The sequence below is a fragment of the Flavobacterium ginsengisoli genome, assembly GCF_029625315.1.
GTDB classification, from domain to species: domain Bacteria; phylum Bacteroidota; class Bacteroidia; order Flavobacteriales; family Flavobacteriaceae; genus Flavobacterium; species Flavobacterium ginsengisoli.
On sequence record NZ_CP121110.1, the window covers coordinates 3,057,057 to 3,287,742 of the forward strand.

189 protein-coding genes, 5 tRNA genes and 31 pseudogenes (1 of these 225 running past the window's edge) are annotated in these 230,686 nt (G+C 33.2%); 119 read left to right on the forward strand and 106 right to left on the reverse strand.

Features of this window, described 5'->3' with window-relative positions; genetic code table 11:
* Nucleotides 1-6: 6 nt before the first annotated feature.
* From P5P87_RS14200 to rpe, 4 genes and pseudogenes are all read left to right on the forward strand, one after another.
* Entirely contained in the window at nt 7-477 is a 471-nt protein-coding gene (locus P5P87_RS14200) for a hypothetical protein (protein WP_278019694.1), read from the forward strand.
* Between the two features lie 31 nt (nt 478-508).
* The gene (locus P5P87_RS14205) at nt 509-1,711 is read left to right on the forward strand and encodes an MPN domain-containing protein (RefSeq protein WP_278019695.1); all 1,203 of its coding nucleotides are present in this window, start codon (nt 509-511) and stop codon (nt 1,709-1,711) included.
* Nucleotides 1,712-1,873: 162 nt separating this feature from the next.
* Entirely contained in the window at nt 1,874-2,737 is an 864-nt protein-coding gene (locus P5P87_RS14210) for a sigma-70 family RNA polymerase sigma factor (RefSeq protein ID WP_007804760.1), read from the forward strand.
* A 377-nt stretch (nt 2,738-3,114) separates the two neighbouring features.
* A pseudogene (gene rpe / locus P5P87_RS14215) lies at nt 3,115-3,779 on the forward strand (ribulose-phosphate 3-epimerase).
* A gap of 58 nt (nt 3,780-3,837) precedes the next feature.
* Here the strand turns inward: rpe and glsA are convergent.
* The 3 genes and pseudogenes from glsA to P5P87_RS14230 form a co-directional block, all read right to left on the reverse strand.
* Nucleotides 3,838-4,848 carry a glutaminase A gene (gene glsA / locus P5P87_RS14220; RefSeq protein WP_278019696.1) on the reverse strand — a complete coding sequence of 337 codons (1,011 nt, stop codon included), beginning with the start codon at nt 4,846-4,848 and terminating at the stop codon, nt 3,838-3,840.
* Between the two features lie 59 nt (nt 4,849-4,907).
* A complete protein-coding gene (locus P5P87_RS14225; RefSeq protein WP_198854686.1) occupies nt 4,908-5,699 on the reverse strand; it encodes a DNA/RNA non-specific endonuclease in 792 nt (263 codons plus the stop codon).
* Between the two features lie 94 nt (nt 5,700-5,793).
* A pseudogene (locus P5P87_RS14230) lies at nt 5,794-7,976 on the reverse strand (carboxy terminal-processing peptidase).
* 212 nt (nt 7,977-8,188) lie between these two features.
* Between P5P87_RS14230 and surE the strand changes: the two are divergent.
* The 5 genes from surE to P5P87_RS14255 all read left to right on the forward strand — a co-directional run bounded on the left by surE (nt 8,189) and on the right by P5P87_RS14255 (nt 12,998).
* Complete coding sequence (surE, locus tag P5P87_RS14235; protein WP_278019697.1) at nt 8,189-8,968, forward strand: 5'/3'-nucleotidase SurE; 780 nt, start codon at nt 8,189-8,191, stop codon at nt 8,966-8,968.
* Nucleotides 8,961-9,230, forward strand: a complete 270-nt coding sequence (locus tag P5P87_RS14240; RefSeq protein WP_278019698.1) for a hypothetical protein — start codon at nt 8,961-8,963, stop codon at nt 9,228-9,230. Before surE ends, P5P87_RS14240 begins: the two co-directional genes overlap by 8 nt.
* A gap of 67 nt (nt 9,231-9,297) precedes the next feature.
* Nucleotides 9,298-10,419 (forward strand): lipid-A-disaccharide synthase, encoded by a 1,122-nt coding sequence (gene lpxB / locus P5P87_RS14245; RefSeq protein WP_278019699.1) that lies wholly within the window; start codon nt 9,298-9,300, stop codon nt 10,417-10,419.
* Between the two features lie 6 nt (nt 10,420-10,425).
* On the forward strand, nt 10,426-10,923 hold the full coding sequence (locus tag P5P87_RS14250; RefSeq protein ID WP_278019700.1) for a C40 family peptidase: 498 nt from the start codon (nt 10,426-10,428) through the stop codon (nt 10,921-10,923).
* Between the two features lie 50 nt (nt 10,924-10,973).
* Complete coding sequence (locus P5P87_RS14255; RefSeq protein ID WP_278019701.1) at nt 10,974-12,998, forward strand: ComEC/Rec2 family competence protein; 2,025 nt, start codon at nt 10,974-10,976, stop codon at nt 12,996-12,998.
* A 1-nt stretch (nt 12,999) separates the two neighbouring features.
* Here P5P87_RS14255 and P5P87_RS14260 read toward each other — a convergent pair whose 3' ends face one another.
* The 6 genes and pseudogenes from P5P87_RS14260 to P5P87_RS14295 form a co-directional block, all read right to left on the reverse strand.
* Entirely contained in the window at nt 13,000-13,401 is a 402-nt protein-coding gene (locus P5P87_RS14260) for a thioredoxin domain-containing protein (RefSeq protein ID WP_278019702.1), read from the reverse strand.
* A gap of 308 nt (nt 13,402-13,709) precedes the next feature.
* A complete protein-coding gene (locus tag P5P87_RS14265) occupies nt 13,710-14,162 on the reverse strand; it encodes a thioredoxin domain-containing protein (RefSeq protein ID WP_278019703.1) in 453 nt (150 codons plus the stop codon).
* 212 nt (nt 14,163-14,374) lie between these two features.
* Complete coding sequence (locus tag P5P87_RS14270) at nt 14,375-14,842, reverse strand: thioredoxin family protein (protein WP_198854695.1); 468 nt, start codon at nt 14,840-14,842, stop codon at nt 14,375-14,377.
* A 47-nt stretch (nt 14,843-14,889) separates the two neighbouring features.
* A pseudogene (locus P5P87_RS26145) lies at nt 14,890-16,375 on the reverse strand (peptide MFS transporter).
* Between the two features lies 1 nt (nt 16,376).
* Nucleotides 16,377-18,054 (reverse strand): annotated as a pseudogene (locus P5P87_RS25930) (peptide MFS transporter).
* A 35-nt stretch (nt 18,055-18,089) separates the two neighbouring features.
* A pseudogene (locus P5P87_RS14295) lies at nt 18,090-20,261 on the reverse strand (S9 family peptidase).
* Nucleotides 20,262-20,441: 180 nt separating this feature from the next.
* Between P5P87_RS14295 and P5P87_RS14300 the strand changes: the two are divergent.
* Nucleotides 20,442-21,757: pseudogene (locus P5P87_RS14300) on the forward strand (hydroxymethylglutaryl-CoA reductase, degradative).
* Between the two features lie 94 nt (nt 21,758-21,851).
* Nucleotides 21,852-22,760, forward strand: a complete 909-nt coding sequence (locus tag P5P87_RS14305) for a GYDIA family GHMP kinase (protein ID WP_278019708.1) — start codon at nt 21,852-21,854, stop codon at nt 22,758-22,760.
* 31 nt (nt 22,761-22,791) lie between these two features.
* Here the strand turns inward: P5P87_RS14305 and P5P87_RS14310 are convergent, their stop codons facing one another.
* The 9 genes and pseudogenes from P5P87_RS14310 to P5P87_RS14350 all read right to left on the reverse strand — a co-directional run bounded on the left by P5P87_RS14310 (nt 22,792) and on the right by P5P87_RS14350 (nt 30,552).
* Nucleotides 22,792-23,238, reverse strand: coding sequence for a hypothetical protein (locus tag P5P87_RS14310; protein ID WP_278019709.1), 447 nt, complete (start codon nt 23,236-23,238; stop codon nt 22,792-22,794).
* Nucleotides 23,239-23,607: 369 nt separating this feature from the next.
* Nucleotides 23,608-23,874: a hypothetical protein gene (locus tag P5P87_RS14315; protein ID WP_278019710.1), complete on the reverse strand. Its 267-nt coding sequence runs from the start codon at nt 23,872-23,874 to the stop codon at nt 23,608-23,610.
* 446 nt (nt 23,875-24,320) lie between these two features.
* Nucleotides 24,321-24,959 carry a hypothetical protein gene (locus tag P5P87_RS14320; protein ID WP_278019711.1) on the reverse strand — a complete coding sequence of 213 codons (639 nt, stop codon included), beginning with the start codon at nt 24,957-24,959 and terminating at the stop codon, nt 24,321-24,323.
* Nucleotides 24,960-24,970: 11 nt separating this feature from the next.
* Nucleotides 24,971-26,422 carry a peptidylprolyl isomerase gene (locus P5P87_RS14325; RefSeq protein ID WP_278019712.1) on the reverse strand — a complete coding sequence of 484 codons (1,452 nt, stop codon included), beginning with the start codon at nt 26,420-26,422 and terminating at the stop codon, nt 24,971-24,973.
* A 106-nt stretch (nt 26,423-26,528) separates the two neighbouring features.
* Nucleotides 26,529-27,785 (reverse strand): annotated as a pseudogene (locus P5P87_RS14330) (hemolysin family protein).
* 2 nt (nt 27,786-27,787) lie between these two features.
* Nucleotides 27,788-27,982 carry a hypothetical protein gene (locus P5P87_RS14335; RefSeq protein WP_198854704.1) on the reverse strand — a complete coding sequence of 65 codons (195 nt, stop codon included), beginning with the start codon at nt 27,980-27,982 and terminating at the stop codon, nt 27,788-27,790.
* Nucleotides 27,983-27,986: 4 nt separating this feature from the next.
* Nucleotides 27,987-28,544 carry an LPS export ABC transporter periplasmic protein LptC gene (gene lptC, locus P5P87_RS14340; protein WP_198854705.1) on the reverse strand — a complete coding sequence of 186 codons (558 nt, stop codon included), beginning with the start codon at nt 28,542-28,544 and terminating at the stop codon, nt 27,987-27,989.
* A 51-nt stretch (nt 28,545-28,595) separates the two neighbouring features.
* Nucleotides 28,596-29,825, reverse strand: coding sequence for a BamG family beta-barrel-assembly machinery protein (bamG, locus tag P5P87_RS14345; RefSeq protein ID WP_198854706.1), 1,230 nt, complete (start codon nt 29,823-29,825; stop codon nt 28,596-28,598).
* The gene (locus P5P87_RS14350) at nt 29,818-30,552 is read right to left on the reverse strand and encodes a type III pantothenate kinase (RefSeq protein WP_278019713.1); all 735 of its coding nucleotides are present in this window, start codon (nt 30,550-30,552) and stop codon (nt 29,818-29,820) included. The genes bamG and P5P87_RS14350 overlap by 8 nt, the downstream gene beginning before the upstream one ends.
* A gap of 99 nt (nt 30,553-30,651) precedes the next feature.
* On the opposite strand from P5P87_RS14350, the gene P5P87_RS14355 reads away from it, so the two are divergent.
* From P5P87_RS14355 to P5P87_RS14365, 3 genes and pseudogenes are all read left to right on the forward strand, one after another.
* Nucleotides 30,652-30,724 (forward strand) — tRNA-Phe (locus tag P5P87_RS14355).
* Between the two features lie 419 nt (nt 30,725-31,143).
* Nucleotides 31,144-32,637 (forward strand): annotated as a pseudogene (locus tag P5P87_RS14360) (MFS transporter).
* 13 nt (nt 32,638-32,650) lie between these two features.
* Entirely contained in the window at nt 32,651-32,899 is a 249-nt protein-coding gene (locus P5P87_RS14365) for a DUF6814 family protein (RefSeq protein ID WP_278019714.1), read from the forward strand.
* Nucleotides 32,900-33,039: 140 nt separating this feature from the next.
* Here P5P87_RS14365 and P5P87_RS14370 read toward each other — a convergent pair whose 3' ends face one another.
* The 14 genes and pseudogenes from P5P87_RS14370 to P5P87_RS14440 form a co-directional block, all read right to left on the reverse strand.
* A complete protein-coding gene (locus P5P87_RS14370) occupies nt 33,040-35,916 on the reverse strand; it encodes an alpha-amylase family glycosyl hydrolase (RefSeq protein WP_278019715.1) in 2,877 nt (958 codons plus the stop codon).
* A 203-nt stretch (nt 35,917-36,119) separates the two neighbouring features.
* Nucleotides 36,120-36,470 carry a biotin/lipoyl attachment domain-containing protein gene (locus P5P87_RS14375; protein ID WP_479724218.1) on the reverse strand — a complete coding sequence of 117 codons (351 nt, stop codon included), beginning with the start codon at nt 36,468-36,470 and terminating at the stop codon, nt 36,120-36,122.
* An 11-nt stretch (nt 36,471-36,481) separates the two neighbouring features.
* On the reverse strand, nt 36,482-37,414 hold the full coding sequence (locus P5P87_RS14380; protein ID WP_278019716.1) for an HlyD family secretion protein: 933 nt from the start codon (nt 37,412-37,414) through the stop codon (nt 36,482-36,484).
* Nucleotides 37,415-37,439: 25 nt separating this feature from the next.
* Nucleotides 37,440-39,629: a peptidase domain-containing ABC transporter gene (locus P5P87_RS14385; RefSeq protein ID WP_278022800.1), complete on the reverse strand. Its 2,190-nt coding sequence runs from the start codon at nt 39,627-39,629 to the stop codon at nt 37,440-37,442.
* A gap of 2 nt (nt 39,630-39,631) precedes the next feature.
* Entirely contained in the window at nt 39,632-41,221 is a 1,590-nt protein-coding gene (locus P5P87_RS14390; protein WP_278019717.1) for a vitamin K epoxide reductase family protein, read from the reverse strand.
* A pseudogene (locus tag P5P87_RS26150) lies at nt 41,218-42,599 on the reverse strand (DUF6734 family protein). Before P5P87_RS26150 ends, P5P87_RS14390 begins: the two are co-directional and overlap by 4 nt.
* Nucleotides 42,600-42,604: 5 nt before the next feature.
* On the reverse strand, nt 42,605-43,771 hold the full coding sequence (locus P5P87_RS14405; protein WP_278019720.1) for a DUF6625 family protein: 1,167 nt from the start codon (nt 43,769-43,771) through the stop codon (nt 42,605-42,607).
* Between the two features lie 76 nt (nt 43,772-43,847).
* Nucleotides 43,848-44,048: a hypothetical protein gene (locus P5P87_RS14410; protein WP_198854715.1), complete on the reverse strand. Its 201-nt coding sequence runs from the start codon at nt 44,046-44,048 to the stop codon at nt 43,848-43,850.
* Nucleotides 44,049-44,130: 82 nt separating this feature from the next.
* The gene (locus tag P5P87_RS14415) at nt 44,131-44,337 is read right to left on the reverse strand and encodes a hypothetical protein (protein WP_278019721.1); all 207 of its coding nucleotides are present in this window, start codon (nt 44,335-44,337) and stop codon (nt 44,131-44,133) included.
* Nucleotides 44,338-44,783: 446 nt separating this feature from the next.
* A complete protein-coding gene (locus tag P5P87_RS14420; RefSeq protein ID WP_198854717.1) occupies nt 44,784-45,599 on the reverse strand; it encodes a SusE domain-containing protein in 816 nt (271 codons plus the stop codon).
* 25 nt (nt 45,600-45,624) lie between these two features.
* A complete protein-coding gene (locus P5P87_RS14425; RefSeq protein WP_278019722.1) occupies nt 45,625-47,232 on the reverse strand; it encodes a RagB/SusD family nutrient uptake outer membrane protein in 1,608 nt (535 codons plus the stop codon).
* A gap of 112 nt (nt 47,233-47,344) precedes the next feature.
* On the reverse strand, nt 47,345-49,609 hold the full coding sequence (locus P5P87_RS14430) for a SusC/RagA family TonB-linked outer membrane protein (RefSeq protein WP_278019723.1): 2,265 nt from the start codon (nt 49,607-49,609) through the stop codon (nt 47,345-47,347).
* Entirely contained in the window at nt 49,545-49,877 is a 333-nt protein-coding gene (locus P5P87_RS14435; protein WP_278019724.1) for a TonB-dependent receptor plug domain-containing protein, read from the reverse strand. Before P5P87_RS14435 ends, P5P87_RS14430 begins: the two co-directional genes overlap by 65 nt.
* A complete protein-coding gene (locus P5P87_RS14440; protein ID WP_278019725.1) occupies nt 49,858-50,253 on the reverse strand; it encodes a carboxypeptidase-like regulatory domain-containing protein in 396 nt (131 codons plus the stop codon). Before P5P87_RS14440 ends, P5P87_RS14435 begins: the two co-directional genes overlap by 20 nt.
* A 236-nt stretch (nt 50,254-50,489) precedes the next feature.
* Between P5P87_RS14440 and P5P87_RS14445 the strand changes: the two genes are divergently transcribed.
* The 16 genes and pseudogenes from P5P87_RS14445 (at nt 50,490) to P5P87_RS14520 (ending at nt 70,500) form a co-directional block, all read left to right on the forward strand.
* Nucleotides 50,490-51,521 carry a LacI family DNA-binding transcriptional regulator gene (locus tag P5P87_RS14445; RefSeq protein WP_278019726.1) on the forward strand — a complete coding sequence of 344 codons (1,032 nt, stop codon included), beginning with the start codon at nt 50,490-50,492 and terminating at the stop codon, nt 51,519-51,521.
* Nucleotides 51,522-51,695: 174 nt separating this feature from the next.
* A pseudogene (locus P5P87_RS14450) lies at nt 51,696-53,051 on the forward strand (MFS transporter).
* Between the two features lie 23 nt (nt 53,052-53,074).
* The gene (pgmB, locus tag P5P87_RS14455) at nt 53,075-53,728 is read left to right on the forward strand and encodes a beta-phosphoglucomutase (protein ID WP_198854722.1); all 654 of its coding nucleotides are present in this window, start codon (nt 53,075-53,077) and stop codon (nt 53,726-53,728) included.
* Between the two features lie 143 nt (nt 53,729-53,871).
* A pseudogene (locus P5P87_RS14460) lies at nt 53,872-56,176 on the forward strand (glycoside hydrolase family 65 protein).
* A 28-nt stretch (nt 56,177-56,204) separates the two neighbouring features.
* Nucleotides 56,205-58,321, forward strand: a pseudogene (locus P5P87_RS14465) (glycoside hydrolase family 97 protein).
* A 112-nt stretch (nt 58,322-58,433) separates the two neighbouring features.
* Complete coding sequence (locus tag P5P87_RS14470) at nt 58,434-59,129, forward strand: carboxylesterase family protein (protein WP_278019727.1); 696 nt, start codon at nt 58,434-58,436, stop codon at nt 59,127-59,129.
* Between the two features lie 12 nt (nt 59,130-59,141).
* Complete coding sequence (locus P5P87_RS14475; RefSeq protein WP_278019728.1) at nt 59,142-61,004, forward strand: glycoside hydrolase family 13 protein; 1,863 nt, start codon at nt 59,142-59,144, stop codon at nt 61,002-61,004.
* A gap of 218 nt (nt 61,005-61,222) precedes the next feature.
* Nucleotides 61,223-62,885: pseudogene (locus tag P5P87_RS14480) on the forward strand (alpha-amylase family glycosyl hydrolase).
* 182 nt (nt 62,886-63,067) lie between these two features.
* A complete protein-coding gene (locus P5P87_RS14485; RefSeq protein ID WP_198854728.1) occupies nt 63,068-63,751 on the forward strand; it encodes a glycerophosphodiester phosphodiesterase in 684 nt (227 codons plus the stop codon).
* 197 nt (nt 63,752-63,948) lie between these two features.
* Nucleotides 63,949-65,158: pseudogene (locus tag P5P87_RS14490) on the forward strand (BaiN/RdsA family NAD(P)/FAD-dependent oxidoreductase).
* Between the two features lie 6 nt (nt 65,159-65,164).
* Nucleotides 65,165-65,812: an HAD family hydrolase gene (locus P5P87_RS14495; protein ID WP_198854730.1), complete on the forward strand. Its 648-nt coding sequence runs from the start codon at nt 65,165-65,167 to the stop codon at nt 65,810-65,812.
* Nucleotides 65,813-65,872: 60 nt separating this feature from the next.
* Nucleotides 65,873-66,946 carry a hypothetical protein gene (locus P5P87_RS14500; protein ID WP_278019729.1) on the forward strand — a complete coding sequence of 358 codons (1,074 nt, stop codon included), beginning with the start codon at nt 65,873-65,875 and terminating at the stop codon, nt 66,944-66,946.
* Nucleotides 66,947-67,018: 72 nt separating this feature from the next.
* A complete protein-coding gene (locus P5P87_RS14505; protein ID WP_198854732.1) occupies nt 67,019-68,383 on the forward strand; it encodes a YncE family protein in 1,365 nt (454 codons plus the stop codon).
* Between the two features lie 18 nt (nt 68,384-68,401).
* Nucleotides 68,402-68,983 (forward strand): Crp/Fnr family transcriptional regulator, encoded by a 582-nt coding sequence (locus P5P87_RS14510; protein ID WP_278019730.1) that lies wholly within the window; start codon nt 68,402-68,404, stop codon nt 68,981-68,983.
* Nucleotides 68,984-69,044: 61 nt separating this feature from the next.
* Nucleotides 69,045-69,719 carry an MBL fold metallo-hydrolase gene (locus P5P87_RS14515; RefSeq protein ID WP_278019731.1) on the forward strand — a complete coding sequence of 225 codons (675 nt, stop codon included), beginning with the start codon at nt 69,045-69,047 and terminating at the stop codon, nt 69,717-69,719.
* Nucleotides 69,720-69,792: 73 nt separating this feature from the next.
* Nucleotides 69,793-70,500, forward strand: coding sequence for a hypothetical protein (locus P5P87_RS14520; protein WP_278019732.1), 708 nt, complete (start codon nt 69,793-69,795; stop codon nt 70,498-70,500).
* On the opposite strand, the gene P5P87_RS14525 is transcribed toward P5P87_RS14520, so the two are convergent.
* Nucleotides 70,484-71,464 carry a tetratricopeptide repeat protein gene (locus P5P87_RS14525; RefSeq protein ID WP_198854736.1) on the reverse strand — a complete coding sequence of 327 codons (981 nt, stop codon included), beginning with the start codon at nt 71,462-71,464 and terminating at the stop codon, nt 70,484-70,486. The genes P5P87_RS14520 and P5P87_RS14525 overlap by 17 nt on opposite strands.
* 43 nt (nt 71,465-71,507) lie before the next feature.
* Nucleotides 71,508-71,984, reverse strand: a complete 477-nt coding sequence (locus tag P5P87_RS14530; RefSeq protein WP_198854737.1) for a TspO/MBR family protein — start codon at nt 71,982-71,984, stop codon at nt 71,508-71,510.
* A gap of 152 nt (nt 71,985-72,136) precedes the next feature.
* Here P5P87_RS14530 and P5P87_RS14535 point away from each other — a divergent pair.
* The 7 genes and pseudogenes from P5P87_RS14535 (at nt 72,137) to P5P87_RS14565 (ending at nt 77,518) form a co-directional block, all read left to right on the forward strand.
* Nucleotides 72,137-73,236, forward strand: a pseudogene (locus P5P87_RS14535) (diphosphomevalonate decarboxylase).
* Between the two features lie 30 nt (nt 73,237-73,266).
* Nucleotides 73,267-73,485, forward strand: coding sequence for a hypothetical protein (locus P5P87_RS14540; protein WP_278019733.1), 219 nt, complete (start codon nt 73,267-73,269; stop codon nt 73,483-73,485).
* Entirely contained in the window at nt 73,485-73,790 is a 306-nt protein-coding gene (locus tag P5P87_RS14545) for a type II toxin-antitoxin system RelE/ParE family toxin (protein WP_278019734.1), read from the forward strand. Before P5P87_RS14540 ends, P5P87_RS14545 begins: the two co-directional genes overlap by 1 nt.
* Nucleotides 73,791-73,793: 3 nt before the next feature.
* Nucleotides 73,794-74,732 (forward strand): mevalonate kinase family protein, encoded by a 939-nt coding sequence (locus P5P87_RS14550; protein WP_111379584.1) that lies wholly within the window; start codon nt 73,794-73,796, stop codon nt 74,730-74,732.
* Between the two features lie 67 nt (nt 74,733-74,799).
* Nucleotides 74,800-75,390, forward strand: coding sequence for a DUF502 domain-containing protein (locus tag P5P87_RS14555; RefSeq protein WP_198854739.1), 591 nt, complete (start codon nt 74,800-74,802; stop codon nt 75,388-75,390).
* A gap of 60 nt (nt 75,391-75,450) precedes the next feature.
* Nucleotides 75,451-76,407, forward strand: coding sequence for a geranylgeranylglycerol-phosphate geranylgeranyltransferase (locus P5P87_RS14560; protein ID WP_278019735.1), 957 nt, complete (start codon nt 75,451-75,453; stop codon nt 76,405-76,407).
* A gap of 202 nt (nt 76,408-76,609) precedes the next feature.
* Nucleotides 76,610-77,518 (forward strand): pseudouridine synthase, encoded by a 909-nt coding sequence (locus P5P87_RS14565; protein ID WP_278019736.1) that lies wholly within the window; start codon nt 76,610-76,612, stop codon nt 77,516-77,518.
* Nucleotides 77,519-77,686: 168 nt separating this feature from the next.
* On the opposite strand, the gene P5P87_RS14570 is transcribed toward P5P87_RS14565, so the two are convergent.
* Both P5P87_RS14570 and P5P87_RS14575 read right to left on the reverse strand, forming a co-directional pair.
* Complete coding sequence (locus tag P5P87_RS14570; RefSeq protein WP_278019737.1) at nt 77,687-78,184, reverse strand: DUF937 domain-containing protein; 498 nt, start codon at nt 78,182-78,184, stop codon at nt 77,687-77,689.
* Nucleotides 78,185-78,458: 274 nt separating this feature from the next.
* Nucleotides 78,459-78,960: pseudogene (locus P5P87_RS14575) on the reverse strand (DUF456 domain-containing protein).
* Between the two features lie 153 nt (nt 78,961-79,113).
* On the opposite strand from P5P87_RS14575, the gene P5P87_RS14580 reads away from it, so the two are divergent.
* Nucleotides 79,114-79,599, forward strand: a complete 486-nt coding sequence (locus P5P87_RS14580; RefSeq protein WP_198854744.1) for a hypothetical protein — start codon at nt 79,114-79,116, stop codon at nt 79,597-79,599.
* Nucleotides 79,600-79,611: 12 nt separating this feature from the next.
* Here P5P87_RS14580 and P5P87_RS14585 read toward each other — a convergent pair whose 3' ends face one another.
* Both P5P87_RS14585 and P5P87_RS14590 read right to left on the reverse strand, forming a co-directional pair.
* On the reverse strand, nt 79,612-80,715 hold the full coding sequence (locus tag P5P87_RS14585) for a glycosyltransferase family 2 protein (RefSeq protein ID WP_278019738.1): 1,104 nt from the start codon (nt 80,713-80,715) through the stop codon (nt 79,612-79,614).
* Nucleotides 80,712-81,656: a hypothetical protein gene (locus tag P5P87_RS14590; protein ID WP_278019739.1), complete on the reverse strand. Its 945-nt coding sequence runs from the start codon at nt 81,654-81,656 to the stop codon at nt 80,712-80,714. The genes P5P87_RS14585 and P5P87_RS14590 overlap by 4 nt, the downstream gene beginning before the upstream one ends.
* 90 nt (nt 81,657-81,746) lie before the next feature.
* Here P5P87_RS14590 and ruvC point away from each other — a divergent pair.
* The 8 genes and pseudogenes from ruvC (at nt 81,747) to P5P87_RS14630 (ending at nt 86,924) form a co-directional block, all read left to right on the forward strand.
* Nucleotides 81,747-82,300 (forward strand): annotated as a pseudogene (ruvC, locus tag P5P87_RS14595) (crossover junction endodeoxyribonuclease RuvC).
* Nucleotides 82,301-82,387: 87 nt separating this feature from the next.
* Complete coding sequence (hemW, locus tag P5P87_RS14600; protein ID WP_278019740.1) at nt 82,388-83,518, forward strand: radical SAM family heme chaperone HemW; 1,131 nt, start codon at nt 82,388-82,390, stop codon at nt 83,516-83,518.
* A gap of 116 nt (nt 83,519-83,634) precedes the next feature.
* The gene (locus P5P87_RS14605) at nt 83,635-84,012 is read left to right on the forward strand and encodes a GxxExxY protein (protein WP_198854749.1); all 378 of its coding nucleotides are present in this window, start codon (nt 83,635-83,637) and stop codon (nt 84,010-84,012) included.
* Between the two features lie 51 nt (nt 84,013-84,063).
* The gene (locus P5P87_RS14610) at nt 84,064-84,831 is read left to right on the forward strand and encodes a cyclase family protein (RefSeq protein WP_198854750.1); all 768 of its coding nucleotides are present in this window, start codon (nt 84,064-84,066) and stop codon (nt 84,829-84,831) included.
* 154 nt (nt 84,832-84,985) lie between these two features.
* Nucleotides 84,986-85,387, forward strand: a complete 402-nt coding sequence (locus P5P87_RS14615) for a GNAT family N-acetyltransferase (RefSeq protein WP_198854751.1) — start codon at nt 84,986-84,988, stop codon at nt 85,385-85,387.
* Nucleotides 85,384-85,734: a DUF4260 domain-containing protein gene (locus tag P5P87_RS14620; protein WP_198854752.1), complete on the forward strand. Its 351-nt coding sequence runs from the start codon at nt 85,384-85,386 to the stop codon at nt 85,732-85,734. Before P5P87_RS14615 ends, P5P87_RS14620 begins: the two co-directional genes overlap by 4 nt.
* A 6-nt stretch (nt 85,735-85,740) precedes the next feature.
* Nucleotides 85,741-86,109 carry an MmcQ/YjbR family DNA-binding protein gene (locus P5P87_RS14625; protein ID WP_198854753.1) on the forward strand — a complete coding sequence of 123 codons (369 nt, stop codon included), beginning with the start codon at nt 85,741-85,743 and terminating at the stop codon, nt 86,107-86,109.
* Nucleotides 86,110-86,219: 110 nt separating this feature from the next.
* On the forward strand, nt 86,220-86,924 hold the full coding sequence (locus tag P5P87_RS14630; protein ID WP_278019741.1) for a PH domain-containing protein: 705 nt from the start codon (nt 86,220-86,222) through the stop codon (nt 86,922-86,924).
* Nucleotides 86,925-87,108: 184 nt separating this feature from the next.
* Here the strand turns inward: P5P87_RS14630 and P5P87_RS14635 are convergent, their stop codons facing one another.
* On the reverse strand, nt 87,109-88,209 hold the full coding sequence (locus tag P5P87_RS14635) for a DUF4407 domain-containing protein (protein WP_278019742.1): 1,101 nt from the start codon (nt 88,207-88,209) through the stop codon (nt 87,109-87,111).
* 239 nt (nt 88,210-88,448) lie between these two features.
* Here P5P87_RS14635 and P5P87_RS14640 point away from each other — a divergent pair, with 239 nt between their 5' ends.
* Together P5P87_RS14640 and P5P87_RS14645 are read left to right on the forward strand one after the other, a co-directional pair.
* A complete protein-coding gene (locus tag P5P87_RS14640) occupies nt 88,449-91,259 on the forward strand; it encodes a TonB-dependent receptor (protein ID WP_278019743.1) in 2,811 nt (936 codons plus the stop codon).
* Between the two features lie 76 nt (nt 91,260-91,335).
* Nucleotides 91,336-92,394: a phytase gene (locus P5P87_RS14645; RefSeq protein ID WP_278019744.1), complete on the forward strand. Its 1,059-nt coding sequence runs from the start codon at nt 91,336-91,338 to the stop codon at nt 92,392-92,394.
* Between the two features lie 124 nt (nt 92,395-92,518).
* Here the strand turns inward: P5P87_RS14645 and pckA are convergent, their stop codons facing one another.
* Together pckA and P5P87_RS14655 are read right to left on the reverse strand one after the other, a co-directional pair.
* Nucleotides 92,519-94,123, reverse strand: a complete 1,605-nt coding sequence (gene pckA / locus P5P87_RS14650) for a phosphoenolpyruvate carboxykinase (ATP) (protein WP_278019745.1) — start codon at nt 94,121-94,123, stop codon at nt 92,519-92,521.
* A gap of 301 nt (nt 94,124-94,424) precedes the next feature.
* Nucleotides 94,425-94,811, reverse strand: a complete 387-nt coding sequence (locus P5P87_RS14655; RefSeq protein ID WP_278019746.1) for a DUF423 domain-containing protein — start codon at nt 94,809-94,811, stop codon at nt 94,425-94,427.
* Nucleotides 94,812-94,998: 187 nt separating this feature from the next.
* Between P5P87_RS14655 and P5P87_RS14660 the strand changes: the two genes are divergently transcribed.
* Entirely contained in the window at nt 94,999-96,363 is a 1,365-nt protein-coding gene (locus tag P5P87_RS14660) for a saccharopine dehydrogenase family protein (protein WP_278019747.1), read from the forward strand.
* A gap of 166 nt (nt 96,364-96,529) precedes the next feature.
* Here the strand turns inward: P5P87_RS14660 and P5P87_RS14665 are convergent, their stop codons facing one another.
* The 7 genes from P5P87_RS14665 to P5P87_RS14695 form a co-directional block, all read right to left on the reverse strand.
* Nucleotides 96,530-97,663, reverse strand: coding sequence for a M56 family metallopeptidase (locus P5P87_RS14665; RefSeq protein ID WP_278019748.1), 1,134 nt, complete (start codon nt 97,661-97,663; stop codon nt 96,530-96,532).
* 134 nt (nt 97,664-97,797) lie between these two features.
* The gene (locus P5P87_RS14670; protein WP_278019749.1) at nt 97,798-98,154 is read right to left on the reverse strand and encodes a hypothetical protein; all 357 of its coding nucleotides are present in this window, start codon (nt 98,152-98,154) and stop codon (nt 97,798-97,800) included.
* A 50-nt stretch (nt 98,155-98,204) separates the two neighbouring features.
* Complete coding sequence (locus P5P87_RS14675; RefSeq protein WP_278019750.1) at nt 98,205-98,999, reverse strand: M56 family metallopeptidase; 795 nt, start codon at nt 98,997-98,999, stop codon at nt 98,205-98,207.
* Entirely contained in the window at nt 98,996-99,370 is a 375-nt protein-coding gene (locus P5P87_RS14680) for a BlaI/MecI/CopY family transcriptional regulator (protein WP_198854767.1), read from the reverse strand. The genes P5P87_RS14675 and P5P87_RS14680 overlap by 4 nt, the downstream gene beginning before the upstream one ends.
* A complete protein-coding gene (locus tag P5P87_RS14685; protein WP_278019751.1) occupies nt 99,367-100,329 on the reverse strand; it encodes a DUF6624 domain-containing protein in 963 nt (320 codons plus the stop codon). Before P5P87_RS14685 ends, P5P87_RS14680 begins: the two co-directional genes overlap by 4 nt.
* 19 nt (nt 100,330-100,348) lie before the next feature.
* Complete coding sequence (locus P5P87_RS14690) at nt 100,349-100,771, reverse strand: toxin-antitoxin system YwqK family antitoxin (RefSeq protein ID WP_278019752.1); 423 nt, start codon at nt 100,769-100,771, stop codon at nt 100,349-100,351.
* 467 nt (nt 100,772-101,238) lie between these two features.
* Nucleotides 101,239-102,627 carry a dipeptidase gene (locus P5P87_RS14695; RefSeq protein WP_278019753.1) on the reverse strand — a complete coding sequence of 463 codons (1,389 nt, stop codon included), beginning with the start codon at nt 102,625-102,627 and terminating at the stop codon, nt 101,239-101,241.
* A gap of 110 nt (nt 102,628-102,737) precedes the next feature.
* Here P5P87_RS14695 and P5P87_RS14700 point away from each other — a divergent pair.
* Nucleotides 102,738-102,819, forward strand: a tRNA-Leu gene (locus P5P87_RS14700).
* A gap of 236 nt (nt 102,820-103,055) precedes the next feature.
* Entirely contained in the window at nt 103,056-103,475 is a 420-nt protein-coding gene (locus P5P87_RS14705) for a hypothetical protein (RefSeq protein ID WP_278019754.1), read from the forward strand.
* Nucleotides 103,476-103,911: 436 nt separating this feature from the next.
* On the opposite strand, the gene P5P87_RS14710 is transcribed toward P5P87_RS14705, so the two are convergent.
* The gene (locus tag P5P87_RS14710; protein ID WP_278019755.1) at nt 103,912-104,151 is read right to left on the reverse strand and encodes a hypothetical protein; all 240 of its coding nucleotides are present in this window, start codon (nt 104,149-104,151) and stop codon (nt 103,912-103,914) included.
* Between the two features lie 87 nt (nt 104,152-104,238).
* Here P5P87_RS14710 and P5P87_RS14715 point away from each other — a divergent pair, with 87 nt between their 5' ends.
* Both P5P87_RS14715 and P5P87_RS14720 read left to right on the forward strand, forming a co-directional pair.
* Nucleotides 104,239-104,469: a helix-turn-helix domain-containing protein gene (locus P5P87_RS14715; protein WP_177211222.1), complete on the forward strand. Its 231-nt coding sequence runs from the start codon at nt 104,239-104,241 to the stop codon at nt 104,467-104,469.
* A 31-nt stretch (nt 104,470-104,500) separates the two neighbouring features.
* Nucleotides 104,501-104,929 (forward strand): hypothetical protein, encoded by a 429-nt coding sequence (locus tag P5P87_RS14720; RefSeq protein WP_278019756.1) that lies wholly within the window; start codon nt 104,501-104,503, stop codon nt 104,927-104,929.
* 116 nt (nt 104,930-105,045) lie between these two features.
* Here P5P87_RS14720 and P5P87_RS14725 read toward each other — a convergent pair whose 3' ends face one another.
* Both P5P87_RS14725 and P5P87_RS14730 read right to left on the reverse strand, forming a co-directional pair.
* The gene (locus P5P87_RS14725) at nt 105,046-105,402 is read right to left on the reverse strand and encodes a GIY-YIG nuclease family protein (RefSeq protein ID WP_278019757.1); all 357 of its coding nucleotides are present in this window, start codon (nt 105,400-105,402) and stop codon (nt 105,046-105,048) included.
* Between the two features lie 4 nt (nt 105,403-105,406).
* A complete protein-coding gene (locus P5P87_RS14730) occupies nt 105,407-106,027 on the reverse strand; it encodes a TetR/AcrR family transcriptional regulator (RefSeq protein WP_278019758.1) in 621 nt (206 codons plus the stop codon).
* 272 nt (nt 106,028-106,299) lie between these two features.
* On the opposite strand from P5P87_RS14730, the gene P5P87_RS14735 reads away from it, so the two are divergent.
* Nucleotides 106,300-107,091, forward strand: a complete 792-nt coding sequence (locus P5P87_RS14735; RefSeq protein WP_278019759.1) for a hypothetical protein — start codon at nt 106,300-106,302, stop codon at nt 107,089-107,091.
* A 389-nt stretch (nt 107,092-107,480) separates the two neighbouring features.
* Here P5P87_RS14735 and P5P87_RS14740 read toward each other — a convergent pair whose 3' ends face one another.
* The 9 genes from P5P87_RS14740 to P5P87_RS14780 all read right to left on the reverse strand — a co-directional run bounded on the left by P5P87_RS14740 (nt 107,481) and on the right by P5P87_RS14780 (nt 118,332).
* Nucleotides 107,481-108,140, reverse strand: a complete 660-nt coding sequence (locus P5P87_RS14740; protein ID WP_278019760.1) for an HAD family hydrolase — start codon at nt 108,138-108,140, stop codon at nt 107,481-107,483.
* A 351-nt stretch (nt 108,141-108,491) separates the two neighbouring features.
* Complete coding sequence (locus P5P87_RS14745; RefSeq protein WP_177211227.1) at nt 108,492-110,075, reverse strand: MFS transporter; 1,584 nt, start codon at nt 110,073-110,075, stop codon at nt 108,492-108,494.
* Nucleotides 109,991-111,127: an HlyD family secretion protein gene (locus tag P5P87_RS14750; RefSeq protein WP_278019761.1), complete on the reverse strand. Its 1,137-nt coding sequence runs from the start codon at nt 111,125-111,127 to the stop codon at nt 109,991-109,993. Before P5P87_RS14750 ends, P5P87_RS14745 begins: the two co-directional genes overlap by 85 nt.
* Before the next feature lie 79 nt (nt 111,128-111,206).
* A complete protein-coding gene (locus P5P87_RS14755; RefSeq protein ID WP_278019762.1) occupies nt 111,207-112,562 on the reverse strand; it encodes a TolC family protein in 1,356 nt (451 codons plus the stop codon).
* A gap of 272 nt (nt 112,563-112,834) precedes the next feature.
* Complete coding sequence (locus tag P5P87_RS14760) at nt 112,835-113,656, reverse strand: AraC family transcriptional regulator (RefSeq protein WP_278019763.1); 822 nt, start codon at nt 113,654-113,656, stop codon at nt 112,835-112,837.
* Nucleotides 113,657-113,918: 262 nt separating this feature from the next.
* Nucleotides 113,919-113,992 (reverse strand) — tRNA-Asp (locus tag P5P87_RS14765).
* A 689-nt stretch (nt 113,993-114,681) separates the two neighbouring features.
* Nucleotides 114,682-114,755 (reverse strand) — tRNA-Asp (locus tag P5P87_RS14770).
* 86 nt (nt 114,756-114,841) lie between these two features.
* A complete protein-coding gene (locus P5P87_RS14775) occupies nt 114,842-115,768 on the reverse strand; it encodes a DUF58 domain-containing protein (RefSeq protein ID WP_111367556.1) in 927 nt (308 codons plus the stop codon).
* Nucleotides 115,765-118,332, reverse strand: coding sequence for a M1 family aminopeptidase (locus tag P5P87_RS14780; protein WP_278019764.1), 2,568 nt, complete (start codon nt 118,330-118,332; stop codon nt 115,765-115,767). The genes P5P87_RS14775 and P5P87_RS14780 overlap by 4 nt, the downstream gene beginning before the upstream one ends.
* 984 nt (nt 118,333-119,316) lie before the next feature.
* On the opposite strand from P5P87_RS14780, the gene P5P87_RS14785 reads away from it, so the two are divergent.
* The 4 genes from P5P87_RS14785 to P5P87_RS14800 all read left to right on the forward strand — a co-directional run bounded on the left by P5P87_RS14785 (nt 119,317) and on the right by P5P87_RS14800 (nt 123,675).
* Nucleotides 119,317-119,715 (forward strand): DUF4625 domain-containing protein, encoded by a 399-nt coding sequence (locus tag P5P87_RS14785; protein ID WP_278019765.1) that lies wholly within the window; start codon nt 119,317-119,319, stop codon nt 119,713-119,715.
* The gene (locus P5P87_RS14790) at nt 119,712-120,182 is read left to right on the forward strand and encodes a DUF4625 domain-containing protein (protein WP_278019766.1); all 471 of its coding nucleotides are present in this window, start codon (nt 119,712-119,714) and stop codon (nt 120,180-120,182) included. Before P5P87_RS14785 ends, P5P87_RS14790 begins: the two co-directional genes overlap by 4 nt.
* A gap of 152 nt (nt 120,183-120,334) precedes the next feature.
* Nucleotides 120,335-122,401: a TonB-dependent receptor gene (locus P5P87_RS14795; RefSeq protein WP_278019767.1), complete on the forward strand. Its 2,067-nt coding sequence runs from the start codon at nt 120,335-120,337 to the stop codon at nt 122,399-122,401.
* A 50-nt stretch (nt 122,402-122,451) separates the two neighbouring features.
* Nucleotides 122,452-123,675 (forward strand): hypothetical protein, encoded by a 1,224-nt coding sequence (locus P5P87_RS14800; RefSeq protein WP_278019768.1) that lies wholly within the window; start codon nt 122,452-122,454, stop codon nt 123,673-123,675.
* An 83-nt stretch (nt 123,676-123,758) separates the two neighbouring features.
* On the opposite strand, the gene P5P87_RS14805 is transcribed toward P5P87_RS14800, so the two are convergent.
* Both P5P87_RS14805 and P5P87_RS14810 read right to left on the reverse strand, forming a co-directional pair.
* Nucleotides 123,759-124,337: a hypothetical protein gene (locus P5P87_RS14805; RefSeq protein ID WP_278019769.1), complete on the reverse strand. Its 579-nt coding sequence runs from the start codon at nt 124,335-124,337 to the stop codon at nt 123,759-123,761.
* 34 nt (nt 124,338-124,371) lie between these two features.
* Nucleotides 124,372-124,953 carry a hypothetical protein gene (locus tag P5P87_RS14810; protein ID WP_198854784.1) on the reverse strand — a complete coding sequence of 194 codons (582 nt, stop codon included), beginning with the start codon at nt 124,951-124,953 and terminating at the stop codon, nt 124,372-124,374.
* Nucleotides 124,954-125,183: 230 nt separating this feature from the next.
* On the opposite strand from P5P87_RS14810, the gene P5P87_RS14815 reads away from it, so the two are divergent.
* On the forward strand, nt 125,184-125,888 hold the full coding sequence (locus tag P5P87_RS14815) for a LytR/AlgR family response regulator transcription factor (protein ID WP_233074016.1): 705 nt from the start codon (nt 125,184-125,186) through the stop codon (nt 125,886-125,888).
* Nucleotides 125,885-127,963, forward strand: coding sequence for a tetratricopeptide repeat-containing sensor histidine kinase (locus P5P87_RS14820; protein ID WP_278019770.1), 2,079 nt, complete (start codon nt 125,885-125,887; stop codon nt 127,961-127,963). The genes P5P87_RS14815 and P5P87_RS14820 overlap by 4 nt, the downstream gene beginning before the upstream one ends.
* A gap of 177 nt (nt 127,964-128,140) precedes the next feature.
* Here P5P87_RS14820 and trxA read toward each other — a convergent pair whose 3' ends face one another.
* On the reverse strand, nt 128,141-128,458 hold the full coding sequence (gene trxA / locus P5P87_RS14825) for a thioredoxin (protein WP_278019771.1): 318 nt from the start codon (nt 128,456-128,458) through the stop codon (nt 128,141-128,143).
* A gap of 231 nt (nt 128,459-128,689) precedes the next feature.
* Here trxA and P5P87_RS14830 point away from each other — a divergent pair, with 231 nt between their 5' ends.
* From P5P87_RS14830 to P5P87_RS14845, 4 genes are all read left to right on the forward strand, one after another.
* Nucleotides 128,690-131,164 (forward strand): AsmA family protein, encoded by a 2,475-nt coding sequence (locus P5P87_RS14830; RefSeq protein WP_278019772.1) that lies wholly within the window; start codon nt 128,690-128,692, stop codon nt 131,162-131,164.
* Nucleotides 131,165-131,260: 96 nt separating this feature from the next.
* Nucleotides 131,261-131,440: a hypothetical protein gene (locus P5P87_RS14835; protein ID WP_278019773.1), complete on the forward strand. Its 180-nt coding sequence runs from the start codon at nt 131,261-131,263 to the stop codon at nt 131,438-131,440.
* Nucleotides 131,400-132,527 (forward strand): DNA cytosine methyltransferase, encoded by a 1,128-nt coding sequence (locus tag P5P87_RS14840; protein WP_278019774.1) that lies wholly within the window; start codon nt 131,400-131,402, stop codon nt 132,525-132,527. The genes P5P87_RS14835 and P5P87_RS14840 overlap by 41 nt, the downstream gene beginning before the upstream one ends.
* The gene (locus P5P87_RS14845; RefSeq protein ID WP_278019775.1) at nt 132,524-133,675 is read left to right on the forward strand and encodes an HpaII family restriction endonuclease; all 1,152 of its coding nucleotides are present in this window, start codon (nt 132,524-132,526) and stop codon (nt 133,673-133,675) included. Before P5P87_RS14840 ends, P5P87_RS14845 begins: the two co-directional genes overlap by 4 nt.
* A gap of 75 nt (nt 133,676-133,750) precedes the next feature.
* On the opposite strand, the gene P5P87_RS14850 is transcribed toward P5P87_RS14845, so the two are convergent.
* The gene (locus P5P87_RS14850) at nt 133,751-133,984 is read right to left on the reverse strand and encodes a hypothetical protein (protein ID WP_008466285.1); all 234 of its coding nucleotides are present in this window, start codon (nt 133,982-133,984) and stop codon (nt 133,751-133,753) included.
* A gap of 345 nt (nt 133,985-134,329) precedes the next feature.
* On the opposite strand from P5P87_RS14850, the gene P5P87_RS14855 reads away from it, so the two are divergent.
* Nucleotides 134,330-134,644, forward strand: coding sequence for an HPF/RaiA family ribosome-associated protein (locus P5P87_RS14855; RefSeq protein WP_111286077.1), 315 nt, complete (start codon nt 134,330-134,332; stop codon nt 134,642-134,644).
* 76 nt (nt 134,645-134,720) lie between these two features.
* On the opposite strand, the gene P5P87_RS14860 is transcribed toward P5P87_RS14855, so the two are convergent.
* Together P5P87_RS14860 and P5P87_RS14865 are read right to left on the reverse strand one after the other, a co-directional pair.
* Nucleotides 134,721-134,996: a hypothetical protein gene (locus P5P87_RS14860; protein WP_278019776.1), complete on the reverse strand. Its 276-nt coding sequence runs from the start codon at nt 134,994-134,996 to the stop codon at nt 134,721-134,723.
* 116 nt (nt 134,997-135,112) lie between these two features.
* Nucleotides 135,113-135,376, reverse strand: a complete 264-nt coding sequence (locus tag P5P87_RS14865; RefSeq protein ID WP_278019777.1) for a hypothetical protein — start codon at nt 135,374-135,376, stop codon at nt 135,113-135,115.
* A 289-nt stretch (nt 135,377-135,665) separates the two neighbouring features.
* Between P5P87_RS14865 and P5P87_RS14870 the strand changes: the two genes are divergently transcribed.
* From P5P87_RS14870 to P5P87_RS14890, 5 genes and pseudogenes are all read left to right on the forward strand, one after another.
* Nucleotides 135,666-136,154: a nuclear transport factor 2 family protein gene (locus P5P87_RS14870; protein ID WP_278019778.1), complete on the forward strand. Its 489-nt coding sequence runs from the start codon at nt 135,666-135,668 to the stop codon at nt 136,152-136,154.
* Between the two features lie 262 nt (nt 136,155-136,416).
* Nucleotides 136,417-137,798, forward strand: a pseudogene (locus P5P87_RS14875) (ammonium transporter).
* A 206-nt stretch (nt 137,799-138,004) separates the two neighbouring features.
* A complete protein-coding gene (gene trmB / locus P5P87_RS14880) occupies nt 138,005-138,682 on the forward strand; it encodes a tRNA (guanosine(46)-N7)-methyltransferase TrmB (RefSeq protein ID WP_095929742.1) in 678 nt (225 codons plus the stop codon).
* Nucleotides 138,683-138,724: 42 nt separating this feature from the next.
* Complete coding sequence (locus P5P87_RS14885) at nt 138,725-139,363, forward strand: LysE family transporter (RefSeq protein WP_278019779.1); 639 nt, start codon at nt 138,725-138,727, stop codon at nt 139,361-139,363.
* Between the two features lie 136 nt (nt 139,364-139,499).
* The gene (locus P5P87_RS14890) at nt 139,500-139,826 is read left to right on the forward strand and encodes an MGMT family protein (RefSeq protein ID WP_278019780.1); all 327 of its coding nucleotides are present in this window, start codon (nt 139,500-139,502) and stop codon (nt 139,824-139,826) included.
* Nucleotides 139,827-139,932: 106 nt separating this feature from the next.
* Here the strand turns inward: P5P87_RS14890 and P5P87_RS14895 are convergent, their stop codons facing one another.
* Nucleotides 139,933-141,258: a sensor histidine kinase gene (locus tag P5P87_RS14895; protein ID WP_278019781.1), complete on the reverse strand. Its 1,326-nt coding sequence runs from the start codon at nt 141,256-141,258 to the stop codon at nt 139,933-139,935.
* Between the two features lie 99 nt (nt 141,259-141,357).
* Nucleotides 141,358-142,711, reverse strand: a pseudogene (locus P5P87_RS14900) (sigma-54-dependent transcriptional regulator).
* 161 nt (nt 142,712-142,872) lie between these two features.
* Between P5P87_RS14900 and P5P87_RS14905 the strand changes: the two are divergent.
* The 4 genes from P5P87_RS14905 (at nt 142,873) to P5P87_RS14915 (ending at nt 147,536) form a co-directional block, all read left to right on the forward strand.
* The gene (locus P5P87_RS14905; RefSeq protein WP_278019782.1) at nt 142,873-144,024 is read left to right on the forward strand and encodes an efflux RND transporter periplasmic adaptor subunit; all 1,152 of its coding nucleotides are present in this window, start codon (nt 142,873-142,875) and stop codon (nt 144,022-144,024) included.
* Entirely contained in the window at nt 143,960-144,124 is a 165-nt protein-coding gene (locus P5P87_RS26290; RefSeq protein ID WP_479724223.1) for a hypothetical protein, read from the forward strand. Before P5P87_RS14905 ends, P5P87_RS26290 begins: the two co-directional genes overlap by 65 nt.
* Before the next feature lie 142 nt (nt 144,125-144,266).
* Nucleotides 144,267-144,974 (forward strand): ABC transporter ATP-binding protein, encoded by a 708-nt coding sequence (locus tag P5P87_RS14910; RefSeq protein ID WP_111376033.1) that lies wholly within the window; start codon nt 144,267-144,269, stop codon nt 144,972-144,974.
* A gap of 132 nt (nt 144,975-145,106) precedes the next feature.
* Nucleotides 145,107-147,536, forward strand: a complete 2,430-nt coding sequence (locus tag P5P87_RS14915; RefSeq protein WP_278019783.1) for an ABC transporter permease — start codon at nt 145,107-145,109, stop codon at nt 147,534-147,536.
* Between the two features lie 65 nt (nt 147,537-147,601).
* Here P5P87_RS14915 and P5P87_RS14920 read toward each other — a convergent pair whose 3' ends face one another.
* Together P5P87_RS14920 and P5P87_RS14925 are read right to left on the reverse strand one after the other, a co-directional pair.
* A complete protein-coding gene (locus P5P87_RS14920; protein ID WP_278019784.1) occupies nt 147,602-147,778 on the reverse strand; it encodes a hypothetical protein in 177 nt (58 codons plus the stop codon).
* A gap of 17 nt (nt 147,779-147,795) precedes the next feature.
* Nucleotides 147,796-149,202, reverse strand: a complete 1,407-nt coding sequence (locus tag P5P87_RS14925) for a L,D-transpeptidase family protein (protein WP_278019785.1) — start codon at nt 149,200-149,202, stop codon at nt 147,796-147,798.
* 418 nt (nt 149,203-149,620) lie between these two features.
* Here P5P87_RS14925 and P5P87_RS14930 point away from each other — a divergent pair.
* From P5P87_RS14930 to P5P87_RS14945, 4 genes and pseudogenes are all read left to right on the forward strand, one after another.
* Nucleotides 149,621-150,749: pseudogene (locus tag P5P87_RS14930) on the forward strand (Mrp/NBP35 family ATP-binding protein).
* An 83-nt stretch (nt 150,750-150,832) separates the two neighbouring features.
* Nucleotides 150,833-151,072 carry a NifU family protein gene (locus P5P87_RS14935; RefSeq protein WP_095929732.1) on the forward strand — a complete coding sequence of 80 codons (240 nt, stop codon included), beginning with the start codon at nt 150,833-150,835 and terminating at the stop codon, nt 151,070-151,072.
* 213 nt (nt 151,073-151,285) lie between these two features.
* The gene (locus P5P87_RS14940; protein ID WP_198854802.1) at nt 151,286-151,765 is read left to right on the forward strand and encodes a hypothetical protein; all 480 of its coding nucleotides are present in this window, start codon (nt 151,286-151,288) and stop codon (nt 151,763-151,765) included.
* Between the two features lie 55 nt (nt 151,766-151,820).
* Entirely contained in the window at nt 151,821-152,138 is a 318-nt protein-coding gene (locus P5P87_RS14945; protein WP_091490641.1) for a 2Fe-2S iron-sulfur cluster-binding family protein, read from the forward strand.
* A gap of 40 nt (nt 152,139-152,178) precedes the next feature.
* On the opposite strand, the gene P5P87_RS14950 is transcribed toward P5P87_RS14945, so the two are convergent.
* The 6 genes and pseudogenes from P5P87_RS14950 to P5P87_RS14975 form a co-directional block, all read right to left on the reverse strand.
* Complete coding sequence (locus tag P5P87_RS14950) at nt 152,179-152,862, reverse strand: DUF6058 family natural product biosynthesis protein (protein WP_278019786.1); 684 nt, start codon at nt 152,860-152,862, stop codon at nt 152,179-152,181.
* A 1-nt stretch (nt 152,863) separates the two neighbouring features.
* A complete protein-coding gene (locus P5P87_RS14955; protein ID WP_278019787.1) occupies nt 152,864-153,373 on the reverse strand; it encodes an SMI1/KNR4 family protein in 510 nt (169 codons plus the stop codon).
* A gap of 109 nt (nt 153,374-153,482) precedes the next feature.
* A pseudogene (locus tag P5P87_RS14960) lies at nt 153,483-154,471 on the reverse strand (aspartate-semialdehyde dehydrogenase).
* Between the two features lie 185 nt (nt 154,472-154,656).
* Nucleotides 154,657-155,364, reverse strand: a complete 708-nt coding sequence (locus tag P5P87_RS14965) for a hypothetical protein (RefSeq protein WP_198854806.1) — start codon at nt 155,362-155,364, stop codon at nt 154,657-154,659.
* Between the two features lie 106 nt (nt 155,365-155,470).
* A pseudogene (mscL, locus tag P5P87_RS14970) lies at nt 155,471-155,852 on the reverse strand (large conductance mechanosensitive channel protein MscL).
* A 68-nt stretch (nt 155,853-155,920) separates the two neighbouring features.
* A pseudogene (locus tag P5P87_RS14975) lies at nt 155,921-158,391 on the reverse strand (bifunctional UDP-N-acetylmuramoyl-tripeptide:D-alanyl-D-alanine ligase/alanine racemase).
* 201 nt (nt 158,392-158,592) lie between these two features.
* On the opposite strand from P5P87_RS14975, the gene P5P87_RS14980 reads away from it, so the two are divergent.
* Complete coding sequence (locus P5P87_RS14980; protein ID WP_278019788.1) at nt 158,593-159,198, forward strand: hypothetical protein; 606 nt, start codon at nt 158,593-158,595, stop codon at nt 159,196-159,198.
* Here the strand turns inward: P5P87_RS14980 and P5P87_RS14985 are convergent.
* Nucleotides 159,193-159,897 (reverse strand): porin family protein, encoded by a 705-nt coding sequence (locus tag P5P87_RS14985; RefSeq protein ID WP_198854809.1) that lies wholly within the window; start codon nt 159,895-159,897, stop codon nt 159,193-159,195. The two genes, P5P87_RS14980 and P5P87_RS14985, sit on opposite strands and share 6 nt — an antisense overlap.
* Before the next feature lie 225 nt (nt 159,898-160,122).
* On the opposite strand from P5P87_RS14985, the gene P5P87_RS14990 reads away from it, so the two are divergent.
* From P5P87_RS14990 to P5P87_RS15005, 4 genes are all read left to right on the forward strand, one after another.
* Nucleotides 160,123-160,476 (forward strand): hypothetical protein, encoded by a 354-nt coding sequence (locus tag P5P87_RS14990; protein ID WP_278019789.1) that lies wholly within the window; start codon nt 160,123-160,125, stop codon nt 160,474-160,476.
* A gap of 163 nt (nt 160,477-160,639) precedes the next feature.
* Nucleotides 160,640-162,847: a TonB-dependent receptor gene (locus P5P87_RS14995; protein ID WP_278019790.1), complete on the forward strand. Its 2,208-nt coding sequence runs from the start codon at nt 160,640-160,642 to the stop codon at nt 162,845-162,847.
* A gap of 139 nt (nt 162,848-162,986) precedes the next feature.
* Nucleotides 162,987-165,095: a prolyl oligopeptidase family serine peptidase gene (locus P5P87_RS15000; RefSeq protein WP_278019791.1), complete on the forward strand. Its 2,109-nt coding sequence runs from the start codon at nt 162,987-162,989 to the stop codon at nt 165,093-165,095.
* 267 nt (nt 165,096-165,362) lie between these two features.
* Nucleotides 165,363-166,358 (forward strand): Gfo/Idh/MocA family protein, encoded by a 996-nt coding sequence (locus P5P87_RS15005; RefSeq protein WP_278019792.1) that lies wholly within the window; start codon nt 165,363-165,365, stop codon nt 166,356-166,358.
* Between the two features lie 227 nt (nt 166,359-166,585).
* On the opposite strand, the gene P5P87_RS15010 is transcribed toward P5P87_RS15005, so the two are convergent.
* Together P5P87_RS15010 and dnaE are read right to left on the reverse strand one after the other, a co-directional pair.
* Nucleotides 166,586-167,524 (reverse strand): outer membrane beta-barrel protein, encoded by a 939-nt coding sequence (locus P5P87_RS15010; RefSeq protein ID WP_278019793.1) that lies wholly within the window; start codon nt 167,522-167,524, stop codon nt 166,586-166,588.
* A gap of 177 nt (nt 167,525-167,701) precedes the next feature.
* A pseudogene (gene dnaE, locus P5P87_RS15015) lies at nt 167,702-172,243 on the reverse strand (DNA polymerase III subunit alpha).
* 333 nt (nt 172,244-172,576) lie between these two features.
* Between dnaE and P5P87_RS15020 the strand changes: the two are divergent.
* From P5P87_RS15020 to leuB, 7 genes are all read left to right on the forward strand, one after another.
* Nucleotides 172,577-173,380: an SDR family oxidoreductase gene (locus P5P87_RS15020; RefSeq protein WP_278019794.1), complete on the forward strand. Its 804-nt coding sequence runs from the start codon at nt 172,577-172,579 to the stop codon at nt 173,378-173,380.
* Between the two features lie 239 nt (nt 173,381-173,619).
* Complete coding sequence (locus P5P87_RS15025; protein ID WP_278019795.1) at nt 173,620-174,540, forward strand: helix-turn-helix domain-containing protein; 921 nt, start codon at nt 173,620-173,622, stop codon at nt 174,538-174,540.
* 518 nt (nt 174,541-175,058) lie between these two features.
* Nucleotides 175,059-176,453, forward strand: coding sequence for a 3-isopropylmalate dehydratase large subunit (leuC, locus tag P5P87_RS15030; RefSeq protein WP_278019796.1), 1,395 nt, complete (start codon nt 175,059-175,061; stop codon nt 176,451-176,453).
* 101 nt (nt 176,454-176,554) lie between these two features.
* Nucleotides 176,555-177,151 carry a 3-isopropylmalate dehydratase small subunit gene (leuD, locus tag P5P87_RS15035; RefSeq protein ID WP_278019797.1) on the forward strand — a complete coding sequence of 199 codons (597 nt, stop codon included), beginning with the start codon at nt 176,555-176,557 and terminating at the stop codon, nt 177,149-177,151.
* A gap of 85 nt (nt 177,152-177,236) precedes the next feature.
* Nucleotides 177,237-177,809 (forward strand): O-methyltransferase, encoded by a 573-nt coding sequence (locus tag P5P87_RS15040; protein ID WP_278019798.1) that lies wholly within the window; start codon nt 177,237-177,239, stop codon nt 177,807-177,809.
* Between the two features lie 43 nt (nt 177,810-177,852).
* Entirely contained in the window at nt 177,853-179,373 is a 1,521-nt protein-coding gene (locus tag P5P87_RS15045; RefSeq protein ID WP_278019799.1) for an alpha-isopropylmalate synthase regulatory domain-containing protein, read from the forward strand.
* Between the two features lie 104 nt (nt 179,374-179,477).
* Nucleotides 179,478-180,533: a 3-isopropylmalate dehydrogenase gene (leuB, locus tag P5P87_RS15050; RefSeq protein ID WP_278019800.1), complete on the forward strand. Its 1,056-nt coding sequence runs from the start codon at nt 179,478-179,480 to the stop codon at nt 180,531-180,533.
* An 85-nt stretch (nt 180,534-180,618) separates the two neighbouring features.
* On the opposite strand, the gene P5P87_RS15055 is transcribed toward leuB, so the two are convergent.
* Complete coding sequence (locus P5P87_RS15055; RefSeq protein WP_278019801.1) at nt 180,619-180,882, reverse strand: DUF6252 domain-containing protein; 264 nt, start codon at nt 180,880-180,882, stop codon at nt 180,619-180,621.
* Nucleotides 180,857-181,078 carry a DUF6252 domain-containing protein gene (locus P5P87_RS15060; RefSeq protein ID WP_278019802.1) on the reverse strand — a complete coding sequence of 74 codons (222 nt, stop codon included), beginning with the start codon at nt 181,076-181,078 and terminating at the stop codon, nt 180,857-180,859. Before P5P87_RS15060 ends, P5P87_RS15055 begins: the two co-directional genes overlap by 26 nt.
* Nucleotides 181,079-181,311: 233 nt before the next feature.
* Here P5P87_RS15060 and P5P87_RS15065 point away from each other — a divergent pair, with 233 nt between their 5' ends.
* From P5P87_RS15065 to P5P87_RS15085, 5 genes are all read left to right on the forward strand, one after another.
* Nucleotides 181,312-181,872 carry a 30S ribosomal protein S16 gene (locus P5P87_RS15065; RefSeq protein WP_144215896.1) on the forward strand — a complete coding sequence of 187 codons (561 nt, stop codon included), beginning with the start codon at nt 181,312-181,314 and terminating at the stop codon, nt 181,870-181,872.
* Nucleotides 181,873-181,887: 15 nt separating this feature from the next.
* Nucleotides 181,888-182,412, forward strand: coding sequence for a ribosome maturation factor RimM (gene rimM, locus P5P87_RS15070; protein WP_198854822.1), 525 nt, complete (start codon nt 181,888-181,890; stop codon nt 182,410-182,412).
* Between the two features lie 148 nt (nt 182,413-182,560).
* Nucleotides 182,561-182,716 (forward strand): hypothetical protein, encoded by a 156-nt coding sequence (locus P5P87_RS15075; protein WP_278019803.1) that lies wholly within the window; start codon nt 182,561-182,563, stop codon nt 182,714-182,716.
* A gap of 4 nt (nt 182,717-182,720) precedes the next feature.
* A complete protein-coding gene (locus P5P87_RS15080; protein WP_278019804.1) occupies nt 182,721-182,906 on the forward strand; it encodes a four helix bundle protein in 186 nt (61 codons plus the stop codon).
* A 132-nt stretch (nt 182,907-183,038) separates the two neighbouring features.
* Entirely contained in the window at nt 183,039-183,746 is a 708-nt protein-coding gene (locus P5P87_RS15085; RefSeq protein WP_278019805.1) for a tRNA1(Val) (adenine(37)-N6)-methyltransferase, read from the forward strand.
* Nucleotides 183,747-183,763: 17 nt separating this feature from the next.
* Here the strand turns inward: P5P87_RS15085 and P5P87_RS15090 are convergent, their stop codons facing one another.
* The 7 genes and pseudogenes from P5P87_RS15090 to P5P87_RS15120 form a co-directional block, all read right to left on the reverse strand.
* Nucleotides 183,764-184,147: a hypothetical protein gene (locus P5P87_RS15090; protein WP_198854825.1), complete on the reverse strand. Its 384-nt coding sequence runs from the start codon at nt 184,145-184,147 to the stop codon at nt 183,764-183,766.
* Between the two features lie 24 nt (nt 184,148-184,171).
* Nucleotides 184,172-185,815 carry a S41 family peptidase gene (locus tag P5P87_RS15095; protein ID WP_278019806.1) on the reverse strand — a complete coding sequence of 548 codons (1,644 nt, stop codon included), beginning with the start codon at nt 185,813-185,815 and terminating at the stop codon, nt 184,172-184,174.
* A 44-nt stretch (nt 185,816-185,859) separates the two neighbouring features.
* Complete coding sequence (locus tag P5P87_RS15100; protein WP_278019807.1) at nt 185,860-187,149, reverse strand: HlyD family secretion protein; 1,290 nt, start codon at nt 187,147-187,149, stop codon at nt 185,860-185,862.
* Nucleotides 187,150-187,151: 2 nt separating this feature from the next.
* Nucleotides 187,152-189,345, reverse strand: a pseudogene (locus P5P87_RS15105) (peptidase domain-containing ABC transporter).
* Nucleotides 189,346-189,659: 314 nt separating this feature from the next.
* On the reverse strand, nt 189,660-189,851 hold the full coding sequence (locus P5P87_RS15110) for a hypothetical protein (protein ID WP_278019808.1): 192 nt from the start codon (nt 189,849-189,851) through the stop codon (nt 189,660-189,662).
* A 262-nt stretch (nt 189,852-190,113) separates the two neighbouring features.
* The gene (locus P5P87_RS15115) at nt 190,114-190,296 is read right to left on the reverse strand and encodes a hypothetical protein (protein WP_198854829.1); all 183 of its coding nucleotides are present in this window, start codon (nt 190,294-190,296) and stop codon (nt 190,114-190,116) included.
* Nucleotides 190,297-190,360: 64 nt separating this feature from the next.
* Nucleotides 190,361-191,917 (reverse strand): vitamin K epoxide reductase family protein, encoded by a 1,557-nt coding sequence (locus P5P87_RS15120; RefSeq protein ID WP_198854830.1) that lies wholly within the window; start codon nt 191,915-191,917, stop codon nt 190,361-190,363.
* Between the two features lie 588 nt (nt 191,918-192,505).
* Between P5P87_RS15120 and P5P87_RS15125 the strand changes: the two genes are divergently transcribed.
* Genes P5P87_RS15125 through P5P87_RS15150 form a run of 6 tightly spaced genes read left to right on the forward strand, consistent with a single transcriptional unit; the run spans nt 192,506 to nt 193,620 of the window.
* Nucleotides 192,506-192,652 carry an rSAM-modified peptide gene (locus P5P87_RS15125; protein ID WP_198854831.1) on the forward strand — a complete coding sequence of 49 codons (147 nt, stop codon included), beginning with the start codon at nt 192,506-192,508 and terminating at the stop codon, nt 192,650-192,652.
* A 47-nt stretch (nt 192,653-192,699) separates the two neighbouring features.
* Nucleotides 192,700-192,846, forward strand: coding sequence for an rSAM-modified peptide (locus tag P5P87_RS15130; RefSeq protein ID WP_198854832.1), 147 nt, complete (start codon nt 192,700-192,702; stop codon nt 192,844-192,846).
* Nucleotides 192,847-192,893: 47 nt separating this feature from the next.
* Nucleotides 192,894-193,040, forward strand: a complete 147-nt coding sequence (locus tag P5P87_RS15135; protein ID WP_278019809.1) for an rSAM-modified peptide — start codon at nt 192,894-192,896, stop codon at nt 193,038-193,040.
* A gap of 48 nt (nt 193,041-193,088) precedes the next feature.
* Nucleotides 193,089-193,235 (forward strand): rSAM-modified peptide, encoded by a 147-nt coding sequence (locus P5P87_RS15140; protein ID WP_198854834.1) that lies wholly within the window; start codon nt 193,089-193,091, stop codon nt 193,233-193,235.
* A gap of 52 nt (nt 193,236-193,287) precedes the next feature.
* The gene (locus tag P5P87_RS15145; RefSeq protein WP_278019810.1) at nt 193,288-193,428 is read left to right on the forward strand and encodes an rSAM-modified peptide; all 141 of its coding nucleotides are present in this window, start codon (nt 193,288-193,290) and stop codon (nt 193,426-193,428) included.
* Between the two features lie 51 nt (nt 193,429-193,479).
* Complete coding sequence (locus tag P5P87_RS15150) at nt 193,480-193,620, forward strand: rSAM-modified peptide (protein WP_198854836.1); 141 nt, start codon at nt 193,480-193,482, stop codon at nt 193,618-193,620.
* 17 nt (nt 193,621-193,637) lie between these two features.
* On the opposite strand, the gene P5P87_RS15155 is transcribed toward P5P87_RS15150, so the two are convergent.
* Together P5P87_RS15155 and P5P87_RS15160 are read right to left on the reverse strand one after the other, a co-directional pair.
* The gene (locus P5P87_RS15155) at nt 193,638-195,173 is read right to left on the reverse strand and encodes a helix-turn-helix domain-containing protein (protein ID WP_278019811.1); all 1,536 of its coding nucleotides are present in this window, start codon (nt 195,171-195,173) and stop codon (nt 193,638-193,640) included.
* Nucleotides 195,157-195,411, reverse strand: a complete 255-nt coding sequence (locus P5P87_RS15160; RefSeq protein WP_278019812.1) for a hypothetical protein — start codon at nt 195,409-195,411, stop codon at nt 195,157-195,159. Before P5P87_RS15160 ends, P5P87_RS15155 begins: the two co-directional genes overlap by 17 nt.
* A gap of 166 nt (nt 195,412-195,577) precedes the next feature.
* Between P5P87_RS15160 and P5P87_RS15165 the strand changes: the two genes are divergently transcribed.
* From P5P87_RS15165 to P5P87_RS15175, 3 genes and pseudogenes are all read left to right on the forward strand, one after another.
* The gene (locus tag P5P87_RS15165; protein ID WP_278019813.1) at nt 195,578-196,759 is read left to right on the forward strand and encodes an acyl-CoA dehydrogenase family protein; all 1,182 of its coding nucleotides are present in this window, start codon (nt 195,578-195,580) and stop codon (nt 196,757-196,759) included.
* 84 nt (nt 196,760-196,843) lie between these two features.
* Nucleotides 196,844-197,628: pseudogene (locus P5P87_RS15170) on the forward strand (DUF3050 domain-containing protein).
* Between the two features lie 68 nt (nt 197,629-197,696).
* Nucleotides 197,697-198,401 carry an SGNH/GDSL hydrolase family protein gene (locus P5P87_RS15175; protein WP_340696563.1) on the forward strand — a complete coding sequence of 235 codons (705 nt, stop codon included), beginning with the start codon at nt 197,697-197,699 and terminating at the stop codon, nt 198,399-198,401.
* Nucleotides 198,402-198,460: 59 nt separating this feature from the next.
* Here P5P87_RS15175 and P5P87_RS15180 read toward each other — a convergent pair whose 3' ends face one another.
* Nucleotides 198,461-198,808, reverse strand: coding sequence for an S-adenosylmethionine decarboxylase family protein (locus P5P87_RS15180; RefSeq protein WP_198854841.1), 348 nt, complete (start codon nt 198,806-198,808; stop codon nt 198,461-198,463).
* A gap of 317 nt (nt 198,809-199,125) precedes the next feature.
* Here P5P87_RS15180 and P5P87_RS15185 point away from each other — a divergent pair, with 317 nt between their 5' ends.
* The 4 genes from P5P87_RS15185 (at nt 199,126) to P5P87_RS15200 (ending at nt 202,206) form a co-directional block, all read left to right on the forward strand.
* Nucleotides 199,126-199,668 (forward strand): cysteine hydrolase family protein, encoded by a 543-nt coding sequence (locus tag P5P87_RS15185; RefSeq protein WP_278019814.1) that lies wholly within the window; start codon nt 199,126-199,128, stop codon nt 199,666-199,668.
* A 15-nt stretch (nt 199,669-199,683) separates the two neighbouring features.
* Nucleotides 199,684-200,496, forward strand: a complete 813-nt coding sequence (locus tag P5P87_RS15190; protein ID WP_278019815.1) for an AraC family transcriptional regulator — start codon at nt 199,684-199,686, stop codon at nt 200,494-200,496.
* A gap of 71 nt (nt 200,497-200,567) precedes the next feature.
* Nucleotides 200,568-201,533 (forward strand): nitrilase family protein, encoded by a 966-nt coding sequence (locus P5P87_RS15195; RefSeq protein ID WP_278019816.1) that lies wholly within the window; start codon nt 200,568-200,570, stop codon nt 201,531-201,533.
* Between the two features lie 73 nt (nt 201,534-201,606).
* Complete coding sequence (locus P5P87_RS15200) at nt 201,607-202,206, forward strand: GNAT family N-acetyltransferase (RefSeq protein ID WP_278022801.1); 600 nt, start codon at nt 201,607-201,609, stop codon at nt 202,204-202,206.
* Here the strand turns inward: P5P87_RS15200 and P5P87_RS15205 are convergent.
* Both P5P87_RS15205 and P5P87_RS15210 read right to left on the reverse strand, forming a co-directional pair.
* Nucleotides 202,160-202,246 (reverse strand) — tRNA-Ser (locus tag P5P87_RS15205). The genes P5P87_RS15200 and P5P87_RS15205 overlap by 47 nt on opposite strands.
* A 61-nt stretch (nt 202,247-202,307) precedes the next feature.
* Nucleotides 202,308-203,177 carry a LysR substrate-binding domain-containing protein gene (locus P5P87_RS15210; protein WP_278019817.1) on the reverse strand — a complete coding sequence of 290 codons (870 nt, stop codon included), beginning with the start codon at nt 203,175-203,177 and terminating at the stop codon, nt 202,308-202,310.
* 90 nt (nt 203,178-203,267) lie between these two features.
* Here P5P87_RS15210 and P5P87_RS15215 point away from each other — a divergent pair, with 90 nt between their 5' ends.
* Nucleotides 203,268-204,509, forward strand: coding sequence for an MFS transporter (locus P5P87_RS15215; RefSeq protein ID WP_278019818.1), 1,242 nt, complete (start codon nt 203,268-203,270; stop codon nt 204,507-204,509).
* 355 nt (nt 204,510-204,864) lie between these two features.
* Here the strand turns inward: P5P87_RS15215 and P5P87_RS15220 are convergent.
* The 7 genes and pseudogenes from P5P87_RS15220 to P5P87_RS15250 form a co-directional block, all read right to left on the reverse strand.
* Nucleotides 204,865-205,894: pseudogene (locus P5P87_RS15220) on the reverse strand (asparaginase).
* Nucleotides 205,884-207,021: pseudogene (locus tag P5P87_RS15225) on the reverse strand (1-acyl-sn-glycerol-3-phosphate acyltransferase). Before P5P87_RS15225 ends, P5P87_RS15220 begins: the two co-directional pseudogenes overlap by 11 nt.
* 62 nt (nt 207,022-207,083) lie before the next feature.
* Nucleotides 207,084-207,863: a TatD family hydrolase gene (locus tag P5P87_RS15230; RefSeq protein ID WP_278019819.1), complete on the reverse strand. Its 780-nt coding sequence runs from the start codon at nt 207,861-207,863 to the stop codon at nt 207,084-207,086.
* A 316-nt stretch (nt 207,864-208,179) separates the two neighbouring features.
* On the reverse strand, nt 208,180-209,823 hold the full coding sequence (locus tag P5P87_RS15235; protein WP_278019820.1) for a S41 family peptidase: 1,644 nt from the start codon (nt 209,821-209,823) through the stop codon (nt 208,180-208,182).
* A 132-nt stretch (nt 209,824-209,955) separates the two neighbouring features.
* Nucleotides 209,956-210,390 (reverse strand): tetratricopeptide repeat protein, encoded by a 435-nt coding sequence (locus P5P87_RS15240; protein ID WP_278019821.1) that lies wholly within the window; start codon nt 210,388-210,390, stop codon nt 209,956-209,958.
* The gene (locus P5P87_RS15245) at nt 210,368-210,682 is read right to left on the reverse strand and encodes a hypothetical protein (RefSeq protein ID WP_278019822.1); all 315 of its coding nucleotides are present in this window, start codon (nt 210,680-210,682) and stop codon (nt 210,368-210,370) included. The genes P5P87_RS15240 and P5P87_RS15245 overlap by 23 nt, the downstream gene beginning before the upstream one ends.
* Before the next feature lie 61 nt (nt 210,683-210,743).
* Nucleotides 210,744-211,268, reverse strand: coding sequence for an RNA polymerase sigma factor (locus tag P5P87_RS15250; RefSeq protein ID WP_340696564.1), 525 nt, complete (start codon nt 211,266-211,268; stop codon nt 210,744-210,746).
* Between the two features lie 130 nt (nt 211,269-211,398).
* Between P5P87_RS15250 and P5P87_RS15255 the strand changes: the two genes are divergently transcribed.
* The 6 genes and pseudogenes from P5P87_RS15255 to P5P87_RS15285 all read left to right on the forward strand — a co-directional run bounded on the left by P5P87_RS15255 (nt 211,399) and on the right by P5P87_RS15285 (nt 218,060).
* Complete coding sequence (locus P5P87_RS15255) at nt 211,399-211,698, forward strand: hypothetical protein (RefSeq protein WP_278019823.1); 300 nt, start codon at nt 211,399-211,401, stop codon at nt 211,696-211,698.
* A 246-nt stretch (nt 211,699-211,944) separates the two neighbouring features.
* Nucleotides 211,945-212,856 (forward strand): hypothetical protein, encoded by a 912-nt coding sequence (locus P5P87_RS15260; RefSeq protein WP_278019824.1) that lies wholly within the window; start codon nt 211,945-211,947, stop codon nt 212,854-212,856.
* A gap of 112 nt (nt 212,857-212,968) precedes the next feature.
* Nucleotides 212,969-214,920 (forward strand): annotated as a pseudogene (locus tag P5P87_RS15265) (DUF7849 domain-containing protein).
* A 114-nt stretch (nt 214,921-215,034) separates the two neighbouring features.
* Nucleotides 215,035-216,441: a tetratricopeptide repeat protein gene (locus P5P87_RS15275; RefSeq protein WP_278019827.1), complete on the forward strand. Its 1,407-nt coding sequence runs from the start codon at nt 215,035-215,037 to the stop codon at nt 216,439-216,441.
* Nucleotides 216,371-217,663 carry a CHAT domain-containing protein gene (locus P5P87_RS15280; RefSeq protein WP_278019828.1) on the forward strand — a complete coding sequence of 431 codons (1,293 nt, stop codon included), beginning with the start codon at nt 216,371-216,373 and terminating at the stop codon, nt 217,661-217,663. Before P5P87_RS15275 ends, P5P87_RS15280 begins: the two co-directional genes overlap by 71 nt.
* A complete protein-coding gene (locus tag P5P87_RS15285) occupies nt 217,623-218,060 on the forward strand; it encodes a retropepsin-like aspartic protease (protein WP_198854858.1) in 438 nt (145 codons plus the stop codon). Before P5P87_RS15280 ends, P5P87_RS15285 begins: the two co-directional genes overlap by 41 nt.
* A 70-nt stretch (nt 218,061-218,130) precedes the next feature.
* Here the strand turns inward: P5P87_RS15285 and P5P87_RS15290 are convergent.
* The 6 genes and pseudogenes from P5P87_RS15290 to P5P87_RS15315 all read right to left on the reverse strand — a co-directional run bounded on the left by P5P87_RS15290 (nt 218,131) and on the right by P5P87_RS15315 (nt 226,676).
* Nucleotides 218,131-219,316: pseudogene (locus P5P87_RS15290) on the reverse strand (TCR/Tet family MFS transporter).
* A gap of 353 nt (nt 219,317-219,669) precedes the next feature.
* Nucleotides 219,670-222,847: pseudogene (locus tag P5P87_RS15295) on the reverse strand (efflux RND transporter permease subunit).
* Between the two features lie 92 nt (nt 222,848-222,939).
* Nucleotides 222,940-224,007, reverse strand: a complete 1,068-nt coding sequence (locus P5P87_RS15300) for an efflux RND transporter periplasmic adaptor subunit (protein WP_278019829.1) — start codon at nt 224,005-224,007, stop codon at nt 222,940-222,942.
* Between the two features lie 12 nt (nt 224,008-224,019).
* Complete coding sequence (locus tag P5P87_RS15305) at nt 224,020-225,354, reverse strand: TolC family protein (protein WP_278019830.1); 1,335 nt, start codon at nt 225,352-225,354, stop codon at nt 224,020-224,022.
* Between the two features lie 62 nt (nt 225,355-225,416).
* On the reverse strand, nt 225,417-226,046 hold the full coding sequence (locus P5P87_RS15310; RefSeq protein ID WP_278019831.1) for a TetR/AcrR family transcriptional regulator: 630 nt from the start codon (nt 226,044-226,046) through the stop codon (nt 225,417-225,419).
* Nucleotides 226,047-226,154: 108 nt separating this feature from the next.
* On the reverse strand, nt 226,155-226,676 hold the full coding sequence (locus P5P87_RS15315; protein WP_198854864.1) for a YceI family protein: 522 nt from the start codon (nt 226,674-226,676) through the stop codon (nt 226,155-226,157).
* A 385-nt stretch (nt 226,677-227,061) separates the two neighbouring features.
* Here P5P87_RS15315 and P5P87_RS15320 point away from each other — a divergent pair, with 385 nt between their 5' ends.
* From P5P87_RS15320 to P5P87_RS15335, 4 genes are all read left to right on the forward strand, one after another.
* Nucleotides 227,062-228,510, forward strand: coding sequence for a matrixin family metalloprotease (locus P5P87_RS15320; RefSeq protein ID WP_278019832.1), 1,449 nt, complete (start codon nt 227,062-227,064; stop codon nt 228,508-228,510).
* A 144-nt stretch (nt 228,511-228,654) separates the two neighbouring features.
* Nucleotides 228,655-229,629 (forward strand): polyprenyl synthetase family protein, encoded by a 975-nt coding sequence (locus tag P5P87_RS15325; protein ID WP_278019833.1) that lies wholly within the window; start codon nt 228,655-228,657, stop codon nt 229,627-229,629.
* Nucleotides 229,630-229,695: 66 nt separating this feature from the next.
* Nucleotides 229,696-230,049, forward strand: coding sequence for a hypothetical protein (locus P5P87_RS15330; RefSeq protein ID WP_278019834.1), 354 nt, complete (start codon nt 229,696-229,698; stop codon nt 230,047-230,049).
* Between the two features lie 73 nt (nt 230,050-230,122).
* Nucleotides 230,123-230,686, forward strand: the 5' portion of a protein-coding gene (locus P5P87_RS15335; RefSeq protein WP_278019835.1) for a SprB repeat-containing protein. Its footprint extends 561 nt past the window's final position; only the first 564 of its 1,125 coding nucleotides appear in the window; it begins with the start codon at nt 230,123-230,125; the stop codon falls past the right edge of the window.

Sequence of the window (230,686 nt, forward strand, 5' to 3'; positions counted from 1 at the left end):
TTTTTATTGCTTGTATTAATTAATACACAATTTAGCAGAGCACAGCAAACAATTACTTTAGATGAAACGGTATACGTTCATTCTAATGCTACATCATTTGTTACAGGAGAAACTTTATTGTACAAAGTTTACTGCCTAAAATCGTCTGATAAAACGCCAAGCAACATAAGCAAAATAGCTTACGTAGAAATTGTTGACAACAACCACAAATCTGTTTTTAAAACTAAAATTGCACTCGAAAATGGAGTTGGACAAGGAGATTACTTTATTCCGACAACTGTAAAAACAGGTAATTACAAATTAGTTGGATATACCAATTGGATGCTAAACAAACCAATCTCAGAATTGTTCCAACTAGACATCAACATCATCAATCCGTATAAAACAGATGAGAAGACTAATGCCGAAAAAGTTTTAACTAGCAAGCACAAAATCAAATGCTTCAGAAAATTTAAAAAACGACAACATAACTCTTAATTTGAATAAAAAATCGTTTACAAATCGAGAATTGGTTGATTTAAAAATTCAATCTTCTAATGCCGATTTCAAAAATGGAAATTATTCGCTTTCTGTTAGAAAATTAGACAACATTCCTTCTTCAGACAAAATTTCTGCGGTAGGTTTTGCTTCTAATCCATCTTATCCGATTGCGTTGGATACACAAAAACAAGATCAAAAATTAGTGTTACCAGAACTTAGAGGAGAGATTATCGCAGGAACAATTTCAGCAAAAAATGGTACCGATAAGATTGCAAATATTTCTGTTGGATTGTCTATTCCTGGAAAATCTTTTGCTTTCAAAGTTGTAAAAACCGACATGTACGGTAACTTTATTTTCAATGTTGGACAAACATATTACACATCAAATATCATTTTGCAGATCATAGACGAAAAAGCAAGCGGTTATAACCTTGTTGTAAACAATAGTCCAGAAATAGATTACTCTAAATTATCATTCGAAAAAAACACGAGCCTATCTTATACCTTCAAAGAAAGTTTGCTAGAAAGATCTGTTTCTAGCCAAGTTGAAAATGCATATTTCTACAAAAAAGTAGACAATATAGAAAAAGCGCCTACAACAGATGCATTTTACTATCCGCTTGCAAAAGAATATGTTTTAGATGATTATACTCGTTTTAAAACTTTAAAGGAAACAATTACCGAGGTTGTTGTTGAAATTTACTCTAAACAGAAAGACAATAATCTTTATTTGCACGTAACCGACCCGAATGTTTTCCCGCAGCTTCCTGAATCTGCACTTGTTCTTGTAGATGGAGAATATTTAGAAAATGTAAACGACTTGGCGCTATACAGCATGAAAAATGTCTACAAAGTCGAGCTTATTATAGGAAGATATTACATTGGGCCAAGATCTTTTAACGGATTAATTAGTTTTACAACTTTCAATAAAGATTTTAAAAATACTCAAACAGGAAGTTTTATAGCAAAACCAACTGTTTTGAGACCGCAACCTAAAAAGATTTACAACAAAGTAAAATATGAAAGCGGTTCTGATAATGATAGAATTCCAGATTTTAGAAATCAATTGCTTTGGAATCCTAATGCTCAACTAAACAGTGATGCTGATACTTCATTCTATACTTCAGATTTATCTGGAACTTTTGAAATTAGATTGGAAGGTTTTACCAAAAATGGAATTCCAGTGTCTGTTACAGAAAATATTGAAGTTCAAAATACTGCTGTAAATTAAAATTTAGTTTTTTCAAAAAACATAACACTCACAAAACCTGCCCATTAAAGGCAGGTTTTTCTTTTTTTATAAAAAATAAAAAATATTTTTATTATATTGTAACTTTTTCGACACTCTATACGTATAACCATTTGTACACTTTAAAAATAGGGAGACAACAACATGAGACAACTTAAAATCACCAAGCAGGTAACTAATCGTGAAACTGCATCGTTAGATAAATATCTACAAGAAATTGGAAAAGTTGACCTAATTACCGCTGATGAAGAGGTAGAATTAGCACAAAGAATAAAGGCTGGTGATCAAAGAGCTTTAGAAAAACTAACAAAAGCCAACCTACGTTTCGTAGTATCTGTGGCTAAACAATATCAAAACCAAGGATTAACTCTTCCTGACTTAATTAATGAAGGAAACTTAGGTTTAATTAAAGCGGCTCAACGTTTTGATGAGACTCGTGGTTTCAAATTCATTTCTTACGCTGTATGGTGGATTCGTCAATCGATTCTTCAAGCTTTAGCAGAACAATCTCGTATTGTACGTTTACCATTAAATAAAATTGGTTCTATCAATAAAATCAACAAAATGTATGCTTTATTAGAGCAATCTAACGAGCGTCCGCCTTCTGCTGAGGAAATTGCAAAAGAACTTGACATGACTGTTAACGACGTAAAAGAGTCTATGAAAAACTCTGGACGTCACCTATCTATGGATGCTCCTCTTGTTGAAGGAGAAGATTCTAACCTTTATGACGTATTACGTTCTGGCGAATCTCCAAATCCAGATAGAGAATTAATTCACGAATCTCTTCGTACTGAAATCGAACGTTCTTTAGAAACATTAACTCCAAGAGAAGCAGATGTTGTTCGTTTGTATTTTGGTCTTGGCGATCAGCACCCAATGACTCTTGAAGAAATTGGTGAAACTTTCGACCTAACTCGTGAGCGTGTTCGTCAGATTAAAGAAAAAGCAATCCGTCGATTGAAGCACACTTCTAGAAGTAAAATCCTTAAAACATATTTAGGATAAGACAATATTTGTTTCAGGTTTAAAGTTTCAGGTTGCTTTTGTAACTTGAAACATGAAACTTGAAACCTTTGTACCGCAAACAACAGTTTGATTGACTGTTCGTTTTTTGATTGATGATTGAAACTCCGGCTGATTACCGGAGTTTTTTATTTTTTAAAGTTTTTTTTACCGCAAAGCACGCTAAGAATTACGCAAAGTTCAGAAAGAAAAAAAGAAATAGCCACAGATTAAAGGATTTACACAGATTATAAAATCATTTTAATTCCTTTAATCTGTGGCAAAAAACTTAGTGCACTTTGCGTAATTCTTAGCGTGCTTTGCGGTTAAATTATAATCAACAGTATAAAAACTTTATCTTTGCAATAAAACAACACACAATGAAAAATACACTTATTGCTCCTTCAGTTCTTGTCATGCGGATTTTGGAAATTTACAGCGTGATGCAGAAATGATTAATAACAGTCAGGCTGATTGGTTTCATATCGATATTATGGATGGAGTTTTTGTTCCGAATATCTCTTTCGGAATGCCCGTTTTAGAAGCAATTTCAAAACATGCAAAAAAGTATATTGATGTACATTTAATGATTATTGATCCAGATCGTTACATAAAAACTTTTGCCGATTTAGGAGCAAATGGGCTTACTGTACATTACGAAGCTTGCACACACTTACACAGAACACTGCAAGCTATTAAAGCAGAAGGAATGAAGACTGGTGTTGCCATGAATCCACATACCAATGTTGACTTATTAGAAGACGTTATTAATGACATCGACGTAGTTTGCATTATGAGTGTAAATCCTGGATTTGGAGGACAATCATTTATCGAAAACACTTACGACAAAGTAAAGAAGCTAAAAGCACTTATTACTCGTAAAAACGCTTCAACATTAATCGAAATTGACGGCGGTGTAACCAGCAAAAACGCAAAACAATTAGTCGAAGCTGGAGCAGATGTTTTAGTGGCCGGAAGCTTTGTTTTTAAAGCTGAAAACCCAACAGAAACCATAGCAGATTTAAAAAGTCTTACTGCTTTTTAAATTTTCAAAAGCAAAAAAAGTCCAAAATAATTTTTGGACTTTTTTTATTATCTAAAACCTACTCAGGTTCAATCCAATAAGGATTTGCTTTAAGTTTTTCTACAACATATTGGATAACTTTCTGAGCTTTCAAACTATTTCCAGAGTTATCTAATGGTGGCGAAATAACAGCAATTCCAAATTTGCCAGGACATACAGCCAATATTCCTCCTCCAACTCCACTCTTTGCCGGAAGTCCCGAATTAAACAGCCAAATTCCAGAATTATCATAAAGACCTGCAGTTGCCATTACAGGTAAAGTATACATTACAGTTGTCTGACTAACCACCTTATTCTTTGTAACAGGATTAACGCCTCCATTTGCCAATGTGGCCGCCATTGTAGCAAGATCCTTTACATTTACATTCAATGCACATTGTTTCGTATAAAGATCTGTTGCTTGTACTGGATCAAAATATATTCTGTTATAAGCCAATAACAAATGTGCAATAGCTTGATTTCGTAAATTATCCCCAGCTTCACTTATATAAACAGGACGATTTAGAGAAAGCTCTCTTCCAGCAAAGTCACTCTGAATTTTCTGGATTTCTTTCCATTTTGCTATAGAATCATTACCTCGAATAAGGCTCGTAGTTGCAATAGCTCCAGGATTTACAAGAGGATTAATTTTATCACCTTTATGCATTTCTATCGCAACAATAGAATTAAATGGTAATCCTGTGGCATTTACGCCTATTTTGTCTTCTAAAAACTGTGATCCTTCTTGCTCAATTACTTTTGCCATCGTAAATACTTTCGAGATGCTTTGAATTGAAACCATTGACGTTATATCGCCTTTTGTATATATGGCTCCCTCTGCAGTAACAAGCGCAATACCAAAAATATTGGGATCAACATTGGCTAGTTCTTTAATATAATCAGCATTTTTTCCTTCTTTTACATCTTTAAATTTATTAAACGCTTCATTAAGGGTATTTTGTATATTTTGTTTATTCAGTATTGTTTGGCTATAGCCGTGGTTTATGATAAAAACAATCATTAAACCAGCAAAAATCAATTGCTTGTTCATTTTAAAAAAAGGCATTCTTATTTCTATTCTAGATTAATTTATAGATAAACAGTATTTAATTAAAAATCCTTACTGCTTTTTAAGTTCTTAAGATTTGGGAAGAAATCAATTCCAGTCATTTTTTCTAAAGTTTCGATTGGAACAACAAAATCGTAAATTGATTTATCACTTTTTTCATTTGGCACTAAGAAAGCAATTGCCTTATGCTCTGTTCCAGATTTAGCTAAAACAATTTTATAAAAGTATTCAGGAACAGCAACTTTCTCTATTCCTATTTTTTTATCCGAATCCTTCAGAATTCCGCCAGTTACAACATAAATATCATTATATTTTCCTGCCCAATAGCGCGTTTTTTGCTCTATTCTATTCCAAATTCCGGCATTAAACTCTTTCTTTTGAGGTGAAATATTCGAAGTATAAAAAGTATCATTATAAGCATCTTTACTAAACTCCATGTCTCCAGCGGGGCAAAGATGCCCTTTATCATAACCAGAATTTTTATAGTTTCTCCAATCTGCAGAACCCGTAGTTACTTTTGGATCTTCAATAAAATAAGGTCTTTTATAATCGTTATTTTTTAAATATTCCTTTTTTAATTCATAAGCCACCCACTCTGCCTGTTCAAACTTTTCATTATAAGAAAGCGTATAATATTGATGCTTTACAATCTGTTTCGTTGTTGAAGTTGGCAAATAAGCTACGGTATAAGAATCATTGCTCGTAGAATTTCCCTTAAAAGAAATCACATCTTTACTTTCGTTTTCTTCTCTTATATTTTCTTTCTCTACATTCTCCTTCTTGCATGACAACAGCACGAAACTCATTAAAAACACATAAAGCAACTTTTTCATAAATAAAAATATTAAGCGATAAACGTACAAAAAAAACGCTCCATAAATTCAAAATTTACAGAGCGTTTTTTAACAAATTAAATTCTTCTCGAACTTAAGACTTCACTAGTTTATCCTTTTTCATTTTAGGATTAACTGTATTTTTCACCAAACCTTTTGTCTGCAAATCATCTAGTACATTTAATGCTTCTTCTACATAAACATCTTTAGATAAAGCTTGATGCCATGCATCTCTTTTCTCTTTTAAAGATGCATCAGCTTTCATTTCATCTTCTTCGTACGGAAGCGATTTAAAGATCAAATCGTTTTTGTAATCAGAAATTGGTTTGTATTTTTTTCCTTCGTTTTCAACTTGCTCTTGAGTTTCTTTAAAACTCTTAATATTTAAGCTGTAAACATTTTCTTTGTTTTTAACATCAATCCATTTTGCATTATCATCAATTAATTTAAACTGAGGATTTTGAGCAATTCTGTTTTTACTGTTATTGATAGCTTTAGCAAAATTCTCATTAGAATTCCATGTGCTATAATCTGCTGGATCAATTTTATCCCAAGGCATTGCATTGTCAATATCTCTCTCGCCCATTTTTAAGTAAGCATAACGATCCGGCATTACGACATCACTATGAACTCCTTCAAGCTGAGTAGATCCTCCATTTATTCTGTAAAACTTCTGTCCGGTAATTTTCAATGCACCAAGATCTCCATAATTTGCATTACGCACAAACTGATTTAAATCTAATACATTTTGAACCGTTCCTTTACCGTATGTTTGTTTACTTCCGATAATTACACCACGTTTGTAATCCTGAATTGCAGTTGCTAAAATTTCAGATGCAGAAGCAGAAAAACTGTTTACCATGATAACAAGTGGTCCATCCCACTCGATTTTTTTATCTTTATCGTATAGAACTTCTTTCTTTTTACCTGCAGATTTTACTTGAACAATTGGTCCTTCTTCAATAAATAAACCTGCGATATCAACCACAGTAGAAAGAGATCCTCCACCATCATCACGAACGTCTAATACAATACCATTGATGTTTTCTTTTTTTAGTCTCTCTACTTCTTTAGCAATATCTTTTCCTGCATCACGTCCGTCTTTGTTTTCAAAATCAATATAAAACTTAGGAAGATAAATTACTCCATATTTTAAACCGTTTTTCTCAACAACACTAGACTTCGCATACGTTTCTTCAATTTCAACAACATCACGAATGATAGAAATCACTTTGATCGAACCATCAACTTTTTTAACCGTAAGTTTTACTTCAGTTCCTTTATGCCCTTTAATTTTCTTTACAACATCATCCAAACGCATTCCAACAACATCTACAGGCTCCTCATTTCCTTGAGCAACTTTCAAGATTAAATCTCCTGCTTCAAGTTGTTTTCCTTTCCAAGCTGGACCTCCAGAAATTAATTCATCAATTTGAGTAAAATCATTTTTCTTGGTCAAACGAGCTCCAATACCTTCTAATTTTCCACTAATATTTACATCAAAACGATCTTTTTCTTCTGGTGCAAAATAGCTTGTGTGCGGATCAAAACGAGCCATGATAGAGTTCAAATACACAGAAAACCAGTAGTCTCTATTCAAATCTTTAATTACACTAAAATTATCATCTAGAGATTTTAAAGAGCTTTCGCGAGTTTCTTTTTCTAAAGTTTCAAAAGATTTCTCTTTGTAAGCAGGATCTTTTTTCTTCTTCTCTTCTTCAATTTTTTGTTTTGTTACTAAAGAAGAAAGAGTCGATAATTTAATCTGTTTTCTCCATCTTTCATTAATCTCTGTTAAGTTTTTTGCATACGGCATTTTTTCATAATCCGCATCAAAATTCTCATCTACATTATAGTTAAATGGCTGACTTAAAATCGTTTTATAACGTTTTTTACTTTCTTCCATACGCTTCATTAACCTTGTATAAGTAAGGTTGAAAAACGTAATATCTTTATTCAAAAACTGATCATCCAACATTAATTCATACTGTTTGAATTCGTCAATATCAGACTGAAGGAAAAATCTTTTGAAGGGTCTAAAGCATCAATATAATCCTTGAAAATACCTTTAGAAAATTCGTCATTTATTTCTGCTGGGCTATAATGTCCTTTTTCAATAACAAATGCTAGTAATTCTAAAAGTGTCTTGTCTCTGTTCGGATCTGGGTCGATTGTCCTATCGGCATTCATCTTAAATGCAAACAATGTAAGCGATAAGCACAATACGGCTATGAGTATCTTATAATTTCTTTTCATAAACTTTATAATAGCATTCATCAATTTTTTTATCTAAGTTACGTTAAAAACTATGCCACGAGAGCTAACGCTTCGATAATTTTTTGTTAAAGATATAAAAATGTTTAATTCGTAAAAAAGTTCTTTACCTTAGTTGACAAATTTTGCACTATTTGTGACTTCTCACAAATAATTGTGATTAATTTTGTTTTTAAAATCTTACAATTGTTAAAACTACACATAATATTTATTAAATGAAAGCTGAGAAACCACTTATATTGGTAACTAACGACGATGGTATTTTAGCTCCTGGAATTAGAGCCTTAATTAGCGTCATGGAAACAATCGGAGACGTTATTGTTGTTGCGCCAGACAAACCTCAAAGTGCAATGGGACACGCCATCACAGTCAACAATACTTTGTTTATAGATAAAATTTCAAAAGACGATGACACAATTGCAGAATACAGCTGTTCTGGAACTCCTGTAGATTGTGTAAAATTGGCAGTAAACGAAATCTTGAAACGTAAACCTGACTTATGTGTCTCGGGAATAAATCACGGATCAAACTCTTCTATAAATGTCATTTATTCTGGAACTATGAGCGCTGCTGTAGAAGCAGGAATTGAAGGCATTCAGGCAATTGGTTTTTCTCTTTTAGATTTTGATTGGAATGCCGATTTTGAACCAATCAAATCTTTTGTGAAAAAAATTACTTTAGAAACTCTGGCCAATAAACTTCCTCCAGGGGTGGTTTTAAATGTCAATTTTCCGAAACTAAAAGAATCTGAAATTAAAGGAATAAAAGTTTGTCGTCAAGCGAAAGCCTACTACGCGCAAAAATTTGATAAAAGACAAACTCCTTTTGGAAAAGATTATTACTGGCTTGCCGGAAAATTTGTAAACGAAGATAAAGGAGAAGACACAGACGAATGGGCTTTGGCAAACGGATATATCTCTGTTGTTCCAGTACAATTTGATTTGACTGCACATCATTCTATTCAGCAACTTAACACTTGGAAATTAAATGACTAAAGAAGTGCTAATCGGTTTTTTGATCGGAATTTTTACGGCTCTTTTGGGAAGCTATTTGTTTATTACTTTTTTTACAATATTTGATATTTCGTCAGGAATTGAGATCATTAGAGAACATGGATATCTTGGAAAAATAATCACTCTTGGAACACTTTTAGATCTTGCCGTATTTGCTATTCTGCTAAAAAGAAATAAAGAATATATGGCTCGAGGTGTAATTTTAGCCGTGATTGCGCTGGCTATTTCGACATTAGTTATTTAAATCTTATCTTTGCTTTGTTACCGCTATTGCGGATTTACAACTTTAGCACATTTACAAAAAAACCAACATGAAGTATTACATAATTGCAGGAGAAGCCTCTGGAGATTTACATGGTTCTAATTTAATGAAAGCATTATATGTTGAAGATCCTGAAGCAGAAATTAGATTTTGGGGCGGAGATTTAATGCAAAAAGTAGGCGGAACTCTAGTAAAACACTATCGCGATTTGGCTTTTATGGGTTTTATTGAAGTGGTTTTCAATTTAAAAACCATATTAAACAATATCAAAATCTGTAAAAAAGATATCTTGGAGTTTCAGCCAGATGTTATTATTTTTATTGATTATCCTGGTTTTAATATGCGAATTGCAAAATGGGCAAAAGAATTAGGCTATAAAACGCATTATTATATTTCTCCTCAAATTTGGGCTTGGAAAGAAAACAGAATTAAAGCCATCAAACAAGATGTCGATAAGATGTTTGTGATTTTGCCTTTTGAAAAAAGCTTTTACGAAGACAAACATCATTTTCCGGTAGATTTTGTTGGACATCCGCTTATTGATGCCATTCAGAATCAACCAGCTTTTGATGAAGCTTTATTTAGAAAAGAAAATAATTTAGGCGAAAAACCAATTATTGCCGTTCTACCAGGAAGCCGTAAGCAGGAAATCACCAAAATGTTGAGCGTAATGCTGAGTGTTGTTGATGATTTTCAGGATTACGAATTTGTAATTGCTGGCGCTCCAAGTCAGGAATATGAATTTTATCAGCAGTTTCTAAAAAACAAAAACATCGCATTTGTTTCGAACAGAACCTACGATTTACTTCGTTCTTCAACCGCAGCTCTAGTAACTTCTGGAACTGCAACTCTTGAAACGGCTCTTTTTAAAGTTCCAGAAGTAGTTTGCTATAAAGGAAGCGAAGTTTCGTACCAGATTGCAAAACGTATTATCACTTTAAAATATATTTCTCTTGTCAATTTAATTATGGATCAAGAAGTTGTAACCGAATTAATTCAAGGAGACTGCAATAAAAAACGAATTAAAGAAGAACTTCAAAAATTATTAGAACCTGATTATCGCAATAAAGTGCTACATAATTACGATATATTAGAACAAAAATTAGGCGGAGTTGGAGCGAGTAAAAATACAGCGAAACTCATTGTTGCCGATTTAAAACAAAATAAGTAACTGATTTTGAAAAGAATTGTAATTTTCCTCCTTTTAGCAATTGCTTTTACTTCTTGTAAATCGACTTCGACAGCGGTATCAAAAAGTGGCACAAAAAGCGAATCAAAAAAAGAAAACAAAGCTTTGGTTAATACTTTAATCGAAAAAGCAACTGATAATATTGGTGTTCGCTATAAAGCAGGAGGAACTACAAAAAGCGGTTTTGATTGTTCTGGACTTGTTTACACTACTTTTGAAAGTGAAAACATCCAACTTCCAAGAAGTTCTTATGATCAAGCAAAAATTGGAAAAATCATTCCGCTAAATGATGCAAAAAAAGGCGATTTAATTTTCTTTAAAACCAACAAAAGCAGACAAATAAATCACGTCGGATTAATCACGGAAGTTAATTCTGACGAAATTAAATTTGTTCATTCCTCTACTTCTAAGGGTGTGATTATTTCTTCTACTAAAGAAGCTTATTACAAAAACTCTTTTGAACAGGTAAATAGGGTCCTTCCATAAAAATTCATTTTTTTATTATTTTTCTTACAAATATTTAATACTTTTAAATCATGAAAGTATTAGAATTTCCGTTAGTAAAAATTACAATAGCCTTTATACTTGGCATAATTGCCTCGTATTATCTACATTTTTCAATATCGATAATTGCTTTTCCGCTTTCGCTGAGTTTTATTGCATTCTTTGTTGTTTTCTTTTGGACCTTAAAACGGAATAAAAAATCCTCTCTATTTGGTATTCTCAGTTGTGGTTTAGCCTTTTTCATCGGAACTTTTACCCTTATTAGTCACACTGAAAATCTTCAAAAAGACAATTACACTCATTGCAAATCTGTTTTTAAAAGCAAACAATCTACTACTTTAATTCTTAGAGAGAAATTAAAAAGCAACGATTATAGTGATCGGTACATTGGTTTAATAAAAACAATCTCAGGAAAACCTTATTCGGGAAAAGTAATTGTAAATGTCCAGAAAGACAGTAGCAAGAATCATTTGATTATAGGAAACAGCATTAAAATTCAAACAATTTTACAGCAAAACAAACCAAGCAAAAATCCCAATCAATTTGATTACAGCAGATATTTGGCCGACAAACAAATCTATGCGCAGGTTTATTGCCAGAAAAAAGAAATTCTAGTTAATAAAGCCATTCAAAAAGACATTTGGTATTATTGCGCCAAACTTCATTCTAGAATAATCTCCAATCTAGAAAAATCAAATTTCAATCAAGCCGAAATGAATGTTGCTTTGGCATTAATTTTAGGCCAACAGCAAGAGATTTCACAAGGTATAATTCAAGATTATCAATATTCTGGAGCTACCCATGTTTTATCTGTTTCAGGGCTTCATGTGGGCTTTATAATGCTTTTTATCACTTTTATACTGAAACCAATTCCAAACACAAAAAAAGGTTCATTTTTTAAACTAGCTTGTATTCTAATTTCCTTAGCCGGTTTTGCTGTTATTTCTGGTTTATCGCCTTCCGTTTTGCGATCTGTAGTCATGTTTTCCTTTCTTGCAATTGGAAATCATTTACGTCGAAATGGCAATATCTATCATACTTTATTGGTTTCAATCTTACTGATATTACTTTTTGAACCGTATTTCTTATTTGATGTTGGTTTTCAGTTAAGCTATATCGCGCTTTTTTTCATTCTTTGGCTACAGCCTATTTTAAAGAATATTTATAACCCGAAAAATAAACTAACAATTTACATTTGGGAAGCCTTAACGGTTTCTTTTGCGAGACAAATTGGCACATTGCCTTTATGCCTTTACTATTTTCATCAATTTCCTGGATTGTTTTTTGTTACCAACATCATAATCCTTCCAGTTTTATCCTTCATCATGATAGCAGGAATTGTGGTTATGATTATAGCTATTTTTACCAGTCCACCATTATTTATTACAATCATTTTTGAAAAAAGTATTTACCTTTTAAATCTCATGATTCATGCTGTTGCCTCTGTTGATTCTTTTGTCATTCAAAACATCAGTTTTAATCTGTATCACTTATGGGCATTTTCATTCTTTATAATTGGCACAATCGTCTGGATTAAAAAACCAAGTTTTAATAAATTGCTATTTGTATTCGTCTCAATTATTACTATCCAGCTTGCTTTTATTTTCACCAAAATAGAAACGGAAAATGAAGAAGAATTAATTGTTTATAATGAAAAAAATAACACCCTAATTTCTGAGCGTTTAGGAAGAAACCTTTTGCTTTTCACAAGAGATACTCTTAGTGAGAACAACAGAAACATAAATTCGTATCTCGTAGGAAATTCAATTTCATTGCCTACAACCAAAGAGATTAAAAATATACTCTATTTTAAAAAGAACAAGATCCTTATAATTGACAGCACTAAAACTTATTCGGAAAAAATTAAACCAGATATTTTAATCCTTACTCAGACTTCAAAAGTAAACTTAGATCGATTGTTGCAAATTCTTCATCCGAAAATTGTTATTGCTGATGGATCAAATTCGAACTCTATTCAGAAATATTGGAAAAATAGCTGTCTCAAAAAAAATATCCCTTTTCATTCAACAAAAGAAAAGGGATACTATAGATTATGATTTATTCTGGATTTAAAATTAAATTCGATTCGGAGATCCACGATTTAACACCTGAAGCATTATAACCGATAAGTCCTAATTTATTAAAATTGGTTTTTCCTTTCCTGCTAGTTACTTCTGAAAAACACACTTGCGGAATATCTTCTATACCAAAAGCATTTTTTAATCGTAAAATCTGCTCTCTAGCAGCATCTGAAATTGAAGAATCAGAAATATCAAGCTTGACAAGAATAACATTTTTACGCGACCATTCTTCGAAATCACGAGTAGAAAAAATTTCATTTTGCAACTGAGGATTTACACCTTGGCTAGTAAAAAAAATCAGCAATGGTTTTCTCTTTTCTGCGCTCACAGTTACAGCATCATTAATATCTGTTTTCCATATTATATTTTGAGAATTCATATAAAATGGACTTAAAAAAAATAGTAGAATAAGTAATTTTTTCGGCATATAATTTTGGTTTTGGTTATGTTAATAAATCTAAAATAATACAAAAACAGAATCCGATAACGATTTTAATAAATTAAAAACCAACTTATAAGCATTAAAATCAAATTGATAATAAATAGGCTATTTTTTAATAAATGTGAAATAAACACAAATAAAAATAATCAAATTATCGATGTATTTTTTAGAACAAAAAAATCCCCCTCTGAAAAACAGAAAGGGGACTAAAAAAAATTAAAATAAAAGTCGAATGAAATCGTTTACTATTCTGATGGATGTAAAATTGCATTTGATTCTGCAATCCAAGCTTTCGCTCCTCCAGGTTTGTAGGCTATTTTTCCTAAAGCACTAAATGTCGTTTTGTTTTTTCTTACCGATGCTATTGCAAAGCATACTTCTGGAAGATCTTGAACTCCAAATGCATTTTTTAATTTCACATTCTGTTCGCGATCGCTATCTGAAGCATTCATATCAGACAAATCTAATTTTACTAAGACCACGTTATCACGTGACCAAACAGCAAAATCAGGCGTTTTAAAGATTTCATTTTGGAGATTTTCTGGTACACCTGAGGCAGTGAATAAAATCAACATTGGTTTTTTCTGGTCATTACTTATCGCAATAGCATCTGTCATGTTTGTTCTCCATGCTAAATTTTGCGCCTGCGTCATAAATGAGCCTAAAAAAAACAGTAGGATAAGTAGTTTTTTAATCATATAAATTGGTTTTGGTTAGATTAGCAAGACGAAATTAACATTATATTTTAATTTTCCAATTTTTATTAGCATAAAAAATACATTATATGTTTTTTTAAATATAATAAAATACCAAATACTCAATTAGAGACAATTTTACAAAGAGTTTTTCCTACTAAACAAAAAAAAGTCCCTTACAGTGTAAGGGACTTTTCAATATTTTTAAATCTAATTTATGATTTCTTAGGGTGTACTATTCCTTCTGCAACAGTTAACCAAGCAGATGGTCCACCAGCAACATATCCTGTCTTACCAAGACCTTTAAAATTAACTCTTCCATCCTTTGTTTCCGCACTTGTAAAGAAAACAGTTGGAAAACCCTGAATACCAAAAGCTTGTTGTAATTCATTGTTCTGACTTTTAAGCTCTGGAGTCTGCGCAACAGATCTAGGATAATCTAATTCAACTAAAACTACATTATCTGCTGCCCATTTCTTAAACTCTGCAGTCTTTAAAACTTCATTTTGCAAACGAATACACCAACCACACCAATCACTTCCTGTAAAGAACATTAGCATAGGTTTTTGCTCTTTGTTACTTATAGTAATTGCCTCTCTAACATCTGTATACCATTTTAATTCTTGCGCCTGAAGATTTGCGGCTCCAATTAAAAACAAAGCAATAAGTAGTATTTTTTTCATAGTGAGAAATTTTACACAAATTTATACAAAAAGTTGTTACAATATAATTATTTAACTTCTTGCATTAATCTTCTGATTAGTGGCGTAACTACAATTAAAACGATTCCTGCAATTAAAGAATATAATGCTAACTGATAGTATCCATCTGTATAAGCGATAAGCTTAGTCATTAATGTAGTTCCTGTATTAGCATTAGATATTTCAGCTCCTAATTTTCCAGCTGCAAACTGGCCAAATGCACTCGACAAGAACCAAAGCCCCATCATCATTCCGAACAATCTTTTAGGAGATAATTTTGTAATTACCGACATTCCGATCGGACCAATACACAATTCTCCAAGAGTATATACAAGATATCCTAAAGCAAAAACATCTAGAGAACTTAATCCATCTGCATTTACAAAAAACCTGGCGCTGTAAAAAATAAAGAAACCTGCGGCAAGTAAAACAAAAGACAAACCAAACTTAATAACCGTATTAGGTTCAATTTTTCGCTTAGCCATAAATATCCATAACAATCCTACCAACGGACTAAAAATAACAACATACAATGAGTTGATACTATTATTTACTACGTTTGGATCAATGTTAAAAAACAATAACTTGTTAGATAAATTATCTTTTGCAAACAAAGACAATGATCCACCAGATTGCTCCGAAATTGCCATAAACATAAAGTACCCAAAAATGAATACAAATGCGACTAAAAGTTTTCAGCTGCTGTTTTCCATCCTTTAGCATTATCAATTCATATGCAAAGTACCCTAATGCCACAATTCCCATAGTATACATAAAATACTCTGTAAAATCAGAATTGATAACCATTATATAAACTAATGGTATTACAACAAAAGAACCAACATAAACCGCTATTTCATAAAGATTACGTTTTTTGGGCGCTTGATTTTCTAATGGAGAATTTCCAATTGGCGCTAAATGTTTTTTCGTTAAAAGAAAAGTAATAACTCCAATTACCATAACAATTCTTGCAGAAAGAAAGCAAAGACTCCAAGAATAGTTCTTTCCTAAATAAATAGGAATTGCACCACCAAGCATTCCTCCAATATTAATTCCTGCATAAAACAATCCATAACCAGCATCTCGACGACCGTCACTTTCATGATACAACTCACCTACCATCGAAGAAACGTTTGGTTTAAAGAAACCTGTTCCGATGATAGAAAGTGTTATTCCGTAGTAAAAGAAATCATGTGGCGAAGCGACAATAAGCAAATTCCCAAGAATCATAACGATTCCTCCAAAAAGTAGTGATTTCTTAAATCCTAATATTTTATCTGCAAAAATACCTCCAATAAATGTAAAAGCGTAAACAAAAGCCTGAATCGCCCCATATTGAAGATTTGCTTTTCCTTCTACTAAACCTAGCTGGTCTACCATAAAAAAAGCTAAAACCCCTCTCATTCCGTAAAAACAAAAACGTTCCCACATTTCAACCAAAAACAAGTACCACAACTGTTTTGGGTACTTGCCTTTAAAATTTTGAATTTCTTCTAAAGTAATATTGTTTTCCATTTTATCTAACACCGTGCATTAATTTCTTCAATAGTGGCGTTAAAGCAAATAATAAAATTGCGGCAATACCCGTCAAAACAACAAAAACCATAAAGAACTCATATAAGTTATGGATCTCAAATCCCGCAAAAATCGGATTTTGAGCACTAATTTGATGATGATCCAATAAAGCTATTTGATCTGCTGAAAGCGTTATTTTTTTATCTAAAACCGCTTGTAAATCAATCCCTAATTCTTTTGCTTTTGCAAATTTATCACCTGTTGCAGGCAAAATAGAACCTAAAGTTCCTCCTAATGCATATCCAGATGCATTTGATAAAAAGAATACCCCATATAATAATGAAGCAAAACGTTTTGGAGATAATTTACCTACCAATGACAAACCAATTGGAGATAAGCATAATTCTGCACATGTGTTTAAGAAATATAACAAGATAAGCCATTTTACTAATAAAAGCCCAGAAGTTCCGATGTAAGAAACCTGCGTGGCGATCATTAAGAAACTCATAGAAATTATTACTAATCCTGCGGCAAGTTTTACTGGAGAAATCGGTTCTTTGCCTTTAGCTCTTAAAGTATCCCAAAGAATACTAAATGGAACTGCTAAAAACACCACAAACATTCCGTTAAAAATTTGAACCATCGATGGCGGCATTGCCCAGCCAAAGAAATGTCTGTCTGTTTGGTTATCAGCAATGAAAGTCAAAGATGAACCCGCTTGTTCAAATGCTTGCCCAAAAGAAAATAATAAAAAACGAAACGATATAAATTACAATAATTCTATCTCTTTCAATCTTAGTTAAAGAAGTATCAGAAATAATTAATCCTGCTAATGCCAAACCACTTGAATAAATCAGAGTATAAATCAAATTCTGACCTACAACATAATGAAAAAAGAATCCTAAAGCGATAAAAGCAATTCCTGCTCCTATTAAAGCTTTTGTAGAAAAGTTTGCTGTTTGCGCTTCTCCTTCTTCAAAATCTGAAGCATCATTTTTAGAAGGAAGTCCTCCTAATGGCTTTCCTTCTGGAGAAACTACATATTTATTCTTTAAGAAGTAAAATAAAATTGTTCCTAATAACATTGCAACAGAAGCCGCCATGAATCCCCATCTAAAAGCATGAATATCTCTAATTCCGCCTGCATCTTTAACATCTCCCAATAAAGGACAGATTGACTGGCCTAAAAAAGCTCCGATGTTAATACCCATATAGAAAATAGTAAATGCACTATCTAATTTTGTTTTTTCTTGTTTTGGATACAAACTTCCAACCATACTAGAAATGTTTGGCTTAAAGAATCCGTTACCAAAAACAATTACACCTAATGCAGAATACATAACGATTTTTGCTAAGTCTAAATTAGACTCAAAAATGCTTCCACTAGTAAACAAAAGCATTTGACCAATCGCCATCAATAACCCTCCTAATAAGATACAGTTTCTGTTCCCTAAATAACGATCGGCAACAAAACCACCTAGCATTGGCGTTAAATAACAAAGTCCAAGGAAACCTCCGTAAATTAAAGATGCTTCTTCTTCCTTCATCAATAATGAATTTACAAGAAATAAAGTCAATAAAGCTCGCATTCCATAAAAATTGAATCGCTCCCACATCTCCGTTCCAAACAATACCCAAAGCCCTTTTGGATGCGCAGTTTTTACTTGTGTTTCTCCCATATTATTCACTATTTTAATTAGGTTATATATTTAGATTATAGATTTTCTTTGATGAAATTGGTCATTTTTGTGTAAAGCTGAATTCTAGTGTTTCCACCATAAATACCGTGGTCTTTATCTGGATAAATTTGAGAATCAAATTGTTTATTTGCCTGAATTAAAGCTTCCATCATTTGCATCGTATTTTGAACATGAACATTGTCATCTCCAGAACCATGAATCAACAAGAACTTCCCTTTCAATTTACTAACGTGATTAATTGGAGAGTTTTGATCGTATCCGCTTGCATTTTCCTGTGGAGTCTGCATGTATCTTTCTGTGTAAACGCTATCATAAAAACGCCAGTTTGTAACTGGAGCAACTGCAATTGCCATTTTAAACACATCATTTCCTTGGAAAATACAGTTAGATGCCATAAATCCACCATAACTCCATCCGAAAATTCCAATTCTTGAAGCATCCACATACGGATAAGCACCAATTACTTTTGCCGCATCAATTTGATCTTCAACTTCATATTTTCCTAATTCCTTTTGAGTCACTTTTTTGAAATCAGCTCCTTTATAACCTGTACCTCTTCCGTCAACACAAGCAACGATATAACCTTGTTGCGTTAATGAAAGAAACCAATAATCATTAGAATTGTTCCATTGATTATTTACCTGCTGAGATCCTGGACCAGAATATTGGAACATGAAAACAGGATATTTTTTTGAAGGATCAAAATCTTTTGGTTTTAAAATCCAAGCATTCAATTCGTTTCCTTTTGCCGTTTTTAAAACAAAATATTCTTTTGAAGGAAGATCATACGCTTTTAATTTATCAGCAAGAGCTTGATTGTTTTCGATAACCTGAATTTCTTTTCCTGTTTTAGCCTCGTTAAGAGTATAAGTTGTAGGCTGTGTATTACTTGAAAAAGTATTAATAAAGTATTGGAAATTTGGACTAAAAGTCGCTTTACTTGTTCCTACTTTAGAAGACAAACGCACTTTGTTTTTTCCATCTAAACCAATTCTGTAAAGATCTCTGTTAATTGAACCATTTTCTGTAGATTGGTAGAAAATAGTTTTTGTTTTCTCGTCGAAACCATAGTATGAAACCACTTCCCAGTTTCCTTTTGTAACTTGATTTTTAAGTTTTCCGTTTTTATCATACACATAAATATGATTAAAACCGTCCTTTTCGCTAGTCCAGATAAAACTATTGTCTTTTAAGAAAGTTAAATTATCTGTAATATCTACGTAAGCTTTATCTTTTTCATTTAAAACTACTTTTGGAGCAGCTGTATTGCCGTCTATAAACAATAAATCTAAATTATCTTGGTGACGGTTTAAAACTTGCGCAGAAAGCACATTTGCATCATTTGTCCACTGCATTCTTGCAATGTAGAAATCATTGTAATTTCCTAAATCTACTTTCTTTGAAGTATTTCCAGCGACATCATATATATGTAATGAAACTACAGAGTTTTTTTCTCCAGCTTTAGGATATTTAAAAGTTTCGATTTTTGGATATAAATCCTTGTGAAAAATTGACATTGAGTATTCTGGAACTTGACTTTCATCAAAACGAATATAAGCTAGTTTTTTACTGTCTTTACTCCAATCAAATGCACGAACAAATGCAAATTCTTCTTCGTAAACCCAGTCAGTAATACCATTAATGACAGCATTTTTTCTTTCCGTCTGTTGTTACAGCAGTAGATTTTTTTGAAGCAACATCATATATATATAAGTTGTTTTCTTTAGCGTAAGCAATTTTGGTTCCGTCAGGTGAGAATGTTGGCTCTTGAATTTGAAAATCAACAAGTTTAGTTAGAGATTTAGTCGCGATATCATAAAGAAAATAATCAGCAGTAAAAGAGTGACGGAAAATTTTAGATGAATTACAAGCAATTAAGATCTTTTTTTCAGAGGCATCAAAAGTATAGCTGTCAATTCCGTCGGCAAGTTCTTTGTAGTTTTTTGTATCAATAAGATTCGATACTTTTTTCAGCGTTGCAAAATCGTATAAATCAATCTGCATACTTCTGCTCGCCATATCAACATTTAAAACAGTATATTGATTAGTATTTTTTAGCGATTGCGACTCATCCATCCCTTTGGCCGGAAAGTTCCGCTAAAAACATTTTCGACAGTTATTTTTTGTCGCCCAAAAACAACCGCAGTCAAAAATAAAAGTACTGCAGTAAATTTACTTGTATTCATTAGAATTATTTTAAATATAAAAAGAGCCCAATTTTAGTAAAAAAATAAACATAATACACATTTTAAGTGTTAAATGTTAAAAAAAATAACGATTGCGTACTTTCATGTCTGAAATAGATTGCAATCAAAACTCTTAAAATAGTATCTTCTGTCGCAACAATATTATTTAATACATTGAGAATGAACAACGCTGTTGCCGGATTTTCTAAATTATCCAAAAAAGAAAAAATTAACTGGATTGCAAATGAATATTTTTCGAATCCTGAAGAGGCACAAAATATTATAAGAAATTACTGGAATTCAGACGAAAAGCTTCAGCAACTTCATGACGAATTTATCGAAAACACCATTACAAACCTTTATATACCACTTGGAGTTGCTCCTAACTTTTTGATCAACGGAAAGTACAAAACAATTCCGATGGCTATCGAAGAAAGTTCTGTAGTTGCAGCAGCTTCAAAAGCGAGCAAAATACTGGTCAACTAGAGGCGGGTTTAAAGCTACGATTATCAACACAGAAAAAATTGGTCAAGTCCATTTTACTTATAATGGAGATGCGGAAAAATTAACTCAGTTTTTTGATCAAATAAAACCTAAATTCTTTTCTGAAACGCAAAGCATTACCAAAAATATGCAACAGCGTGGCGGTGGAATTTTAGATATTAAACTAAAAGACAAAAGAAGCTTATTAGAAAACTACTACCAGCTTCATGCTACTTTTGAAACCAAAGACAGCATGGGAGCCAATTTTATAAACTCTTGTTTAGAGCAATTTGCTACCACTTTAAAAGAAGAAGCTCAAAATTCTGACTTATGCCAAAATGGTGAAAACCTAGAAGTCATCATGAGCATTCTTTCTAACTACGTTCCGCATTGCCTTGTTAGAGCCGAAGTTTCTTGTGCTATCAAAGAATTAACAGAAAAACACATTACCAATCCTCAAGAATTTGCAGAACGTTTTGTTCAAGCCGTTCAAATTGCAGAAGTAGAACCTTTTAGAGCGGTGACTCATAACAAAGGCATCATGAATGGTGTTGATGCCGTTATTCTGGCAACAGGAAACGATTTTAGAGCCGTAGAAGCTGGTGTTCATGCTTATGTCGCCAGAAATGGTCAATATGCTAGTTTATCGCACGCTAAAATCGAAAACGGAATCTTTACTTTTTGGCTTGAAATTCCGCTTGCAGTTGGTACGGTTGGCGGTTTAACTTCTTTACATCCCTTAGTAAAATTGTGTTTAGAAATTTTGGAAAAACCTTCAGCTCCAGAATTAATGGAAATTGTAGCTGTTGCAGGTTTAGCACAAAATTTTGCAACGATTACGCTCGTTAACTACAACAGGAATTCAAGAAGGTCATATGAAAATGCACCTTAACAACATTATCAATCAATTTGAAGCTACAGACGAAGAGCGCCATTTAATTAAAGCACACTTCAAAAAAACAGCCGTTTCTCACAGCGCTGTAGTAGAATTTATTGAGAATTTAAGAAAATAATTTAGGAGCCAATCCCGCTATTCGTTGCAATCTTTTGCTTTTCTAAAAAAAAAGCAAAAGGATTTTCACTACTATCGGAGCTAAAAAATAAAGCATGAAGAAAACATTTTACAGTAACGGAAAACTTTTTATTGCGGGAGAATATCTCGTTTTGGATGGAGCAGATGCATTTGCGTTACCAACAAAATTTGGTCAAGATTTAGTAATTGAGGAACTAGAAAACAATCAAATCGAATGGAAAAGTTATGATCAAGACAAGCATTTATGGTTTGAAGAAACTATTTCATTTGATGAAGTTGTAAAAAGCACAGATCCGCAAATTGATACTGTAAAATCTACGCTGATCAATATTCTTCATGCGGCTTATGCATTGAACCCAAAATTTATTGAAAGCTCTAAAGGATACAAAGTAAGCACACATTTGAGTTTTCCAAAAAACTGGGGATTAGGCACTTCTTCTACTCTTATAAATAATATTGCGCAATGGACAGAAACCAATGCTTTTACACTACTAAAAAATAGTTTCGGCGGAAGTGGTTACGACATTGCATGTGCACAAAACAACACGCCAGTTTTATACCGAATAAAAGATAATTTTGTAAAACAAGTTGAGTTTAATCCTGACTTTAAAGAGCACATTCATTTTGTTTATTTGAATAAAAAACAAAACAGTAAATCGGCTATTTTTTCATACAACAATCATAAAAATAGTCATTTGGCCGATCGCGTTGCAGAAAACAACAAAATCACAAGTGCTATTTTACACGCTAAAACATTAAACGAATTTGCTTCTGCAGTTCAGAAACACGAAATTCATTTGAGCAAAGTTTTAGAAATGCAAACCATAAAAGAAGCTGTTTTTCCTGATTTTAATGGAGTCATTAAAAGTCTAGGAGCTTGGGGCGGAGATTTTGTAATGGTAGTTTCTAAAGAAAATCCGAAAGAATATTTCACCAAAAAAGGATATAGCACCATTCTTACTTATAGTGAAATGATTTTATAGAAATAACTTTAACTATGTAATTCTAAAAAAACTAGAACTTTATTTTTTGCTGATCTCCTCTATTTTCTAAATGCCCCGATTCTAAACGGCGGATTTTTTCATTTCCAAATTCATTAGATTCAATAAGGGTATTATGAAGGCGCTCTGCCATTTTTTCAATGCTGTTCGTAATAGAAACATATATTAGCTCCATACGTCGGTGTTTTTCTTCTTTCACTATCCTTAATACATCTTCTACAAAATACCTGTCGTATTTTTCTGCAACTGAATCGCGGGTATTGGTAAGTCTAATTACATAATCGTTACTTAATATGGTAACTTTAAAATGTTGCTCCTCATTACTTAAATAATACTTGCCACCCAACTCATCAACATTGATATCAGTACTGCCAACTTTTAAAAGCTCCGTAATTATTCCAAAAATGTGATTTTCTATTTTAGAATATACCTTAGGTTTTCTTTTTAAAAAACTAAACATATAAAACATTAAGTATCTTGATTATTAATATATTCACCTATCTTTTTTACAAAAACCTAAGTTTTCGTATTAAAAATCTCACAAATTAACTGTAATAATTTGAATGTTACAAACTTTTCTTTAATTATATTTCTATTAAATCAAAATAGTTATGAAAACAACAAGTATTTATTACAAAAAATTTCAATCATTGCAAGCACAAAAAAACCGAAATACTCGGTTGAATATTTCGGTTTTTATACTATTGATTACTGTTTATTAATAATTCAGTTGCAATCTATTATCTTCATTTTTTATATGATTTTCAATGCTGGTAACACTTTATTTAAATCATTGGAATTTAGGAAATGATTATAACTAAGAACGTAATTAATAACTCACCTGCTTATTTTCATCTGATTGTGTTTCGAGACGACGAATAGATTTGCTGTCTTGCTCATTTGACTCAATAAGTCTATTATGCAATCGCTCTGCCATTTTTTCGATGCTATTTGTAATAGAATCATAAACAACTTCCATTCGGCGGTGCTTCTCTTCTTTTACAGCTCTTAAAACGTCTTCTACAAAAACCTTATCGTACTTTTCAGCAACAGAGTCATGTGTGTTCGTTAGTCTAATCACATAATCGTTACTCAAAATTGTAACTTTAAAATGTTGTTCTTCGTTACTCAAATAATATTTCCCTCCCAACTCATCAACATTGATGTCGGTGCTCGCTCACTTTTAAAAGCTCCGTGATGATACCATAAATATGACTTTCTATTTTGGTATATACTCTCGGCTTTTTTCGAAAAAATTTAAAAGTAAAAAACATTAAATAATTAGTTATTAAGGATATTGCTTTGGGTTTTGATTTTTTTCTTCTCTCATTTTCCAGCAAAAGCCAAAAATATGTTAAAATAAAAATTCGAGCAAATAAACTGTAATAAATTGAAAATCACAAGTTTTTTAAATTAAATTTCGATAATCCCTATATAACTTTAAGAAAATTAACACAAAGTAAAATTGTTCATTTTCACAAAAAAAAAAACCCGAAACATCTGAGATGTTTCGGGTTTTTATAAGATGAAATTACTTTTTAATTAGTAATTAAATTGTAATCTGTTATCTTCAATTTTAGCATTGTTTTTCAAAGCTGGCAATACTCTACTTGCATCATTAGCGCTTTGAGCTTTTACTTTCTCTACGTAAGCAGCGTGATTAGCAATTGCAGGAGCTTTTACAGTTTTGATGTTTTTAACAACATAAACACCTGTATTTCCTTCAATTGGAGCAGAGATTTTGTTTGCAGTCAAAGCAAAAGCATTACCTACAACTTGTGGCTCTTGTCCAACTCCACCTGGAAGAACTGGGTTATCTAGAGTTACGTCTGTAGCTTGCTGAACTGCAACTCCTGCAGCTTTAGCAATAGCCTCAATGCTTGAACCTTGCATTTTAGCTTTTAATAATTCTGCTTTTTTCTTGTTTTTCAAGATTGGCTCAACATAAGGTCTTGCCATATCAACAGAAACTAGACCAGATTTGTTTTCGCCTTTATATTGTGCAATAACGTGTCCGATGTTTGCAATTTCAAAACGTTTTACGTCTCCTTTATCAGTTTCTTTATCAAAAGCCCATCTTACAATGTTACGTTGGTTACCTAATGGTCCAAACGCTTCATCCATAGCTTTTGCATTAACTGGCTGAGCAACTTTTAAACCTAATTCTTTAGTCGCAAGCATTGAAATCTTTATTAGCAAGCATCCATTTCAAATTTAGTTGCTAACGTAAATACTTTATCAGAAGTAGCTTCAGATGGCTCGATTTTTTGAGCAATTGTAGCTAAACGAATTCCGTCTTGTTTGTCTGTAATTTTGATAATGTGAAATCCGAAAGGAGTTTCTACTAAACCAACTTTACCAATTCCGTTGCTGAATACAAAATCATTGAAAGGTTTTACCATTTGGTTTGGCCCAAAGTATCCTAAATCACCACCTTGTTGTGCAGATGAATCATCAGAACTTGTAAAAGCTAACATCATGAAGCTATCAGGATTAGCTTGAACTTGAGCTAAGATTTCTTCAGCTTTAGCTTTAGCTTCTTCTTTAGTTCTTTTCTCTTTTGGGTTTGGAGTTTGAGATCCTTCGTATCCAATTAAGATATGACTTGCTTTTGCATTAACTCCAGCTTTAAATCCTAAAGATTTAGAAATTGCATAGTATCTTCCGTAAACATATGGTCCGTAAATTGCTCCAGCTGGCAAGCTGAATAATTTGTCAGCATCAACCGCTGGCAATGCATTTTTAGGAACGTAAGTAGAATCATAAGGAACATCAGAATTTGCATTTACAAATTCTGCAACGTTTGTTGCGTTTTTAAATCCTGGCAATGTATCGTTTTTACCTGTTTTTGCGTTGTAAACAACACTTCCAGATAATAATGCAGTCAATTTAGCTTTAATTTCAGCTTCATCTTCTTTAGAAGCTTTATCTTCAACTAAAACATACTGAATCTCACGAGTAGCATCAGCTTTGAATTTTTTCTCGTTTTTCTTCATGTAAGCTACAATCTCATCATCAGAGATTTTAACTTCACTATCTTTAATAGAAGAATAAGGAGCAACTGCATATGCAAAACTCACTTTATTAGTTTCCATTTCATACTTTAATTTTCCTTCACTAGCAGTTGTGTAAAGTCCTGATTTGATTAAAGTATTATAGATTTGAAACTTAGCATTCAATTCAGCATCTTTCTCTTTTTGAGAAATGTATTGTGTTGCTTCTGGGTTTGTTTTAAAATAATCTTTAAACTTAGCAACATCAAACATTCCTGCTGCATTTAAGAACATTGGGTTTTTACCAATATTTGGATCTGATTTCAAAACCTCTAAAATGTGTTTTTCACCAACTCTCAATCCTAATTTATCAAATTGAGATGACAATAAAGCGATTGAAACTTCTTGATCCCAAACTCTGTTTGCGACTTCAGTGGAAGTTATTCCTTGTCCACTTTTTTCAACATTACTAACTTTAACTCTAAAGTCTTCAAATGAAATATCTTTTCCATCGATGCTTCCTACATCTTTTGAACTTTGACCAAATGTTCCTCTTGTAAATAGATCTTGTATTATAAATGCAAATAATGCAAGTGCAATAACTCCTATCAATAAAGCGGAACGCTGTCTAATTTTTGCTAAAACTGCCATTTTATTATCGTTAATTTTATATTCAGTTTGCGAAAATACAATTATCTAGTTAATAACAATACAACTAGCGTTTTATTTTACACATTTTTTTCATTAATTTAAAAAATCACTCTTTAATTGTCAATTTGACTAGTTCTATTTTCTTATTTGACGCCTCTTCAATGCGAAAATGAAACTTATCTATTACAATTTTATCTCCTTTTTGTGGGATTTCTTTTGTATGATTGACTATAAAACCTCCTAAAGTTTCATAAGAATCTTCTTCTGGAATCATTAATTTATAGGTCTCATTTAAATACTCAACATCTAATCGTGTTGAAAACAAATACTTACCTTCTCCAATTTCTTCTTCAATCAATTCTTCATCTAAATCGTGCTCGTCTTCAATTTCCCCAAAAAGTTCTTCTACAATATCTTCAATTGTAACAATGCCTGAAGTTCCTCCGTATTCATCTAAAACTACTGCAACATTTTTTCGTTTTTTGATCAATAAATTCAAAACATCCTTAATAAATATCGTTTCTGGAACAAATTCAACCGTCATCAAGACTGATTTTATAGTAGACGGCTTTTTAAACAAATCAAAAGAATGGACGTATCCAACAATATCATCGAGTGAATTTTGACTTATGATGATTTTAGAATAGCCTGTTTCTATAAATAATGCTTTAAGATCGTCAACACTATCGAACAAATCTATATCTACAATTTCTGTTCGGGGCGTCATAATCTCTCTCGCCTTAACAGCAGAAAATTCTAAAGCATTTTGGAAGATTTGAATTTCAGAATCTACTTCTTCGTCTTCTTCAACCGTGCTCATTTGCTCTGTTATGTAATTTCCAAGCTCAATTCGGCTAAACAAATGAATTTGACTTCCTTCTGTTTTAAAAAACTTACTTAGCACAAAATCGGCAATCCAGATAAAGAAAGTAGAGATATAGTAAAATAATCTGTAGAACAGATAAGCTGGAAGAGCCAGAATTTTAATTAAAGAATTGGCATAAATTTGAAAAAAAACCTTCGGAAAAAATTCTGAAGTCAGCAAGACTATAAATGCCGCAAGAAGTGTTTGAATAAGAATATTCCACCAATCAGAAAAAACAAAGCCAAAATAAGTCATCCAATTCAAAATCAGATCACCCATAAAAAAACCGTAAATCACCAAAGCTACATTATTGCCAATTAACATGGCGAGCAATAAATTTGGACGGATTTTCGGTCAGCTTTGTTAAGATTCGAGACAAGAAATCGTCTTGTTTCTTTTCTATTTCGAGATAAATTTTGTTGGCGGATGTAAAAGCTATTTCCATCCCAGAAAAAAGGCGGCTAGTATTAAACAGATTATTATAATACTAATTTCCATTTTTATTGCTTTTTATTTCGATCATTATACTTATTAAGAAATCTTCTCCTAAAGAAAAACATAAAAACAGCCATTCCTGCAATTACGAAATAAAAAGGATAACTCTCATCTCCTTCATTAAGTTTTACGATACCATCATAAGTAAAGAAAACTGCAAAAAGGATGTAAACGTATTGTGTATATTTTAAATAACCCATAATATTATAATTCTTCGTTGGATTCAATTTCGCCCGTTACACGCTGCGAATTGATCACTTTAAAATCTTTGCTAAAATCTATTCCCTGACCATGAGAAACTCCTTTTTTATCGGTCAATTTAAATTTTCTCTCTGTATAAAACCATTCGTTTTTTTGATCGAAATATAACTGTTCTGTTTCTAAAATCTGCCCAGCTTCTGAAGTAATCTTTACTTTTCCTATCAAATCAATAATCCCAGTGTTTTTATATGAAACCGCATAATTACCTTTTATAAAGGTTCGTTTTTGTCTTTTATCATATAAAGTAACATCGATTCCTTTAGGAAATTCTGTAAACGGAAAATCAAGATTTGAATAATCTAACATTTTCGGACTTATCAAAACACCAGTAATACGTCCGGAATCTGTGTATTTAATATTTACAGTATCGGCATCGCTGGCAGGGACAAATTCTGAGAAGTTAATTTTCTGAACTTCTTTAAAATTACTTTCGCATCCAAAAAACATTGTCACAGCAATAACTGTGACAACTATTAGACTATATCTTTTTGGTAAATTCATTTGCCAAATGTAGTAAATTGTAATGAGCTTCTAAAAGATAATATATTTTGTTTATTGGTATTTACTCTTCACAAACCATTTATCATTGAAAGAGAAACTCACACTAAAATTAACATAATTTTCTTGAACTAAATCTGCTGCCGTTGTACCACGTTTACCAAATTCAATTCCGAAATTCACATTTGAGAAAGATCCTGGAATCGGAACTCCTGCTCCTAATGTCATACCAACATCTTTAATTGATTCATTATTAACAATTAAACCAATTTTTTCATATTTCAAACCAGCTCTATAAGTAATTCTGCTCATATAACTAGTGAAAGAAGCGTAATTTGGAAGGTAATATCCTCCAATTGCATATTTAGAATAGCTTTCGTATCTTACATTACTTGCAGAATTATAATAATTTGCTAACTGTCCGTCTCCTTGAAACGTCATGTTTGCTCCTACAAGCCATTTTCTAGCTTCACCAACACCCAAACCAATACTCAATTTGTTTGGAAGTTTTAATTTTGTTGTTTCTGTTGGAATTACATAAGGATCTGAATCGCCTTGAACTGAAATAACTCTTGTATTATCTGAATTCAGGTTACTAGCAAAAGAATAACTCAAACTAGAAAACACACTCGTCTTTTTGTTGATTTTTTTCTGATACATTGTTCCAAAACTAAATCCAACACCTGAAAGTTCTGAAGTATTAACCTCTGCCGTTCCGTTTTGAACACCAGTAATCGCTTCTATACTAGTAGTTGTAATTTTACCAAAATTATATTGCGCATCTACCCCAACGTTCCAACCACGCATTATTTTGTATGATAAACCGAAATATACTTTATTGACACCACCTTTTCCGTCAAGCTGAGAACTTGTTGCTCCTTCTGTTGCCGAATTGTCTTCACGAATTTTGTAACCTACTGAACTGACAGGAATCAAACCAAATGAAGCACCAAATTTTCCCATCGGAATTCCTAATGCTAAATAATCAAAAGTAGAGCGTTGTGCTTTTTCTGATTGCGAAGTCGTTTTTAAATTAGAAGTCGCATATGTTCCTCCAACTGTAAAAGTTGTCTGAATTAAACTGGCATAACTTGCCGGATTATCTAAATTTAAGTGAATCGTGTCTTGCTCTACTGCAACTCCAGCCATAGATCTGTTTTCAAGTGTTCCCTTGAATCTCACATCTCCTATCCCGAAAAAAGAATAAGGTGACGCAGTACCTTGTTGAGCGAATGAAACGAACGATATAAGCAAACAAGCGCTTAGTATTACTTTTTTAATCATTGTCGATTTTATATTGATATGTTTGGCTCAAACTCTCCAGAAGGAAATTTGAATTGGCAAATATGGTATTTTTTAATCGTTTAGCCAAAAAATCTGCATCGCCTCCCGTTAAAATTATGATAAAATTTGAAAACTCTTTGCGATATTCATCGATAAAACCGTCAATCTCATAGACGAAACCGTTGACAACACCAGAATGAATGGCTTGTGCCGTCGAGTTTCCTACATAAGAATCGGGTTCTTCTAAAGTAAGTAACGGCAGTCTGGCCGTAAAATTATGCAGTGATTCATATCTCAAACGAAGCCCTGGAGAAATGGCTCCTCCTAAATAATTATCATTTTCGTCGATAAAATCGTAGGTAATGCATGTTCCAGCATCTATAACCAAACGATTTTGTTTTGGAAATTGCAGTGTCGCTCCTGCTGCCAAAATCATTCGGTCTATACCCAAAGTTTTTGGTGTTGCATATTTATTATGAAAAGGAAAAACATCTTCGTGAGTGAAAAAATGAAGTTTCAGCCTATTTTCAAAAGTTAAAAAGGACTTTTTTTCGATACTTCCAACAGAAGCAACAACCAAATCGGAGCATTTTGGATATTTTTCTAAAATATTTTCAATTTTTTTTTCGATTTCATTTTTATCAAAAACAAAATTTTCTAGAGAAGTATTACCCTCAAATACAGATGCTTTAATTCTGGTATTGCCAACATCGACCGTTAAAATCATATTTCCTTTTTTGCTTTTGCGAAGATACGAATAGATTTTTTCTAAAAAATGTTTTGCACAAACCAAAAATGATTATATATTTGCACCCGCAACAAGCACGGTACCTTAGCTCAGATGGTAGAGCAATGGACTGAAAATCCATGTGTCCCTGGTTCGATCCCTGGAGGTACCACGAAACCCACTCAACCGAGTGGGTTTTTTGTTTTTTATACTTTTCTGTTTTTTAATCACAATCCCTATAGTCATGGATAATGTCATTAAGTTAATTTTTTTTGTATTAATTTTTTGAATAGCCTCCAGCTTCAGCTGGAGGTATTTAACAAACGAACAATAAGGCTTTAGCCAAATCATGCATTTTCGGCTAAAGCCATTCCGATTTCTTTTTATTCAAACTCCAGCTAAAGCTGGAGCCAATTCAAAAAAACTTTGCGAACCTTTGCGGTTTTTCTTTGCGTCTTTGCGGTTAAACTCAAAAGTCAACAAATTAATAGTTTTTGTTAAAAAAGTATTGACTGAATAAAAAATAATCTTCTATATTCGTAAAACTGTATTTTTATATTTGATTTATTAACAAGATCTCAAAGCAGTTTTATGAGCAAAACTTCTACTAAGGGCATTTGGAAAGTAATTTCGGCCTCTTCTATGGGCACCATGATCGAATGGTATGACTTTTACATTTTTGGCAGTTTGGCTGTCGTTATTTCAACAAAATTTTTCCCAAGTGACAATCCAACCGCTGCGTTTTTATCTACTTTGGCCACATTTGTCGCCGGATTTGTAGTTCGCCCATTTGGAGCTTTATTCTTTGGAAGACTTGGTGATATCATTGGACGTAAATATACTTTTATGGCTACCTTATTATTAATGGGTGGTTCCACTTTCTTAATTGGATGTATTCCGAGTTATGAAACAATTGGCTTTTTAGCTCCTTTATTGGTTTTGATTTTACGTCTACTTCAAGGACTTGCTCTTGGAGGAGAATATGGCGGAGCAGCCACATATGTTGCAGAACATGCGCCACCAGGAGAAAAAGGATATTGGACTTCTTGGATTCAGACAACTGCTACTGTTGGTTTATTTATTTCTTTAATGGTTATTCTAGCAACCAAAAGCGCGCTTTCTGCAGAAAATTTTGACTTATGGGGATGGCGTGTTCCTTTTTGGGTTTCAATCGCTATGGTTGGAGTTTCCTACTTAATTCGAAAAAACATGGATGAATCTCCTGTTTTCGCGAAAGCTAAAAAAGAAGGAACAACAAGTACAAATCCGTTAAAGGAAAGCTTTGGAAATAGGTACAATTTAAAGTTTGTTCTTTTGGCTTTGTTCGGAGCCACAATGGGACAAGGTGTTGTTTGGTACACGGGGCAATTCTACGCTATGAGCTTTATGAAAACAGTAATGAATGTCGATTCTTCACAAGTAGACGAATTATTGGGAATTGCCCTTTTAATTGGAACACCATTTTTTATTGTTTTTGGATGGTTAAGTGATAAAGTGGGCCGCAAATATATTATGATGTTTGGAATGTTGCTCGCTATTTTATCGTACAGATCTATTTATACAGCAATGTATAACACAACAGATATCAGTCAAAAAACAGAAATTGTAGAAAATCCTAGAGAAACTACTGAAAAGAAAGCTGATGGGAGTTCTGTTACAATAAGTCAAAAAAAGTACACTGACGGCACAACCATGATCGAAAAAAAACGTACATGGATAAAAAAGATGTACAAACAAATATTTCAATCCAAATAACTTCAAGTGATAAATGGGCTTTAATTTTTTTGGTTTTTATTCAGGTGCTTTTCGTAACAATGGTTTATGGTCCAATTGCAAGCATTTTTAGTTGAGATGTTTCCAACCAAAATTAGATACACCTCTATGTCACTGCCTTATCATGTAGGAAATGGAATTTTTGGCGGATTGCTTCCCGCTATTTCTACTTATTTTGTATCACACGCCAAAACAGCAGGCAAAACCGATTATTATTTGGACGGATTATGGTATCCGATAATTATTGCTGGAATCTGCTTTGTTATTGGAATGATTTATATTGACAACAAAAACAAAATTACTCACCTTTAAAATTTATTAAAAAATGAATGCGATTAAACAGGTTTTAGGGGCGTTATGGATTGCTTTGGCTGCAGCTGCCGCCTATTTTTGCGTGTTTGAATTTGGTTTGCCAAAACTTCTTTCAGATCAACAAGACGATTTGGTATTTGGTGTAATTATTTTATTTATACTAACTCCGCTTATTGTAATGGGATTAGGAACATTTGGATATTACTCTTTGATCGGAGAATACAACGAACCTAAAAAGAAAAAACAAATAAAACAATCATAGTTAAATCATAAAATTAGTGTCTGATAATTAGACAACCCCAAAAAGACATTAAAATATTAAAATAAGACATTTATAGCAAAAAACTACTCAAAAAAAAGGCTGTCCATTTCTAGACAGCCCTTTTTCATTACTAACCAAACCTAATTTTTAATAAATTTCACAATGCGAACTTTATTATTCTCGTCAAACGTTTTTACAAGATATAAACCAGAAGTTAAACCACTAACTGAGAATTGATAATCTGCATTTCCGTTTGTATTGAATGTTTTCACTAATTGTCCTATAATAGAATAGATATCCACTTTTGAAGTTGCAAAACCTAAAGTAAAATAATCGGAAACAGGATTTGGATACAGGTTGACCTGATTTCCTTTTTCAAAATCTTCTATTGCCAAATTTGCTTGTTTATTACCATAAATTCTATATTCTCCTGGAGCTAGACTAATTGGAGTATTTACATTGGTAACATTTATCGTTGAATTATCCATTAAGTTATACCAAGCCCCAGTGTATTGAAATGCTGGAATCATATTTTGTGCAGTTGTTTCAAAATTTGCCAAAATCACAACATCTTTAAGCTGAGTCGAAGCCAAGCTGCTGTTTGTAATTTTGATATTTACTGTCAAAGTAGTGGTATTTACCATTGTTGCTGTCCCTAAAAATACAGGTTCTGTCTTTTTAAGTGTGATCATTTTAGCCCAGTCATTGTATATTTTATTTCGATTTGAATCGCCAAGCCAATTTTCTGTCCATTGTGGTTGTGGTTTTGTATCTAATTTACAATCTCCTGGAGTTGTTGTTGTTTCATCATTTACCGTTCCGTTATTACAGCTAAAAATAGAATCATCCATTCCTAATTCTCCAAAATGCCAAATCATTTTAGGTCCAGGAATTAATAAAGAAACTGCTCCAATTGCAGACATTCTAGATAAGGCTGTATTTAATGTTTTTACATTATAACTTCCGTTTGAAGCTCCATACTGTACATTTTTATACATCAAACGTTCTTCATCGTGACTTTCGGCATAACCCATTAAACGATTGGCAGTAAATCCACGGCTTGTGCTATTCATTCTATAAATGTTGCTTTCAGACGCATATCCCATTGACAATTGATTGTATTCTTTTGTCATTTTCCCCCACATCATCACGCCTTTACTTGGTGTTTCGCTAACACGATAATTTGCCCATTGCTGTTCTTCGGCATCAGTTCCTAAGTGTTCGAAAATAGTATAATGTGTCGGGTCTAAACTCCACGAATAGTCGGCATATTTTTTCAAAACATCTACTCTATCTTGCTGATAGCTATTTGTACAACTTTCGTTTGAAGCTGTACATGCTTGCGTAAATCCTTTTGTCAAATCCCAACGGAAACCATCAATTTTATATTCTTCAATCCATTGTTTAATAACACGATTTACATAGTATTGTGTTTTTAATGATTGGTGATTAAAATCTTCACCAACACTATAAGTATGTTTTGCTACTGTATTAAAATATGGATTTTCTGTTGTAGGTGACCCGAAACCATCTCCATCAGGATCATTCATCCACATTCTTACCATAGGATTTCTTCCAAAAGCGTGATTTAATGCAACATCCAGAATTACTGCAATTCCGTTTTGGTGGCACAGATCAATAAATTCTTTTAATTTATCCGAAGTTCCATAAAACTTATCTAAAGCCATATGAAATGAAGTATTATAACCCCAACTTTCATTGCCTTCAAATTCCATTACTGGCATTAATTCAATTGCATTGATTTTTAGATTTTTAAAATAATCTATTTTATCAATTAAACTTTGATAGCTTCTTGATGCATCAAAATCACGAACCAAAACTTCATAAACGACTAATTTTTCTTTTTGAGGTTTATCAAAATTAGTCACCTTCCAATTGTAAGGGGTTTGCCCTGTTTTTAAAACTGTAACTTCAAAATTTTGCCCTGCAGGATAAACTGGCATATTTGGATATTTTGATGCAGGAATTGAAGAATCATCATAAGGTGATAAAACTAAGGTTGAATACGGATCTGCTGTTTTTACTATTGATGGTGAATTTGCAATTGGAGTTGTATCTACAACCCAATATTGGTACGTATTATTTACACCTGAGACCAAACCTGTTAATTCTAGCCAAAATTTACCCGAAGAAGGATCTTTTTTCATAGCATAAGCCGACGTTGGTCGCCAGTTATTGAAACTTCCAGCAACATAAACAAAATCTTTAAGAGGTGCATCTAATACTAAAGTTGCTTTTGTGGCATCTGAAGCGTTATAATTAATTCCATCAACTAAGCCTGTCGGCATAGCCTGAGAAACAGTATTTGGATTTACAACTACTGCAAATTTCTTTGAGACTGTAGTTGTACCTTGAGTTGCAATTAGCTCATAGCTTTGATTGCTTATAATATTGGTATGCGTATACGAATAGCTTGAAGTACTGGCATTTGTATTTATGGTTACTCCATTAGCTTTTAAAGTATAACTGCCTGCTCCACCTGTATTTGTTGTCGCAATATTAAAACTTGAACCAGATGAAACAATTGAAGTGCTATTTTCGGCTGGAGAAGTCAAGGTAACTTGAAAAGATCCTACGCTAACAAAAAAATCAGAACATGATGGAGCCAATTTTAAGGTCTGGCTTCCATTTGCATTTCTAAATACAATTCCCATTTTTGTCGCCGCCGATTGCTGTGTAGCAGTCAACCCAAAATAAACGCTCGGTGTAATGGTAATGCTCCAAGTTCCGTTTGTTTCTTTTGTCATTAGGCCAACACCGTCGTCAGCCCCCCAATTTCCTTTAACAACTTGCCAAGCATTTGCTTCGTTACCTATACCTGCATGCATATATACTTTGGTAGGACTTGTTCCCATTGTATTACATGTACCCGATGCAAATGAAGCTGTTATTTTGATCTGTTGATTAACCTGAAACACAGCTGGAGACACTGTTATCTGTTGAGCATCAGCAATAATCGACAATAAAAAGAAAATAAAAAGTAAAGTTTTTTTCATATTTAAATAATGATTAATCAAGCAAAAAATTGAGATAATTAATAAAGGTATCTTATTAAGTCGAGAACTTGGAGAAGCGCTTCTAAAATAGACTTACGACAACGTTGTAGTGTTTAAAACTTTATAATAAATCTCTGAAAATTATTATAAAAACAAAATTCAGTATGCTTCATTTTTTAAGTAAAAAAATCAGAACTCCATATTTATCTTTGAACTAATTTTCTAAATTGATAAAAAACACGTTCAATGAGGCGCATTTCATCAGTAATGATATCTGCAGATCCTGTCAATTCTTTATCAAATTTTATACTTCTGCCATAGCTAGTTTGAAGTCCATTAGGCATGGCTACTTCAATAAAATAATTTCCTTCTTTGTCTGCTATTGTCGACATAGACTGAACACGGCCTTCCAGCATTCCGTATTCTTGAAAAGGATAATTATCTAATTTTATTAGAACCTTTTGATTTTGCCTTATTTTACCTGTATTCTGCGACGGAACTTTTAGACTACTTATATATTGTCCTTGATTTTCTGGCAATACTGTTGCAAACAAGTCACCTGCTTTTATGAGCTGATTTTCTTTCCATGAATTTTGAAATTTAAAAACTCCATCATAATTGGCTTGAAATAAATAATTCTGTTTCCAGATTCGAATGCTTTTTTCAATTCATCTAATGCTTGAAATAAAGAAGCCAAATTAGTAACGTCTGCTTTCTTTTGAGAAATTTCACTGGCTACTACTTGTTTTTTTGCTTGTTCTATTGCTTCTCTTTGTTGAGAAATGGCTGTATTTATCTGATCATAGCTTTGCTTAGCTTGTAAATTATTTGCTTTTTGAACATCTAAATCATACTTTGAAATAACTCCTTTTTCATAAAGCTGCAACGATCTTTGATATTGAACATCGCTCAAAGAAAGCTTAACTTTCTCTAATTTTTGCTGCCCGTATAGCGATTCTAATCGGTTTTTGTTTTCTGTTTGCGAACTTTTACCTGCATTTATTTCTTCGGAATAAGGATGTAGTTTTTGATTCAATTCGTTTTCGATATAAGCTTTATGGAATTGACTAAATGAAGATTGAATATCTCCTAGCTGTAAATTGCTCATTTCTTGAAAAGGGAAATAAAACGCTTGATAATCTAATGGAATTGAAGACACCATTTTATCTAATTTTAAAACATCTTCAAAATTGGCAGTACTTTCTAAAATTGCAAGAACATCATCTTTTTTAACCTGTGAAGAATTAGGCATGTACAATTTTACAATTCTTGAATTGACTTTTGATTCTAATCGTTCTGGCGGATAATTAGATGTTACCATTGCTTTTGCAGGTATTACATCTGGATATTTAATAAACCAACTTCCAATAATAAATAAGAGTATCACTCCAAATACAATAGAAATACCATAACGAACAATCCATGCTGGAGGATTTGACAATACTTCCTGCACGGCCTCAGAACGCAACTCTAAATCATCTAAAACTTTTGATGCCATTTTGTTATCTTATATTAACAGGAAACTAGTTTCCTAATTCTAATTGATTTTTCACTAATTCGTAATAATTTCTTTGAGCAAGAACGAGCTCTTTGTGTGTGCCTATTTCGACTATTCTTCCTTTTTCTAAAACTACAATCTGGTCTGCGTTTTTTACAGTTGATAAACGATGAGCGATAATTACTGCTGTTTTCCCAACCAAAAACTGATTTAGATTTTCCATAATTATCTTCTCATTATTAGCATCTAGAGAAGAAGTGGCTTCATCAAAAAACAAATAATCAGGGTTTTTATAAACTGCTCTTGCAATCAAAAGCCTTTGTTTCTGTCCGCCCGAAATTCCAGTTCCTTCATTTCCTATTTTAGTATTGTACGAAAGCGGAAGAGATTCAATAAACTCTTTGATATTGGCAGTTTCAATAGCATGCAGTAATTTTTTCTTGTCGATATAATCTTCTCCAACCGCTATATTATTTGCAATTGTATCATTAAAAATGAATCCATCCTGCATTACAACACCGCATTTTCCTCTCCAAGCACTTGGAGAAATAGTACTAAACTTCATATTCCCCAAAACGATTTCTCCTGCATTTGGCTCATAAAATTTCATCAAAAGCTTTAGTAAAGTTGTTTTACCGCTGCCGCTTGTTCCTACTATTGCGGTTGTTTTTTGTTTTGGTATTAACAGATTTAAATTTTCTAGAACATAATCCTGACTTCCTGTATACTTAAAAGATATATTTTTTACAAAAACATCAGAATGTGATAAATCGTGATTTTTAGGATTTAAAGCATCCTCTTCATCTTCTTTGTCATGAATTTCGCCTAATCGTTCTAAACTTATTTTAGCATCTTGAAGAGATCTCACAAAACCTACCATCTGCATTAAAGGGCTATTTAATTGTCCGATAATATATTGTACAGACAGCATCATCCCGAGAGTTAAATCTCCTTTAACCACAAGGGTTGCAGAAAAAAAAGTAATTAATAAATCTTTTAAGTGATTAATAAAATTTGACCCAACAGATTGCCATTGCTCCAAAGTCAGGGCTTGAATATTAACTTTAAAAAGACGAATCTGAACAAACTCCCAGCCCCATCGTTTTTGCTTTTCGGCATTATGCATTTTTATTTCCTGCATTCCGTTTATAAGCTCGATTACTTTAGATTGCTCGTTTGAAACCTGAGAGAAACGTTTATAATCTAGTTCTTTTCTTTTTTTCAAAAAAAACAAAATCCAACTGAGATAAACACTACTTCCAATTAAAAAAACCAAAAACAATTGCAGATTATAAAAAGCCAGCACAAAACTAAAAACAACTAGATTTAAAAGTGAGAACATTACATTCAGCGAACTTCCTGTCAACAATTGCTCAATTCTTCTATTGTCTGCTATTCGCCGCATAATATCTCCAGTCATTCGACTATCAAAATAGCTAATCGGCAATTTCATCAGTTTAATAAAAAAATCAGAAACCAATGAAATATTTATTCTTGTACTTAAATGAAGCATAATCCAAGAACGCAACACTTCTATTGCTGTCTGGCCTGCAAAAAGCATTAATTGAGCTAAAAGTATTAGATATATAAAGTTCAAATCTTGAGTCTGAATCCCGACATCGACAATACTTTGAGTAAGAAACGGAAACAGCAATGAAAACAAACTCGCCGCAGCCAATCCTATAATTAACTGAATTACTAGGCCTTTGTAACGAAACAAATATTTTGTCAGATAACTAAAGCTCCTTTTAGAGTTTTCATCGTCCCATTCGTTTTTATAAAATTCTGGAGTTGTTTCTAAAAAAAGGGCAACTCCTTCTTCTGTTTTTTCATGTGCATTTTTACCAATCCAAAACTTAATAAATTCTTCTTTAGAATAAATAATTAAACCGTGACTTGGATCTGAGACATAAACTTTGTCGTTTTTTATTTTGTAAACCACAACAAAATGCTGACTATTCCAATGCACAATACAAGGCAAAGGCATTTCGTTTTGCAGAGTTTCAAAATTAGTTTTTAGCCCAAGCGTCCTAAAACCCAAAGCTTCTCCTGCATCGCTCAAACCTAAAAGACTGCTGCCTTCTCGAGTGGTTTCAGAAAGGTTTCGTATTTGTTGCAGTTCAATTACTTTTCCATAATATTTTGCAATAATACGTAAGCAGGTTGGGCCGCAATCTTTAGTGTCGGGCTGTTTGTAAAAAGGGAAAGAGGTAATTTTCAAAATACGGCGATTTTTTCTTCTATTAGATTATCAATAAAAAAATTGAGTTCGTGAGCTTCATATTCTTTAGGCAATAATTGCCCATTTACTAGAATTGCTGGTGTATAAAAAATCTTGTTTTCAAGACACCATTGGTATTGCGATTGTATTTGTGCTATTCCGATTTCAGAATAGTTGTCTTGCCATTTCAATTTCCATTGTTCAAAATCTAATCGATCGATATGCCATTCATTCAATGATAAAACCGCTTTGTTGTATTCTCCTTTTATATAATAAGCAATTGCCTGTTTATAGATAATGTTATATGGATTCTGCAAATTCTCGACATTTATATTAAAGACAAGTTTTATCTTTAAGTAGTCTGGATTTTTGGCTTGCAGTTTTACTAGTTTTTCATAAACTTTATGACAATGCATACAAGACGCACTAAGAACTGCATTGATTGTAATTGGAGCGTTTTCTTTTCCAATCACAATGGCTTGTAATTTTTCTAGAACGAGTTCTTCTACACTATTTTCACTATCAATCAAAGCTTTAAAAACAGGATATTTTCTTTTAAGCTGATTGTATTTTAGCTCAATCATATTGTTGGTCAAATTGTTTTTTATAAGTCTTTTAATTTCCAGAAAAAGAAAACTTATAAAAATCAAAGCAAACAAAAACACAACAGCATTTTTAGCTTCAGCAAAATTTGGATTGACGCTAAAACCATAATTTAAAACCATCAAAACCTGAATTGCCAATGCAAGCAAGATTCCTAAACACAATATGCACCATTTTTTCACAACAAAACTTTGTACATAAACAGAATACAACATTACCGGAATACTAAAAAAAGCTAAACAGCTATAAATAAAAATATAGTCTTGAAATTTGGTAAAAATTGAAAAAACAGTCAATCCTAAAAAGTATATTAGAGAAAGATCCGTCAATTTTAAACCTCCTAAAATTTTTGCTTTTTTTGAATGAAGCACCTCTTTACAACTTGTTTTTTTAGTAGCATAGCATATTCTTGAAATTGCAGTGTCATGAAATCCTAAATCTTCTCTAATTAAAAAAATACTAATTGCCAATCCTAAAAATGATGCTATAAAGTATCCTATTGATAAAAAAGGGCTTATTATATTGTTAGTATAAACTTGAAAAAAAGCAAAACCGATTGTGATCAATAAAAACAAAGGAACACTCTTAAAAAGAATATTTTTCTCTACGTTTTCAGCATTTTCATTTTCTTCAATAGCTACAATCATTCCGTTCCATCCTGCTAAATATTCGCTTCTGGAAAGTTTTTGAACAAAGCCATTTGCAAATTGGATCTCAAAATCTTGCCCGATTTTTTTTGTATAAACAATTTCATTTCCTGTATAAGTGCAAAAAATAGAAATAAATGTATCTGGCAGATTTGGTAATTCGCTTTGATCAATTCTGGTCGCTACATTTTCGATATCATAATAATTGAAAACATCAACCATAGCAATTAAGCTTGGATAATCTGGATGCGCTTCTAATTCGAGTAAAAATTTTTCTCCAAGATGACTATACTTATGCTCATGAAGGTATTTTTTTAGATAAAAAAAGTCTATCATTTTGATGAAATTAAATCTGGTTCTTCAATCATTGCTTTCAAAAAAAGTACTTTTTCTGCTAAAAAGAATCTAATTCTGTTCTGGATCAGTTCTATAAAATCGTTTTTTCCCTGCTCATCTACATCTTCTTCCAAATATGCCGTCATGTTGCGAATAAGTTGTTTGTAAAGAATAGGCTCGGCAAGTTCTTCTAGAACCAATTCGTCAATTTCATCTATACTTAAACGTGATATTTTTTGATCTAATTCTGGCAGCACTACATATCTAACATTTTCATTTAATTGCTCATCAAAAAAATCAGTAATTTCTGTTTCAGATAATTTCGATAATTCAAAAGGTTTATCATTAGCAATTAAAAAATCAAATTCCTGTGGAAACTCCAAAGACATAAAATTTCTTCCTACTAAATATTCGTTTGTAAATTCTTGTTTTACATCTAAAGTATTTTTAAGCTTAAAATCATTTTTCAAATTCCAGTTTTTAGAATGATCAAATGACATATTATATTGTGAAAAATTAAAAGGGAACAATTTTCTCAATCGCTCAAAATACTCTGGATATTCTTTAATGACATAAGTCTCTAAACTACTGCAAATACGCACGCTTTTTTTGTATGTACCTAACAAATGCAAATAGCTTTTTTGGTTTGGCACTTTATCAAAATCTCCAAATCCGATATAGTTACTATCATTTGGTGTATCCGCAAACAAGCAATTGACTTTTTTTGAAGACTGTTTTACCATATTGTAAAACAATACTTGCTCAAAAAAATATTAAAATTAAATCCGTTAATAGAATCCCAAACCAATTTATTTTTGTCTACAAACTCTGATGAAATTGTCGCATATTTCTTGAAATATTCATAATTACGACCTCCGATTATACCCATATTATAAGCGTAATTTTTATGATTATTGATGTAATCTTTCATCTCTTCTGGAACATATACTAAATGAGGATAAATGTCTTTCCACATTTCTGCATAATATTCTGTAGTAACTTCTAGATTTTGGGCAATAAATTCTCCGTTCAACAATTCATCTGAGAATTCTTTCCAAATAAATACATCTCCATCGATGTGTAAAAAAGGCTCGTCTTGAAGACTATACGTCTTAATTTTAGGCATTGCCCAAAGACTTTTATGATAATGATTGAGCTCATCTAAAACAACATGAACTTTATGATAGGGCAACTGAAGCTGATTAATCAATATTTCATACCCTTTTTGATCGGTATATAACTCTACCTTATAAAATTTAGCTAATTGATTTGCACTTAATATCCAGCTTAACCAATTGTGTGCTTCAGAAAGCCATCCGTAACTTTCAGCTAATGGATTGTCTAGATTTTGTGACCAAAATGATTGAATTATTTTCATTGATTTTATAATTTGGAGTATTTAATTAAGTTTCCATCAAGAAATACTTGCGAGAAACTATTTTTTTCATGTCTATAATAATGCTTGGTTTGTGTATTGAAAAAATACTTAGAATGAAAAATCATCTGAGTCAAATCAAACTGATTCTCCAGATTTTCATAACATAAATAATTTTGCTGTTTGGCATTTTTTCCAATAAAAACAGTCCGATTCATGTAAGAATATTGTCCTTTTTCTAAATTTCGCAATGCTGTAACATTTAACTTTTTGGACCAAAACATGTCTGTTCTAAAAAGAAAATTTTTAAAATTTGGATTTATATGATCTGTCCATTTAGCAAAAAAAATGTTTGAACTTTTTCTGACGTTGTATTTATCAATATAATAGGACTTGGGTATTTTCTTCCATCTTTTTTGAACGGCAAAAATGTTATTCTTATAACTGCTAAAATGATAGAGTAAAACTTCATACTCATTTTTATAGCTCAAAATTCCATTGTCCCATTTTATTTTTCCAGGTGTGCCCTCAATAATAAACAAATCAAAATGCACTCTAATATTGTTTTGTTCTTTTACTAAAACATGATGAATACTTTCTGTTTCTGTAGGTACATCAAGAATATTTATTCCTGAAATTACTTCATCATAAGCTCCACCGCATTCATCAAAACAATAATTGTCATTGGATGTAAAAATGAATTTATAGTCCTTACTTTTTTCAAATAGATAATTGACAATAGAATTATTTCTAAAAAGTAAAAAATAACCCGACGGAAAAGAATCTTTAACCGAAATGACATCAAAATTATCCAGTAGCTCTTCGGTCATAAATTCTCTAATTCTTCCAAAAACCAAATCGATATCGCAAACGCCCCAAAAGTCATATCCAGAAATTTGATTTTGAAAGATGACACCAAATGCGGGTTTAAAATCGCAAATTTTATAGGCGCTAGAGATTTGAATATCAAGATTGAGTTTTTGTGAAGCTAAAGAATTGAAATCCGCCAATGTAAATTTTATAATTTTTACATTCTTCGGAATTTCTCTTTCTTCTTCATCATCAGAAAAAATAACAAAATCAATACTTGGATTAGTCTCACAAGACTTTAGAAAAAAATCAAAATACCAAGGAAGCTTTCCTAAGTAACAGTTTAGTAATATTATTTTATTCATTTTCTCGAGCTAAAAAAACAGACTATACTATAAGATTACTTATAGCATAGTCTTTTTATAAAATTTAAAGAATCGCTTAGTAGCAAATTCCTGTATAAATGTCTCCTGGATATTGTGGTTTTGGAACACATTTTAAAGTTGGTGCGCAATTAAAAATACCATGGTTTACATAGCAGAAACTTCCTGCTGGAGATCCACATCCAGATCCTCCTTGAATCATTCTCATTTCGTCTCTTTTTAAACCTTCTGTAATATTTTTTAAACTAATCTTTTTCATTTTTAATAAATTTTAATGTTTTACTTGTCTACTCATTAGCTTTTCGACTTCCGCTTTTTTGGTTGTTGTTTGAAATGCATTTTTAAAGCTTAAGAGCAAACTGCAGTAAATGTATCTCCGGAAATAGTGGTTTAGGAATACATTTTAAAGGAGCGACACAATTAAACACTGGACTATTAGGAATACAAGAACTGCCCAGACCAGCGCCGCATCCGCAGCCACCTTTTATCATTCGCATTTCTTCTCTTTTCATTCCCTCATTAATACTTTTTAAATTAATTTTTTTCATTATTAATAAGTTAAACTAGCCTACTCGTAAGCTTTTCGGCTTCCGCTTTTTGGGTGTTACAAAATCATCTTTTAGTGACATCAATTTCAGGCTCGGTCTTAGGTTGCGCAACCTGTATTTAAGAGTCTTTTAATTTGCATTTGCAACTACAAACTAATCAGACTAATAAATCAAAAAAAATGGGAATTTTTAGCAGTAAAATGCTATTGATTTTTTAAAAATATAAAAAATACCTTACCGATTAACGGTAAGGTATTTCTGAATCAAACTATAACGTTATAGTGTTAATAAATAACAATAACATTAAAAAAATAATAAAATAATTATCAGTATTTCATTTTTAACCATAAAATAATAAAAATAAAACGATTGACTGTTTTGAGAAAATTGCATAAAAAAAGGGCTGTCTATCAAGACAGCCCTTTTGAAATATTGTGTTCGAAAAATTAATCTAATGTGATCGTTTTAGCACCGTTATCGATTGTTAAAACTCTTGGTCCCGTTGGTCCAGTATATTTAAAGTTACTGTCACCATCTCCAGCGTTTACTAATTCGTCATCAATAGTATAACCTAATCCAGAGTAGTAAGTATAGTTATGACTTGCATCCCAGTTACCATTACTTGTAAAGTTATTTCCTAAGAATTCTCTAAATGCTTCTCCGCTTTTAAGAACAACAGTTACTCGGTAAACATCTGTTTTACCAACTACTAGTGGGAACTCAGTTTCAGCATCACCATCCCAAGTCCATCCTCCAGGAGTTGCAGCACCCACTAACCAGTGAGAAGTTGCTAATGGTGTATGGTAAGGAGTTGCTTTAAAAGTATAAAAATTAGAATATTGTGCTTCTGCTCCAGTACCAACTGTAGCTTTGATACGAATATCAACACTGTTTTCTTCTTTCTCAATAAAGCCACCATTAACCAAAGCAGAGTTTAATTCAGCTACAGTTAACGCTTTATAACGCTCTGTTGTTGTAGTAACTGCAACAGGTGCAGCAAAGCTTGTACCTGCTTTTGCAATTTCGATAGTATAATTAACAACAGTAGCAGTACCGCTATATTTTGCATAATCCCAAATTACTGTAGTTGCAATTTCTTTTTCATTTTCTTTAGTAAGAACAATGTTAAAGTCATTTTGTGGGCTAAGTAAAACAGGTGTTGACTCTGGCGTAATTACTGGTCTTTCTTCTACATCATCTGCATTACATGACACCGCTAATACACCAATGAATGCGATTAAAATTTTATATATATTTTTCATTTTATTTATTTTTTATAAGGGTTAGTTAGTATCCTGGATTTTGTTTTAAAGTTGGGTTTGCTTGAATAGCTCTTGACGGAATAGGCATCAAATCTCTATATGAATCTGTACCGCTACCATTTTTAATTCCGCCTTTCCATTGCCAAATTTTAGATGATCCTGTGAATTTACCAAAACGAATCAAATCTGTTCTTCTGTGACATTCCCAAAATAACTCACGACCTCTTTCATCTAAAAGAAAATCTAATGTTAATTCAGAACTTGTAATAATACCAGCGCTTGCTCTTGCTCTAATTTTATTGATATATTCCAAAGCCGTAGTCATATTTCCTGTTGATGCTCCTCTAAGCGTAGCTTCAGCATACATTAAATATACATCTGATAATCTGTACATTGGAAAATCTGTATCTGGCATATCAGGTCTTTGTGCTTTAGAACCATCAGAATTTACATTTGTAAATTTTGTAACTGCATAACCATTAGTAAACACTCCGTAATCAGCTATATCCAAAGTCTGTCCGTCAGTAAAAAATGTTCCTCTTTTATCAGAAGCTGCATTTACGTCAGGAAATAAACTAACAAACTCTGGTCTTGTTCTGATACCAGACCAACCTCCATCCATTCCTTGATCTGCACTAACCATTTTTCCTCCAATAGAAGCGTGTAAAATAAAACTCATACCTCCACCAATTGCTCTAATTGCATTTCCATCTCCAACAACAGGGAAAATAACTTCATTTTGCGCTCCATTTCTATCATTATCTGCAGAAAATAAATAGCGGTAAGGAACATTAGCAAAAGTATATGCAGAACCTGTTACAATTTCGTTACATATTGTAGCTACATCATTATATCTTTCTGTTCCTGTATAAACTTTAGAGTTTAAATAAATTTGTGCTAATAAAAATTTAGTCGCTGTTTTATCAACTCTACCATATTCATTAGATCCAGAAGCTGCTAAAGTAGCATCCATGTCTTTTAATTCTGACTCTACAAAAGCAAAAACTTCTGCTCTTGTTTTTTGTTCTGGAAAATAATACCCAACTGGATCTTTTTCAGTTGTAATAGGCACGTTTCCAAACAAATCCATTAAATTCACATACGAAAAAGCTCTTAAAAAACGTGCTTCTGCCCTTAAAGTAGTTACTTCTGCTTTTACTTTTGCATCAAAACCTCTTTCTTCAAGTTTTTCGTCTGTACTTTGTCTTAAAAATTCATTCGCAACACTAATTTCATAAAAAGCTCTTGAAAAAATTCCGTACAAGAACTGATTACTTGGGCTCCATTTTTGTCCATTTATAGCTGGCAAACCATCATCACTCCAAGCAACAATAGCTTCATCTGTTGGAAATTCCTGAGTAACAAACATCAACCTAAGGTAACTACTGAAATCTCCTCCAAGACCAGCAATATCTGCTTGACCATCACCATCATTTCCTCCTACATATAAACCAGCATATAATTTTGCTAATACTTGTTTGTAAGATGTTGGATCTTTAAAAAAGTCATCAGAAAGAAACTCGTCATCATCCTTTGGCGTTACATCTAAGTCGCTTGTACATGAAGCAAGTGTCATACTCACTCCCAAAATCAATAGGAGAAAGTAAGATATATATTTAAATGATATTTTCATTTTGTTTATTTTTTAAATTTAATTTTCAATGTACTATTAGAAATTCGCATTTACTCCAAACAAGAATGTTCTCGCTCTTGGATAAACATTATTATCTATTCCGTTGAATTTTTCAGGATCTAAACCATTGTATTTTGTAAGTACAAAAACATTTTGAACTCCCGCTGTAAATCGTAATGAAGTCTGCTTTTAGTAATGATTTATCAAATGTATATCCTAATACAATGTTATCTAACTTAATAAAAGAAGCATCTTTTACGTAATAATTTGAGTAATTACGTTGAGTTCCATTTGAATTACTTTCAGTTGTAAAACCTGTATTGTAATAATCTTTTGTAATATTTGCTAGATCAGAATCTCTTCTTAAACCTGCTTGTAAATATCCTTTATCAGAACTTACGTTATCAAAAATATAATTTCCTAAACTAGCTCTCCAGTTCATTGTAAAATCGAATTTTTTGTAATTCAAAGTAGAGTACAATCCAAAAGTATAATCTGCTGTTGGCTTATGATATTTATAACGGTCAGCATCTGTAATTACACCATCACCATTTCTATCTGCGTAAGCCCCTTGAATAGGTCTTTTGTTTGCATCGTATAATTGCTCAAATACAAAGAATGAATTTGGAGCATAACCTTCAGAGTGAATTAACACTTGGTTACCAGTACCTCCGGCAATTACATCTCCGGTGATATATCCCTGAAATCCTGGAGCTGTTACCCCTAAGTCAGAAATTTTTTGATCAATGTAAGTTACGTTGGCGACAACATTCCATGTTAATTTATCATTTTTAATAATATCCGATTGAAGGCTAAATTCAACCCCTTTAGTTCTAACGCTTCCAATGTTGCTATATCCTTGGTTACGAATGTTTGCTCCATCTGGAACTGGGATATCTGCTAATAAATCACTAGATTTTTTATCAAAATAGTTAATAGAACCTGTCAATCTTTCTTTAAAGAAACCAAAATCAACACCAATGTTCATCTCAGCCAAATCTTCCCATTTAATATTCTCATTGTATCCTTCTGGTCTTGTTGCTTTGTAAATAACACCATCAAATAGATACTGCGTATTAATCGTTCCAAAAGTTACCCTTCTTAAGAAATCATATGCAGGTGGAATATCTTGCTGACCAGTAGTTCCGTATCCAACTCTTAATTTTAAACTAGATAATGTTTCATTATCTTTTAAGAATGACTCTTCAGCTACATTCCATGCAAAAGCACCTCCGGCGAAGTTACCCCATCTATTTTCTTTAGAGAAACGTGAAGTCCCATCTCTTCTGTAATTAACAGTTAATAAATATCTACTGTCATATCCTAAATTCACACGCCCAAAATACGATTGCAAATTGATGTCTGGATCAGTTGTAACGTCTGCTGGTGGATTTGGTTGTTTGATATCTCCAGAATTAAATCCTTCTCTCTGGAATAACTGATAGTTATAACCAGCTGTTGCATCAATTTTAAACTTACCGATATCTTTAGTATAGTTAAAGTATGTGTTTAAGTTTTTGTTCTGACGATTATCTGTATAGTGAGTATAACCTCCTAAGTTTACCCAATTACCTTTATCAAATGAATTAGGCTGATATCCTAAAATACTTTCAGTACTTATTGCATTGTACCCATCACTGTCAAATTTATCGATACCTGCTTCGGCAACGATTCTTAAATCTTCGAAGAAATGAAATTTATAATCTAATCTAATATTACCCCATTTTCTTGTAGAAGTTGCTCTTCTATCTTCTTGATTTAATCTTGCCACAGGGTTTCTTGCTGGCAATAACGGTACATTTCCATTTCCTTCCAACCACTCGAAGTATCCTCCGTAACGAGAACCTGCTTGATAAACTGGTTGTGTTGGATCAAATATGATTGCACTACTAATTACTGCTCCTTCATTTTGGAATTGATTTTTTCCAAAAGCTAAATTTCCTGTAATATCTATTTTTAAATGATTATCAAATAAAACTGGATTTAACGATAACGATGTCGTAGTTCTCTCAAAAGAAGTATTTCTTAAAATTCCAGGATTATCAACATTTCCAACAGATAAACGTGCTGGTAATTTATTGAATAAAGAACCGCTTACAGATATATTATTGTTGGTTGTAAGAGCAGTATGAAAAATTTCATCTTGCCAATTTGTGTTTGCTGTACCCAATAAAGCTTTTTGAGCTGAAGTACCATTTGCATTTACAATAGCACGATATTCATCTGCACTCATCACATCAACAGTGTTAGCAACAGTATTGATACCAACTTGAGAGCTAAAGTTTACTTTTACGCCACCTTTAGTTCCTTTTTTAGTAGTAATTACGATTACACCATTTGCGGCACGAGAACCGTAAATTGTCTGCTGCAGATGCATCTTTCAAAACAGTAAATGATTCGATATCACTAGGATCTATTGTAGACAATATACTAGTTGCTCCACTAGGAACTGCATTACTCATTGGAAGTCCATCAATTACAATTAATGGCTCATTAGAAGCACTTAATGAAGATCCTCCACGAATTCTAATATCAGCTTTTGCTCCAGGAGCTCCACCCCCAACTACATTAACACCAGCTATACGTCCGCTGATTAATGATTCTGGAGTTACGTTAATCCCTTTATTAAAATCTTTTGCTTGCAATTTGCGAAACAGATCCTGTTGCATCTTTTTTCTTCACAGTACCGTAACCAACTTGCACCACAACTTCTTTAAGCTGATTTGTATCTTCTTCTAAAGAAATGTTAAGCGTTTTTTGGCCATTGTACTCAATTGTTTCTGTCTTGTATCCAATAAAAGAAACAACGATTTTGTTACCGTTTTTAACATTTGACAGCTGGTAATTTCCATCAAATCCAGTTGATGCACCATTTGGAGCACCTTGTACATTTACATTTACTCCTGGGATTGGCTGACCAGTTGTTTTGTCAACAACAGTCCCTTTTAAAGTGTTCTGAGCCAACACTGTAAAAGGCAACAATAGGAATAAAAATAACAACTTTTTGTAAATTGTTTTCATACTTTTTGTTTAAATTAGTTTTGAGTTTTTGAATGTTAGTTAAGTTTTTAATTTTACTTCGAATTTCAAAATTATGAATTTATTAACATGCTCGACAGGAGGCTATTTTTATTGCTTTACGAAAACGTGGTAGTGTTGAAAACTTTCTATTTTTTGTAATCTTTTAGCGTTAAAATTGCAAATACCAAAAATATTATACACCTTTATTACTAATTAGATTTTTTTCAACTAACCTCATGAAACGTAAAATAACCCTCAAACAGATTGCAAAGGAGCTTGACGTGTCTATCTCAACTGTCTCAAAATCACTAAGAAACAGTCTCGAAATTGGAGAAGAAACACGACTGAAAGTGCAGGCTTTTGCGAAGTTTTACAACTACAAACCAAACAATATTGCTCTGAGTTTAAAAAACCGAAAAACAAAGAGTATCGGGATTATTATTCCAGAAATTGTACACTACTTTTTCTCAACTGTTATCAATGGTGTAGAGCAGGTTGCAAACGAACACGGATACAGTGTAGTAATCTGTGTATCAGATGATTCTTTTGACAAAGAAGTTCTAAACATGGAAATGTTAGCCAACGGAAGTATCGATGGTTTTATCATGTCTCTTTCTAAAGAAACACAGTTTAAAGGAGACTTCCATCATATCACCGAAGTTATCAATCAAGGGATGCCTGTAGTAATGTTTGATCGTGTTACTAATGATATTTTATGCGATAAAGTAATTATTGATGATAAATCTGCTGCTTATGAAGCAGTTCAAAGCTTAATCGACAATGGCCGCAAAAAGATTGCTCTAGTTACTACAGTCGATTATGTAAGCGTTGGAAAATTGAGAACCGATGGCTACGAAAAAGCTTTATTAGATAATGGATTACCCTTTAATGAAGACCTGATCATCAAAATTGAAGATGTAGAAACTTGCGAAATAACTATCAGTCAGCTTTTGCACGAAAGAGCTTTTGATGCTGTTTTTGCTGTAAACGAGCTTTTTGCCGTAACAATTATAAAAACGGCTAATAAAATGGGGCTTAAAGTTCCTGAAGATTTAGCAGTAATTGCATTTACTGACGGAATTATTTCAAAATATTCTACTCCAACAATTACAACCGTTAGTCAAAGTGGTGAAAAAATGGGCAACAAAGCGACTAAAATGCTTATCGAAAGACTTGAGGCCGAAGAAGATGACGACGAAGAACATACTGAAAACTATACCACAGAAGTCATAGAAACTCATTTAATAAAAAGAGAATCTACTGACTAAAAAACTTAAAATCAACACTTTCTAAAGCCATAAAAAATATTTATGGCTTTTTTATTAGCATAAATAAAAAAATAATTTATAATTTTACGCCCATCAAGGCTTTTAGTTTTACTTCGAAAAGAACAAAGTTTTGATAAGCAAGGCGCTTATCGTATAATTTTTCAAATTACGATAATGGAAAAGCGTAAATTAAGTTTCTGGGAAATCTGGAATATGAGTTTCGGTTTCTTAGGAATCCAAATGGGGTTTGCACTTCAAAATGCAAATGCCAGCAGAATTCTTCAAATTTTTGGTGCCGACGTACATGAACTTTCGTGGTTCTGGATTATTGCTCCTCTTATGGGATTAATAGTACAGCCCATCATTGGTCATTACAGCGACAAAACTTGGGGAAAATTCGGCAGACGAAAACCTTTCTTTTTAGTGGGAGCCGTTTTAGCTTCGGTAGGATTAATTCTAATGCCACAAGCTAATATTTTCATTTCTGTACTTCCTGCTTTATGGGTTGGCGCTGGAATGTTAATGATAATGGATGCCTCTTTCAACATTGCCATGGAGCCTTTTCGTGCACTTGTTGGAGATAATTTAAGAACAGATCAGCGTACTGCAGGATTTAGTATTCAAACCTCATTAATTGGTTTTGGAGCCGTGATTGGTTCAGCACTTCCATACATTTTAACGAAATATTTTGGTGTACCAAACAGCACTGTTCGGGAAGTGTTCCATTGAATTTGACTTTGTCGTTTATCATTGGTGCAGCGGTTTTAATTGGTTCAATCTTAGTGACCTTATTCACAACCAAAGAATATTCACCAGAAGAACTGGCAAAATTTGAAGATCCTCAAAATGAAGTGATTGTTGATTCTGAGGAAAAATCAAAAATTACAGACATCTTTACTGATTTTGCAAAAATGCCAGTAACAATGCGTCAGCTTAGCTGGGTGCAATTTTTCTCTTGGTTCGGATTATTTGGAATGTGGGTTTTTACAACTCCAGCAATTGCACATCATATTTACGGTTTGCCATTAGAAGATACTTCAAGCCAGCAATATCAAGATGCTGGAGACTGGGTCGGAATTCTATTTGGTGTTTACAACTTAGTTTCTGCCATTGTTGCTTTATTTTTCTTACCATACATCGCTAAAAAAATCGGTCGAAAAGCAACACATTCACTTTCATTAATCATTGGGGGAATTGGTTTAATCTCAATTTATTTCATGCCAAATGAAGACTGGGTTGTATTGCCAATGATTTTAATTGGAGTTGCCTGGGCAAGTATTTTGGCTATGCCATATGCAATTCTTGCAGGATCTATCACACCTAAAAAAATGGGAGTTTACATGGGAATCTTCAACTTCTTTGTTGTTATTCCGCAAATTGTAAATGCATTAATTGGTGGCCCAATCGTCAAATATCTTTACAACGGAGATGCCATTTATGCTTTAGTTACAAGCGGGGTAAGTTTCCTAATCGCTTGCAGCTTTAGTTTTTAAAGTAAAAGACGTAGACGACGTTTCTCAAAAATCATAATTAAGAATAATTTTTTCACTAAAATGAATAAAAAAGCATTTATATTCGACTTGGACGGTGTAATCGTTGACACCGCTAAATATCACTTTTTGGCGTGGCAAAAAATCGCTCAGTCATTAAATATAAATTTTACGCATGAAGACAATGAACTTTTAAAAGGTGTTAGCCGAGTTCGTTCGTTGGATATTATACTTGGGTTAGGCAATGTTCAAGCTTCTCAGGAAGACAAAGACAAATGGCTAGTTCAAAAAAACGAAGATTATTTATCTTATTTAGTTCACATGGATGAAAGTGAGGTTCTTCCAGGAGTTTTAAAAATTCTACAACTATTAAAAGAGAAAAATCAAGGAATTGCATTGGGCTCTGCTAGCAAAAATGCAAGACCAATTTTAGAAAAAACTGGAGTTCTATCTTACTTCGATGTTATTGTTGACGGAAATGACGTTACCAATGCAAAACCAGATCCAGAAGTATTCTTAAAAGCGGCTCAATTATTACATATTGATCCAAAAAATTCAATTGTATTTGAAGATTCTGTTGCCGGAATTCAAGCGGCAAATATTGCAGAAATGGTAAGTGTTGGAATTGGTGAGGAAACAATTTTACATGAAGCTGATCATATTTTTAAAGATTTTACCCAAATCACAACAAGCTTTATTGAAGAGCTAATTGGATAATTAGAAAATGTGTCAATGAGATAATGATCTCACTGACAGATATTCTAATACCTCAATTACTCAAATGAATGTAAAAAAGTTAATAAGAACCAAGGCAATTATCTAATTCCCTTAATTGCCGTATTTTCTAATTTAAAGAAAAAATGAATCAAGATTATATAAAACCAGACAATTGGTCCATAATAGAAGAAGGATTTGATGTCGAAAGAGTAAAATCGTCTGAAAGTCTTTTTAGTATCGGAAACGGTGCTATGGGACAACGTGCGAATTTTGAAGAAACATATTCTGGAGAAACTTTCCAAGGAAGTTATATTGCAGGGATTTATTACCCAGACAAAACAAAAGTGGGCTGGTGGAAAAACGGTTATCCGAAATATTTCGCTAAAGTTTTAAATGCTCCAAACTGGATTGGAATTGATATTGAAGTCAACGAAGAAAATCTTGATTTACATAATTGTAAAGAAGTTAGAAATTTCCGCAGAGAATTGAACATGAAAGAAGGATGGTACAATCGTTCTTTTGAAGCTATTCTTAAAAACGGAACTGAAATCGCAGTAAACATTCGTCGTTTTCTTTCATTAGATTTAGACGAAGCTGGAGTTATCAAATACGATATTACGCCTTTAAATAAAGATGCAAAAATCGTTTACAAACCTTACGTTGATGCTGGTGTAACCAATGAAGATGCCAACTGGGAAGAGAAATTCTGGGAACCGCTTGAAGTTAAAAAGGGAACAAACGAAGCTTTTGTAACAGCTCAGACTTTCAAAACGCATTTTAAGGTTACAACTTTCATGCACAATACGATTTTTGCTAATGGTGAAAATGCAAATATTTCGCCTTCAACAATCGATTCAACTGTCGATAAAGTTCAATATACTTACGGAACTATAATTGCAAAAGGACAAACCTCAACAATTCAAAAAATTGGAGGTTATACGGTTTCTTTAAACCACGAAAATACTTTGGCTGGTGCCGAAAAAGTAATCAAATCGGCAGTTGCTTTAGGATATGATGCTTTGCTTCAAAACCAAATTGATGCTTGGGCAAAAATCTGGGAAATGTCAGATATTACTATTGAAGGCGACGTAAAAGCGCAACAGGGAATTCGTTTCAACATTTTCCAATTGAATCAGACGTATTCAGGAAAAGATTCCCGTTTAAACATTGGTCCAAAAGGTTTCACCGGAGAAAAATACGGCGGATCAACTTATTGGGACACTGAGGCGTATTGTATTCCGTTTTACATGGCGACAAAAGACCAGCAGGTTGCAAGAAACTTACTGACTTATCGTTACAATCAATTAGACAAAGCGATTGAAAATGCTAAAGATAATTTAGGTTTCAAAAACGGCGCAGCTTTATACCCAATGGTTACCATGAATGGTGAAGAATGCCACAATGAATGGGAAATCACACACGAAGAAATCCATAGAAATGGAGCGATTGCTTTTGCGATTTACAATTACAACCGTTACACGGGCGATTACTCTTATATTCCAGAAAAAGGTTTAGAAGTTTTAATCGGAATTGCGCGTTTCTGGCACCAAAGAGCTTCTTTCTCAAAAGATAAAAATCAATATGTAATTCTTGGTGTTACAGGACCAAACGAATACGAAAACAACATCAACAATAATTTCTATACCAATTATATTGCAAAATGGTGTATTGATTTTGCTCGCTGAACAAATCGAAAAAGTAGCTTCAGAATATCCTGCAGATCACAAAAGAGTGATGGCTAAAGTGAGCCTTTCGGCGAATGAAATTCAGGAATGGAAAAAAGTAGCTGATGATATGTACTTTCCAATTTCTCAAGAACTTGGCATCTATTTACAGCAAGACGGATTCTTAGACAAAGATTTAGTTCCAGTAAAAGATTTAGATAAATCACAGCGCCCAATTAACCAAAAATGGTCTTGGGATCGCGTATTGCGTTCACCTTACATCAAACAGGCTGACGTTTTACAAGGTTTTTATTTCTTCGAAGATCATTTTTCTAAAGAAGAATTAAAACGCAATTTCGAATTCTATGAGTCATTTACGGTTCATGAAAGTTCACTTTCTCCTTGCGTTCACTCGATTCAGGTTGCGGCTTTAGATAAAATGGACATGGCATATACATTTTATTTAAGAACTTCTCGTTTAGATTTGGACGACTATAATAAAGAAGTGGAAGAAGGTTGTCATATCACGTCAATGGCCGGTACATGGATGAGTATCGTGGAAGGCTTTGGAGGAATGCGTGTTAAAAATGACCAATTGCATTTCTCTCCAAAAATTCCGAAAGAATGGAATGGTTACTCTTTTAAAATTAATTTCAGAAACCAAATTTTAAAAGTAGCTGTAAATCATAACGAAACAACTTTTACTGTAGACGGCGATCAAGATTTAACAATTATCGTAAATGGAAATCCTGTAATTGCAAGTAAATTTGTACAAATAAAATAAATTACAATACATCTAAAAATCAAAAAACATGAAAAACTTATTTTTCGCAAGTTTAATCTTGTTTGCTTTTTGCTCAATTGCAGAAGCACAACAATTAAAATCACCCGAAGGAAAGTTCGTAATGGAATTTTCTCTTCAAAACGACGGAACTCCAACGTACAATTTAAAATACAAAAACAAAGAAGTTGTAAAAACCAGTAAATTGGGTCTTGAACTTAAAGATGATAAAAAATCTTTATTGAACGACTTTACAATTGCTGACACTAAAACCTCAACTTTTGATGAAACTTGGAAACCGGTTTGGGGAGAAGTAGATCACATCAGAAATCATTATAATGAATTGGCTGTGACTTTAAACCAAAAAGGAACAGACAGACAAATCGTAATCCGTTTCCGTTTATTTGATGACGGTTTAGGATTCCGTTATGAATTTCCAGCACAAAAGAATCTAACTTACTTTGTAATCAAGGAAGAAAGATCTCAATTTGCCATGACTGGAGATCATACTGCTTTCTGGATTCCAGGAGATTATGATACTCAAGAATACGATTATACAAAATCGAAATTATCTGAAATCAGAGGTTTATCTCAAAAAGCATACACTGCAAACGTTTCTCAAAAATCTTTTTCACCAACAGGAGTTCAAACTTCTTTGATGTTAAAAACTGCTGACGGAATCTACATCAACTTACACGAAGCAGACTTTGATTGACTATTCTTGTATGCACTTGAATTTAGACGATAAAAACTTAGTTTTCGAATCTTGGTTAACGCCAGATGCAAAAGGAGATAAAGGTCACATGCAAGCGCCAAATCACTCTCCTTGGAGAACGATTATCGTGAGCGATGATGCTAGAGAAATCTTAGCTTCAAAAATGACTTACAACTTAAATGATCCATCAAAAATTGAAAATACTTCTTGGATTAAGCCAGTAAAATATGTTGGTGTTTGGTGGGAAATGATCACAGGAAAAAGCACTTGGTCATACACAAACGATTTTCCAACTGTTCAGTTAGGAGTTTCTGATTTCTCAAAAGCAAAACCAAACGGAACTCACGGAGCTAACAATGCTAATGTAAAAAAATACATTGACTTCGCTGCTGCAAATGGTTTCGATGCTGTTTTAGTTGAAGGATGGAATGAAGGCTGGGAAGACTGGTTCGGTCACTCAAAAGATTATGTTTTTGATTTCTTAACTCCTTACCCAGACTTTGATGTGAAAGGTCTTCATGAATATGCAAAATCTAAAGGTGTAAAAATCATCATGCACCACGAAACTTCAGGATCTGTTCGTAACTACGAGCGCCACATGGACGCTGCTTACAAATTCATGAACGATAACGGATACGATGCTGTAAAAAGCGGTTACGTAGGTGATATTTTACCAAGAGGCGAAAACCACTACAGCCAATGGATTGTAAACCACTATCAATACGCTATAGAAAAAGCAACTGATTACAAAATTATGGTGAACGCTCACGAAGCAGTTCGCCCAACGGGAATTGCAAGAACGTATCCTAACTTAATTGGAAACGAAGCAAGCAAGAGGAACAGAATACCAAGCTTTTGGAGGTTCTAAACCAAATCACGTTACGGTTTTACCTTTTACACGTTTAATCGGTGGTCCAATGGATTATACTCCTGGAATCTTTGAAATGGATATCAGTAAAATGAATCCTGATAACAAATCACATGTAAACAGCACGATCTGTAATCAATTGGCTTTATACGTAACAATGTACAGCCCATTACAAATGGCAGCTGATACTCCAGAAAACTACAACCGTTTTCCAGATGCATTTCAATTCATTAAAGATGTGGCTGTTGATTGGTCTGAAAGTAAATATATTGAAGCTGAGCCAGGAGATTTTATCACAGTTGCGCGTAAAGCAAAAGGAACAAACAACTGGTTCGTTGGAAACGTAAATGGAGAAACGCCACGTACATCAAACATCGATTTCAGTTTCCTTGAAAAAGGCAAAAAATATACCGCAACAATTTATGCTGATGCAAAAGATGCGCATTATAAAACAAATCCGCAAGCTTATACTATCAAGAAAATTGCTGTAACCAATAAATCAAAATTATCTCAGTTTTCTGCTCCTGGAGGAGGTTATGCGATAAGCATTATTGAAACTAAGTAATTTTTTCAAAGACAAGTAATTTCCCCCATAATTACTTGTCTTTTTACTATAAATTCAAATTAAGAAATTAAATTTGAGGTAACTATTTTCTTCATCTCTAGATAAATTTAATATGCGCTTCAAACTTAATTTCTTGATTTTCCTTTTTACCATTTTTGGATTTAATACATATTCCCAAACCAAAACAAAAGCATCTTATGATTATCTTTTGTATTTGCCAAAAGACTATGCCAAAGGAACCAAAAAATATCCACTAGTAATTTATTTACATGGTGGTTCGCAAAAAGGGAATGATCTGAATAAACTAAAAGTCTACGGTCTTCCCTATTTAGTAGAAAAAGGTCAGGATTTTGATTTTATAATTGCCTCGCCTCAATGTCCCGACAATAAATACTGGTCAACAGAAAATTGGTTCGAAACATTATATGCCGATTTAGAATCAAAGTATAGAATAGATAAAAGTAGAATTTACATAACCGGCATTAGCATGGGCGGTTATGGAGCTTATATTACCGCTTTAGATTTTCCTGATACATTTGCGACTGTTGTTGCATTTTGTGGAGGAATTAACGACAGTGATCTAACGAGAGTCTGCAATCTCAGTAAAATTCCTGTTTGGGCTTTTCATGGCACAGCCGATGATAAAATTCCATTTAGTGAAACGGAGAGAATTGCGAAAGGCCTTGAGTCGTGCGAAACCAAAAACAATTTCAAGTTTACCCGTTTAGAAAATGAAGGTCATGAAATTCAGTATTTATACGAAACAAAACCTGAAATATATAAATGGATGCTTGAACAGAAGAAATAAAAAATACAAACTATGAAAAACCAAAAAACATCACATCTCTATAAACTAATCCTTTTGGTTCTGTTGTTTTCCGCTTCCGCGAAAGCGCAAATCCAAAAAGTAGAACCACCATTTTGGTACGCAGGAATGAAAAATTCAGAACTGCAGATTATGTTCTACGGAAAAAATATTGCACAATATGAAGCTTCGGTTTCAAACAATGTTGCGATCAAAAATGTAGAAAAAACAGAAAACCCAAACTATCTTTTCGTAACCATCGATACCAAAGACGTAAAAGCTTCTGAACTAACTTTCTCCTTCAAAAACAATAATAAAGTTTCCTTTAAACAAAAATATGCTCTAAAAGAAAGAAGAGCCAATTCTGCAGAAAGAAAGAGCTACGATGCCTCTGACCTGATTTATCTAATCATGCCGGATCGTTTTGCTAACGGAAATCCGAAAAACGACAGCGACGCTTCTTTAACTGAAAAAGGAAACCGTCAAGATCCAAGCGGACGTCACGGTGGCGATATCGAAGGAATCATTAAAAACTTAGATTATATTTCGTCTCTTGGCGCAACTACAATTTGGAGCACGCCTTTATGCGAAGATAACGACAAACAGCATTCGTATCATACTTACGGACAGTCGGATGTTTATAAAATTGATCCGCGTTACGGAACTAATGACGATTATGCTCGTTTATCGGCAGAAATGCACAAAAAGAACATGAAACTGGTTATGGATTATGTAACCAATCACTGGGGAATTACGCATTGGATGATGAAAGATATTCCAACCAAAACATGGTTCAATCAATTCGAAACTTTCACGCAAACGCATCACAGACGAGAGGTAATAACCGATATTCACGCTTCAAAAATAGATCAGGAAGTTTGTGTTGATGGCTGGTTTGTTCCTTCAATGCCAGATTTGAATCTTAGAAATCCTCTTGTTGCAAAATACTTAACGCAAAATGCTATTTGGTGGATTGAATTTGCTAATCTTGATGGGTTTAGAGTAGATACTTACAACTATTCAGATAAAACTGCCATGGCAAATTGGGCAAAATCTATTACAGATGAATATCCGAACTTTAATATTGTAGGTGAAATCTGGATGCACAATCAAGCGAATTTAGCTTTTTGGCAAAAAGACAGTAAAATTGGAGCTATTGAAAACTACAATTCAAACCTTCCTTCTGTAATGGATTTTACGCTTCAAAGCCAAATCACTTCTGCTTTCAGTGAAGATGAACCAAACTGGGACAGCGGATTGATTAAATTCTACAACAATTTTGCAATGGATTTTTTATATCCAAATACCAATAACATTTTGATTTTTTCCGAAAATCATGATACAGATCGTATGAACGAAAAGTTCAAATATGATTTACCAAAATACAAACTGGCGATGACTTTGTTAGCAACAGTTCGTGGAATTCCGCAAATCTATTACGGTTCAGAAATCGGAATGGGTGGAGATAAAGGCAAAGGCGGCGATGCCGATATTCGTCAAGATTTCCCAGGCGGTTGGATTGGCGACAAAAACAATGCTTTTACAAAAGAAGGAAGAACTCCAGAACAAGCGACTTATTTTGATTTCAGTTCGAAATTATTCAACTGGAGAAAATCAAACGAAGCGGTTCATTTCGGAAAAATGACGCATTACATTCCAGAAAATAACACGTATGTATATTTCAGATATACTGATGCTAAAACCGTAATGGTAGTTTTCAATAACAATGCAAAAGAACAGGTTGTAAAAACAAACCGTTTTAAAGAAAGCATCAAAAACTACAAATCTGGTAAAGATGTTATCACAGGAAAAACATTCGATTTAGCTTCTGAAATTACATTAGAACCAAAATCAGCTTTAGTTTTAGAATTAGAATAAAGCTTAACCGCGAAGTTCGCAGTATCTTTTTGCCACAGATTATAAAGATTAGCACAGATTTGTTTGCCACGAATTTCACAAATTTTCACAAATTTAAATATGATAAATTAATTCGTGGAGATTCGTGTAATTCGTGGCAAAAGAAAAAAATCATTTTAATCTGTGTAATCTGTGGCTATTTTTTTCAACATGATGTTTATCTAAAAAACTCTTAAATAATGAAAAAATACACTTTCCTTTATCTATCTTTAGTATACTTAATAATGAGTTGTTCTGGCTCAAAATCAGTTACAATGAATAATACTTCGAAAACACCTTTCGTTTGGGAAGGAGCAAATGTTTATTTTTTACTTACAGATCGTTTTTACAACGGAGATACTTCAAACGATGTTAATTTTAACCGAACCAAAACTCCCGGAAAACTTCGCGGATTTGAAGGCGGTGACATCATCGGAATCACTAAAAAAATCGAATCAGGATATTTTGAAAAATTAGGAATCAATGCCATTTGGCTTACGCCGATTGTCGAGCAAATTCACGACGGCGTTGATGAGGGAACTGGACTTAGCTACGGTTTTCACGGCTATTGGGCAAAAGATTGGACAGCTTTAGACCCAAACTTTGGAACCAAAGAAGATTTAGCCAATTTGGTAAAAAAAGCACACGAAAAAGGCATCAGAATCATTCTGGATGGCGTAATTAATCATACCGGACCAGTAACTCCCGAAGATCCCGTTTGGCCTTCTGACTGGGTAAGAACCGGCGTTGTCTGCGATTATAAATCATTCGAAAATACAACGATGTGTACTTTGGTAGAAAATCTTCCAGATGTAAGAACAGAAAGTACTCAGGAAGTAGCGCTCCCTCCTTTTTTAATTGAAAAATGGAAAAAAGAAGGTCGTTACGAAAAAGAAGTATCTTCTTTGGATGAATTTTTCAAAAGAACAAATTATCCAAGAACACCAAAATATTACATCATTAAATGGCTTACAGATTACATTTTAGAATTTGGAATTGATGGTTACCGAGGAGATACTGTAAAACATACCGACGAAAACGTTTGGGCAGATTTTAAAAAAGAATGCGATTATGCATTTGAAACCTGGAAAAAACATCATCCAATGCAGGTTTTAGACCAAAATCCGTTTTACACGATTGCCGAAGTTTACGGTTACGGAATCAGCGGTGGTCAGGATTATGATTTTGGAGATCGAAAAGTCAATTATTTTCAAAATGGTTTCAACAGCATGATCAATTTTGAGTTTAAATGGAATGCAAGCACAAAACGATTACGAAGGTTTATTTTCTAAATATTCGAATGCACTTAACAATGACTTAAAAGGATATTCTGTCCTTAATTATATGTCTTCTCACGACGACGGACAGCCTTTTGATGCCAACAGAACAAAAAGCATTGAAACAGCAAACAAACTACTGCTTTCTCCTGGAATGTCTCAGGTTTATTATGGAGATGAATCGGCACGATCTTTAGTTGTCGAAGGAACTCAGGGCGATGCCACTTTACGTTCTAATATGAATTGGGAGGATATTCAGAACAATCCTGAAACACAAAAAACACTTTTACATTGGCAAAAATTAGGTCAGTTTAGACGAAATCACCCTGCTGTTGGTGCTGGTGTTCACAAATTGATTAATCCGTATCCTTATACTTTTTCCAGAACGTTTACAAAAGGCTCTTTTACAGATAAAGTAGTGATGGGAGTAGATTTACCAAAAGGCAGAAAAGAACTTCCTGTTGGCGACGTCTTTCCAAACGGAACTAAATTAAAAGATAATTACTCAAATCAAGAAGTTGAAGTTATTGATGGAAAAGTGATTATTGACAATGATTTTGATATTGTTTTATTAGAAGAGATTTAAAATACTTTTCTCTCGCAGATTTAGGAAATTGAGCAGATAATTTAAAAGCAATCTGCCGAATCTGCAAAATCTGCGAGAGACATAATTTACCACGGATTTAAAAATCACTTTAATCCTTTTAATCTGTGGCTATTATTTTTCCTTTGCTCCTTTGTACCTTTGCAACTCTGAACCTTTATAAAATGAATGTTTTAAAGATTGCACATCGAGGTGCCAAAGCCTACGAACCCGAAAATACTTTACAAGCTTTCCAAAAAGCATTAAACCTAAATTCAGACGGAATTGAACTTGATGTTCAATTAAGCTCTGATGGGCATATCATCGTAATTCACGATGAAACCATCGACAGAACAACCAATGGAAAAGGTTTAGTGGGTGATTTTACTCTAGCAGAATTAGAATCATTTTTAATTGATGGAAAATACCAAATCCCAACTTTAATCGAAGTTTTTGATTTGGTTGACAAAAAATGCCTGATCAATATCGAATTAAAAGGCTTAGGAACTGCACCGAAAGTTGTCAGCTTAATTGAAGAATATATTTCAAAAAAAGACTGGAATTACAATCATTTTATCATTTCAAGTTTCGAATGGAATATGTTGGAGGAAACATCAAACCTAAATCCAAATATTCCGATTGGTGTTTTAACAGAAGAAAATGTTGAAACCGCTTTGGCTTTCGCCGAAAAAATAAAAGCAAAAGCCATACATCCTGATTTTAATTTATTGAATAACGAAAATGTGCAACAAATGCAGGAAAAAGGATTTCTGGTTTTACCTTGGACAGTAAACACAGAAGAAGACATTCAAAAAGTAAAAAGTTATCAAGTAAACGGAATTATCTCTGATAATCCAGACAAAATATAAATAGCCACAGATTACGCAGATTAACACAGATTTGTTTGCCACGAATTTCACGAATTGACACAAATTTATCATCCTAAAATAATTCGCGGAAATTAGTGTAATTCGTGGCGAAAGAAAAAATCCTTTTAATCTGTGTAATCTGTGGCAAGAAAAAAAATTAGTGCCAATTCGTGTAATTTGTGGCAACTCAAAAAAATATGATCAAAAATTTCGACATAATAATTGTTGGCGGAGGCGCTGCAGGTTTTTTTACCGCAATTAATATTGCAGAGAAAAATCCGAAACTGAAAATTGCTATTTTAGAAAGAGGAAAAGAAGTGCTTTCTAAAGTCCGTGTTTCCGGAGGAGGAAGATGCAATGTCACGCACGCTTGTTTTGAACCAAACGAGTTGGTTAAATTTTATCCTCGTGGCGAAAAAGAACTTCGTGGGCCATTTCACCAATTTTGTTCGGGTGATACAATTGAATGGTTCGAGAAACATGGCGTAGAATTAAAAATTGAAGAAGACGGAAGAATGTTTCCGGTTTCAAACTCTTCACAAACTATTATCGATTGCTTCTTAAAAGCAACTGAAAAATTAGGCATAAAAGTTTTGACAGGACAAAGTGTACAATCCATTTTCAAAAAAGAAAATCATTGGAAAATTGATACACAAACTGATAATTATCTTGCCGAAAAATTAGTAATGGCAACGGGAAGTAATCCCAAAATCTGGGAAATGCTTCAGGAACACGGACACGCAATTGTAAGCCCCGTTCCTTCCCTATTTACTTTCAATATCAAAGATTCTAGAATTAAAGAATTACCAGGAGTTGCAAGCACAAGTTACCGTAAATGTAAAAGAGACGAAACTAGAATCGACAGGACCTTTGTTAATTACACATTGGGGAATGAGCGGACCTGCAATTCTGAAACTTTCGGCTTGGGGCGCACGCATTCTGCACGACAAAAATTATCAATTTACCATTTTTGTGAATTGGTTAAATGATGTTGATTTTGAAGATGCAGAAAAAGTCCTAAAAGATTTAAAACAAGAACACGCTAAAAAAGCCGTTTCTAAAAAATCTCCTTTTGACTTTCCGAATCGTTTGTGGGAAAGTTTGGTTCTAGCTTCGGGGATTGATTCTGAAACGAAATGGGCAGATTTATCTAAAAACCAATTGCAAAACCTAGCTTCACAATTAACAAAAGCTGAATTTAAAGTAAACGGAAAAAGTACTTTTAAGGAAGAATTTGTAACGGCAGGCGGAATCGATTTAAAGGAAATCAACTTTAAAACCATGGAAAGCAAAATTCACGAAAACCTTTATTTTGCTGGTGAAATTGTAAACATCGACGCTATTACAGGCGGATTTAATTTTCAGAATGCCTGGACAAGCGGGTTCATTCTGGCTCAAAATATTTAATATAAAATGAAATTTAAAGGAATTATTTTTGATTTAGACGGAACGCTAGTAGATTCATTACATGACATTTCAGATGCGATGAACAAAGTGCTTACCGCTCTAAGTTACCCAACACATGATTACGACACTTACCAATATTTTATCGGAAGTGGTTTACGAAATTTAGTAAGCAAAGCATTGCCAGCCACAAACAATTCTGATGACGAAATCGAAAGTTGTTTTGAATGTATGGTCGATGAATACACTAAAATCTGTACGCTCAAAACAAAACCTTATGACGGAATTGTAGAGTTATTAGAAAACCTGACTTCACAAAATATCAAAATGGCTGTTTTCTCCAACAAAGCCGATGAATTAACGAAGAAAATAGCATCAGAAATATTCCCAAAACAATTTGATATTGCGGTTGGTTTAAGCACAGAAGAACTTAAAAAACCAAATCCGTTTGAGGCGATTGAGATTAGCAAAAAATGGAATTTAAAACCAGAAGAAATCCTGTTTGTAGGCGATTCTGATATTGATATGAAAACGGCAGTAAACGCTAATATGTTTCCTGTTGGCGTTACTTGGGGCTACAGAACCGAAGATGAATTGAAAAACAGTGGAGCAAAAGCGGTTATTAATAATGCCTCTGAATTAATTGCAATTCTATAGTTATTTACAAAAGACTTGTATATATTTGCCTCCAAAAACAGGGCAAAACTTACAAAAAAAATGCAAAAAATATTATTAGCGACTATACTTTTGTTTACAATTTATAGTTGTGAAAACGACAACGATTCTCCAAAAAATAAAGACGAAAAAATAATATTAAAGACGAATGTTATAGATGCTGAATATTCCAAAAAGACAGATCAATTAGTCTTTATCTCATCAAATCCTTCTCAAGTAAACATTTTTAACTCCAACACCGAAACATTTCAAAAAATTTCATTGGCTTATGCCCCAACATGTATTTCTATTTCGCAAGATGGCAATACAGCTGTTGTAGGTCATGATGGCCACATCACACATGTTAATTTAAAAAATCCATCCATAATCCAAACCTACAACATTTCTTGCTCTGCACTTGATATTGTTCTTGGAAAAAATAGATGGGCGTATGTTTTTCCAGAAAAAGATCAATGGACATACATAAAAAGTGTTAACATGAATTTGGAATATAATTATGAAATGCCCATAAGTATATACAATCAATTACACGCTGGAGCTAAAGGAAGGTTACATCCTTCAGGTAATTATATTTACATGCAAAGTCCACTATCAAGAGGACAAGTTCAACGTCTAACAATTAAAAATGGAGATATCGATGATAGATACGAATCTAACTTTGAAGAAGAAAACTACACTATTCCAAGCATATGGTTTTCAGAAAACGGCGATAGACTTTTTACTAGAGAAAGAAGTGTTTTAAAAACCTCTGAACTTAATAGTTTAGATGGGGCATATAATGGCAGAATTCCTTCAGAAAATAATTATAAGATTGATTGGCTTGATCATTCTTCTTTAAAAGGAAAATTATATGTAATCTTTTCAAGTGGCGATCAATGGAATTTAATTAAATCGAATAGCATTTATGTTTTTAACGATGCAGATCTTAGTTATGTAAATAAACTTGAATTGGAAAAATATTCCAATCAAACGGGAAGAAATAATGTAGAAACTTTTGATGCTATGCCTTATTTTGCTTTTAGCAACTCAACTGGAAAAAATCTATTTGTAATAACAAAGGCACTTGATTCTGATTTGGTTAATGAATGGGCAATTCAAAAAATCAATATTAATTAATCACTATTTCTTTTAATTAAAACCTCTTAATTATTTCCATTATACTATAGTTCTAAAACACTATTAAAAATTATGAAAAAAATTATTTTATCATTAATAATATTGTCAACCATTGTTGGATGTTCTAATAATGATTCAAACGAAAAAAACAAAGAAGCAAATTATTCAGTACCAGACACATTAAATTTTACTATTTTCAATAACAAACTTGTCCTTAATATTGAAAATCAAGGAGAAACAGCTTTAAATTACACTATAACAAGTTCAAAAAACTATGTCGAGCTTTCTAAAAAAGAAGGAGCTGTAACTTCACTAAATCATGATGAAATTACGGTTACTGTTGATAAACAAAACTTACCAAATGGCAAATCTTATTCAAAATTATATATAAATATCAATAATAAAAAAGATTCTATAGTTGTAAGTGTAACCAATTTTGTAGAGCAGAAAGTAACTTTAAATTCTGATGTTGTTGATGCAGAATTTTCTAAAGTTACCAATCAGCTTGTATATGTCTCCGCAAGTCCTTCTGCTGTAAATATTTTATCAACAAATACAGGTTTAATTGAAAGTATAACTTTACCATATGCCCCAACATGTGTCTCAATATCTCCTGATGGAAAAACTGCAGTAACCGGACATGATCGATATATTTCTTATATCAATCTAACCAACAAAACTATTATAAAAACATATCCAGTATCTTGTTACGCATATGATATTGTACTTGGAAACAATAAATGGGCGTATGTTTTCCCTGCCAAAGGTCAATCGACTTTTATAAGATCAATAAATTTAAGCTTGACAACCGATAATGAATATGAGCATGTTGGTGAAAAAATTTACGAAGGAAATAAAGCACGATTACATCCGTCAGGCAAATATATATATGGTGCAGAAAACAATTTGTCTCCAATGGATATAGAGAAATATGACATTCAAAATGGAAATGCAGAATATAGCTACGATTCTCCTTATCATGGAGATTATATTATGAACGGAAATCTATGGTTTTCTGAAGATGGGAATAGAATATTTACGAGAGGAAAAACTGTTTTTAAAACTTCCGAACTTAGAAGCCAGGATATGATATATAACGGTACAATCAATACTGAAACAAACCCATACACACCTATTGAATGGTTAGATCATTCATCGGTAAAAAACAATATCTATCTACTACTAGTATCTGATAATTGGAATCAAAAGAAACTTCCATACATTTATGTATATAATGACTTAGATCTTGCTCTTAAAAACAAAATAACATTAGAGCAATTTCTCGTTTCTAAAAATGAATCAGATAAAGTATTTTATGATGCCGAACCATTTTTTGTGTTTAGTAATTCTACAGGAAATAATTTATTTGTAATAGTAAAAGCAACGGGAGCAGGTTTAGCCAAAGAATGGGCAATAGAAAAAATAAGTATTCCATAAAAACTATTATTACTATAATTGACAAAAAAATATTCTTCATTACAAAAACAGATTAAAGCAATTGTCTCTTTTTCTGAAAATGAAATCGAAACAATTGCTTCTTGTTTTGAATACGAAAAATTCACGGCCAAAGAATATCTTTCTTCAATGGGAAAAATCAGCAACAAGATTTTCTTTATTGTTGAAGGATTAGCAAGAGTTTATTATCTCAAAGATGGAAAAGAAATTACCACTTATTTAAGCTGTGATGAGAGTTTTATTGCTTCGTATTCCAGTTTTATAAATCAATCGGTTTCTTTTGAAAATATTCAATGTATAGAAGATTGCGAAGTGCTTTCGATTACTTTTGAAAAAATGCAGTTTTTGTATAACGAAATCCCAAATTGGGAACGCGTTGGAAGAATTCTTGCCGAGCAAAATTACCTTTGCATGGCAGATAGAGTTTTAAAACTACAAATGATTCCCGCCAAAGAAAAATACCAGACATTTTTAGCATCGGCTCCAGCCAAAATAATTCAGCGAACGCCTTTAATTTATATCGCTTCTTTTCTGGGAATTACTCCAGAATCTTTAAGCAGAATCCGTCAAGACATTTCTTAACATTTATCAAGTGGATTGAAAAATAGAATTCAAATCTTTGTCAAAATAAAATTTGAGAAAGATGAAGAATATTGCCAAAGACGTTTATCAAATCCCTTTATTTCCAAGAAATGCCATTAATTGTTATGTAATTGAAGATGTTTTAATTGATGCAGGAATTCGAACTTCAGCAAATACAATTTTAAAAACTTTAAAAAACAAAACGGTAACCAAACACGTCTTAACGCACGCACACGCCGATCATCAGGGAAGCAGTAAAGTAATCTGTGCAACCTTGAATATTCCGCTTTTATGTAGCGAACCTGAAAAAGAATTTGCCGAAAACGGAAATGTAATTACAGAATACCCAAATCCGAATCATTTTATTTCAAAATTTCAGAAAAACTTTTGGGCGGGAAAAGGACATCCAGTTTCTCAAATCTTAAAAGAAGGCAATCAAATTGGTGGATTCACAGTTATCGAAACTCCAGGACATTCAAGCGGACATATCTCTTTTTTCAGAGAAAAAGACGGTGTTTTAATTGTTGGAGATGTGATGACCAATATGAACCTTTTAACTACAAAAGTCGGTTTACATGAACCACCACATTTGTTTACTGCTGACAAAGAAACCAATAGAAAATCCATTCTAAAATTGGCTTCGCTAAAACCAAAAATACTTTGTTTTGGTCACGGGCCTGTTTTATTTAATAATGGAGAATTAGAGAATTTCAAAAATTCGATTCCGTTTAATTAACAAGAATTTACAGATTCTGTAAGTTTTCATTAAGACTATTCTAATAATTTTACTCTCAACTAATTAATCCTACATGAGAGTAAAATTACTTACCACAATTTCTATTTTTACTTATCAGCTCAGCGTTTCTCAAACAGAAAAACTATTAAACGGAAAAGTTCTTGCGCAAAACATTCCGCTTAATAAAGTAGAGGTGATTAACAAAACAGCTAAAACTAGCACAAGAACAAATGAGCTAGGTGAATTTTCAATTTTAGTCCGTCCACAAGACAGCCTGCTTTTTTACTCCAAAGACTATTTCTTTAAAAGATTTAAAATTTCTCAGGAAAACATAGATCAAAACAACATGGTTGTAAATATGATTTTGAAACCTGAAGAATTGAATGAAGTTGTAATAACTAAGGTCGAATTTGACAAAGTTAAGATTAGTGCTGATGACGTTGCAGATGTATTAATAAGTAAAAATGCCAAAGATTTATTCTGGAATACAGGAGTTAATGATAATACCATTAGAGAAGCTCTTCGAGTTTCGTTTCCTTTAAAAGGTAGGCAGAAGAAAACAATTGAAGTTGCCGACGACCGTTTTAAGAAACTGATAATAGCTTATTGCCCTCCCGATTTTTTTATTAAAAATTTAAAAATAAAATCGGAAGAAAAGGAACTTTTCATTGATTTTTGCGACTCAGATCCGAAATCAAAAACGCTTCTGGAGAACCCAAATGTTTTGACTATTATGGATTTCTTGTATACTAAAAACGAAGAATTTAAGAAACTGGAGTAGACTTTTTCCGCTTGCTCCATTTTATAAAAAACACAACAAAAGCAATTAATAAAATTAGTATTATTCCCGAAAGGATAATAATAATTGTTTCAATTTGAGATATATAACCTGAATATATGTTCCCTTTGCTTTCTCTTAATGCACGAAGTTGAGAACCGTAACTTTGAGCTCTTTCACTATAGTAGTCAATTTCACCTTGGGCGCTATTGATCATTCTTTCTACAATCAAATCTCCCTCATAACCATAATTTCTTGCAGTTCTGTAAGTCTCAAGCGCACTGTTATTTTTTCCTAACAATTCTGCAAGATTGCCAAGTTCAAATAGTAGAATAGAAATAATTTTATCTTTTGGCTCTATAAACGACATTCTTTCATTTACCTGAAAATAAATTGATTGTGCCAATTCCTCAATCTCTTTTTGAGACAGTTTTGTTTTAGGCTCACGTGAAGTTCCAAAATTTGTATTAATTAAAAACTGACCTGAAACATCCTTTAAATTCTTGACTTTTGCTTCTAATATTTTCAAGTGAAGCCATTCTGATCCTTCATGAGATTTGGGATTTATAACAATAGACTTTTTAATCCAATTGTAGGCTTTTTGGTTTTCACCCATTAATTCATAAAGTGTTCCTAAATTAGATGCTGTGGAATATCTATTAGGTTTAATTTTTTCAATGTTAAGATATAATTTTAAAGCTTCATCATATTTTCCCAGAACAATTAAAAGATATCCTTTATCAGATAGATAATCTAGATCTTTCGTCTTCTTATATAAACTGTCAAGTTCAATAATCAATCTTGGAAAATCTCCCTTGAAAAAGTAATGTCCCTGAGGATTATTTCCATCATAATCTTGATAGGCATAAGCTCCATTTTTTAAAATTTTGGTTTCACCATTCAAACAAGCAAAAGCTTTAAATGATATCAAAACTAAAACAGTAATAAAAACCTTTAATGTATTCATAAAGTAAACGCATTGATTAAACCTGAAACCTGAACCTAAAATTTTACTTATTCAACCACCAAATACTGGCATTCAAAACAGTAGCAAATCCAACCCATGCTAAATATGGGATTAATAAATAACCCGAAATTTTATTGATTTTGATGAATTTTAAATACGTTTCATAAATCATCAGCCATAAAAGCACGATTTCGATTAAAGCTAACATCGGATTTTTTAGTCCGAAGAATAAATAAGACCATATTGAATTTAAAATCAATTGAATTATAAAGAATAGCAATGCTTTTTTTACTTCTTCTGTATTTTCTTTTATTTTATCCCAAACTAATGCCGCAGCAATTGCCATAAAAATATAAAGCACTGTCCAAACTGGCATAAAAATCCAATTCGGCGGATTAAAAACTGGTTTTTCCAACGTTATGTACCAAGTCTCAATACTTGGTCTTGTAACCAAACTCGCAGAATATCCTACTGTTAAACAAATTACTAATGCTATGGCGATCTTTACGAACTTATTCATGGTATTAAATTTTGAATTCAAAAATAGTCAAAAGAAAAGTTTAAACCATATAAGTGATGTAAGTTCATTTTAGCAAATTCCGCTTATAATTTCTTATATAACTTATATGGTTGAAAAATGAAAAAGTTATCTTTGCCAAAATTTATACTTTCATGTTTACAGCGACCTATTTTATACCAAATTCATATACTTCAACAATAGAAAAAGGAAACTTTGAATGGAGTGCGCCAAGCAACATTGCTTTGGTAAAATACTGGGGGAAAAAAGACAACCAGATTCCAGCAAATCCTTCTGTTAGTTTTACTTTAAATAACTGTAAAACAATAACAAAACTTGCCTTTTCTAAAAAAGACGCTTCGACTCCGCTTAGCGGGACAAATAGTTTTTCTTTTGATTTACTTTTTGAAGGAAAACCAAAAGAAGATTTCAAACCAAAAATTCAGAAGTTTTTGGAAAGAGTTGAGGTTTATCTGCCGTTTTTGAAAGACTATCATTTTACAATCGATACTCAAAATACATTTCCGCACAGCTCAGGAATTGCTTCTTCGGCTTCTGGAATGGCGGCTTTGGCAATGAATTTTATGAGCTTGGAAAAACAGCTGAATCCTGAAATGACTGACGAATATTTTTATCAAAAAGCTTCATTTCTAGCTCGTTTAGGCTCTGGAAGTGCCTGCCGAAGCGTAAAAGGAAATGTGGTGGTTTGGGGAAATCAGGAAAATATTGAAGGAAGTACAGATTTATTTGGAGTTGAATTTCCATATACAATTCATGAGAACTTCAAGAATTATCAAGATACTATTTTATTGGTTGACAAAGGCGAAAAACAAGTTTCCAGCACCGTTGGACATGATTTAATGCACAATCATCCATATGCTGAAAGACGTTTTGCACAAGCACACGAAAATCTGGATAAATTGATTGCCATTTTTGAAAACGGAGATCTAAATGAATTTATAAAAGTGGTAGAAAGTGAAGCATTGACACTACACGCTATGATGATGACATCGATGCCATATTTCATTTTGATGAAACCAAATACGCTTCAAATCATAAATGCAATCTGGAAATTCAGAAATGAAACCCAGATTCGATTGTGTTTTACACTTGATGCGGTGCCAATGTCCATGTACTGTATCCTGAAAACGTTAGCGAAAAAGTACTTCAATTTATTCAGGACGAATTAGTTGTATTTTGTCAGAATAGTCAATACATTTGCGACAAAATTGGACACGGTGCAATTGCATTATAATTTTCCGTATCTTTAGTTAAATTTTTGGTTATGGACATTCAATTAGAAAAATTAGAACTAATAAAACTTTTAGCAGAAACTGAAAATCCGATTATCATAAAATCTATTCGAAAAATTTTTAAAAAAGAACAGAAAGATTGGTGGGATGATTTGACAAATGAGCAAAAAGCAGAAATTGAAGAAGGAGAAAGACAAATTGAACGTGGTGAATTTGTCGAATATGAAGAAATGATGAAAAAATTTCGTTAATGAAAAGAACAATAGTCTTTTCAAAAAATGCCGAAAGAAATTTATCTGAATTATTTGAATACTTAGAAGGCCGATGGTCAGAAAGAATAAAAAATAAATTTATATCAAATCTCGACAAAGTAATTTATCTAATACAAATTGAACCTGAAATTTTCCCTAAATCGGAATTAAATAAAAACTATCGTAAATGTGTATTGTCAAAACAAACAACAATTTATTATAAATTCAGTACAAAAAGAGTAGAGATAATAACATTTTTCGACACCAGACAAAACCCAAATAAAATAAAGAAAGACATAAAATAAATCATGAAAGGACCACTATTTTACTCAAAAATATTACTCTTTGGAGAATACGGAATTATCCGCGACTCTAAAGGACTTTCTATCCCTTATAACTTTTACAATGGCGCTTTAAAAAAATCTGAAGAGCCTACAGAAGAAGCGATTTCATCAAACAGAAGCTTAAGAAGTTTTGCTTCTTACCTTGAGGTATTGCATACTCAACAGCCAGAATTGGTTACTTTTGATTTAGAAACACTTCAGAACGATGTTGAAACTGGAATGTATTTCGACTCAAGTATTCCGCAAGGATATGGTGTTGGGAGTAGCGGTGCACTTGTTGCGGCTATTTACGATAAATATGCTACCAATAAAATCACTGTTCTAGAAAATCTTACTCGTGAAAAATTATTACACTTAAAAAATATATTTTCTCAAATGGAAAGCTTTTTCCACGGAAAAAGCTCTGGTTTAGATCCTTTAAACAGCTATTTGAGTATTCCAATCCTGATTAATTCTAAAGATAACATTGAAGCAACTGGAATCCCAACTCAGAGTTTTGACGGAAAAGGTGCTGTGTTTTTATTAGATTCAGGAATTGTGGGCGAAACGGCTCCTATGGTCAGCATTTTTATGGAAAACCTAAAAGACAAAGGTTTCCGTGCTATGCTTAAAAACCAGTTTGTGAAATATACAGATGCCTGCGTAGAAAACTTTTTACACGGCGATATGAAATCATTATTTACCAATACTAAAAAGCTTTCTAAAGTTGTTTTAAATCACTTTAAACCAATGATTCCGGAACAATTTCACGGAATCTGGCAACACGGAATAGATACTAACGATTATTACCTAAAACTTTGCGGTTCTGGCGGTGGCGGTTATATTCTTGGTTTTACCGAAGATTTAGAACGTGCTAAAGCTTCTTTGAAAGACTACAAATTAGAAGTTGTTTATCAATTTTAATTTCCTAAAAAACGATAATTATTTGAATAGACTGTCCTAAAAATTTAACCTAAAAAAGTTACTGAATATGAATAGTATTTTAAAGATTATCAAAGCAACTTTTTTAGGTGGAATTCTGTTTCTAGTACCATTGGTTGTACTAATAATTGTTTTAGAAAAAGGATATGGTCTTGTACAAAAAACTACACTGCCACTCGTAAGCACTTTACCGAAAGTTAGTGTTTTAGGACTTGCGATCCAGGAACTTGTTGGAATATTAATCATAATTCTAATTTGTTTTATTGCTGGATTGCTCGCAAAAACTGCGGCAGCTGAAAAATTAGTTCAGAAATTAGAAGATGGTATTTTAAGTTTTGTTCCTGGCTATTCATTTATGAAAAGCATGAATGAAAATATATTAGGTTTTGAATCTAAAGAAGATTTAAAAGTAATTATGGTGCCAACAGATGCGGGTTGGCAATTTGCCTTTTTGATTGAACAGATAAGCGAGAATGTATTTACTGTTTTTATTCCAGACGCACCAAATCCTTGGAGCGGATCGGTAGTTTTTGTAGAAAAAAAAGACATACGAGAAATTGAAATAACCCAAAAACAAGCCTTAGCCTGTATTCGAAAGTTGGGTTATGGTTCTAAAGAATTGTTAAAAAACAAACTCTAAATTTTTGAATTAAAAAATATCTTTTAACTTCCCTAACCTAATCCATTCAAAACAAACTTTATGTTAAGCAGACAGCAAAAACTTTTAATGATGAAAATTGTTAGTCTGTTCTCTGTGGTTAGAGGTTATAACATTCCAATTATTGTTTTAGCACAGTATTTATCGGCAATTTTTATACTTGCGCCAGAAATTAGAGCGTTGGATATTCTACTAGATTTTTACTTATTTCTAATTGTTTTTGCTTCGGCGATTACCATTGCTTCAGGATATATTATCAATAATTTTTACGACTCCCAAAAAGACTTAATCAATAGACCAAACAAATCGATGTTGGATCGTTTGGTTAGTCAGAAAACAAAGCTGAATGTGTACTTTAGTTTAAACTTTCTTGCTGTAATTATGGCATCGATCGTTTCTTGGCGCGCATTTTTGTTCTTTTCTGTCTATATTTTCATGATTTGGTTTTATTCTCATAAAATCAAAAAGTATCCAATTATCGGAAACCTAATGTCTGCATTGCTGGCTGTTACGCCATTTTTTGCCATTTTATTGTATTTCTACAACAAAATTTCGTTTGAAGAAATAGAAAATCATATGAGTCATTTTGTAGTGATTTCTGCGCATGCGGTTTTCTTGTTTTTACTTTTGCTAATTCGCGAAATGATTAAAGATCTAGAAAATCTAAAAGGCGATTTAGTAACCGATTATAGAACAATTCCTGTTTTGTATGGAGAAAAAATTTCTAAACAAATCATTACGGCTTTAACCATTTTAACGATCGTTCCTGTTTACGTTTTAGTAAACATACACGACGTTGGTTATATGGATATTTACTTTTATGCCTCCTTTGGAGTTTTACTTTTCTTCTTGATTTATTTATGGAAATCTGACTCTAAAGAACAATATCTAAGACTTCATAATGTCCTTAAATTCCTAATTGTATCAGGCGTTTGCTGTATTGTTCTGATTAATCCAAGCGTCTTATGGCATGGTAGTGAATTGATTTCTAATTATTAAGTTTTTTTCTTCCACAGAGATTCACAAAGTATTTCTGTGTAATTCTATGAAATTCTTTGTGAATCTCTGCGGAATAATCTATTACAAAAAAGCCAATTGTATTGCTTCTTAACATCTTAAAATAAAACGCTATTAATCTAAGAACATTGAACTTAAGATTTATTAGCAGGAAAAAACTATCTTTGCACAAATTAATGATTCTATGAACAACAAGGAAGGCAATAATAAAAGAGGCGGATCTAGACCAAATAGCTCAAGACCAAACTCTAGCAAGCCAAAACCTCCTATGGCTAAGCGCGCGCAAGGGCCTAAAAAAGTAAAACCTGAAGTTAAGGCAGCACAGGAAGCAGCGACTGAAAAATTTAGAAAACAAAATCAGCCTGCAAAGAGACAGAAGGCTTCAGATGAAATTCGTTTGAACAAATACATCTCTAATTCTGGTGTTTGTTCTCGTCGTGATGCTGACATTTACATTCAGTCTGGAAACGTAAAAGTAAACGGTAATGTAGTTACCGAAATGGGTTATTTGGTAAAACTGAATGATGTTGTAAATTTTGACGGTGTTACACTAACTCCTGAAAAGAAAGAATATATTTTATTGAATAAGCCTAAAAACTTCACGACTGCTCTTGATGAAGGTCAGGAATACCGTAACGTTCTAGAGCTTGTTCGTGGCGCTACAAATGCAAAAATTGCTCCTGTAGGAAGAATGGACAAGAATACAACTGGTTTATTATTGTTTACTAACGATACTGATATGATTCGTAAGTTTACATTACCAAATCAGAAATCTTCTAAAATCTATCAGGTTTCTTTAGACAAAAACTTGAAGTTTGAAGATTTAGAAAAAATTAGCAAAGGTTTAGTTCTTGACGGACACCGCGTTTTTGTTGAAGAAGTAAGCTATATTGATAATGAACCAAAAAGCGAAGTTGGTCTTAAATTACGTACTGCCAACGTAAAGGTTGTACGTTCTATTTTTGAGTCTTTCGAATACAATGTATTACGTATTGACCGTGTTTCGTTTGCTGGACTGACCAAAAAGAATCTTCCTCGCGGAAACTGGCGCTTTTTGACCGATCAAGAAGTTATCAATTTGAAAAACGTGTAATCGCTTTTCAAATTAAATTATAAATGAATCCTGTTTTCTTCTAGAAAATGGGATTTTTTATTTTTTAGAAACTAAAGAAATTATGTCCGAAAAGGGTAAAAATAGATCTTCCGATAGATTGGTTTTTATCTTCTACAGTTTCGTAAGATGAAAAACCTAGGATGATTTTTATTCGGGAGGAATGCTGTTTAAAATATCTCTTTTTTGGTCTTCTAAAAGGAGTTTTAAACTTTCTATCAATTGAAGATTGTATCGTAAGTAAGACATTACTAGTAATGCTGAAAAGTTAAGTATTTCTCTAGCGGTTTCGCTTTTTATACCAACTTCATTTGAAACCATTTCTGAAATTCTGCCTTTTTTGTTAGAGAATAGTTCTTTCAGTAAAACATTTCCCTCTAAACGGTAACAGTCGTCGACTGATAAAATTCTGCCTGCATTAAAATCTACTTCTTGATAAAAAGTGGAATCTTCTTGGATTAGTGAAACGATTTCAGAATAAAAATCAGATTCTTCGGCTTTGTTGTAGAGTCCCATTAAAATTGTACCGATCGAGACGTCTATTCCCTTTATTAAAAGTGCATCATTCTCAAAATAAAACTTGTTTAACTTGGAGACAACATTAGAAGAAATAAAGCGTCTAAGTTCAATTTGTAGGTTTGGGGTCATACTCATAACTTAAAAAATGATTATTTATACTTATTTAAAATAACCGATAAAGTGAGGCTTTTTATCGTTTATCGTGATAAAAATATAAAATATTTTAACATTTCCAAAAATTAAGTTAAAAATTTACCTTCTTAATAACCAGCCGTTAACATAAAAAACGCTTTAACACTAGTAAACTCAACCCTTTCGTACTCAAATAAAAAAGAAAAAAAATTAAGAAAAGTTTTATGTTTATTTTTTGCAACAACGCTAAAAAGCTTAAAATGTTATAAAATTAAAATAAAATGTTTCGATATTCCCACACAATATTTAAAAATATGCCCAAATAAACGACTGCAAACAGAAAATTAACAAAACTCGAAGCAATGAATCCTAATAGCGATCCAGTAGTCTGCTTTTATAGCTCTTTTATGATTTTTGGAATCGTATATTAATTCTCCAATTAAAGCGCCTAGAAAGGGTCCAATTATAATCCCGAACGGAATTGGAGCTATAATTCCGACAATCAAACCAATGTTGGTTCCCCAGACGCCGTAAGAACTTCCTCCAAATTTTTTAGTCCCTTTTGCTGGAATTACATAATCTAATATAGTAATGCTTACCATTAGAACGAAAGTGATTCCTAAAACCCAATAGTTATTTGCAACAGCTTTGGTAAGATACAGCAAAAGCAATCCTACCCAAGAGCTCGATAATCCTGGAAGAACAGGAATAAAACTTCCAAAAATGCCAACAATCATACATATAAAACCCAAAATGAGCAGTAATAAATCCATATTTTTTTGATAAATTTGTTCTTACAAAGTACCATTTTATTCTTTGCTGTACAAATCCCCAAATGTATTCTCGCAAAGATTAAGATTCCAATAGTAATAAAGTTTCTCAGAAAAATAAATCGTATTTTTGTTCATTCATTCAACATCAAAATCTTGAGGCAGTTTTTTCTTCTTTTTATATGCGTAGCTTTTCATTCTTGTCAATATTTTGAGAAGCAGGTTCCGTCTGAAAAAGAGTTACTTCAGAAAGAATTAAAATCAATTAATTGGAAAGAAGTTGATGAATATCCCTCTGTTCCAGATTGTGATAAAATTGCTGATAAAAAGCTTCGCCAGCAATGTTTTTTTGAGGTAATGTCTGGCCTTATTCAAGAAAAACTAAATGTTGATACTCTTTCGATTTTATATCCAGAATTGGATACGATCGAAGTAAAAGTAACCGTTTTTCCAAACTCTACTATGAAGTTTGAACCTCAGTTTCCTAAAGATTCTGTAGCTTACGATACCATAAAAATTGACAGTATTCTGCATGCTCGTCTTGTGGATTTCCCGAAAGTAAATCCAGCCATAAAACGTGGTATTCCTGTAAAAACACAGTTTATTTTGCCTGTTATTCTAAAAGCAAAAGAAGAAAAATAGCTTGATTTAAAGCTATTTCTTAAACTGTCGGCCTTTCCATTCATAAGAACCGACCAAACTATACAAAGCCACAGCCGAGCTAAAAAAAGGATATAACAAACTGCTTAATAAAAGGCTTTTAATTCTTGTTTTCTTCAAAAATTGATTGGTTATTAAAAGCAAAACAAAATCAATAAAAAACTTAGAAAAAGCAAAAAGCACAAAAATTGGATAGGACCAAACTCCGAAAAGAAACAAGAAAAATCCAATTACAAAACTTAAATTTCCGAAGAAAACAATCAATCCCAAGAATTTACCGAAAGTACTTTTATACGAACTGGTTTTGGCCGCCCAGCGTACTCTTTGATAAAACAATGATTTCCAATTTTCTGTTGGTTTTGTAATTACAATTGCTTCTTCAGCTTTTAAATAATGAACTTCATTTGGAAATTTTTCAATTGTTTTTTGGAGTAAAAAAACATCATCTCCACTGGCAATTTCATCATTCCCTTCAAAACCGTTTAAGCTTTCAAACAATGTCTTTGTGTAAGCAAAATTGGCTCCATTACACATAAATCCATTATTCAAACCAAAACTTCCAATTGTCGCGCCTTGTAAACTTGTTAAATCCAATTGCTGAAAATGATCTAAAAAAGAATTTTCGCATTTGTATGTTACAGCACCTGCAAGCATTGAAACTTTATTCTCCTGAATGTAATTATCAAATGTCAAAAGCCAATTTTCAGAAACAATACAATCAGCATCTGTAGTAATAACCCAGTCGGTTTTTACATGTTGCATTGCCGTGGTAATAGCGTCTTTTTTAGGAGAATTTGAAACCCGAATATTATCGATTATCGAAACTTGGAATTTGGAATTTAAAACTTGGAATTTTTCTATAGAGTTATCATCAACCAAAATCACTTCAAATAAATCTGTCGGATAATTTAAGTTCGAAATGCTGTTTAAAAGATTTGGAAGATTTTCTTCTTCATTCCGAAACGGAACTACAATAGTAAAACTTGTTTTCAGCTTTAAATCTGTTTTTTGATATTTTTTGACTTTGAAAAATCCATAAACAAGCAAACTGATGCTAAAAACATAAATTGCTAATATCGAAAATAATGCAGAAATCATTCTGTTGTTTTGGTTCTAAAATTAAGTACAAAATAACTTCCTAAAACTACTGGAAGAACAACATTTAAAAACCACATTAATGTACTGATGAAAATTACAATCCATTCGTTTACGCCCAAAATTCCGAAGAAATAAATAGCAACACTTCCCTTTACTGCAAAATCCAAAAATTGAAATGTCGGTAGCGAAGAAGCCAAAAAATAAACCGATGTTATCGCTGCCATCAAAGTAAAATAAGGCAAATCAACATCAAAACCTAAAAACAAAAAGTAATACTGATGCGAAAAAACCAAATAACGGCAAATGCCTAAAAAGATATTTTTCTGATGAACGGATTTAGGAATTTCATTGATTTTATGAATTAGTTTTTCAATTGAATAGCCCTTTACTTTTATCTTTTTAATTGAAAATAAAATAATCAGAAGCAATACAAATCCGCCAAAGAGGATTAAAACAGTTCTGGTTGTAATTACATTAAATTGTGCATTAAAATAAAGCAATCCGAAAATTCCAAAAATGATGGTTAAAATCATTTGGATTCCGTTGCAAATTAAGTTTAGGAAAACGACTCTTTTGGTTTCAGATTTTGGGTAATACAACGCTTTTCCTGCATACTCTCCTACTCCATTTGGTGTAAAAATTCCTGCTGTCAAAGCGACCAAAACCTGTTTTGTAGCTTCATAAACCGATATTTTATGAATTACTTGAGCCAGATTCTGCCATTTCAAAATCTCAAAATAGCGATTCAAAACACTCAAAAGCAAGATAAACGAAATCCCTAAAACCGACTGGTTTTTTTTGAACAAAACAATAAACTTCTGCCAGTCCAATTTGTCATTGTTAGCCAGCTGATTATAAATAAAATAAAATGCGCCGCCTACAATTAAAAGTTTGGCCAGAAGAACTAGGAATTGCTTAGCTTTGTGAGGAATTGAAATCATGCCGCAAAAGTAATCAAATGTGGCAATTAGGAAGTGAGAAAATGAGTCAATTTTCTAAACTTGAAACCTTAAACTTGAAACCACAATCTCTTGACACAAGAACGCATCATATTAGGTATTGACCCGGAACCACGATTATGGGTTTTGGATTGATTAAAGTAATCAATAAAAAAATGGAATTTCTGCAATTGAATGAATTGCAATTGTCCAAATACGACAATCATTACCAAAAACTAAGAATCATTTTTGAAAGAACCATCGAATTAATTGAAACACATTGTCCAGACGAAATTGCGATTGAAGCACCTTTCTTTGGCAAAAACGTACAATCGATGCTGAAACTAGGCCGTGCACAAGGTGTTGCAATGGCAGCAGGGCTTTCGAGAGGAATTCCGATTACGGAATACGAACCTAAAAAGATAAAAATGGCGATTACCGGAAACGGAAATGCCAGCAAAGAACAAGTTGCCAAAATGTTGCAACAGCTTTTGGGTTTAAAAGAATTACCAAAAAATCTCGATTCTACAGATGGTTTGGCAGCTGCGGTTTGTCATCACTTCAATTCAGGGAAAGTTGTCGCGGGAAAAAGCTATTCGGGTTGGGATGCTTTTGTAAAACAAAACGAGGATCGGGTGAAAAAATAAGTCAATGTGCCAATTTGATAATTAGATAATTCTGTAGACAACAAATAAATTATCTAATTGACACATTCTCTAATTATCTAATTAAAAATGTCAGGAATTTACATTCACATACCTTTTTGCAAGCAAGCTTGCCATTATTGCGACTTTCATTTTTCAACTTCGATGAAAAAGAAAGACGATATGGTTTTGGCATTGGCCAAAGAAATTGGCATGCGTAAAAATGAGTTTGAAAATGAGATTGTAGAAACCATTTATTTTGGCGGAGGAACTCCCTCGGTTTTGTCAAATGATGAAATAAACTTTTTAATTTCTGAAGTTTATAAGAATTACAAAGTTGTAGAAAATCCAGAAATAACGCTTGAGGCCAATCCTGATGATTTGTCAGCGGAACGAATTCTGAAATTATCTAAAAGTCCGATAAATCGTTTAAGCATCGGAATTCAGTCTTTTTATGAAGAGGATTTGAAAATGATGAATCGCGCTCATAATTCGGCAGAAGCCAAAAAATGCTTAGAGGAAGCAACAAAATATTTTGACAATATTTCATTGGATTTAATTTATGGAATTCCAGGATTGAGTGATGAAATGTGGAAGCAGAATATTCAAACTGCTTTGGATTTTGGTGTTCCGCACATTTCGAGTTATGCTTTGACGGTTGAGCCAAAAACAGCTTTAAGCAAATTAATTCAAACCGGAAAAGTTGCAGAACCACAAGATGAAGTCGCTTCCAACCATTTTACAATTTTGGTTGAAATGCTGCAAAAGAATGGTTTTATTCATTACGAATTATCCAATTTCGGGAAAGAGAATTATTTCTCTAAAAACAATTCGGCGTATTGGCTGGGGAAAAAATATATCGGAATCGGTCCTTCGGCACATAGTTATGATGGCGAAAAAAGAGGCTGGAATATTGCGAATAATTCATTGTATTTAAAAGCGATTCAAAACGACGAACTTCCTATTGAAACAGAAATTCTAACCATTTCAGATCGTTATAACGAATATATCATGACAGGATTACGAACGATTTGGGGTGTTTCTTTAGAAAGAATTGAAAAGGAATTCGGTTCAGAATATTTGAATTATTTATTAGAACAATCTCAAAAGTTCTTAAACGACGATTTACTTTCGATCGAAAATAACATTCTAAAACCCACGATTAAAGGAAAATTTTTAACGGATGGAATTGCTTCAGATTTGTTTTATGTTGAAAGTTAAGTTTAACCGCAAAGTTCGCTAAGGTTTACGCAAAGAACGCAATCTATTTTTTTATAGGAATAAATCTATATTTTAAGGCGCAAGTATTATATTTGAAGCTTTTAAATATTGATTTTATGCCCGAAAATGATTTATCACGAATTGTGTTTCATTCAGCTTTGAAGGTTCATCAAACTTTAGGACCTGGACTTTTAGAAAGTGCTTATGAAGAATGTCTATTTTATGAGTTAAAAAAATTTAACTTGACAGTTGAAAAACAAAAGGCTCTACCATTAATTTACGAAGATGTAAAATTAGATGTTGGTTATCGATTAGATATTTTAGTAGAAAATAAACTAATTTTGGAAATAAAGTCTGTAGATTGCTTAAATGAAGTTCATTTTGCTCAACTATTGACTTACTTAAAATTAACAAATTGCAAACTAGGCTTATTAATAAATTTTAATGTTGCATTACTAAAACATGGAGTTAAAAGAATAGCAAACAATCTTTAATAAAATCCTAGCGACCTTTGCGTAAACCTTAGCGAACCTTGCGGTTAAATTATGATAGCAAAAATCAACAACTTCGAAATTGACTTATCAAAACCCATTGATATTTCTATTCCTTTAACCAATACAGATGAAAATCCGATTGCTTGGTATATTGAAAAACCGGTCATTGAACCAGTAGTTTTTGGCGACTGGATTGGTAAAGTTTCAGAAGGAAAATCATCTACTAATTTCAATAATATTTTCTTCAATCCGCATGGACACGGAACGCATACGGAATGTTTAGGTCATATTACGAATGATTTTTACAGCATTAATCAATCGCTAAAACAGTTTTTCTTTTTTGCTAAACTAATTACAGTTGAACCTGAAAAAATTGGAGATGATTTTGTGATTACAAAAGAACAGGTTCAAAAAGCTTTAAGCGCTTCGACTTCGCTCAGCGTGACAAATGAGGCTTTAATTATAAGAACAGTTCCAAATCAAAAAGAAAAGAAATCAAGAAAATATTCGAATACAAATCCACCATATTTGTCTGAAGAAGCCGCGATTTTCATCCGCGAAAGCGAAATTCAGCATTTATTGATCGATTTGCCAAGTGTAGACAAAGAACATGACGAAGGAAAATTATTAGCACACAAAGCGTTTTGGAATGTAAAAGACACGCACAAGGTAAATCCAGATGCAAGATTTAATGCTACAATTACTGAAATGATTTATGTTTCAGACGAAATTGAAGACGGAAATTATATCCTAAATCTCCAAATCGCTTCGTTTGAAAATGATGCTAGCCCATCAAAACCAATTTTATATACGATTTAAGGTTTGCCACGAATTTCACGAATTTGCACGAATTTCTTTTTTATTTTGCCACAGATTAAAAAGATTTGCACAGATTTAATCATTTTAATCCTTTAATCTGTGGCAAAAAAATTAGTGCAAATTCGTGTAATTAGTGACAAAAAAACTAAACAATATGATTACTGTTTCTACAGATAAAACAAAACTCGACGTTCCGTTTATACAGAACTTTTTAAAAGATATTTATTGGGCTGCGGGACGAACCATGGAAGAAGTCCAACGTACGATTGATGCTTCTGTCTGTTTCGGAATTTATTTAGATGGTAAACAAGTTGGTTTTGCGCGAGTCATAACTGATTATGTTGTGTTTGCTTATTTAATGGATGTTTTTATTACTGAAGAGCATCGCGGAAAAGGGTTTTCATCCATTTTAATTGAAGCTCTGATGAACGACCCTCAATTGCAAGAAGTTAAAATCTGGCGATTAGCAACTACCGACGCTCACTTTTTATACGAGAAGTTCGGATTTACAAAACTGAATCATCCTGAAAAGATGATGGAAAAAATAATAAAATGAAAACAGTTTTAAAACTTGAGGAAGTCGCTTTATTTGTTCTCGGAATATTTTTATTCAACCGTTTAAATTATGAATGGTGGTGGTTTTTGGTTTTAATTTTAGCTCCCGATTTATCTATGATTGGCTACGCTTTTGGAAACAAGATCGGAGCACTTCTATACAACATCTTTCACCATAAAGGAATAGCACTTTTAATTTATGCCGCCGGCTGTTATTTAAATATTGAAATTGCGCAGTTAGCAGGAATTATTTTATTTTCACATTCTGCAATGGATCGTATTTTTGGCTATGGTCTCAAATACGAAAAAGGTTTTAAATACACACATTTAGGTGAAATTGGCAAATAAACAATTATGAATTTAGAAACGTTTTACGAATATTGTTTGTCGAAAAAAGGAGTAAGTGAGCACTTTCCTTTTGATGAAGATACGCTGGTTTTTAAAGTAGGCGGAAAAATGTTTGCTTTGTCTTCTCTTTCGCAATGGGAAAAAAATGAGCAATCGACAAATTTAAAATGTGATCCGGAACGCGCACAGGAACTCAGAGCAGAATATGACGAGATACAACCGGGTTTTCATATGAGTAAAGTACATTGGAATACTGTGGCTTTAAACGGAGGTTTGCCTGATAAATTCGTGAAAGAACTTATAGATCATTCGTACGAATTAGTTTTCAAAAGTTTGACAAAGAAAATTCAAATTGAAATAACCGACTCGAGATAAAATTTTTATCGAACAGGCGAAGCAATTAGAAAATTAGGCATTACATTTGCATCGTTAGAAAAAAATCTTAGCAACTTAGTTACAGTGTGACTTAGCAACTTATAACAATCATGAAAGAACAATTTAAAAAATTTCTGAACGAAGAACAAGATCCAAAAGCGATTGAAAAAATCACTTCGAAACTTACAGATTTATTAATGAAAGGCGAAGAGGTTGGATATATCGCAGTGCAGAAAAAACCCGCTATTACTGTTTTTCCAGATAGTATAATCTTAACCAATAAACGTATTATTATTTGCACGCCTAAAAATTTAGGTCTTTCAATGAATTTTACAGATTATACTTGGGATGATATTACAAGCTCATTTGTAAAAGAAAATATTTTAGGTTCTGAATTTTCATTTAGCACTAATACTGACCTGATTCTTTCTATAGATTATATTCCGAAAATTCAGGCTAGAAAAATGTACACCTATGCTAAAGAACAATTAGATTTATTAAAAAATCCTGTTCAAGCAGCGGCTCCGGTTCAAGAAATTGTGGAAGAAGCAGAAGTTGAAGACGAAATAGAAGAAATAGAAACTGAAGAAGTAACTAGCTTTGCTGAAATTTTACCAGCTGCGCCAGCTGTTACAGAAACTTACGAACCACTTCCAACTCAGCCAACTCAAACAGCTGGAGAACGCAGATTAAGTGATTTATCTAAAGAAGAACTTTTTGATAAATTACAGAATTACAAAAAACTTCTTGACAATGGTCTAATCATGCAAGGAGAATATGATGCTTATAAAAAAGAGATTTTAAGCTATATGTAGGTTAGTCTTAAAGTCAAAAGTCGAAAGTCTTAAAGTATTTTTAAGTCGTAAAGCCGAAAGTCAAAAGTCTTAAAGTTTTCTTCTCTTTATAAATAAAAAAGCCAGAAATAGAAATTCTATTTCTGGTTTTCTTTTTTTAAGTCTCTACATCGACTTTATGACTTTAGACTTTCCAACTTTCGACTTATAAAGTCGCCTTCTGTTTTTCTACAAATTTATGCGATTGCAGTTCTAGCAATTCTTTTGCATTCTTTCGCTGAAGGTCAAATAATCCTTTGTCTTCTGCAATGTCAGCGTAGACTCTATCATGCATTTCGGCGCTTGTTTTTATCAGTAAATCACGTTGGTATTTATTTTGTGCCAATGTTGCTTTCATTGCTGTTTCGGCTTCTTCTTGCTTGAAGTCGAATTCTCCTTTTGGTGCTAATAATTTAGCAATAATAGGTGATGTTTCAATTGCCAGAAACAACAGCATAATAAAAAATGATGGCAGCCAAGGCAGTTTATTCAATGCATTAATACGCGCCATTAATCCATCGAAACCTTCAATGATTGGCTGTGTTTGCGAAACCTTTTTGTCTAAATCGGCTTGAAGCTGTACGCCTGCTTTTTCTTTTTCGGAAATTTTAGCTTCGTTGGTCTTTTTCAGCGTTTCGAATTCTTTCAGAGCCGCATCATGCTTTTCTCTCTTTTCTTTATAAACTGGGCCTTTTCCTAATTTCTTAGTTCCCGCAGTTCCTTCGGCTTCGGTAATATAAACCGAATACAAATCGTTTACTTCTTTTTCTTTCTTTACAATATCAGCTTTTAATGCCGCAATCTCAGCTTTATTTTTATCTAAATCTGTTTTGAAATACGTTCCAATTTGTTTCTTGTTGGCCAATTCCATTTCGTTTTTCTCTTTAAGCAAAACGGTATTGATTTCTTTTTCGAAGATTTTAATTTCCAAAGGTTTCGAAATTACAATAGCAATAATAATAGCCAAAGCAATACGCGGAGTTGCTTGCAAAAATTCGTCTAAGAAACGATCTCTTTTCTTAATAGTAGAAACAATGAATCGGTCTAAATTGAAGATTAGTAAACTCCAAACAAATCCGAAAATTAAAGCTGGATAAATAGAATCGAAAACGGTAAAAAGTGCATAAGCACTGGCTAGAAAAGCCATTACTGCTGTAAAGAACACCGTGGCTCCAATACCAACATATTTGGTTTGTTCGCCTTCTGAGCAGTCTTTCAGGATGTCTCGGTCGACTCCTGAACATAGAATAAAAAATTGTTTTAACATGATTGATGATTTTTGATTAAGATGATACGGCAAATTTAGCGCCAAAAATTTAATTCTCAGGCAAATAGTCAATTTGTTTTTAATCGATTCTATAAAATTTCTTTTTTTTAAATGTTATTTTAACATTAATCTATCTCTAATGTTGGCCGGGAATCATAACACTATGTTAATTTTTTTTCAAGGCTTTAGTAATACGTAGGTCTTAGTTTCGCAACCGAAAATCAAACTAAACACACACAATGAAAAATTTTTATCTATTAACAGCATTCTTTTTATTCGCCTTTACAGGTTTTGCACAGAAAGCGATTATATCTGGAAAGATATTAGACGCCGATGACAAACTGCCTCTTCCTGGAGCTATGGTTCAAATTGTAGGCGAGAAAAAATACACCGTTTCTGATTATAACGGTCGTTTCGAGTTATTAAATATTAACGAAGGAACTTACAAAGTTGAAGTAAAATATATTGGATATGCTACTTTAACTCAAGAAATAAAAGTAGAGCAAGGAAAAAACAATGTAATTGACTTTGCTCTTAAAGCTTCTGAAAATGAATTGAAAGAAGTTGTTGTTGGAGACATCTTAAAAGGTCAAGCAAAAGCGCTGAACCAACAAAAGAACAACAAAAACATCGGAAACGTAATTTCTTCTGACCAAATGGGACGTTTTCCTGATGCTAACGTTGGAGATGCTTTAAAACGTGTTCCTGGTATTACAATGCAAAATGACCAAGGTGAAGCGCGTAACATCATTATTAGAGGTTTAGCTCCGTCTTTGAACTCTGTAACTTTAAATGGTGACAGAATTCCATCTGCAGAAGGAGACAATAGAAACGTACAAATGGACTTAATTCCATCTGATATGATTTCTACTATCGAAGTAAACAAAACGCTTACATCAGATATGGATGCCGATGCAATTGGAGGTTCTGTAAACTTAATTACAAGAGCAACTCCAAACGGAGAAAGAATTTCTGCAACTCTTGCTGGAGGATATTTGCCAATTCGTGACCACGCTTCTTACACTGCTGGTTTTGTTTACGGTAACCGTTTTGCTAATGATAAACTTGGAGTAGTTTTTAGCGGATCTTACAACAATGTTGATTACGGTTCTGATAACATCGAAAACGAATGGGTAAAAGATGATTTTGGAAATCAATATTTACAAGCTTCAGAAATTAGAAAATATGATGTACAACGTATCCGTCGTAGTGCTTCTGTTGCTTTAGATTATAAATTCAACGATAACAATACGATTTTTGCTAATGCAATCTACAACTGGAGAGATGATAGAGAAAACCGTTTTAGAACTACTTACGATGATATCGAACCTCTCTATAATGGTGAAGAAATTGTTGGTTTTGAAGGTCGTGTAAAACGTCAGACAAAAGGAGGTTTAGACAATAGCAGAAATAAAAACAGAAGGTTAGAAGACCAAAGAGTACAAAATTATTCTATTCGTGGAGAGCATTTAATCAACTCTACATTAGATTTAGATTGGTCTGCTAACTATGCAAAAGCAAGAGAATACCGTCCGGGTGAGCGTTACATCGAATACCGCCAAAAAGGTTTAGAAATGTTCGAAGATTTATCTGATATCAGATTTCCTTTAATAACAACTGTTGGAGAATCTGTTGACGAATTTAAATTTGACTCGGTTACTGAAAACACAGACGAAACAAGCGAAAGCGAGTTTGGTGCAAAAGTAAATATCCGTTTCCCTTTCTCTGTAATTGCTGGAGAAAAAGGAAGATTGAGAACTGGTCTTAGACTTCGTTTAAAAGAAAAAGAAAGAAACAATATGTTCTATTCTTATACTCCGCTAAACGATGATATGGAATTATTATCTCAAGTTCCAACAAGTTATTATGACGGAAAAGATTTTAATCCAGGAAGCAAATATGTACCAGGAACTTTTGCTTCAGCTTCTTTCTTAGGAAGTTTAGATTTGAATAATGCTTCTCTATTCGAAAAAGAAGCAGATCCAGCAGAATATTTAGCTGTAAACTATAATGCTAAAGAAAGAATTACTGCTGCTTACGTAAGATGGGATCAGGATTTTAACGATAAACTTTCTATGGTTTTAGGTTTCCGTATGGAAAACACGCACATTGACTACACAGGAAACCGTGTATTAGACGAAGAAGAATTGGAAAGCAAAATCAACAACACCAACTCTTACACTAATTTATTGCCAAGCATTTCATTCCAATACAATGCAACAAAAGATTTAGTTTTAAGAGCAGCTGCTACAACAGCTTTAGCTAGACCTAACTATTACGCATTAGCTCCTTATGTAAACAATATCGCTGCAGATAAAGAAATTACAGCTGGAAATCCAGATCTTAAAGCTACATACTCATACAATTATGATTTCATGGCAGAGAACTATTTCAAATCTGTTGGTTTAATTTCTGGAGGCGTTTTCTACAAAAGATTAAATGATTTCATTTACAACTACAGCGACAATCAATATACTGATGCGAAATTTGCCGCAGATTTCCCTAATCAAGTAAACCCAATTCCTGCGGGAGAAAACTGGTCGTTCTTACAATCAAGAAATGGAAAAAATGTTGATGTTTACGGATTTGAAGTTGCGTTCCAACGCCAATTAGATTTCTTGCCTGGTAAATTCTTAAAAGGTTTTGCAATCTACTTAAACTATACTTATACACAATCTAAAGCAAAAGGTATTGCTGATGAGGATGGAAACGAAAGAAACGACATCAGTCTTCCTGGAACAACACCTCACATGTTTAACGGATCTTTATCTTGGGAAAATAAACGTTTCTCTGCAAGAATCTCAACCAACTTTACATCTGATTATTTAGATGAATTAGGTTCTGAGTCTTACAAAGACAGTTACTACGATAAACAGTTTTTCTTAGATGCAAATGTCGCTTATAAAATCACTCCAAAATTGCGCTTTTTTGCAGAAGCTAATAACTTAACAAACCAACCGTTACGTTACTACCAAGGAGTTGCTGCACATACAAAACAAGCAGAATACTACCAGCCACGTTACAATTTCGGATTGAAATTAGACTTGTAATTCTGCACTTTTATAAAATTCTTAAATTAGACAGAGTTTAATGCTCTGTCTAATTGCATTAAAATATACTATACAAATGAAAAATAAATCTTTAGTCGCTTTTTTACTTTTAAGCTTAGCCTTTACAGCTTGCAAAAACGATAAATTAGCGCCAGTTCAGCCAAACGCAGTAAAACCTACAATTGTTACAGAAGCACTTCCACACGACACAGATGATCCTTCAATCTGGATCAATCCAACTGATGCTTCAAAGAGTATTATTGTTGGAACAGATAAAGATACAGACGGAGGTTTGTACGCTTTTGATTTGAATGGAAAAATCCTTAAAAAATCAATTCCGCTAAAACGTCCGAACAACGTTGATATCGCTTACGGATTAATTATTGACGGAAAAAAAGTAGATGTTGCAGTAACAACTGAACGTGAAGAAAACAAAATCAGAATTTTCAGTTTACCTGATTTAGAGCCAATTGATAACGGCGGAATTCCTGTTTTTGAAGGAGAAACGCAACGCGATCCGATGGGAATTTCTTTGTACACTCGTCCATCTGATGGGAAAATTTTTGCTATTGTAGGAAGAAAAACAGGCCCTTCTGGAAGTTATTTATGGCAATATGAACTTTCTGGAAACGGAAAATTTGTCACTGCAAAAGTGGTTCGCAAATTCGGAACATATAGTGGTAAAAAAGAAATTGAGGCTATTGCAGTAGACAACGAATTAGGTTTTGTGTACTATTGCGATGAACAAGCTGGAATAAGAAAATACAAAGCAGACCCAGCTTTAAACGATAATAAAGAATTGGCTTTCTTTGGTCAAAAAGATTTCAAAGCAGACCACGAAGGAATCGCGATCTACAAAAAAACAGATTCTACAGGATATATTTTAGTATCTAACCAGCAGGCAAATTCTTTTATGGTTTACCCAAGAGAAAGCGCCAACGGAAATCCAAACAATCATCCGTTATTAGCTGAAGTTCCAACTTCTACAATTGAATGTGATGGTGCTGATGCTACTAGTGTAAATTTAGGCCCAAAATTCAAAAACGGACTTTTCGTAGCGATGAGTAATGGAATGACTTTCCACTATTATACTTGGGATTTAATTCAAAAACGAATTGACGAAGCTAAAAAATAAAAGTTTCAAGGTTTTCAGTCGCAGTCCCGTGTTCAGTGTCTATTTTTTTTACTGCGATTGGAAACCAACTAAAAAAGCTGTTCATTTCTGAACAGCTTTTTTATTTTGAATTAAATAATTCCTTTTATTCTGTAATCGGTGCACCTGCTAAGATTTCAGCATTTGCAAACTCTTCAAATTTGGCGAAATTAGCTTTGAATTTATGTGCTAATTCCAACGCTTTTTTATCGTATAAATCTTTGTCTTCCCAAGTATTTCTAGGATTTAAAATTTCCACTGGAACATTTGGACAATCTTGAGGAATTTCAATTCCAAATACTTCATGATTTTTAAACGCTACATCGTTTAATTCTCCTTTTAATGCAGCAGTAATCATAGCACGAGTATATTTAAGCTTCATACGGCTTCCTGTTCCGTAAGCTCCTCCAGTCCATCCTGTATTGATTAACCAAACTTTTACTCCTGCATCTTTCATTTTTTTGCTCAACATTTCAGCATAACGCGTTGGATGCAAAGGCATAAATGGCGCTCCAAAACAAGCAGAGAAATTAGGTTGAGGCTCTGTTACACCAGCTTCTGTTCCTGCAACTTTTGCTGTATAACCAGAAATAAAGTGGTACGCTGCCTGACCTGGAGTCAATCTTGAAATTGGAGGCAAAATTCCGAAAGAATCTGCTGTTAAGAAAAATATATTTTTTGGATTGTGTCCAACCAAACCTGGCTGAACATTATCAATATGTGTAATTGGGTAACTTACACGTGTATTTTGTGTAATAGAAACATCGTCAAAATCAACTACGTTTGTTCCTGCTTTGAAAACCACATTTTCTAAAAGCGCTCCTTTTTTGATTGCTCTAAAAATATCTGGTTCATTTTCTTCTGTTAAATTAATCACTTTTGCATAACATCCGCCTTCAAAATTGAAAACAGTGTTTTCGTTTGTCCAGCCGTGCTCATCATCTCCGATTAATTTACGCTCTGGATCTGCAGATAAAGTTGTTTTACCAGTACCAGACAATCCGAAGAAGATTGCTGTATCTCCTGCTTCACCAACATTGGCGCTACAGTGCATTGGAAGTGTATTTTTGAAAACCGGAAGAATAAAGTTTAATGCAGAGAAAATTCCTTTTTTCATTTCTCCTGTATAACCTGTTCCTCCAATTAATGCAATTTTTTTAGTAAAATCTAAAATAGCAAAATTAGACTGGCGTGTTCCGTCTACAGCAGGATCTGCCATAAAACTTGGAGCACAAACTACTGTCCATTCTGGAGTAAAATTAGCCAGTTCTGAATCTTCTGGACGTAAGAACATATTGTAGCAAAACAAGTTTGACCAAGCAGTTTCTGTTACAACACGTACATTCAATCTATAATTTGGATCAGAACAAACATAAGAGTCGCGAACAAAAACTTCTTTGTCTGATAAAAATGCTGTTACCTTATTATAAAGCTTTTCAAAAGCTTGGGGCTCAAATGGGATATTTACATTTCCCCACCAAACTTGATCTTTTGTAATATCATCTTTTACGATAAAACGATCTTGTGGAGAACGGCCTGTAAATTCACCTGTATTAATTGCTAACGCTCCAGTAGAATTTTCAACACCTTGACCTGACTGCAAAGTAATCGCATGTAATTCATCTGCAGATAGTTGATAACGAACTTTTGCATTTTCAATTCCTAGCTCTTTTAACGAAATCGATTGCGCGAAAACTGTATTAGTGTCCATAAGTTTTTAAGTTGTGTGTGATTTTTTGTTTAAAGCAAAATTACAGATTTATTTTTATTTCTTTTAAAATACTTAAATTTCACTTTAATTTATATGGAAAAAGAGAAATTTCACTTTAAAAATTATAAAAAGAAAAAAATAATCGCTTCTAATTTGTTTATTTACAACCTAATGCGTGATTTTGTTATATTATTTTTGTTTGATAACAGAAAATACAAAAAAGTCACACAAATAAAGTTATATGTTATTTATGTGACAAAATTAAAGATTAATTCTTAGACAGAATTTTTTTTTCGGGATTTTATGATTTTCTCTTCAAAATCGTAAAGAATAATAGCGTCCAGGCAATAATTAATAGAAAACCACCCACTGGAGTTGCGAATACTATAATTTTAGATTCAAACAAAGTATAGTCTTTTGTTGCCAATAAATAGATCGAACCGCTAAAAAGAACAACACCTGCAACAACGAAATTATAGATTGTTTTTAAGGTCTTTTCTGCAAGTTCTTTTTGTGTAGATAAAAACAGAAGAAATAGAGCGTGATACATTTGGTAACGAACACCAACTTCAAAAGTATTTAATTGGTCAACCGAAAGATATTTTTTTAATAAATGAGCACCAAAAGCACCCAAAATAATAGCTAACATACCAATAAAAGCTCCTGTTAAAACGATTCTTCTTTTCATAATATATCTCTTTTGAAATTTCAAACAAAAATACTTCAAACGAACTGAAAAACCGCCGTTGTTTCTGGATTATTTAGAACAAAATCAAATTATTTTTTGGGTTTTGCGAAAAAAATAATTTTATTTTCTTTAATTTGAATTGTTATATTTATAACATTTAAATATATTTGTGTTAAATATTTAAAGCATGAGAAACATTTTAATATTTGGAGCAGGAAGATCTGCATCGTCTTTGATTCGATATTTATTATCGAAATCTAATGAAGAACAACTACATTTAACGGTAGCTGACCTTTCATTGCATCTTGCGAAAGCAAAGACACAAAATCATCCAAACGCCACTCCGCTTGCCTTAGATATTTTTAATGCCGACGAAAGAAGAAAAGCTATCGCAAGTGCTTCGATAGTAATTTCAATGCTTCCGGCGCATCTGCATATCGAAATCGCAAAAGACTGCCTTGAATTCAAAAAACATCTTGTTACAGCTTCCTACATAAGCGATGCCATGCAGGCTTTAAACGAAGAAGCCATCAAAAACAATCTGATTTTTATGAACGAAATCGGCCTCGATCCAGGCATCGATCATATGAGCGCCATGAAAGTCATTGACGAAATCAGATCTAAAGGCGGTAAAATGATTTTGTTTGAATCTTTCTGCGGAGGTTTAGTAGCTCCAGAATCTGATAATAATTTATGGAACTACAAATTTACTTGGGCACCAAGAAATGTAGTTTTGGCTGGTCAGGGCGGTGCAGCGAAGTTTATTCAGGAAGGCACTTATAAATACATTCCGTACAGTGCTTTGTTTAGAAGAACTGAATTTCTGGAAGTAGAAGACTACGGGAAATTTGAAGCCTATTCTAATCGCGATTCTCTTAAATACCGTTCGGTTTATGGTTTAGATGATATTCTTACCTTATATAGAGGAACCATTAGAAGGGTTGGTTTTTCTAGAGCTTGGAACATGTTTGTACAGCTCGGTATGACAGATGACAGCTACATTATAGAAGATTCTGAAAACATGAGCTATCGTCAGTTTATCAATTCTTTTCTACCGTATCATCCAACAGATTCAGCTGAAATTAAAACACGTTTGATCTTAAAAATCGATCAAGACGATATTATGTGGGATAAACTTCTGGAATTGGATTTATTTAACCCAAACAAAAAAGTAAATCTTCCTAAAGCCACTCCAGCTCAGATTTTAGAAAAAATCTTAACTGACAGCTGGGCTCTTGAACCAGAAGATAAAGATATGATTGTGATGTATCACAAATTTGGTTATGAACTAAATGGAGAAAAGAAACAAATCGATTCTAAAATGGTTTGTATTGGCGATGACCAAACTTATACCGCAATGGCAAAAACAGTCGGACTTCCGGTTGCTATTGCTACATTATTGATTTTAAACGGAAAAATTACAACTCCAGGTGTACAACTTCCTATTAAAAAGGAAGTTTACGAACCTATTTTGAAAGAGTTAGAAGAATATGGGGTCATTTTTAACGAACAAAATGTACCTTATTTTGGTTACAATCCAGATTTGTTTTAGTCTAGATTGCATGTTTATTTTTAGAATTTTTTTTTAATTAGTTTTTTGATTTTATCCGCTTCCTCCATCAGAAGCGGATTTTTTTTATTCTGAGGCGCAAAGAGGCAAAGGTTCAAAGGCACAGAGAAAAACCTTTGAACCTTTGAACCTTTGCTACTCTGAATCTCTACTTCTCACTTTGAAGCGTTATAGGCAATGAATACAACACTCGAACAGCTTGACCATTTTCAGTTGCTGGAATCCATTTTGGCGAAAGTTTCAAAACTCTTATTGCTTCCTCTCCTGCTCCATATCCTAAATCTTTTACAATTTTAAATTCAGACAAACTTCCATCTTTTTCAACCATAAACTCAATAAAAAGCTTGCCGTCTATTTTTTGTTTCGAAAATTCTTTTGGCATTTTAAAATTCTGTCCCACAAACATATAGAACTTTTCTATTCCGCCAGGAAATTGTGGTTGTTTAACATCTGCCTTTTCATTAACACCAATACTGTTTTTTCCATTAAAACTGGTTTGCGCAGTAGCTTCCGAATTAAAAGCAATTAACAATAAAAAAGAAACAACAGTTACAGAAGTCACTTTTAAAACCATTGCAATTGGCGATTTTTCTTTAGTCATCATAAGCAAACGTTTTTTGGTTATTTGATAATTGATAGTACTTGCTAAAACGACAGTATGTTTATTTGAAGCAAATTGCAACAATAAGTTCTGATAGCTTTTAACTTCATCAAATTGTTTGTTTACGGCTTCATCGGCCAAAAACTCATGATTGAGCTTTATGGCTTTTTCAAACAAAACAAACATCGGATTAAACCAAAATACGATTTGCAAAAACTCAACAAAAAGAATATCTAAAGTATGTTTTTCCTGCAAATGTGCTTTTTCATGAGCGATTAATTCTGATGGAATTTTTCCATTTGTAAAATCTTCTTTACTAATAAAAATAGCATTCCAGAAAGAGTGTGGCAAAATCGATTCTTTCATTAAAACAAGTTTCTGATTGTCTATAAATTGTACCGAATTCTTTTTCATTTTCAAGAAAAAAGAAGAAACATTTATAGCAAATCGAATCAGTAAAATTGTTGCAATAAGAACATAAATTGCACCTAAAAAGAAATATAGGATTTCATTGTATGAAACTTTGTTTAAGATTGATTGATTAGACACAATCATTATTTCATCCAGCTGAATTGTTTTAATTTTTGACGGAAAAAATGATGCAATCGAAAACAATTGCAGCGGAATAACTAGACTAAAAATCAAACTTCCGATAAGATAGACACGATTAAAACGAAACATTCTTTCGTTTTCTAACAACAATTTATACACTGCATAAAAAACAGCAAGCAGACAAACCCGATTTTAAAAGATATGTTATCATTTTTTATTTTTTTCTGAATCGATTATTTACCTTTTTTAAGAATGTTTTATTCTCAAGGATTTTGTGGTCTTCTAAACATTGTAGTATCAAACTTTATATCTTGATAACCATAAGATTTTCTTCGTTCTTTTACCCTTCCTTCACTTTCACTAATTATAGCACTCACCTCAGAACCAGATTCTTGTTTTTTATTTAAAGCTTCATTCTCTTTTACATCCTGCGTTTTTTTTGAAGCAACTGCTGGCTGAGACGAAACTTTGGTTTTCTTCTTGTCTGTTGGCTTAACAGATTTTTCCTTTACAGCCACATCTTGTTTTTTATCTTTTGAAACAACTGTTTTCTCATCAGAAGAATTTTTACTTGTACTACTTTTTACTTCTGTTTTCACTTCTTGTGCAACTGTTTTCATGCATAACAGCAACATTAAAATCGTGACCAGAGGCACTACAGCAATTTTCTTTAAAAACGCTGTGTTTTTTGATGTTCTTTTTTCATCATTATTAATCGTTTTTTTGTTACTAAATAATTCAAATTACTGGCCAAGTAAATCGTTTGTTTCTCGCTTCCTTTTGTTAAAAGTAAATTTTGGTAAAACGGAACATTATTATAAGTTTTCACAATTTCCTGATCGGCAAGAAATTCGTGATTGAGTTGTATTGCTTTTTTATAAAACAAAAAGATCGGGTTAAACCAAAAAACAACTTTTAAAAACTCTATAAAGAGAATATCCAAAGTATGTTTTTGATGCACATGAACCAATTCGTGCGTGTACAATTCGGCTTCAATATTTTGCTTTTTATAATCTTCTAAATTGATAAAAATGTAATGCAAAAAGGTATGTGGCACTATTTTTTCTTTTACCAAAACCAATTTTGAATTCTTAAATTCTACATTTGGAGAATTGCCAATTCTGGAAAAAATCTTCCAAATGTTTCTTCCAAACCTTACCGCCATCAACAGCATTACGATTGCGTATAAAGTCCATAAAAGAATGAATTTATAATCTACTTTTTCTGCTGTTTGATGAATCGACGTATTTAGTGCATGCTGACTAATAGCAACTTGCCTTGAAAAATCTACAGGAATTTCTTTTATAATTTCAAATGAGATAAACGGAATTGCAACGGAAATCACAATTGCAAAAAGCAAAAAGAATCTATTAAACTGATGCATTTTTTCTCGCTCTAATATCAAATGATAAAAAGCCAGAAAAACACATAAAGCGACTGTCGATTTTACAATAAAAGCTATCATTTCTTCTTTTTTTGAATTTCTGAATCGATTATTTTTTTAAGATCTTCCAATTCCGAAGCCGACAAATTGGTCTCAGTCGTAAAAAACGAAGCAAATTGCGAAGCCGAATTATTAAAGAAATTACTAATCAGCCCTTTTACGTGTTTTGCAAAATAGTCTGTTTTCTTTACGAGCGGATAATATTCTCGCGAATTCCCAAATTCGTTATACGCTACAAACTTCTTATCGATCATTCGTTTTAAAAGCGTTGCCACGGTTGTTGTTGCTGGTTTTGGTTCCGGATACGCTTCCAGCAAATCTTTCATAAAAGCCTTTTCAAGCTTCCATAAATGCTCCATTAACTGTTCTTCTGCATTTGATAATTGTATCATGGTTTTGTATTTTCAAGTTTTTCTGTTTCAGCCAATTCCTTTTTATATTCCTCCAAATTCCAATCAATATTCAATTTCGTTGCATAGTCGGCCATTGTGCCAAGTCCGACTTCTGCACGTCTTTTATCGACATTATCTGGATCTATCATTGGTGCGATACAAATTTTACCAGTCTTTTTATTCTTTGAACTCTGACTGCCATAAATTTGTTTTTTTCCTTCTCTCAAAGCAACTCTATCTTCTAAATAAGCCAGATTTGCTGGATTGGCATTTCCGTCTTTAACCGCCTCTCTCATCATCGGCAAATATTTTTGCTGATATTCTAAATCGGCATGCTGAATCACCAGAAACAAAGTCTGATTTCCCTGAGAGCCTACAACATTTTTTCCTAACCAGCCTTTTTCGTCCAGTATTTTCATCACCTTAATAAGATTAATGCTGTCTTTTCTTTGCATAATTTTACCAACGCTGTCAATTTTCTTTTTATCAGGTTTAGTAGCTCTATAAACATTCATAAATTCTCCACGAATTTCCTGATCTTCGGTATAAATCTCCGCAAGTTGCTTTTCCAGCACTTTATCATAATTTGCTCCAATTACATCTAACTTCTTCTGCAGTTTATCAATTGTCTTATTCCATTCTTTTTCTGAGTGCAAAGGCTTTAAATCGTTATCAATTTTAATATGCGCAATATTCTCGTATCCGTTATCGATAGAAAGATTCAGCCATTTAAATGCTTTTTTATTCCTTTTTGCCATAGAAGCAGAACAGCCTGCATTGTATAAATCTCGATTATCTTTCTGTTCTATTTTAAAAGCTTTCTCATAATACGCAACAGACAACTCATAGTTTTTTGCTGTATAACAAGAATCTGCTTTGTGAACCCATTCTTTATACGTTTGAGCTTGCAAGAAAAAGCAGTTCATTAAGAGAAAAGAAAGCGTGATTAATTTTTTCATGGTTTAGAGGTTAGTTTGTCTATTTAATATTTTGTTCCGAAATCAATTCTCCTTTGTCGTAATTTTTGATTCCTTTTAATTTTCCTTTATCCGAATAAAACTTCCATTCTCCAAAATAAAACCAATGCGTTTCAACCGAATTCGTTTCTAATTTTGTTTTCCCTTTCGATTCCAGCTTTCCGTTTTCGTAATAACTTTTCACGACACAGATTCCGTTTTTATATTTCTCTGTTTTATAGATTTTTCCGTTAATGTATGATTTCCATTTTTTAACCGGAAGATCGTTTTTATAATATTCATACGATTTATAATTTGTACCATCCTGCGTATAATCATCAATCCAAACACCTTCTTTTTTCTTGTCAATTTTCTGATTGATCGGTTTGCTTTTACAGCTCAAAAGCATTGAACCCAAAAGAAATACTAAAAAGATGTTTTTCATAGGCACCGTTTTATTCTACAATTATAGATGTTGCTCTACAAATGTAGAAATAAAAATCAAACGCACAACTTTTATGAGAAAATTTTTATTCATAAAAATTTAGTGATCTTTTAATCAGGTTCTTGAACATAGAGTGAAACATTAAATTTAACCGCAAAGAACGCAAGGTTTTTTTCTAAGGTTACGTTTATAAACGCAAAATTCGCAAAGCTTTGTGTAAAAAAACTTTGCGAACTTCTATAAATCTTACTTAAAAAATCTTAGCGAACTTTGCGTAAATTCTTTGCGGCCTTTGCGGTTAAAAAAAATTCAACCGCAAAGAACGCAAGGTTTTTTTTAAAGTTTACACTTATAAACGCAAAGTTCGCAAAGCTTTGTATAAAAAACTTTGCGAACTTTTATAAAATCTCACTTAAAAAATCTTAGTGAACTTTGCGTAAACCTTTGCGTTCTTTGCGTTAAAAAAACTACTTAGAAAGCTCCACAAAATACTTGTAAAACAACGGAATAGTCTCAATACCTTTCAAGTAATTAAAGATTCCGAAATGCTCATTTGGCGAGTGAATAGCATCGCTATCCAAACCAAATCCCATTAAGATGGTTTTGCTTTTTAATTCTTTTTCAAACAAAGCCACAATCGGAATACTTCCTCCAGAACGAACCGGAATTGCAGGAACTCCAAACGTTTCTGTATACGCTTTATTTGTCGCCTGATATCCGATGCTGTCAATTGGCGTAACATAACCTTGACCACCGTGGTGAGGCGTTACTTTTACTGTAACTCCAGCTGGAGCAAGACTTGTAAAATGTTTTGTGAAAAGTTCTGTAATCTCTTCCCATTCCTGATTTGGAACCAAACGCATCGAGATTTTAGCGAAAGCTTTACTCGCAATAACCGTTTTAGCACCTTCGCCAGTATAACCGCCCCAGATTCCGTTTACGTCTAATGTTGGACGGATTGAGTTTCTTTCGTTGGTTACATATCCTTTTTCACCGTAAACATCGGCAATGTTTAAAGCATTTTTATATTTTTCTAAGCTGAAAGGCGCTTTTGCCATTTCTGCTCTTTCTTCTGCAGATAATTCTTCTACTTTATCGTAGAAACCTGGAATTGTAATATGATTGTTTTCGTCGTGAAGCGAAGCAATCATTTTTGCCAAAATATTAATTGGGTTCGCCACAGCTCCACCGTATAAACCTGAATGCAAATCGCGGTTCGGACCTGTAACTTCTACTTCAACATAACTCAAACCTCTTAAACCTGTTGTGATAGACGGCTGTTGGTTAGAGATCATTCCTGTATCTGAAATCAAGATTACGTCGTTTTTCAGTTTTTCCTGATTGCGCTCTACGAACCAAGCCAAACTTGCAGAACCAACTTCTTCTTCACCTTCGATCATGAATTTTACGTTACAAGGCAACGTATTGCTTTGTACCATTAATTCAAGCGCTTTTACGTGCATGTACATCTGACCTTTGTCGTCACATGCTCCACGCGCGAAAATTGCGCCTTCTGGGTGAATATCTGTAGTTTTAATAACCGGTTCAAAAGGTGGTGAAGTCCATAATTCTAACGGATCTGGCGGTTGTACGTCGTAGTGGCCATAAACTAAAACCGTTGGAAGATTTGGATCTATAATTTTCTCTCCGTAGATAATTGGGTAACCTGGAGTGTCGCAAGTTTCGACATAATCGCACCCTGCTTTTGATAAACTTTCTTTTACAGCCTCTGCTGTGTCAATAACATCTTGAGAATATGCAGTGTCGGCAGAAACCGACGGAATCTTTAATAATTCGATCAATTCGTTGATAAACCGATCTTTATGTTGTTGAACGTAGGACTTAATATTTTCCATTTAAATTATTTTTATAGAAACCCAAAAGTACAAAAAAGAGAATTAAAAAAAATTTTCAAAAAATGCTTTGATAATTCAAAAGTATGCCTATCTTTGCACCCACAATTACCGCGGATATGGCGAAATTGGTAGACGTGCCAGACTTAGGATCTGGTGCCGCAAGGCGTGTAGGTTCGAGTCCTATTATCCGCACAAAAAAAAGCTTCTGAAGATTTTTCAGAAGCTTTTTTGTTTTTTGGCAATGTCCAATTTTTTATTACATTTAGCCAAAAGTATATCTTCAAAAAAAACAAATAAACTTATTTCATTCAATGTCAAAGGTTTTTAAAATATTACTGCTTCTATTTTCAATTTTAAGCTTCTCACAGAATAAACAAGAAAATGAAATATTTAAAAAAATAATTAGCCACGAAATCGAAAAGAACAAAGTGCCTATTTATATAGAATGTAGAAAACCTAAAACTTCATTTAATGTCAGAGAATTTAAAGAAGATACTGGAGGAATTACAGTATCTGAAAAGACATTAAATGATTTTGAAAAAAACAATACTGATACTGAGGAAACTTGGAATTCAGAATTAATAAAACAATCTGAATTTAATCCTAAATACATCAAAAATACAAATTGCCTAACCGACGAAGAAATAGAAATACTATTTAAAGATATTTACAAAAGGCAAAATATAATATCGGTAAGCAAACCCTTATTTGATAATGATTTTGAAAATTGCATTGTATCTATAACATATTCAAAATCTTTTCACAGTGCCTCCGGAAAGAGTTATCTATTAAAAAAAACTAATGGAATCTGGACAATTATAACTGAATTTGGACATTGGATTTCATGATTAAAAAAGGTTAGTAATCAATCTCAATATGACTATCCTCTTTCAAATATAGCTAGTGATTTCAATCACGGGAGACAAAGATTGTCGACAATGAATGCGTTCCAATGATTAAAAAAATGAGGCATATTTTGAGAATAACACCAAACTATTAGTACAGTTTTGTCATTTCGAGGAACGAGAAATCTTCGCAAGAAGCTCGACAAAGATTGGATTTCCGTTGCGGAGTTACTTGCGAAGATTTCTCGTTCCTCGAAATGACAAACTACGCGGTAATTCATCTTTATCAAATCATCTTGACGAAAGGAGCTTTTCAGCATCACCAACAGTTTGTACACTATGAAAAAAATTGCGGAAATCAATCTGGAATTTTTTGTCGGTTTTGCTTTTGGTTTCTCCTTTCGTCGAAATGAAGATATTTTTAAAACGTTATTTTCTCTTATTCAACTTCCAGATACGGATGTAAAATTTCGGCTAATTCATTCAGCCAATAAAAACCTTTTTCTAGGTTTTCTCTTTGAGCATAAGCATATCCTCTTTCATCATCTTTCATAACAACTAACGCAATTGCATAATTTAATTGCCGAATTGCTTTTGCCAAATCTTTGGCATCAATAACATTATTAAAAAAATCTAAGAGTCTTTTTTCTGTTTCTTTTGAAAGATCGTTTGTAGCCATTGTCTTATTTTTTAAATGTGGTAAATATAATACTTTTGAACACATAAATGTTACCAAGACAAAAATAAATCTTAAGAATTTTGAAATATGGATATTTCAGAAGAAACCTTTATTGCAAATCTTGGCACTCACATAAGACAATTGCGTGAAAAAAAAGGTTTATCACAACAAGCTTTGGCTGATGATTGTGATATCAAAAAAAATCAGATAGGCAGAATAGAAAGAGCCGAAATAAATACTACTGTAAAAACTCTTATAAAAATAGCTAATGCTTTGGATATCAAACCTAAAGAATTGTTTGATTTTCCTTTGAAATAGAAAATATTTTTCATTCATATTAAATTAAATCTTGAAAATTTTACCTTTAAAAATAGAATTAGTTTCAAAATGGATGAAACTTTATCCATATAGCGTTTGTTTAGATGAAATATACTTTAGAGAAAGAGATAAAGAGAATAATCTAATTTATGAGCTGGAATTAACTACACATCAATTTGGATTCATAATTGATCATTATTATTCAAAATTTAGAGAACTGAATCCAGAGAGCTTGATATATAAATACCATTCTGAAGAATATGCAATTTTAAATGATGCAATAGCACAAGAAATAGAATGCTACAGAATAAAGGAATTTAATGAGCAATTAATAAACGTAAGAGAAAAAGTAGTTCAACAAGGTAGTGGTGCCGAAGAAGCACTTGATGAATTGGTTAAAATTTGCGAATCTGCAATGAGAAATAAAAACAAGCTTTATATTTTCAGTGATTATTTATAAAACACAATTTAAATTATAAACCTTTTAACATTCGACTAAAGCCTTTTCCTTTTCAAACATAAAAAAACCTCCAGCTAAAGCAGGAGGCAATTCATAAAACTTCATTTCTTAATAGGTTATTTTTTCTTTTTGTTATATCCTTTTTCATCAAAAGGCATTATTTCATCCAAAAACATTTGCTCTAAAAGTTTCAAATCTTTTGGGTCAGATTTTACAGCCGTATCATTTTCTTTTATTTCGCTCAGGATTTCAAATTCAAATTTGTCCTCTCCAAGTTCTTTCCAGTCTTTTTGAAGTTCTGCCACAGGATGATTCCCGCAGTTAAGCTGAAATTTTTGGCGTTTAAAAATAGCATCAAGATCAGCACTGCTATCTATATATACTTTTTTGTTTACGGTATTTCGTATTTGAAAAACACCTTTTCTGAACTTCATTTCCTTGTATTCGTCTCTAAGTTCTTTTTTGGTTTTCATGCGCTTATTTTTTCATTGTTTTTTCTATTTGCGATTTTAAATTTTTAGTAAAATCACCATAATCAGACGGATAATTTCGGTTTAAATACAGCAGTAAAATCCCCGTAATTAAACCATTAAGTTCTTTTACTATTTCCTGAACTTCTTCGGCCGTAAAACTCTTTTGATCAATGCAATATTGAAATTCTTCTTGGCAGAGTTTTTCGAGAAAAGAGGAAATTAATTCTGATATTCTGGCATTTTCAGCCGAATTAGGAAGTTTTTCGATAAAAAAGATTTCAAAAACACTTGGATACTGTACAAAATAATCGGCGTAGGAAATCGAAATCGCAATAATTTTCTTTTCGCCTCTTTCCGTATCTTTTGTTTTATCTTCAACATATTCCTGGCATTCCTGCTGAAAATCTTTCACACAAAAAAAAATAAGTTCTTTTACATCTTTAAAATAATTGTAAAGTGTAGCAAACGAATAACCCGCTTTTTCGGCTATACTTCTTACACTTAAAGCCTGAATGCCTTCTCCTTTTAAAATTTCTTTGGTAGCCTGAATGAAATAATCTTTCATTCTCTGCTCTTGTATTTCTTTTCTGCTCATATCGTAAACATCATTATAAAAAATGAACAATGTTCATATTTTGAACAAAAATAAAAATATTTGATGCAATTGCAATGTTTTTGCCATAAAAAACTTCCGTTAAAACAGGAAACAATACGATAAGTACTCTTTTAATTTTAATATACCGACAACTATCGGGAGCGACAAAACAAAAAGCGATTCAGAAATTTCTTTAATTATTTTACACTTTAGTATTTAAATATTCTTACTTTTAAAAAACCAAAAACCTAATTCTCAAAATTTCACTTGTTTTTAAATCTCAAAAAAAACAATTAGAACACATGAGAAAATACAGATTACTAGTCATTTTTTTAGCAATTATTGCTGTCTTTTATTTTGCAAGAACAGTTCGAAGCTTTACCGTTCAGCACGAAACCAAAACTCTTAAATCGGAGCATTTTATTGTTTCCTACAACGGAATTTATAAAAGCGAGGCCGAAAAAGTCAGCAAACATCTAGAGGAAAATTATTCTAAAATAAGAGAAAATCTAAAAGACGTAGAACACGACCCGATAAAGGTTTTTGTTTACGGTTCGCAATTTAAGTTTAATGAGGCCACAGGTTTAACAGAAAACACAAAAGGCACAAGTCGTGGCCCAAACGAATTTCATTTTGTATGGACGAATTGGTTTAATTCTATCTTTCCAGACGATCCGCTCAAAACGGCTTTGCACGAGTTTACGCATTGCGTTCAGCTCAACATATTAATATACAAAGCAAAAGACACGATTATCACACAAGACCGACTAACTTTTGAAAGGGAATTTGATAAAAAGTTTAAAGCCGAATATCCGCGCTGGCTCTGGGAATCGATTAGTATGTTTGAAGCGAAAGAGGTTAATTCGCTAAGCGTAAAATACGCCAAAAGCAAAAACCTGACTTTAGAAGATCTTAATCACGGCAATCAGATTTACAACATTGGCTACACGATAATCGAATATATGACTCAAAAATGGGGAAAAGATATTCTGCCCAAACTGATTGCGTCTTTCGGCAATATCCAAAAAACATTGAACGTAACGCAAGAGGAATTTGAAAAAGGATGGATTGCTTTTTTGGAGGAGAAGTATTGATTCGTTTTTTATTTCACGCAGATTTTAAATGATTTAAGCAGATAAACGCAGATATTATAAAATCAAAATAAATCTGCTAAAATCTGTAGAATCTGCGTGAAATAAAAATTCTTTAATCTTGGAATTTGAAAAAGGCTAGATGGCTTTTCTAGAGGAGAAGTATTAAACGGTTTTTAAATCCGTTTAGTTTGTCATTTCGACGAAGGAGAAATCTTCGCAAGTAACTCGGTAACGCATATCAACAATCTTTGTGGAGCTTCTAACGAAGATTTCTCCTTCGTCGAAATGACAAGATTGTGGTTACAATATGAAAAAAACCTTTGTCAAAGTTTAAAACTTTGACAAAGGTTTCGTATCACTTGGAATTTGGGATTTTAAAAAATTGGAATTTATCTACCCAATATTTCAATAATCTTATCCACATTCACTTCACTATAATCATTAATATAAAAATCGCATGGCGGAAGTTCTTCTTTTGTATGCGTGCTCAAAACGCCTACGACTTTCATTCCGGCATTTAATCCTGCTGTAATTCCCGAAAAAGAATCTTCGAAAACCACACAATCAGAAGGAGAAACTCCAACTCTTTCTGCCGATTTTAAATACACTTCAGGATTTGGTTTATGAAATGTAACGTCTTCGCTAGACATCATCGAATCCATTTTTTCGCCAAGTTTCAAAGCGTTTGCAATCAAATCCAGATTCGCACGAGGCGCCGATGTTGCAACGGCTGTTTTGAAACCACGAGATTTTAATTCGTTTAAAAAATCCATATAATACGGAATCGCTTCGACTTTGTCTTTGTAAATCTCGCGAAACATTCCTTCTTTTTCGTCTTCTAATTTTATCAGTTCTTCTCCCGCAATCGGACGTTTGAAGAAATGCGTCATGATATAACTATTGTGTTTTCCGTACATATGTTCTTCAAATTCTTCTTTCGTGTACGGAATATTATATTTATCGAAAAACTTTTCAAAAGCGATTACATGATGCGGATTTGTATGCGAAATCACACCATCCATATCAAAAATTACACATTGCTGGCTCATAATTTTGTTTTGTTGTTTTTAACGGATGCAAGATAAGTTTTTCCGCAGAGTTACACAGAGGTTTCTCACAGAGATTCACCAAGATTTTTTTTGAATCTCGCAAAGTCGCAGAGTTTTATTTCACGCAGATTTAAAATGATTTAAGCAGATAAGCGCAGATATTATTAAAATCAAAATTAAATCTGCTAAAATCTGCCGAATCTGCGTGAAACAAAAATCCTTTTAATCTTTATAATCTGTGGCTTTAAAAATAAAACTCTTTGCATCTCTACTCCCGATGGCTATCAGGATTGCGAGAATAATAGACAAAGATTGGCAAAAACTTGAAACATTAAGCCTGAAACAAAACCTTTACCCAATCCAAATTTTGCTTTTAACCAAAGTCATAGTCTGTCTCAAATGCTGATTGCACGCAATAAGAATAATCAAAACCAATAAACCGTAACCTACAATAGTGTAAATCTCCATATCTGCCAACAGAGTCGACTGTTTGGCAATGCTTCCAAAAATCTTTTTCATAGCTAAAACATTCGCATTATCTGCCGAATATCCTTTGGCAATAAAACTCTGCGTAGCGTTTGCAATGTTTTGCTGTGCTTCGGGATTTTCGCCAGTTACAAACTGACTTAGTTTTAAAAAGTGTTTTTTGTTTAAAAATACAGTTGCATTCTGCATGACGCAAAAACCAATCGTACTTCCCCAGAAACGTCCAGAAACGCCGACAATTCCTGAAGAAACCGCCATATTTGCAGGAACCGAAGAAGTAGTAAATAAAATCAACGGAACAAATAACAATCCAACTCCGATGCCCTGCAAAAAGTACGGAACAATAATATCTGATAAAGCCACATCGGGCACAAATAGAAACGTAAACCAAAAGTGATACAACGCAATCAGCGAAAAACCAATCAGAAAAATGATTTTGGTCGAAAGCGATTTCATCAAGAAAAAAGCCGCCAAAACCAATCCGATGATATTTCCGAGTCCGTTAATGTATTGCACACCCGCAACTCGAGACGGATCCCAATTCCAAATCGAATACATCGCCGAATGGCAAAGACTCAACGTTGCTCTGCTGATGTAAAACAGGAAAAACAATAAAAACCCAATTCTCAGATTGGCGTATTTAAAAACTTCAAAATTAAAAGTTGGCCTTTTAACCAAAAGCTCTTTGAAGATGAACAAACCTCCCGTAATAAGTGCCGTAATAAGCATTAAAACCATTTGAGAAGATTCGAACCAATATTTTTTCTCGGCATACACAAAAAAGTAGGCACCGCAAAGAATAGCTGTTAAAACCAAAAAATAGCTCATCCAGTCGATTTGATACAACGGGATTTTCTTTGTTGTTCGGTGCCCACGAAAAGTAACCAAGATTAAAAAGACATTTAAAACCTGCAGTCCGCCCGAAACATACAGCATGTATTTCCAATCGTAATGATCCAGAAACCAAACCGCAATATTCATAATAAAAGGCGTTGACAACAGTAGAGAACCATAATAAAAGGAAAACCCAATTATAATGGCATTTTTAGAATCAAACTGCTCAATAAGCAATTGTCTGATGGTAATGGCAGGAAGCGCCATTAAGATTCCTTCGGCAACTCTCAGCAATAGAAAAACCGCAAAATTATCGACATAACCCGACGTTACAATCGTAACTCCAATTAAGGAATAAACGCCCATGAGGTAATTTTTGGCAGGAAAAAAACTCGAAAATCGGCTTTCTATAAGAATTGTCGCCAGCAGAGTCCCATACGTAACGCACATCGCGTACTGCAAATCTTCGGGCTCAATGTCCAGAAAACTTGCCGCATATGTTACGTTTGACGTATAAACTCCCAATAAAATCATGGAATGCAAAAGACAAACAAACAAAATCGTAATGATTGCCCATTTTGGAACCCATGATTTAAAAATACTTTTATCTTCCATTTTAGTGTGCTTGCGATCACAGTAATATTCATTCCCGCTCTTAAAAAGTCGGCTTGTTTGTCGCTGTCTTTCAACTGAATTCTAACTGGAATTCTTTGTTCTATTTTTACAAAGTTACCCGTTGCATTATCTGGAGGAAGCAATGAAAATCTTGCCCCACTCGCTGGCGATAAAGAGGCGATTGTACCAACAAAAGTTTTATCGCTCAAAGCGTCGGCTTTAATTTCAACATCTTGCCCAACGGTTAAATATTGCAATTGCGTTTCTTTAAAATTGGCCGTAATCCATTTTTCTTTACTTACAATTGATAATAAAGATTGACCTTCTTTTACCAATTGTCCTGGCTGTAAAGTTCGTTTTCCAACCCAGCCGTCATAAGGCGCTGTAATTATGGTGTACGAAAGAAATAAAGCAGCATTATCTGCAACAGCTTGTTTTGAAGCAATATTGGTTTGTGTTGTCGGAACGTTTGCTTCGGCAACAGAAGTGCTTAAAGCAGATGAATGGATTCTATTTTTCATTTCCTGAAAATGCGCCTGAGCCGATTCGTAATCAGCTTTTACTTTCTCTAATTGCTGAGAAGTAGCCGCTTCTTCGCTTACCAAAGCTTTGTATCTTTCATATTCCAATTTAGTTTTCCAAAGATTCGATTTTGCGACTTCTAATTGCGCTTCGTTAATCGCTGTTGCACTTGCCGTATTTATGGCATTTTTCTGCGCCACAACGCTGTTTTGTTGCGCATTTTGAACATCGGCAAGAGCCACATTCAATTTTGATTTATATTCACGATTGTCAATCACAACCAAAGTATCTCCTTTATGCACAAACTGATTTTCGTTAAAACGAACTTCCTGCACATAACCCGTAATACGAGACATAATTGGCGTTACATATTGTTCGACTTGCGCGTCGTTGGTTTCTTCGTGATTTCTGTTGAACACATAAAACCAAATTCCTAAAATAACACCGCTTATAACAAGCACACACGCAATAATTGTTATTAGTATATGAAACGTTTTATTTCTTCTAGTTTCATTTTTTATCTTAACCATATCTCTTTAACTTAGTTCTTTTCTAAAAATCTTTCTTCTTTAATCTTTTTTCTAAGGCTTTAGCCTAATCTCTCACCATCTAGCTCTGCGGAAGCATTCCAGCCGTATGAAGCAGTTCGTAATGTTTTAAAACCGCATCCAATCGCGTAGAAATTTTGTTGTATTTCGCCTGAAGCAAAGCATTATCAGCGTCGACCATTTCGGTAATTAAAACCAGCTGATTTAAGTATTTCAGCTTTACAATACGGTAATTTTCATCAGCCAAATCCAGTGCTTTGTCCACAACAACAAACTTTTCAAGAATTTCCTGATACTGCGTATGTTCTTTATAAAGCTTATCTTGAATTTCCTCTTTTACGATTTCATTCTGCATTTCCTGCCATTTGATTTTGGTGTTCGCCTGCTCCATTTTGGTTTTATTTTTATATAAAGACGAAAGATCAAAAGTGGCTTCAATACCAACTTGTCCTAAAGTATAGAGATACGGATTAGGCGGAAAAAATTTATAGTTTGGATAATAAAAACCGTAATTCCCAAAGAAATGAACGCTTGGCAAATAGTTTCCTTTTACCATTTTCAGTTCGGTTTTACTGATATTCAGCTCCTGACTTGCAATACGCATTTCTTCGTTTTGCAAAGCTTTATTCATATAAAAATCATAGGGATCTAAACCGTTCATTTCGTCCAAACTTGACGTTGTATCAATCGCAATTTCTTCGTTTTCTGGAATCTGTATCAGCGTTTTCAGATCGTGAAGTGCGATTTTAATGTTTTTGGAGTTAGTTAACGCATTCAATTCGCGATCTGAAAGCTGTAATTCGGCACGAATAACTTCGTTTTTCGTAACCGTTCCATGTTTATGAAGCGATTGCACTTCTTTCAATCGGCTTTTTTCTTCTTTGATGTTTTCTTCGAATATTTTCTGAAGTTCCATCATTTTATAAATTGCCAGATAGTTTGCCACCACTTCAAGCTCGATATCATTTTCGGCCTTTTCGGTTTTTATTTTAGCTATTTCGCTTTCCTGATTCGCAATTTTGATGGCATTATTAATCTTATTTCCAGCATAAATTGGCATTTTAAAAGTCGAATTGACCTCATAAATTTCAGGAATTGCCGGTGTAACTTCTTTGTCTTTTAAAAACCCGCTTCCTTTGAATTCGGTAATATTCGTAATTCGAGAATACATACCGTTTAACTGTACGTCTGGCAGTCGGAGTTCTTTTCTTTCTTTGATGTTCTGCTCTGAGAGCGTGACCTCCAATTGAGATCTAAGGATTTTTTTGTTGTTTTCTTTAGCTAGCTTCAAAGCATCTTGCAATGAAACAGTATGAACTTCCTGCGCTTGTAAGCCATTGAATGCTAATACAATTAAGAATAACAGCAGGATTCTGGGAAAACAATCGTCTGTAGAATTTGTTGTTTTAAGGAACATGAATAATTAAATATTTGATGTCGCAAAGTTCCTTCATTTTTCTGGTGACTGATAATTCTAAAAAGCCAAGAACATATTCATTTCAGACAAATGTTAAAATCGTGTTTTCCGAAAACGTTATATTAAAACACTGAAAAACAATTTATTACAAAATAGATTTTGATTGTGATTATTTTTTGATTGCTCTCGCAGATTCTGCAGATTCTGCAGATTTTTACTTTAATTCATTAATTATCTGCTTGATCTGCCAAATCTGCGAGAGAAAAAATAAATCATTTGCTTTCTAAAATCTCTTCTCCGTTTAAGTAATCGGAAGGTCTTTGGCCTAAAATTTTGAAGAAAGTATTACTGAAAGTCGGAACGCTATTGTAACCAACTTCTTCGGCTACCTCTTTTACCGAAAGTTTTCTTTCCAACAAAAGTTCGATTGCCTTTAAAATTCTTCGAATCGTATAATATTGAATAAACGACATGCCTAGGTCTTTTTGAAACAAGCGATACAGAGAGCGTTCGCTGAAACCGAATTCGTGAGCTACATCGGCAAAGAGAATCGTTTCTCCCAGGTTATTTTCAATATAACGAAGGATTTTACTAAGTCGTTTGTCTTTTGGCTGTGGTAATTCTAAAGGAAGATTATTAGTGCATATTTGCGGAAGAATCGCTTTTATCGCTTTGGCAATGGCAAAGTTTGGAGTTCCTTTTTTAAGATCACCGTTCCATCGATTGGTAAAAAGCATCATTTGCGGCAATAAATTATTAACCGGATAAATTCCTTCTACTTTATAAAAGTCATCTTCGTCTTTTTCAACAGGAAAATACAGATTTCGCATTGTCACACTTTCCGATTTCGGCTCGATGCTATGCTCCACTCCACTCGGAATCCAGATAAAATGCCTTGCTGGCAAAAAATACGTTTTGGTTTCTGTAGTCACAAAAACAACATCACCTTCTGCATAAAGCAATTGCGCTTTAACATGTCTGTGTGGCGGAATAAATAATTCACCCATCAAATCATGGTGACAGTATATGCTTTTTTTATCAGCATCTACTTTCCTGATGTAGTATTTATCGAGTTTCTGACCAGAATGTTCCATTGGTGTTTAATACAGCGGTTTTTTCGTTATATTAAAGATAAGGAAATTAAATTCCAAATTTCAATTCCACAACGTTTGTCATTTCGACGAAGGAGAAATCTCCGTAAGTAGCTCCGTCGCTATAATCCAATCTTTGTGGAGCTTCTTGTGAAGATTTCTCCTTCGTCGAAATGACAAATCAGAGTGAGTAATACAAAACTTTGCGGTTAAATAACAAAAACAAAAAAGCCTTTCCGTTAAGAAAGGCTTTTAACAACTTAGGCGGTCTGGACGGGACTCGAACCCGCGACCCCATGCGTGACAGGCATGTATTCTAACCAACTGAACTACCAAACCCTGCGTTATTGCGAGTGCAAAAATACAACAGAATTTCGTTTCTGCAAGCGTTTTTTTAAATAAAATTTCAAGAAATTTTTAATCGATTAAAATCCAATATTTTAAAAATCCAAGTTTTAATAAAAAAGTAGGAACTTTCTTTTACTTAACCGCTAAGAACGCTATCCCGATAGCTATCGGGAACTCAAATTCCGCAAGTTTTTCATTCATATAGCTTATGGTTTCAACCACGAGAAACGTATTTATATAGATTGTATTCCCGTGGTTGAAAACACGGGCTATGTTTTAATATATAAATGGAAAATCTTTGCAGAGTTACTTGTGAAGATTTGCTTTGCCTATTCGCTATCGCTCGAGCCTCGTTCCTCGAAATGACAAACTGTTACATTAAAATCAGAATTGAGAAAAAAAAATCGCAAAGCTTAAAATTAATTAAGCTTTGCGAACTTTGCATTCTTTAGAAAATATCTTTGTGTTCTTTGCGTAAACCTTTGCGCTCTTTGCGGTAAAAACAAAAAACCAAAAGTGTTTTAAATCAAAAAAGCCATCCACAAAAGTGGAAAGCTTTTCATTGGTCTAACTACTAAACCAGCTACGAGTTACAAAGTCGTAGCAAAACAACACAACTAATCTTAGATACCGTATTTGGGCAAAAAAGCCTTTCTGTTAAGAAAGGCTTCCCAATATTGCGGTCTGGACGGGACTCGAACCCGCGACCCCATGCGTGACAGGCATGTATTCTAACCAACTGAACTACCAAACCTCTGCGTTATTGCGGTTGCAAAGATATAACAGAATTTCGTTTCTGCAAGTGTTTTTGTAAAAAAAATGAAATTATTTTTTAAAGTATTATCCAAAGTTTTGTTTTTCAACCAAATATGTAGTCAATATTTTTTCAAAATTATCACCAACATTTACCGGAACGTACTTAATTTGGTTCTTTGCGCAGGTTAAAGCCAAGTTTTTAAAATAAGCTTCTACCCTCTTTTCATATTGCTCTTTTACATTATCAGCAAAAATCGAAACCTCTTCTCCCGATTCTAAGTCGATAAACTTTCTTGGCGTGTTATCAAAATCAAACTTCAGTTCGGTTTCATTATCAACTACATGAAACAAAACTACTTTGTGTTTGTTGTGTTTAAGATGCTGTAATGCATTAAAAAGCTTTTCATCATCTTCCGTCTGAAACATATCGGTAAACAAAATAATCATCGAACGGCGATGCATTTTCTCAGCAATCTGATGCAAATAGGTAATCGTATCAGTCGTTTTTTTGACTTTTGGCTGAACCAATAATTCTTCCAGTTTATTCAAAAGCATTCTATGATGGCGATCACTTCCTTTCTCGGGAGCGTAATATTCGTATTTATCTGAGAAAACGCTTAAACCAACTGCATCACGCTGTTTCTTTAAAATATTCATCAAAACCGCCGAAGCCAAAACCGCAAAACCAATCTTCTTTTCATAAAAAGGCTGATTCGATTTCAGTTCAGGATAATGCATCGATGACGAATTGTCTACAATCAAATGACAACGCAAATTGGTTTCTTCCTCAAAACGTTTCGTGTACAAACGATCGGTTTTGGCAAACAATTTCCAGTCGATATGTTTGGTGCTTTCTCCAGCGTTATAGACTTTATGTTCGGCAAATTCGGCCGAAAATCCATGAAACGGACTCTTATGCATTCCCGATATAAAACCTTCCACAACCTGATTGGCCAGCATTTCGAGATGCTGAAAACTGGAGACTTTTTCTATTTCCGATTCGATTTTCATTCGGTTTCTTTTTTAATATTTTGTGCTTTATAAAGCAAATCTGTCGCCTGAAACAATTTGCGTTTCAAGATCGGACTAAAATTAGGGTTTTCTTTTAAGAATCTTTGCACTTCATCAAAAGCAAATTTCGACGAATATTTCCCAACCGTATTATCCAGCCAGTCTTTTGGAAAGAAAATATCTCCCGTTCGCTGAATTTCGTCAACCAAATCTAATGAAAATCTAATATATTTCTGCGCACTTTCCTGACGAAGCGGATGATGAATATTTGCCAAACCAAACGAAACCCAAGATTCTTTCTCTCGGTTTGCATCGTCTTTTAAAGATTCCATAAAAGCATTTCGAACCGATTCATCTTTTGATAATGAAGGTAATAAAAATTCAAAACGCTTTTGTTTATCAGGATTTGTAAACGAAGTTCTGGTTTTTTCCAAGATTTCATCTGCTTTTGGATGTTTGAAAATAGCCAGATTCATCGCCATATTGGTGTAATCGTCTTCGTTTAATTTCAAATTCGGAATAGAAATTTCCCTGTTCCAAACCTTATATAAACTGGCTTTCGCCGAATCAGAATAAGCAATCGAACTAAACAATCCGAATAAAGTCTTTTTGATATTCGCAGATAAATTGGCCTGTAAACGCTCATATAAAACACCTTCAAGCGGCTTCTGAACTTTACTTTGTTCTTTTCCCGTCAATAATCTCCAATAAATCGTATTTAAACTTCCCGAAACAATTCTCAAAACCAATTCGTTTTGTTCTGTTTGAATTCCCTTTAAAAAACAATCAAAAGCTTTTTCTGTCGAAACATTACCAATCAAAGTATTTTCATAAAGATTACTATAACTGGAAGCTCTAGCCATTTCATCTTTCAAATCAGCAATATAATTTAAATTATTCCCGTCAAGCGGAAAAACACCGTATCCAAAACCATTATAATTGTAAACAATCGCAAGCGGTTTTTCAATTCCTATAGCTTCTTTTACAACAGTATTTTTGTCATTAATATTGATTGATAAAACTTTTACCTCTTTAGCATAAACTAAACCTATCTGAAAAACCTGAGGCCATATATTCTCTGATTTATCTTCTGCTTTTTGCTGAATTTCAAAACTTTTGATTCGGTTTTTAGCATCATATTCTATTTGATCCATAAAAATGGCTCTTCCCGATTTATTTACCCAGACATCGCTCCATTTTTTCATATCAAGCGAAGTTTCAGCATCAAGAAGCTCTACTAAATTATTCCAATCAGCATTGTCATTGGCATATTTTAAAATGTATTTTTGAATTCCTTTCTGAAACGCTTCCTTACCCATCGAAGCTTCTAACTGACGCATCATAATGGGCGTTTTGTTGTAAATAATCGCACCGTAAAGCGAACCTGCATCTTTCAAATTCGCCAAATGCTGTTTGATCGGATGTGTTCCTAAAGATCGATCTTCCGCAAAAGCGCTGGGATAATGCGCCGTAAAAAACTGCAGATTATGATTGACTTTTGGAAAAATCGGATTCATGATTTTATCGGCCATAAAGTTGGCAAAAACCTCTTTCATCCAAACGTCATCAAACCATTTCATCGTAACCAAATCACCAAACCACATGTGGGAGGTTTCGTGTGCAATCAATTTTGCGCGATTTAGTTTTTCGCTGTCAGTTGCGCTGTTGTCCAAAAACAAAGTAGATTCTCGGTATTGAATTGCGCCAACATGTTCCATTCCGCCATATTGAAAAACAGGAATTGAAGCGAAATCCAGTTTCTGAAACGGAAATTTATAATTGGTATATTTTTCTAAAAAGTCTAACGATTGCCGATGTAAATTGAAAATAGTATCAGCGCTTATGCGAAATTTCTCCGGACTATTTTCACGATACAACATCGTCATTTCTAAACCTGGCTTTCGTGTCGCGCTTTTGAATTTTCCCACAACAAAAGAGAATAAATAGGTGCTCATTTTGTCCGATTCTCCAAAAGTGTAAGACGTAAAATCACCTTTTTCCAATTTCTCCACAACATTGGCTCCAGCCAAAACCGACCAATCTTTTGGCACAGAAAGTCTCAGTTTATATGTCGCTTTTAAATCTGGCTGATCAAAACAAGGAAATAAAGTACTGGCGCGGTCTGGAACTAATAAAGTGTACAGGAAATCGTCATTTCTATTTAATGACAGATTACCTGCAATAAATGAAATCGAAATGGTATTTTTTCCTGAAACCAAAGCGGAAACCGGAATTACAATATGTCCATTTTCATGAACAATCGAGACCTTTTTTCCGTTTGCTTCAACCGTTTTTATATTGGATGTTTTCTCTTTAAAATCTAAAATCAAAGGCTGACTTAAATCAGACAAATTTAAATTTACCACTAATTGAGAATTTATATTTTCTGTTTTCTGATTCGGAATTTCGAAAAACAAAGTGTATTGAAGATCCGAAATCTGTTTTTTACGAAAATTTGCTAGCTGTTCAGAAACACCGTTTTCAAATAATTCACTTGCTTTTGATTGAGAAAAACCATTGAAAATCAAGATAAAAAAACAAAGAAGGCTGTAGAAAATTTTCATTTTTAAGGAATATAAGATTTGCTAAAATTAACAAAAGCATTGATTTTTCGCAAACAATTACTGCAACAACATTGCATTTAAGAATAAGATTTCTATATTTGCAACACTATTGCATTAAACAGCATAAAAAACCTCATCTAGAAGTTAATCTTCACGAATGAAAAAGAAACTTAAATTTATAAATCTCTTGATGCCTTTGATTGTATTGTTTGCAATACTTTTTCCGGCTGTCCATTCGTATGAACATATTGTAGACACTCATAATTGCAAAGAGAAAATAGAGTTTTCTGTTTCCGAAAAACCACAATTCAAAGCCAAACTTCATTCGTTTCATAAATGCTCGATTTGCGATTTCAAATTCAGCGCAGTTGGCACATTTGAATTCAATGCTTTTCAGTTTTTCAAGAATAATCCTGTTGTAAAACACCTTAATATTTACAGCAAACCTCATTTTGCATTTTTTAAGGGCTCACTATTTTCCCTTCGAGCCCCGCCTTTTTCACTTTAGTTTTTTTTTGTGTTTCCGATTGTTTTGCAATTCGGCTATCTAATTGTTTTTATGATTTCAAAATCTAAAAACATTCAAAAGCTATTTCATTTATTTTAAGCATTTAATAAACCATATTGATATTGATATTGATATTGATATAGCTTTTTCTACGCAAAAAACTTCCAAATTTTTATCGATTAACGCATTCAGTACTAAATCCTTATTCAGGTTTCTAGTTATTGCTATGCTGTTTTACTAGAGAAAAGATATATGTCGCCTCTCTAAGGCTTTTGTATAGCTCATAAATTCTTTTCTATAAATATTTCGTCCCGCTGGGACTTAGCCAAATGTCGAGTTTTCTACCAGTATTCTGTCCCGCTGGGACTTGAATATTGAAATCACTATATCCTTTTGTAATCCAAATATCCTTTATAAAATGATCAAAATCAAATTAGAAAAAATGAAAACAACAAAACTTATTCTGGTTTCGCTCTTTGCGGCAATGGCTTTTACAAGTCTGCAGCAATGACGATTCAGAAGAAAAACAGGCAATTCCAACTATTGACAAAATCGAGCTTGGTCTTAGCAACAGCGAAACCGCAACTATTGGCGCAGATTTCCATTTTAATGCAGAAGTAACTGCTGCTGATAAAATCGAAAATGTACAAGTGAAAATTCTACAGAAAAGCACCGAAACATACTTAAAAGTCTGGTCACACGAAATTACTTGGACACAATATGCAGGTGCAAAAAACGCCAATGTGCATAAGCATTTTGATATTCCAGAAGATGCTGCAGAAGGCAAATACGACTTCATCATTATCGTAAACGATCAAAACGGAAGCAAGCTAGAAGTGAAGAAAAACTTAACCATTATAAATCAAAAAATATGAAAAAATTAAAGCTTTTAATGGGCATTTTGGCTCTTACTTTTATTTCATCCTGCTCCAGTGACAAAGCAGAAATCGACAGCGAATATCCCGTAATTGATATCACTGGAGCAAATGCTTTTCCGATTCAATGCAGTACAATCGAACGCGGAAAAACCTTCACTTTCAAAGCCACTTTTAATGACAATGTCGCTCTGGGTTCTTACAGTCTTGATATTCATCACAATTTCGATCATCATACACATAGTACAGAAGTAACAACATGTGAAATGGAAGCTGTAAAAAGTCCTGTAAAACCAATGCTTTTCATCAACAATTATACTATTCCAAATGGTGTGAAAACTTACGAAGCAACAGCACAAATCACCATTCCTGCAGATGTTGATCCCGGAGATTATCATTTTATGATCCGTTTGACGGATAAAGAAGGCTGGCAGACGCTAAAAGGTTTAAGTATTAAAATTTTATAAGATCAGATTAATGAAGAATGCCCTATCCATGTATTGGAGATTTTGTTTTTTACTCCTCGGTTTATTAATTACGACGGAAGCCGTTTCTCAGAATAAGCCTTCAGAAAAGAAACCAGAAATCAAGGAACTTGACGAAGTTTTAATCAGCAATAATGCTTGCTCAAAAAAGCAAAAAAGAAGAATCGTTGAATGTTGAAACGGTAAACAATAGTTTTATTCAGCGTAATCTTGGCGGAAGTTTGATGCAGTCTTTGCAGAAATTACCCGGCGTTAAAACTATTTCTATTGGTTCTGGAGGTTCTAAACCGCTTATTCGTGGTTTGAGTTTCAATCAGGTGATTGTGGTGGAGAATGGTTTGAAACACGAAGGTCAGCAATGGGGCGCAGATCACGGTTTGGAAATCGATCAATATGCTGTAAATCGGGTAGAAATTATAAAAGGCCCTTCTTCATTTATCTACGGATCTGATGCTGTGGGCGGCGCGATAAACATTAAACCTTTGCCTCTTCCGTCGCAAAACACTTTTGGCGGAAGCGTTGATCTTACCGGAAAAAGCAACAATGCGCAATTTGGAAGTTCTATTAATTTATTTGGAAGGAACGAAAATTGGTTCTTCGATTCTCGAGTAACCACAATGGATTATGGCGATTATCGCGTTCCAACCGATGTGGTTCATGTGTACAGTTATGCTGTTCCGCTGTACAAAAATCATTTGCGAAATACGGCTGGGAAAGAACTCGATTTTCATTTGAGTTCGGGTTATTCGGGAGAACGTTTTAAATCGGTTTTCTATTTCAGTAATGTGCATACTAAAAGCGGCTTTTTCGCGAATGCGCATGGACTCGAACCTCGAAATGTAGATCTGGAATTACACGACAAATCGAGCCGTGATATTTTGATGCCTTATCAGCAAGTCAATCATCTGAAAGTTAGCAATACTACCTCTTTTCAGTTGGGAAATCATGCTTTTGAAACGCAGATTGGTTTTCAAAATAATTTTAGAAGAGAATATAGCCATTATGTCAATCACGGCTATATGCCTCCAATTTATCCTGAAGATAAGTACGCTCCGCAAGATTTGGAACGTCAATATGATAAGGATGTCTGGTCATTTTCTGTTAAAGATGAATTTAGAATTGATAACCATCAAATTACAGTTGGTTCGAATGTAGTTTTTCAGCAAAATGAAATTGGCGGATGGAGCTTTTTAATTCCTGCGTTCACACAATTTAATGCTGGTTTATTTGCTTACGATAAAATTGAACTGGACGAAAAATGGTTATTAAACGGTGCTGTTCGTTACGATTACGGAAAAATTAAAATGAAATCGTATTACGATTGGTTCCAAAGCCCAGTTTCTGAAAACAATCAAACGGAATTGGAATATTTACAGCGTTCACAAGATCTAACTAAAACTTTTGACAGTTTTACATGGTCGATTGGCGCAAATTATAATCCTGGAAAGCTTTCGCTGAAAGCCAATTTGGGCTCGAGTTTTAGAATGCCAATTGCCAAAGAACTGGCTTCAAACGGCGTCAATTATCATTATTTCCGATTCGAAAAAGGAAATCCGAATTTGGATGCAGAACGTTCGTATCAATTGGATTTAGGAATGGAATGGAAAGCGCAAAACTTCTCTTTTCAACTGACTCCGTTTGTGAACTATTTTCCAAATTTCATTTATCTGAATCCAACCTCAGCGCACGATATTTATTATGGCGCAGGAAATCAGGTTTTTGAATATGAACAAAGCAAAGTCTTTCGTTACGGTGCAGAATTTCAAACAAGATATTATTTCCTGAAATCTTTAAGTGCAGAAATTGGTGCCGAATATCTTTATTCTGAACAAAAATCAGGAAGTAAAAAAGGCTATACACTTCCGTTTTCTCCGCCTCCATCGGTTTTGTTCGGATTGAATTACGAACCACAAATCTCATTTTTAAAAGAACCTTATTTTTCTGTTGATTATCGTTTTACGGCACAGCAAAACAATATTGTTCCTCCAGAGAAAAAAACGGCTGAAAGTCATGTTTTTAATGTGGCTTTTGGCTCAAAAATTAAAACAGGAAAACAGGATATCAGCCTCAATATTCAGATCCAAAATTTATTTAATACAAGATATTTAAATCACACCAGCTTTTACCGACTTATCGAACTTCCAGAAGCGGGACGAAACATTATTGTTTCTATGAAGATTCCGTTTTCGTTTTTGCGATAAGCAAACCATTCAAAACTCAATTATTTACAAATTTTAAATCCTTTATTACAATGAAAAACAAGTTTTACAAACTGCTATTTTTATTTGCTTTATCGCTTTTTGCGGTTTCGTGCAGTAACGATGATGACAACCACGACGATCATGATCATGATCATGACGCTTCAGAAGAACATACATTTGTTCGAGTTTTACTTTCTGACGAAAAAACTACGGAGTTAACACTTTTTGATCCGCATGAAGATAAAACAAGTTCTTTTACGGCAAAATTTGCTAAAGCCTCTTTGTACACAACAGAATCTGGACGTTATGCAGGAATTGTTCACAGAGACAATAATTTTGTAGAAACTTTCGACAGCGGATTGGAATTGCACGGCGATCACATTGATGTTGATGATGTTCCTAAATTTGGAATTTTAGCGACAAGCGCATTAAAACCAACACATTTTAAAAGTAAAATTGGAGAAATCCTAACTTTTAACGACGGAGACGGAACACTTTCTGTTGGTAAAGAAGCAGATGTAAACAAAGCTGGTTCAACTTTCAAAACGATAAATGCAGGTTTATTGGCGCATCACGGTGCAATGGCGACTTTTACAAACGGAACTTATGCAATTACCGTAAAAGATAATTCGGTTACAGGAACGCTTCCTGAAAAAGTAAAAATTATTGACAATACTGGGAAAACACTTTTTGATGCTAAAATTGCGACAAAAGGAATTCACGGAAATGCTTCAGATGGAGTTTATGCTGTTTTTGGTTCGTCAAGCGGAATTTTGGTTGTAGAAAGCAACGGAAACCAAAAACTAATCGACCATCCAGCAGATTTTGGAACAGCTTGGTTTGGAAGTATTTTAGAAACGGCTTCTGCTGGAAAATTCATTGGTTATACGGTTGCAAAAGGCGCTTATTTAATTGATGTTGTAGCTAATACTGTAAAACCAATCATTCAAAACACAACGATTATGCAATGCAAAACGAGTTACGATCGTAAAAAACTGGCTGTTTTATTGCACTCTGGAGAGCTTAAGCTTTATGATATCAGCAGTTTACAAGCCATAAAAGAAACTAAAGCAACTGCAGAAACGGCTACAGATGCGACATTAAAACCTCAAATGGCAGTTACAGACCGTTTTGCTTATATTACTTCGCCAACAACTGGAGAATTGATACAGGTAAATCTTTCTACATTGGCTATCAAAAAGACTAAGGTTTCTAGCACGCCTTATATGATCACGATTTTAGGTTATGAAAACAGTGAAACTCACAGCCACTAATTCATTATTCAAATAAAAACGGAAAAGGTTTGACAATCGTCAAACCTTTTCCTTTACTAATTCAAAGCTATCCAAAAAAAGAATTATTCAATTTGTTGAAAATCAAAGCTTAAATCTCCTGCATTGTAATTTGCCGAAACATTTGTCGGGAAAGTTTGTGCAGTTCCAGAAATCCATCTGTATTCGATAAAGGTGATGTTTCCTGCAATAATAGGATAAGTCACGTTCGAATTATCAGCTTTGTTCTTTTTGTACCAATCATTAGAATTCATGGTTATCATGTATTTTTTATCTTTTTCTAAAGCCAATTCGCTGATTTCTTTAGAAACTTGTACATCTGCTGTTGCAACGTTTAAAGTCTCAGAACGTAATACAGATTTTGCTGTGTAGTCCCAGATCGTTACACGCACCGAAGGATTTGTAGCGGGAAGTTTTAAGGTTATGGCTTTAATTTTTCCTTTTACAGTTGGGGTAAATGCCAGTCCGAATTCATAATCTCCAGAATTAATAAAATTTGTTATCGTCGTGAAACCAGTTGCGGTATAGTAAGCGTCTAACGGATTTTCCGTTTTAAATGTTGGTTTATCTTCTTTATCACTACTGCACGAAACGGTAAAAACAGCGGCAACTAAGACTATTAATATGCTTTTAAAAGTTTTCATAATATTAAATTTGATTTGTTGTTTGGTATTGAAACTATGGCTGAATATTAAAAGCGGCGCAAACTTCTTTGTAACTCATTTTAGAATAATCTTGTTTCGCCATTTTTGATGTTGTAGCGGCAGCTCCTCCAGGAATCAAGATATAACGCCAGTTTAGAGAAGCAGGAAGCGCTACAGTTGTTCCATCATTTGCATGTTTAAATCGGAACAATTTGATGGTTCCAACACTTGCAATCGCAGTAATAGTATTTGTTGATCCTCCAGCTGTTGAAGTATATGGAAGCGTAAAAATATTAGTTCCAGATCCAAAACTTAAATAGACCAATATGGTTCCTTTAGCCATAATGTCTGTTGTAAGTTGCGGCGCAGTAATCGTAGTAGATAAACCTGAAGTTCCATCGATAGTTTCTGGAGTTCCTGCCGGAGCATTAATCCATCCGCTGTAAATTACGTTTGCTGTTCCTGCCGGACCTTGAGCTCCTGTTGCTCCAGGCGCTCCATCAACTCCGTTTGTTCCATTAGTTCCGTTAACTCCATCAGTTCCATCATCGCTGCTGCAAGAAATCATACTTATTAGAAGTAATAAAATTGTAAAAATGGTTTTAAAAGTTTTCATAACATTTTGGTTTTAAAATTTTAATTAAATAGTTCTTTTTTAACTCAATAGCTTTTATTTTTGCATTAATCAAAAAGATCTTTTTTTTAACTTTCTGATTGAATTACAAGACAAAGTTGCCCGATTAGATTATCTTTAAAAACCCTTAATAGACGAACAGCATTTTAAATAGACAGACAACTTATTTGGAGCTGTTTTTTTGCCTTTTTATTGAAAAAAACTGGTTATTGATGAAGAAATACTCTTGTATTATTATTGATGATGATGAAATTGACAGACTAACAGCGGTTTCTTATGTCAAGAAATTTCCTGTTTTGGATATTGCAGGTGTTTTTGAATCGGCTGAAGATGCTGTGCCTTTTTTAGAAAAGGAAAAAGTAGATATCTTGTTTCTAGACATCGATATGCCAGGTTTAAACGGAATTGAATTTAGAAAACAAGCTTTAGACATTCCTGTCTGTGTTTTTATAACAGCACATCCAGAACATGCGGTAGAAAGTTTTCAGATTGAAACTTTGGATTTTATTGTAAAACCTTTGAAGTTGGATCGTTTTACGCAAACCATAAATCGAATTGAAGAATTTATGGAAATAAAACTAAAAGCTTCTCTCTTTGAAGCCAGTATTGGCGGCGATACCATTTATATAAAAGAAGGCCACGAGCAGACTAAAGTTAAGCTTCATGAAATTTTATATCTCGAAGCCTTAAAAGATTACACTTTGGTCGTTACAGCACAAAAAAGGCATTGCGTGCTTTCGAGCATTGGAAATTTATTGAAAGAAGATCATTTTCAGTCATTCGTCCGGATTCATAGAAGTTATGCCGTGCAGAAACAATATGTTCAGAAAATCAATTCTACTGAGATTATTTTGAATAATAATGCTGTAATTCCGATTGGAAGAAGCTACAAAGAGAACTTAAATCTAATTGCATGAAAAATTTTAAGTTCTTGCTATTCGCATTTATTACTTTTAATGCTTTTGCACAGCAAGAACCTAATTTAGCGCGTTACAAATCGGCAGACGAAAAATTAAAAATCTGGCTAAAATATTGCAACGAACTTTTGGATGCCGATGAATACCTTAAACTTATAAATGCTTCTGAAAAAGGAGTTTTACTTGCCCAAAATAAACCCGCTTACCTTTCTAAATTTTATTTTCTGAAAGGTTTTGGATACGAATTCAACAATAATCAGTACAAAGAAGCCACAAGCAATTACGAAATTTCTCTCTCGTATGCTCAAAAAGCAAAACATCTCAAGAGTATTGCTTCAAATTGCATGCGATTGAATTATATGTATTATTCGTTAAACGAAATTAAAAAAAGAGACAATCTTATTCTTTACATCAAAAAAATCATCGATACCACAAAAAACATAAAGACACAGGCAACTCTTAACGGAAGTCTTGGCGAATATTATCTAAGTTATTACGATTATGAGACTTTTATCGGTTATCAATTAACGGCTATAAACTACAAGAAAAAGCTCCCAAAAGATGTTGCCAATATAGAGAATATTGGAATTTCGTATTGCCAAATCGGATCGGCTTATGCCAAGATGAAACAATACAACAAAGCACTCGAATATCTAAATTATGGCAAGCCAAATGTAAAAACGTCTCCTTATGTGAGTGCTTTTTTGTGCAATTATTACTTGCAATGTTTTGTTCCATTAAGAAATCGAGACAGCATTAAGAAATATTACAATCTGATTTACACTTATCCGTCTGCAAAAGATTCTCTGTTTTTAAATCTCAGTTTCGCCAATAGGAGTTTATCTGAATATTATATTAATGAAAGACAGATTAGTAAAGCGTACTCGTATGCTCAAAAAGCCGTTTCGCTTGGAAAAAAATCGGCAGATGATGAAATTTTGATGGAAGCCGAAACCGCAATGGGAAGAGTTTTATATGAAAAAGGAGAATATCAAAAAGCCATTGAAACATTAAAAAAAGCTTCTGTAAATGCTTTAACTTATGATAAGGAATCTTTTGTAACCATAAACAAAAAACTCTCTCAGAGCTATGCTGCGCTTGGCCAATGGAAAGAAGCTTATCATTACAACGAAATTTACAGCAAATACAGCGATGAAGTAATGGAGCAATCTGCCAAACAAAGCATTGCAAACGCAGAAGCACGTTATCAGAACAAAACCAAAATTCAGGAAATTAAAAATCTTTCGACAGAAAATGCCATCAAAAACATTCAGATTCAAGATGCCAAACAACAACGTATTTTCTTGATTTCAGGAATTGCTTTAGTCTGCATTATCGGATTATTATTGTTTAAGCAAAATCAGAGCAGAAAGAAAACTAATCTTAAACTTCAAGTTTTAAATCAGGAATTGGATGAAGCTAATAAAATCAAAGCTAGATTCTTCAGTATTTTAAACCATGATTTGCGAAGTCCGATTTCAAATCTGATTCATTTTCTGCATCTTCAAAAAGAAAATCCAGAATTGATTGATGAAGAAACAGCATCTAGAATGCAACAGAAAATTACAATTGGCGCCGAAAATTTATTGTCTTCTATGGAAGATATTCTACTTTGGAGCAAGGGACAAATGGAGAATTTTAAACCTCAATTTAGACAAACAGAAATTGCTGTTTTATTTGAAGAAACCAAAAATCATTTTTCGAGCATAGAAAACATCGAAATTATATTTGAAAACCCCGAAAACATCATTTTAAAAACTGATGAAAACTATCTAAAAACAATTATTAGAAATCTTACTGGAAATGCAATTAAGGCTTTAGACAAAACGCAAAATGCAAAAATTGTTTGGAAAGCATGGCAGGAAAATCAAAAAAAATATCTTTCTATAACAGATAATGGACCAGGCGGAACGCAAGAAAAATTTAAAGCTTTATATAACGACTCTGAAGTAATCGGAATCAAATCGGGTTTAGGATTGCATTTAATTCGTGATTTAGCAACAGCCATTAACTGCAAAATCGAAGTTTGTTCAAAGCCAAATATTGGAACAACTTTTACAATTATTTTTAAATAAATCTCCCACTAATTTCACAAATTGACACTAATTTAATTAACTCAATTTTTTCTGCCACAGATTAAAGGATTAATTGGATTATAATGTGTGTTAATCATTTTAATCTGTGGCAAAAAAAATAAAATAAAAAAGGTTTGACTTTCGCCAAACCTCTTTTATATAAATTGCAATCTAAGATTACAATAAAGCGTCTAAACTATCTGCGTAAGCTTGTTTCGGAGCTACTCCTACTTGTTTTCCTACTACTTCACCATTTTGAAACACCAAAACGGTTGGTATGTTACGCACACCATATTTTGCGACAAATTCTTGGTTAGCATCTACATCTACTTTACCAACAACTACTTTACCAGCGTACTCTTCGCTTAATTGGTCAATGATTGGACCAACCATTCTACAAGGACCACACCATGCTGCCCAAAAATCTACCATTACTGGTTTATCTGATTTTAAAACTACTTCATCAAAAGTAGCATCTGTTATTGCTAATGCCATAATATATTAAGATTAAAATTAGGTCTGAAATATTAACTTTCAAACTACAGTACAAATTTAAAAATTTAAAATAAATCAAACACCATTACTAAATTAGTTTTCGTTATAAATGTATTATCATTAATTATGAGCTAGATAACTTTAAAATTACAACTTATTTACTTGAAAATCAAACCAATAAAAAGTTAATATTTTTTATAGTATCTTTAATACATTCAAAATTCGGCTACTATGAAAGAAGCTTTATCCAAAACCAAATCCTTTCTGCAATCTGATTCTTTTAAAAAATACGCCAAACGTTTTGGATATTTTATCTTGGGTTTAATTGCCGTTCTTTTGCTTGCCTACGGAGGTTTGTCTATATACTTCAATCGAAATAAAGCCGAAATTATTGCCAAAGTCAATACCAAAATCAACGAAAATATAAATGGCAAATTTCATATTAGAGATTTTCATTATAAGTTTCTAACTGGTTTCCCCAATTTTACATTGGCGCTAAATGATGTCGAAATAAAAGACAATCAATGGCAGAGCCACAAACATACTTTGCTGAGAGCAAAAGAAATCGAAGCGCGTTTGAACATTTTGAGTTTGCTTCATGACGACGAAATCAACATTCATAAAATCTTAATCAACGACGCTGATATCTATATTTATAAAGCCGAAAACGGTTATTCTAACGTCAATATTTTTAAACCCAAAAAGAAGAAAACACAAACCGGTAAAGAAAAACCCGAAACGACAATTGACGAAGTAAACCTCAACGATGTTCATGTTATTATTGACAATCATCTAGGTCATAAATTGTTTGATTTTGATGTGGCGAGTTTAGAATCTAAAGTAAATTATGGCGATGACAACTGGCAGACCAATCTGTATTTGAAAACCAAAATTAATAGTCTTGCCTTTAATACCGTTCACGGAAGTTTTGCTAAGGAAAAAGTTCTCGAAGGCAATTTTGATATTTCGTATGCCGAAGCCAATCAGAAAATAGATATTAAAACCAAAGGACTTAAAATTGGTTCTGACGTTTTTGACATTATCGCTTATTTTAATATCGGAAAAAACAATTCGCTTTTCGGAATCAATATCGGGACGGATATTTTATGGCGAAATGCTTCCAATTTATTATCGGCAAACATAAGCTCGAAACTTAACCAATTCGACATCAAAAAACCGATTAAGGTAAACTGCGACATAAAAGGTGATTTGAATGTTGAAGGGGATCCGAAAATTGTGGTGCAGGCAGTCATTCGTGATAACGAAGTGAGTATTCCAGACGGTTTGTTTACCAATTGCAGTTTCAAAGGAATTTTTACTAACACTTTTAAACCCGAAAAAGAATCCAGCGATCCGAACTCGGCTATTATTTTAACCAATTTTAAAGCTGAGTATGAAAGTATTCCGTTAAAAATTGCGCAAGCCGTAATTAACAATCTCGAAAAACCAATTGCCACAGGAGTTGTAAATTCTGATTTTGATATTTCGAAACTCAACGGAATGATGAACGAAAAAATGCTCCATTTTGAAAGCGGTCATGCCAAAGCCAATTTGAAATTTCAGTTTGATATTGTCGATTTGTACATCAATAAACCCAAATTTACAGGCGATGTTGATATTACTGATGCTACATTCGATTATATTCCGAAAAAGATTCATGCCGAAAAAACGGCTGTACAATTGTCTTTTACACAAGAAGCCCTTTACATAAAAAAAATTGCCTATAAACACAAAAAGAACATTATCCGCATTGACGGAAAAATCGATAATTTCTTGAATCTTTATTACGACGCTCCCGAAAAAATGGTGGTAAACTGGAATATTTATTGTCCGAATATTGATGTGAAACAGTTTATAGGCGTTTTAGAAAATTCTCCAAAACAAAAAGTGGCAGAGAAAAAACCAGTCAAAAAGAATGTCAATTTTACGAATCAGTTACGATCTGTAATAGAAAAATGTGCCGCTGTAATTAATCTCAAAGCCGATAAAATCACTTACGGATCACTTACGGCAACCAATACTCTGGCTACAATCCAGATGCTAGATTCGAAGATTTTACTTAAAAACGGAACATTGCAGACTTCTGGCGGAAGCATAACGTTTAGCGGTTCTGTACAGCCAAGTGGCAACCAATATGTTTTCACATCAAATGCGCAGGTAAACCGAGTTGATATTGCGAGCTTTTTAAGGTCTTTTAATAATTTCGGAATCAAATCTTTTAGTCCAAAAAACATTCGCGGGCGATTAAGCGACAATGCCAATGTTGCCGGTTTGATGAGCAGTAAAGGCGATCTGATTGTCAATTCGATGAAAGGAAAACTAGATTTTAATGTCAATCAAGGTGCATTACTCAATTTTGAACCGATTATGAAAGTCGGAAAATTTGCTTTTCCGTTTCGCGATGTCGAGAATATTACTTTCAGCGATTTGTCTGGTTCGCTTAATCTGCGCGGAGAACAAGTCGATGTCAATAAACTTACCATAAGTTCCAGCGTCTTAAACTTTGATGTTGTCGGAATTTACTCTTTTGGCCGAGGCACCAATCTCGCCCTCACCATTCCGCTAAGAAACTCTAAAAACGACGCCAAACTCGCCACCAAAGAAGAACGAAAAGCCGTTCGAGAACGCGGTATTGTCCTGCATTTGATTGCTTATGATAATGAAGGAAAAATGAAGGTTAAGTGGGGGAAGAAGGATAAGGGGTAAAGAAATAATTACTACTTATCAAATCCAGTTTGTGGAAAACATAATTCCAAATTTTAGATTATTATTCATAAATTGCACCACTAATTTTAGCGCAAAATGACGGGAGAAGAAAAGATCAACATTGACGAATTTGATGGTAAAAAATTTAAAAATCGCTTTGTAGAAGAAGACGATAATAGAAAAGCCGTTGTTACACATTATCTGCACAATTATCACAATGGCGTTAAAGATCATTTTGAAGAAGAAGTCTGCTCAATACATAAAACAAATTGTTGAATATAAAAATGAAGAAGAAAAACTAAATATAGTTTCTGATTCTGCATTACAACAATTGCTTTTTGAAGTAGAAGATGTTCCGTTTCCTACTCCCGAAAATTATACTTTTAAATTTATCGACCTTTTTGCAGGAATTGGTGGTTTTAGAATTGCATTGCAGAATTTAGGTGGTAAATGTGTTTTTACTTCTGAATGGGATGAAAATGCAAAAAAAACTTATAAAGCAAATTTTGGAGAAACTCCTTTTGGAGACATAACAAAAGAAAGAACAAAGAACTACATACCAAAAGGTTTTGATATTTTATGCGCAGGATTTCCTTGCCAAGCCTTTTCAATTGCAGGAAAAAGAGGCGGATTTGAAGATACGCGAGGAACATTATTTTTTGATGTTGCCAAAATTATAAGAGACAAACAACCAAAAGCAATTTTCTTAGAAAACGTAAAAGGATTGAAAAGTCATGATAAAGGAAAAACTTTAGAAACAATTTTAAATGTTCTAAGAAATGATTTGGGATATTACGTACCTGATCCTGAAATTATGAACGCTAAAGAATTTGGCGTTCCTCAAAACAGAGAGCGTATTTATATTGTTGGTTTTAGAGGTGACTTAGGAATAAATTCATTTGAATATCCAGAAACTTTAGATGAGAAAGTTACATTCAAAGATGTAAAAGAGAAAGATGTTGTACCTACAAAATATTATTTATCATCTCAATATCTTCAAACTTTAAAAAATCATAAAGAAAGACACGCTAACAAAGGAAATGGATTTGGATATCAAATCATTAAAGATGACGAAATATCAAATTCTATTTTAGTTGGAGGAATGGGAAGAGAAAGAAATTTAGTCTTAGATTATAGAATCACAGATTATACACCTTCAACACATATTAAAGGAGAAGTAAATCGTGAAGGAATTAGAAAAATGACTCCTCGTGAATGGGCAAGATTACAAGGATTTCCTGATCATTTTGTGATTCCAGTTGCAGATGCATCTGCATATAAACAATTTGGAAATTCTGTTGCTATTCCTGCAATTCAAGCAACAGCTGAGAAAATAATTAATCTTATAAAAGATAAATTATGATCAAAGGAAATAAGGGAGAATGGAGTGAATTATATGTTTTGACCAAACTACTTGCTGACGGCAAATTATTTCAGTCTGACTTGAATTTAAACAAAGACGAAAATAATTATTACGAAATCACAAAAGTTTACAAAGAAGAGTCTACTTCTATGTTAGAATTCGATAGAGATACTGAAGTCAATCTTTATCAAATAACTAACAATAAAAGAACCTTCTTAAAGAAATTAACTGTAGATTATTTTACTAATAATTGCCCCGTCATTTTGAATGGTATCATCCAAGGAAAAGGCAAAAGTTTTTCAATCGAGTCTTCAAATGATTTTTTAAATGAAATTGAAGTAAATAAATTAACTGCTTTATCTACAAGCAAATCAGATATAAAGCTAAGAATTTATGATTATCGATTAGCTAAAGAAACTGATTTAGGATTTAGCATAAAATCATTGCTTGGCGAAGACTCAACCTTATTTAATACTGGTGTCGGTAACAATTTTATTTTTGAAATAGAAAATAATTTAGGGATATCTTTAGACGATTTCAACGGTCAAACCTATAAACCATTAGGCCGGATTTCTAAAATTACGGCGAGATTAAAAAAGATAATCGATTCAGGACTAGAAATAAAATTTAAAGAAATCCAGTCAAAGCAACTTTGGAGAAATTTAAAAATGATCGATGGTGATTTGCCTGAAATTCTAGCATATGCTTTATTTTACAGATGGATCAACAGAGATTCTTCATTGACAAATGTAGCAAATATGCTAGAAATGAATGATCCATTAAATTTTTACGACGGAGAAAAATCAAATCAAAAACTTTACGAATATAAGCTTAAAAGATTTTTAGCAGAATGCGCTATGGGAATGACGTCAGAAACTCCTTGGCATGGCGTTTATGATGCAACTGGTGGCGTGATAATTCCTAAAAAAGACGGAGATATTGTTTGTTTTCACATTTATGATTTTAATCTATTTAGAGAATACCTCATAAAAAACACTATTTTCGAGCAACCATCAACTGGAGAAGATGAAAAAAAACCAGGTTATCCTAGAACCAGAAAAGGGACGAAAAAGTATTATTACGGCTGGTTATATGAAGAAACTGATAAATTATACTTTAAAATAAATTTACAGATAAGATTTAAATAAGAACATTTAATTGCTGAAAGCTTTATGTTTTATAAATATAAAAAGCCACTTTCCCAAGTGGCTTTTTCTCATTTCTTACTCAATCACCAAATAAGGATCAAGAATTTCGGCTAATTCATTTAGCCAAAAGAAACCATCTTCAATATTTACGGTTTCGGTTTTCATAAATCCATCTTCTCGTATTGCATTTAACGCAATTAGGAAATTGACTTGCCTAATGGTTTTTGCCATACTTTTGGAATCAATTGAATTGTTAAAGAATTCGGTTAACCTCAATTCGGTTTCTTTGGAAAGGGTGTTGGTACTCATAATTTTGAAGTTTAGGGAAAATAAAACCCGCACGGGTTAGCTGTCCTACGCCTTCAAATACGCGTTGCAGTTGTTTCCAATACCGCCAGCATTCCGCACGGGCAAAAAGTTTTTTTGTGTTCATTATTTGAAGTTTTAGGAACTCCAAATATATAAAAAAACAAAATAAATTGTAAGTTTTTTCTTTATTTTAAAAATAAAATACTCTAAGTATATTTTCTCCAAATCGAAATTACAAAATTGAAAAATAAATCAATTTAAAATTTCATAATATTTCCTTAACCTACTTGTCTTTTATCTTTAAAATCGATAAGTTTGAGAATGAATCATTAAATTTTATTTGTTATGAAAGTACAAATCAACACCGACAAAAACATTGAAGGAAGTGCAAGATTAGAAAGTTATTTTTCTGGAGAAGTAGAAAAAAGCTTAGACCGTTTTCAAGATAAAATTACTCGCGTAGAAATTCATTTTGGAGATGAAAATGGAGAAAAATTCAGCTTGCATGACAAAAAGTGTGTGATTGAAGTTCGTCCTGTAAAACTACAGCCTATTACGGTTACAGAACACGCAGACACTCTAGAAAAAGCCTTTAGCGGTGCATTGGCCAAAGCTAAAAAAACATTGACTTCTACTTTCGAAAAAATAAAAGCACATTAATCTGTGTTCCTTTCTATAAAAAAAAGACGTTTCAGCTGAAACGTCTTTTTTGTTTTATATTATTCTGAGAATCTTATTATTCTTTCGGTAAAGGAGCTCCAACTGCAACATCGCAACGATGCCCTGGTTTTCCGTGCGGCGGATTCATTCCTTCTGCTACTGTAGCTTCTCCACCATCTGTACTCAACAATGCTGGAACTGCATTTGGCTGAGGGCTTACAGTAAAGTTTTGTGTAACTGTTCCTGTTTGTGCTGTAGTTGACGATGCTGTATTTTTTGCAACAGGCGAATTTAATGGTGATCCTACCGGAATATCACATCTATGCCCTGGCTGTCCATGAGGCGGATTCATTCCTTTTGCTACTTTAACTGGTGTTGTCGTAGTGGTAGTTACAACTTGAGGCTGACTTACCTGTACAGTTTGTCCTGCTTGTGCTGTAACCTGTCCTTGTTGTGGTGGTGCAGAATTTAAAGGTGCTCCAACTGCAATATCGCAGCGGTGCCCGGCTGTCCGTGAGCAGGATTAATTCCTTTTGTATCACTTAAAACCGTATTTGGGTTTGTTGCAGGAGTTTGTGCTACTGGCGCAGCAGGTTTTGTTGTATCTTTTGCAAGTCCTAATCTTACTAATTCTGAGGTTGCTGTACTTTCTTGCGGTTCTAATTCCTTTTTACAAGAAACAAAAAGTAAAGAAGTAACAGCTATTGAGCTTAGAAGTATTTTTGCCTTCATGACTGGGGTATTTTTATTGAAAATCAAATATAGTGGTTTTTGAGATATTACACCATATAAGTAATGTAAGATAATTTAAGCTTTACTTTAGGATTGCTATTGCAATGACTTTTTTGTTTCACGCAGATTTGGCAGATTTAAGCAGATTTTTTTTTAGAAATTAATCTGTGTTTATCTTCTCGAATCTTTTAAAATCTGCGTGAAACCAGAATTATAAAAACTTCCATTTCCTTATATCACTTATATGGTTCAAAAAAAATTATACCTTTAAACTCAAATAACATATCTCATGAAAAAAATACTTTTACTTCTTTTATTTGTTGCCTCTTTTACAAATGCACAAACAGACAAAATCAAAATCAATAACACATTAGATGCTTGGCATAAAGCAGCTGCCGAAGTAAAATTTGATGCTTACTTTAATACATTGGCAGATGATGCAATTTACATCGGAACGGATGCAACCGAAAATTGGACCAAAAAAGAATTTGCTGTCTGGGCAAAACCATTTTTCGATAAAGGAACGACTTGGAATTTTAAAGCATTAGAACGTCATATCTTTTTTGATAAATCAGGAAAAATAGCTTGGTTTGATGAATTATTAGATACGCAAATGAAAATCTGTCGCGGTTCTGGAGTTTTAATCAAAGTGGGGAACGAATGGAAAATTCAACATTATGTTCTATCGATGACTGTTCCAAATGACGAAGTTGATGCCGTAACCAAAATAAAAGCGCCAATTGAAGACGCTTTGATTGCAAAACTTCAGAAAAAATAAAACATTTTACGGTTTTCTTATTATAAACGTAACTTTTTGAGCACTTTAGAAGCACTGTTAGCAGATTATTTTTAATTAATTCGGCAAAAACAGTGCTTTTTTGTAACTTTAGAATAAGATACTGTCAAAAAAACGAGCGGTATTTTACAAAATTCATCAAAATAAAACCCATACCTCTATTTTAACAGCCTTAAAAACAAGAATCTTTATTTTTTTCTAACTTTGACCCCAAAAAAATAGGGTTAAACAAAGTATTTTAAAAATGAAAATAGAAAAACGCTGGATTATCTCCTTTATCATGATAAGCGTCGTATGTACGATAGGGGCATTTTGGCCAACAGTTACAGAAAATAATTATGTTTTATCAGAATTTGGAACTACAGATCACATTGTTCCTGCCGATGTTGCCTGGATGCTTACTTCGAGCTGTCTAGTTTTAATTATGACACCAGGATTATCTTTCTTTTATGGCGGAATGGTTGGAAAGAAAAACGTGATTTCGACCATGCTTCAAAGTTTTATCTGTTTGGGTGTCGTTACGCTTTTATGGGTTGTTGTGGCATTTAGCTTGGCATTTGGCGAACCGGTTGGTTTTGGTTCTGGAGATCATTTTTATAGCTTTTTCGGCAATCCGACTACTTTTGCTTTTATGGATTATGTTGGCGTTCTGCCTCATAAACAATTGGCCAGTACGATTCCGTTTATGCTTTTTGCTTTGTTTCAGATGAAATTTGCCATCATTTGTCCTGCAATTATCACAGGTTCATTTGCAGAACGCGTTCGTTTTATCTCTTATTTAGTTTTCATTAGTTTATTTACCATTTTTATATACGCTCCTTTATGTCATGCCGTTTGGTACCCGACGGGTATTTTAGGAAGTTATTTCGGTGTTAAAGATTTTGCAGGAGGAACTGTAGTACATATGAGTTCAGGCTTTGTCGCTTTGGCTGGAGTTATTGTTTTAGGAAAAGAAAAAACAGCCAGCATATTCCAACCAATATTCCATTTGTATTATTAGGAACAGGAATGCTTTGGTTTGGCTGGTTCGGATTCAACGCTGGATCTGCTCTTGCTGCCAACGGAACTGCTGCGATGGCTTTTGCAACCACTACAACTTCGTCTGCTGCAGCCATGTTAACTTGGATTTTCTTTGATAGAATGAACGGAAGAAAAGTTTCTGCCCTTGGCGCTTGTATTGGGGCTGTAGTTGGTCTTGTTGCCATTACGCCTGCTGCAGGATTTGTTTCTGTACCAGAAAGTATGTTTTTCGGTTTCATTACAGCGTTGGTTTCTAACACAGCTGTAAATTGTAAATATTCTAAAAAATTCGATGATACACTTGACGTTTTTGCTTGTCACGGTGTCGGCGGAATTATGGGAATGATCTTAACTGCTATTTTCGCTCACGGCGAAGATGCAAGTTTACTACACGGCGGATGGAATGTTTTCGGACATCACATGATGGCGTTGGTTCTAGTTTCAATCTTTACTTTCTTTGGAGCTTATTTCTTGTTTAAAGTAACCAATTTCATTATTCCGTTAAGAGTTTCGGAAGAATCAGAACACATCGGATTGGATTTATCACAACACGATGAATCTCTTGACCCAAAAGCACAACCAATTACTGAACCACATTACGGTTAAAAAATATTTTTTTCAGCCACGAATTACACGAATTTTCACTAATTTTTTTTCTGCATTGCAGTTAAATTGATTCGTGCAAATTCGTGTAATTCGTGGCAAAAAACAAAATATACTTCACATGAATTCTTAGCAGAAAACTTTTTAAACCTAATTACGCTATTTTCATTCGTTTATATTCCTTAATTTTGCCGAAAATTTTTGTAAAAGTGGGAAGTAAAAATAAACTAAAAAGATTCAGAGAGAACGAAACATTTCAAAACGTTTTTCAACCAACCAGAGAAGAAGTTGTAGGCGATTTAATGCCTTTAAAAGGGAAATGGAATTCTGATTTCTTTAAAAATGATAATCCATTAGTTTTAGAGTTAGGATGCGGAAAGGGAGAATATTCTGTTGGATTAGCAGAGAAATACCCAAACAAAAATTTTATCGGAATTGATATTAAAGGTGCTCGTTTCTGGCGTGGTGCTAAAACTGCTGTTGAAGACGGTCTTCATAATGTTGCTTTCGTACGTACACAAATCGAATTGATCAATCATATTTTTGCTGAAGGCGAAGTTGACGAAATCTGGATTACTTTCCCAGATCCACAGATCAAATACAAGAGAACAAAACACAGAATGACGAATTCTGAGTTCTTGAAATTGTACAAAAAAATCTTGAAAAAAGATGGTGTTGTAAATCTTAAAACCGATAGCGAATTTATGCACGGTTATACTCTTGGATTGCTTCACGGTGAAGGTCACGAAGTTTTATACGCAAATCATAACGTATATAAAAACGAAGGAAGCCCAGAAGTTGTGACTTCTATCCAGACTTTTTACGAAAAACAATATTTAGAAATTAATAAGGCAATTACGTATATTCGTTTCAAAATTAAAGACTAACTTTAATTTTGAAACCTTTATCTAACCGATTTTAATAACTAAATGACCTACCTTACTCCTTTACTTTCAGGTTTTATCGCAGCAGCCATTGGGACAATTCCGCCAGGATTGCTCAACATGACAGCGGCCAAAATAAAAATGAAAGAGGGAAAAAAGAATGCATTGTCATTTGTAATCGGCGCTGTTATCGTTATTTTCTTTCAGGCTTATGTCGCAGTATTATTTGCACGTGTTATAGACAATCGCCCAGATGTTGTAACCTTATTGCGTGAAGTTGGTTTTGTTATTTTTTCAATCTTAACTATTTACTTTTTATTTTTTGCGAAAGATCCAATAGCAAAGAAAAAAACCAAAATAAAGAAGAGTAGTAAAAAAAGTAGTTTCTTTCTCGGAATGTCGCTTTCTGGATTAAACTTCTTTCCGATTCCGTATTATGTTGTCGTAAGTGTTACATTGGCTTCATACAATCTTTTTACATTTCAAAACCCAATTATACTAACATTCGTATTAGGTTCTGTTCTTGGCGCTTTTGGAATTTTATACAGTTATATCGCTTTTTTCGGAAGAATAGAAAAGAAAACCGATTATTTCATGCGTAACATGAATACCATTATCGGAACCATTACTGGATTAGTCGCTGTTGCAACACTTTTTAATATCCTAAATTACTACTTCGGATAATTTTATAGCCACAGATTTCACAGATTAAAATGATTTTTTTTACTTTGTGGCTAAATATTTTTCACGCAGATTTTTACGATTTTTTGCAAATAATCAATTTAATCCTTTTAATCTGTGGCAAAAAAAAGACAAAACCATGGCAGAAGATAATTTTTTTGAAAGAGTTTATGTAATCGCCAGACAAATTCCGTTTGGAAAAGTTACTTCTTATGGCGCTATTGCAAAAGCATTGGGCACAGCACGTTCTGCACGAATGGTCGGTTGGGCAATGAACGCTTGCCATAATATGGATGATGTTCCTGCACATAGAGTCGTAAACCAAAAAGGGCTACTAACAGGAAAACATCACTTTGACGGAACTAATTTAATGCGACAACTTTTAGAAAACGAAGGCATTAAAGTAGTCAACAATCAGATTGTAGATTTTGAGAAACATTTCTGGAAACCAGAAGTTGAAATTTAAAAACAATCATATCTCATCTGTCAGGCTGAGCGGAGTCGAAGCCCAATCAAGTAATAAGCCCTTCGACTTCGCTCAGGGTGACAAAGGTAGTTTCACCTCATTATTTTTAAATCAAGCAAATCACAAAACTCGTTTTATCTTCGTCCGTTTGATAACTTAAATAACCTCCATGAGCTTCTATAATGTTTTTAGAAAGCGTCAAACCAATTCCCGCTCCATCTTTTCTAGTGGTGAAAAATGGCAAGAAAACTTTATCTCTAATTTCTGCGTCTACTCCTTTTCCGTTGTCTGAAATCACAATGAAAAAGCGATTATTTTCTGTATAACTGGAAATTATTAATTTCTTTTCTGTTTTTTCTTTTAATGCATGAATACTATTGGTAATCAAATTGATAATTACCTGCTCCATCTGATTTTTATCAATCATAATAGAACGCGAACTGTGTATTTCGTTCACCAATTCTATTCCTTCTTCTTTCAAAATCGGACTCATAATTCGAAGGCAATCTTCAAACAAGGCATTGATTGGCGTCATTTGTTTGTTCGGCGTTGGCAACATTGCCAGTTTTCGGTAATTCTCCACAAAAAACTGCAAATGATCACTTCTATTTATGATTGTCGAAATACTGCTTTTAATGTCTTCAAAATCATCTTCTTCCAACTCTTCCTGATCTACAATATGAAGCAAATTCTGCGAAAGCGCGCGGATAGGCGTTAAAGAATTCATTAATTCATGCGAAATAATCTTCATCAAATTAATCCATGCTTCTTTTTCTTTTTTCTCGATAACGCGCTGGATACTGTCGAGCAAAATGATAAAATACTCTTTATCGTAGGTTTGCGTATACGAAGTCTGCAACATAAATGTCTGCAAATCCTGATCTTCAATTTTGATTGAAATGGCGGTTTTTAATTCGGTAAAACCAACCTTTTCAATTTCGCCACACAAACTCGGAATATAGTTTTTCAGGTATTTCCAATGACTTACTTTTGGCACTTTAAAAAGCTTAGAAAAACAGTCATTCATTATAAAAATGGACCAATCCTCATTTTCTTTTTCTAAGATTAAAACGGCGGTATCGATACTATTCAAAATCGAACGGTAGATTAATTCTTTGGAAATCTGCTCTTGTTTCTGAACCTTTAAAGTATCATACAAATGATACAGACTATTGAAGTTGTCCTTTTTATGTTCTTCTGGAAAATGGGCAGAAAAGTCGTCATGCAGAATAGAGTTTATCGTTTTGTCATAAAACAGTAATTGGTTTTTGACAAAAAAATACATTTCGAATAGGAAAATCAAAACAAAAACACCAACCAATAAAGCGTTGTATTGAAATCCTTTATAGAATAATAATGCACTGGCAAGGAAGAGCACCATTACAAATAGGACTCTAACAAACAACGCATTATAAAATTTCCAGTTTTTCATTTATTATTATTTTTTGCCACAGATTAAAATGATTAAAAAGGATTTTTTATTTTAAATCTGTGAAAATCCTTTTAATCTGTGGCAAAATTATTATTCGTTCTAATTCTTCAAATCGTATTTCTCTATTCTTCTGTACAAAGCAGCACGAGACAAACCTAATTCTTCGGCAGTTTTACTGATGTTTCCGTTGTGCTTGAAAAGTGCTTTTTCGATTGCGCCTTTCTCCATTTCTGATAACGGATTTTCATCATTCTCCTGAATTTCTTCAAAGTCCAAAATATCCAGATCCATTACAGAAATGGTATTGTTTTCAGCTAAAATCAAAGCGCGTTCTATTTTGTTTTCCATTTCACGCACATTTCCTTTCCACGGATATTTTTCCAGATAAGATGCAACATTATCTTCAAAACACCAATTTTCCTGATTGTATTTTTCTGCAATCTGTTCTAGAATGAAATTTGCCATTGGCACAATATCGTCTTTTCTTTCGCGTAAAGACGGAAGATTGATTTCCATGGTATTAATTCGGTACAGCAAATCTTCACGGAAGGTTTTATTTTTTACCTCAGCTTTTATATCGCTGTTGGTTGCTCGCAATAACACGAACATTCAACGGTCGTGGTTTGCTTTCTCCTAAACGTGTTACGGTTTTAGTCTGTAAAACATGTAATAATTTAGCTTGAAGATGAAGCGGGATATTCCCAATTTCATCTAAAAAAATTGTTCCGTTCGATGCATTTTCGAAACGTCCTGGAGTATCAATTTTAGCATCGGTAAAAGCACCTTTGGCGTAACCAAAAAGTTCGCTTTCAAACAGATTGTCGCTTAGTGAACCTAAATCTACATGTACAAAAGGCTGATTTTTTCTTTCTGAATGCTGATGAATATATTCGGCAAAAACATACTTTCCTGTTCCGTTTTCTCCCAAAATCAAAACATTTGCATCTGTTCGTGCTACTTTTTCTGCTATAGAATAAGCCTGTTTTATTTTGGCTGAAGTTCCGACAAAATATTTCTTTTCGGTCTTCTCTGCTTTTTCTGTAGTTGTTTTTTTGCTGTTTTTTCTGCTTTCATTAACCGCTTTATCAATAACTTCCAGCAGTTTTTCGTTATTCCACGGCTTTAGCACATAATCAAAAGCGCCAATTTTTATACCTTCTACAGCAGTTTCAATTTTACCAAAAGCGGTCATTAAAATAACGACTGTCTGCGGAGAAAGCGTTTTAATTTCTTTTAACCAATGAATGCCTTCTCGTCCGTCTTCAAAACCAATTCGATAATTCATATCTAACAAAACCACGTTAATATCATTTTCGCTTAAAATTGAAATGATTTTTTTGGGGCTATTAGTTGTAAAAATCGTCTCGAAATGTTTTTTAAGAATCATTTTTGCAGAAAAAAGAATTTCTTCTTGATCGTCGACAACTAATATTTGGGCTAGTTTTTTTCTCATTTGGTCTTTTTTCTGTCCGCTTCCGAACGGTCAACTGTTCATTATCGGACACTACTTTTTTGAAGTGTTTTCTAAAGCTCCTTTAAATTCAACACTTTACAAATAATAAATTTTATGGCACAGTATTTACCTATTGATTATCAGTAAAATAATTTAAAAAAATGGACACGATAATTCCTCGTAAAAGTAAAAAATTTAGATATCTCGCAATAGCAATTGCTGTTTTTTTAGTTTTGCTAACCATTAGTGTTTTCGCATTTAATACCAAAAGAACTTTAAATGTAAAAGCCGACGAACTGGTAATTCAAAAAGCAGAAAAAGCCTTTTTTGAAGATTTTGTAGTTTTTCAAGCAAAAGTAGAACCTTTGAATGTTATGCTTGTGAATGTTACCGAGGGAGGTTCTGTAAAAGAAATCTTTGTAGAAAATGGCGCAATGGTTACCAAAGGACAATCGCTGGCTCGTTTGTACAATCCGAACACAGAATTGAATTATCTTACTCAAGAAACGGCTATTATTGAGCAAATCAACAATTTGAATACTGGGAAATTAAACATTAGAAATCAAGAACTAAACTTAAACAAAGATTTGGTTTTGATTGAACATGATTATAACGATGCGAAGAGATTATATGACATGAATGCAAAGCTGTATGAGAAAGATGTAATTTCTAAAAATGACTGGAATACTTTTAAAGAAAGTCTACGTTTTCAGGAAGAACGCAAAAGAACAATTCAGCAAAGTATTCAAAAAGAAAAACAAAGCAATCAGGTTCAGATTTCTCAAATAAACCGTTCAATCCAGACTATGGAAAAGAGTTTGGATATTCTGAGAAACAACAAAAAGAACTTCTTAATTACAGCTCCAGAAACAGGACGATTAACTTCTTTTGAACCGGTTTTAGGAAAAACTTTTCAAGCAGGCGCAAGCATTGGAAGAATCGATTCTAACAAAGGATACAAACTTATTGCCGAAGTAGATGAATTTTATCTGGAAAAACTTAGAGAAGGCTTAAAAGGGCAAGTAGAATTTAAAGGCAAGAATCTTGAAGTTGTCGTGACCAAAGTAATTCCTGAGGTTAAAGGTGGAAGATTTACTGTAGAACTTGCTTTTGTAAGCAAAGAAAATATTGTCCTGCAGGACGGACTTAGTTTTGGCGTAAAACTGATTTTGTCTGAAAAGAATAGAACTTTGGTAATTCCGAGAGGAGCGTTTAACCAAGAAAGTCGCAGGAAAATGGATTTTTGTTATAAACGGAAACAAAGCGGTAAGAAGAAATATCAAATTAGGACGCGAAAATCCTTCATATTATGAAGTCTTAGAAGGTTTAAAAGAAGGCGAATCTGTAGTTACTTCTTCTTACACCGATTATAAAGATATCGAAGAGCTTTCTCTTGAGTCGCAGTCGCAGTAGAGAGTCGCGGTTTTTCAGTCACAGTTCACAATTTACAATTTACAATTTACAATTCACAATTCACAATTCACAATTCACAATTATAAAAAATCAATCATCAATCAAAAAACGTATTTAATAACATTTCAAAACCTTAAAAATTATGATCACAATTCAGAATTTAACCAAAGTTTTTAGAACAGAAGAAATAGAAACTGCTGCTTTGAGCGGTATCAACGTAGAAATAAAAAAAGGAGATTTTTTAACTATCATGGGGCCTTCGGGCTGTGGAAAATCGACTTTGTTAAATATAATTGGACTTTTGGACAGTGCAGATGGCGGAAGCTACAAATTATTAGATCAGGAAATGATTGGTCTAAAAGAGAAAGGAAGAGCACAAGTACGCAAAGAAAACATTGGTTTTATTTTTCAGAATTTCAACCTTATCGATGAGCTTTCTGTTTACGATAATATCGAATTGCCATTGCTTTACAACAATGTAAAAGCTTCTGAAAGAAAACAGAAAATTGAAGCGATTGCAGAAAAGCTAAACATTTCCCACCGTTTGAAACATTTCCCACAACAGCTTTCTGGAGGTCAACAGCAGAGAGTTGCCGTTGCAAGAGCTTTAGTAAATGATCCTAAAATTATTTTGGCGGATGAGCCAACAGGAAACTTAGACAGTAAAAACGGTAATGAAGTGATGGAACTTTTAACCGATTTACATGCTAAAGGCGCTACTATTTTGATGGTTACCCACTCTGATTATGATGCTTCTTTTTCGCAAAGAACCATTCACATGAAAGACGGAGTTATATTTTCTGAAAAGTTAAATCAACGTAATGTTGATGTTTTTATGGACGCTAAATAATAAAGTGATGATTAAAATTATTGTTACTGCACTTGTAGTTTTGGTAGAACTGGTGTGCAAAATATTTACTATGATTTAAAACCGAAAGGTTTGCCAAAAACAACCATATCAACTATAAAAATATACCTCAAAATGATTTTTAACTGGTTTAAAATATTTATATATCATTTAAAACAAAGCAAACTGTTTTCGTTTTTAAATGTTCTGGGATTAAGTATCGGAATTGCTTCTGTTATTTTTGCAATTTTATATTGGAACAATGAAAATGCATACGATCAATGGAATCCTGAAAAAGAGAACGCTTATCTTGTTCTAAACAAAATTGGCTCGGGAGATATTTGGGCAACTAGTTCTATCCCGTTTGGAGAAACCTGTAAAGCTACAATTCCCGAAATTGACAAAGTTTGCTTTCTATACAATTGGTACGAAGATGGCGTTGTTAAATTTCAAAATCTAAAAATATTAGATAAAAAAGTTATTCGTACAGACGAAAACTTTTTTGATTTTTTCCCTTTTGAAATTATAAAAGGAAGCAAAGAGAACATTTTAAAAGAAAAAAATAGCGCTGCTGTATCTGAAGATCAGGCAAAATTGCTTTTCAAAAACGATGATCCAATTGGCAAATCAATTACGTATGGAAATGGCGATTACATCGTAAAAGCGGTTTATCGTGTGACTAAACCTTCTTCTATCGAACCAAATTATATTTTTAACGGGGTTAAACGTGACGGTGATAAAGATCAATGGGGAAATTTTAATTATGCTTTAATGGTCAAAGCTAAAAAAGGAACCAATCCTTCTGCTCTTATAAAGAAAATGCAAAATGTAATTTTTATCAACAGAACAGTAAAAGATGCAAAAGCCAGCGGACAGACTGTAGAACAATATCTAAAAGAAAACGGACAGGTCGAAGTGATGCTTGATCAATTGAAAACCTCTCGTTTGTATGGCACAAAAAGTTCAGGAGGACAAAATTTTCCCGAAGGACAAGGCAATTTAAAATTGCTTTATATTATGGGCGGTTTATCTGTTCTAATATTATTTTTATCGATGGTAAACTATATCAATCTAGCAACTGCATCGGCCATTAAACGCGCCAAAGAAGTTGGTGTTCGCAAGATTGTTGGCGCAACCAAAAAACAGATTGTTGCTCAGTTTATTTTTGAAACTTCTATAATAGTAATGCTTGCTATTGTTTTTGCACTTGCTATTGTTGAGCTTTCATTACCTTATTACAATACTTTCTTGAGAAAGACTTTGACTATGAATGGCGGCGAATTTTACCTGCGACTTATTTTTATATTTGGATTAGTAATTGTTCTTGCGGGTATTTTCCCTGCTGTTTATATCTCAAATTTTGAAACATTAAAGGTTTTAAAAGGTAATTTCTCAAGAAGTAAAAGTGGCATCTGGATTCGAAACTCAATGCTTATTTTTCAGTTCGGAATTGCGACTTTCTTTATCATTGGAGCATTGATTGTCAATTCGCAGGTTGATTACATGATGAATAAAGATCTAGGCTTCAACGGTGACCAAGTACTATCTATTACGTACAATACAAAAGAGCGGTTAAGCAGAACAGATAAATATTTAGCACAGAAACAAGAAATTAAAAAAATCCCAGGAGTTGTAGATGTTACTACATTTGCCGGCACTTTTGGAGGTAATGCTGGATCAAGTTCAGGATTTAAGCATAATGGAATTTTTGTACAGCCCAAAAACATCGAAATGGATTTTGGATTTCTTGAAATGATGAAAATCAAAATCGCCGAAGGACGCGATTTATCTCCTCAATTTGCATCAGACACGGTAAGTGGCATGCTTATAAACGAAACTCTTGCTAAAGAACTAAATCTTAAGAATCCAGTAAACACTATGATAACATCGGGCTGGAGTATTGGCAGCGATGATAACTTAAAGTTTAGAGTTGTTGGAGTTGTAAAAGACTTTAATTTAATCGATTTGCAGAATAAGGTTCCGCCAATGGTTTTTATTAGTTTAAAAACGTTAAAATGGAATAATTTCAATAGAGTGCTTGTAAAGGTTTCTCCAAATAATTTAACAGAAACGTTAGAAAAATTGAAATTATATTGGGAGAAAAACGTAAACCCAGACTATCCATTTGATTACGAATTTGTTAACAAAGGATTTGCGAAAACTTATGAAGAGCAAGTCAAGCAAAAAAACCTCTTTTTCATCCTAAATTTGGTCGTAATCGTAATTGCTATATTTGGATTGTTTGCTTTGGCATCATTTTCGATGGAGAGAAGATTGAAAGAAATCGCCATTCGAAAAACATTAGGAGCTGAAACAGATATTCTCCTAAAAGAATTGTCGAAACAATATATTGTTTACTGTTTTATAGGATTTGTAATCGGGATTGTTCCTGCTTATATATTATTACAGAAATGGCTGGAAGATTTCGCTTTTAGAATTGGAATATCGACTATTCCTTTCATAATTGCCTTGATTTCTCTTTTGTTCTTAACCTTATTTATTGTTTTAACAAAAGCATTTCAGGTAACCAAGATCGATATATTAAAGTATTTAAAATACGAATAAGCTTGTAGACCATTTTTTTAAAGAAGCCCGACAGATTTTTTTTTAAATCCGCCGGGCTTCTATTTTTAATCTTTCATCGTTACAGCATCGTTATAGATCAGTTTGTCTAGACTTTGGTCTCGATCGTATACATCTGGGAAAAAATTGACTTCTCCGTTATCCTGAACCCAACACGTAAAATATCCTATGTAAACCGGAATTTTGCGTTTAAGCATACAAGTTGTTTCTTTTTCTCCGCTCATAGCACTTTCAATTTTATCTACCGCCAGTCTGGATCGTCTTTTAAAATATGCAATGCAAGCTGTTTGGCTTCTTTCACATTTATACAACCGTGACTGAAAGTACGTTTTTCAAATTCGAACAAACTTTTTGCAGGCGTGTCGTGCATGTAAATATCGTTCGGATTTGGAAACATAAATTTTACTAATCCTAGAGAATTCTTTGGTCCTGGTTTTTGTCGCACTTTCCCTCCATTCCATTCCATATTATGTTCTGCCAGATAGTTTTTATCACTTGCCATCTGGAGTTTTAATTCATTTTGAATAATACTCGTTGGCACATACCAATAAGGACTAAAAACAATCCGATCCATATTACCGCTAAAAATTACAGTCTCACTAAGCCTGTTACCAACAAAAATATCCGAAACAAGATCGTATTTTCCGTCCTTAACATAGAATAATCTGAATGACGGGATATTTACCATGACATATTCTTCAGCTTTTGCCAATTTGGTCGGAATCCATCTGCATCTTTCCATATTCAACATAATGGTCCTGATTCTTTTACTAATCGGCTCATTCATCTGATTGATAATATCTCTTGTTAGGGCATAATTTATTTTTAGATTATATCTTTTTTTATAATTTAAAACTCCCGCCATCAATTCTTCATCATAAATATCACTTCCAGAATCTTGTTTTAAATCTCCAACTACAAATAAGCGATTTCTAATTTGTTTTATAGCAATAGCTGTATCGTCTGGTCTTAAGTCTTTAAAATTGAGACTATCAATTGTAATTTTCTTCCAAAGATTATCGGTTTCTATTTTACGGTATTTTTTAAGTGCATCTTTCAATTTGTAATATTGGCTGAATAACAGATTATCATCTTCATTCAATCGATCTGAATCTACCATTAATGAATCTAGAATGTGAGTATACGAAATAGATTTTGCAGGCAAGTACCATCCTATTTTTTTCAAAGTCGCAGGATCTACCCCAGAATATACATTACTTGCATAAAATACATACATGCTTGTAAGCAGTAATTCGGTATCAAGCTGTGGTGGTTTGTTTGAAGAACTTTCATTAAAAGCCTCATCAATTTGCTCTTTGTAAGGCATTTTCTCTTCAATACCTTGATCTTTAAGAACATTTACTTTCTGGTACAATAAGGATCCAAATTCGGTTATACTTTTATCATCATACCAAATAGATTTATAGTCTTTGGCTTTGTAAATACCCTCGACATCTTTCTGATATTTTTTAAGCTTAGGATATTTTTTAAAAAAAGCATTGATTGAAGCGGCATCGAGAGTAATGACCGAAACAGCTTTTCGATTTGTTAAATCAGTATTGTTTTTGGCACTGTTGGATAATGAATTGAATGAAAATGCAAAAAAACCGACTGTAACAATAATTAAAGAAAAAGTAAAATTTCGCATATTTTTAAAGTTTTAAATTAGTGGAAATAACTTTAAAAAAAATACCGAAAACCCAATAAACACTCTAAAAAAACCTTAGTTTTCACATATTTTTTTCATCTCTGGCAATCATCGATTTGGGCTATCAAATATAACGAAGTTTTGTGAGAATTTTATTTAATTGAAAGAAAACTTACATAAAAAATATTCATTTAAATAGAAAAACTTTTCTCAAAGCATCAGAACACTAATCATTCTTAATTATGATTTTCAATAAAAAATACTTTTGAATAATTTTGAATAATCTCAATATCAATAATTACAATTCAAAAACGCTTAATTTCCGAACTTAATCTGTTATCTTTGCACCCTGAAATCAGTTTAAATAAATATAATCTTATAAGACTGTTTTTAGAGAATAAAAAAATAGCCCATTACAATGAAACTAGATAGAAAAGAAATTCTAAAAGCTTTAGAGACAATCACTATTGCTGGAGAAGGAAAAAATATGGTTGAAAGCGGTGCCGTAACCAATGTTATAACATTTGGAGATGAAGCTGTTGTAGACCTTGTAGTGCATACCCCTGCTATGCACATCAAAAAAAGAGCAGAAGATGATATTAGAAAAACAATTCATGATTTAATATCTCCTGATGCTAAAGTAAAAGTAAACATTAAAGTAGAAACTCCAGAGAAACCTGAAATTAAAGGTCGCGCAATTCCTGGAATTAAAAATATTATCGCTGTTGCTTCTGGTAAAGGAGGAGTAGGAAAATCTACCGTGACTGCAAACTTGGCTGTTACACTTGCAAAAATGGGCTTTAAAGTTGGTGTTTTAGATGCTGATATTTACGGACCTTCTATGCCAATTATGTTTGACGTTGAGAACGAGAAACCTGTTTCTGTAACCGTTGACGGAAAATCAAAAATGAAGCCTATTGAGAGCTATGAAATCAAAATGCTTTCAATCGGATTTTTTACAGCACCAAGTCAAGCTGTAATCTGGAGAGGACCAATGGCGAGCAAAAGCATTAAACCAAATGATTTTTGATGCAGATTGGGGAGAATTAGATTTCATGCTTCTTGACTTACCTCCTGGAACTGGAGATATTCACCTTTCTATCATGCAATCGCTTCCAATTACCGGAGCTGTTGTAGTAAGTACTCCGCAAGCAGTTGCTCTTGCAGATGCTAAAAAAGGTGTGGCAATGTTCATGCAAGACAATATCAATGTTCCTGTTTTGGGAATTATTGAAAATATGGCGTACTTTACACCAGAAGAATTGCCAGAAAACAAATACTATATCTTTGGACAAGAAGGTGCTAAAAACCTTGCTGAAGATTTAGACGTACCATTTTTAGGAGAAGTTCCAATTGTACAATCTATTCGTGAAGCAGGCGATTATGGTCGTCCAGCTGCATTGCAGACTGCCTCTCCAATAGAAAAAGTTTTTGAAGCAATTACGAGAAATGTTGTACAAGAAACAGTAAACAGAAACGAAAGCTTACCAGCAACAGAAGCCATCAAGATTACAACAATGGCAGGATGTTCGGCAGTTAAAAAATAATTAGATAATTGAGATAATGAGATAAATTAGATAATTTTAAAGAATTTCTAATTGACACATTTTCTAATTGACACATTAATATTATGACAACAGAAGAATTAACAAGTAATGTTTTATTGGCCTTAGATGAGATAAGACCATTCTTAAAATCTGACGGTGGAGATATTTCATTAATTTCTATTGAAGACGACAAACATGTAAAAGTTCGTTTGGAAGGAGCTTGCATCAGCTGTAGTGTTAATCAAATGACGCTAAAAGCAGGTGTTGAAACAACTATCAAAAAATATGCTCCGCAAATTGAAACTGTGGTAAATGTAATGTAACAAAATAGTGTCTTTTTTCAGAATCAAAACCTTCACAGTTTAACAGGAATAATAGGTGTTTTATTGTTTGATTAATAAAATGACAAAAAAGCACCAAAAAAAAGACGTTTTTTATTATATTCATAAAAAACAATATAAAGATTTAAGAGTTTCCGTTAAGGAATTGTTACAATTTTAACTTAAATTTGTCACAAAACCCTTAAATCTAAAACTATGAAAAACTATTACGCTCTTTTTTTATTATTGTTTTTTGTTTCTGTAGATTATGCCCAAAGTAAGAATGTTGTGGTTGACAAGGCTTGGGTAAGTGAATCTGAAGAATGGTCTGATTTTCAATATTCGGGTAAGATTGTATTTTCAATCAACCCAAATGAAGAACCAGGATCACTACGAATTGGAAACTACGATTTCTTATATGATTTTGTAGAAGGAAAAGCAAAATTTACAATAAAATCGACCTACAGTTCTGCTGAATTCTCTCATCCGAGAAAACTTTCGGCTTCAACTGATAAACAAGGAGTTTTAAACACAACTTACGAAGGAACATTGGTTTTCCAGTCTGACAGAGATTATTATTCTGTAATTGCAGTGATTACCATTCTTGAAAAAAATGACAACGTTCTTGGCGTAAAAATGCGCTTAAAGGACAATAACAGAAAAGAATACGCATTTAGTACTAAACCTACTAGCTAATATAAATTAGGATTTTTTCACGTTATCAAATCCTGCCAAAATTCCAATAATTAAAATGGATGTATTAATTAAAATTAAAGATCGAGAAGGAGTTATACACGAATTACAAGCTCCAACTGATATGGCAATGAATATAATGGAGTTATGCAAAGCATACGAACTTCCTGTTGAAGGAACCTGCGGAGGAATGGCCATGTGCGCTTCTTGCCAGTGTTATGTTCTTAATGATGTTGCATTACCTGAAATGGGTGACGATGAAGAAGCCATGCTTTCAGAAGCATTTTATGTTAAGTCTAATAGCCGTCTAGGCTGTCAGATTCCAATTACTGAAGATTTAGAAGGATTGGAGTTAGAATTGGCACCAGAATACTAAAAATAAAAAAAGCGAGAATTTAATGATTCTCGTTTTTTTATTAATCATATTTTTTGATTAAATCATCTAAAGAAAACTCTCTAAGCAGTTTATCCAAATATTTGCCTCTACTGCTCAACTCTCGTTGGTAAGGAGCAAATAAACTGGTAGATTTATTCAGTTCGTCATTCAGTTCTTTCAGATAATTTTCTTCTTCTAATGTCTGCGATGATGACTTCTTAGCGATAAAATCCAAAATTCGTTTGATAGCGATTTCTTTATCGATAATAGCATTTTCGTCATTATTCAAAGTACAGATTCCGTAAACACCTTTACAGTAATAATTCCATTCTTCCTCTAACGCATTTTCTGCTTTTTCAGGATCTATTTCTCCATTTTCATCAAAAACGTTTCCATAGGCAAATCCTTTATTTTGATGATTTTTTAAATGCAGAAGCAAGTTCTCTTTAAATTCCTTTTTTAATTCTCCATAAGATTCTTTATTGTTCTTCTTAATCAGATTCACAATGTTTTTAGCAAAGTATCTCTTGGATATCGTCAATGTATGTTGATCATTTAAAGGCGAACTAATCGTTATTTCTGAATTAATTACATAAGACGGTGACGGAATTAACTTTTCTTCAATAAGCTTATTTAATTCATCATCAGTTAATCTTGTAAGTCTTTTGACTTCTTCAAACTCCAGATAATTATCTACGATATAAGCAAGATTTTCATCTCTCATTTTACTTACTTTTTAAAAATTCTGATGGATCAAAAGGTTCAAATTCTCGTTCAGAAAAAGCTTCCGTTAAAATTCCAGACGAACACAACCAGGTAACTGTTTCTTCCAACGTATTTCCAGCTTTATAAATCATTTCGCTGTATCGTGGCAGAATGTAATATTGACTATTTAAAAGAATGATTTCGTCTCCATCAAAAGTGTCTCCAATTCTAACCGATTTCAATACTTCCTCTTTTGTTAAAACCTCTTTTCCTTCATCCCAAAACCAATATTCAGTAATACGGCTTTTCCATTCTTCTAGAGTCAAAACAATCGTTTCAGGAAGATAAACCCTAACATAAGTGCCTCCTAAAATTCCACTTCCGTAATTTTGAACATATTCTTTGTAATCTTCGTCAAAAGTTATGTTTAATGTTTTTTCGCACGCCAATATATCTTCTTCATCGGCTGTAAAAAGATCTGTTTTATTGGTATTGTAATTAGGGATTATTTTGTAATTCTCGAAATTCATAGCGTTTCAATTTTAACCGCTAAGTTAAAACTATTTCTCACAAAAAAACCGTAATTACATTACTGCAATTACGGTTTTCTCTTTATAACAATTTTATTTAATCTCTCAATTATACCAAACCAGCTTTAATTAAATATTCAGCGATTTGGATTGTGTTTGTTGCGCTCCTTTTCTTAAGTTGTCAGCAACAATCCACATGTTTAATGTATTTGGCTGGCTTTCGTCACGACGAATTCTTCCAACAAAAACATCATTTTTACCTTCTGCATATAATGGCATTGGGTAAGTAAAGGTATCTAAATTATCTTGAACCACTACTCCATCAGTGTTGTGTAAGATTTCACGAACTTCATTTACCTCAAAATCATTTGTAAACTCAACATTTACCGCTTCACTGTGTCCGCCTACAACTGGTACACGAACTGCAGTAGCTGTAACTCTGATTGTGTTGTCAGAAAGGATTTTTTGAGTTTCACGAACTAACTTCATTTCTTCTTTAGTATATCCGTTTTCTTCAAAACTGTCGCAATGTGGAATTGCATTTCTATGAATAGGATATTTGTAAGCCATATCGCCTTGAATTCCAGCATACTCATTTTCTAATTGTTTAACCGCTTTTACACCAGTTCCTGTGATAGATTGGTAAGTAGAAACAATGATTCTTTTGATGTTGTATTTTTTGTGCAAAGGAGCCAAAGCTAATACCATTTGAATAGTAGAACAGTTTGGGTTTGCAATAATTTTATCTTCTTTAGTTAAAACATCAGCATTGATTTCTGGAACTACTAATTTTTTTGTTGGATCCATTCTCCATGCAGAAGAGTTGTCGATTACAGTTGTTCCAGCAGCAGCAAATTTTGGAGCCCACTCTAATGAAGTATCACCTCCAGCAGAGAAAATAGCGATATCAGCTTTCATATCAACAGCTGTTTGTAATCCTACTACTTTATATTTGGTTCCTTTATATTCAACTTCTTTTCCTACTGATCTTTCTGATGCAACAGGGATTAATTCTGTAACAGGAAAGTTTCTTTCTGCTAATACTTTAAGCATTACTTCGCCTACCATTCCAGTAGCGCCTACAACTGCAATTCTCATTTTTATATTTTTAAATAATCAATTAATCTAATTTTGTAACGCAAAAGTAAGTATAATAAAAGTCTCCACAAGGTGATTCACAAAAAATAACAAAATGTTACAAATTAAACAAAACGTTTTATTTAATTAGAAGCTCTTTCTCAATTAAAAAAAACGAAACAAATTAAATAATCCATAAAAAACTATTAAGAATAGAGAATTATAATTCCATCCTTAGTATTTTCAATCTTTCTATTTAATTCTACAGCATTAAATAATATAGACTCACTATTATTCACCAACTTTTCATCTTCCATTGCAGAATCAAAATGACTTTCTATAACGCTATACAATAATTCGTTTTTTTCAAGATTTTCAATAGTAGCAATTAGTTCATTTTTTTCATCAAGATTATCACATTCATTAAGTTGTATTTTACTATGAAGGAGTATAATATAATCGAGTTCTTGAATAAACTCCTCTCTTTTAAGGTTCATTCTATCTCTTTCATCATAATTCCAACTTGAATAATCTACTGATTCAGAATCACCAAGACTCAAAAGAAAAAGGCTTGCACAACCATGTGAAATATCATGTATTAATTCGAAACCAAATTCACGCATTTTTCTTATAAATATCTCGTTTTCTGGATTATAACTGTACCCAACAGATACTTCATAAATATAATTTTTAATATCACTTAATTCATGTCTATTCAATAATAATGTATCCTCCTTAACTTTCTGAATTATAATACTTGCATCAGTTGAAGAATATGTATTCCCTTCCTTAATGTTTTTCTCAATCAAGTAGTTTCTAAAAAAAGCATACTTATCTTCTTCTTTTTCTAGCTCAATAAACTTAGCTCTTAAAATATCTCTTTTCAAAAGATAAAAATCTACACTACAACCCATATTTTTTTTGTGCAAATCAATTAGTTATTAATCTTAAAGTAAATTTAAAAAAAACCGCCTCTTTAGAAGGCGGTTAAGTTAGACTTAGTGTAGCGGTATTGTATTTTTATTTATTTTTTAATAAATCTCTAATTTGTGTAAGCAACTCTTCTTGAGTTGGCGCTGCTGGAGCTGCCGGCGCAGGAACTTCTTTCTTTTTAGCGTGGTTTATTCCTTTAATTATTAAGAACAAAACAAAAGCAACAATAATAAAATTGATTACTGCCGAAATAAAAACACCATATTTGACTCCTCCAAAAGCAGTTAATTGTTCGATAGTTGACATATGTGCAAGCATCTAAAGCAGGTTTCAATAACAGCGGCGTAATTACATCTTCGATTAACGAGCTTACAATTTTACCAAAAGCAGCTCCAATGATTACACCGACAGCCAAATCGACTACGTTGCCCTTCATTGCAAATTCCTTAAATTCTGAAAAAAATCCCATATTTGATCTGTTTAGTTGAATAATAAATGAATATCGAAAATACGCAATTTTATTGGAAATTCTTAAAATTACCTAAAAAATACCCTCTTTACTCGTTGCGAAATACTTGTCATTATCTCATACGGAATTGTTTTTAAGGCTACAGCCATTTCTATAACGGTTGGGCTTTCTCCGAAAATAATTACCGAATCTCCTTCTTTACATTCTATATCGCTTACATTAACCATCAGCATATCCATGCAGACACTTCCGACGATTTTGGCTTTCTGATTTTTGATTGTTACATAACCAACTTCATTACCCCATAATCTAGCAATCCCGTCAGCGTAGCCAATTGGGATTGTTGCAATTTTGGTTGCTGCATCTGCCATAAAACGGCGTCCGTAACCAACACTGTCACCAGCTGGAATAGTTCTAATTTGAGAAATTATTGATTTTAATGTTCCAACATTTTCCAGATATTTCTGTTCGGCTGGATCATTTGAAACTCCATACAAACCAATTCCCAAACGCACCATGCTGTATTGCGCATCAGGAAAATTACTGATTCCAGAAGTATTTAATGTATGACGAATTGGATTGATATTTAATTCTGCCATTAATTTTGAAGACAATTTTTCAAACAATGCGATTTGTTGTCTCACAAAATCAAAATGTTTCGGGTCATCGCTTGTTGCCAAATGCGATAGAATACTTTGCACACGAACAGTTGAATTTCCTTTTAAAGTCGCAATTAATTCGTCGATAGTATTATTTTCAAAACCTAAACGATGCATTCCTGTATCCATTTTGATATGAATAGGATAATCTTTTAGGTTCTTTTCGCGAGCAATTTTCAAAAAGGCATTTAATCCTTTCAAGCTATAAATTTCAGGTTCTAGCTGATATTGAATGATCGAAGGGAAACTTGTCGATTCGGGATTTAAAACCATAATTGGAAGTTTTATTCCACCATTTTTCAATGCGATTCCTTCATCGGCGAAAGCCACACCCAAATAATCAACTTTATGATGTTCTAGCAATTTCGCAATTTCTAAACCGCCATTTCCATAACCAAATGCTTTAACCATCACCATCATTTTGACATTTGGCGCCAGTTTTGACTTATAGTAATTAAAGTTATGGCTTATAGCATCGAGATTAATCTCTAGAATAGTCTCATGTGTTTTTTCTTCTAAAAGCGATACAATTTCTTCAAACTGAAAAGATCTAGCTCCTTTTATTAAAATGGTTTCGTTATTGAAATTCAGATTGTCAATTTCGGCAATAAAATCAGCTGTATTATCAAACATTGTGCTATTTGGAAACTGATCTGCAAAGGAAGAAATTGTCGCTCCAATGCCAATTATGCGATTTATTTTATTGTCTAAAATTAACTGAGCAACTTTAGAATATAATTCTTCGTTTGTGAATCCGCTTTGGAAAATATCTGATAAAATAACCGTTTTAGAAGCGCCTTTTTTCTTCTGGCTTTCTAAGAAATCTAAAGCAATTTTAAGCGATTGAAAATCGGAACTATAACTATCATCAATGATACTGCAATTGTTAATTCCGTTTTTTACTTCCAAACGCATTCGAACAGGATAAAGCATCTCGATTCTGTTCTGAATTGTTTCCTGATCGTAATTAAAGTTTAACAAAACCAATAAACAAGAAATCGCATTTTCTACAGAAGCCGAATCGTTAAACGGAATTTCTAAATTGAAAGTCTCATTTTTGTATTGATATTGTATAAAAGTATGATCGTTTCTGTGTTCTCTTTTTTCAATAAAAACATCTGCATTTTGATCAGTAAAACTCCAAGAAAACAGTTTTCTCGGATGAAGCATATATTCAGCAACAAATTGAGACAAGCAAGAATCTACGACTTCATTTTTTTGATAAATAATGATCGGGCAATCTTTAAACAAGAGTAGTTTTTCATCAATTTTCTGCACTAAGTTTTCGAAGCCTTCATCGTGCGCAGAACCAATGCTTGTTAAAACTCCAATATTTGGTTTAATGATTTTCTCCAGTTTAACCATTTCATTAACTGTTGAAATTCCTGCTTCGAAAATTCCTAAATTATGTTTTTCATTAATCGCAATTACCGAAAGCGGAACTCCGACTTGAGAGTTATAACTTTTAGGGCTTCTAATGATATTATAATCGGGACTCAATAAGAAATTAAGCCATTCTTTTACGATCGTTTTACCGTTGCTTCCTGTTATGCCGATAACTGGAAAATGAAAAAGATTTCTATAATAAGTCGCAAATTCCTGAAGAGCCCAAAGCGTATTTTCGACAACCAAAAAATTAGCTTTGCCTGCATAACCTTCTGGAATATATTGAACAACAAAATTCTGAACTTTGTTTTCTATTAAATCTGGAATAAATAAATGAGCATCATTGTTTATACCGCCAAAGCAAAAAATAATGTTTGCGATCCGTTTTGAAGCGAACGGCTGTCAATGGAGATATGATCGATTAAAACATCAGCATCTGAGCCAATCCATTTGGCGTTGAGAACTGAAACCAGGCTTTTTAAATTTATGCTCATTTGGTAATTTCTTTTTTTCAAATTTAAAAAAAGGTTTGCCACTAATTTCCCAAATTTTCACTAATTATTCTATTTGTTGAATTCTTAAAATTAGAGTCGCAGATTTAGGTTTTTTATAAATGAATTCGTGAAAATTAGTGTAATTCGTGGCAGAAAACTTTTATTGAGTATATTTGTTTTTAGACCACAAATTTGCAGATTTTGAAAAAATTACTCCCACTCTTTTCTTATATATTACATCCGATTTTTATATCGATGTACGCCACTTTGTTTTATTTATTTTATAAAGACGACGTATTTAGTACAAATGAAAAATACTTTGTTCTAATTCAAATTTTAGTGATTAACATAATTGTTCCTGTTTTATTTTATTTACTATTAAAATCAACTGGACATGTAAAATCAATCATGCTGAGCCAAACTTCAGAACGAGCAATTCCGCTTATTTTGCAATGTTTTTTATATATTTTATTAGTTAAAAGAAGTATTGTAATTACACGTTATCCTGAACTTCATTTCTTTTTTCTTGGAGCCTTATTTAGTAGTATTTTGGCATTGGTTTGTGTTCTTTTCAAAACAAAAGCAAGTCTTCACATGGTTGCCATTTCAGGTTTAACGATCTTCGTTATCGGATTAAACATTCATCTTCAACTGCACAATCCGTATTGGTCTGCTTTACTTATTTTATTGTCAGGAATTGTAGCTTCATCTCGTTTAGAAATGAATGCGCATACTTCTAGAGAAATACTAATTGGATTGTTTATTGGAATAATGCCACAACTTTTATTTTTATATCTGTGGTTATAAAATATAAAAGATCAATCCTGCATTTAGCGTTTTCATATTGATTTTTTCGCCAGACAAAGTAGTCGCCGAATTAAACAACGGACTTAAGCCGTAATATATATATACATTCCAAGTGTTATATCCTGCCGAAAGATATGGGCCGTATTGAAATTTATTAATATCCCCGTTATTGTTGATCCTATACGTTTTTTCTCCATCATCAAGAATAGATGAACTTGAAAAAACATAACTCAATTTTACTCCGCCATAAATACGCCAAAATTTAGTGCTTTCGTAAGTCGAATTACGCCATCTAAATTCTATTGGAAGATCTACAGAATATTGTCTATAACGATTAGACGCATATTCGCTAGAACTATTTACTCCGTATATAATTGCTCCCGAAGCGTCTTCAGAAATCGTTAAATTTTGATAATAATTCTGATAGCTTAAACCTAATCCTGCCGCAATTGCAACTGTTCGAGATTTATTTACAGGCATATCGCGCAAGAAACCTCCCGAAAGTCCTAGAGAAAATTTATTTTGTTTGAAATTAACTGGAATATCGGTAAACATATTATAAGTAACCGAAAAGTAAAACTGATCTTCTCGATACAGAGAATCTATTTTTATAACTGGTTTTATCTCAGGCTTAACGTCTGCTTGCGCAAAAGAGTTAAAAAAAGTGAGTAAAAATAAACAGCTAAAAATAATTCGCATATCGTGGTTTTAGTTTTTAAGAGATGATTACAAATAAACGCTTTTTGGCGCGTATTTATTTCACATACAAATATAATATATTGCTTTCTGTAGTAAAGATAAGAAGTAAAAATATTCTCATTTTGACTGCGAATAAAATTAATTGTCGCATTTTTTTCAATAATTCAATTCGTTGAAACAAAAAATTCATCAATTTTCTTTTTATCTTTTATACCTTTGCAAAGCATGAAAAGAAAGCGACTCATATTAAGTTTATCTTTTGCTGTAGCAATATTGTTCTCGATATTGTTTCAGTCGATACACAGTTATGAGCATATCGTAAAACAGCTTTCAGAAAAACAATGCCATCATGATTACAATGATCCAAATGGTGAAATAACACATCAGCATCATGACTATGACGTTTGTTTTGTTTGTCATTTTGCTTTTGAGTCTTTTGTTCTGCCACAAAATTTCTCTTTTGAATTTCATTCATTTCACAGAGGAACACCTTATTTCTTCCCATTTTCAGAGAAGATTTTTTCAATTTCAACCACCTCGTATTTCTTACGTGGCCCTCCTGCTAATATAGTTTCTTAAGGTTTCGATTATTCGAAAAACTTCACATTTCTTTTAATTTAAATTCAAAATAACATTGAGTTTTCTAATCCTATTTTTATCAATCAGGATCAGAATGCTTTATTGTTGGTTTTTGGTTTTTCATTCGGAGAAAAAACTCAATTAACTATAGCATCATTTTCAAATGAAAAAATTTATAATTGCCCTTATTTTAGGGTTTTCGAGCATTCTTACTGCTCAAAACTCGGTTTCTGGAACAGTAACCGACAATCAAAATAATCCATTGCCTGGAGTTTCTGTTTATGCTCCAGAATTACATAAAGGAACTACGACAGACGCAAATGGAAAGTACGAATTGAATAATCTTCCTAACGGAAGCTTACGTATTGCTTTTACTTATGTTGGATACGCCAATCAAAACAAAACAATTGTTAAATTACTGAAACAAAATACGCTAGACATTGTTCTTGAAGAGTCTATTTTAGAAATGGACGAAGTGGTAGTTTCAACGCCTTTCAACAAATTACAATCTCAAAACGTAATGAAAATTGAGCATGAAAGCATTAAAACATTACAGCAAAAAGGAACCTCTACTTTGATTGAAGGTTTGGCGACAATTCCTGGAGTTTCTCAGATTTCTACAGGAACTTCTATCGGAAAACCAGTAATTCGTGGACTTAGCGGTAATCGCGTTTTGGTTTATTCTCAAGGTGTCCGTATCGAAAACCAACAGTTTGGAGACGAACATGGTTTAGGTTTAAACGATGCCGGAATTGAAAGCGTTGAAGTCATTAAAGGTCCAGCTTCATTATTGTATGGTTCTGATGCATTAGGAGGTGTTTTATATTTCAATCCTGAAAAATTTGCTGATGCAGGTACTTTCAAAGCCAATTTCAGCCAAAAATATTTTACAAATACAGAAGGAAGCAATTCATCAATTGGATTAAAAACTTCTACTGATAATTGGAAATTCTTAGCTAGAGGAAGCTACAACACACATTCTGATTACAAGATTTCTGGCGGCGACCGCGTAACAAATTCTCGCTATAATGAAACTGATTTTAAAACTGGAATTGGTTACAGCAACTCTACTTTTTCTAGTGTTGTTCGATATAATTACAACAAATTGGATATTGGAATTCCTGAAGACGGAATTGCTGAACAATCCTCAAGCAAAGACACTCAATTTCCAAGACAAGGAATTTTTAATCATTTATTGAGTTTAAACAATGTTATCTTTTTCGAAAACTCTAAACTAGATGTTGATTTAGGATATATCGCAAATGACAGAAGCGAGTTTGAAGACAGCAACGAGGCTTCTTTACACATGAAATTGAATACTTTTAATTATAATGCAAAATACCATTTTCCTAAATTCGGAAAAATCGAAACTATTTTTGGTGTTCAAGGAATGCATCAGACAAACAAAAATTCTGGAGAAGAATACTTGATTCCAGATGCCACAACTAATGATTTTGGTGTTTTTGGAACCGCCAACTACGAATGGGAAAACAGCGTTATTCAAGCCGGATTGCGTTTTGACAACAGAAACATTACTTCTATCGCTCACGGAACCGAAGGCGAAGAAGGTTATTTTCAGGCTTTAGATCGTTCTTTTGATAGTTTCAATGCTTCTTTAGGTTACAAAACTAAACTAGCAGAGCCGTTAACGTTTCGCTTAAATGTGGCGACTGGTTTTAGAGCGCCAAACTTAGCTGAGTTAACTTCAAACGGCGTTCACGAAGGAACGAATCGTTATGAAATTGGAAATGCTGATTTAAAAACAGAACAAAACGTGCAAACCGATTTGAATTTAGAGTATAAAAATACGCATTTTGAATTTTTCGTAAACGGGTTCTACAATCATGTAAACAATTATATCTACACTTCGCCAACTGGAGAAATTAGAGACGATAATGATGTTTTTGCTTATGTTCAAGACAATGCACAATTGTACGGGGGAGAAGTTGGCCTTCACTTTCACCCGCATCCATTAGATTGGTTGCATTTTGAAACTAGTTTTGAAACTGTTACAGGTAAAAAAGAAAACAAAGATTATCTGCCTTTGATTCCTGCAAACAATTGGAATAATACATTAAGAACTGAATTTAATATTAAAAACTGGTTAAGCGAAGGTTTTGCTTCTTTGAATGTTTCTTCAACTTTTAACCAAGATAATGTAAGTGGTTTCGAAACTGCCTCTAAAGGTTATACTTTGGTAAACTTAGGTTTTGGAGGAACAGTTAAACTAGGAAAAACTGCTTTTGACATCAACCTAAACGGAAACAATTTATTTGATAAAAAATACATTGCTCACCTTTCTAGATTAAAAACAGACGGTATTCCGAATATTGGAAGAAATATCGTTTTGGGGGTTAACTTTAATCTGTAACAATTTCAAACCATATAAGTCATATAAGTAAAATTAAGCAAACGGTTTAAATGAACTTACATCACTTATATGGTTTAATTTTTCATTTCAATTTTCACAACAAAAAGTGCTATTTTTGTTACAACAGATAAAACTAACTATGAAAAAAACATTTTTATTAATGGCAATTACAACCGCAGGAATTTCGTTTGGACAAGGCAAATTGCAATATCCGCAAACTAAAAAAGGAGAAACTGTTGATGTTTATTTTGACACCAAAGTAAGCGATCCGTATCGCTGGCTAGAAGATGATAAATCTGCTGAAACAGGTGCTTGGGTAAAAGCCGAAAACGAAGTTACTTATGGTTATTTAGATAAAATTCCATTTCGTAACGAACTTAAAAAGCGAATGGAAAAACTTTGGAACTACGAAAAAATTGGAGCTCCATCTAAAGAAGGAAAATTTGCTTATTACTCTAAAAACAATGGACTTCAGAATCAATCTGTTGTTTACAGAAAAGATGAAAATGGTAAAGAAGAAGTTTTCTTAGATCCAAATACTTTTTCTAAAGACGGAACAACTTCTCTTGGCGGACTTGATTTTTCTAAAGACGGAAGCAAAGCTGCTTATGCAATTTCTGAAGGCGGAAGCGACTGGAGAAAAGTAATCATTATAGATGCACTTTCTAAGAAAGTTTTAGAAGATACTTTGGTTGACATAAAATTTAGTGGCGTTTCTTGGCATGGAAATGAAGGTTTTTACTACTCTAGTTATGACAAGCCGAAAGGAAGTGAATTATCTGCTAAAACAGATCAGCATAAATTATATTTCCACAAATTGGGAACTTCTCAAAAAGACGATAAAGTAATTTTTGGAGCTGATCAGAAAAGAAGATATGTAGGCGGATATGTTACTGAAGACAATCGTTATTTGGTAATTACAGTCGCTAACTCTACTTACGGAAATGAATTGTACATTAAAGATCTAACTAAAGCAAATAGTCCTATTGTTACAATCGTTGACAATTTTGACAGCGATAATAATGTTATCGAAAACGAAGGAAGCAAATTATTTATCGAAACAGATTTTAAGGCTCCTAATAAACGTATTGTAACCGTTGATGCAGCAAATCCGAAACCTGAGAATTGGAAAGATTTTATTAAAGAAACTAAAGATATTTTATCTCCTTCAACTGGCGGTGGTTATTTCTTTGCGAATTATACTAAAGATGCCGTTTCATTTGTACAACAATATGATTACAATGGAAAATTAGTTCGTGAAATTAAACTTCCTGCTGTTGGAACTGCTGGTGGATTTAGCGGTAAAAAAGCTGACAAAATTTTATACTACAGCTTTGCTAATTATACAACTCCAGGAAGCATCTATTCTTTGGAACCAAAATCTGGCAAATCTGAAGTATATCAAAAACCAAAAGTAGATTTCAAAAGCGAAGATTATGAGTCTAAACAAGTTTTCTATACTTCAAAAGATGGTACAAAAGTTCCGATGATTATTACGTATAAAAAAGGAACAAAATTAGACGGTAAAAACCCAACTATTCTTTACGGTTACGGCGGATTCAATATTTCTTTAACACCAAGCTTTAGCATTGCTAATGCAGTTTGGATGGAAAACGGAGGTGTTTATGCAGTTGCTAACCTTAGAGGTGGTGGCGAGTACGGAAAAAAATGGCATGATGCAGGAACAAAACTTCAAAAACAAAATGTATTTGATGATTTCATTGTCATTGCAGAATATTTAATCGCTCAAAAATATACCTCATCTGATTATTTAGCCATTCGCGGAGGATCTAATGGAGGTTTGTTAGTTGGTGCAACAATGACACAACGTCCTGATTTAATGAAAGTGGCTCTACCAGCTGTTGGAGTTATGGACATGCTTCGTTACAATGCTTTTACAGCAGGTGCAGGATGGGCTTTTGATTATGGAACTGCTCAAGACAGCAAAGAAATGTTTGAATATTTAAAAGGATATTCTCCAGTTCATAATGTAAAACCAGGAACTCATTATCCTGCAACAATGGTAACTACTGGAGATCATGATGACCGTGTAGTTCCTGCACACAGTTTCAAATTTGCTTCTGAATTACAGGAAAAACAAACAGGAGAAAACCCAGTTTTAATTAGAATTGATGTTAAAGCAGGTCATGGAGCAGGAAAATCTGTTGCCGCTACGATTCAAGAGAACGTAGACATTCAAGCTTTTACACTTTACAATATGGGTTTTAAAGCTTTGCCTAAAAAGTAAAACTTTAAGCTTAATTTTTTTAGCCACGAATTCATGATTTATTTGTGAGTTCGTGGCTTTATTTTTTTTGCCACGAATTTCACGAATTAGCACGAATTTAATTAATGGGAATTTGTAGAGTGCTTTTTGCCACAGATTAAAATGATTTTTATAATCTGTGAAAATCTTTTTAATCTGTGGCAAATATTATAACCACAAAGAATTAGTGGAAATTAGTGCAATTCGTGGCAAACCTTTTTTAAATTTGAGAAACTAAAAACTTACACAATGGAAATTATAAAATGGGGAATTATTGGCTGCGGGAATGTGACTGAAGTAAAAAGCGGACCTGCATTTCAGAAAGCTCCAAACTCTGCTTTGGTTGCTGTTATGCGAAGAGATGCGGCACTTGCCGAAGATTACGCAAAACGCCACAATGTTCCAAAATGGTATTCGAATGCTGAAGATTTAATTAATGATCCGGAGGTCGATGCTGTTTATATCGCTACTCCTCCATCTTCTCATAAAGAATACACCATTTTATGTGCTAAAGCTGGAAAGCCAGTTTATGTAGAAAAACCGATGGCATTGACGTTTGAAGAATGCAACGAAATGATCAACACTTGCAAAGAGCATAATGTTCCTCTATTTGTTGCGTATTACAGAAGAGCTTTACCTCGTTTTTTAAAGATAAAAGAAATTATTGATCAAGGAAAATTAGGAACTATCAGACACGTCAATTGTGTTTTGTACCATCCTTTTGAAGCACGTTATGATGACGAAATCAATCTTCCGTGGACTGTTTTACCGCATATTTCAGGAGGCGGAATTTTTGTTGATTTGGCTTGCCATACTTTAGATTTCCTTGATTTTGTTTTAGGTCCGATTAAATCAGTTCGCGGACATGCGACTTCTCAATTAATGGCTTATCCTGCAGAAGATGCTGTTTCAATGTCATTTTTATTTGAAAACGGAATTCACGGTTCTGGAATATGGGATTTTGCGAGCTTTGAACGTTATGATAACACTGAAATTGTAGGAGATAAAGGTAAAATCTCGTTTTCTACTTTTGGAAATGATCCTGTTCATATTCAATATGCAAATGGAGACAAAGAAAGTATTACGATAGAAAATCCTCTTCATATTCAACAACCATTTATTGAAACTGTTCTTGCTGAATTATTAGGCAAAGAAAACGCTTCTCCATCTAAAGGAACTTCTGGCGCAAGAACCACTTGGGTTATTGATCAGGTTTTGAAAGAATTTAGAGAAGCTTCAAAATAGTATATTGTTGAATTACCTCCTGCTTTAGCTGAAGGAATAATTTCAAAAAAATCATATAGGACTTTAGCCAAACTAATAGTTGGGCTAAAGCCTTTTTTATTCTCTTCAATCTCAATAACCTCGAGCTAAAGCTAGAGGCAACTTATAAAAAAATCTAAAGACAAAAAAAGAGGATATTCGAAAGAATATCCTCTTTTTTTAAACTGTAAACTATAAAAAAATGGAAATTATAGGCTGTATTTGATACCTAATGTTAATCCTAAACCAGAAATTCCAACATAAGAGCTTAACTCATCCATTGCTTTTGTTGAATCAACTCCGTTTGGATTAGTTGCGCCGTTATTTGAATTAACATTCAAACTATCTCTATAATTTGTGTGAATTTGCGCTGTAGTTCTACTAGCTAACGCATCATTTCCGTTAACTGTAAAATCAGTGGTTTCTTTTGTTTTTCCGTGAACTGTAAAATTACGGTATTCTAATTCTGCAAAAGCAGAAAGGTGTGAAGTCAACTTATAAGTTGTACCTACAGCAGCAGTGAATCCAATTGTTGGATTTGGTTTTACTTTATCAACACTGTGAACATTTCCAAAAACTGGAGCGCCAGTACCTGGATTAACTCCAACTGGAGCAACAGCATCTGTTTTAATTTCTAAATCTCCATGAATTGGAACTAAAACCCCAACTTTTGTATAAGGTTCAAATCCGTTAGATTCTCCTAAAAACATTACAATTGCAGGCGCAATATCAAAAGCTGTAATTTGACCAACTGATTTAAAATTATAAATACCTGTTGTTGCAGATGTTGGAATGTAAGGCTGATCAGAAGTTGTTTGAGCCATTGTTTTGTCGTGGCTAGTGTAATAGTTAACCCCAAGCTCTACTCCTATACGAGTTGAAAAACGGTATCCCGCAGTTATTCCAGTTCTGAAACCTTGTCCAAAAGAACCTGTAATACTTTTTTCAGAAACTAATTTTCCTCCTACATAAGTTCTATCCAATGCAGCATTTCCTCCCACAGTTGGAAACTCAGTTGAAGCAGTTTGATTGAAATATGATCCTCCTAATTTGAAGTACCATGTTTCTGGTTTGTCCGCTTTTTCTGTCTGCGCCATTGTTGCCATTGAGCAAACTAATAATCCTAATAAAAATAGGTTCTTTTTCATAATTTTGATTTATTGATTTATACAAACTTAGAATATTTTAACACATTCTTACAATTTGTAAAGTTAGACTCGGAACGAAAACGTTGTAATTTTGGACAATATTACTAAAAAACTATTATGCATGCATATTTTTAACATAAAAAATTAACATGTGTTTAAAATTTAACTGTTAAATTTTTAGTTCAATTTAAAATTAATCTGCATTTTCTCCAATTCCTGCAATAATTCAGTGGAAATTTTAACCTTCAAACGGCGACTTGGCATACTCAATTTGGTCACTACTTTTATCTCTTCGACCTCATTTACTTCTTGGATTTTTGTATCCTCCATTGCGGCATCTTCACTCTCATTATCAGCTTCAAAAACGCCATCTTCTGAGTCTTCAAAATCTGTTGGAGTTTCTACCTCAACCAGTTTTTTTATTTTTTCTAATTCCATGATTTCAAAAGTCACAGAATTATCTCCTTTATTTTCATTGAACAAATGACTCAGTTTATGAATAAACTCAGGATGAAGATCTTTAATATTTAGCAATAAAATTAGCTTTTTAGCAAAAGCTTCCAAGATATCCTGCAATTGTCGAATCTCAACAAACTGCATTCTTGGATCGGATTTCTTACCAGTATCGTGATTTACCCATCCGTCTTTGATCATTATTTTCAAAAAGGCAAAATTGTTCTGAATTAAGAAATGGCGGAACTTCAAGTATTCTTCACCAAAAATCTTAAACTCGTAACTTTCATCATAACCTTCTAAGTTGAATGCTGCCCAACCTTTTCCGTTTTTGGCAACACGATGCTGTACATTATTGATAATTCCTGCAAAGTGTAAATTCTTTCCAACAAACTCATTCATGCTTTTCAACGATTCCAATCGGTTATTGCAGAAGTATTTCATCTCAAATCTAAAATCATCAAGCGGATGTCCAGAAATATAGATTCCAACAACTTCTTTTTCTTTTGCCAGTTTCTCCATTGTACTCCAATCTTCACATGGCGGTACAACTGGTTCGGCAATTTGAACTTCACTAGCTTCTCCGAACAAACTTACTTGCGAAGAGTTTTCATTTTCTTGAAATTTCGATCCGTAGCGCATTGCCTTTTCGTAGAAAGTAATTCCGTCACCATCGTCGTGGAAATATTGGGCTCTGGTTGTTCCTTCAAAAGAATCAAAACCTCCGGCGAGTGCTAAATTCTCAATCGCTTTTTTGTTAGTCGCACGCAAATCAATTCGTTTTGCCAAATCAAAAATCGATTTATATCTTCCGTCTTTTCTGTTTTCAACAATGGTTTCTACTGCTCCAGAACCAACACCTTTAATCGCTCCCATTCCGAAACGAACTGCGTAGTCATCGTTTACAGTAAATTTATAGTACGATTCGTTTACGTCTGGTCCAAGAACTTGTAATCCCATACGTTTACATTCTTCCATGAAGAAAGAAACTTGTTTGATATCGTTCATGTTATTCGAAAGTACCGCTGCCATATATTCCGCAGGATAATGCGCTTTCAAATAAGCCGTTTGGTACGCAATCCAGGCATAACAAGTAGAGTGCGATTTGTTGAAGGCATAACTCGCAAAAGCTTCCCAGTCTTTCCAGATTTTCTCCAGAATCTTTGCATCGTGACCTTTTGTCTGCTGCTTGTTCAACAAACTTCGGCTTCATTTTATCTAATACGTCTTTTTGTTTCTTACCCATCGCTTTACGCAAAACGTCGGCCTCACCCTTTGTAAATCCTGCCAAAGACTGAGACAAAAGCATTACCTGCTCTTGGTAAACCGTAATTCCATAGGTTTCAGACAAATATTCCGCACAGGCATCTAAATCGTATTTAATTTCCTCGTCGCCGTTTTTTCTTCGAACGAAAGACGGAATATACTCCAAAGGTCCCGGACGATACAATGCATTCATGGCAATTAAATCTCCAAAAACCGTTGGCTTAAGATCTTTCATGTATTTCTGCATCCCAGGCGACTCATATTGGAAGATTCCAACGGTTTCACCTCTTTGGAAAAGCGCATATGTTTCTTCGTCATCGATTGGGAAAGTATCAGGATCTAGTTCGATTCCTGTTCTGTATTTTACCAATTTTACGGTATCTTTTATCAGCGTTAGGGTCTTCAGACCCAAGAAGTCCATTTTCAGCAATCCGGCACTTTCTGCAACCGAGTTATCAAACTGTGTTACATATAAATCTGAATCTTTTGCTGTTGTTACAGGAACGTAATTCGTAATATCCGACGGCGTAATAATAACCCCGCAGGCGTGAATTCCAGTGTTACGCATCGATCCTTCAAGGATTTTTGCCTGCTGAATGGTTTCTCCTGCCAAGTCATCTTCATTGGCAATCGCAATTAATTCTTTAACATTATCAAATTCGTCCGAACGAAGGGCTTTTTTGACTTCCTCTTCACTCTCCGAAATAAAACGCGCCAAATTCCATTTTGACGGCATCATTCCCGGAATCAGTTTTGCGATTCTATCAGCTTCAAATAAAGGTAAATCCAATACACGCGCCGTATCACGAATCGCCGATTTGGTTGCCATTTTACCATAAGTGATAATCTGCGCAACCTGTTTTTGACCGTATTTATTGATTACGTATTCCATTACACGTCCACGACCTTCGTCATCAAAGTCGATATCAATATCGGGCATCGATACACGGTCAGGATTTAGGAAACGCTCAAAAAGTAAGTCATATTTAATTGGGTCAATGTTTGTAATTCCGAGACAATATGCAACGGCAGAACCCGCTGCAGAACCACGACCCGGACCAACCGAAACGTCCATTTTTCTTGCTTCCGCGATGAAATCCTGTACAATCAAGAAATAACCCGGATAACCTGAGTTTGAAATCGTCATTAACTCAAAATCCAAACGTTCCTGAATTGATTCCGTAATTTCTCCATATCTTCTTTTGGCACCTTCCATAGTAAGATGTCTCAAGTATTTATTTTCTCCACGTACACCACCGTCTTCTTCATCTTCGGGAACCATAAATTCGTCGGGGATTTCGAATTTCGGAAGTAATACATCTCGATACAATGAATATCCTTCAACCTTATCAATAATTTCCTGAATATTGATAATCGCTTCTGGCAAATCAGCAAAAAGCTTTTTCATCTCGTCTTGCGACTTGAAGTAGTATTCCTGATTTGGAAGTCCGTAGCGATAACCACGACCACGACCAATTGGTGTTGCTTGCTTTTCACCGTCTTTTACACAAAGTAAAATATCGTGCGCATTGGCATCTTCTTTATTTAAATAATAAGTATTGTTAGTAGCGATTAATTTGACATTGTGTTTTTGAGAGAACTCAATCAAGGTTTTGTTGACACGATTTTCATCTTCCTGATTGTGACGCATTACTTCAAGATAGAAATCTTCGCCAAATTGTTCTTTCCACCAAATTAAAGCTTCTTCTGCTTGGTTTTCGCCAATATTTAAGATTTTACTCGGAATTTCTCCGTATAAATTCCCAGACAAAACCATGATATCGCCTTTGTATTGCTCAACAATCTTTCTGTCAATTCTCGGAACATAATAAAATCCATCAGTATACGCAATCGAAGCCATTTTGGCTAAGTTGTGATAACCTGCTTTATTTTTAGCCATCAAAACAACCTGATAACCGTTGTCTTTTTTACTTTTATCTAAATGGTTTTCACAAATATTAAATTCACAACCTACAATTGGTTTTACTTCAGTTTCTGTTGGTTCTTCTCCAGCTTCAATTAAAGCTTTATTTTTTCCAGATGCAGCTTTGTTGTGATTCATAACAGCGCTCACAAAATGGAAAGCTCCCATCATGTTTCCTGTATCTGTCATGGCCACGGCTGGCATTCCGTTTTTAGGCTGCAGCAGCCTACAATATTTCCAACTCCGATAGTCGATTGCAGAACCGAGAACTGTGTATGATTATGCAAATGCGCAAACTTTGTCGCTTTAAAATCAGCTTTATCTTCATCTGAAACAACGGTCTGTTGACCTTCTCCAGCTAAAGCTTTAAGCTGTTCTCTGATTTTATCAGAAGCCGCTTTTAAGTTGATGTGTTTTAGACCAATTAACTTAAATGGCTCAAAATTTCTTTCCTGAAATTCTCTGAAATATTCTTTAGGAACGTCTAACTCTTCTTTTGTAAAAACCTCTCTTCTAACCAATTCTAAGAAACAACGCGTAGTTGCCTCAACGTCGGCAGTTGCGTTGTGCGCTTCCGCGAATGGCTGATCGAAAAGATAGCTGTGTAATTCGGTCAAAGTTGGAAGTTTGAATTTTCCTCCACGACCTCCTGGAAGCTGTAATAACGAAGCCGTAACTTCGGTACAAGTATCCAAAACCGGCATTGAAGCCATTTGAGACTCCACTCCCATTCTATGGAATTCGGCTCCCATAATATTAACGTCGAAACCTAAATTCTGACCAACAATAAATTTGGTTTTACTCAAAGCGATATTGAATTTCTCCAAAACTTCGGCCAAAGTGATTCCATCGGCTTCAGCCAATTCGGTTGAGATTCCGTGAATACGCTCGGCATCATACGGAATATTAAATCCTTCTGGTTTTACCAAATAATCCTGATGCTCGATAAGCTGTCCCATTTCGTCATGAAGTCGCCAAGCAATCTGTATACAGCGAGGCCAGTTATCAGAATCGGTTATTGGGGCATCCCAGCGTTTTGGTAATCCGGTTGTTTCGGTATCGAATATTAAATACATAGAGTTGTAAAAGTCAAATTTTGATGTCCAAAATTCCAAATCTCACATATTGCAAAACATTGACAACATGAAACATAACAAAATGTGAAATGAAAAATCGGAGGAATTCAAATTTACGCTTTTTTTAGAGAAATAAAGAAGCTAAAGTTGTTAACAAAAGCATTTTTAACATGATTATGAAAGAGCGACAAAAACCTTAAAAAATCATTTATTTTCTCTTAAAAACTTCAATTATTCATTTTGGATACTCATTAAACCAAAATGAACACTTTTAAGCTTTACTGTATCCTGAACTTTGCTTCATCAAATTATAACAATTAAAAAATAATAATCATGAAAACAATTTTTATCACAGGTGCATCATCAGGTTTAGGAAAAGCAACAGCAAAATTATTCCACGAAAAAGGATGGAATGTAATTGCAACCATGAGAACTCCTGAAAAAGAAACAGAACTTTCTCAATTAAAAAATGTAACGCTTTTACCTTTAGACGTTACCAACTACGATCAAATTCAAACTACTGTGGAAAAAGCACTTAAATTAAGCGACATTGATATCGTTTTCAACAATGCTGGTTATGGATTAATTGGCCCTTTGGAAAGTTTAACAGATGATCAAATCACAAAACAATTAAATACTAATTTATTGGGAGTAATCAGAGTTACAAATGCATTCATTCCGTATTTCAGAGAAAGAAAAAACGGTTTATTCATTTCAACGACTTCTATCGGTGGATTGATCGCTTTTCCTTTAGGATCAATCTATCACGCAACAAAATGGGGATTAGAAGGCTGGAGCGAAAGTATGGCTTATGAATTAAATCCTTTTGGAGTACATATTAAAACCGTTTCTCCAGGCGGCATTAAAACTGAGTTTTTACACGGTTCTCTTGATACGGCGACAAAATCTGAATACGAAGCGATGACCAACAGCATGTTTGCAAGTGTTGACACGATGTTTGAAATGGCATCAACTCCAGAACAAATTGCCGGTGTGGTTTATGAAGCCGCAACCGACGGTAAAAATCAATTAAGATATGTTGCTGGCGAAGATGCAAAAGCGCTTTACAAACAAAGATTAGAATTAGGCGCAGAAACTTTTCGTACCGAATTTGGAAAACAATTCTTTGGAGAATAATTATTTCTAATAAAACTATCCAAAATATTGAACATTCTTTTATTACGCTCCAACGGAGCAAAATTATGTATAGAAATTCAATAATCCAGATACAAAAGAGCTCCAGCGGAGCGAAATATTTATCGCAATGAATATGTCGCTCCGCTGGAGCTTTGTTCTCAATAATAAACATGATTTCTATAAATATTTCGCTTCTCCGAAGCTGATTTTAGTCTATCAAATTTTCATACTTTTATATCATGGAAAGAAAAAACAATAATCCAGAAAAAATCTCTTCTATATCTCAGTTTCACGATCTGCTTCAACTTCCAAAACCGCTTCATCCGATGGTGAGTTTGGTAGACAATACACAGTTGGTTATAAATGAAAATTTAGCGAATCATGCCTTTTTACTTGATTTTTATAAGATCTCTTATAAGTTTTCTACCAAAGGAAAAATGGGCTACGGTCAAGGCTATTATGATTTCAACGAAGGCGGACTTATGTTTGCTTCCCCAACTCAATTAATTTTTACTGAAAATGAAGAAGGCGTTGAATATGGCGGTTATACACTTTTATTTCATCCTGATTTTATTCGTAATTATCCTTTAGGAAAAAGCATCAAAAAATATGGCTTCTTTTCTTATGATACCAATGAAGCTCTGCACCTTTCAGACAGTGAAAAAACAATTATTATTGGATTATTACAAAGCATAGAAAACGAACTCAATACCGCAATTGATGAAATGAGTCAGGATGTGATCGTTTCTTACATTGATGTTCTCTTGAATTACAGCAATCGTTTTTACAAACGCCAATTTATTACCAGAAAAACCATCAGTAACGATTTATTATTAAAAGTCGAAGAAACTCTGGATAACTATATTAGCAATGCAGAAACCTTAAAAAGAGGATTGCCAACAGTAGAATTTCTGGCATCGCAGATTAATGTTTCAAGTCATTATCTCAGCGATATGCTTCGTAATTTAACTGGGTTAAATGCGCAACAGCATATCCATTCGAAATTAATAGAAAAATCAAAAGATTTCTTGATTACGACCAATCTTTCAGTGGCAGAAATTGCTTATCAATTAGGTTTTGAGTATCCTCAGTCATTTAGTAAATTATTCAAAAAGAAAACCAGTCTTACTCCATTAGAATTTAAAAATTCATTGAATTAATCTTTAAAAATACTGCTCTCAAAAAATCAATTTCTGCTTCAAAAAATCATAAAATTTTAAAAAAATACACTTCTTGGATGTCGTAGTATTTTGATGTTTTATTGAATCTAAATAACGTCCGAAAAACTCCTTTAAAAGCCGCAAAAAACCTAAAAAACATGCTTTTTACAAAGATTTTAAAACTAACAATTATTACTATTTTTATCTAATTTGTTAGATTTTTTCAATTAAATCCTTATATTTTATAGTGATTTTAAGATAAATTTGCAAACTATTAAAACAAAAAACAAACAAGGAAAATTAAAGCCGAAAAAGAAAAAGTAAATTAGTTTCTTCATCATTTTTCTTTCAAAATTTAATACCAAAAAGCGGTTTCGCAATTTGGAAATTAGTTTGGGTATCGTATATAATGAAATATTGAAATTGACGCTTTTTTATCTTTTTTTACTTTTGTTTTGCTATTATAATGAACAGGAAATTGCTGTGGTTATAGAAATTACAATTTAAAAAAATAAAAAATGAGTAAGACATTATTTGACAAAGTATGGGATTCACATGTTGTGCGTAAAATTGAAGATGGGCCAGATGTGTTTTTTATTGACCGCCATTTCATTCATGAAGTTACGAGTCCTGTTGCTTTTTTAGGATTAAAATCAAGAGGCGTTAACGTTTTATACCCACAACGTACTTTTGCAACTGCAGACCACAATACACCAACCATAAACCAACATTTACCAGTACAAGATCCACTTTCTGCTAATCAGCTTCAGGCACTTGAAGACAATGCAAACGAATACGGAATTTCGCACTGGGGATTAGGTCACCAAAAAAATGGAATTGTACACGTAGTAGGTCCTGAAAACGGAATTACTTTGCCAGGTGCTACTATTGTATGTGGAGATTCACATACGTCTACTCACGGTGCTTTTGGAGCTATTGCTTTTGGTATCGGAACATCTGAGGTTGAAATGGTGCTTTCTACGCAATGTATTATGCGACCTAAACCAAAGAAAATGCGTATTAACGTAAACGGTAAATTAAGCAAAGGTGTTGGTCCAAAAGACGTTGCACTTTATATTATTGCTCAATTAACTACTTCTGGAGGAACAGGTTATTTTGTTGAATATGCTGGTGATGTATTCGAAAACATGACTATGGAAGGCCGTATGACAGTTTGTAACTTAAGTATCGAAATGGGTGCTCGTGGAGGAATGATTGCTCCTGACCAAACTACTTTTGATTTCTTAGAAGGAAGACTTTATGCTCCAAAAGGAGAAGCTTGGACTAAAGCTGTTGAATACTGGAAAACTCTTAAAACAGATGCTGATGCTGTATTTGATGCTGAATTAAACATCAAAGCTGAAGATATTGAACCAATGATTACTTACGGTACTAACCCAGGAATGGGAATTGGTATCACAAAACATATCCCAAGTGCAAACCAAGTTGAAGGTGGTGAGGAAACTTACAAAAAATCTTTAGCTTATATGGGCTTCAACGAAGACGACGTAATGATTGGAAAACAAATCGATTATGTTTTCTTAGGAAGTTGTACAAACGGACGTATTGAAGATTTTAGAGCTTTCGCTGAAATTGTAAAAGGAAGAAAAAAAGCAGATAATGTTACGGCTTGGTTAGTTCCGGGTTCTCACGTTGTTGAAGCACAGATTAAAGAAGAAGGAATTTTAGATATCTTGACTGAAGCGGGGTTTGTATTACGTCAGCCGGGTTGTTCTGCTTGTTTAGCAATGAACGATGATAAAGTTCCTGCTGGTAAATATGCAGTAAGTACTTCAAACAGAAACTTTGAAGGCCGTCAAGGTCCTGGTTCAAGAACGCTTTTAGCTTCTCCAATTATGGCGGCAGCGGCGGCAGTTACTGGAAAATTAACAGACCCTAGAGAGCTGTTCTAGTCAATGACAATTTCAAAAATTCAATAAAATTGCTTTTAGGTTTAATATAGATTCTCAATTTCAGAAAATCTAAAATCTAAAATCCAAAATCTAAAATTAAAATGGCATACGATAAATTTAATATACTTACTAGCAGCGGAGTTCCGTTGCCAATTGAGAACGTAGATACAGATCAAATCATCCCAGCTCGTTTCTTAAAAGCTACAAAACGTGAAGGTTTTGGAGACAACCTTTTTAGAGACTGGAGATATAACGGAGACGATACTCCAAAAGCAGATTTCGTTTTAAATAACCCGACTTACAGTGGAAAAATCCTTGTAGGAGGAAAAAACTTCGGTTCTGGATCTTCTAGAGAACATGCTGCTTGGGCAGTTTACGATTACGGATTTCGTGCTGTAGTTTCTAGTTTCTTTGCTGATATCTTCAAAGGAAACTGTTTGAATATTGGTGTTTTGCCAGTACAAATCAGCCCAGAATTTTTGGAAAATATTTTCAAAGCAATCGAAGCTGATCCTAAAACAGAATTAGAAATCAATCTTCCTGACCAAACTATTACTTTATTGTCAACTGGTCAGCAAGAATCTTTTGCTATCAACGGATACAAAAAGAATAATATGATTAATGGTTTTGACGACATTGATTATTTACAAGATATGAAAGAAGATATTAAGGCTTTCGCTGATAAACTTCCTTACTAAAAAATCAGGTTCAGTCCTATGAGACCCGACAGGTTTTTGAAACCTGTCGGGTCTTTATAAGTTAAATAAAAATACTTCCAAAAAAATGAACGACAACAGCATTGTTTTACCAAAATTTTATTCGGAAATCAAAAGTGATTCTGAGAAAATTTCGTTTTCAATGCCGTCCGATTTACAAACGGGAAGTTTTCTTAGAACATTATCAGCAACAAAAAAAGATGGTCATTTTTTAGAGTTAGGAACTGGAACTGGATTATCTCTTGCATGGTTGATTGAGGGAATGGGAGAAAACTCAAGCTTGATTTCAATTGATAATACAGCAGAATATCAAGATATTGCTAAAAAATATTTCCAAAAACCAAATGTTTCATTTGTCTGTGAAGATGCAGAAAAATGGATTTTAAATTATAAAGGTTTAAAGTTTGATTTGATTTTTGCTGATGCGTGGCCAGGAAAATATGTGGTTTTAGATGAAACTCTAAGCTTATTGAAATCTGGCGGAATTTATTTAATTGACGACATGTTGCCGCAACCAAACTGGCCGCTAAATCATGATAAAAATGTCGAAAGACTTATTCAGGATTTAGAAAACAGAACAGACATTCAATTGACTAAAATGTGCTGGTCAACAGGTTTGATTCTGATAACAAAAAAATAAAATAGTAAGCATTTGGCTTATTGCAAAAGCTAACAATATAATAATGGAAAAAAGAAAAATTGAAATAATGGATACGACGCTTCGTGATGGTGAACAAACATCGGGAGTTTCATTTTCTGCTGCAGAAAAACTAACCATTGCGCAATTGTTGTTGGAGGAATTAAATATTGATAGAATCGAAATTGCTTCTGCCCGCGTGAGCGAAGGAGAATTTCAGGCCGTAAAAGGCATTACTTCATGGGCCGAAGAACGCGGTTACATTGACAGAATCGAAGTTCTGACGTTTGTTGACGGTGGTGTTTCAATTGACTGGATGAAAAAAGCCGGTGCCAAAGTACAGAATTTATTGACCAAAGGTTCAATGAATCACTTAACACATCAATTAAAAAAAACTCCCGAACAGCATTTTTCTGAAATAGCTCACATCATTTCTTTAGCAAAAGAAAATAATATTGAAACCAATGTTTATCTGGAAGACTGGAGCAACGGAATGCGAAATTCACCAGATTATGTTTTTCAATTCTTGGATTTCTTAGCAACACAGCCAATTAAAAGAGTTTTACTTCCCGATACTTTAGGCGTTTTAATTCCGTCTCTAACTTTTGAGTTTATTTCAAAAATCAGAGCAAAATATCCAAACATTCATTTTGATTTCCACGCGCACAACGATTACGATTTAAGTGTTGCTAACGTTATGGAAGCGATAAAAGCCGGAATCAACGGACTTCACGTAACGGTAAACGGAATGGGAGAACGCGCTGGAAATGCACCTCTTGAAAGCACTGTTGCTGTTATCAATGATTATATGCCAGAAGTAAATATCGGCATTAAAGAAACTTCATTGTATTCTGTAAGTAAGCTGGTTGAAACTTTTACAGGTTATAGAATTCCTGCAAACAAACCAATTGTAGGCGATAACGTTTTTACTCAAACTGCCGGAATCCATGCTGACGGAGACAATAAAAACAATTTATATTTCAACGACCTTCTTCCGGAACGTTTTGGAAGAAAACGTAAATACGCTCTAGGAAAAACTTCTGGAAAAGCCAATATTGAAAAGAATCTTCAGGAGTTAGGTTTAAAACTAAACAACGAAGATTTAAAATTGGTTACCCAAAGAATTATTGAATTGGGCGACAAAAAAGAAACCGTAACCAAGGAAGATCTGCCATACATTATTTCTGATGTTTTGGACAGTCATACTTACGAAGAAAAAATCACCATAAATTCTTATATGCTGGTTCATTCTAAAGGAATGCGCCCATCTACGACCTTATCTCTAAATTTAAACGGAGAAATAATCGAAGAAAATGCACAAGGAGATGGTCAGTTTGATGCTTTTATGAATGCTTTATCGAAGATTTACAAAAGCAAAAAACTTACGCTTCCAAAATTAATCGATTATGCCGTGAGAATCCCGCCAGGAAGTAGTTCTGATGCGTTGTGCGAAACCATTATCACATGGGTTAACAACGGAAAAGAATTTAAAACCCGCGGATTAGATTCAGATCAAACCGTTGCAGCGATAATTGCAACACAGAAAATGTTGAATATAATTACATAGGTTCTAAGTTGCTGAGATTCTAAGCTACTAAGTTTTTCTTCTTTGAACTCAGAATCTCAGCAACTCAGAATCTCAGAACCTTAGAACCTTTTAAAAAATATAGAATGAAATTAAACATAGCCCTTTTAGCCGGAGACGGAATCGGACCAGAAGTAATCGATCAAGCAGTAAAAGTATCTGATGCAATTGCACAAAAATTTGGACATGAAATAACTTGGAAACCAGCTTTAACTGGAGCAGCTGCAATTGATGCAGTAGGAGAACCATATCCAGATTCAACACACGAAGTTTGTAAAAATGCTGATGCCGTTCTTTTTGGAGCAATCGGACACCCAAAATACGATAACGATCCTTCTGCGCCAGTTCGTCCAGAACAAGGTTTGTTAAAAATGCGTAAAGCATTAGGTTTGTTTGCAAACGTAAGACCAACTTTTACATTCCCTTCTTTATTGGATAAATCTCCTTTAAAAAGAGAAAGAATCGAAGGAACTGATTTAGTTTTCTTAAGAGAATTAACAGGCGGAATTTACTTTGGTGAAAAAGGAAGAAAAGATAACGGAGATACAGCTTATGATAACTGCGTTTATACAAGAGCTGAAGTACAGCGTTTAGCTAAAAAAGGTTTTGAATTAGCTATGACACGTTCTAAAAAATTATGTTGCGTAGATAAAGCAAACGTTTTGGAAACCTCACGTTTGTGGAGAGAAACAGTTCAGGCAATGGAAAAAGATTATCCAGAGGTTGAAGTTAGCTACGAATTTGTTGACGCTGTAGCAATGCGTTTAGTTCAATGGCCAAATTCTTATGACGTATTAATTACGGAAAACTTATTTGGAGACATCTTAACAGACGAAGCTTCTGTAATTTCAGGTTCAATGGGATTAATGCCTTCTGCATCTATGGGAGCTGAAGTATCTTTATTTGAACCTATTCACGGTTCTTATCCGCAAGCTACAGGATTAAACATCGCTAACCCAATGGCTACTGTTTTGTCTGCCGCTATGATGTTCGAAAACTTCGGATTAATGGAAGAAGGAAAAGCAATGAGAGATGCTGTAAACAAAGCTTTAGAAGCTGGAGTAGTTACAGAAGATTTAGCTAATGGCGGAAAAGCATACGGTACTAAAGAAGTTGGTGACTGGTTAGTCGCTAACATATAGTTTATTTTTGTTTCAGGTTGCACCTTCAAGCAATCTGAAACTTGAAACATTAAAAAGAGGGATTAACTTTCGTTAATCCCTCTTTTTAATTTAAATTGTTGACAGGAACAAAGTTTCCTCCTTGTGTTATTGGAATTTTATAAAAAACTCCTTCAGAAAAATACATTGTTTGTTTTTCGGCACCAGAATCGGCATTAACTGCTGTAAATTTAAAGGTCCCCGAAATGGTATTCTCAACCGTATTATATTCTGTCACAATAATTTGCCCGTTTCCTTTGCCTATGCTTGTAGTAAATTCTGCTTCTTGCCCTTTATAAGTGTTTTTATAAGTTGCTTTTGCAGCAAGCATCAGCACTTAAAACGTATGTCTTCTCAGTTGGTTCAGGAAGCTGGAAGCGTATTTGTTCGTAACCTAAAGAACCTTCAATTACAAAAGTTCCATCCGATTCCATTCCTGCTTTATAGACTTGAGCTCTCCAAAAGTTGTTATCTTTTAAGGTTTGAAAAGCCGGATTATTGAATCTTACATCTTCTGTACAAGACATAAGTAGAAGTAAAATTGATAAAAAGTAAAAGATTTTTTTCATGTTTAAAATGAATTTGTTGCAAAAGTATTGCATTAAGATCAAAATACTTACATTAAAAAGTCAAAAAAATGCTAAAAAAACAACTCAAATATATTTAATCTTTTTTAAAAACGTGTTTTTCATAAAAAAATTATATCTTTGCGCCCTTAATTAACAGAGGTCGAGTACCTCAAAATTTAATCAATAAGATTATGTCAGTAAAAATTAGATTACAAAGACACGGTAAAAAAGGAAAACCTTTTTACTGGGTAGTAGCTGCAGATGCACGCTCAAAAAGAGATGGTAAATACTTAGAGAAAATCGGTACTTACAATCCAAACACTAACCCAGCAACTGTTGAGTTAAACCTTGACAGCGCAGTTAAATGGTTACACAATGGTGCTCAACCAACTGATACTGCAAGAGCTATCCTTTCTTACAAAGGTGCTTTATTGAAACACCACCTTGATGGAGGAGTTCGTAAAGGTGCTTTAACTCAAGAGCAAGCAGATGCTAAATTAACTGCTTGGTTAGAAGCAAAAGCTGGTAAAGTTGATGCTAAAAAAGATGGTTTATCTAAAGCTAAAGCTGATGCTAAAGCTACAGCATTAAAAGCAGAGAAAGAAGTTAACGCTAAACGTGTTGCTGATGCTGCTGCTGCACAAGCTGAAGCTGCTGCCGCTGCACAAGCTGCTGAGGCTACTGAAGAAGTTGCTGAAGCTACTGAAGAAGCTCCTGCTGCTGAAGAGAATAACGAAACAACTGAAGCATAATTTTACTTAGCGATAATGCGTAAAGAAGACTGTTTTTATTTAGGTAAAATCGCTAAAAAATTTAGTTTCAAAGGTGAAGTTCTGATCTATTTAGATACAGACGAACCTGAGTTATACGAAAATCTGGAATCAGTGTTTGTTGAACACAACAAACACTTGGTTCCTTTTTTTATTGAAACAAGTTCTTTACACAAAAACGACTTTTTAAGAGTCCGTTTTGAAGATGTAAACACCGAAGAAGATGCAGATGCCTTAGTTGGAAATGCTATCTATCTTCCTTTAACTATGTTGCCAAAACTTACTGGCAACAAATTCTACTTCCATGAAGTTATTGGTTTCGAAATCGAAGACAAACGTTTAGGCGTTTTCGGAAAAATAACTTCTATTAATGATTCAACTGCTCAACCTCTTTTCGAAGTTTTAAATGGCGAAGTTGAAATCTTAGTTCCAATGATTGATAATTTCCTTGTAAAAATTGATCGTGAGAACAAAAAAGTCATCATGGATCTTCCTGAAGGTCTTGTAGAGATGTACCTTTAATTTAAGAAATTCCAATTTTTTAAATTCCAAAATTATGAAGGTTTTATTTTAAAAAAAGAAAGAAAAAACTTATTTTTTTATATTTCTTTTATTTTAAATTTACTTTCCAAATTGGAATTTGTAATTTAAAATATTGAGATTTTTATATATGAAACCATATAATTTAGAAGAAAGAGCTTTCCTATTTGCAAAAGAATGCACATTATATATTAGAACATTACCAAAAATAGTTTCAAATATTGAAGATGCAAAACAATTAGTGTTCTTCTGGTTCCGTTGGAGCAAATTATATCGAAGCAAATGAGAAATTGGGTGACAAGGATTTATTGTTCCGTCTTAAAATTGCTCGAAAAGAAGCAAAAGAATCTAAATTTTGGCTTCAATTACTGAATGACTTGAATCCAGATCAAAAATTAGCGTCAGAACTTCTATTATACGAAGTAGAAGAATTACGAAAAATTCTATCCGCAATAATTACTAAAACTTCAAAATAATAAATCCATATTTAATAGTATTTTTGCAGTTCATAATAATACATCTCTTTGCAATTGGAATTTGGATTTTTTAATAGAAATTTCTTTTTTTAGTTGGAATTTGGAATTTAAAAAAAATGGAATTTTCTATCTATGTTTAAGTTTAAACAATTCTCTATAAACCAAGACCGTTGCGCTATGAAAGTAGGCACAGATGGTGTTTTACTTGGTGCTTGGGCTCCTGTTCATCATAGTCCGTTTAGTGTTTTAGATATTGGTGCTGGAACAGGAATTATTGCTTTGATGTTGGCACAAAGAAGCCATGCAGAAAAAATTGATGCACTTGAAATCGATGAAGATGCGTATGAACAATCAGTAGAAAACTTTGAAGCTTCTCCTTGGGGTGATCGCTTATTTTGTTTTCATGCTGGTTTAGACGAGTTTATTGAAGAACCAGAAGACGAATATGATTTAATTGTTTCAAATCCGCCTTTTTATGCTGAGGATTATAAAACCGAAAACGAACAACGCGATTTAGCTCGTTTTCAAGATGCAATGCCCTTTGAAGAAATTGTTGAAGCTGCCGATTTGTTGCTCTCAGAAAATGGAATTCTAGCTATAATTATTCCTTTTAAAGAAGAAGAAAAATTTATTGCTCTTGCAAAAGAATCAGAACTTTATCCAATAAAAATCACAAGAGTTAAGGGAACTCCTAAATCGGAAATTAAGCGTAGTTTATTAGCTTTTAGCCGAAATGAAGTTCTTGAAATTGAAACCGATGAACTTATTATCGAAATCGACAGACACGTTTATACTCCTGAATATACTGAATTGACTAAAGATTTTTATTTAAAGATGTAAAAATATCTTTAAATAAATTATTCTTTTTGCAGACACAATCCTCTTTGAAAATCCATTCCATTCGGGTTTTCTTCATTAAAATATACTATGTTATAAGTAACACATTCCTCGTCTGTATAAATTATTTCTGCTACACTTTTATCTCCAATTTTAACATTCTCAGCTCCTAAGTTTTTTATACAAACCCTTTCAAGTTTACAATCACTAAGCCATTTGACACTCCAAACGGTTTGCAATTTACGATCAAAATAACACTCTTCAATAGAATCTTTTCGAATAGCATATTCATTTGGAAAAGCTGGAGCCGCAAACTTTCCATTCTTAAATCTAGTGCAATCTAATTTTTGAGAATAACTAACAGTCCCCAATAAGATTAGACAAAAAACGATGATTTTTTTCATGATATTTTTTACTGTTATTTTTAATTATTTTCCATTTTTCGCAAAAAGAATCGCTCTTTCAAGAACTTCATCCTTACCTTGCTGAATACCTAAAATTGTTGGTTTTACTTCAATATCTGGAACAATACCAATTCTTTGTGTTTCTTTTTTATTTGGATAAAAAACACCATAACAAGTAAATGAAGTATAAAATCCTTTTATAATTGGAAAACCATAATTTGCACCATCTGCACCACCTGTTTGGCTTCCAATTATTTTAACTTTTGGGGCTGTTTGCAAACTCATTGCATTAAATTCTGCATGGCTCACTGCTTTTTCATTTATTAAAACAATTACTTTTCCTTTGTAATATTCTGGATTGTTTTTACCACATTTTAAAGTTTCATTTCTCCATAAATAACGTCCTGGATAGTTTACATCTGGATCTAAGAATTTGACAAACTCTTTCGGTTCAGGATTTAGCCAATCTGAAATTGCATACATAACATCATGAGGACGCTCTCGATTATCAAAAATAATAGCACTTGTGTTATTCAATGCTGATATCAGAGCAGGAACATCACTTTCATCTAATGCATCGTAATTAACATAACCGATATTGCCTTCTAGTATTTTCCATTTTTCACGATCTGGAAATTGAATTTTTAAGTTTTGATATTTATAACGTTTAATAGATTTCACTTCAGACTTTCCATTTCTTATGAACTCCACTTCTACCGCATCTGATTTTCCATTAAAAATTGTCCAATAAGCATTTTTTAAAATAGATGGTTCATTGGATCCTTCGACATACTTTCGGTTTTCTTTTAAAAGTTCTGCTATCGTTTTTCCGTTAACTCTTGTAAATACATCTCCAATTTTAATATCGCTAACTTTTGCCAAAGAGTCATTTTTCAAACTAACAACAATTGCTTTCTCATCTATAAAACTTACATCAGCTGGGATAAATTTATCTCCAAAATATTCGAACAATTGAGGCATTTGGGTTGAAGCGTGAGTGTCATTTAACTTAATAGAGATTTCACGCATTGCTAAAACAAAGTCCTTTTCAGATTCTGGAGCATAAAATCTCGGCAGCATTTCTGTTAACACCTTATCCCAATTTTCATCCATTTGGTATTTGTATGGAAAGAAATACTCAATATAATTCCAATATCTAAAAAGAGCCAAAAGGCGCATTTTTTTATCTTCCCATTTAAACTCTGTATACTTTACTTCATTTTTGAACTGTAAAGGCATTCCTCCATCAAGCTTAAAGTCAACATAGTATTGTTTATCTTGAATTCTATTTTCTTCAATAAACTTTAATTTCTTTGAAAGCGACTTAGAAAATAATTCATTTTTATTGAACCATGACAAATCGAAATTTTTATCAAAGTATTCTTTTTTAGTTTTTACGTTTTCCTGCTTTTTGATTTCGCCTAGAGAAACAATCCAATTTTCTATCACCTGAGAAAATGCTTCAGAAGTTTGAGCCTCTTCGACTTTTGGTAAGATTTGAAACAATTGTTCATCCCAGTTTTTGCTTCCATCAGTGACATTTGGGTGATAATATTTTAAAAAGCCCCAAACTTTGCATGTCGCGACTAACTTTTGAGTTTCAGTTATTGGTTTGGAAAAAGAAATTTGAAATAATAAAACAAAAGCAATTAGTAGTTTTTTTTTCATTTAAGATCTGTGGTTTTGGGTTTCGGTTAGTTAGTAGTTTTTTTTTAGACTTGTTCAAAAATGGTTTTAAATTGATACAGGATTCTTTCGATTAAACGCAGATCTTCGGTTACAATTTCTGCGCTTCCTTTCATTTCCTGCTGGAAAGCAATTTGTTTATCGTATGATGTTTTCAGGCCTTTTGGAAGTGCAACATCTATTAGCAGATTTCCATCTTTATCTGGCACTAACGAAATGTTTTTAATTTCGCCTTTTAACACACCAAATTCGCGGTCTGGATAATTTGCCAAGCGAATATTGACCTTTTGTCCCACTTTTATTTTACCTGAATTTAAAGCTGGTGCTTTCACTTTACCAATAAAACTATTTTTTGCATCTGGAATAATTGAAAATACATTGTCACCAACATTTATGGTCTGATTTTCATTCCAAACTTGTAAAAATGTAACCTTTCCGCTAATTGATGATTTTAGCGCATATGCCAGTTCCCAATCTCTTATTACTTTTTTTAACTGATAAAAGGATTGTGAAACATTGCGGCCAAGATTAACCTCTTCTTTGGTGCTGTTTATTTGCAGATTCTGGCTTGATTTTGTGTTATCAATCAAAGAAGACCTTAATTGAGAAATCGATGATAACAAGCTTCTATAATTCTTTTGCGCTTGAAGGAAAGTCAATTTTTTAACTTCCATTTCTTGAGCAGAAATAATTCCTTTGTTGAATAGCGTTTCAAAACGTGCGACTTCGTTTTTCTGAAGTTCCAATTCTCGCTCATTAATCACCTTTTGTTGCCGCAAGATTTCTAACCTTTCTGTTATCTGAATTTTTTCAGACTGCTGCGCTCTGGTTTCGACCTGAAAAGGGTGCAGATCTTTATTTAATTCCTGCGCCTGATAATCTTTCTGAAACGCCGCATACGCGCTTTCGATTTCTCCCAGTTGTGTGTTTTTCAATAACTCAAAAGGAAACTCTTTTTTAGTGTTATTGATATCATATTTATCAACAATGCCTTTCAATAAAAAAACATCTTTATAATTGGCTGTGTTTTCAATAATAGCCAATGTGCTGTTCTTTTCTACCAATGTTTTATTTTTTACCAAAATAGCTTCAATTCGTCCAGAAGATTTTGATACGATTTTCTCTGGAGGAATATTAGTGGTAATTACAATTTCAGTTTTTACGACATCGGGATATTTGACAAACCAAGAAATAAAAAACAGCATAATGATTATGGCAAAAATCAAGACTGTCCCCCATCGTATCATCCAATGCGGTACTTTGGTTAGGATATCCTGAACCTCTTCGCTTCTTAATTCAAATGTATCTTCGTTCATAATTAATTCCCTAATTGCAACTGGTTTCTAACCAATTCAAAATAATTTCCTTTTTGTTCTACCAATGCCGAATGGCTTCCAATTTCGATGATTTTTCCTTTTTCTAAAACCACAATCTGATCAGCATTCATTACAGTGCTCAATCTGTGCGCAATTACCACTACCGTTTTATCTTTAAAAAAGATGTCAAGCTTTTTCATAATCGCCTTTTCATTATTGGCATCTAATGCCGAAGTGGCTTCATCAAAAAATAAAATTTCTGGGTTTTTATAAACTGCTCTCGCAATTAATAATCGTTGTTTCTGCCCAGTGCTCATTCCTAATCCTTCTGCTCCAATTTTGGTGTTAAAACCTAAAGGAAGCTCGCTGATGTATTCTTTTATGTTCGCTACATCTGCTGCGTAAAGCAATTTTTCTTTATCAATTTTATCTACCCCAAAAGCAATATTATTGGCAATTGTATCGCTAAAAATAAAACCTTCTTGCATTACAGCTCCAATATTAGATCTCCATGCATTTTGCGATATATTTTTTAGTTGTGAGTTTCCAATCAAGACCTCTCCTTTTTCGGGTTCGTAGAACTTGAGAAGCAATTTCATCAAGGTCGTTTTTCCGCTTCCGCTAACTCCTACTATTGCAGTAACTTTATTGCACGGAATTATTAAATTTAAATTGTCTAAAACAGGAACATCTGAACCTAAATATCTAAAAGAAAGATTTTTAATTTCGATATCTACATTTTGCGGAACTTCGTTTGTTTGATTAATTTCCTGCTGGACTTCATCTTCTTTCTCATGAATTTCGGACAATCTGGCCAATGAAATTTTCGCATCCTGCAATTCTCTCACAAATTCAATTAATTGTGTAATAGGACCATTTAAACTCCCCACAATGGCACTTATAGCCAACATCATACCTAAAGTTATAGATCCGTCAATTACTAACTTGGCAGATAGAAAAATGATAAATATATTCTTTAATTCATTAATAATAGAAGAGCCAATTGTTTGCGTCTGTTCTAAAACCAATCCTTTTATCGAAACCCTAAAAAGTCTTGCCTGTACATACTCCCAGCCCCAACGTTTTTGTTTTTCGGCATTATGAAGCTTGATTTCCTGCATTCCGTTTATAAGTTCCATTACTTTACTTTGCTCGTTTGAAACTTCTGCAAATCGTTTATAATCTAGAACTTCTCTCCTTTTTAAAAACAAAACTATCCAGCCAAAATAAAGCACACTTCCTGCAAAGAAGACTAAAAAAATCTGCAGATTGAAATAGGCCAAAACAGCTCCCATAACAAACATATTGATTACAGAAAATAGCACATTAAGCGATGATGTCGTTAGTATTTTTTCAATTCGGCGATGATCATTTATTCGCCGCATAATATCTCCTGTCATCCTCACATCAAAAAAAGAAATAGGCAGATTCATTAATTTAATAAAGAAATCTGAGATAAGAGAAATATTGATTCTAGTTGATAAATGCAATAAAATCCAGCTTCTAATGAGTTCTAATCCTGTTCTTCCTGCAAAAACAAAAAGCATTGCAAAAAGAATCAAATAGATAAAATGAATGTTCTGATTCTGTATTCCGACATCAACAATACTCTGTGTTAGAAACGGAAAAATTAGATTGAGTAAACTGCTCGCAAAAAGACCAACTGCAAGCTGAATAAGAAATGATTTGTATTGAAATAAATATTGAAAAAGAAACTTAAATCCTAATCCAGAATTTTCTTCTTTATCAAAATCAGATTGGAAAAAACTTGGTGTTGCTTCGATCAGCAATGCAATTCCTTCTTTTGTTTCATTATCGGCATTATTGCCTATCCAAAACTTCACAAACTCTTCTCTACTATACTCCAAAAGACCAAAAGCGGGATCAGAAATATAATATTTCCCTTTTTTTATTTTATAGAGCACTACATAATGATCATTATTCCAGTGTAGAATACAAGGCAGTGGGGCTTCTTCAATTCTTTTTACAGAAAGTTTTACCCCTAAAGTTCTAAATCCGATTTTTTCGGCAAGCATCACTCAGAAAAAGCAAATTACTTCCTTCGCGAGTAGTTTCGCTAAAATCTCTCAACTCCTGAATGTTGATTGTTTTACCGTAATATTTAGCAATAATTTTTAAACATGTCGGACCGCAATCTTTATTATCAGCTTGTCTATAATGAGGGAATTTTTTCAATTTATTTTGATTTATTCTGGGCCAATTTAATAAAAAAAATTCTTGTTAATCCATAAAAAAACAGAGAAGATATAAATCTTCTCTGTTTCGGTATTTAAAAACAAATTTTAGCAACACAATTTCTTTAGGACATGGCTGCGGTTACCCTAACCAAGTAAAATTAACACAGCAGACCAACTCCTAAGAATCTCAGTACCAATCATCAATACTGAGAATTTGCTCAATGTTCCACGATCGAGCGCCTATACATTCAAAAAAAACATGACTAAATTCTAAATAAGGCTATATCGTATTACTTTCAAAAAAGTTAAAAATCAACAACAAAGACGACTTGTATCACAAATACCCGATGATGTATTTAACGGACAAGTTTCGTCTGGTGATATTAAAATGCATCCTGCTTGCAAGGCATATACCCAACATTCTGGAATTCCTCCTTTTATGGTTTTCTGTTCACTTTTTTTAATGTACTGAGCACCTTCAAGGTTTAAAATCTTCTTTAACATAATAATATCTTTTTTAGATAGTAAGCGAGTTTCTTCTCTTACTATTTAAATATTAGCATTAGCAAGTATAATATTTCTCAACAGCAAGCATCATTACAATTAATCTCTTCTGAATAATCAGTTCCCAAGATGTTCTTCTGCTCTTTTTTTGTAAGCTTTCTTGTTTCCTTGCTTTTTAAAATTTTCTCTAACATAACTGGTTATTTACATTTTTCGGTTTAAGCCTCAAATTTGCAATAACTTGATGCTTAAAATTTTTCTCTTAGCAACTTCCGACGTAACTATTTGGAATGCAGTTCCAGTACGCTGGCACAGTTCCAAATTCTGTACATCTTTTAACTTTAAATCCGTCTTCACAAATTGGAGCATGATCTCCATTTATTGTTTTCAGCTCACTTGCAGTTAATTCTACTGCTCCTTTTAATTTCAAGATACTCTTTAACATATCTGCAGGTTTTAGGTTGGGGGTAACTTATTTCTGTTTTTACAGTCGAAACTTCTGTTTCATATTATGCTATCTTTTCCAAAACTTGAACTTCATCGATGTAATCATTTAAGAAATATTTCAACTCGTTCAATTCGTATTCATTTGGAAATAGCCTTTCATTTACAATTTTAATAGGTGTGTAATTAAAATTGTTCATAGAGCACCAATCGTATTGTTTCTGAATTTCCTGATTTATCATCATGCTTACAGATTCAACATTCCATTTTTTAAGCCATTTTTTGTGTGTCATTCTTTTGATATACCAATCAGAAATTGCTTCAACCGTTTTTCCAGGTGTTGTTCTGTTAATAGTCAAAAGTCTTTCAACAACAGCCTTATAAGGATTATCATTATTTTCTGGATTAATATTGAAAAGAACATTCAAAAATATTTTGTCTGGAAACTTCATCACTAAGTCAAAAGCTTCTTGGAAAGTTTTATAACAATGTCCGCAGCTTGGGCTAAGAATTACAGAAAGTCTAACTCCGGCATTTCTATTTCCAAATGTTAAGCCTCTTAAATCTTCAAATCCTTTTGCATATTTTACTTTTTTAGATAAGTAATTTAATAGCGAATAATTTCTTTTAAATTTCTTAAGCTCTTTTAATGAATTTTCATTGTCAAGCATTTTTCTAATCATCACTTTAACTGTTGCCCAAATTGGCATTAAAAGTAAAAGAGAGAATATGTATGGAAAAACTTCACTAAAACTAAAGCTCAACGTAAAAAGATCTGATGAAAACCAAACAATACTCTGAACCAATATTAAAAATGAGATTGCTAAGCACATTATGCACCATTTTTGAATCTCAAATTTTTGAATCCAGATTGAGCAAACTATTATTGGAATAGCTAATAAGCTTAAAAATCCAACAAAAATAGCAGAGCTTAATGGCTGAACTAATATTGCAATGATACTTGAACTAAAGAAAAGTAATGGCAAATCTGAAAAACTCAACCATCTGTTTGCAATATCATCATTGAAACTTATTACCGAATGGCAAGAAGAGTTCGAACTTAAATTACAGAATTTTGAAATTACTGTGTTTTTAACTCCCCATTTCTCCTGTACAATAAATATGCTTACAATTAAACCAAGAACTGATGTTACTAAAAAAGAAGCGCTAAACCAATCAAAACGATTGTAGAAAAAAGACAATCCCGCTACGAGCGCAAGAGGCAGAAAATATTTTAGCCAATTGTATTCTATTTTTAGATTCTCTCTTGTTACTACATTGTTTGGCTCAATGGCAACGATTACACCATTCCAGTCTAAAAGAAATTTATCATACGATAATTTTTGCGTTCCTTTTTTTGTGGTTGTAATTCTAACCCCACTTTTAATCTTTTCAACCAGTATTAATTCATCTTTGAAATACGCCAAAAAGTTTGAAGGCAAATCTTCAATTTGCTCTTTCGAAACTCTTACGGCTGCATTCTCTACAGAAAGCAAATCAAACGAATCTGTAATGGCAAACAAACTCGGATAATTTGGATGAGATAAAAACAGATCCTTAAACTCATTTTTGATATCTGAGTAGCGATTGATTTGCAGAAATTTTTGGACCAGCTTTAACATCGTTTTTGATCGTTTTTAAATCATAATTACACTGCAAAGATTGGTGATTTTATTGATAAAAATCGCATGCGCACATACATTTTATTAATTATACCACATACAATTTATAAATTATACCAAGTATAGTAAACATTATAACTAATTGAATAATAATTAGTTACATACAACATTTTTCGTTAAAAAGCTCAAAAAGTCTATTTTCGATTAACGGCTTTCCTTTTTATCTAGTTTTGGAAAGGCGATAATCGAAACAATATCAAACATGAAAAATAGAACACAAAAAACGAATTATTTTATAAGAAAAAAATCATCGAAAAGAGAGTAAAAAAATGACTTAAATAGTCAAAAATTGACTCTTGAAAACAGCAGAAAATACCCCCTGAAAAGCATAGTAGCAAGATTCAAATAAAAGGAATTAACTTACAATAAAGTCCCTTTTTTACTACTGTGAAAAACCAAAAATAAAACCAAAATAACTTTGCATAAACCATTTTTAAGCGTTGCTTTTATCGCTTTTAATAACAATTGCTTAAAATATTTATGAAAGATTTATAGTACTAATTTTTTTAATTTAAATAAACATACAACATGAAAAATTCAAAATTTACATTCAAAGATTTCCAATTAGATACAATCTCTAAAAAAGAACAAAAAACTATTAAAGGCGGAAGTGTACCTGATCCTACTGATCCAAACGAACCTAAAAAAGGCGGAGGAGGAAACGGAAATAACTAAAACCATACCTGAATAAACTCTTTAAAACTATCCAAAAATATAAAGTCATGAAAAATAACAAATTAACATTCAAAGATTTTCAATTAGATACAATCTCTAAAAAAGAACAAAAAACTATTAAAGGCGGAGGTGTAGATGATCCAATTGATCCAAACGAACCTAAAAAAGGCGGCGGAGGAAACGGAAATAACTAAAACGATACCTGAATAAACTCTTTAAAACTATCCAAAAATATAAAGTCATGAAAAATAACAAATTAACTTTCAAAGATTTTCAAATAGATACAATCTCTAAAAAAGAACAAAAAACTATTAAAGGCGGAGGTGTAGATGATCCAATTGATCCAAACGAACCGAAAAAAGGCGGCGGAGGAAACGGAAATAACTAAAACGATACCTGAATAAACTTTTTAAAACTATCAAAAAAATATAAAATCATGAAAAATAGCAAATTAACATTCAGCGATTTTCAATTAGATACAATCTCTAGAAAAGAACAAAAAACTATTAAAGGCGGAGGTGTAGATGATCCAATTGATCCGAACGAACCGAAAAAAGGTGGCGGAGGAAACGGAAATAACTAAAATGCCACCTGAATAAAACTTTTTTAAAACTAATCCAAAAAAATATAAAGTCATGAAAAATAACAAATTAACTTTCAAAGATTTTCAATTAGATACAATCTCTAAGAAAGAGCAAAAAACTATTAAAGGAGGAGATGATCCAATTGATCCGAACGAGCCTAAAAAAGGCGGAGGAGGAAACGGAAATAACTAAAATGATATCTGAATAAACCTTTTTAAAACTAATCCAAAAAAATATAAAGTCATGAAAAATAGCAAATTAACATTCAAAGATTTTCAATTAGATACAATCTCTAAAAAAGAGCAAAAAACTATTAAAGGAGGAGATGATCCAATTGATCCGAACGAACCTAAAAAAGGTGGCGGAGGAAACGGAAACAATTAAGAAGCCAATACTTTTAACTAAATATTATTCGCAAACTGAGCTGGAGACACTCCAGTTCTTTTGCGAAATGATTTTGCAAAAGAAACTGCATTTTTAAATCCAACACTTTCTGCAATTGCCTGTGTAGAATATTTACGATACAAATGATTCGTAATCATCTGGTTAATAACATAATTAATTTTCAACTCATTAGAATACTCACTAAAAGATTTTCCAAATCTTTTATTTACTACATAAGACAAATAAGTCGTATTGGTCTTGATTTTTTTTGCCGCATAAGCAAGTGTAAAATCGGCATTTAGATATTCTAATTTCTCTTCTAAAGCCAATAATTTCTCTACGATTTTATTCTCTTTAGCTTCGTCAATACTCAAATTCGCATTTTCTTTTTTCAAAATAGCATCATCCGTTTCAGGAACTTCAACTATTTTTTCGAGAGCGACATTTTCTATTTCGACTTTTTCATGTTCCTTTTTCTCCAGATTAGCTTTGAACTCTTCAATTAAAGCGTTCATTTTCTTTTGAGCTCTATTTTTGTCCCTAATATTTTTGATAAGGAAAAAGACAATTCCAATTACCAGAATTACATAAAATACCTTTAAGGCTTTGTTCCAAAATACCTCATATTTATATTTCTCCTGAACATCAAGCATTTCTTGGCTTAAATCTGCGGTACCTAATTTATAGTTTACCTCTAATGCTTCTTCTCTTAGATTTCCTTCATATTTTTCATAAGAATCTAAGTATAATTTAGAGTGCTTATAAGCCAACTCTGGTTCATTTTTAATACTGTAAATTTTAGCCTGTAAATAGTTGGATCTAAAAAAGTTAATATCAACCGTTTTGTTCTTTTGGCTAATAGAGTCTACTTTCTTTAAAAAAATAAGAGCTCTATCATATTTTTTTATCGAATAATAAAGGTCTCCTAAATTAAATGCGGCAATTTTATATAGGCTTTCATTTTCAACCTGTTTGGCATAAAAAGAGATATCATAATAAATTTTCTCGGCATTGGTATAATCCTTTTTAAATACATAAATATTACCCAAACTAAGTTTAGAAGTAATCTTATTGTCGATAAATTTATCCGAAAAAGCTATACTCTTCTTATAGTAGTACTCTGCAGAATCTAGTAAATAAGTCTTTTCTCTATTTTTGGTATAATATCCTTCATAAGAATTCCCAAGATTGATATAGCTATTACTTTTTGCATTCTGAAACTGATCTTTATCGTACAAACCTTCGTTCTTGTCCAAAAACGCTTCATTCTGTCTTAAGATCTTTATTGACAGCTGATAATTGCCAACGCTCTCATTCAATAACGCAATATTTGCTTTAAATTTTACAATTTGTACAACATCATTTATCTTAGAAGAAAGCTTAACTCCTTCCTGATAACTGCCAAGCGCTTTACCATAATTAGATCTCTTCCAATATGTAAGTCCTCTATAGTTACATAAATAGGCGTGCAGTTTTATTTTATCAGTAGACTCAGGAATTTTATTTAAATGCTTTAAAGCTTCTGCATACATTTTTTCAGACTGGGCAAGCATTTTCTTTTAGCTGATACAAATAAGAACCTGCCCCATAAGCAAAAGTCTTATGAGCCTCATTATCAGATTTAAGGACCTGATTAACATAAATCAAACCGTCATCATAATTTCCGTTTATACTAAAACGAATTTTATCCCGTAATTCTAAGTACTTTTGTTCTGTAAGCTCTCCATTGGTCTGAGCCGTTCCATTGCAAAATATTAGTAAGAAAAAGACAAAAGAGATTATCAGCCTCATTTAAATTGTTTTTGGAATTCAAAAATAGTCTATAAATTATCAATAAACTACAATTAATTTGCCAAATTCCTATTAATTTTATTTTTGCAATAAATAAATATAACATTTTAACGAGTATTTGTTATATTTATATTATGTAAATTTGTTTGCTAAAAAATTATATAACATGAAACCAGACCTATTTCAATCTCCAGATTACTATAACTTAGATGATTTGTTAACAGAAGAACACAAATTAGTTCGTGAGTCTGCCCGTGCTTGGGTTAAAAGAGAAGTTTCTCCTATAATAGAAGAATATGCTCAAAAAGCAGAATTTCCAAAACAAATTATAAAAGGTCTTGGCGAAATTGGTGGTTTCGGTCCTTATATTCCGGTAGAATATGGAGGTGCTGGACTAGACCAGATATCTTATGGTTTGATTATGCAAGAAATCGAAAGAGGCGATTCTGGTGTAAGATCAACTTCTTCTGTACAGTCTTCTTTGGTAATGTATCCTATTTGGAAATATGGAAACGAGGAGCAACGAATGAAATATCTTCCAAAACTGGCAACAGGAGAATTTATTGGTTGTTTTGGTTTAACAGAACCAGATCACGGCTCTGATCCGGGAAGTATGATTACCAATTTTAAAGATATGGGCGATCATTATCTTTTAAATGGTGCCAAAATGTGGATATCAAACGCCCCTTTTGCAGATATCGCTATCGTTTGGGCTAAAAATGAGGAAGGCCGAATTCACGGTTTAATCGTAGAACGCGGCATGGAAGGCTTTACAACTCCAGAAACTCATAATAAATGGTCACTTCGTGCATCTGCAACAGGAGAATTAATTTTTGATAATGTAAAAGTTCCTAAAGAAAACCTTTTACCAAACAAATCTGGCTTAGGTGCTCCGCTTGGCTGTTTAGATTCTGCTCGTTATGGAATTGCTTGGGGAGCAATTGGCGCGGCAATGGATTGTTATGATACTGCTTTAAGGTATTCTAAAGAGAGAATCCAGTTCGGAAAACCAATTGGAGGAACACAATTACAACAGAAAAAACTAGCAGAAATGATTACCGAAATCACAAAAGCACAATTATTAACTTGGCGTTTAGGTGTTTTAAGAAACGAAGGCAGAGCAACAACAGCACAAATTTCTATGGCAAAACGCAATAACGTAAACATGGCAATTACCATTGCACGCGAAGCAAGGCAAATGCTTGGAGGTATGGGAATCACTGGAGAATACTCGATTATGCGTCATATGATGAACCTAGAAAGTGTAATCACTTATGAAGGAACTCATGACATACATTTATTGATTACTGGAATGGACGTAACCGAATTCCTGCGTTTAAATAATTGATAATTATTAAAATATATACAAAATCAATCTAAAAAGCTTCTTCTTGACGGAGAAGCTTTTTATCTTTGCATCAAAATTTTTAAAATGAATATCGAAACGATAAACAAAAGCATACAATCACAAAAAGACCAACTATTAAACCATTCTTTATACAATAAGATTCAAAACATAGATGATTTACACAGCTTTCTAGAAACTCACGTTTTTGCTGTTTGGGATTTTATGTCGCTTTTAAAAGCATTACAAGCCAAACTTACTTGTACAACAACGCCGTGGTTTGCAACCAAAAATCCAGAAACTCGTTATTTAATTAATGAAATTGTTCTTGCAGAAGAAACTGACTTAACGATTGACGGAAGAAGACAAAGTCATTATGAAATGTACCTAGAAGCAATGGAAGCTTGTGGCGCTAATACAACTGGAATTTTAAGCTTTTTATCAGAAGTACACTCTCTTCAGAATATATTTGTTGCCATCAAACAAAGTTCATTGCATCCAAACGTAAAATCATTCTTAGACTTTACTTTTAGAGTTATCGAAGAAGGAAAACCACACGAAATTGTCTGCAAGCATTTACTTTCGGGAGAGAAGATTTAATTCCGAGCATGTTTACTCAGATTTTAAAAAATTTCCAAAAAAACCTTCCAGATACAGATCTAACAAAATTACTTTACTATTTTGAAAGACATATCGAATTAGATGCCGACGAACACGGACCAATGGCAATGCAAATGATTACAGAATTGTGCGAAGAAGATGCTCAAAAATGGAAAGAAGTTGAAGAAGTTTCAATTCTTGCCCTAGAAAGACGCATTGCACTTTGGAATGCCATCGAAGAAGAAATCGTGATGAAAACCGAAATGGTTTAAAATCCAAACCCATATATTTAACGTAACTATTTGTTTAAAGCGACTTCACAATCTTATTTAAACAAATTATGAAACCACATTTTAAACAAATAGTTACCATTATATTTTCAATATTTCTTTTGAGTTGCAACGCCGAAGAAAACTCCACTCCTACTGCTACAAATCCTCCAGTTGTAACTCCACCCAAAACACCAGAACCTCCAATTGCCAGCAAAGTAAATTATTTAGCTTTAGGTGACAGTTATACCATTGGTCAAAGCGTTTGTGCAACTTGCCGTTTTCCAGAACAACTTAAAACAAGTTTAGCCACAATGTATTCCAGCACCGTTTCACTCAAAATAATTGCAACAACAGGCTGGACAACATCCGATTTGATTTCAGCAATCAATTCCCAAAATTTGGACTCCAATTACGATTTGGTAACACTTTTAATTGGTGTCAACAATCAATATCAGCACAAAAATTTCTCTGTTTACGAAAAAGAATTTCCAGAATTGGTCAACAAAGCCATAATGCTTGCCAAAGGCGATAAAAAAAATGTTGTCGTTATTTCTATTCCAGACTACTCGTATACTCCATACGGACAAGCGCTTGTAGGAAATCAGAGCAACAAAATTTCAGCAGAAATCACACAATACAATAACTTTGCAGAGAACTATTGCAACACCAATCAAATTGCTTTTGTATCGATTACAGAAATCACTCGCGAAGGACTTAATAAGCCAGATCTTGTTGCTTCAGATGGTTTGCATCCTTCAGAAGTCAGCTTATAAAATGTTTGTGGATAAAATAATGCCTAAAATCAAAATAGCACTGCAGGATTAATTAAATATTAGCGGGTAATTTCGAAATCTTTGATAACCTCTGCTTCAAAATATTCAATATAATCAACTATTATAGCACGAACTTTTTCTACATCTTGAAGATAAACATCCAAATTAAGTAAATTATATTCTGGCCAAGTATGTATACAAATATGTGATTCTTTCAAACAGTATGAAATCGTAAAACTTTCATTTTCAAAATCATGCACCGCCACTCCAACTTTTTCCAATTCGTGTTTTTTTAAAATGGAATTGGTAACAGCAACAAAACCTCTGCTATTGGTAAGCTTCGAAATTTCGCCGACATGTAAAGTAACCAGTTTATGCAATCCTGGCGAATAAGGAGGTAAATCCATCAAATTATTTATATTACACAGGAGCCAAATATAGAATATTTCTACAATAAAGTAATGTGAGAAACCGTATTTTAAAAATAACTTTTTAGGCCTATGTGTTTGTGATTTTTTCTTTTTTAAGGAGCAGAAATTTTGTTTTTCAGTACAGCTTTAGTCCCGCTATCCGCTTTATCTTTTGTGGTGAACCCCACCACAAAAGGATGCCGCTACTATCGGGGCTAGATTAGAAGTATCCGTTTTTTATAGAAAATATACCTACTTTTGTTAAAGTTGATTCTTTATGATTCAAATTCCACAAAAGCAGATTAAAAACTTCCATGAAATTAGCTCTCGAAGAATTACTAGTAATTATTGATCCTCAAAAAGATTTTACAGATCTTGACGGAGATTATGCAAAAAGACATCCAATTAGTCATATACAACGAGTTCAAAGTCAACTAAACGATTTAATCAAAAAGCTCGATAAGAATAAATTCGTGATTATTTTTTCCAATTATCAAAAAGACCAATTTGGCCCTGGAACTTCCATGTGCATTGAAGAAACAAAAGGCCATGAAATTGATCTCGACTTTGATGATTCTTCAATCCTAATTTCAAAAACGCGAGATAGTAGTTTTTCATCTGAAAAATTTAAAAACTTCCTAAAAGAAAATCAAATTCGCAGACTTGTTTTATGTGGCTTTTTGGCAGAATACTGCATAAAACAAACAGCACTGGACGGACTGAAAAGCGGTTATGAAATAGTGCTCCTAAAAGAATTAATTCAAACCGGAGACGATGTCCAGCAAAGAATCGAAGAAGTTTTAGTAAATTTAGAAAATCAAGGCGCTATAATAAAATACGATCTTGATTTCGAATAAACATCGATTTTAAACATGCAAGTTTCACCTCCCAAAGAGTTATCACCTTATATTAAGCATTATCTGTTTTTAGATAATAACGAAATTGCTGTACAAAAATTTCGCCTGTTTTCTGATGGTAATACTGGCCTTGTATTTTCTGTAAAAAGCAAACTTATTTCTGGAATTAATAAATACGATATAAAAGAATATCTGCCCGATTCCTTTTTATACGGACAACTTAACGGTTTTAAAGATCTTTATTCTGAAAATGAAATAACGCTCATTATTGTCGTTTTTCAGCCCAACGGAATCCATCAATTATTAGGCATTCCGGCCAATGAATTTCACGATGCCATTGTTCCTGTTGAAGATGTTTTCGATGAAAAAATCAGAACGCTTCAAGAGAGCCTGTTTCAGCAAAACAACTCAACACGCGTTCTATTGTTGAATTCTTTTTTTAAGTCCTTAATCGCAACAAAACCAGCCTCAAATCAGTTTATAATAGATCATTCTTTACACTTTATTATCAACAATAAAGGACATTTCTCTATAAAACAATTAGTTGAATACACCGGTTATACCGAAAGACATCTAGAAAGAAAATTCAAAGAATGCATTGGACTAAATCCGAAGAAATTTGGTAACGTTGTAAGACTACATCATTTTTTAAAATTATTAAAAGATAAGTCTGACAATACCAATCTCACCACAATTTGTTACGATGCGGGATTTTCAGACCAATCACATTTAATAAAGGAATTTAAAAAACATACTGGAATCACTCCAACGGAATATTTTTATAATACTGGAAAATTAACCAATAATCTCATAAAAAGAACATTCTAAAATGTCGGTTTTGTACAATTCATAGCGTATTGATCAAACTATTTTTGATTTAATTATTAATAGTTTACAATATGAAAAATCTAAAAACAGCCACAGCCCAGTTCGAAAATAAAAGTGGCGACAAAAACTATAACTTATCTGTAATCGAAAAACTTTCTCAGAAAGCATCTGCCGAAGGCTGCGATGTGATTTCATTTCATGAATGTTCTGTAACCGGATATACATTTGCAAGAAACTTATCAAAAGAACAAATGCTAGACTTGGCAGAATTGATTCCGAGTGGTAAAAGCATTTTAAAATTAATCGAAATTGCCAAAAACAATAACATCGTAATATTGGCTGGACTTTTTGAAAAAGATGAAAACGACAATCTATTCAAAGCATATGTTTGTGTAGACAAAAATGGTTTAGTCGCAAAATACCGAAAACTGCATCCGTTTATAAATCCGCATTTAACATCTGGAGATCGTTATTGTATTTTTGAAATTGAGGGCTGGAAATGCGGTATTTTAATTTGTTATGATAATAATATCATAGAAAATGTTCGCGCCACAAAACTTCTAGGCGCCGATATTATATTTATGCCTCACGTAACGATGTGCACACCTTCTACCCGACCGGGCGCTGGTTTTGTTGCTCCACAGCTTTGGAAAAACCGCGAAGCAGATCCAACTTCGTTACGATTAGAATTTGACGGGATGAAAGGCCGTGATTGGTTAATGAAATGGCTTCCTGCAAGAGCTTACGACAATGCGATTTATGCCATCTTTTCGAACCCAATTGGTATGGACGACGATCAATTAAAAAATGGTCGCTCTATGATTATTGATCCTTTTGGAGATATTCTAGCCGAATGCCGCACTTTTGATGATTCTTTTGCAATGGCACTAATTACTCCCGAAAAATGCAATCTTGCAGGAGGAAGTCGTTATATAAAAGCTAGAAGGCCAGAATTGTATAGAGATATTATTGGTCAAAATCACAAATCGGAACAAAATGTTGTTTGGTTGAACTCTGATAAAAAAAGCATAAATTAAACATTTTTCCTCTCTAAAGCTATTGAAAGATTTACCTTTGAAGATTCATTAATCGACAGAATAAAGCTTAATAATGGAATTTTTTAAAACTACAAACGAAGATATCGATGCTGTTTTCGATATTTATAACAAAGCGACATCATATCAAAAAACAGTAAACAATAAAAGCTGGAGAGGTTTTGAAAAAGCATTAATAGAAAAAGAAATTGCCGAAGATCGTCATTTTATAATCAAAGAAGGAAACGAAATTGCCTGTACATTTGTACTTACTTTTGATGATTTAATTATCTGGAAAGAAGCCAGTAAAGATCCTGCAGTTTATTTACATCGTATTGCTACAAACCCGAAGTTTAGAGGACAATCTTATGTCAAAAAAATTATTGATTGGGTTAAGCAATATGCTAAAGAAAATAATAAAGAATACATTAGACTTGATACGCACAGCGGTAACGAAAGAATAAATAAATATTATACCAGCTGTGGTTTCGAATACAAAGGAATAAGCACCATCGAATGGACAAACGAATTACCAGAACATTATAAAGAAGGTTCTTTTAGTTTGTTTGAGATTAAGCTTAAAAAAACAAACCCTTATGAAAGACTTCATAAGGGTTTGTTTTTTCTCGCAGAAAGGAAGGGATTCGAACCCTCGATACAGTTACCCATATACTAGCTTTCCAGGCTAGCTCCTTAAACCACTCGGACACCTTTCTATTTTGGTCTGCAAATAACACAAAAAAATCTGACTTTACAAAGGTAAAATCCAAGTTACTTTTAGATGCTTTTTTTAAATTCTTCCATAAACAGTTTTACCGCTTTTTTCTGATAGCCGCCCATTGTCAGCATGTACGAATCTCTTTTTGTGGAAACTCCCGTAATTTGAATGGCTTGTAAGTTATCCCAATCTTTTAGAGCCATTTCGGCTACGATTGTTGCCCAATCGCTGTTTTCTACCATTTGCAGTAATGCATGAATTGATTGCAGTTCTATCGAAATTTTAGGTTTCATATTAAACTTCTTAAACAACTCTTCGACATATTCTCTCGAATTAGAACCTTTCCCTGGCAATATCAACGGAATCTCTTCTATTTTCTTGAAAGCTATTTTATCTAAATTGGCCAAAGCATGATTTTTAGAAACCACCATAACCATATTTGAAGTAAACAAAGGCACTTTCTGAATTGGCATTTCAATTTCGTGTGACGAAATAACGAATACCAAATCCAATTCGTTATCAATTAACTTCTGTTCTAAAACCTCGGTAGTTCCATATTCGACAATAATTTTGAGATTTTGGTATTTCTTAGCAAATGCATTGACAACAGGCAGAATCAATAATCCAAAAATATAAGTCACGCCAATACGCAATTCGCCGCCAATCATTTCGTTTAAATCCTCAATGGCCTGTTTTCCGTTTTCTACATTCTCTACTACTTTTTTAGCATGAATTAAAAAAACCGAACCAGCTTCTGTCAATTGCACTTTTTTACCAATTCGCTTAAACAAAGGCAAACCAAGTTCTTCTTCGAGTTTTTTAATTTGTTGCGAAAGTCCCGATTGTGTCACAAAACATAATTCTGCCGCTTTGGTAAAGTGCAAAACCTCAGCTGTTTTAATAAAATATTGCAGTTGATAAATTTCCATATTGATAAGTTTTACTACTTATTATCAGTAAAATTATTAATTTTTCTAATGAAATCATAATCCCGACCTTTGTATTAAATATTTAGAATCATGTTTAAAGCCTTAAAATCAAAGAATTTCAAATTATTTTTCTACGGTCAGTCCGTATCTGTTATCGGAACTTGGATGCAAAAAACAGCGGTAAGCTGGATGGTTTATAGCATAACAGGATCTGTTTTTTTATTAGGTTTAGCGACTTTCTTAAGCATGATTCCGTCTTTGTTTCTAGCACCTCTTGCAGGAAGCATTATTGGCCGTTACGATAGACACCGTGCCATGATGGTTTTGCAATCTTTGGCGATGCTTCAAGCCGGAACTTTGGCGTTGCTTATTTATCTTAAAATTTACAATATCAATTTTATTTTAGCCTTGAGTTTAATTCAAGGAATTATAAATGCTTTTGATATGACTTGCCGTCAAACCATGATGATTGATATTGTCGACAATAAAGAAGATCTTCCAAATGCTGTGGCGCTTAACTCTACTTTGAACAACTTTGCACGTATTGCAGGTCCTGCGCTTGCCGGAATTATTTTGCACCAATATGGAGAAGATATCTGTTTTATTGGAAATTTCGTGAGTTATGTTCCTGTCTTGATTTCATTAATGATGATGAAAATCACTCCACATATTAAAGCCGAAAACAAGTTGAATATGATAGACGATTTAATGGAAGGTTTAGATTATGTAAAAAAAGAAACCGAAATGGCCAGAATGCTTTTGATGTTAACTTGCAGTAGTTTATTTGTCATTTCTTTTAATACTTTGATGCCTGTTTTTGCAAAAGATATTTTTAATGGAAATGCCCAAACTTTTAGCTGGTTCGAAAGTGTCTGCGGAATTGGTTCTGTTTTATCTGCAATTTATTTGGCCAATCTAAAATCTGCTGAAAACATGAGCAAATTAATGATTTCAGCAAGTTTACTTCTTGGTTTTAGCGTAATTATTCTAGCTGTTTCAAGCAGTATAACAATTGCTTTAATCTGTATGACTTTAAGCGGAATCGGAATGATGGGACAAACTTCTTCTATCAACATTTATATTCAGACTCATAGTGCTGTCAATATGCGTTCAAGAAGCATTAGCTACTACATGATGGCATATCAGGGAATGATTCCTGTAGGAAGTTTAATTATCGGTTATGTTTCTCACTTTTTAGGCGTAAGAGCTACAGTTGCTATTCAGGGAATTATATGTATTATTTCTGTAATTGTTTATGTGTATTATAAAAAACACAAAGCAATTGACGATTTGGAAACTTGTCCGGTTGAGTATAGAAATTCCAAGTTTTAAAAGTTCAAAAAAGAAATTTCAAATTCCAATTACACACAATCTTGTCATTTCGCGAGAAACTCGACAAAGGTTGGCTTATTGGAACGGAGTTACTTGTGGAGATTTGCTTCGCCAATTCGCTATCGCTCGGGTCTCCTTCGTCGAAATGACAAACTGAACGTTTAATCCATTAAAAACAAACCCGACAGGTTTTAAAACCTGTCGGGTTTCGCTATCTTAACGTTGCCGAGTTTCTTGTGTGATCCTTCCTTCGTCAGGATGACAAACTGCGCGGTTAAGCGGAATTTTCAATAAAAAAATCCCAAATTCCAACCTTATTTTGGAATTTGGGATTTTTAATATTGTAATTTAAACTTTAAGATATTTCTCCGCGAAGAGCAGTTTCAAAAATATCTTTAAATTCATTTTCTGGAATATTGTGTCCAAGCAAATACATCAATTTGGTAATTGCTCGCTTCTGTAGTAATGTCTTTTCCAGAAATAACGCCTAACGATTTTAGCGCTGTGCTAGTTTCGTATTGCCCCATATTCACACTTCCGCCAGAACATTGTGTTACGTTTACGATATACATTCCAGATTTAATGGCTTTTTCAATTAAATTTAAAAACCAATCTTCGGTTGGCGCGTTTCCTGAACCGTAAGTTTCCAGAATAATTCCTCTTAAACCTTTTGTTGCAAGGATTGAAGCCAAAACAATTTCGCTCATTCCTGGGAACATTTTGATAATTGCCACGTGATTGTCTAAGTTTTTATGAACGATCAGATTGGCATCTTTATTTACTGGAAGAAATAAATGTCTGTTTAGTTTTAAATGAACACCAGATTCTACCAATTCAGGGTAATTTGGTGCTGTAAAAGCTCTAAAATGCTCCGCATTTACTTTAGAAGTTCTGTTTCCTCGGTATAATTTGTATTCAAAATACAAGCAAACTTCAGTAATAACTGGCTTTCCGTTTTCTTGAAGAGATGCAATCTGAATTGCTGTAATCAAGTTTTCTTTTGCATCTGTACGCAAATCTCCAATTGGCAATTGCGACCCTGTAAATACTACTGGTTTTGCCAAATTCTCCAACATAAAACTCAATGCTGATGCCGAATACGACATTGTATCTGATCCGTGAAGGACAACAAATCCGTCGTAAGCGTTGTAATTTTCCTCGATAATGGTGGCAATTCTTGTCCACATTTCGGGATTCATATTCGAAGAATCAATTGGATGTTCGAATGAAATTGATTCTATTTCGCAGTCCAATTGCTTAATTTCTGGAATTTTCTGAATTAATTTACCAAAATTAAAGGCTTTTAGCGCTCCAGTTTCAAAATCTTTGCTCATACCGATGGTTCCTCCGGTATAAATCAATAATATTTTTGCTTTAGATGACATCTTGGTATTTTAATTTGTTGACAACAGGATTGGCATACATTGCTAAAAATCCTTGTCTTGTCACAGGATTATCGCTTCCGATTCTCATTTCTAAACGACGCTCAAAAAGCTGTTTTTCACTCTCTTTATACTTATGAGCGAATTTGTCTGTTTCGTTTAAAATATCGTACGCAATAAAGTTTGTTGGCCATAATTGGTAGTTTTTCAAAATCACATCATCGATAGTTTGTGCCAAAGCCTGAACTTGCTTGTTTGCATTGTCATTTTCGGCCACAATCTGATCGATTTCTGTATCTAGAACATCGCCAACAGAAATATGTATTCTTTTTTTAGTTCCCATGATACCACTTATAATGGTCATGAAATCTTCATTTTTATCTTTTACGTAAACTTCGTTGTTTGCTTCTGCCATTAATTGTGGCATTTTAAGAACATCAGTCGGATCATATTCGTACGAAATAGAAACTGGAACAATTTTTAATTTCTTGAAATAATCCATTAAATTAGGTTCATCAGAACCCATTCCAATCATTTTTAAAACTCCTGGATTGGTTTCGTCGTTTCCATCTTTTGTTCTTCCCTCTCTTTGTGCAATCCAAACCGAACGATTTTCGCGAAGCAATAATTGTCCCATATATTCAGACAATAATTTTGAACTTTGCGAGCATTTCACGAGGCGTCAGACCTCTTAAAACCAAAAAGTTTCTATTTAATTTTGCTAAAGTTGCCAAGAAAGCTTTCTTAACCAAATTGTCACCAATTGCCGAAGCAGTCATTACCAAACCATGTTCGAATAAACAAACATTCAGTAATGTAGTATCGAGAAGAATATCTCTATGATTTGAGATAAACAAATAAGAAGTATTTGGTTCTAGCTTTTCAAAACCTGAAGTTGTAAGACCTTCAGAGCTTTTTTCTAAAACTTTCTGGATAGTATTGTAAATAAAGTTGCATTGAAAATCACGAATAGAATGTGTTTTCTTCAATTGTTCCTTCCAAACCTCATCTTCTACATCCGGAAAAGTAAAGTTCATCATGGTTTTCATCATCGGATGATTGACAACACCATGAAGTGCTTCATTTATTTCGGAATCATAAAACGGTCGAATGGCATCAAATCTCTGCATTATTTATTTGGGTTTAAGTGGGCAAAAGAACAAAAAAAAATTAAAGTTTTGTAAGGTCTGGGTTAAATCCCAAAAACGTCCTTTGAATTTTGAGTCGTAATCTTGGCAATTTCTTCTGCAGAAACTCCATAAATGTCGCTTAACTTAGCAATAACGTTGACTAAATAACTACTTTCATTTCTTTTTCCTCTATACGGAATTGGTGCTAAATATGGAGAATCTGTCTCCAAAACGATGCGCTTTAAATCGATTTGGTTTAAAAACTGATCGATTTTTCCGTTTTTAAACGTTACAACACCGCCAATTCCTAATTTCATTTTGTAAGAAATCGCACGCTCTGCTTGTTCTAAAGTTCCGGAAAAACAATGAAAAATCCCAAATAAATCTTCAGATTTTTCTTCTTCTAATACTTCAAAAATTTCATCAAAGGCTTCTCTGCAATGAATTACGATTGGCAATTTGTATTGTTTTGCCAACTGAATTTGTCTTTTAAAAGCAATTTGCTGTTCTTTTAAATGCGTTTTATCCCAATACAAATCGATTCCGATTTCGCCAACTGCATAGAATTTTCTTTTGGACAGTTCGTTTTCAACATGTGCCAATTCTTCCAGATAATTATCTTTCACATAAGTGGGATGCAAACCCATCATTAGAAATATATTTTCTGGATAATTTTTCTCTAAATCATACATAGATTGCGTGGCTGCAGCATCAATCGCGGGAATAAAAAAACGTGTAACTCCTGCATCAATAGCGCGCTGAATCATGGCATCGCGATCCTGATCAAATTCTTCAGAATATAAATGGGTGTGGGTATCGGTAATAATTGGTGTTGAATTCAAGACTATAATTTTAAAACGCCAAAATTACGACAATATTAAAAGAATAGCAATTCGGTGTGATTTGGTAGGCGAATGAAACGGATTCACTTTCGTAAAAACGCTGATCTAAACGGATTTTTCTCGTTTTATGCCCCTTTTAAAAAAGAAAAACCTTTGTCAAGACTTAGAACTTTGACAAAGGCCAGAACAATAATCACCTAATTTTTGTTATTCTGAAGAACAAAGGGCCTCACAAGAAGCTTCGAAAAGAAAACCCCCATTTTTTCTCTCGATCAGCTAGTGCGACCCCTCGTTCTTCAGTATGACAAACGAGGTTTTATTTACCTGTTTCAACATATAGCAAAGCCCGTTCCAAAACTTCGTCTTTGCCTTGCTGAATACCTAAAATTGTTGGTTTTATTTCAATATCGGGTACAATTCCTACACGCTGCGTTTCTCTGCCATCAGGATAATAAACGCCAACTCCAGTATATCTTGTATGAAATGTTGCAAAATCAAGCTCAGTCACATTTCCATCTGCTCCCGCAGTCTGACTTCCTATTATTGTGGTATTACCTGCAGTTTGAAAACACATTGCTGTCCATTCTGCTTGACTCATCGATTCTTCGTTAAGCAAAACAATAACTTTTCCTTTATAATTATCTTTGTTTTCAGAACCGCATGTTGATCCTTTTGTCCATTTAAATTTTCCTGGATAACTAAAGTCTGGATGAGTGTAAATCGCAAATTTTTCTTCGTGAGCATTTAAAAAATTAGCAATCTCATAATACGTTCCATTCGGATAATTTCGCATATCAAAAACTATTGCTTTTGTCGATTTGAGCGCTTCAATCATATCAGGAATGTTTTTAGGTTTAATAACACCCATATCTACATATCCAATATTATTATCTAAGAGTTTAAATCTTTCCTTTTTCTTTTGAGCTCCTTTTTTAAATTCATTTCTATGAGAATCGTGATAATTATACCATCTCATTGATTTTGAAATTAACTTGCCATCTTTTAAAAACTCAATTTCAACACTATCTGAATAGCCCGTTAAAATTTTTCTCACGGCTTTATTTAGAAATACAGGTTCATTTGAGGCTGTACATAAATCTCTATATTCTGAAGTAAGTTCAGCAATTGTCTTATTATTTACTTTTGTAATTACATCTCCGACCTTTATATCATCAGCTTGAGCCAAACTGTCTGCCAGTATTTCGGTAATTACCATCTTATTATCAATTATTTTACAGTCAGCTGGAAAAAATCTTCTGCTTTCATCAAAAATACTATTCTTATAAAGAGCAAACTCAACGTGACTATCGTTTAGTTTTGTCGATACTTTTCTAATCACTTTGTAAAAATCATCTTCGCCCTTTACATTAAGAACAGCTGGAATAGACTCATTTAAAGTCAAATCCCATTTTTGATCCATTATATATTTGTATGGAAAAAAGTATTCTACTAAATTCCAATACATAAAAAACCATAAAACTCTTGAGTTCTTATCTTCATAGTTTAGCTTAAAGTAGTTTCCATTTTTTAAAGGATTGTATCCAGGTCCAATTTCTTCATCAGTTTGGAATCTATTTTCTTCAATAAATTTTAATTTCTTCGAAAGCTTTTTAGAGAACAGTTTGTTATTAAACCAACTCAAATCAAAATTCTTATCAAAGAACTTAACGTCTTTTGGTATTGCAATTGGTGCGATTTCTTCTACTGCACCCAAATCATCAATCCAATTTTCTAAGATTAATGAAAACTCTTCTTTCGTTTGTGCTTTATCTATTAAAGGCAGTTTTTCTAAAAGCTGTTTATCCCAATCTGTCTGTCCGTTAGCAACCTTTGGATGATAATATTTCAAGAAACCCCAAACTTTACAAGTCGCGGCCAACTTTTCAGTCTCAGTAATTTTATTGAAACTAAAAATGGTTTGCGAACAAACAAGTAAAAATAGTAGGGCAACTTTTTTCATTTTGGGTTTATATAGCTTGGTTAAATTGTTTTTGGGTTAATTCTTAAAAAAGAAAATCGAATTTAGAACTAAAATTCCAAATTCGATTGAGGTTTTCCGTAAAGAGATAAAATTTTTCTTAATAATTAAAAATTATTCCAATTCTTCCAAAAGTTGTTCTACATCATCATAGTCTTCGTAGTCTTGCGAAATGGTCTGTAAAATGGCTTTACATTCGTTATATTTTCCTTGTTTTAGCTTCGACAACGCCAGATTCCATTTTGCTTTTTCTTTATAAACAGAATTTCCAGCTTCTAATTCTTTAAAAATCGTTTCCGCTTTTACGTATTTGTCAACTTGCAACAACGAAACTGCATAAAAGTATTTTATTTCGTCTGAGTTGTTTTCTTTCAAAATCATTTCAAAAATCGGAATAGCGGTTTCATATCTTTTTCCGTTGAAATTATTCTCAGCTTGTTTTAAAATTGCTTCAGATACTCCTCTTTCTGTAAAATAAGCACTTTCTGGGTGGTTGTAATCATCAAAATTCGGATAATGTTTATAATCAAAGAAAAACAATCCAAACATAATGATTATTGATGCTTGCAACGGCAAAATACCAAGGCTTAAGCGAAGCCACTTTATTTTTCTTTTTATTGAAATATTTATTCGAAATTTTAGTCAGGTTTTCTTCAAAAACTTCGCGCTGTTGTTCTATTCCGAATTTATTTTCCAGCTGAAAATGTATTTCTTTGAAACTTTCAAACTCCGAAGCTAATTCAGAATCCTCAGATAACTGTTTCTCGAAATTGTTTTTTTCATCAACGTTCAGTTCGCCTTGAAGATATTGGTCAAATAATATATAGCGTTCTTCGTTCATGATTAATTGTTTTTTAAAGAGTTAAAATTTTTCGCTTCCTGAATCCACTGCGTCAGCTGTCCTACACATAACGATTTCTTTTTCGGACATAACCATACGTCACATTGAGTTTTTGAGCCACTTCTTCCATCGATTTTAGAGAAAAGCTGAGCTTCAGAACTTCTTGGCATTTCTCTCCCAGTTTCTGAAACATCGAATCAAAAAGCTTCTGTTTTTCATCAAATTCTTCGGCTTGTGCAACCAATTCGTGAGCAGATTCATTGATAGATACCACATTCTCATAAATTGTTACCCCTTTATTCGCAGAATTTTTCAGTTCGTTAAGCCACTTTCTTTTGCATAACAAGAAAAAATAAGCATCAAACGGACAGGTTAATTGAAGTTTACCGGCTTTCGCCTGATTAAAAAGCAAAATCATGATTTCCTGAATCACATCCTGCGCTTGGTCTTTATCTCCGGAGTTATTGGTTATAAACTGAACGACTTTGGGCGCAAACTTTTTATATATCATTTCAATTACTACCGAATCATTTGCAGCAAGTCCGTCGATATATTTTTGATCAGGATGAATTCTATTTTGATCCATAAAAAAACATTTTACAGCTAATTTAAAAAAAGAATCTTAGAAATTTTTAAAAATACGAGGTAACAATATTACAATCAATTGTATATATCTAAATAAAAGTCTTTTAAAAACCTTTAAAAAATTAAAAGAAATGGAAAGTTACCAATTTATTACTGAAAAAAACCTAGATCGATTTTACGAAATAATCGTCGCCAAAACTCGCAGCGGCTTTGTAATTACAGAACAAAATGAGAAACTGCCTTATGTGGTTTTGTCTAAAGAAAAGAAAACCATCAATCATACTTTTCATTTATTTCTCAGCATCATCACTTTTGGTTTTTGGGCAATTGTCTGGATTTATCTTATTCTAAAATTCTCTCGCAAAAAAGACATTTTGGTTGCTGTTGACGAAGACGGAAATCTTTTTGAAGACAAATGCATTTCTATCTAAGGGGTAACAAATTTTAAAGTCAGCTTATATAGCAGTATAAAAGCCTTCAAAAATATTTTTTCAAACCAAGGGTAACAAAATCAAACCCAAATTGATTTAAGATTGAAATTAATTAACCAAATCTGAAAATCCTCTGAAAAGATTCAGAACAGATTTATAAAAAACTAGAAATTATGAAAACAAATTTTAGAAAAATCGGACTTTTAATAGTAGCAATGGCAGCTTTTACAAGCTGCGATAATAGTGATGGAGAAGATATCAAACTTTCGCCGCCAACTTCTGCAAGCATTTAAAAGCATTAGCGAAAAAGGCGTAAAAAGAAACACGCAAAATTTTACCATAACAGCGGGAACTGGAGCTGTAACCCTAACTTCTGCAAATGGTGTAAAGCTTACTATTAACGGAGATTGCTTAACCAAAAATGGAAATCCCGTAACAGGACAAGTCGATATAGAATACATTGAACTTTTTGACAAAGGAAATATGCTGGTAACCAATAAACCAACTATGGGAATTACAGCAGATGGAAAGAAAAATCTTTTAATTTCTGGAGGAGAATTCTTCATCAAAGCAACTCAGGGGGGAGTCGAATTACAAACTTCATGCAGTATGAACATGATTGTTCCGACGGCATTGACTAATGGTCTTGATAATTTAATGACTTTATGGACTGGAGTTATTGATGAAGATGGCGAATTGGCCTGGAGAGAAGCAAAAGCAAATGCTGATGGAACTGGCGGAAAAGGTGGTGTACAAGGCGAAGGAAACAATTACTATGTGACTTTTGGAAACTTTGGATGGACAAACGTAGATCGTTTTTACAGCGATCCAAGACCAAAAACAACTCTTTTGGTAGATGTACCAGATGGATACAATAATACAAACAGTGCTGTTTATCTTTCTTATGATGGAGAAGGCACAAATGCTCTTGCTAAGTTGGATACGTTTACTGCTGAAGGTCTATTTAGCGAGCATTATGGGCAAATTCCGATTGGATTAGCATGCCATATCATTTTTGCTACTGAAGATAATGGTAACTGGCGTTATGCGATAAAAGGAGTGACAATTTCTGCCAATGCGGTTTACGAATTTAATTTATCCGAAACAACAGTCGGTACCGAAGCTCAACTGATTGCGGCAATTAATGCCATACAGTAGCTTACAAATGTTTTTTTTAAGAAAAAGTGGTGATTTGCTCATCACTTTTTTTTACATTTAATCTTGTTTGAGATTTCATTCAGAAATTTTTAAACCTCAAAACTATCTAGTTATGAAACCACAACTGTCTATTTTCTTTATTCTATTTTCTATTCTCGCAATAGGACAAACCAAAGTGAAAGACACCATAACGCGAAGAGCTAATATAGTTTTTATCCAAAACGGAAATCAGGTTTCTTTTAAACCCGAAACGCCGCCTTTGATTCCGATTGCAGGTGCTCCAAAACCAAGTTATTCTTATTTATGGGAATTGGGAGACGGACATTACAGTAAAGAAGCCGAACCTAAACATGTTTATAAAAACAAAGGCACTTATACCACAAGACTTGCTGTAACCAATAATTACGATAACGGAAAACCTCCAGCAACTCGCCCTAAAAAAGTAGCGGTAAATGACATTACTGACACCAATTATAAAGACATTGCTTCTATTGCCGACCAAAACGGTTTTGCAATTATTAAAAACTGTGATCCTATTCCAGAACAGGAAATGGTAGTCGTTGTGAGTTATCAAAATCTGGAAAATTATGTTTCAAACGGAAAGCTTTATTTGTTTTATAATGAAAAGCAATTCAAACACAATAATTTCGAGTTAAGCGATTTCAGAACTTATGCGGGCGAACGTGAAGTAAAAGAAAACTTGGTCGCTGCGGTTGATGATTTAAATGATTCGAATACTTTTCTGGCTTCCGCCGAAGGGAATTTCAAAACCAAAAAATACCGAAATACTACAACCGAAGAAGATTTAGATGCTTCTCTTTTAGATGCCAATAAAACGTATCATAATGTTTCGATTTTAGAATTTGATGATGCAAATCCTGGAGAAACCCGAAATGTTTTTTATACTTTCAAAACTACTCCCGAAATGATAAAAGATACCAGCGCAACAGTTACAATGCGTGGTATTTTTGTGCCGAATAGAAGTTATAAAAACCATAAAGTGAAAAATCTGGAAATGGAAATTGTGACTTCTCATGATCCAAACAAAATGGGTTCTAACGGAAGTTTTATGAATTACAGATTGGTTCGTTTTAAAAGAGTAAATTTTAAAACGCGCTTTCAGAATAATGGTGAAGGTCCCGCGAGAAAAATTCGTCTAGAAACCGATGTTCCGGAGATGTTTGACAAAAAAACTTTTCAGATTGAAAGTATGTATCCCGAATGTCCAATTTGCCCAAAAGGAGAAGAACCAACTGTAAGCTGTCTCGATACGATTATTAAATCAAAACAAATCATATTTACTTTTAAGAATATTTATCTGCCAGGAAGCGAACAAAAAAATGTACAGGAAAAAGATTCTACAAAAGGTTTTGTAAAATACTCCATGAAATTTGGCGAAGATTTTCATAAAGTAAAAACCAAAAGCCGAACTGCGATTATTTTTGATAAAAACGACCCCATCATTACCAATTATGCTACTACCCGATTCTTGCCCGAATTTCGATTGGAGCAAAAGCGGGTTATAATTTTTATCCCGATTTAGATAAATCGACCAGTTATTTTGTCGGTGCTACGCTTTCGCCTTTTAAATCGTATCGCTTTTATTGGCAGGTAGAATGGGAAAATGCTTTAAACAAATATAATAGTGAAGTAAATGTCTCCGAAGAATTTAATACAAATGCCAACGGAACAAGGCAATTGGTGCGGACCACAACTGCAACTGAAAATAAAAATATCAATTGGGAAATTCCAGTTTTAATTCGCTACAACATCAATAATTATATCGGAGTTGGAGCAGGAATTCAGGCAAATATCAATGTTTATTCAGAACAAAATCAGACGATCACAGTCGATACTTATGAAGGCGATAAGGGAAATTCTTTAATCAGTTCAACAACGAATTCAAATACCATAAAGAATAATTTTACAGATGTCAAAGCTGGACTTTTATTTGATTTAACAGCGGGTTTTGCCAGAATCGGACCAAGTTTAGGCGCTCGTTATGTGATTAATTTTGAACAGAATTTTAATTATTTTCAGGTTTATGGGATTTGGAAGTTTTAAAGATTATACCACAGAAAGACACAAAGGTTACACAGAGAGACACAAAGTCTTTTTCTTTTGCGAATCTCTGCGAAAAAATCTTTGTGCATCTCTGCGAAATAAAAAAAGCTTAATATGAACTTACATCACTTATATGGTTTTATCCTTCTTTTGCTGAATCTGAATGTTTTCGGACAAAGTCAGGAAGATAAAATATATAATGCTGTGGATAGTTTTACCGCAAATCCTTCCGTGGAAGCGTTACAAAATTTAAGAAGTATTGAAACTGATTTCTGGAAAAGCGCTAAACCCAAAACCAAAGAAGAATTACTGGCAATTGTAATTTTAAATTGCAACAAAGCGTATTATGAAAATCAGTTTGGGCAGACTTTGGATGCTATAAAAAGCTATGAAAAAGCTTGGATGATTTATCAGAAAAACAAATTAAAAAACTATGATATTACTGAATTCTGCCTGAAGCCGCTAGGCAATTTGTACACGATTTTAGGCGATTATAAAAATGCCGAAAACACTATTAAACAATATTATTTTATTGCCAACGAAGAGAAGAATGAAAAGCAGAAAATTGCGGCCATCCTAAATTTATCAAACGTTTATCAAAATTCAGGAAAAGTCCAAGAGGCTATTGAAATAATTGAAAAAACACTTCGTTCAGAAAAAATAACCTCTTCTCAAAAAGGACTTTTATTAAACAATCTAGGCGCAAATTATCTCTTAAGAAATATCAATGAAGATTTTACTGAGGCTGAAAATGCTTTTTTGAAAGCCATTCCTTTACTAAAAAAAGATAAGGCACTTTCAGAAAATTTATATAATACTTACATTAATCTTTATAGAATAAAACTCAACTTTAATTTAAAAGATGCCACTCTATATTTTGCAAAAGCGCAAGCCATTTTTGAAACATTACCTCAACAAGAACCTAGAAAAAAAGCACAATTTTATCTAGAAAAAGCCTTTTTATTATTGAAACAAAATAGTTTGGAAGAGGCGCAAAATGAACTTACTACTGTTTATAAAACATTATTGCCAAATTATCAAAGCCAGAAAAATATCCTTCCTAATGAAAGTTCTCTTTATGCCGAAACTGTTCTACTCGATGCTTTAGATTTACAAGCAGAACTTTATCTATCTCAAAATGAGCCCAAAAATGCGTTAAAAAGCTATACTCTTTCTTTCTATATTGAAGAATTATTTCAGTCACTTTTAATCTACGAAGATTCTAAAATTATAACTCAAATTAGAAATCGAAACCGAACAGAAAAGTGTCTTGATATTTATAAATCTCTTTTTGACAGCGAAAAAAAACAAAGTTATATTGAAGATGCTTTTAAGCTTGCAGAAAAGACAAAATCTATAGTTTTAAAAGATCATTTGAAAAACGTTGAATTACTTTCTAGAGAAGAAAAATTGATTTTGCAACGAGATGCAAAACTGGAACACCATTATTTTGAAAGAACAGCAAAAACAAGATCTTGCAGATATTTCAAAAATAAACGAAGCCATTCAGAAACAGAATAAATTAATGTTGTCGCTAAAATCAAATGAAGAAAAAAATAACAAAAAAAATCAAACTTCATTCGACTTGCAAAAGCTTTACGCCAAACTTGATAAAGATGATGCTGTACTGTATGAATATTTTATGGGTTATAAAGCAATTCATCTATTTGTCGTTCAAAACAACAAAATTCAATTAAAATCAATTTGTATTGGTCATATATGCAGTGAACCGATAATAAGATTTATAAGTTTTTTTGATAATCCCGAGAATATTGTAAGCAATGTTGGAAACTACCAAAAAACAGCATTTTTTACTCATAAAAAACTTCTTTTACCTGCAAAATTGGATTCTAAAAATCTCATTATTATTCCTGATGGGCTGTTAAACTTCTTACCTTTTGAAGCTTTAATAACAAAGGAATCCAAAACGACAAATTTTACGAAAATGCATTATTTACTAGACAAGTTTGATATTGCCTACAACAATTCTGCAGAATTGTATTTGAATGCGAATACGCTTTCAAGTGGCAAGAGAAATATTCTAGGTCTTTTTCCTGTTTTCGGAAAAACCAATTATGAACTTCCTTTTTCAAAAAATGAATTGCAATCTCTAAAACACAATTTTGACGGACAGTTTTTTGAAAATGAAAATGCCACTTTTTTAAACTTTAAAAATAATGTTACGGGAAAATCAATTATTCATCTGAGCACACATGCCTCTTCGGGAGATTTTGAAATTCCGGCAAGCATTAAGTTTTACGATCAGGAAATCTTGTTTTCTGAATTGTACAATTTACAGCTCAATTCAGATTTGGTGGTTCTGAGCGCCTGCGAAACAGGAATTGGAAAACTCTATAAAGGCGAAGGCGCCATGAGTATTGCCAGAGGTTTTCAGTTTGCGGGAGCGCAAAATCTATTATTTTCTCTTTGGAATGTAAACGATTATACGACTTCTGTTTTTATGGATTATTTTTATAAAGATCTCAAACATAATTCTTCTTTTGCAAATGCAATCGCAAATGCAAAAAGGAAGTTTTTGAAAGATGAAAATATTCCCAATGCAAAGAAATCTCCTTATTACTGGAGTGCTTTTGTATATTATGGCACTCTTGAAAAACCCGAAACGCAAACCAATTATATCTTATACATCATTAGTTTTTTGGGTTTAATTGGCTTATTTTTGGGTTTCAATCATTACAGGAATGGAAAATCTTCACGAAATTCTCAAAAAAGAGAATTATAAAAAAATAAAATTCAAAATCACTAAAACACAGCATTTGCAGATAAAAGCCAAAATTAATGGCATTTCTGGCAATTTCATTTTAGATACGGGCGCATCCAACACTTGCGTGGGTTTTGAGTCTATTGAACGTTTTGAACTTTCTGCAAAAAACTCTAAAACAAAAGCTTCTGGCGCAGGCGGAACCGGAATGACAACACAGATTTCATCTCAAAACAAATTGCAGTTAGGAAGCTGGAAAAACAAAGATTTTAGCATCGTAATTTTTGATCTTTCGCACGTAAACGAAGCTTTAGAATCGTACAAGGCAAAATCTGTACACGGCATTATTGGCGCTGATGTTTTGCTGGAAGGAAAAGCAATTATTGACTATTTTAATCATTATTTGTATTTAAAATAATGATATTTCAAATAATAAAAAAGTCTTCATTTTACTGAAGACTTTTTTATTTTATATTATTTTTTGATTCTCAATTTCTATTTTTGAGCAAGACATGTTTTTTCAATGAAAAATAAGCTACAACTGTACTAAGTAACATTAAAACTCCTCCTAAAATAAAAGGTGCTCCTGCAAATTTAAACGGCGCATCATCATGAGTGAAGAAATAAAATGTATTGGCCATCATTGGCGGACCAATAATAGAAGAAGCGCTCATTAAACTGGTTAAAGTTCCTTGAATTTCTCCTTGCTCGCTTGGTGCAACTTTACTGGCTACAACAGATTGCAACGCTGGCCCAGCGATTCCACCAAGGCAATACGGAATTAGAAAGACAAACATCATCCAACTTTCTGTTGCAAAAGCAAACAATAGCATTCCGATGGTATATAAAGCTAAACCAATGTAAATGCTTTTCTCATTTCCTATTTTCGGATTGATGTATCGAACTAATCCACCTTGTACAACTCCGACCAATAATCCGATGATTCCTAACGAGATTCCGATCATTCTTTCATCCCAATTGAATTGATAAATGGTGAAGAAACTCCAGTTGCTTTGCACCGCATGAGAACCTACATATAATAAAAAGATAGCAACGATTAATCCGATTAATGTTGGGTGTTTTCTTAATCCTAAAATAGCTCCAATTGGATTGGCACGTTTCCAATCAAATGGTCTGCGGTTTTCTTTTTTAAGTGATTCTGGCAGAATGAAAAATCCGTAAAGGAAATTTAGCATACATAAAACTGCTGCTCGCATAAAAAGGCACTCGAGATCCATATTGTCCCAAAAGTCCACCAATAACTGGTCCGATGATAAAACCTAATCCGAAAGCTGCACCTACTAATCCAAAGTTTTTAGCTCTGTTTTCAGGCGTACTAACATCGGCAATATAAGCTGAAGCGGTTGTAATACTGGCACCGGTAACTCCAGCAATAATTCTTCCGATAAAAAGCCAAATAATAGTTGGTGAAAATGCTAATAAAAGATAATCTAACGAAAATCCGAAAAGGGAAATTAAGATAATTGGCCTTCTTCCGAATTTATCACTTAAATTTCCAATAACGGGAGCAAATACAAACTGAGTTATCGCATACGCGAAAGTCAACCAGCCACCAATCTTTGCCGCTTCACTAATGTCTCCATGAATCAATTCTTCGATTAATTTTGGTATTACAGGAATAATAATTCCCCATCCTGTAATGTCTATTAACATGGTTATGAAAATAAAACCAATTGCTTGCAGATTTATCTTTTTGTAGCATAATTATTTTAGTAAGGTGATGCAAATAAACAGATTTTTCAATTAACATTAAAAAAATCCAAATTCCAATTTGAAGAACGTAGTATTGAATTATTAAAACTTATATTTTTTTCACGCAGATTTAAAAAAGATTTAAGCAGATAAACGCAGATTTTTAATCTGATCTGCTAAAATCTGTAAAATCTGCGTGAAATAATTTTAAAGAATCAATAAAAAAATCCCAAATTCCAATTTAAAGGAACTTGGGATTTTTATTGTGAAATTCCAATTTCGGACTTTGGAATTTCTATCGTAAATCAAAACTATTAATGTGTATGTTTCGGATTAAAACCATCTTCGCTTAATTCAGTATGCACATAATCGGCATGCATTTCAGCTTCGTAGTCGATTTTTTCTCCTTTAGAGAATTTTCTAATGATTTTCTCCATAATATCATAAATTACAGGAACCACAATTAACGTAAGGAATAATGAAGAAATCAAACCTCCAATGATTACCCATGCCAATCCGTTTTTCCACTCTGCTCCTGCTCCAGATGCTAATGCAATTGGGAACATACCAAACACCATCGCAATTGTCGTCATCAAGATCGGACGTAAACGAGCGTGGTTAGCTTGAATTAGGGCATTTCTAATTGATTCTCCAGCTGCTCTTCGCTGATTCGTATAATCGACAAGCATGATCGCATTCTTACACACAAGACCAATCAACATGATTACCCCTAAAATGGTAAAGATATTCAAGGTATTGTTTGTTAATGCTAAGGCGAATAAAACTCCAATGAACGAAAGCGGAATAGCGAACAATACAACAAACGGGTGAACGAAACTGTCATATAATCCAACCATTACAAGGTAAACCAAGATAATAGCCGCTAATAATGCAATTCCTAAAGTACCAAATCCTTCTGATTGATTCTCTTGGTCACCACCCCAGATGTAATTAACTCCTGTAGGTTTTTGCAATTTATCTAATTTCGCCTGCCATTGCTGAACGATTGTTCCTGCTGGAACCCCAACATTCTGACCTTGTACGGTTACAGAAGCTGTTTTATCTCTACGCTCTAATTTACTTGGTCCAGAACCTTCAGTAATTGTAGCAAATTGGTTTAATTTAATTTGCTGACCTGCATTGTTGATGAAAATTAAGTTACTAACGTCTGTGATGTTTTTTCTATCAAATTCGTTGTATTTAATGTTGATGTCATATTCGTATTCACCAGCTCTAAACTTACCATCTGTATTACCACTGTAAGCAGTCTGCATAGTTAAACCAACTGTTTGAAGTGTTAATCCTAATGCGGCCATTTTATCTCTATCAACCTGAACGTTGATTTCAGGGTTTCCGTCTTCAACTGTTAATTTAATCTCAGTTGTTCCAGGAATAGTGCGTAATTCGGCTTCAGCCATTTTAGCAAATTTCATTGCACTTTCTACGTTCGGACCTGTTACAATCAAACCTAAAGTTGCATCCTCAGCAGTACCTAAGATACCTACTGGAACTGTTTTTACTTTTGCTCCAACTAAAACTTTTTCTAGTTTACGTTTTACTTTTGTCGCATATACGTTGGCGTCATCTGTACGATCTTTTTGATCGATCATTTTAACGTCAATCTCTGCTTTGTATGCAGTTGCCTGAGCAGCTCCTAAACCTTCACTGGTTTGACCCACTGTTGTAATCTGGCTGAAAACATATTTCTCTCCTTTTAAGAAAGCTTCTGCTTTTTGCGTCATAAAGTTAGTTTGCTCTAACGAAGCATCTTTTGGCATCTCGATTTGAACTAAGAACTCACCACTATCAGATGATGCGAAGAACTCACCTCCAATATATCCGCCTCCCATTAACCAGAAGATTGTACCAAAGAACATTACTACGATAGCCACCATTGTTTTGATATAGTGGTCTAAACACCAGTTTAGTAGGTTAGAAACCCAGTCAGTAAAACGAGTTAGGTAGCTTTCAAATCCTAAAATGATTCTTCCAAAAAGGTTTTTACCTTCAATATGCTCTAGTTTTCCAAAACGAGAAGATAACCATGGAATAATTGTAAATGAAGCCAACAATGAGAACATTGTAGAAATAATTACCGTAACACAGAATTGTGTAATAATGTTTGATACCAATCCGGTACTCATTGCAATTGGCAAGAACACCACCACAATTACTAATGTAATCGAAGTTACGGTTGCACCAATTTCGGCAGTTCCATCATAAGCCGCACGAATTCGGCTTTTACCCATCTCCATGTGTCGGTAAATATTCTCTAGTACCACAATCGCGTCATCTACAAGAATACCTACAACAAGAGATAAACCAAGTAAAGACATTAAGTTAAGCGTGTAACCTAACAAATAGATTCCGATAAATGTAGCAATCAAAGATGCTGGAATAGATACCATTACGATTAACGAGTTTCGAATACTGTGCAAGAAGAACAACATTACGAATGCTACCAGAATAACCGCAATTAATAAATCGTGTACAACAGAATCTGCTCGCTTCAAGAGTAAAAACTGTACTGTCTTTTGCTACTTCCAATTTCAATTGAGCCGATTTGTAATCGTTCTCTAGTGTTTTAATTGTCTTAATCAATTGCTCACTTACCGCAACGGCATTGGCATCTGATTGTTTTACAATTTGAAGTACAATTGCGCTTTTTTGATCTACACGAGCAATTTTCTCTGCAATTTTTTGTGTATCCTGAACGTCGGCGATATCTCCTAAACGAACCTGAATTCCGTCTTTAGAAGAAACCACTAAGTTTCTTAATTCGTCAACGTTTTTATATTTACCCGCTAAACGGATTAAGATCTTTTGGTTACGAGTCTGGATGTTTCCTGTTGGGAAATCTAGATTCGAAGTTAGAATAGTCTGTTGCACTTGTGGAACTGAAAGTCCGTAACCTTGCATTTTTACTGCATCAAGGTTTACTTGAATCTCACGCTCTTGACCACCAATAATGTTTACCTGAGCAACCCCTTGTACACGAGATAAAACAGGAGCAATTTTTTTATCGATCAAATCGTAAAACGTCGCTTCGTCCATTTTTCCATTCGCACCAAGCGTCATAATTGGTAAATCACTCAAAGAGAATTTAGTCAATGACGGTGGATCTGCATCATCTGGAAGATCACTTAAAATAGCATTAATTTTACGCTGTGCATCATTCATCGAAATATCAACATTGGCATTTGAAGTCAATGTAATTGATACAATCGAAAGACTCTCATAAGATTTCGAATCAATTTTTTTGATATTTTCCAGAGATGCAATCGCATCTTCAATTTTCTTTGTTACTGTATTTTCAACCTCACTTGGAGAAGCTCCAGGATATACAGTTGAAACTGTAATTACGTTAGTTTCGAATTTTGGGATCAGCTCGTAGCCTAATTGGCTGTAACTGAACAATCCACCAAGAGTCAGAATTGTAAACAATACAATTACCAACGACGGACGTTTTATGGATATTTCGGCTAATTTCATATATTTTGTTTTTTGCTGTAGGCTATACGCTATAGGCTTTAGGCATTTTTAAAATGCTTAAAGCTTTATGGCTTACTGCTTAAGGCTTAAAATTATTTAATAATTTCTACTTTATTTCCGTCTTGTAGGTTGATTTGACCAGTAACAATTACAGTTTCTCCGTCATTTAAACCACTAATGATTTCAACTTTATCTCCTAAAATTCTTCCAGCAACTACTTTTCTTAATTTAGCAACACCGTTTTCTACAACAAATATTTCGTTACTGCTTACACTTCCAACAAAAGCATTTCTAGGAACAACTTTCAAGTTTTGTTTTTGGTTTTTAGCTCCAAAGTTTGCAGTTCCGTACATACCCGCTTTTAAGTCGTTGTTAGCGTTGTTTGTAATTTCTATTTCAACTGGGAAATTTAAAGAAGCATCTGCTTTTGCAGCGATGAAAGTAATTTTTCCGCTAAATGTTTTATCAGGATAAACACTTGCAGTAATGTCTACACTGTTTCCTAATTTTAAACTAGCAACTTGTCCTTCATTTACAGTAACTGTTAATTTTAATTTAGAAACATTTACAATGTCAAATAAAGCAGTTGCAGGCATTCCAGTTAAAATAGAACCTGGCTCTATATATTTTTTATTGATATATCCGTTAATTGGAGCTTTTACTCTTGTATCTCCAACATTGATTTTAGCTTGAGTATAATTAGATTGCGCATTAGTTAAAGCTAATTTTGCTTGATCTAATTGTTGTTTTGTAACACCACCTGTTTTAAAAGCATTTTCATATCTCGCATAATCAGATTTTGCGTTTTGATATGCTGCTTCTGCTGCTTGAGCGTTTACATTAATAACATCGCCTCTCATTGTTAAAAGAGTTTGTCCTACTCTTACATAGTCACCTTCTTTTGCTAAAACACTAATTACTTTTCCTGATTTTTCAGCAGAGAAAGTCAATTCTTGAATTGGTGCGAAGTTTCCGTTTGCAGTAAAACCTAAATTAACATCTTCTGTTTTTACTGTCGCTACTTTTACAGAAACCGTCGCATTTTTTTCTGCTACAATTGCAGTTTTAGCTTCGTTTTCTGCTTTATTTTTATTTAAAATGTAGTTAATCCCGACAAAAGCCACGACTATGATTACGATTGTTATAATTATTTTCTTCATTGTAATAATTTGTTATTTAGTAAGAGATTTTAGTTCGCCTTTCGATTTGATTAGAGATATTTCGGCAATTTTATAATTTAAAACCGCTCTTGTAAAGTTATTTTGAGCTTCAAGCGATGCATTTTCTGCGTCTAGCAAATCGGTTAAAGATGCTAAACCTTGAAGATAATTGTTTTTGGTATTGCTTAGAATTTCAGTTGCCAAACGCATATTTTCTCTCTGATTTTCAATAGTCACAAGATTATTGTTAATCTGCGTCATTGCATTTCTATAATCTAAATCAAGAGAAAGTTTAGTGTCTTTGATATCTTCTTGTAGTTCTCTAATTTGAACATCTGCCTGTCTTACTTTAGCACGAGTTCCAAAACCAGTAAAGATTGGCACATGTAAGTTTAAAGCAATAGCTGAGAAATCTGACCAATAAACTCCTTTTTCTGGTTTTGCAAACCAAGGCATTTCTGGTCCTTGCCCGATATAATTATAACCTGCAGATAATGAAAGTGTCGGATAATAACCCGCTTCAACAGCTTTTTTATTGAATACTAAAAGCTCTTCTTGTTTTTTCAAAAGCAAATATTCTGTTCTGTTTTCAATATTTGGCTCTTGTGTTAAAGCAGCTGGTACAACTTCAAATTCTTCTTTTGGCATAACGATTTGAGTTTCTATAGGCATACCCATATAAAACTTTAATGCATTTTCCTGTAACTCAATCTGATTTTTAACCTGCTGGCGATCTGTATCAATGTTAGACATTTTTACGATAATACGATCTAAGTCAATTTTTTTAGCTAAACCGTTGTTAAACTGCCCTTGAACAATATCACGAACTTTTTGAGTATTTACATAGTTGCTATCTAAAAGAATAAGTCTTTCTCTTTGTACATAAACTGAATAGTAGTTATTTGCAACTCTTTCAATAACTTGTTCTTCAGTTAACTGATCATTTATTTGATAAAACTCACGTGTAGTTTTTGTCGCTCTCAAACCTGTAAAAACAGATTGATCAAATATGGCTTGAGTTAAAGAAAGTCCAGCAGTCGATGTCCATTTTTGACCAAAAGCTGCCTGAATAGTAGTTCCTGGCGCACCAAAAGCTGCTCCATCAATAACTGTTGTTTGAATTACTGGATTATAAGTAAGACTTCCGTTTGCACTAATCTGTGGTAAAGCTCTCGAACGTATTTCTTGAATTTGGTACTCACTATTTTCAATCTGAAGTTTTGCCTTTTTTGCATCAGCTTTATTTTGAAGTGCATAATTGACCGCGTCTTTCAGAGTTAAAGTAGTGGTTTGTGCGGCGGCAGATAAGCCTATTGTACACAAAACTATAAGAAAGATTCTTTTCATAAGTAGTTAATATTTATTTTAAAAATTTGAGATGGCATCGTCATTTTATCTTTTACAACTCTCTAGAATAAATGACGACAATTTGGATAATAATTAATTTCTAATTTTTTTAATTGCTTTTCTAATTCCTCTACTCCTTTTTCAGTCGCCATTGCACGAGTATGATACTCTAAGGCTTCCAACTCTATTCTTTGCGCTTCACTTTCAGAAACCGTATTTTCGTTTATATGAAAAACCAAAGTGTAATAAAACTTAACATAAACCTCTACATTTAAGTCACTTCTATAAAGTCCCTCACGAATTCCTTTTTCAATATTATCTCTAAAACATTGTGTACACTGATCAATTTCGAAAGACAAAATGTTCTGATAAATTTCTGGATAATGTTTTTTTAACTGATAGATTGGCGAAGTGTCAATATTGTTTTTAAACATATCACGAAACATTTCTCTAATCTCAAAATTCTCATGAATAGCATTGTAATTTTTAGCAATAATAGTATCCATGATTTCGTGCACTTGGCCATGAACCAACGATGTGCTCTCTTCAATTAGAACTTCTTTGTTACAGAAATATTTGTAAATCGTTTTTTTCGAAATACACATTTCGCCCGCAATGTCGTCCATTGTAACACTCTTAAAACCAAGCTTTAAAAACAATTCGCTTGCTTTTGCTATAATCTTCTCTTTCATTTTAAATTCTCGAATTGCCTTACAAATATACTCTGGAAACTAAAATCAAAAAAATAGTTTCCGATATATTTGTAATAATTTTACATTAATTTATTGGTTTAGTAAGATTTATATTGCAAACTCTAAATTTGCAATAAGTTTAATCTCTTTACCCAAAGCAGTTCCCGAAGAATGATTAAAAGAATTGAAATCTAAACCAAAGTCTTCACGTTTGATATTTCCTTTAATTTCAAAAGCCACTTTCTTTTCTCCGTTATAAATATTTTCTCCTAGAAATTCAGCATCCAATTCAACTACTCTTGTAATGTCTTTTATCGTCAAATCTCCTTTGAAGAAATTAATATTCTGATTTACTTTTTGAAATGAAGTCGATTTAAAACTTATAATGGGATGCTCATCTTCTTCAAAAAAATCTTGAAGTTGTAAATAAGCGTCTATAGATTGGAAACTTTCATTTTTGTTATTGATATCTAATGAGAATTCGACAGAAGCGTCTTCAATCTCATTGTCTTCAATATTCACATACCCATCAAATTTATTTGCATCTCCTCCCAAATAAGCAGTTCTTGATCGTCTCATTTTCAATAAAACATCTGACTGACTAGAATCTAAAGTCCATTTTGTTTTCATAAATACTTGATTTAATTGAGTTTATAAATCTTTAAAACTCTAAATGGAAACTTTTACAGTGTTCTGAGTTTCCATTTTAACGCTGCAAATATAGACAGGAAACTCTGAATACCAAAAAAGTTTCCAAGTTTTTTACAAAAAATTTTAATCAGATCAAATCCAGTGTTTTTACAACGATTCATAACTGTTAAAAATCGTCGTTTATCTATAACTATCTGACAATGTAGATTTAATACTGCTATTTGTTAAAATAATACTACAAATCTTACAGCAATACGTATAATTTTAGCGCAACTATTTAACCCTAAAAATTTTACATTATGAGAAAAAAATTACTTTACTTCTATTCTGCATTTTCGGTATCTCCCAGATAAATGCGCAGATTTTGTATGATAATGGCCCAATAGACAACAATCCAAGTTTTAGCCTTGACGGAAGAAAATGGGATCATACCAATCTTACCTACTTTTTTGAAAATGGGACAAATGATATTGCAGGAACAGATGAAAAAACTGCTTTAGTCCAAGCAATGCAAGTATGGTCAAGTGTTACAAGTTTGACTTTTACAGAGGTTACGAGTGCAGCAAACGCCGATATTGTCATTAAATGGGCCGTTGGAGATCATGGAGATGGAGCTCCTTTTGATGCAGTAAATGGTGTTTTAGCGCATGCTTTTTTCCCTCCACCAAACGGAGCATATGCTGGAGACTTACATTTTGACGACTCTGAAACTTGGACAACAAGCGTACAATACACATCTTCGCAGCCTATAGATTTAGTTACAGTCGCCATTCATGAATTAGGACATTCATTAGGATTACAACATAGCAATGTACCAGGAGCAATCATGTATGCGTATTATAATGGATCGCAACGAACATTGTCAACCGATGATATTCAAGCTATTAGTGCAGTTTACCCTAAAATTTATAGTTTATATGGAGGTAATCCCGTTTGTGGTTCGCCATCTCAAACTTTTGTTGGCCTGACTCCTTCTCCTCCTGCTGGAAGTTCTATAGTTTGGAGCACATCGCCGAATCTTACAATTGCTATGACTTTACCTCCAAATACACCAAATACCGCACAAATAAATGTACAAAGCACTGTAGGAAATACTTACCAAACAGGAACAGTAACAGCAACGATCAACGGAGTTCAAACCATAACAAGAACTGTAGATATAGGAGAAAAACCTCTTTATTTTGGCACAAAGAAAACCGCTACAACTGATTATACCGAGTATTGCGACAATACATACCATTATGTTCCTATAGACATTGTTAATTCAGATAATACAGTAAGTTATAATTACACATTTGGAAATTTCTCTACTGGAATTAGCAATCCCGGAATTACTTATACTCAAATCAATTCTAAAAGATATCTTTTCAAAATCCCATTAAACAAAATTCCATCTGGAACTTATCCTGTTTTTAGTTTCTCTGTTACTACCAATACAACTTGCACTGGTGTTCCGTACACAATTTACGGACAAGTGGTAACCTTAAGTTCTTGCAATGGTACATTTGCGGCAAAAACAACTGCAGAAACTTCAGCAATAGAAACGTCTGCAATACAATCTGAAGATCGTGTCACTATTTACCCAAATCCTGCGACAAATATTTTAAACATTTCTGTTAGTAATTCAAAAAACAATATTGCTAATGCTAAAATTATTGGTAAACTATATGATTTAAATGGCAGTGAGCTGACACAAATTTCTATTTTAAGCAATACAGCTTCGCTCGATGTAAGCAAATTCAAAAAAGGAATTTATATTTTAAAAGTTGACATTAACGGCGAAATTGAAAGCCATCAAATTATCATTCAATAATATCCCGAAAAGACGCCTTCAAATTCTGAAGGTGTTTTTTTTCTTAAGATTATCTCCCAAAAAGAATCTTGATTAAGATTTTCATTTCAATCTCATAATTCATATTTGAATTGTATCTTTGGGGCACGAAATCAGAAATTCATTATGCACGATATAAGTCAGTACCAAGATTTTTTCATCAATTATCTAGAAAGCCAAAACATACATAAAGAGCCTAAAAATCTTTACGAACCTATAGAATATATTTTAGGACTTGGCGGAAAACGTATACGTCCGGTTTTAACTTTAATGGCAGCCGAGGTTTTTGATACTGATTATTTAATTGCACTTCCCGCAGCAATGGCGGTTGAAGTTTTTCATAACTTCTCGTTAGTTCATGATGACATTATGGATGATGCGCCTTTAAGAAGAGGTCAAGTTACAGTTCATGAAAAATGGGATTTAAACACTGGTATTCTTTCTGGAGATGCAATGCTAATTTTAGCGTATCAATATTTTGAACAATACGAACCAATAGTTTTTAGAAATCTTGCAAAATTATTCAGCAAAACAGCACTTGAAGTTTGCGAAGGTCAACAATGGGATGTAGATTTTGAAACACGTAAAGACGTTACAATTTCTCAATATCTTAAAATGATTGAATATAAAACTGCGGTTTTGGTTGCCGCTGCCATGAAAATGGGTGCAATTGTAGCTAAAACTTCTGAAAAAGAAGCCGATTTAATTTACGATTTCGGATTAAATTTAGGATTGGCTTTTCAACTTCAAGATGATTACTTGGACGCTTTTGGAGATCCTGAAACTTTTGGAAAACAAGTTGGCGGAGATATTATAGAGAATAAAAAAACGTATTTATATCTAAAAGCCTTGGAGTTTTCTTCTAAAGAAAAAGCTTCAGAATTAGAACAATTATTTACTTTACAATTAGAAGATAATTCAGAAAAAATAGAAACTGCCAAGACTATTTTTAATGAATCTGGAGCATCAAAAGCTACTCAAGAAGCAATCGAAATGTACACTTTTAAAGCTTTTGAAACTTTAGAAAAAATGGATATAAATACAGAAAAGAAAGATGTTTTGAGAACTTTTGGCGAAAATTTAATGGGACGAAAAGTCTAGTTTTCAGCATTCAGTGTCAGTATTCAGTAAAAAACCTACAATCATCAATCTAAAATCAAAAATATCATGTTTGTAGCACCGGTAAATACAGAATCTTTGTTAGCACAAGCGCAAGCAGAGACTTTATATTTGAATCTTATTGAGCAGATTAATAAGGATTTTAATTTGGCAAATGAAGGAATTGATTTTCCGTTAAGCATTTCGCCTGACGAATTAAAAATTCAGCTTCACGAAAAAATCTATCGAATGATTCAGTATAAATTTGCTGAATATTTAAATCTATTATACATCATTGACGTTCCTGAAAACGAAATCAAACAGCTCGACGGATCTGATTTAGTTATTCTTGCTGAACAAGTTGTCTTTCTGATTTTAAAAAGAGAATGGCAGAAGGTTTGGTTTAGGAATTATTATAAATAAGGTTCTTTTTTCAAACGCATTATTTCTTTTATTTAAAAAAAGAATAATATTTGTCAGATAATTTCCTAAATCTATGAGAAAAATTACGCTGATTTTATCTTTCTTTCTTTTTCTAATAATATCCTGTTCTTCAGAAGATTCTCCTGTCACACCAGAAAAACCAACTCCTGAAGAAACAAAACCTTTAACTGCAACTTTCACACAAGTTGATGTTGCCGTTTATGGCGCAAAAACAGGCTCAGTAACCATTACTCCTGCTGGAGGAACTCCACCTTATACCATTACACCATTACAAACAGAATTGGCTGCTGGAGATTATACTTTTACCATAAAAGACAGTAAAGGACTAACAACAACTGTAACGGCAAAAATTTTACAGCCTAAAGCCACGCTTCCAGAATCGTCTTTACTTAGACCTGCTGTTAAAAACATCAATAAAAATACTGTAGCTTCAAAAACGAAAGCAGTTACAAAACATTTAGTTCAATCAATTCAATACAAAAAAAGCGATTATAAAATTGACGAAACTTCAGATTACTCATTAACTGATAATTTATATTCTGATAATGAAAATACCCTTAACACAAATACACCTAAAGGAGACGTTAGAAATTATATTTATAATAATGCAGGACAA

Bases quoted from the DNA above. Each gene is read 5' to 3' on its own strand.
- P5P87_RS14560 (WP_278019735.1), top strand. From the start codon at position 75,451: ATGTTAAGCAGACAGCAAAAACTTTTAATGATGAAAATTGTTAGTCTG.
- P5P87_RS14550 (WP_111379584.1), top strand. From the start codon at position 73,794: ATGAAAGGACCACTATTTTACTCAAAAATATTACTCTTTGGAGAATAC.
- P5P87_RS14270 (WP_198854695.1), bottom strand. From the start codon at position 14,842: ATGAAAAAAATACTACTTATTGCTTTGTTTTTAATTGGAGCCGCAAAT.
- P5P87_RS14885 (WP_278019779.1), top strand. From the start codon at position 138,725: ATGACCTACCTTACTCCTTTACTTTCAGGTTTTATCGCAGCAGCCATT.
- P5P87_RS14520 (WP_278019732.1), top strand. From the start codon at position 69,793: ATGAGAGTAAAATTACTTACCACAATTTCTATTTTTACTTATCAGCTC.
- P5P87_RS15025 (WP_278019795.1), top strand. From the start codon at position 173,620: ATGGAAAGAAAAAACAATAATCCAGAAAAAATCTCTTCTATATCTCAG.
- P5P87_RS14425 (WP_278019722.1), bottom strand. From the start codon at position 47,232: ATGAAAATATCATTTAAATATATATCTTACTTTCTCCTATTGATTTTG.
- P5P87_RS14620 (WP_198854752.1), top strand. From the start codon at position 85,384: ATGAAAACAGTTTTAAAACTTGAGGAAGTCGCTTTATTTGTTCTCGGA.
- P5P87_RS14665 (WP_278019748.1), bottom strand. From the start codon at position 97,663: ATGTTTCGTTTTAATCGTGTCTATCTTATCGGAAGTTTGATTTTTAGT.
- leuD (WP_278019797.1), top strand. From the start codon at position 176,555: ATGGCATACGATAAATTTAATATACTTACTAGCAGCGGAGTTCCGTTG.
- P5P87_RS14545 (WP_278019734.1), top strand. From the start codon at position 73,485: ATGAAAAGAACAATAGTCTTTTCAAAAAATGCCGAAAGAAATTTATCT.
- P5P87_RS14415 (WP_278019721.1), bottom strand. From the start codon at position 44,337: ATGAAAAAAATTAATTTAAAAAGTATTAATGAGGGAATGAAAAGAGAA.
- P5P87_RS14660 (WP_278019747.1), top strand. From the start codon at position 94,999: ATGAGAAACATTTTAATATTTGGAGCAGGAAGATCTGCATCGTCTTTG.
- P5P87_RS14675 (WP_278019750.1), bottom strand. From the start codon at position 98,999: ATGATAGCTTTTATTGTAAAATCGACAGTCGCTTTATGTGTTTTTCTG.
- P5P87_RS14255 (WP_278019701.1), top strand. From the start codon at position 10,974: ATGAAAGTATTAGAATTTCCGTTAGTAAAAATTACAATAGCCTTTATA.
- P5P87_RS15155 (WP_278019811.1), bottom strand. From the start codon at position 195,173: ATGCTTGCCCAGTCTGAAAAAATGTATGCAGAAGCTTTAAAGCATTTA.
- P5P87_RS14950 (WP_278019786.1), bottom strand. From the start codon at position 152,862: ATGAGAGATGAAAATCTTGCTTATATCGTAGATAATTATCTGGAGTTT.
- P5P87_RS14615 (WP_198854751.1), top strand. From the start codon at position 84,986: ATGATTACTGTTTCTACAGATAAAACAAAACTCGACGTTCCGTTTATA.
- P5P87_RS14755 (WP_278019762.1), bottom strand. From the start codon at position 112,562: ATGTTCCTTAAAACAACAAATTCTACAGACGATTGTTTTCCCAGAATC.
- P5P87_RS14565 (WP_278019736.1), top strand. From the start codon at position 76,610: ATGAACAACAAGGAAGGCAATAATAAAAGAGGCGGATCTAGACCAAAT.
- P5P87_RS14995 (WP_278019790.1), top strand. From the start codon at position 160,640: ATGAAAAAATTTATAATTGCCCTTATTTTAGGGTTTTCGAGCATTCTT.
- P5P87_RS14985 (WP_198854809.1), bottom strand. From the start codon at position 159,897: ATGCGAATTATTTTTAGCTGTTTATTTTTACTCACTTTTTTTAACTCT.
- bamG (WP_198854706.1), bottom strand. From the start codon at position 29,825: ATGATTAAAAAAGTAATACTAAGCGCTTGTTTGCTTATATCGTTCGTT.
- P5P87_RS14505 (WP_198854732.1), top strand. From the start codon at position 67,019: ATGAAAAAAATTATTTTATCATTAATAATATTGTCAACCATTGTTGGA.
- P5P87_RS14760 (WP_278019763.1), bottom strand. From the start codon at position 113,656: ATGGAACATTCTGGTCAGAAACTCGATAAATACTACATCAGGAAAGTA.
- P5P87_RS15120 (WP_198854830.1), bottom strand. From the start codon at position 191,917: ATGTTAAAGCTGGTCCAAAAATTTCTGCAAATCAATCGCTACTCAGAT.
- P5P87_RS14365 (WP_278019714.1), top strand. From the start codon at position 32,651: ATGAATGCGATTAAACAGGTTTTAGGGGCGTTATGGATTGCTTTGGCT.
- P5P87_RS14630 (WP_278019741.1), top strand. From the start codon at position 86,220: ATGAAAGAACAATTTAAAAAATTTCTGAACGAAGAACAAGATCCAAAA.
- P5P87_RS14210 (WP_007804760.1), top strand. From the start codon at position 1,874: ATGAGACAACTTAAAATCACCAAGCAGGTAACTAATCGTGAAACTGCA.
- hemW (WP_278019740.1), top strand. From the start codon at position 82,388: ATGTCAGGAATTTACATTCACATACCTTTTTGCAAGCAAGCTTGCCAT.
- P5P87_RS15060 (WP_278019802.1), bottom strand. From the start codon at position 181,078: ATGTCTTGTACAGAAGATGTAAGATTCAATAATCCGGCTTTTCAAACC.
- P5P87_RS14485 (WP_198854728.1), top strand. From the start codon at position 63,068: ATGAATGTTTTAAAGATTGCACATCGAGGTGCCAAAGCCTACGAACCC.
- P5P87_RS14640 (WP_278019743.1), top strand. From the start codon at position 88,449: ATGAAAAATTTTTATCTATTAACAGCATTCTTTTTATTCGCCTTTACA.
- P5P87_RS15135 (WP_278019809.1), top strand. From the start codon at position 192,894: ATGAAAAATAACAAATTAACTTTCAAAGATTTTCAAATAGATACAATC.
- P5P87_RS14405 (WP_278019720.1), bottom strand. From the start codon at position 43,771: ATGAATAAAATAATATTACTAAACTGTTACTTAGGAAAGCTTCCTTGG.
- P5P87_RS14850 (WP_008466285.1), bottom strand. From the start codon at position 133,984: ATGAGTACCAACACCCTTTCCAAAGAAACCGAATTGAGGTTAACCGAA.
- P5P87_RS15285 (WP_198854858.1), top strand. From the start codon at position 217,623: ATGGAAAATCTTCACGAAATTCTCAAAAAAGAGAATTATAAAAAAATA.
- P5P87_RS15115 (WP_198854829.1), bottom strand. From the start codon at position 190,296: ATGTTAAAGAGTATCTTGAAATTAAAAGGAGCAGTAGAATTAACTGCA.
- P5P87_RS14915 (WP_278019783.1), top strand. From the start codon at position 145,107: ATGATTTTTAACTGGTTTAAAATATTTATATATCATTTAAAACAAAGC.
- trxA (WP_278019771.1), bottom strand. From the start codon at position 128,458: ATGGCATTAGCAATAACAGATGCTACTTTTGATGAAGTAGTTTTAAAA.
- P5P87_RS15090 (WP_198854825.1), bottom strand. From the start codon at position 184,147: ATGAAAAAAATCATCGTTTTTTGTCTAATCTTATTGGGGACTGTTAGT.
- P5P87_RS14440 (WP_278019725.1), bottom strand. From the start codon at position 50,253: ATGAAAACAATTTACAAAAAGTTGTTATTTTTATTCCTATTGTTGCCT.
- P5P87_RS15005 (WP_278019792.1), top strand. From the start codon at position 165,363: ATGGAAATTATAAAATGGGGAATTATTGGCTGCGGGAATGTGACTGAA.
- P5P87_RS14350 (WP_278019713.1), bottom strand. From the start codon at position 30,552: ATGATTTTAACGGTCGATGTTGGCAATACCAGAATTAAAGCATCTGTA.
- P5P87_RS14525 (WP_198854736.1), bottom strand. From the start codon at position 71,464: ATGAATACATTAAAGGTTTTTATTACTGTTTTAGTTTTGATATCATTT.
- P5P87_RS14890 (WP_278019780.1), top strand. From the start codon at position 139,500: ATGGCAGAAGATAATTTTTTTGAAAGAGTTTATGTAATCGCCAGACAA.
- P5P87_RS14225 (WP_198854686.1), bottom strand. From the start codon at position 5,699: ATGAAAAAGTTGCTTTATGTGTTTTTAATGAGTTTCGTGCTGTTGTCA.
- P5P87_RS15325 (WP_278019833.1), top strand. From the start codon at position 228,655: ATGCACGATATAAGTCAGTACCAAGATTTTTTCATCAATTATCTAGAA.
- P5P87_RS15330 (WP_278019834.1), top strand. From the start codon at position 229,696: ATGTTTGTAGCACCGGTAAATACAGAATCTTTGTTAGCACAAGCGCAA.
- P5P87_RS15260 (WP_278019824.1), top strand. From the start codon at position 211,945: ATGGAGAAGATATCAAACTTTCGCCGCCAACTTCTGCAAGCATTTAAA.
- P5P87_RS14260 (WP_278019702.1), bottom strand. From the start codon at position 13,401: ATGAATTCTCAAAATATAATATGGAAAACAGATATTAATGATGCTGTA.
- P5P87_RS15100 (WP_278019807.1), bottom strand. From the start codon at position 187,149: ATGAACGAAGATACATTTGAATTAAGAAGCGAAGAGGTTCAGGATATC.
- P5P87_RS15075 (WP_278019803.1), top strand. From the start codon at position 182,561: ATGAAACCATATAATTTAGAAGAAAGAGCTTTCCTATTTGCAAAAGAA.
- P5P87_RS14515 (WP_278019731.1), top strand. From the start codon at position 69,045: ATGAAGAATATTGCCAAAGACGTTTATCAAATCCCTTTATTTCCAAGA.
- P5P87_RS14310 (WP_278019709.1), bottom strand. From the start codon at position 23,238: ATGTTTAGTTTTTTAAAAAGAAAACCTAAGGTATATTCTAAAATAGAA.
- P5P87_RS14390 (WP_278019717.1), bottom strand. From the start codon at position 41,221: ATGATAGACTTTTTTTATCTAAAAAAATACCTTCATGAGCATAAGTAT.
- P5P87_RS14750 (WP_278019761.1), bottom strand. From the start codon at position 111,127: ATGGTTAAGATAAAAAATGAAACTAGAAGAAATAAAACGTTTCATATA.
- P5P87_RS14430 (WP_278019723.1), bottom strand. From the start codon at position 49,609: ATGCATCTGCAGCAGACAATTTACGGTTCTCGTGCCGCAAATGGTGTA.
- lptC (WP_198854705.1), bottom strand. From the start codon at position 28,544: ATGAATTTACCAAAAAGATATAGTCTAATAGTTGTCACAGTTATTGCT.
- P5P87_RS14790 (WP_278019766.1), top strand. From the start codon at position 119,712: ATGAAAAAATTAAAGCTTTTAATGGGCATTTTGGCTCTTACTTTTATT.
- surE (WP_278019697.1), top strand. From the start codon at position 8,189: ATGAAAGCTGAGAAACCACTTATATTGGTAACTAACGACGATGGTATT.
- P5P87_RS15065 (WP_144215896.1), top strand. From the start codon at position 181,312: ATGTCAGTAAAAATTAGATTACAAAGACACGGTAAAAAAGGAAAACCT.
- P5P87_RS14530 (WP_198854737.1), bottom strand. From the start codon at position 71,984: ATGAATAAGTTCGTAAAGATCGCCATAGCATTAGTAATTTGTTTAACA.
- P5P87_RS15210 (WP_278019817.1), bottom strand. From the start codon at position 203,177: ATGGAAATTTATCAACTGCAATATTTTATTAAAACAGCTGAGGTTTTG.
- P5P87_RS15085 (WP_278019805.1), top strand. From the start codon at position 183,039: ATGTTTAAGTTTAAACAATTCTCTATAAACCAAGACCGTTGCGCTATG.
- P5P87_RS14335 (WP_198854704.1), bottom strand. From the start codon at position 27,982: ATGGGTTATTTAAAATATACACAATACGTTTACATCCTTTTTGCAGTT.
- P5P87_RS15185 (WP_278019814.1), top strand. From the start codon at position 199,126: ATGAAATTAGCTCTCGAAGAATTACTAGTAATTATTGATCCTCAAAAA.
- P5P87_RS14910 (WP_111376033.1), top strand. From the start codon at position 144,267: ATGATCACAATTCAGAATTTAACCAAAGTTTTTAGAACAGAAGAAATA.
- P5P87_RS14445 (WP_278019726.1), top strand. From the start codon at position 50,490: ATGAAACGTAAAATAACCCTCAAACAGATTGCAAAGGAGCTTGACGTG.
- P5P87_RS14965 (WP_198854806.1), bottom strand. From the start codon at position 155,364: ATGGGTTGTAGTGTAGATTTTTATCTTTTGAAAAGAGATATTTTAAGA.
- P5P87_RS14815 (WP_233074016.1), top strand. From the start codon at position 125,184: ATGAAGAAATACTCTTGTATTATTATTGATGATGATGAAATTGACAGA.
- P5P87_RS14495 (WP_198854730.1), top strand. From the start codon at position 65,165: ATGAAATTTAAAGGAATTATTTTTGATTTAGACGGAACGCTAGTAGAT.
- P5P87_RS14725 (WP_278019757.1), bottom strand. From the start codon at position 105,402: ATGAAAACCAAAAAAGAACTTAGAGACGAATACAAGGAAATGAAGTTC.
- P5P87_RS15020 (WP_278019794.1), top strand. From the start codon at position 172,577: ATGAAAACAATTTTTATCACAGGTGCATCATCAGGTTTAGGAAAAGCA.
- P5P87_RS14655 (WP_278019746.1), bottom strand. From the start codon at position 94,811: ATGAAAAGAAGAATCGTTTTAACAGGAGCTTTTATTGGTATGTTAGCT.
- P5P87_RS14925 (WP_278019785.1), bottom strand. From the start codon at position 149,202: ATGCGAAATTTTACTTTTTCTTTAATTATTGTTACAGTCGGTTTTTTT.
- P5P87_RS14775 (WP_111367556.1), bottom strand. From the start codon at position 115,768: ATGAAAATCGAATCGGAAATAGAAAAAGTCTCCAGTTTTCAGCATCTC.
- P5P87_RS14745 (WP_177211227.1), bottom strand. From the start codon at position 110,075: ATGGAAGATAAAAGTATTTTTAAATCATGGGTTCCAAAATGGGCAATC.
- glsA (WP_278019696.1), bottom strand. From the start codon at position 4,848: ATGAACAAGCAATTGATTTTTGCTGGTTTAATGATTGTTTTTATCATA.
- P5P87_RS15130 (WP_198854832.1), top strand. From the start codon at position 192,700: ATGAAAAATAACAAATTAACATTCAAAGATTTTCAATTAGATACAATC.
- P5P87_RS14585 (WP_278019738.1), bottom strand. From the start codon at position 80,715: ATGATTTCTGCATTATTTTCGATATTAGCAATTTATGTTTTTAGCATC.
- P5P87_RS14835 (WP_278019773.1), top strand. From the start codon at position 131,261: ATGACGGGAGAAGAAAAGATCAACATTGACGAATTTGATGGTAAAAAA.
- P5P87_RS14590 (WP_278019739.1), bottom strand. From the start codon at position 81,656: ATGATTTCAATTCCTCACAAAGCTAAGCAATTCCTAGTTCTTCTGGCC.
- rimM (WP_198854822.1), top strand. From the start codon at position 181,888: ATGCGTAAAGAAGACTGTTTTTATTTAGGTAAAATCGCTAAAAAATTT.
- P5P87_RS14810 (WP_198854784.1), bottom strand. From the start codon at position 124,953: ATGAAAACTTTTAAAACCATTTTTACAATTTTATTACTTCTAATAAGT.
- P5P87_RS14610 (WP_198854750.1), top strand. From the start codon at position 84,064: ATGATAGCAAAAATCAACAACTTCGAAATTGACTTATCAAAACCCATT.
- leuC (WP_278019796.1), top strand. From the start codon at position 175,059: ATGAGTAAGACATTATTTGACAAAGTATGGGATTCACATGTTGTGCGT.
- P5P87_RS14830 (WP_278019772.1), top strand. From the start codon at position 128,690: ATGAAAGAAGCTTTATCCAAAACCAAATCCTTTCTGCAATCTGATTCT.
- P5P87_RS14540 (WP_278019733.1), top strand. From the start codon at position 73,267: ATGGACATTCAATTAGAAAAATTAGAACTAATAAAACTTTTAGCAGAA.
- P5P87_RS14740 (WP_278019760.1), bottom strand. From the start codon at position 108,140: ATGAGCCAGCAATGTGTAATTTTTGATATGGATGGTGTGATTTCGCAT.
- P5P87_RS14710 (WP_278019755.1), bottom strand. From the start codon at position 104,151: ATGGCTACAAACGATCTTTCAAAAGAAACAGAAAAAAGACTCTTAGAT.
- P5P87_RS14735 (WP_278019759.1), top strand. From the start codon at position 106,300: ATGAGAAAATACAGATTACTAGTCATTTTTTTAGCAATTATTGCTGTC.
- P5P87_RS15305 (WP_278019830.1), bottom strand. From the start codon at position 225,354: ATGAAAAGAATCTTTCTTATAGTTTTGTGTACAATAGGCTTATCTGCC.
- P5P87_RS14805 (WP_278019769.1), bottom strand. From the start codon at position 124,337: ATGAAAACTTTTAAAAGCATATTAATAGTCTTAGTTGCCGCTGTTTTT.
- P5P87_RS15315 (WP_198854864.1), bottom strand. From the start codon at position 226,676: ATGAAAACAAAATGGACTTTAGATTCTAGTCAGTCAGATGTTTTATTG.
- P5P87_RS14680 (WP_198854767.1), bottom strand. From the start codon at position 99,370: ATGATACAATTATCAAATGCAGAAGAACAGTTAATGGAGCATTTATGG.
- P5P87_RS14935 (WP_095929732.1), top strand. From the start codon at position 150,833: ATGACAACAGAAGAATTAACAAGTAATGTTTTATTGGCCTTAGATGAG.
- P5P87_RS14870 (WP_278019778.1), top strand. From the start codon at position 135,666: ATGAAAAAAATACTTTTACTTCTTTTATTTGTTGCCTCTTTTACAAAT.
- P5P87_RS15160 (WP_278019812.1), bottom strand. From the start codon at position 195,411: ATGAGGCTGATAATCTCTTTTGTCTTTTTCTTACTAATATTTTGCAAT.
- P5P87_RS14780 (WP_278019764.1), bottom strand. From the start codon at position 118,332: ATGAAAATTTTCTACAGCCTTCTTTGTTTTTTTATCTTGATTTTCAAT.
- P5P87_RS14320 (WP_278019711.1), bottom strand. From the start codon at position 24,959: ATGCTTGCGACTAAAGAATTAGGTTTAAAAGTTGCTCAGCCAGTTAAT.
- P5P87_RS14695 (WP_278019753.1), bottom strand. From the start codon at position 102,627: ATGGAAAATATTAAGTCCTACGTTCAACAACATAAAGATCGGTTTATC.
- pckA (WP_278019745.1), bottom strand. From the start codon at position 94,123: ATGGACACTAATACAGTTTTCGCGCAATCGATTTCGTTAAAAGAGCTA.
- P5P87_RS14685 (WP_278019751.1), bottom strand. From the start codon at position 100,329: ATGAAAAAATTAATCACGCTTTCTTTTCTCTTAATGAACTGCTTTTTC.
- P5P87_RS15140 (WP_198854834.1), top strand. From the start codon at position 193,089: ATGAAAAATAGCAAATTAACATTCAGCGATTTTCAATTAGATACAATC.
- P5P87_RS14380 (WP_278019716.1), bottom strand. From the start codon at position 37,414: ATGGCATCAAAAGTTTTAGATGATTTAGAGTTGCGTTCTGAGGCCGTG.
- P5P87_RS15040 (WP_278019798.1), top strand. From the start codon at position 177,237: ATGAACGACAACAGCATTGTTTTACCAAAATTTTATTCGGAAATCAAA.
- P5P87_RS14800 (WP_278019768.1), top strand. From the start codon at position 122,452: ATGAAAAACAAGTTTTACAAACTGCTATTTTTATTTGCTTTATCGCTT.
- lpxB (WP_278019699.1), top strand. From the start codon at position 9,298: ATGAAGTATTACATAATTGCAGGAGAAGCCTCTGGAGATTTACATGGT.
- P5P87_RS14945 (WP_091490641.1), top strand. From the start codon at position 151,821: ATGGATGTATTAATTAAAATTAAAGATCGAGAAGGAGTTATACACGAA.
- P5P87_RS14905 (WP_278019782.1), top strand. From the start codon at position 142,873: ATGGACACGATAATTCCTCGTAAAAGTAAAAAATTTAGATATCTCGCA.
- P5P87_RS14420 (WP_198854717.1), bottom strand. From the start codon at position 45,599: ATGAAAAATATATATAAAATTTTAATCGCATTCATTGGTGTATTAGCG.
- P5P87_RS15200 (WP_278022801.1), top strand. From the start codon at position 201,607: ATGGAATTTTTTAAAACTACAAACGAAGATATCGATGCTGTTTTCGAT.
- P5P87_RS14895 (WP_278019781.1), bottom strand. From the start codon at position 141,258: ATGAAAAACTGGAAATTTTATAATGCGTTGTTTGTTAGAGTCCTATTT.
- P5P87_RS14410 (WP_198854715.1), bottom strand. From the start codon at position 44,048: ATGAAAAAGATTAGTTTAAAAAATATTACAGAAGGTTTAAAAAGAGAC.
- P5P87_RS14240 (WP_278019698.1), top strand. From the start codon at position 8,961: ATGACTAAAGAAGTGCTAATCGGTTTTTTGATCGGAATTTTTACGGCT.
- P5P87_RS14470 (WP_278019727.1), top strand. From the start codon at position 58,434: ATGCGCTTCAAACTTAATTTCTTGATTTTCCTTTTTACCATTTTTGGA.
- P5P87_RS15045 (WP_278019799.1), top strand. From the start codon at position 177,853: ATGGAAAAAAGAAAAATTGAAATAATGGATACGACGCTTCGTGATGGT.
- P5P87_RS15250 (WP_340696564.1), bottom strand. From the start codon at position 211,268: ATGGATCAAAATAGAATTCATCCTGATCAAAAATATATCGACGGACTT.
- P5P87_RS14955 (WP_278019787.1), bottom strand. From the start codon at position 153,373: ATGAATTTCGAGAATTACAAAATAATCCCTAATTACAATACCAATAAA.
- P5P87_RS14845 (WP_278019775.1), top strand. From the start codon at position 132,524: ATGATCAAAGGAAATAAGGGAGAATGGAGTGAATTATATGTTTTGACC.
- P5P87_RS15245 (WP_278019822.1), bottom strand. From the start codon at position 210,682: ATGAACGAAGAACGCTATATATTATTTGACCAATATCTTCAAGGCGAA.
- P5P87_RS14865 (WP_278019777.1), bottom strand. From the start codon at position 135,376: ATGAAGGCAAAAATACTTCTAAGCTCAATAGCTGTTACTTCTTTACTT.
- P5P87_RS15125 (WP_198854831.1), top strand. From the start codon at position 192,506: ATGAAAAATTCAAAATTTACATTCAAAGATTTCCAATTAGATACAATC.
- P5P87_RS15190 (WP_278019815.1), top strand. From the start codon at position 199,684: ATGCAAGTTTCACCTCCCAAAGAGTTATCACCTTATATTAAGCATTAT.
- P5P87_RS15010 (WP_278019793.1), bottom strand. From the start codon at position 167,524: ATGAAAAAGAACCTATTTTTATTAGGATTATTAGTTTGCTCAATGGCA.
- P5P87_RS14605 (WP_198854749.1), top strand. From the start codon at position 83,635: ATGCCCGAAAATGATTTATCACGAATTGTGTTTCATTCAGCTTTGAAG.
- P5P87_RS14570 (WP_278019737.1), bottom strand. From the start codon at position 78,184: ATGACCCCAAACCTACAAATTGAACTTAGACGCTTTATTTCTTCTAAT.
- P5P87_RS14265 (WP_278019703.1), bottom strand. From the start codon at position 14,162: ATGATTAAAAAACTACTTATCCTACTGTTTTTTTTAGGCTCATTTATG.
- P5P87_RS14990 (WP_278019789.1), top strand. From the start codon at position 160,123: ATGAAAAGAAAGCGACTCATATTAAGTTTATCTTTTGCTGTAGCAATA.
- P5P87_RS14305 (WP_278019708.1), top strand. From the start codon at position 21,852: ATGAAGAAAACATTTTACAGTAACGGAAAACTTTTTATTGCGGGAGAA.
- P5P87_RS15255 (WP_278019823.1), top strand. From the start codon at position 211,399: ATGGAAAGTTACCAATTTATTACTGAAAAAAACCTAGATCGATTTTAC.
- P5P87_RS14690 (WP_278019752.1), bottom strand. From the start codon at position 100,771: ATGAAAAACATCTTTTTAGTATTTCTTTTGGGTTCAATGCTTTTGAGC.
- P5P87_RS14555 (WP_198854739.1), top strand. From the start codon at position 74,800: ATGAATAGTATTTTAAAGATTATCAAAGCAACTTTTTTAGGTGGAATT.
- P5P87_RS14645 (WP_278019744.1), top strand. From the start codon at position 91,336: ATGAAAAATAAATCTTTAGTCGCTTTTTTACTTTTAAGCTTAGCCTTT.
- P5P87_RS15240 (WP_278019821.1), bottom strand. From the start codon at position 210,390: ATGTTTGGATTGTTTTTCTTTGATTATAAACATTATCCGAATTTTGAT.
- P5P87_RS15150 (WP_198854836.1), top strand. From the start codon at position 193,480: ATGAAAAATAGCAAATTAACATTCAAAGATTTTCAATTAGATACAATC.
- P5P87_RS15145 (WP_278019810.1), top strand. From the start codon at position 193,288: ATGAAAAATAACAAATTAACTTTCAAAGATTTTCAATTAGATACAATC.
- P5P87_RS14500 (WP_278019729.1), top strand. From the start codon at position 65,873: ATGCAAAAAATATTATTAGCGACTATACTTTTGTTTACAATTTATAGT.
- P5P87_RS14715 (WP_177211222.1), top strand. From the start codon at position 104,239: ATGGATATTTCAGAAGAAACCTTTATTGCAAATCTTGGCACTCACATA.
- P5P87_RS15165 (WP_278019813.1), top strand. From the start codon at position 195,578: ATGAAACCAGACCTATTTCAATCTCCAGATTACTATAACTTAGATGAT.
- P5P87_RS15095 (WP_278019806.1), bottom strand. From the start codon at position 185,815: ATGAAAAAAAAACTACTAATTGCTTTTGTTTTATTATTTCAAATTTCT.
- leuB (WP_278019800.1), top strand. From the start codon at position 179,478: ATGAAATTAAACATAGCCCTTTTAGCCGGAGACGGAATCGGACCAGAA.
- P5P87_RS14795 (WP_278019767.1), top strand. From the start codon at position 120,335: ATGCTTGCTCAAAAAAGCAAAAAAGAAGAATCGTTGAATGTTGAAACG.
- P5P87_RS14920 (WP_278019784.1), bottom strand. From the start codon at position 147,778: ATGAGCGGAGAAAAAGAAACAACTTGTATGCTTAAACGCAAAATTCCG.
- P5P87_RS14670 (WP_278019749.1), bottom strand. From the start codon at position 98,154: ATGAAAACAGTTGCACAAGAAGTGAAAACAGAAGTAAAAAGTAGTACA.
- P5P87_RS14370 (WP_278019715.1), bottom strand. From the start codon at position 35,916: ATGAAAAAAACTTTACTTTTTATTTTCTTTTTATTGTCGATTATTGCT.
- P5P87_RS14940 (WP_198854802.1), top strand. From the start codon at position 151,286: ATGAAAAACTATTACGCTCTTTTTTTATTATTGTTTTTTGTTTCTGTA.
- P5P87_RS14325 (WP_278019712.1), bottom strand. From the start codon at position 26,422: ATGGCAGTTTTAGCAAAAATTAGACAGCGTTCCGCTTTATTGATAGGA.
- pgmB (WP_198854722.1), top strand. From the start codon at position 53,075: ATGAATAAAAAAGCATTTATATTCGACTTGGACGGTGTAATCGTTGAC.
- P5P87_RS15195 (WP_278019816.1), top strand. From the start codon at position 200,568: ATGAAAAATCTAAAAACAGCCACAGCCCAGTTCGAAAATAAAAGTGGC.
- P5P87_RS14820 (WP_278019770.1), top strand. From the start codon at position 125,885: ATGAAAAATTTTAAGTTCTTGCTATTCGCATTTATTACTTTTAATGCT.
- P5P87_RS15110 (WP_278019808.1), bottom strand. From the start codon at position 189,851: ATGTTAAAGAAGATTTTAAACCTTGAAGGTGCTCAGTACATTAAAAAA.
- P5P87_RS15235 (WP_278019820.1), bottom strand. From the start codon at position 209,823: ATGAAAAAAGTTGCCCTACTATTTTTACTTGTTTGTTCGCAAACCATT.
- P5P87_RS14625 (WP_198854753.1), top strand. From the start codon at position 85,741: ATGAATTTAGAAACGTTTTACGAATATTGTTTGTCGAAAAAAGGAGTA.
- P5P87_RS14475 (WP_278019728.1), top strand. From the start codon at position 59,142: ATGAAAAACCAAAAAACATCACATCTCTATAAACTAATCCTTTTGGTT.
- P5P87_RS14635 (WP_278019742.1), bottom strand. From the start codon at position 88,209: ATGTTAAAACAATTTTTTATTCTATGTTCAGGAGTCGACCGAGACATC.
- P5P87_RS15300 (WP_278019829.1), bottom strand. From the start codon at position 224,007: ATGAAGAAAATAATTATAACAATCGTAATCATAGTCGTGGCTTTTGTC.
- P5P87_RS14860 (WP_278019776.1), bottom strand. From the start codon at position 134,996: ATGAATCCGCCTCATGGACAGCCAGGGCATAGATGTGATATTCCGGTA.
- P5P87_RS15310 (WP_278019831.1), bottom strand. From the start codon at position 226,046: ATGAAAGAGAAGATTATAGCAAAAGCAAGCGAATTGTTTTTAAAGCTT.
- P5P87_RS15175 (WP_340696563.1), top strand. From the start codon at position 197,697: ATGAAACCACATTTTAAACAAATAGTTACCATTATATTTTCAATATTT.
- P5P87_RS15215 (WP_278019818.1), top strand. From the start codon at position 203,268: ATGTTTAAAGCCTTAAAATCAAAGAATTTCAAATTATTTTTCTACGGT.
- P5P87_RS15000 (WP_278019791.1), top strand. From the start codon at position 162,987: ATGAAAAAAACATTTTTATTAATGGCAATTACAACCGCAGGAATTTCG.
- P5P87_RS15180 (WP_198854841.1), bottom strand. From the start codon at position 198,808: ATGGATTTACCTCCTTATTCGCCAGGATTGCATAAACTGGTTACTTTA.
- P5P87_RS15275 (WP_278019827.1), top strand. From the start codon at position 215,035: ATGAACTTACATCACTTATATGGTTTTATCCTTCTTTTGCTGAATCTG.
- P5P87_RS15055 (WP_278019801.1), bottom strand. From the start codon at position 180,882: ATGCTTGCTGCAAAAGCAACTTATAAAAACACTTATAAAGGGCAAGAA.
- P5P87_RS14855 (WP_111286077.1), top strand. From the start codon at position 134,330: ATGAAAGTACAAATCAACACCGACAAAAACATTGAAGGAAGTGCAAGA.